This is a genomic window from Streptomyces sp. NPDC102490 (assembly GCF_044765285.1).
Taxonomy (GTDB): domain Bacteria; phylum Actinomycetota; class Actinomycetes; order Streptomycetales; family Streptomycetaceae; genus Streptomyces.
This window is the reverse complement of the sequence record NZ_JBIWJU010000009.1, coordinates 225,715-390,275: the sequence shown is the minus strand read 5'-3', so window position 1 is coordinate 390,275 and position 164,561 is coordinate 225,715. Positions and strand designations below refer to the sequence as shown.

142 protein-coding genes and 16 pseudogenes (1 of these 158 running past the window's edge) are annotated in these 164,561 nt (G+C 70.6%); 79 read left to right on the top strand and 79 right to left on the bottom strand.

What is annotated here, in order from left to right:
* From ACIRGB_RS23130 to ACIRGB_RS23110, 5 genes and pseudogenes are all read right to left on the bottom strand, one after another.
* On the bottom strand, positions 1–489 hold a 489-nt coding region (locus ACIRGB_RS23130; RefSeq protein WP_403868186.1), incomplete at its 3' end, for a pyridoxal-phosphate dependent enzyme.
* A pseudogene (locus ACIRGB_RS23125) lies at positions 447–545 on the bottom strand (transposase); the annotation flags it as partial. The gene ACIRGB_RS23130 and the pseudogene ACIRGB_RS23125, both read right to left, overlap by 43 nt.
* Positions 546–1,573: 1,028 nt before the next feature.
* The gene (locus ACIRGB_RS23120) at positions 1,574–2,323 is read right to left on the bottom strand and encodes a sulfite exporter TauE/SafE family protein (protein WP_403868159.1); all 750 of its coding nucleotides are present in this window, start codon (positions 2,321–2,323) and stop codon (positions 1,574–1,576) included.
* 145 nt (positions 2,324–2,468) lie between these two features.
* The gene (locus tag ACIRGB_RS23115; protein ID WP_403868156.1) at positions 2,469–3,833 is read right to left on the bottom strand and encodes a rhodanese-like domain-containing protein; all 1,365 of its coding nucleotides are present in this window, start codon (positions 3,831–3,833) and stop codon (positions 2,469–2,471) included.
* Between the two features lie 252 nt (positions 3,834–4,085).
* On the bottom strand, positions 4,086–4,775 hold the full coding sequence (locus ACIRGB_RS23110; RefSeq protein WP_403868153.1) for a rhodanese-like domain-containing protein: 690 nt from the start codon (positions 4,773–4,775) through the stop codon (positions 4,086–4,088).
* Between the two features lie 450 nt (positions 4,776–5,225).
* On the opposite strand from ACIRGB_RS23110, the gene ACIRGB_RS23105 reads away from it, so the two are divergent.
* The 3 genes and pseudogenes from ACIRGB_RS23105 to istB all read left to right on the top strand — a co-directional run bounded on the left by ACIRGB_RS23105 (position 5,226) and on the right by istB (position 7,129).
* Entirely contained in the window at positions 5,226–5,441 is a 216-nt protein-coding gene (locus tag ACIRGB_RS23105) for a hypothetical protein (RefSeq protein WP_403868150.1), read from the top strand.
* Positions 5,442–5,630: 189 nt separating this feature from the next.
* Entirely contained in the window at positions 5,631–6,053 is a 423-nt protein-coding gene (locus ACIRGB_RS23100) for a Mu transposase domain-containing protein (RefSeq protein ID WP_403868147.1), read from the top strand.
* Between the two features lie 353 nt (positions 6,054–6,406).
* A pseudogene (istB, locus tag ACIRGB_RS23095) lies at positions 6,407–7,129 on the top strand (IS21-like element helper ATPase IstB).
* Here the strand turns inward: istB and ACIRGB_RS23090 are convergent.
* Both ACIRGB_RS23090 and ACIRGB_RS23085 read right to left on the bottom strand, forming a co-directional pair.
* Entirely contained in the window at positions 7,130–7,921 is a 792-nt protein-coding gene (locus ACIRGB_RS23090) for a class I SAM-dependent methyltransferase (RefSeq protein WP_403868144.1), read from the bottom strand. It abuts the pseudogene before it with no gap.
* 360 nt (positions 7,922–8,281) lie between these two features.
* The gene (locus ACIRGB_RS23085; RefSeq protein ID WP_403868184.1) at positions 8,282–8,728 is read right to left on the bottom strand and encodes a DUF6228 family protein; all 447 of its coding nucleotides are present in this window, start codon (positions 8,726–8,728) and stop codon (positions 8,282–8,284) included.
* 121 nt (positions 8,729–8,849) lie between these two features.
* Between ACIRGB_RS23085 and ACIRGB_RS23080 the strand changes: the two genes are divergently transcribed.
* From ACIRGB_RS23080 to ACIRGB_RS23070, 3 genes and pseudogenes are all read left to right on the top strand, one after another.
* Positions 8,850–9,669, top strand: a protein-coding gene (locus ACIRGB_RS23080) for an IS5 family transposase (protein WP_403868181.1) whose coding sequence is annotated in 2 segments (ribosomal slippage) — positions 8,850–9,197 and positions 9,199–9,669 — 819 coding nt in all. Because the reading frame shifts where the segments join, the coding sequence is not laid out codon by codon here.
* 332 nt (positions 9,670–10,001) lie between these two features.
* A complete protein-coding gene (locus ACIRGB_RS23075) occupies positions 10,002–10,169 on the top strand; it encodes a hypothetical protein (RefSeq protein ID WP_403868141.1) in 168 nt (55 codons plus the stop codon).
* Positions 10,166–11,420 (top strand): annotated as a pseudogene (locus ACIRGB_RS23070) (MFS transporter). Before ACIRGB_RS23075 ends, ACIRGB_RS23070 begins: the two are co-directional and overlap by 4 nt.
* Positions 11,421–11,781: 361 nt before the next feature.
* Here ACIRGB_RS23070 and ACIRGB_RS23065 read toward each other — a convergent pair.
* Positions 11,782–12,141, bottom strand: a complete 360-nt coding sequence (locus ACIRGB_RS23065; protein ID WP_403868139.1) for a hypothetical protein — start codon at positions 12,139–12,141, stop codon at positions 11,782–11,784.
* A gap of 201 nt (positions 12,142–12,342) precedes the next feature.
* On the opposite strand from ACIRGB_RS23065, the gene ACIRGB_RS23060 reads away from it, so the two are divergent.
* The gene (locus ACIRGB_RS23060; protein WP_403868136.1) at positions 12,343–12,819 is read left to right on the top strand and encodes an NUDIX hydrolase; all 477 of its coding nucleotides are present in this window, start codon (positions 12,343–12,345) and stop codon (positions 12,817–12,819) included.
* A 122-nt stretch (positions 12,820–12,941) separates the two neighbouring features.
* On the opposite strand, the gene ACIRGB_RS23055 is transcribed toward ACIRGB_RS23060, so the two are convergent.
* Complete coding sequence (locus tag ACIRGB_RS23055; protein ID WP_403868134.1) at positions 12,942–13,214, bottom strand: DUF4209 domain-containing protein; 273 nt, start codon at positions 13,212–13,214, stop codon at positions 12,942–12,944.
* A 134-nt stretch (positions 13,215–13,348) separates the two neighbouring features.
* On the opposite strand from ACIRGB_RS23055, the gene ACIRGB_RS23050 reads away from it, so the two are divergent.
* Positions 13,349–14,200: a hypothetical protein gene (locus tag ACIRGB_RS23050; protein WP_403868131.1), complete on the top strand. Its 852-nt coding sequence runs from the start codon at positions 13,349–13,351 to the stop codon at positions 14,198–14,200.
* Positions 14,201–14,637: 437 nt separating this feature from the next.
* Here ACIRGB_RS23050 and ACIRGB_RS23045 read toward each other — a convergent pair whose 3' ends face one another.
* The 4 genes from ACIRGB_RS23045 to ACIRGB_RS23030 form a co-directional block, all read right to left on the bottom strand.
* Positions 14,638–16,056 carry an Nramp family divalent metal transporter gene (locus ACIRGB_RS23045; protein ID WP_403868128.1) on the bottom strand — a complete coding sequence of 473 codons (1,419 nt, stop codon included), beginning with the start codon at positions 16,054–16,056 and terminating at the stop codon, positions 14,638–14,640.
* A 130-nt stretch (positions 16,057–16,186) separates the two neighbouring features.
* Positions 16,187–17,146 carry a phosphoglycerate dehydrogenase gene (locus ACIRGB_RS23040; protein WP_403868125.1) on the bottom strand — a complete coding sequence of 320 codons (960 nt, stop codon included), beginning with the start codon at positions 17,144–17,146 and terminating at the stop codon, positions 16,187–16,189.
* Positions 17,143–17,919 carry an HpcH/HpaI aldolase/citrate lyase family protein gene (locus ACIRGB_RS23035; protein ID WP_403868122.1) on the bottom strand — a complete coding sequence of 259 codons (777 nt, stop codon included), beginning with the start codon at positions 17,917–17,919 and terminating at the stop codon, positions 17,143–17,145. Before ACIRGB_RS23035 ends, ACIRGB_RS23040 begins: the two co-directional genes overlap by 4 nt.
* 190 nt (positions 17,920–18,109) lie before the next feature.
* Positions 18,110–19,123 carry an aldo/keto reductase gene (locus ACIRGB_RS23030; RefSeq protein WP_403868119.1) on the bottom strand — a complete coding sequence of 338 codons (1,014 nt, stop codon included), beginning with the start codon at positions 19,121–19,123 and terminating at the stop codon, positions 18,110–18,112.
* Positions 19,124–19,360: 237 nt separating this feature from the next.
* On the opposite strand from ACIRGB_RS23030, the gene ACIRGB_RS23025 reads away from it, so the two are divergent.
* The 5 genes and pseudogenes from ACIRGB_RS23025 to ACIRGB_RS23005 all read left to right on the top strand — a co-directional run.
* The gene (locus ACIRGB_RS23025) at positions 19,361–20,776 is read left to right on the top strand and encodes a four-carbon acid sugar kinase family protein (protein WP_403868116.1); all 1,416 of its coding nucleotides are present in this window, start codon (positions 19,361–19,363) and stop codon (positions 20,774–20,776) included.
* Positions 20,773–21,777, top strand: a complete 1,005-nt coding sequence (pdxA, locus tag ACIRGB_RS23020) for a 4-hydroxythreonine-4-phosphate dehydrogenase PdxA (protein ID WP_403868114.1) — start codon at positions 20,773–20,775, stop codon at positions 21,775–21,777. The genes ACIRGB_RS23025 and pdxA overlap by 4 nt, the downstream gene beginning before the upstream one ends.
* Positions 21,778–21,827: 50 nt before the next feature.
* Positions 21,828–22,622: a DeoR/GlpR family DNA-binding transcription regulator gene (locus ACIRGB_RS23015; protein ID WP_403868112.1), complete on the top strand. Its 795-nt coding sequence runs from the start codon at positions 21,828–21,830 to the stop codon at positions 22,620–22,622.
* Between the two features lie 56 nt (positions 22,623–22,678).
* A complete protein-coding gene (locus ACIRGB_RS23010; protein ID WP_403868109.1) occupies positions 22,679–22,894 on the top strand; it encodes a transposase in 216 nt (71 codons plus the stop codon).
* Positions 22,894–23,370, top strand: a pseudogene (locus ACIRGB_RS23005) (transposase); the annotation flags it as partial. The gene ACIRGB_RS23010 and the pseudogene ACIRGB_RS23005, both read left to right, overlap by 1 nt.
* Positions 23,371–23,433: 63 nt before the next feature.
* Here the strand turns inward: ACIRGB_RS23005 and ACIRGB_RS23000 are convergent.
* Positions 23,434–23,829, bottom strand: coding sequence for a winged helix-turn-helix transcriptional regulator (locus ACIRGB_RS23000; protein WP_403868106.1), 396 nt, complete (start codon positions 23,827–23,829; stop codon positions 23,434–23,436).
* 45 nt (positions 23,830–23,874) lie between these two features.
* Between ACIRGB_RS23000 and ACIRGB_RS22995 the strand changes: the two genes are divergently transcribed.
* On the top strand, positions 23,875–24,726 hold the full coding sequence (locus tag ACIRGB_RS22995) for an enoyl-CoA hydratase/isomerase family protein (RefSeq protein ID WP_403868103.1): 852 nt from the start codon (positions 23,875–23,877) through the stop codon (positions 24,724–24,726).
* A 107-nt stretch (positions 24,727–24,833) separates the two neighbouring features.
* Positions 24,834–25,772, top strand: coding sequence for an alpha/beta hydrolase fold domain-containing protein (locus ACIRGB_RS22990; RefSeq protein WP_403868100.1), 939 nt, complete (start codon positions 24,834–24,836; stop codon positions 25,770–25,772).
* A 182-nt stretch (positions 25,773–25,954) separates the two neighbouring features.
* Here the strand turns inward: ACIRGB_RS22990 and ACIRGB_RS22985 are convergent.
* Positions 25,955–26,725, bottom strand: a pseudogene (locus ACIRGB_RS22985) (transposase family protein).
* Between the two features lie 203 nt (positions 26,726–26,928).
* Here ACIRGB_RS22985 and ACIRGB_RS22980 point away from each other — a divergent pair.
* Positions 26,929–27,540 carry a hypothetical protein gene (locus ACIRGB_RS22980; RefSeq protein WP_403868097.1) on the top strand — a complete coding sequence of 204 codons (612 nt, stop codon included), beginning with the start codon at positions 26,929–26,931 and terminating at the stop codon, positions 27,538–27,540.
* Between the two features lie 629 nt (positions 27,541–28,169).
* Here the strand turns inward: ACIRGB_RS22980 and ACIRGB_RS22975 are convergent.
* Positions 28,170–28,790 (bottom strand): TetR/AcrR family transcriptional regulator, encoded by a 621-nt coding sequence (locus ACIRGB_RS22975; RefSeq protein WP_403868094.1) that lies wholly within the window; start codon positions 28,788–28,790, stop codon positions 28,170–28,172.
* 146 nt (positions 28,791–28,936) lie between these two features.
* On the opposite strand from ACIRGB_RS22975, the gene ACIRGB_RS22970 reads away from it, so the two are divergent.
* Positions 28,937–29,701: a siderophore-interacting protein gene (locus ACIRGB_RS22970; RefSeq protein ID WP_403868178.1), complete on the top strand. Its 765-nt coding sequence runs from the start codon at positions 28,937–28,939 to the stop codon at positions 29,699–29,701.
* Positions 29,702–29,712: 11 nt separating this feature from the next.
* Positions 29,713–31,899 (top strand): 2Fe-2S iron-sulfur cluster-binding protein, encoded by a 2,187-nt coding sequence (locus tag ACIRGB_RS22965; RefSeq protein WP_403868091.1) that lies wholly within the window; start codon positions 29,713–29,715, stop codon positions 31,897–31,899.
* A 28-nt stretch (positions 31,900–31,927) separates the two neighbouring features.
* Here ACIRGB_RS22965 and ACIRGB_RS22960 read toward each other — a convergent pair whose 3' ends face one another.
* The 4 genes from ACIRGB_RS22960 to ACIRGB_RS22945 all read right to left on the bottom strand — a co-directional run bounded on the left by ACIRGB_RS22960 (position 31,928) and on the right by ACIRGB_RS22945 (position 34,086).
* Entirely contained in the window at positions 31,928–32,227 is a 300-nt protein-coding gene (locus tag ACIRGB_RS22960; RefSeq protein WP_403868088.1) for an SDR family NAD(P)-dependent oxidoreductase, read from the bottom strand.
* 305 nt (positions 32,228–32,532) lie between these two features.
* Complete coding sequence (locus tag ACIRGB_RS22955; RefSeq protein WP_403868085.1) at positions 32,533–32,907, bottom strand: PIN domain-containing protein; 375 nt, start codon at positions 32,905–32,907, stop codon at positions 32,533–32,535.
* Entirely contained in the window at positions 32,904–33,122 is a 219-nt protein-coding gene (locus ACIRGB_RS22950) for a hypothetical protein (protein ID WP_403868082.1), read from the bottom strand. The genes ACIRGB_RS22955 and ACIRGB_RS22950 overlap by 4 nt, the downstream gene beginning before the upstream one ends.
* Positions 33,123–33,225: 103 nt before the next feature.
* Positions 33,226–34,086 (bottom strand): alpha/beta fold hydrolase, encoded by an 861-nt coding sequence (locus ACIRGB_RS22945; protein ID WP_403868079.1) that lies wholly within the window; start codon positions 34,084–34,086, stop codon positions 33,226–33,228.
* A 344-nt stretch (positions 34,087–34,430) separates the two neighbouring features.
* On the opposite strand from ACIRGB_RS22945, the pseudogene ACIRGB_RS22940 reads away from it, so the two are divergent.
* A pseudogene (locus ACIRGB_RS22940) lies at positions 34,431–35,269 on the top strand (IS5 family transposase).
* A gap of 98 nt (positions 35,270–35,367) precedes the next feature.
* Here ACIRGB_RS22940 and ACIRGB_RS22935 read toward each other — a convergent pair.
* Both ACIRGB_RS22935 and ACIRGB_RS22930 read right to left on the bottom strand, forming a co-directional pair.
* Complete coding sequence (locus tag ACIRGB_RS22935) at positions 35,368–35,733, bottom strand: darcynin family protein (RefSeq protein WP_403868076.1); 366 nt, start codon at positions 35,731–35,733, stop codon at positions 35,368–35,370.
* 73 nt (positions 35,734–35,806) lie between these two features.
* Complete coding sequence (locus tag ACIRGB_RS22930; RefSeq protein ID WP_403868073.1) at positions 35,807–36,700, bottom strand: NAD(P)H-binding protein; 894 nt, start codon at positions 36,698–36,700, stop codon at positions 35,807–35,809.
* Between the two features lie 111 nt (positions 36,701–36,811).
* Between ACIRGB_RS22930 and ACIRGB_RS22925 the strand changes: the two genes are divergently transcribed.
* A complete protein-coding gene (locus ACIRGB_RS22925) occupies positions 36,812–37,750 on the top strand; it encodes a LysR family transcriptional regulator (protein ID WP_403868070.1) in 939 nt (312 codons plus the stop codon).
* A 310-nt stretch (positions 37,751–38,060) separates the two neighbouring features.
* Here the strand turns inward: ACIRGB_RS22925 and ACIRGB_RS22920 are convergent, their stop codons facing one another.
* The 4 genes from ACIRGB_RS22920 to ACIRGB_RS22905 form a co-directional block, all read right to left on the bottom strand.
* Positions 38,061–39,596 carry a hypothetical protein gene (locus ACIRGB_RS22920; protein WP_403868068.1) on the bottom strand — a complete coding sequence of 512 codons (1,536 nt, stop codon included), beginning with the start codon at positions 39,594–39,596 and terminating at the stop codon, positions 38,061–38,063.
* A 28-nt stretch (positions 39,597–39,624) separates the two neighbouring features.
* Entirely contained in the window at positions 39,625–39,828 is a 204-nt protein-coding gene (locus ACIRGB_RS22915; RefSeq protein ID WP_403868065.1) for a hypothetical protein, read from the bottom strand.
* 57 nt (positions 39,829–39,885) lie between these two features.
* On the bottom strand, positions 39,886–41,703 hold the full coding sequence (locus ACIRGB_RS22910; protein WP_403868175.1) for a serine/threonine-protein kinase: 1,818 nt from the start codon (positions 41,701–41,703) through the stop codon (positions 39,886–39,888).
* A gap of 210 nt (positions 41,704–41,913) precedes the next feature.
* Entirely contained in the window at positions 41,914–43,386 is a 1,473-nt protein-coding gene (locus ACIRGB_RS22905; protein WP_403868062.1) for a hypothetical protein, read from the bottom strand.
* A gap of 614 nt (positions 43,387–44,000) precedes the next feature.
* On the opposite strand from ACIRGB_RS22905, the gene ACIRGB_RS22900 reads away from it, so the two are divergent.
* Positions 44,001–44,381: a suppressor of fused domain protein gene (locus ACIRGB_RS22900; protein WP_403868059.1), complete on the top strand. Its 381-nt coding sequence runs from the start codon at positions 44,001–44,003 to the stop codon at positions 44,379–44,381.
* A gap of 202 nt (positions 44,382–44,583) precedes the next feature.
* Here ACIRGB_RS22900 and ACIRGB_RS22895 read toward each other — a convergent pair whose 3' ends face one another.
* Together ACIRGB_RS22895 and ACIRGB_RS22890 are read right to left on the bottom strand one after the other, a co-directional pair.
* Positions 44,584–44,715, bottom strand: coding sequence for a recombinase family protein (locus ACIRGB_RS22895; RefSeq protein ID WP_403868172.1), 132 nt, complete (start codon positions 44,713–44,715; stop codon positions 44,584–44,586).
* Between the two features lie 127 nt (positions 44,716–44,842).
* Complete coding sequence (locus tag ACIRGB_RS22890; RefSeq protein ID WP_403868056.1) at positions 44,843–45,550, bottom strand: TetR/AcrR family transcriptional regulator; 708 nt, start codon at positions 45,548–45,550, stop codon at positions 44,843–44,845.
* Between the two features lie 251 nt (positions 45,551–45,801).
* On the opposite strand from ACIRGB_RS22890, the gene ACIRGB_RS22885 reads away from it, so the two are divergent.
* Positions 45,802–46,389: a flavodoxin family protein gene (locus ACIRGB_RS22885; RefSeq protein ID WP_403868053.1), complete on the top strand. Its 588-nt coding sequence runs from the start codon at positions 45,802–45,804 to the stop codon at positions 46,387–46,389.
* A gap of 49 nt (positions 46,390–46,438) precedes the next feature.
* Entirely contained in the window at positions 46,439–47,428 is a 990-nt protein-coding gene (locus ACIRGB_RS22880; RefSeq protein WP_403868050.1) for an aldo/keto reductase, read from the top strand.
* A gap of 548 nt (positions 47,429–47,976) precedes the next feature.
* Here the strand turns inward: ACIRGB_RS22880 and ACIRGB_RS22875 are convergent.
* The 3 genes and pseudogenes from ACIRGB_RS22875 to ACIRGB_RS22865 form a co-directional block, all read right to left on the bottom strand.
* Positions 47,977–48,723, bottom strand: coding sequence for an SDR family oxidoreductase (locus ACIRGB_RS22875; protein ID WP_403868048.1), 747 nt, complete (start codon positions 48,721–48,723; stop codon positions 47,977–47,979).
* A 69-nt stretch (positions 48,724–48,792) separates the two neighbouring features.
* Positions 48,793–49,863: an aldo/keto reductase gene (locus ACIRGB_RS22870; RefSeq protein WP_403868045.1), complete on the bottom strand. Its 1,071-nt coding sequence runs from the start codon at positions 49,861–49,863 to the stop codon at positions 48,793–48,795.
* A gap of 95 nt (positions 49,864–49,958) precedes the next feature.
* Positions 49,959–50,657, bottom strand: a pseudogene (locus ACIRGB_RS22865) (SDR family oxidoreductase); the annotation flags it as partial.
* A gap of 137 nt (positions 50,658–50,794) precedes the next feature.
* On the opposite strand from ACIRGB_RS22865, the gene ACIRGB_RS22860 reads away from it, so the two are divergent.
* Complete coding sequence (locus tag ACIRGB_RS22860) at positions 50,795–51,358, top strand: TetR/AcrR family transcriptional regulator (RefSeq protein WP_403868042.1); 564 nt, start codon at positions 50,795–50,797, stop codon at positions 51,356–51,358.
* Between the two features lie 496 nt (positions 51,359–51,854).
* Here the strand turns inward: ACIRGB_RS22860 and ACIRGB_RS22855 are convergent, their stop codons facing one another.
* The 3 genes from ACIRGB_RS22855 to ACIRGB_RS22845 all read right to left on the bottom strand — a co-directional run bounded on the left by ACIRGB_RS22855 (position 51,855) and on the right by ACIRGB_RS22845 (position 53,588).
* Entirely contained in the window at positions 51,855–52,106 is a 252-nt protein-coding gene (locus ACIRGB_RS22855; RefSeq protein ID WP_403868039.1) for a hypothetical protein, read from the bottom strand.
* Positions 52,107–52,726: 620 nt separating this feature from the next.
* On the bottom strand, positions 52,727–52,969 hold the full coding sequence (locus tag ACIRGB_RS22850; RefSeq protein ID WP_403868036.1) for a hypothetical protein: 243 nt from the start codon (positions 52,967–52,969) through the stop codon (positions 52,727–52,729).
* A gap of 271 nt (positions 52,970–53,240) precedes the next feature.
* Positions 53,241–53,588 (bottom strand): VOC family protein, encoded by a 348-nt coding sequence (locus ACIRGB_RS22845; protein WP_403868033.1) that lies wholly within the window; start codon positions 53,586–53,588, stop codon positions 53,241–53,243.
* 235 nt (positions 53,589–53,823) lie between these two features.
* Between ACIRGB_RS22845 and ACIRGB_RS22840 the strand changes: the two genes are divergently transcribed.
* The 4 genes and pseudogenes from ACIRGB_RS22840 to ACIRGB_RS22825 all read left to right on the top strand — a co-directional run.
* Positions 53,824–54,516, top strand: coding sequence for a TetR/AcrR family transcriptional regulator (locus ACIRGB_RS22840; RefSeq protein ID WP_403868030.1), 693 nt, complete (start codon positions 53,824–53,826; stop codon positions 54,514–54,516).
* A 219-nt stretch (positions 54,517–54,735) separates the two neighbouring features.
* Complete coding sequence (locus tag ACIRGB_RS22835) at positions 54,736–55,878, top strand: FAD-dependent oxidoreductase (protein WP_403868027.1); 1,143 nt, start codon at positions 54,736–54,738, stop codon at positions 55,876–55,878.
* 56 nt (positions 55,879–55,934) lie between these two features.
* A complete protein-coding gene (locus ACIRGB_RS22830; protein WP_403868024.1) occupies positions 55,935–56,687 on the top strand; it encodes an alpha/beta fold hydrolase in 753 nt (250 codons plus the stop codon).
* Between the two features lie 75 nt (positions 56,688–56,762).
* Positions 56,763–57,370 (top strand): annotated as a pseudogene (locus ACIRGB_RS22825) (IS5 family transposase); the annotation flags it as partial.
* 1,319 nt (positions 57,371–58,689) lie between these two features.
* On the opposite strand, the gene ACIRGB_RS22820 reads toward ACIRGB_RS22825, so the two are convergent.
* Positions 58,690–59,304: a TetR/AcrR family transcriptional regulator gene (locus ACIRGB_RS22820; RefSeq protein WP_403868021.1), complete on the bottom strand. Its 615-nt coding sequence runs from the start codon at positions 59,302–59,304 to the stop codon at positions 58,690–58,692.
* Positions 59,304–60,152, bottom strand: coding sequence for an oxidoreductase (locus ACIRGB_RS22815; RefSeq protein WP_403868018.1), 849 nt, complete (start codon positions 60,150–60,152; stop codon positions 59,304–59,306). Before ACIRGB_RS22815 ends, ACIRGB_RS22820 begins: the two co-directional genes overlap by 1 nt.
* A 100-nt stretch (positions 60,153–60,252) precedes the next feature.
* Between ACIRGB_RS22815 and ACIRGB_RS22810 the strand changes: the two are divergent.
* Positions 60,253–60,643: pseudogene (locus ACIRGB_RS22810) on the top strand (IS5/IS1182 family transposase); the annotation flags it as partial.
* Positions 60,644–61,181: 538 nt separating this feature from the next.
* Here the strand turns inward: ACIRGB_RS22810 and ACIRGB_RS22805 are convergent.
* The 3 genes from ACIRGB_RS22805 to ACIRGB_RS22795 form a co-directional block, all read right to left on the bottom strand.
* Positions 61,182–61,703 (bottom strand): hypothetical protein, encoded by a 522-nt coding sequence (locus ACIRGB_RS22805; RefSeq protein ID WP_403868015.1) that lies wholly within the window; start codon positions 61,701–61,703, stop codon positions 61,182–61,184.
* Between the two features lie 185 nt (positions 61,704–61,888).
* Positions 61,889–62,764 carry an ABC transporter permease gene (locus ACIRGB_RS22800; RefSeq protein WP_403868012.1) on the bottom strand — a complete coding sequence of 292 codons (876 nt, stop codon included), beginning with the start codon at positions 62,762–62,764 and terminating at the stop codon, positions 61,889–61,891.
* Positions 62,761–63,375: an ABC transporter ATP-binding protein gene (locus ACIRGB_RS22795; RefSeq protein ID WP_403868009.1), complete on the bottom strand. Its 615-nt coding sequence runs from the start codon at positions 63,373–63,375 to the stop codon at positions 62,761–62,763. Before ACIRGB_RS22795 ends, ACIRGB_RS22800 begins: the two co-directional genes overlap by 4 nt.
* Positions 63,376–63,632: 257 nt before the next feature.
* On the opposite strand from ACIRGB_RS22795, the gene ACIRGB_RS22790 reads away from it, so the two are divergent.
* Complete coding sequence (locus ACIRGB_RS22790) at positions 63,633–64,994, top strand: flavin-containing monooxygenase (RefSeq protein ID WP_403868007.1); 1,362 nt, start codon at positions 63,633–63,635, stop codon at positions 64,992–64,994.
* A gap of 90 nt (positions 64,995–65,084) precedes the next feature.
* On the opposite strand, the gene ACIRGB_RS22785 is transcribed toward ACIRGB_RS22790, so the two are convergent.
* The gene (locus tag ACIRGB_RS22785) at positions 65,085–66,440 is read right to left on the bottom strand and encodes a hypothetical protein (RefSeq protein WP_403868004.1); all 1,356 of its coding nucleotides are present in this window, start codon (positions 66,438–66,440) and stop codon (positions 65,085–65,087) included.
* A gap of 748 nt (positions 66,441–67,188) precedes the next feature.
* On the opposite strand from ACIRGB_RS22785, the gene ACIRGB_RS22780 reads away from it, so the two are divergent.
* The 5 genes and pseudogenes from ACIRGB_RS22780 (at position 67,189) to ACIRGB_RS22760 (ending at position 84,739) form a co-directional block, all read left to right on the top strand.
* Positions 67,189–68,403 carry an SDR family oxidoreductase gene (locus ACIRGB_RS22780; RefSeq protein WP_403868001.1) on the top strand — a complete coding sequence of 405 codons (1,215 nt, stop codon included), beginning with the start codon at positions 67,189–67,191 and terminating at the stop codon, positions 68,401–68,403.
* Between the two features lie 67 nt (positions 68,404–68,470).
* Positions 68,471–70,054 carry a PfaD family polyunsaturated fatty acid/polyketide biosynthesis protein gene (locus tag ACIRGB_RS22775; RefSeq protein ID WP_403867998.1) on the top strand — a complete coding sequence of 528 codons (1,584 nt, stop codon included), beginning with the start codon at positions 68,471–68,473 and terminating at the stop codon, positions 70,052–70,054.
* Between the two features lie 53 nt (positions 70,055–70,107).
* Positions 70,108–76,296 carry an SDR family NAD(P)-dependent oxidoreductase gene (locus tag ACIRGB_RS22770; RefSeq protein WP_403867995.1) on the top strand — a complete coding sequence of 2,063 codons (6,189 nt, stop codon included), beginning with the start codon at positions 70,108–70,110 and terminating at the stop codon, positions 76,294–76,296.
* A gap of 47 nt (positions 76,297–76,343) precedes the next feature.
* On the top strand, positions 76,344–83,063 hold the full coding sequence (locus ACIRGB_RS22765; RefSeq protein WP_403867993.1) for a beta-ketoacyl synthase N-terminal-like domain-containing protein: 6,720 nt from the start codon (positions 76,344–76,346) through the stop codon (positions 83,061–83,063).
* A gap of 574 nt (positions 83,064–83,637) precedes the next feature.
* A pseudogene (locus ACIRGB_RS22760) lies at positions 83,638–84,739 on the top strand (IS630 family transposase).
* Here ACIRGB_RS22760 and ACIRGB_RS22755 read toward each other — a convergent pair.
* Together ACIRGB_RS22755 and ACIRGB_RS22750 are read right to left on the bottom strand one after the other, a co-directional pair.
* A complete protein-coding gene (locus ACIRGB_RS22755) occupies positions 84,736–84,978 on the bottom strand; it encodes a DUF5133 domain-containing protein (protein ID WP_403867991.1) in 243 nt (80 codons plus the stop codon). The pseudogene ACIRGB_RS22760 and the gene ACIRGB_RS22755 overlap by 4 nt on opposite strands.
* 181 nt (positions 84,979–85,159) lie before the next feature.
* Positions 85,160–85,513 (bottom strand): STAS domain-containing protein, encoded by a 354-nt coding sequence (locus ACIRGB_RS22750; protein ID WP_403867988.1) that lies wholly within the window; start codon positions 85,511–85,513, stop codon positions 85,160–85,162.
* A gap of 129 nt (positions 85,514–85,642) precedes the next feature.
* Here ACIRGB_RS22750 and ACIRGB_RS22745 point away from each other — a divergent pair, with 129 nt between their 5' ends.
* From ACIRGB_RS22745 to ACIRGB_RS22710, 8 genes and pseudogenes are all read left to right on the top strand, one after another.
* Entirely contained in the window at positions 85,643–86,014 is a 372-nt protein-coding gene (locus ACIRGB_RS22745; RefSeq protein WP_403867985.1) for a helix-turn-helix transcriptional regulator, read from the top strand.
* Between the two features lie 91 nt (positions 86,015–86,105).
* Positions 86,106–86,717: a DUF6328 family protein gene (locus ACIRGB_RS22740; RefSeq protein WP_403867982.1), complete on the top strand. Its 612-nt coding sequence runs from the start codon at positions 86,106–86,108 to the stop codon at positions 86,715–86,717.
* A gap of 75 nt (positions 86,718–86,792) precedes the next feature.
* Complete coding sequence (locus ACIRGB_RS22735; protein WP_403867979.1) at positions 86,793–87,158, top strand: helix-turn-helix transcriptional regulator; 366 nt, start codon at positions 86,793–86,795, stop codon at positions 87,156–87,158.
* A gap of 95 nt (positions 87,159–87,253) precedes the next feature.
* Positions 87,254–87,980: pseudogene (locus ACIRGB_RS22730) on the top strand (IS5 family transposase); the annotation flags it as partial.
* 10 nt (positions 87,981–87,990) lie between these two features.
* On the top strand, positions 87,991–88,317 hold the full coding sequence (locus tag ACIRGB_RS22725; protein WP_403867977.1) for a GNAT family N-acetyltransferase: 327 nt from the start codon (positions 87,991–87,993) through the stop codon (positions 88,315–88,317).
* A gap of 173 nt (positions 88,318–88,490) precedes the next feature.
* Positions 88,491–88,691: pseudogene (locus tag ACIRGB_RS22720) on the top strand (hypothetical protein); the annotation flags it as partial.
* Positions 88,628–89,050, top strand: a pseudogene (locus ACIRGB_RS22715) (transposase); the annotation flags it as partial. The pseudogenes ACIRGB_RS22720 and ACIRGB_RS22715, both read left to right, overlap by 64 nt.
* Positions 89,051–89,052: 2 nt before the next feature.
* Positions 89,053–89,889 (top strand): transposase family protein, encoded by an 837-nt coding sequence (locus ACIRGB_RS22710; RefSeq protein WP_403867974.1) that lies wholly within the window; start codon positions 89,053–89,055, stop codon positions 89,887–89,889.
* Positions 89,890–90,063: 174 nt separating this feature from the next.
* Here ACIRGB_RS22710 and ACIRGB_RS22705 read toward each other — a convergent pair whose 3' ends face one another.
* Positions 90,064–90,960 carry a helix-turn-helix domain-containing protein gene (locus ACIRGB_RS22705; protein WP_403867971.1) on the bottom strand — a complete coding sequence of 299 codons (897 nt, stop codon included), beginning with the start codon at positions 90,958–90,960 and terminating at the stop codon, positions 90,064–90,066.
* 93 nt (positions 90,961–91,053) lie between these two features.
* On the opposite strand from ACIRGB_RS22705, the gene ACIRGB_RS22700 reads away from it, so the two are divergent.
* Positions 91,054–91,830, top strand: a complete 777-nt coding sequence (locus tag ACIRGB_RS22700) for an alpha/beta fold hydrolase (RefSeq protein ID WP_403867968.1) — start codon at positions 91,054–91,056, stop codon at positions 91,828–91,830.
* 227 nt (positions 91,831–92,057) lie between these two features.
* Here the strand turns inward: ACIRGB_RS22700 and ACIRGB_RS22695 are convergent, their stop codons facing one another.
* The 3 genes from ACIRGB_RS22695 to ACIRGB_RS22685 form a co-directional block, all read right to left on the bottom strand.
* On the bottom strand, positions 92,058–92,795 hold the full coding sequence (locus ACIRGB_RS22695) for a dienelactone hydrolase family protein (protein WP_403867965.1): 738 nt from the start codon (positions 92,793–92,795) through the stop codon (positions 92,058–92,060).
* Between the two features lie 237 nt (positions 92,796–93,032).
* The gene (locus ACIRGB_RS22690; RefSeq protein ID WP_403867962.1) at positions 93,033–94,274 is read right to left on the bottom strand and encodes an amidohydrolase family protein; all 1,242 of its coding nucleotides are present in this window, start codon (positions 94,272–94,274) and stop codon (positions 93,033–93,035) included.
* A gap of 187 nt (positions 94,275–94,461) precedes the next feature.
* Positions 94,462–94,905, bottom strand: coding sequence for an Rrf2 family transcriptional regulator (locus tag ACIRGB_RS22685; protein ID WP_403867959.1), 444 nt, complete (start codon positions 94,903–94,905; stop codon positions 94,462–94,464).
* A 221-nt stretch (positions 94,906–95,126) separates the two neighbouring features.
* On the opposite strand from ACIRGB_RS22685, the gene ACIRGB_RS22680 reads away from it, so the two are divergent.
* Both ACIRGB_RS22680 and ACIRGB_RS22675 read left to right on the top strand, forming a co-directional pair.
* Entirely contained in the window at positions 95,127–95,705 is a 579-nt protein-coding gene (locus ACIRGB_RS22680) for a TetR/AcrR family transcriptional regulator (RefSeq protein WP_403867956.1), read from the top strand.
* Between the two features lie 178 nt (positions 95,706–95,883).
* The gene (locus tag ACIRGB_RS22675; RefSeq protein ID WP_403867953.1) at positions 95,884–96,765 is read left to right on the top strand and encodes an alpha/beta fold hydrolase; all 882 of its coding nucleotides are present in this window, start codon (positions 95,884–95,886) and stop codon (positions 96,763–96,765) included.
* 307 nt (positions 96,766–97,072) lie between these two features.
* Here the strand turns inward: ACIRGB_RS22675 and ACIRGB_RS22670 are convergent, their stop codons facing one another.
* Entirely contained in the window at positions 97,073–97,684 is a 612-nt protein-coding gene (locus ACIRGB_RS22670; protein WP_403867950.1) for a ScbR family autoregulator-binding transcription factor, read from the bottom strand.
* Between the two features lie 392 nt (positions 97,685–98,076).
* Here ACIRGB_RS22670 and ACIRGB_RS22665 point away from each other — a divergent pair, with 392 nt between their 5' ends.
* Positions 98,077–98,772: an HAD family hydrolase gene (locus ACIRGB_RS22665; protein WP_403867947.1), complete on the top strand. Its 696-nt coding sequence runs from the start codon at positions 98,077–98,079 to the stop codon at positions 98,770–98,772.
* 161 nt (positions 98,773–98,933) lie between these two features.
* Here ACIRGB_RS22665 and ACIRGB_RS22660 read toward each other — a convergent pair whose 3' ends face one another.
* Together ACIRGB_RS22660 and ACIRGB_RS22655 are read right to left on the bottom strand one after the other, a co-directional pair.
* Positions 98,934–101,324 (bottom strand): protein kinase, encoded by a 2,391-nt coding sequence (locus ACIRGB_RS22660; protein ID WP_403867943.1) that lies wholly within the window; start codon positions 101,322–101,324, stop codon positions 98,934–98,936.
* Between the two features lie 94 nt (positions 101,325–101,418).
* The gene (locus ACIRGB_RS22655) at positions 101,419–103,671 is read right to left on the bottom strand and encodes a protein kinase (protein WP_403867940.1); all 2,253 of its coding nucleotides are present in this window, start codon (positions 103,669–103,671) and stop codon (positions 101,419–101,421) included.
* Between the two features lie 574 nt (positions 103,672–104,245).
* On the opposite strand from ACIRGB_RS22655, the gene ACIRGB_RS22650 reads away from it, so the two are divergent.
* From ACIRGB_RS22650 to ACIRGB_RS22620, 7 genes are all read left to right on the top strand, one after another.
* Entirely contained in the window at positions 104,246–104,449 is a 204-nt protein-coding gene (locus ACIRGB_RS22650; RefSeq protein ID WP_153547601.1) for a cold-shock protein, read from the top strand.
* A 255-nt stretch (positions 104,450–104,704) separates the two neighbouring features.
* The gene (locus ACIRGB_RS22645; RefSeq protein WP_403867936.1) at positions 104,705–106,201 is read left to right on the top strand and encodes a DEAD/DEAH box helicase; all 1,497 of its coding nucleotides are present in this window, start codon (positions 104,705–104,707) and stop codon (positions 106,199–106,201) included.
* A 46-nt stretch (positions 106,202–106,247) separates the two neighbouring features.
* Positions 106,248–106,652 carry a CBS domain-containing protein gene (locus tag ACIRGB_RS22640; RefSeq protein ID WP_403867933.1) on the top strand — a complete coding sequence of 135 codons (405 nt, stop codon included), beginning with the start codon at positions 106,248–106,250 and terminating at the stop codon, positions 106,650–106,652.
* Between the two features lie 49 nt (positions 106,653–106,701).
* Positions 106,702–107,010 carry an SCO5918 family protein gene (locus tag ACIRGB_RS22635; protein ID WP_403867930.1) on the top strand — a complete coding sequence of 103 codons (309 nt, stop codon included), beginning with the start codon at positions 106,702–106,704 and terminating at the stop codon, positions 107,008–107,010.
* A 775-nt stretch (positions 107,011–107,785) separates the two neighbouring features.
* A complete protein-coding gene (locus ACIRGB_RS22630) occupies positions 107,786–108,106 on the top strand; it encodes a MerR family transcriptional regulator (protein WP_403867927.1) in 321 nt (106 codons plus the stop codon).
* A gap of 191 nt (positions 108,107–108,297) precedes the next feature.
* The gene (locus tag ACIRGB_RS22625; protein WP_403867924.1) at positions 108,298–109,356 is read left to right on the top strand and encodes a glucose 1-dehydrogenase; all 1,059 of its coding nucleotides are present in this window, start codon (positions 108,298–108,300) and stop codon (positions 109,354–109,356) included.
* A 65-nt stretch (positions 109,357–109,421) separates the two neighbouring features.
* Positions 109,422–109,895, top strand: coding sequence for a hypothetical protein (locus ACIRGB_RS22620; RefSeq protein WP_403867921.1), 474 nt, complete (start codon positions 109,422–109,424; stop codon positions 109,893–109,895).
* A 168-nt stretch (positions 109,896–110,063) separates the two neighbouring features.
* Here the strand turns inward: ACIRGB_RS22620 and ACIRGB_RS22615 are convergent, their stop codons facing one another.
* On the bottom strand, positions 110,064–110,825 hold the full coding sequence (locus ACIRGB_RS22615) for a maleylpyruvate isomerase family mycothiol-dependent enzyme (protein WP_403867918.1): 762 nt from the start codon (positions 110,823–110,825) through the stop codon (positions 110,064–110,066).
* Positions 110,826–111,003: 178 nt separating this feature from the next.
* On the opposite strand from ACIRGB_RS22615, the gene ACIRGB_RS22610 reads away from it, so the two are divergent.
* The 3 genes from ACIRGB_RS22610 (at position 111,004) to ACIRGB_RS22600 (ending at position 113,421) form a co-directional block, all read left to right on the top strand.
* Positions 111,004–111,393, top strand: a complete 390-nt coding sequence (locus tag ACIRGB_RS22610; protein ID WP_403867915.1) for a hypothetical protein — start codon at positions 111,004–111,006, stop codon at positions 111,391–111,393.
* A 445-nt stretch (positions 111,394–111,838) separates the two neighbouring features.
* Positions 111,839–112,177: a hypothetical protein gene (locus ACIRGB_RS22605; protein ID WP_403867912.1), complete on the top strand. Its 339-nt coding sequence runs from the start codon at positions 111,839–111,841 to the stop codon at positions 112,175–112,177.
* A gap of 50 nt (positions 112,178–112,227) precedes the next feature.
* Complete coding sequence (locus tag ACIRGB_RS22600) at positions 112,228–113,421, top strand: PP2C family protein-serine/threonine phosphatase (RefSeq protein ID WP_403867909.1); 1,194 nt, start codon at positions 112,228–112,230, stop codon at positions 113,419–113,421.
* A 195-nt stretch (positions 113,422–113,616) separates the two neighbouring features.
* On the opposite strand, the gene ACIRGB_RS22595 is transcribed toward ACIRGB_RS22600, so the two are convergent.
* The 4 genes from ACIRGB_RS22595 to ACIRGB_RS22580 form a co-directional block, all read right to left on the bottom strand.
* On the bottom strand, positions 113,617–114,357 hold the full coding sequence (locus tag ACIRGB_RS22595; RefSeq protein ID WP_403867906.1) for a SigB/SigF/SigG family RNA polymerase sigma factor: 741 nt from the start codon (positions 114,355–114,357) through the stop codon (positions 113,617–113,619).
* A 339-nt stretch (positions 114,358–114,696) separates the two neighbouring features.
* Entirely contained in the window at positions 114,697–114,972 is a 276-nt protein-coding gene (locus tag ACIRGB_RS22590; RefSeq protein WP_403867903.1) for a hypothetical protein, read from the bottom strand.
* Positions 114,973–115,408: 436 nt separating this feature from the next.
* Entirely contained in the window at positions 115,409–115,756 is a 348-nt protein-coding gene (locus ACIRGB_RS22585; RefSeq protein WP_403867900.1) for a PRC-barrel domain containing protein, read from the bottom strand.
* Between the two features lie 216 nt (positions 115,757–115,972).
* On the bottom strand, positions 115,973–116,596 hold the full coding sequence (locus ACIRGB_RS22580) for a hypothetical protein (RefSeq protein WP_403867897.1): 624 nt from the start codon (positions 116,594–116,596) through the stop codon (positions 115,973–115,975).
* A gap of 204 nt (positions 116,597–116,800) precedes the next feature.
* Here ACIRGB_RS22580 and ACIRGB_RS22575 point away from each other — a divergent pair, with 204 nt between their 5' ends.
* Positions 116,801–118,309 (top strand): helix-turn-helix domain-containing protein, encoded by a 1,509-nt coding sequence (locus ACIRGB_RS22575; RefSeq protein ID WP_403867893.1) that lies wholly within the window; start codon positions 116,801–116,803, stop codon positions 118,307–118,309.
* A gap of 27 nt (positions 118,310–118,336) precedes the next feature.
* Here the strand turns inward: ACIRGB_RS22575 and ACIRGB_RS22570 are convergent, their stop codons facing one another.
* Together ACIRGB_RS22570 and ACIRGB_RS22565 are read right to left on the bottom strand one after the other, a co-directional pair.
* On the bottom strand, positions 118,337–119,206 hold the full coding sequence (locus ACIRGB_RS22570) for an alpha/beta fold hydrolase (RefSeq protein ID WP_403867890.1): 870 nt from the start codon (positions 119,204–119,206) through the stop codon (positions 118,337–118,339).
* Between the two features lie 38 nt (positions 119,207–119,244).
* Positions 119,245–119,477: pseudogene (locus tag ACIRGB_RS22565) on the bottom strand (LLM class F420-dependent oxidoreductase); the annotation flags it as partial.
* 243 nt (positions 119,478–119,720) lie between these two features.
* Between ACIRGB_RS22565 and ACIRGB_RS22560 the strand changes: the two are divergent.
* Together ACIRGB_RS22560 and ACIRGB_RS22555 are read left to right on the top strand one after the other, a co-directional pair.
* Positions 119,721–120,968, top strand: coding sequence for a methyltransferase (locus ACIRGB_RS22560; protein WP_403867887.1), 1,248 nt, complete (start codon positions 119,721–119,723; stop codon positions 120,966–120,968).
* A gap of 92 nt (positions 120,969–121,060) precedes the next feature.
* Positions 121,061–122,011: an SDR family NAD(P)-dependent oxidoreductase gene (locus ACIRGB_RS22555; RefSeq protein WP_403867884.1), complete on the top strand. Its 951-nt coding sequence runs from the start codon at positions 121,061–121,063 to the stop codon at positions 122,009–122,011.
* Positions 122,012–122,174: 163 nt separating this feature from the next.
* Here ACIRGB_RS22555 and ACIRGB_RS22550 read toward each other — a convergent pair whose 3' ends face one another.
* Positions 122,175–123,485, bottom strand: coding sequence for a phytase (locus tag ACIRGB_RS22550; RefSeq protein WP_403867881.1), 1,311 nt, complete (start codon positions 123,483–123,485; stop codon positions 122,175–122,177).
* 333 nt (positions 123,486–123,818) lie between these two features.
* Between ACIRGB_RS22550 and ACIRGB_RS22545 the strand changes: the two genes are divergently transcribed.
* The 3 genes from ACIRGB_RS22545 to ACIRGB_RS22535 all read left to right on the top strand — a co-directional run bounded on the left by ACIRGB_RS22545 (position 123,819) and on the right by ACIRGB_RS22535 (position 127,121).
* A complete protein-coding gene (locus ACIRGB_RS22545) occupies positions 123,819–125,537 on the top strand; it encodes a PP2C family protein-serine/threonine phosphatase (RefSeq protein ID WP_403867878.1) in 1,719 nt (572 codons plus the stop codon).
* A 115-nt stretch (positions 125,538–125,652) separates the two neighbouring features.
* Entirely contained in the window at positions 125,653–126,525 is an 873-nt protein-coding gene (locus tag ACIRGB_RS22540) for a metalloregulator ArsR/SmtB family transcription factor (RefSeq protein WP_403867875.1), read from the top strand.
* A complete protein-coding gene (locus ACIRGB_RS22535) occupies positions 126,522–127,121 on the top strand; it encodes a dihydrofolate reductase family protein (protein WP_403867872.1) in 600 nt (199 codons plus the stop codon). The genes ACIRGB_RS22540 and ACIRGB_RS22535 overlap by 4 nt, the downstream gene beginning before the upstream one ends.
* A gap of 67 nt (positions 127,122–127,188) precedes the next feature.
* Here ACIRGB_RS22535 and ACIRGB_RS22530 read toward each other — a convergent pair whose 3' ends face one another.
* Together ACIRGB_RS22530 and ACIRGB_RS22525 are read right to left on the bottom strand one after the other, a co-directional pair.
* Positions 127,189–128,049 (bottom strand): MerR family transcriptional regulator, encoded by an 861-nt coding sequence (locus tag ACIRGB_RS22530; RefSeq protein WP_403867869.1) that lies wholly within the window; start codon positions 128,047–128,049, stop codon positions 127,189–127,191.
* Between the two features lie 50 nt (positions 128,050–128,099).
* A complete protein-coding gene (locus tag ACIRGB_RS22525) occupies positions 128,100–128,651 on the bottom strand; it encodes a hypothetical protein (RefSeq protein ID WP_403867866.1) in 552 nt (183 codons plus the stop codon).
* A 196-nt stretch (positions 128,652–128,847) separates the two neighbouring features.
* On the opposite strand from ACIRGB_RS22525, the gene ACIRGB_RS22520 reads away from it, so the two are divergent.
* Positions 128,848–129,912 carry a LacI family DNA-binding transcriptional regulator gene (locus ACIRGB_RS22520; protein WP_403867863.1) on the top strand — a complete coding sequence of 355 codons (1,065 nt, stop codon included), beginning with the start codon at positions 128,848–128,850 and terminating at the stop codon, positions 129,910–129,912.
* 28 nt (positions 129,913–129,940) lie between these two features.
* On the opposite strand, the gene ACIRGB_RS22515 is transcribed toward ACIRGB_RS22520, so the two are convergent.
* The 4 genes from ACIRGB_RS22515 to ACIRGB_RS22500 are packed head-to-tail and all read right to left on the bottom strand — an operon-like array spanning position 129,941 to position 134,521.
* Positions 129,941–131,299 carry a glycoside hydrolase family 32 protein gene (locus ACIRGB_RS22515; protein ID WP_403867860.1) on the bottom strand — a complete coding sequence of 453 codons (1,359 nt, stop codon included), beginning with the start codon at positions 131,297–131,299 and terminating at the stop codon, positions 129,941–129,943.
* Complete coding sequence (locus ACIRGB_RS22510; protein ID WP_403867857.1) at positions 131,296–132,150, bottom strand: carbohydrate ABC transporter permease; 855 nt, start codon at positions 132,148–132,150, stop codon at positions 131,296–131,298. The genes ACIRGB_RS22515 and ACIRGB_RS22510 overlap by 4 nt, the downstream gene beginning before the upstream one ends.
* Before the next feature lie 14 nt (positions 132,151–132,164).
* A complete protein-coding gene (locus ACIRGB_RS22505) occupies positions 132,165–133,118 on the bottom strand; it encodes a carbohydrate ABC transporter permease (RefSeq protein WP_403867854.1) in 954 nt (317 codons plus the stop codon).
* Entirely contained in the window at positions 133,115–134,521 is a 1,407-nt protein-coding gene (locus ACIRGB_RS22500) for an extracellular solute-binding protein (protein WP_403867851.1), read from the bottom strand. Before ACIRGB_RS22500 ends, ACIRGB_RS22505 begins: the two co-directional genes overlap by 4 nt.
* 186 nt (positions 134,522–134,707) lie before the next feature.
* On the opposite strand from ACIRGB_RS22500, the gene ACIRGB_RS22495 reads away from it, so the two are divergent.
* Complete coding sequence (locus tag ACIRGB_RS22495) at positions 134,708–136,258, top strand: glycoside hydrolase family 32 protein (RefSeq protein ID WP_403867848.1); 1,551 nt, start codon at positions 134,708–134,710, stop codon at positions 136,256–136,258.
* Between the two features lie 13 nt (positions 136,259–136,271).
* On the opposite strand, the gene ACIRGB_RS22490 is transcribed toward ACIRGB_RS22495, so the two are convergent.
* Both ACIRGB_RS22490 and ACIRGB_RS22485 read right to left on the bottom strand, forming a co-directional pair.
* The gene (locus ACIRGB_RS22490) at positions 136,272–136,775 is read right to left on the bottom strand and encodes a MarR family winged helix-turn-helix transcriptional regulator (protein ID WP_403867845.1); all 504 of its coding nucleotides are present in this window, start codon (positions 136,773–136,775) and stop codon (positions 136,272–136,274) included.
* Positions 136,776–136,870: 95 nt separating this feature from the next.
* The gene (locus ACIRGB_RS22485; RefSeq protein ID WP_403867842.1) at positions 136,871–138,049 is read right to left on the bottom strand and encodes a Cmx/CmrA family chloramphenicol efflux MFS transporter; all 1,179 of its coding nucleotides are present in this window, start codon (positions 138,047–138,049) and stop codon (positions 136,871–136,873) included.
* Between the two features lie 343 nt (positions 138,050–138,392).
* Here ACIRGB_RS22485 and ACIRGB_RS22480 point away from each other — a divergent pair, with 343 nt between their 5' ends.
* The gene (locus tag ACIRGB_RS22480; RefSeq protein ID WP_403867839.1) at positions 138,393–138,998 is read left to right on the top strand and encodes a dihydrofolate reductase family protein; all 606 of its coding nucleotides are present in this window, start codon (positions 138,393–138,395) and stop codon (positions 138,996–138,998) included.
* Between the two features lie 24 nt (positions 138,999–139,022).
* Here ACIRGB_RS22480 and ACIRGB_RS22475 read toward each other — a convergent pair whose 3' ends face one another.
* Positions 139,023–139,796: a glycosyltransferase family 2 protein gene (locus ACIRGB_RS22475; RefSeq protein WP_403867837.1), complete on the bottom strand. Its 774-nt coding sequence runs from the start codon at positions 139,794–139,796 to the stop codon at positions 139,023–139,025.
* Between the two features lie 53 nt (positions 139,797–139,849).
* Positions 139,850–140,887, bottom strand: a complete 1,038-nt coding sequence (locus tag ACIRGB_RS22470; RefSeq protein WP_403867834.1) for a LysR family transcriptional regulator — start codon at positions 140,885–140,887, stop codon at positions 139,850–139,852.
* A 123-nt stretch (positions 140,888–141,010) separates the two neighbouring features.
* Between ACIRGB_RS22470 and ACIRGB_RS22465 the strand changes: the two genes are divergently transcribed.
* Positions 141,011–141,523, top strand: a complete 513-nt coding sequence (locus tag ACIRGB_RS22465) for a DapH/DapD/GlmU-related protein (protein WP_403867831.1) — start codon at positions 141,011–141,013, stop codon at positions 141,521–141,523.
* Positions 141,524–141,611: 88 nt separating this feature from the next.
* Here ACIRGB_RS22465 and ACIRGB_RS22460 read toward each other — a convergent pair whose 3' ends face one another.
* Positions 141,612–143,066, bottom strand: coding sequence for an amidase (locus tag ACIRGB_RS22460; RefSeq protein ID WP_403867829.1), 1,455 nt, complete (start codon positions 143,064–143,066; stop codon positions 141,612–141,614).
* Positions 143,067–143,173: 107 nt separating this feature from the next.
* Here ACIRGB_RS22460 and ACIRGB_RS22455 point away from each other — a divergent pair, with 107 nt between their 5' ends.
* On the top strand, positions 143,174–144,172 hold the full coding sequence (locus tag ACIRGB_RS22455; protein ID WP_403867826.1) for an aldo/keto reductase family protein: 999 nt from the start codon (positions 143,174–143,176) through the stop codon (positions 144,170–144,172).
* Between the two features lie 48 nt (positions 144,173–144,220).
* Here ACIRGB_RS22455 and ACIRGB_RS22450 read toward each other — a convergent pair whose 3' ends face one another.
* Positions 144,221–145,732 (bottom strand): carotenoid oxygenase family protein, encoded by a 1,512-nt coding sequence (locus ACIRGB_RS22450; protein ID WP_403867823.1) that lies wholly within the window; start codon positions 145,730–145,732, stop codon positions 144,221–144,223.
* 318 nt (positions 145,733–146,050) lie between these two features.
* Positions 146,051–146,263: pseudogene (locus ACIRGB_RS22445) on the bottom strand (VOC family protein); the annotation flags it as partial.
* Positions 146,264–146,509: 246 nt separating this feature from the next.
* Between ACIRGB_RS22445 and ACIRGB_RS22440 the strand changes: the two are divergent.
* A complete protein-coding gene (locus ACIRGB_RS22440) occupies positions 146,510–147,361 on the top strand; it encodes a helix-turn-helix transcriptional regulator (protein WP_403867819.1) in 852 nt (283 codons plus the stop codon).
* Positions 147,362–147,389: 28 nt separating this feature from the next.
* Here the strand turns inward: ACIRGB_RS22440 and ACIRGB_RS22435 are convergent, their stop codons facing one another.
* Positions 147,390–147,647 carry a helix-turn-helix domain-containing protein gene (locus tag ACIRGB_RS22435; RefSeq protein ID WP_403867816.1) on the bottom strand — a complete coding sequence of 86 codons (258 nt, stop codon included), beginning with the start codon at positions 147,645–147,647 and terminating at the stop codon, positions 147,390–147,392.
* Positions 147,647–148,138 carry a DUF2975 domain-containing protein gene (locus tag ACIRGB_RS22430; RefSeq protein WP_403867814.1) on the bottom strand — a complete coding sequence of 164 codons (492 nt, stop codon included), beginning with the start codon at positions 148,136–148,138 and terminating at the stop codon, positions 147,647–147,649. Before ACIRGB_RS22430 ends, ACIRGB_RS22435 begins: the two co-directional genes overlap by 1 nt.
* A gap of 160 nt (positions 148,139–148,298) precedes the next feature.
* On the opposite strand from ACIRGB_RS22430, the gene ACIRGB_RS22425 reads away from it, so the two are divergent.
* Positions 148,299–149,762 (top strand): sensor histidine kinase, encoded by a 1,464-nt coding sequence (locus tag ACIRGB_RS22425; RefSeq protein WP_403867810.1) that lies wholly within the window; start codon positions 148,299–148,301, stop codon positions 149,760–149,762.
* 7 nt (positions 149,763–149,769) lie between these two features.
* Complete coding sequence (locus ACIRGB_RS22420) at positions 149,770–150,450, top strand: response regulator (protein WP_403867807.1); 681 nt, start codon at positions 149,770–149,772, stop codon at positions 150,448–150,450.
* Positions 150,451–150,492: 42 nt separating this feature from the next.
* Here ACIRGB_RS22420 and ACIRGB_RS22415 read toward each other — a convergent pair.
* Positions 150,493–151,134 (bottom strand): annotated as a pseudogene (locus ACIRGB_RS22415) (phosphatase PAP2 family protein); the annotation flags it as partial.
* A gap of 108 nt (positions 151,135–151,242) precedes the next feature.
* Here ACIRGB_RS22415 and ACIRGB_RS22410 point away from each other — a divergent pair.
* From ACIRGB_RS22410 to ACIRGB_RS22400, 3 genes are all read left to right on the top strand, one after another.
* On the top strand, positions 151,243–151,779 hold the full coding sequence (locus ACIRGB_RS22410; protein WP_403867803.1) for a GNAT family N-acetyltransferase: 537 nt from the start codon (positions 151,243–151,245) through the stop codon (positions 151,777–151,779).
* A gap of 354 nt (positions 151,780–152,133) precedes the next feature.
* Positions 152,134–152,589 (top strand): SRPBCC family protein, encoded by a 456-nt coding sequence (locus ACIRGB_RS22405; protein WP_403867800.1) that lies wholly within the window; start codon positions 152,134–152,136, stop codon positions 152,587–152,589.
* A 97-nt stretch (positions 152,590–152,686) separates the two neighbouring features.
* Positions 152,687–155,839 (top strand): discoidin domain-containing protein, encoded by a 3,153-nt coding sequence (locus tag ACIRGB_RS22400; protein ID WP_403867797.1) that lies wholly within the window; start codon positions 152,687–152,689, stop codon positions 155,837–155,839.
* Here ACIRGB_RS22400 and ACIRGB_RS22395 read toward each other — a convergent pair.
* A complete protein-coding gene (locus ACIRGB_RS22395) occupies positions 155,820–156,461 on the bottom strand; it encodes a hypothetical protein (protein WP_403867794.1) in 642 nt (213 codons plus the stop codon). The genes ACIRGB_RS22400 and ACIRGB_RS22395 overlap by 20 nt on opposite strands.
* A gap of 40 nt (positions 156,462–156,501) precedes the next feature.
* Between ACIRGB_RS22395 and ACIRGB_RS22390 the strand changes: the two genes are divergently transcribed.
* From ACIRGB_RS22390 to ACIRGB_RS22380, 3 genes are all read left to right on the top strand, one after another.
* Entirely contained in the window at positions 156,502–157,020 is a 519-nt protein-coding gene (locus ACIRGB_RS22390) for a diadenosine tetraphosphate hydrolase (RefSeq protein WP_403867792.1), read from the top strand.
* Between the two features lie 61 nt (positions 157,021–157,081).
* The gene (locus ACIRGB_RS22385) at positions 157,082–157,510 is read left to right on the top strand and encodes a cold-shock protein (protein WP_403867789.1); all 429 of its coding nucleotides are present in this window, start codon (positions 157,082–157,084) and stop codon (positions 157,508–157,510) included.
* Between the two features lie 258 nt (positions 157,511–157,768).
* Positions 157,769–159,661, top strand: coding sequence for an ABC transporter ATP-binding protein (locus tag ACIRGB_RS22380; protein WP_403867786.1), 1,893 nt, complete (start codon positions 157,769–157,771; stop codon positions 159,659–159,661).
* Positions 159,662–159,672: 11 nt separating this feature from the next.
* Here ACIRGB_RS22380 and ACIRGB_RS22375 read toward each other — a convergent pair whose 3' ends face one another.
* Positions 159,673–161,301: an MFS transporter gene (locus ACIRGB_RS22375; RefSeq protein WP_403867784.1), complete on the bottom strand. Its 1,629-nt coding sequence runs from the start codon at positions 161,299–161,301 to the stop codon at positions 159,673–159,675.
* A 106-nt stretch (positions 161,302–161,407) separates the two neighbouring features.
* Between ACIRGB_RS22375 and ACIRGB_RS22370 the strand changes: the two genes are divergently transcribed.
* Positions 161,408–162,010, top strand: coding sequence for a helix-turn-helix domain-containing protein (locus tag ACIRGB_RS22370; protein ID WP_403867781.1), 603 nt, complete (start codon positions 161,408–161,410; stop codon positions 162,008–162,010).
* A gap of 6 nt (positions 162,011–162,016) precedes the next feature.
* On the opposite strand, the gene ACIRGB_RS22365 is transcribed toward ACIRGB_RS22370, so the two are convergent.
* Positions 162,017–162,607 (bottom strand): TetR/AcrR family transcriptional regulator, encoded by a 591-nt coding sequence (locus tag ACIRGB_RS22365; protein WP_403867778.1) that lies wholly within the window; start codon positions 162,605–162,607, stop codon positions 162,017–162,019.
* A 102-nt stretch (positions 162,608–162,709) separates the two neighbouring features.
* Between ACIRGB_RS22365 and ACIRGB_RS22360 the strand changes: the two genes are divergently transcribed.
* A complete protein-coding gene (locus ACIRGB_RS22360; protein ID WP_403867776.1) occupies positions 162,710–163,399 on the top strand; it encodes a nitroreductase in 690 nt (229 codons plus the stop codon).
* Positions 163,400–163,475: 76 nt separating this feature from the next.
* Here ACIRGB_RS22360 and ACIRGB_RS22355 read toward each other — a convergent pair whose 3' ends face one another.
* The 3 genes from ACIRGB_RS22355 to ACIRGB_RS22345 all read right to left on the bottom strand — a co-directional run.
* Positions 163,476–164,009, bottom strand: a complete 534-nt coding sequence (locus ACIRGB_RS22355; protein WP_403867773.1) for a hypothetical protein — start codon at positions 164,007–164,009, stop codon at positions 163,476–163,478.
* The gene (locus tag ACIRGB_RS22350; protein WP_403867770.1) at positions 164,010–164,132 is read right to left on the bottom strand and encodes a hypothetical protein; all 123 of its coding nucleotides are present in this window, start codon (positions 164,130–164,132) and stop codon (positions 164,010–164,012) included.
* Between the two features lie 117 nt (positions 164,133–164,249).
* A protein-coding gene (locus ACIRGB_RS22345) for a Fur family transcriptional regulator (protein WP_403867767.1) crosses the window boundary here: on the bottom strand, positions 164,250–164,561 show its 3' portion. The gene runs 102 nt beyond the window's last position; the window shows 312 of its 414 coding nt (coding positions 103–414); its start codon lies off the right edge, out of view; its stop codon occupies positions 164,250–164,252.

Genomic DNA, 164,561 nt, shown 5'->3' with positions numbered 1-164,561 from the left:
CGCCGCCGCCACACCGGCGATCAGACCGCCCCCGCCGATGGACACGAGAATGTCCGTCAACGGGCCCGCGTCCGCGGCGAGTTCGAGGCCCACGGCGCCCTGCCCGGCGATCACCACCGGGTCGGCCAACGGGTGCAGCAGCGTGAGCCCGTCGGCCTCCAACCGCTCCATCAGCGCGAAGGCCTCGGCCATCGTGGGCGCCAGCCGCACGTCCGTGCCCGCGGCCCGCGCGATCTCCCCGGAACGCGCGGGCGCGGTGCGCGGCATGACCACCGTGGCCCGCACCCCGAGCGCGGCCGACATCTCGGCCACCGCAACCCCGTGGTTGCCGCCCGACACCGCGACCACACCGGCCGCGCGCTGCTCGTCGGTGAGCGTCAGCAACTTGGCGACCGCGCCCCGCGCCTTGAACGAGTCCCTGCGCTGCAGCAGTTCGATCTTGAGGGTGACGGGAAGGCCCTCCATTTGCAGCCGGTGTCCACGACGTATCGAATCGCGTCGACGATCTCGCGTCGGGGATGCTTCTCCGGCCGACCGCCGCGGGCGGCGAAGATGCCGAGCCCGGCGGCCTGGGCGCGCAGCTGCTCGATGCTGACGCGGCCTGGTGCGTCCATCCGTTGTTCGTACGGCAGGAGTTCGTCGTCGAGCCGGACGAAGCCGTGCGGGCGGAGAGCACGAGGACACTGCCGGCGGGCCCGGCAATGTGCTCGGCGGCTCGCCGGCACATGAGGTGATAGGGGCCGGTGTAGAGGTCACGGGCGGGGGTTGGCCGGTCCACGGCGCGTTTGGCAGCCGAGCAGGGCAAGGCACGCAGGTTCCAGGAATCCTGGGTGCCAAACGACAGGAACCCGTACGCGCGCCCCCGGATTGCAGGGCCCCGCGTCCGGGTTGGCAGCCGCTTCCGGGACAGCAGTAGGTCACGCATCACTTTGTCAGTCCCCGACCTCCAGGTCGTGTACTGCGAGCCAGGCGAGGGTCTCGTGCCCCGCCGGCTGTGGCGCGTCACCCAGACCCTGTCCCGATGACCGCGGCATCCGTGCCGAGGGCGGACATCACCGTCGACGGCACCGGCCTGCTCTGCATCAGCCTCCTGCTCCGTCTGCGCAAACAGATCCACAACGCCGAGGCGGGCGCCGTCGTCCACGTCATCGCCACCGAGCCGAGCCGCCCCGCTCGACCTGCCTGCCTGGTGCCACATGAACGGCCACCTCCCTCTGCTCCGTCCCCGGAACCGAAACAGTCGGTGTACGCACTACAGCTAACCGCCGACGCCCTTCGCCCGCGGTCCGGCGCACCTTGGCACCCAGACGATCCAGGACACGGCCACAGCAAATAGCCTCACGAGCCCGGATAGAAGGGCTCCCAGGGCTTCAAGATCAACGCATTGCCCCCTATGACCGGCATCTCGGTCGTACTCCGACTACCGCCGGTCCGAACGGCCTTGGGCGGCGAGATCCGGTGCCGAGAAGTTTGTCACGTAGGAGGCCAACCGGAAAGCAGGGCGGGTTGGCGGCCTGGGATACCGGGCGGATGCGGGCCCGCCTGGAAAAGTTGTCGCCGGTCTGGGCTGCCGTCAGGTCACGGCGTCGGCGAGCATGAAGGCGGCCACGGCCAGCAGGACCATGGCGAAGATGCGCTGCAGGTGGGTCGCGGAGACCTTCGCGGCTATGCGCTTGCCGTCCCAGGCGCCCAGGATCGCGGTTCCGATGAACGGGCCGATCAGCGCCCAGTCGAGCGAGGCGGCGGTGCCGGAGCGAGTGGCCAGGGAGGCCAGTGAGTTGGCCGTGATGACCAGCAGGCTGGTGCCGACTGCTGCGTCCATCTGCAAGGCCAGGACGGTGACCAGAGCGGGGACGGCGAGAAAGCCGCCGCCCACGCCGAGCAGTCCGGTCAGCGTGCCGAGTGCGGCGCCGGCCCCGGCTGCCTTGCCCGGCCGTACACCGCCGTCTTTGGGGCGGGCGGTGTCGGCGGGCCGGAGCATTTTGATGGCGGAGAGGGCGGCTATAGCGGCGAAGGCGACGGTGAGGATGGTTTGGGGCACGCGCGCGGCGGCGGCTCCGGCGGCAGCCGCCGGAAGAATCCCGGCGGCTGCGAACGCTGCTCCGGTCTTCCACCGCACGTGCCCCGCCCGGGCGTGCGCGTACAGGGCGGTCAGGGATGTGGCGGTGACGATGATCAGGGCGGCGGCGGTGGCCGTGGCGGGGGTGAAGCCGAGCAGGTAGATCAGCGCGGGCACCGCCAGGACGCTGCCACCGCCGCCGAGGGCGCCGAGCACCAGGCCGACGACGGCTCCTGCGATCAGGGCAAGGATGAGGGCGGTCACGCTGTTCGCCCACTGTGTCCGCTGTCGTGGGACACAGGCCGTTCGGTTCCCGTGACGCGGGGGTGGGCCTGTTCGGGGCCGAGGGGGCCAGGACTGTGGCGGAACAGGAACATCGCATGCCTTCTGTGCGGGCGGGACAGGGGGGTCAGGGCCGGATGATGCTCAGGCCTGTGTCGGCGGCGGCCTCGAAGCCGTCGTCGACGGCGATGACCTTTCGTCCGGTCGCGTCCAGGAGGGAGGCGGCGATCGCCGCCCGCATCCCGCCGGCGCAGTGCACCCACACCGTGCCGTCCGGCACCTCGCCGGTCCGGCCGTGCAGCTCGTGGAGCGGAATGTGCACGGAGTCCTCGATGAAGCCGTTCGCGCGTTCGGAGTCCCGGCGCACATCCAGTACCACCATGTCCTCGCCGCGACTGTGTGCGTCGGCGAGGTCGGCGAAGCCGGCGCGGGGGAAGGAGGCGAGCTGTTCCCCCTGACGGACCCAGGTGGCTGGATCCCCGGTGGCGGCGGCGGCCGGGCGGTCGATGCCGACCCGGGTCAGCTCCCGCTGCGCGTCGGCAATCTGCGCCGGGGTGTCGCCGAGCAGGATGACCGGCTTGCCCCACGGGATCAGCCAGGCCAGATAGGTGGCTAGCTTTCCGGTGCCCTCGAAGTTGAACGATCCGGCCACATGGCCGTCGGCGAAGGCGACCCGGTTGCGCAGGTCCACCACCCACTCACCCGCCGCCAGCCGTTCGGCGATCTGTGCGGCGTCGGCGGGCTCGGGCGGGGTCAGGTCGGCGGGCGCGGGGCCGGCGGCGTTGGCCGGGCCCATGTGCGTGTAGTAGGCGGGCACGTCCTCCAGCCCGGCCAGGACCTGCTTGACGAAGGCGTCCACATCCAGGGTGAAAGCGTCGTTGCCGGCGCGTTCCTGGCCGATCGTGCTCGCATCGCCCTCGGCCTGGGAGGAGGAGCAGAAGCTGCCGAAACCGTGCGTGGGCAGCACCGGCACCTCGTCGTCGAGCGTCGCCGCCAACCGGTGGACGGAGGCGTGCTGCGCACGGGCCAGTTGCTCGGTCAGCCGCGGGTCCACCAGGTCCGGACGCCCCACGGAGCCGATCAGCAGCGAGCCGCCCGTGAAGACAGCCACCGCGCGGGCCTCCTCCTCCAGGACGTACGAGGTGTGGTGCGGGGTGTGGCCCGGGGTGGCTATCGCGCGCAGTACCAGGTACTCGTCCACCTCGGACATGTCCCCGTCCGCAACAGGAGTGCGAGGGAAGGAGACACGGGCGCCGGCCGGGACCAGGTAGCGGGCGCCGGTGAGGCGGGCCAGCTCCAGGCCGCCGGTGACGTAGTCGTTGTGCACGTGCGTCTCCGCCACGTAGGCGATGCGCACACCTCGCCGCGCGGCGAGGGCGATCACCTGATCGACGTCCCGCGGCGGATCGACCACGACTGCCGCTCTCCGACCCCCTGCCAGATAGCTACGGTTGCCCAGCCCCTCGAACTCCAGGGTGTCGACAAAAAACATGGTGTGACTCCTCTCCGGGATGGCGTACCCGGGTAATTCCGTTTCGGGAAGCCGCCGCCGCAGCTCCGGAACTGTTGCGCCACTCCGAACCGCTCGCGATATCCGCGGTTCTCATGTCCTGGGCCATTGCGCAAACGGTCACCGTCTGGAATGGAGGCAACCGAACTTTTCGAAGACTGCGGGCGGACGGCGTATCCGGCCGGTCTCATGCCGGCGGACGTGTGCGACGGTTATCTGCCGGTTTTGCTTTCGTCAGCCCTCGCGTACCGCATCTGCGACGCGATCGCCGTTGTTCTCCGCGCTCTCGCTCCCAGGAAGGACGACCGGCAGCCCCGCTGCTTCCCACGCCTCAAGCCCGCCCGCCACGCTGTAGACGGAGGACCGGCCCGCGCGGATCGCCTGCACGCCGCCCTGCACGCTGCGGTTGCCCGCGCGGCAGACGAAGGCCAGTGGGCCGTCAGGCAGATCCGACAGCGACGTCGGCAATGTGCCGAGCGCGGCGTGGACGGCGCCGGCCGGGTGACGCGCTGCCCATTCATCGTCTTCACGGACATCGACCAGCGTGAGTTCCCCGTCCACGGCACGGCGACGCGCCTCAACAGGAGACAGCTCAGCGAGCATGCGACCATCGCCGGAACTCAGGCTCTGCTTCGGCAGGACCGTCCGGATCGCCTCGTAGTTCGAGGCATGGACAACGGCTATCTGCTGTCCCATCATCGGGCAGACATTCATTGCCTCTTCCCAGTGACGGGTGGACTCCCATTCCGCCACGTTGACGAGAGAGAATTTGCTTCCCGGAACGATCGTGCGGAACATGTACGTCCGGAGGAAACCGGGCTGAGCCGCCATCATCTCCGCGGCATCCTGCCATGCGTCGAGATAAACGGCTTCCCTTTCTTCATCGATCTCGATCGGAATGATCACGACGTGGCGATTTTCCATCTGCTGCTTCCTCAAGTATTTCGACTACCGACATGCCGCTCGCGCCGGAGGAATTCCCAACGAATGAGGGAACACGACCGGGCTCTGGAGATAGCGGCTTTCGGTTGTGAGCCTGCACCGTCTGGACGCAGCCTGCACACACGTGTCCGCAGGCGACGAATCTTCTTGCTGAACTAGCAAGGCGGTCGGCGTGGGCCCGGCCGTCAGCCGATCAGCGGGCCATCGGCGACGGCGAGGTACCGGGGGTCCTGCCAGTCCAGCATGGAAAGATGACGGTCGGTGCGCGCCATGCTGGCTCGTTGCTCGAGGGCAACGCCACGGCTTCGTGCCGGGGTTGGGGGGTGGGATGTGTCGTGGCTGTGCTGCGCTCCGGGCTCATGACCATGCGGGGTCGGGGTCGGGGAGCTTCGGGTAGGCGCGGCTGTCCATCCCGAGGTCGACTTCGGCGACGTGAGCGTGCGACTGGCCGGCGAGCTGGGGACCTGCCACTTGTTCTCCTTCCGTCTGTCGTATTCGGGCAAGGCCGTCCACCGGGTGTTCGCCTCGGCCGGCCAGGAAGCCTTCTTCGAAGGCCACGTCCATGCACTGCTGACCCTGGGCGGGGTCCCGCGGAGCAAGGTCCGCTACGACAACCTCAAGGCGCCGTCGCTCAGGTCCTGGGGCTGAGCCGGGCCCGGGTGCAAGCGGCCCGGTGGATCGCGTTCAAGTCGCATTTCGGCATCGAGAGCTTCTACTTGCCGGCCCGGCATCGAAGGCGCCCACGAGGAGGGAGGTGTCGAAGGCCAGATCGGCTACTTCCGCCGCACCCACTTCGTTCCGGTCCCCGAGGTCTCCTCGCTCGCTGAGCTGAATGGGATGGTCGAGCAGTGGGACCGGCAGGACGACGCACGGCGCGTCGGGTCGAGGTCCAAGACGATCGCGGAGTGCTTCGCGCTCGAACAGCCGCTTCTGCGGCCGCTGCCCGACGAACCGTTCGAGACGGGTCGGCTGTTCACCCCGCGGGTGGACCGCTACGGCCAGATCCCGGTCCGCACCAACCGCTACTCGGTCCCGATCAGGCTGATCGGGAGACGGGTTCGGGTCGTGCTGCACGCTTCTCACCTGGTGGTTTACGACAAGAACGTGGAAGTGGCCCGGCACGAGCGGCTGATCGCCAAGGGCGCCGTTCGCTTGGATCTGGACCACTACCTAGAGGCACTGGTCCGCAAGCCCGGCGCCTTCCGGCTCCACCGCGCTCGAACAGGCTCGCTCGGCGGGCAAGTTCACCCCTGTCCATGACGCCTGGTGGGACCAGGCCAAGAATATCCATGGTGAGCGCACCCGGGCCCTGATCGAGGTCCTGCTGCTGGGCCGGCACCTGCCTCACGAGCATGTCGTCGCCGGCCTCGCCACTGCCCTGAGGGCCGGGGCCCTCACCGCGGACGCCGTCGCGCTGGAGGCCCGCAAAGCCGCCCAGGCCGAGACCGAACCCGCCGCCAGGCCGCTGCCCTCGGTGACCCCCTATGACCAGTTGCTCCGACGCCGCGACAGCGGTGGTGACCACCGTGAGGGAGAAGCACAGTGACGACCATGCCCCCCAACGAGGCTTGAGCGAGCAGGCCGCCGACGCCGCCATCGACACGGCCTGCCGCATGCTGCGGCTGCCGTCGATTCGCAAGGAGTTCTCCGACATCGCCGAGCGGGCGCTGAAGGAGCAGATGAGCTACCGCGGCTCCCTCGCGGAACTGATGACGGCCGAGTGCGACGACCGGGCCCGCCGCCGTTCGGAGCCGCGCATCAAGGCGGCGAACTTCCCGCAGTAGAAGTCCCTTCGGGCGTTCGACTCCGAGGCGAACCCCAACATCGACGCGGCTACCGTCCATACACTCGCCAGCTGTGAATGGATCAAGCAGGGTCAGCCACTCTGCCTGATCGGCGACTCCGGCACCGGTAAGTCGCACATGCTGATCACCCTGGGCACCGAGGCGGCGATGTAGGGCTACCAGGTCCGCTACACGCTCGCGACGAAGCTGGTGAACGAGCTAGTCGAGGCCGCCGACGAGAAGCAGCTGAACAAGACCATCACCCGCTACGGGCGGGTTGATCTTTTGTGCATCGATGAGCTCGGCTACATGGAGCTGGACCGGCACGGCGCCGAACTCCTGTTCCAGGTTTTGACCGAGCGCGAGGACAAGAACAGCGTCGCCATCGCATCCAATGAGTCCTTTGGCGGCTGGACGAAGACGTTCACGGATCCGCGGCTCTGCGCAGCCATCGTCGACCGGCTGACCTTCAACGGCACCATCATCGAGACCGGCACCGACTCCTACCGCCTCGCCACGACGCGAGCACGAGCCGAGGCACCAGTCGGCTGACTACCTCAGCCGGCCCACGAGCACGGAGACTGCGACATGTTCGGGAAAGTACTGCTCCGGTGGAAGTGACTGGCGGATGCGCTCCGCGAAGGCCGGCCGAGCGTCCGGTTCGGGCAGCTCATCTGCGGGGATGGCAGAGTAGACCCCGCCGATGAGCTGGTCGAAGCTCAGCTCATCACTGTATTCGATGACGATTTCGCGCACACCTTCGAAACCGGCCGCCTCCAGTGCCTGCCCATAGCGAAACCGGTCTGCCGCGCCGGTGCCACAGGACGCCTCCAATTTCGTGCCGAAATAGTCTTCCAGGCAGGCTCGCAGCGAGCGTGACCACTCGTCGTCCTGCAACCACAGGGGCGTCCCGTTGGCGACCACGGCGATGCCTCCCCCGGGGCGGATCAGCGGCGACAGCACACGGAAGAGCTCTCCATGGTCCATCCAGTGGAGCGCCTGTCCGATGACTGCCATCGCCAGCGACCGCTGACCCATCAGCTCGCTGAGCGCAGGGACGTCGCTGTCGGCCCCGAGGACCCACGTCGCATTGCGCACGTCGTGTCTCGCGGCTGTGTCTCTGGCGAGCCGGAGCATGTCTGGCTCGGGATCCATACCGATGACCGAGCCGACCCGCGAGGCGAGCGGGACGGCCAGCTGACCGGTCCCGCACCCGAGATCGAGCACGATGTCGTCCGTGGTCAGCGCGAAGGCCGTTTGCAGCGCGTCGAGAGCCTGAGGCGGATAACCACGACGGAACTTCGCGTAGTACTCGGCCACGTCACCGCTGAACCCCACAGTCATGGCGCCCACCTTGCCGAAGCGCGGACCTGGAAGACAGGTTCCCGACGCACAGATCGCTCCCGGCTGAAACCCGGACTGGACCGTGAGGTCGCCGCCACAGCCGCCCTCTGCCAACTCCAGGCGCCGTCAAAACTCATCCACATCTCAGCATTTCAAGATCAAAAAGTGCCGCCCAAACCCATCAACAAGCGCTGTCCGAAGCAATCAACGAAGCCAGAAGCGCGCCTACTGGCGCAAGAAGGAGAAGCTCACCAGCTGAGCCGGGACACGGCAGTTGGCCTCGATGCGGCGAGGTGACCTGGTGGCCGGTTCCGAACATTTCGGACCTGCGGCGTTCGCGGTCGCCTCTAAGGCGTCATCTCATGTGGTGGGGGTACCGGATCCGGGATCGTTCAGCTCCTCCGCGACACTTGCGATGAACGTGCGAATCTCGGCGGTGAGGTTGCGCATGTCCTCTCCGGCCGCGTGCGCCGTGGTGGCCTCGAACTGCCATTCTTCCGAGGGTGCCCGGTCGCGGATCCCCCAGGTCAGTCGGACGTGGCCACCAGGGTGGTGTTCCGCTGAGAGGGTCAGGTCGTAACAGAGGGAGTGCCACGTGCGCGTTCCTTCCCAGCCCCGGAAGTCTTCGGCAATTGAGGCGAGGAAGGTGTCGAGACCGTCGCCGTCCCAGGTCTCCACCGAGGTCTCGACACTTCCCCAGGGCCCGCGGGCGCAGATGAGGAAGTCGAGTGTTGGTTCGTCCTCGTACCGCCGGGTCGGCTCCGAGAGCAGTAGGCGTGCGGGCCCGGAGTTCCCCACCTGGACCATAGGGCGGCCGGAGTCGTCGTAGTCGATCACGCGGTCAGGTTAGAAGACCGGGCTGGGCAGCCGTCGCGCTCCCGGCTGGGCCGGTATCGGACGGAGCCGCTTTGCGGCATGATCGCCAGCTATAGCTGTGGATCTTGAGCGCGATCTCGTTTCTGACGGGCTGTGGGAGATTGCGGCGCCGCTGATACCGCCGTTCAAGCCACGTCGGCAGGGCGGTGGAACGGCTCCGGTGGCGGACCGGAGAGTGTTCTGCGCGATCGTGTACGCGCTGACCACGTCGTGCGCTTGGCGTCGCTTACCGCCCTGCTTCGGCGTGAGCCCGGCCACTGCGCACCGCCGGTTTGCTGCCTGGACAAGGGCTGGCTTATGGCGGCGCCTCCACGACGAAGTCCTTGACCGGCTGGGTGCCGCGGGGGTGATCGACTGGTCCGCTGCTCTGGTCGACTCTGCCTCGGTCCGGGCGAAAAGGGGGGGGCCAGCTCGTAGGGCCGAATCCGGTCGACCGGGGCAAACCCGGCGCCAAGATCCACATCCTGACTGGCACCCAGGGCCTACCGCTGGTCACCGCGGTCTCTGCCGCGAACACCCACGACAGCCTTGCTCTCAAGCCTCTGGTCATGGCTCTCCCCGCCGTGCGTTCGCGGCGCGGACCCCGACGCCGCAGACCCGCCAAACTCCGCGCAGACAAAGGGTACGACTACCGGGAGATCCGCCACTGGTTGCGGAAGCGGAACATCACACCCAAGATCGCGCGACGTGGCATCGAGTCGAGCGAACGCCTGGGCCGTTACCGCTGGAAGGCCGAACGCAACATCTCCTGGCTGTTCAGCTACCGGCGCCTGAGCATCCGCTATGAACGCGAAAGCCGGCACTTTGCCGCCTTCCTCAGCCTTGCCGCCACCCTGATCTGCTACAAGCGGCTTGCCAAACTCGCCACGTGAGATGACACCTAAAGCAACAGCGCTTATATAAGCACTGTTGCGCTGCCTCTCATGGTCGACCCCCATACGCTCGACCCGACACAGCAGAGCCTCTGGCGACCCCTGCGCCTGCTCCAGGCATCAATGGACGCCGACATTGCCGAGGTCTATTCCGAGCAACAGATCGACGGGCTCAAGCCCAGCTATGTGATGGAGTTGCTGCGGCTCCACGCCTGCGGCCCCATGACCATCGCGGAACTGGCCGAATCGGTCCAGCGCACACATTCAGACAGTCGCGGGCGACGACGCGCGCACCAAGAAGGTGACGCTCACCGACAAGGCCCCGCGGCGTCGTGGATCGCCTGGCGGCGGAATGGCGGGCCACCGAGGCTGCGGTCGCTGAACTGGAGGCGGAGATTCCCTACCCGCTCTCCCAGGTCGTCGCCGATATCGAGCGGGCTCTGAAACGCAGGAGTTTCCACGACCGGATCGCCGAGAAGCTGGCGGAGGATCCCGCGTGAGGCTGAAGCGCACGCTGATCGACGTGACTCCGTTACGGTCGTCACCACCGTTCCGGCGGTTGTGGATCGGGCAGACCTTGTCTGGTTTCGGCGGCCAGATGACGCTCGTCGCCGTCATGTTCCAGGTCTGGCAGATGACGGAGAGCCCCACGTGGACGGGTGCCGTCGGGCTGGCCCAGGCGGTTCCGCTCGTCGCTCTTGGGCTGTTCGCCGGCTCGCTCGTCGACCGGGTGGACCGCCGGACGTTCTACCTGCTCACCATCAGCGGGCAGGCCGCATGTTCGGCTCCTCCTCGCATTCCAGAGCTTCCTCGGGCACGTTCCTACCGCAGGTGTTCTGGGGCTGGTCGCACTCCAGTCCTGCTTCGGCGCAGGCAGCGGCCCCGCCTCTCGCACCTTCATTCCCCACCTCTTGCCCAAACACCAACTGGCCGCGGGTCTGGCGCTGAGACGAATCGCCTTCCAGGGCGCCATGCTCCTCGGTCCCGCACCGAGCGGTCTGATCGTCGGCGGGCTGGGAATCGGCGCCTGCCACCTGATCGACGCCCTGACCTCCATCGCCGCGCTCTACGGAGCGTTCGGCCTGCCGAAGATGGACCCCGGAGGCGAGCCCGCACAGCCCGGCCTGCGCGGAGTGCTGGACGGTCTGACCTTCCTGGCCCGCACCCCCGTCATCCGCGGGGCCCTGCCCACAGACCTGGCCACCACCGTGCTGCCCATGCCCATCGGCCTGTTCCCCTTGATCAACGCCGAACGGTTCGGCGGCAACCCCCGCACCCTCGGACTGTTCCTCACAGCCATCGCCGTCGGCGGCGTTGCAGCGTCGCTATTCTCCGGAACCTTCACACGGCTCCCCCGCCCCGGCCTGGCCGTGCTCGGCGGCTCCGCCACCTGGGGCGCAGCGCTGACACTGTTCGGCTTCTCAACCAACCCATGGGCCGGCTTGACCTTCCTCGTCATAGCCGGCACCGCCGACACCGTCTCCGTCGTCTCCCGGAGCACCGTCGTCCAGACGCACACCCCGCAAGAACTACTCGGCCGGGTCAGCGCCGCCGAACAGATCGTCGGACAAGCGGGACCAGACATCGGCAACATGCGCGGCGGCCTCGTCGCCGACGCCGCCTCGGGAGCAGCCCTCATCAGCGGTGGCCTGCTATGCCTCGGCGCCGTCGTTGTGGTGGGCGCCACTGCGGCAGACCTGCGCTGTTCCTCCGCACCGCCCCATCCACACACAGCCGCAGCCGGCCCATGAGCCCTGCTCCGAGGCACGCAGTCACTGGTTCCAACTCTCGTGACCAGGCTGCTCCAACTAACGTGTCACGGCTCACCAGCGCCGCCTGACCGGTCCAACTTCGATGGCAAACAGTCCAACTTCGATGTCAGAGGACATGCGGGTAGCACTGTGTCCTGCGGCGACCAGATCAGTTGAGACGCCAGGCGTTCGGGAATCTCAGGTGGTCTGGCCCCGGGTGGTTGGATACCGGGGTTGTCTCAGTTGATCTGGTCCGGTGACGCCGTTTGAGAGCCGGAGACGTTACGCGAAAAGACGACAATCCGTCTCAAACAATCTGGTCGACGCAGGCCAGGGCGTTCTGACCGCTCCCGGGCCATCGTCAGGGCCGGAGTTGCCGTGCGTGCGGGTCGAAGCAGTTGAGGCCCATCGACGAAGCAACCCCCGCCGCGTAGGCAGATGCCTCCACCGCCATACTCCAGCGCATGGGGAAGTAGATCAGCGGGCCGCGGGCCTCCCTGATCAGCGGACCGGTCGACCAAGGCGAGATGTCGTCCTCGTCCTCGGTGAGATCCGGCCACCGTTCCAAGAGCGCGGAGACGAAGGCCGCTATTCGCTCCACCGGGGGAACCGCAGGCTCCTCCGTGTCGATGTACCGGTCGTACAGATCGGTGAAGCACAGGGCCGCAGCGGCGTCATCCTCCGGCCGCTCGCCCTCCCACACAGCAAGGTCGTAACTCACGGGCGCAGCCTGCCACCTCTCACCGACAGCAGGACCAACGGGCCAGATCATCTGAGACGGGACAAGTTCCAGAGTTCGTTCGGACGCCGAGCGACGGCTGTCCAGTGACAGCGAATCTTGACCGTCTGCCACTGAAGTTTGACCGGCCGAAGCGCGGGGGCGGAGGGCTTCTCGCGGAGCCGCTCGGGGAAGCATCCGACCATGGCCTACCCCACGGATGAACCGCTTGCAGCCGACGGCCGTGGCAACTCCTTGATCTCGTTCGCGCGGGGCGGCGAGGCAGCGCCGCCGCAGGACGCCCCGCTGCCGGCGGCGCTGGTGGCCTTGTGGCGAGCCGGTCGGGTCCTCATGGTCTTCGATCGGTACCGTCAGTCCTGGGAGCTTCCAGGGGGGAGCGTCGAAGAGGGCGAAACCCCCCGCCAGGCGGCCGCGCGCGAGCTACTGGAGGAGAGCGGGCAGCAGCCTGACGAGCGGTTGCGGTTCATCGGCTACGCACGGTTTGTGCTGGCGCCTGACCGGCGAGCCGAATATCTGGCGCTGTACGCAGGATCCTGCGCCGAGATCCGCGCCTTTGAGCCCACCGAGGAGATCTCGGCCATCCGCTGGTGGGACCTCCTCGAACGCCTCCCAGGGTATGTGCAGCCCCTGGACGCCTACCTCGCCGCGCTCACCCGGTAGCCCAACAGCCGACGCCTCTGTGCCATCGAGCAGTGGTCAATGTTCAGTGGCAAGCGGTCAAGGTTCGCTGGCACCGGACAAAGGCGCTGTCCGCCCGCAGGCTGGATTCGGCTTGCTGAACCTCAAGGGGCGGGCGGAGCAGGGGTTCGATGTCCGTGGGCGTGGTTGAGCAGGTACGGGGCGGACTGGAGGATGAGCGCGACGCGGTGCTTGGGCGGGGTGTCGACCAAGCCGTGGCAGACCTCGTTGCGCAGGTTCATGCCGCGGTCGGGGTCGACGAGGAGAAGCTCCAGGGCGCGGCTCCAGTCCCGGGGATACCCGGCGGCCGGCATGCTGCGGATGAGTCCGCCCATCTGGTCGACGGTTCCGGGGTACTGGCCCTTGGCCACGGACACGATCGGGACTCGGGGGCGGAGGATCTGCTCGACCTGAGGCAGCGCGATGCACGCCGCGGCGTCGGGTTCCCCAGCCAGAAGTACCGGAAGGCGCAGGCCAGGGTTCGGGCGCGCACCAGCGGCAGGACGGCTTGGTGGGCCAGGGCGCCGATCAGCTCGGCCTCGTCTGGTTCGAAGCGCTCGTGGACACGGTCGAGTTGCTCGGAGGCGAGGTGCCCGACGAAGTCCATCGCGAGGACCTGCAGTCCGACGACGTGGTCGTCGTCGGCTTCGACGGGTGGGGCGACCTGGATGGGGCCGGTGATGTTGATGCGCGTGCGCGGGATCCGGAGCAGACCGTCCAGTGGGCGCGCGTCGTCGGTGTCCTCGCGCATCGCCGAATGGGCGTCCAGCGTGGTTCGCCACAGCGCGTCTGTCAGGTCGGCGGCGGCGTCGATGTGTGCTCGGGCCCCGGCGAACAGTCCCGGCGGGAGGATGAGGGGGCGACCAAGTCGAGTCCCTCCCAGGAAGTCCGGGTCGGTCTGTTGCGGGGCCATCTCGACACGCACCCTCAGCTCGAGCAGACCTCGGTCGCGGGCTTCGGTCGCGGCCCGGGTCAGCAGGCTGTGGCGACGGAACCCGGTGTCGGCGTCGGCGGCGTCGAGGAGGGCGTTGACGATCGCGGTGTCGATGCCGGGTCGGCGGTCCTCGGGGGCCTCCTCCCGCAGCAGCATGAGGAAGTCGACGTGGGGGTGCACATCGCGGGCGTAGCGATGTGCGGCGTGTTCTGCGAGGTCCGTGATGTCGTAGCGCTGCACGCGCAGTCCGTCCAGAAGGTCAGCCACGATCCCGGAGTCGTCTTCGGGATCGGCCAGGACGCGTTCGGCCTGGGCAGCCGTGTCGTCGGTGACGCGCTTGCACAGGTCGGTCTGGTTGAAGGTCCGGGCGGGGTCTCCGGCCCAGCGCAGGCACTCGGTTGCGCCCGCCAGACCAGCGATGCGTCGTGAGGTGGCGAGCAGCAGTGGTGCCGCGTCCAGGTATCCGGTAGCTGCGCCCCGGATGTGATCGGGCTTGCGGCCGCGTCCCGCAGCCAGAGGAAGGTGATGGAGGCGGCCCGGACGAAGGCGTGGCTGACGGCCTCGGCGTATGTGCTCCAAATGTCCACTGGTCGGCGGTGGCCTCGGACAGACTCGCCAGCCACCACTAAGAGGTCGTTTGTTGTGCCCCCCAAGCGCCCCGCGCTCGCCAACAGGTCCGAGGCGCCGTGGCTGTGTGGGCTCGCTCCCTGATTCGGTCCTGCTGAGGGATCGTCCCACGGCGCCCGCCTCCTGGCACTGGCGCCGAGCGCGATCTTCTGGGAGGTGCTGCCCGCTACCCGACGCTTCCGGGCTCGCATAACGTGGAGGCCGGGCGGATCGTGCGGCGGGCAAGACGATCACAGCCCTTAATCTGCGACGACTCCTACGGTTTTCAGGACTCCGTACACGCCGACGCACAGGATGGCGGCGCTGCTGACGAAGAGCGCGGCTGTCAGCCATGGGTTGGCGCGGAAGCGCGCCGGTACTCCGGTGTGACGCAGGCGCCAGACGGCGACGACCACGGCCAGCAGGAAGATGCCGCCGCCGATGCCACCGATTTGCACCATGAGCACAGGTGACTGCACCCAGAGGAAGAAGGCGGTCCACAGCAGCGGCAGGCACCAGGTGAGGATGCGGATGGTGCGGGTGCGGGCGCGGACGTCGGTCCAGTCGATGACGCCGAGCAGGCCCAGGGTGTTGGTCCACAGCCGGGGGACAGAGGCTGTTGAGCCGATGAGGGTGGAGAAGAGGACGGCGACGGCGCCGACGAGGAACAGGTACTCGGCCCAGGGGCCCATGGTGTCGGTGTAGATCCGCGACAGCGTGGTGATCATCGCGTTGCCCTCCGGGACCAGACCCTGCGGGTGGAGCACGGCGGCCCCGATGACGTAGAAGGACAGGGTGCACAGCACGCAGACGGTGAGGCCGGCGAGGGCGTCCAGGCGCATGACCTTGATCCAGCCTTCGGCGCGGTGTGCGCGCTCCTCGCTGCCGTCGTCCGGGCCGGTCCAGCGGGCGTAGCCCTTCTCCAGGCACCAGTAGGTGTACGTCGTCATCTCGTCGGCGCCGACGCCGGTGATGCCGAAGACGGCCAGGGCGATGCCGACGGTGCCAGCCGGGATCTCGAAGCCGAAGCCGCTGCCCAGTTCACTCGTACCGTAGCCGAAATCGGTGCCGGGCAGGCCGACCGCGAGGCTTACGGTGACGAGTGTGAAGACGACGACGGAGACCAGGCAGGCCCGTTCGACGAGGCTGTACTTGCCGGACTGGAGCAGGCAGATGGCGGCGAGCGTGACGACGATCGCCCAGAGCGCCAGGGAGCCCCAGCTCAGGGGGTCGCCGATGACCGGCCACAGCACTGAGCAGGCGGCCGCCGTACCGCCGATGATGCCGCCGCGCTGGAACATCTTGGCGAAGTCCATGCCGATCCAGAGCCAGTTGATCCAGCTCAGTCGGCCGATGCGCGGGCCGACCTCTCGGTAACCCTCCAGTGCGGTGCGGCCGTTGAGGATGGTCCAGCGGGCCAGTTCCATCTGGACCCAGACCTTGACCGCGGTGGAGATCACCACCAGCCACAGCAGGGCGAAGCCGGCCTTGGCGCCGAGCGCGGTGGTGGTGATCAGCTCGCCGGAGCCGACGACGGCGGCCGACAGCACGAAGCCGGGGCCGAGGTGGCGGAGCCGGTCGCGGAAGGTCTCGGGGGCCGGGCGGGCGTCCTCGGGGCGCAGGGCGTACGGATCGGCCTGCGCGTGTTCCGCCGCGCGGGCGGGGGCAGTGATCGGCATGGCGGACTTCCTTTGCTGGTTCCGGCGCCGTCGCCGGAGCGGAAGGCAAACAGGACGGGGGCGAGCAACAGGGGGGTGACGTGGTTGGGGGATGACCCGATTGAGGGGTGGCGTGGTGGGGCGGTCCGGGTCAGCCGGCCGGGTGGCGCGGGGGTTCGCCGGCTAGGACGCGCAGGACGTCCTCGGCGACCATGAGGCCCATCGCGCGGTTGGCCTCCGGGGTGCAGGCGGCCATGTGGGAGGTGAGGGTGAGGCGGGGAGCGGTGCGCAGAACGTGTGTGCCGGGGAGGGGCTCGACGGTGAAGGCGTCGAGGGCGGCGGCGGCCAGATGACCGGAGTGCAGGGCGGCGGCCAGCGCCGCCTCGTCGACGAGGTCGCCGCGGGCGGCGTTGATGAGGATCGCTCCGGACTTCATGGCCGCCAGCCGGGCGGCGTTCAGCAGGGGCTCGGCGGCGGGCGGCAGGTGCAGGGTGACGACGTCGGCGTGGGCGAGGAGCGCGTCGAGCGTGACGGGTTCGGCGTCGGCGGCCGTCACCGTGTCGCCGGGGACGTACGGGTCGTGGGCGAGCACCCGCATGCCGAAGGCCCGCGCGTAGCCGGCGACGAGCCGCCCGATCCGTCCGAAGCCCACGACGCCGATGGTCCGGCCGTGCAGTTCCGGGCCGAAGAGCTTGGGCCAGCCGCCCTCGGTGACGGCGGTGTGGGAGGCACTGATCCGCCGGGCGGCGTCGAGCACCAGCCCGAAGGCGTACTCGGCGACGGCCCGGGAGTTGGAGCCCGGCGCGCAGACGACGGGGATGCCGCGCTCACGGGCGGCGGCCACGTCGATCGTGTCGGTGCCGACGCCGTGCTTGGCGATGACCTTCAGCCGTGGGGCCGCGTCCATGACTTCGGCGGTCACCGGGTCCATGCCGGCGATCAGCGCGTCGGCGCCGGCCACCAGCCGCAGTACCTCGTCGGGTTCCGGTGCGCAGTCCTCGTGGGGACGGAGCGGTCCCGCGCCGCCGTCGGCGAGCAGGGTCCAAGGGTCGGCCGAGTGGCGGGCGAAGGTGGGTGTGGTGATGAGGGTGGTGCGGCCCGCCGCGCTCATGCCCGCTCCCCCCGGGCGGCCGCCAGGTGGGTGGCGGCGATCTGCTGGAGGTGGACCACGTCGGCGGCGACAGAGGCGAAGGTGAAGCCCTCGTCGAGCCGGCGGGCGGCGCTCGCTCCGTCGCCGTTGTGGATGCCGGCGGCGATGCCGGCGGCTTCGGCGGCCTTGCGGACGCGGGTCAGGGCCTGCTCGAAGGCGTCGGCCACGTCCGGGTCGGTGGAGGTTCTGCCGCCGATCGCGAGGCGCAGATCGGACGGGCCGACGTAGACGCCGTCGAGGCCCGGGACGGTGCAGATCTCCTCGACGTTCGCGAGTCCGTCCGCGGTCTCGATCATGGCGAGGACCGCGGTCTGTTCGTGGGTGTCGGCCGGGTCGGGTCCGATGCGGAGCTGGGCGCGCATCGGGCCGTAGGAGCGGCGGCCGTGCGGCGGGTAGCGCACGGCGGCGACCGCGTCAGCCGCGTCCTGGGCTGTGTCGACGAGCGGCACGATGACGGCGGCGGCGCCTGCGTCGAGGGCGCGGCCGATGTAGGTCGGGTCGTTGGCTTCGACGCGCACCATGCCGACGGCGGTGGAGCCGCGGGTGTCGGTGGCAATGAGGTTGTTCAGCAGGCCCTGGTAGCCGAAGAGTCCGTGCTGGGCGTCGAAGGCCAGGTAGTCGTAGCCGAGCCGGGCGAGGCGCTCGGCGGCGACCGGCGAGTCGAGTAGCGACCAGTAGCCGATGAGGCGTCGGCGCTCGCGCAGTGCGGCGGTGAAGTGCGCGGCGGTGGTCATGGGGTCTCCGTGGTGCTGGGGTGGTCAGGGGCAGTGGGGCGCGTCGACGGGTCCCGGTGAAGGGGTGGCAAGAGGAGGCACGACGGGCTCGTGGGACGGGAGGAGCGATGCGCCGGGAGGGCGGGGGCCCAATGAGGGTGGACGGGCAAGGGTCAGATTGTGGGCGGCGCCGTCGCAGCGCAGCCCACGGTCAGCGGTTGTACGCGGGCATCGGCCCGCGCAGTGTGGCGCCGACCGCGTCGCAGGCCGCGGTCACGTCCGCGGGCAGCGGGCCGGTCTGGGCGGCGGCGATGTTTGCCCGCAGGTGTTCCGGCCGGGAGCCGCCGAGCAGGAGGGCGTCGGTGGAGGGCTGATCCAGGAGCCAGCGCAAGGCCAGTTCGGTGAGCGGCAGCCCCGCCTCGCCGGCGATCGCGGTGAGCTTCTCCACGGCGGCGAAGAGGTCCTCGTTCCAGTACCGCTGCCGGTACATCGCGGCGAGCTTGGAGTCGCCGAATCGTCCGGTGGCGGGGTCGGCGCCGAAGTGGTGCCGCCCGGTGAGGAGGCCGCCGCCGAGGGGGTTGTAGACCATGGTGCGCAGGCCGCTGACGGCCGCGTACTCGACGTACTCTTCCTCGATGCGGCGGGCGAGCAGATTGTGCAGTTGCTGCGCGATCGCGGGGCGTGGGGCGCCGACCTCGTCGGCGGCGCGGCTTAGCTCGGCGATCTGCCAGGCGGCGTAGTTGGAGACGCCGAGCGCGCGGATCTTTCCCTCCGCCACGAACTCGGCCACGGTCGCGAGGGTTTCTCCCACCGGTGTCCGGCGGTCCGGTTGATGCAGATAGAAGATGTCGACGTGATCGGTGCCGAGCCGCTTCAGGCTGCCCTCCAGGGCGGCGCGCAGGCCGGCCGGGGAGAGCGGGGCGTGCTCGCCCTGGTCGGGGTGCGGGATGCCGGCCTTGGTGGCGAGCACGATCCGGTCCCGGCGCCCGGGCAGCAGACCGGCGAGGATGCGCTCGCTCTCGCCGCCGGCGTAGCCGTTGGCCGTGTCCACGCCCGTGATGCCGGCGTCGAGCGCGGTGTCCAGCATGGCGGCGGCGCCCGCGCGGTCGACGGTGTCGCCGAAGGTCATGGTGCCCAGGACCAGGCGGGACAGCGGGACGAGGACGGACGGGAGCTCGATCCCCCGTGGGCCTCCGTGCGGGCCGGGGCGGGTGCCGGTGCTCACGAGCGGTTCCTTCCGGTTTACGGGTGCCGTGCCGTCGTGCCGCCGGGCGGAAGAGGGCGGTGTCACGGGGCAGGTGCTTCTCGGTGGGTGAACGCTCGCACGACTGCGCGTTATACGCAAGAGTCTCGCGCGAATCGCGCAAGCTATGCCATCATCAAGGCACCGCGAACGTCCTGACCGGCAGGACCCCGCGCGGCCCGCGCACACCGCTGCCGGGATGAGGTGGAGGAGGTTCGCGTGTGCCCTCGGGAGGAGACTCCGGTCGTTGCGCTCGCCGACGACCTGTCGGGAGCCGCAGAGGTGGCCGCGCTCCTACGGCGGCCCGCAAGGCTCGCGCTGCACTCCGCCGACCTGGCGGTACCCGTCGCCGCCGGTGAGGCGGCGGTGGTGGATCTCGACTCACGGTACTTGTCCGACCAGGCAGCGGCCGACACCGTACGGGCCGCGCTGGCCGCGGCGCAGACGGCGGCGGACGGGCCCGCGGCAGTGGCCGGCACGGACCCCGCCGCCCGCTCGGAGGACGGCCTGGCACGGCCACGGACCGCAGGACACGAATCCGATTCTCGCGCGTTTCGCGCAGTCAGTTCCCGTGCTCCGTACGGCCGTCCGCTCTGGTACAAGAAGTGCGATTCGCTGCTGCGCGGACCGGTCGGTGCCGAGGCCGCCGCGTTCGCTGAGGGCGCCGAGCTGCTGGTGATCGCTCCGGCGCTGCCCGTCGCCGGGCGGGTCGTACGCGACGGCGCCGTCCTGGTCGACGGCGCGCCACTGCGGGGCTGCACGGCCTGGCGCGCCGAGGAGCGCGCCGCTCCCCGGTCGGTCGCCGAGGCAATGGCACCGCTGCCGACGGCGAACGTGCCGGTCGAGGTAGTGCGGCAGGGCCCCATCGCGCTCGCCGGGTGTTTCCGCCGGCTGGCGGCGCGCGGGCGGCACCCCGTATGCGACGCCGACACCGACACCGACCTGGCGGTGGTCGCCGCTGCGGCGACCCTCCTCGGCCCCGGCGCCCGGCTGCTGGGCAGCGGCGGCCTGGCGGCGGCACTCGGCCGCCGGCTCGGCACGCACGGCCCGGACGCCGACTCCGCGGTGACGCAGGCAGGCGACGAGCGCCCTCTCCTGATCGTCGCCGGGAGCGCGGAACCCGCCGTGGCCGGGCAGGTCGCGCGGCTGGTGACGGCCGGCGCCCGGCATGTCCCGCTGGCCCCCGGCCGGTTGGCCGGCCCGGACCTCGTGGCACTGCCCGAGCTCGCGCCCGGCACGGTCACCGTGGTCTCCGTGGACGGGTCCGGCGGCGTTCGCCCCGGGACGGCGCGCGGGATCGTCGCGGGCCTGGCGCGCGCCGTGGCGGCGCTGCCGGGGCGCCCCGACCTGGTCCTGACCGGCGGCGAGACGGCCCGCCGGGTGCTTGACGCGGCGGGGGTCACGACACTGTGGCCCGTTGGCGAGATCCACCACGGTGCCGTGCACTCCCGCACCTCGGACGGCCGGTCGGTCGTCACCCGCCCCGGGAGCTTCGGCGGCCCGGACTCGTTCCTCCGCATTGTGGCGGCGCTCCGGCCCCGCCTCGCCTCACCGTCCTCACCCACGTCCACTCCCCCACCACCGCTACCGGCCCCGACCGGCACGGCACCCTCTGAGCAAGGAGTCACCCAGTGAACGCGCAGCAGCCCCTGCCCCTCATCGGTCTCACCATGGGCGACGGCGCCGGTATCGGGCCGGAGGTGATCGTGCCCGCGGTCCTGGACGCCGCGACGCTGAGCCGGTGCCGCCCTGTGGTGATCGGTGACGCGGCACGGCTGCGGGAAGCGGCCCGGATCCTCGGCACCGACTGCGAGATCGTGACCGTCCCGACGCCCGCCGCGGCCGAGTCCGCACCGGGCCGGATCAACGTCCTGGACCTTGGGCTGCTGCCCGAGGACCTGCCCTGGGGCGAGTTGTCCACCGTGGCCGGCAACGCCGCCTACGAATATGTGAAGCGGGCCGCGGAACTGGCCCTCGCCGGGGAGATCGACGGCATCTGCACCGCCCCGCTCAACAAGGAGGCACTGCACGCCGCCGGGCACGTCTACCCCGGTCACACCGAACTGCTCGCGCACTTCACCGGGGTCGAGGAGGTGTCGATGATGCTGTCCACCGAGAAGGTGAAGGTCATCCACGTCACCACCCACATCGGTCTCATCGACGCCGTCAACCGGATCGAGCCGGGTCTTGTCGAGCGGACCGTGCGCCGCGGCCACGAGGCCATGGTCCGGGCCGGAGTGCCCGCACCCGTCATCGGCGTGTGCGGCATCAACCCGCACGCGGGCGAGAACGGGCTGTTCGGCTACGGCGAGGAGGAGGAGAAGATCGTTCCGGCGCTGGAGAAGGTGCGCCTCGACGGCATCGACGCGCGCGGCCCCCTCCCCGCCGACACCGCCTTCTTCCTTGCCTCCCGGGGCGACTACGACCTCATCGTGGCGATGTACCACGACCAGGGCCACGGCCCGGTCAAGGTGCTCGGCATCGAGGCGGGTGTCAACCTCACCGTCGGCCTCCCCGTGATCCGTACCTCCGTGGACCACGGCACGGCCTTCGACATCGCCGGTACGGGCAAGGCCGAGGCCGGTAGCATGATCGAGGCGCTGCGACAGGCCGCCGAGATGTCCACCGCCCGCTGAAGCCACGTGCCGCGAAGGCCGCTTGACCCACGTACCGCTAAGGACACTTGATGCCGCCCATCGGATCCCAGGCTCGGCGCGAGGAGATCCTCAGACTCGCCACCACGACCGGCCTGGCCAGCGTGGAGGAGCTGTCCCGGCACTTCGGCGTGACCGCCTCCACCATCCGCCGCGACCTCGCCCGGCTCACCGCTGACGGCCGGCTTGCCCGCACCTACGGCGGGGCGATGGCGCTCAACGCGCACCCGGAGGCGTCCCTGCGACAGCGCACCACGGAGGCGTACCCGCACAAGCGCGCCATCGCCCGGTGGGCGGCGGCGCAGGTCCGGCCGGGCGAGACCGTACTGCTGGACGCCGGGTCGACGGTCGGAGCGCTGGCGCGCGAGCTGCGTACCGCCAAGGACATCACGGTCGCCACCACCGGGCTGACGGTGCTGCACGAACTGGCGGACGTCGAGACCGTGCACGTGGAATGCCTCGGCGGGACGCTGCGCCCGCTCAGCCAGGCGTTCGTCGGCCCGCTGACGGAGGCGGCGCTGGAACGGATGACCTTCGACCGGGTCTTCCTGTCCGCGGACGGTGTGACGGCGGACGGCGGAATCTGCGAGGCCGACCTGCGCCAGACCCGGCTCAAGGAGATGATGGCCCGCCGCGCCACTCACACGTACGTCCTGGCCCACGCGGCGAAGCTGGGCCGGGCCCCCTTCCACGCCTGGGCCACGCTGCCGCCCGGCTGGACCCTGGTCACCGACGCATCGGCGAAGGAAGCCGACCTGGCGCCGTTCGCCGCGCGCGGGATCGTGGTGGTGCTGGCCGATCCCCTAGAGGAGGGAGCCTCCCCCTGAGTGGTGGACACGCTGATACTGGATCTGCCTGATCCGGAGGAAGCGAGAGACCGCCGATGGCGATGAAGGACTACTCGAACGAGTTCAAGGCCGATGCCGTGGCCCTGTTCGAGTCCACGTCCGGGGCGACCTGCAAGGGGATCACCGCCGATCTGGGCATCGGCCGGGGCACCCTGCGGAAGTGGGTGCTGCGGGACCGCAAGCACCGTGGCCAGGGCCCGGCCGCCTCGTCGGCGGGCGCCAGGAGAACTGCGGCCTCGAAGGAGACCTAAACGGACCGGGCGGCACCGGCGAACCCGTCGCCGCTCTACTCCGCCCCGGGAACGCGGGCTCGAACCCCGCCGCCGACCACATCACCACCGCCCGTCTCGCCCTCGCCCAACTGCCCGGGAAATACCGGCGTGGACGGCAGACCCTCATCCACTGCGACTCCGCGGGCGGCACCCACGAGTTCGTCTCCTGGCTCGCCCGGCGCGGACGCTGGCTCTCCTGCTCCGTCGGCATGATGATCACCCAGGCCATCCACAGCCACGTGCTGAAGATCCCCGCTTCCGCCTGGGCCCCGGCCGTCGAGACCGGCGGCGGAGTCCGCGACGGGGCCCGGATCGCCGAACTCACCGGTGACCTGCTCGACGGCTGGCCGAAAGGGATGCGGCTGATCGTCCGCAAGGAACGGCCTCACCCAGGCGCCCAGTTGAGGATCACCGACGCGGACGGCATGCGGATCACTTGTTCCGCGACCGACACCCCTGACGGACAGATCGAGGCCAGCGACACGGGCGGCGCTGGAGGTAGCGAACCGAGCCGCTGGCTAAGGGTTGCCGGCGTCGTACGCATCCCTGTGTTGTTCCACTTCGGCGAGGTGATCGGCCGTCCATGCGAGAAGGGTCAAGAATGGCTTATCGAGAGTGCGCCCGAGTGGTGTGATGCGGTACTCCACGGCAATGGGACGTTGCTCTAGCACCCGACGTTCGACGAGGCCGTTGCGTTCTAAGCGGCGCAGCGCCTGCGTCAAAGACTTCTGCGTGATCCCGTCGAGTTCTCGCTTGAGTTCGTTGAAGCGTCGCGGCTGCTGACACAGCGACGTCAGTAGCAGCTGACCCCATTTATCGAGGATTTGATCCAGGAGTTCACGCTGCGGACCAACGATGGTGCCCGGGGCGGCCTGGTCTCCAGGGGTACCAGGTTTCGTTGAAGTACCTGCCATGCACCAGGTATACCAGAAATACCACCCCTTGATCAAAGGAAAACCATGCCTGAGCAGCCCCTGACCACCCTCCGCCTGAAGCGCCAGGACGGCGTGCTGTGGGTCTCGATCGATGTCCCGCCCGTCAACCTCATGACGGCCCAGCTCCTCCTCGACTTGGACGCCGTTGCCGCATCGGCCGAGAGCGATTCCGACCTGCACGTCATCGTCGTCCAGAGCGCCAATCCGGAGTTCTTCATGGCACACGGCGACCTGACATTCGTCGAGAACCCTGAGACGTACGCTGCCCTGCCGATCGCGGAGGAGACGCTCGTCGGAACCGGCCCGATGATGCGGCTCCACGAACGCTGGCGGCGTCTGCCCCAGACCACCATCGCGAAGGTCGCGGGACTTGCCCGTGGCGGCGGCCCCGAGATGATCTCCAGCCTGGACCTCCGCTTCGCAGCGCTCGAAACCGCCGCATTCGGCCAGTTCGAGACCCTTATGGGCATCGTCCCCGGCGCTGGCGCAACTGCTCACCTGCCCCGTCTCGTGGGTCGCGCTCGCGCCCTCGAGATCGTGCTCACAGGCGGCCTCATCGACGCCGCGACCGCCGAGCGTTGGGGATGGGTGAACCGGGCCTTGCCCGCCGCGGAACTGGACGCTTACGTCGACTGGGTTGCACTGACCATCGCCAACCTGCCCGAAGGTGTCCGCGTCGCAGCTACCAAGGCGATCGACGCTGCCGACGGCCCACTCGAGGATGCACTGCGCGCGGAGGACCGCTACCTCGGGGAAACATTCACCCCTGCCTCTGGCGAACTCGCTAAGGCAGCACTTGCCGCTGGCGCTCACACGCGCGAGGTCGAACTCAACCTCGAAGAGGTCCTGCGGGCAAACCTCGCCCGAAATTCCTGAAATTCCGGATGCAGCGGGAGGCATGACCTGGGGATACTTCGGGCTCTGCTTCGACATTTAGTTATTGGCGCGCCCCGGCCTCGACCCACGTCTTGAGGAGAACACCAATGACCGGTTACCGCCTCGACGATCAGCTCGCGCAGGCGCTGACGCAACTCCCTCCGGAGTTTTTGAGCATGCCCGATCCTCCCGCGAACGATGTGCGGGCACTACGCGATCGAATCAATTACCAGTACACCGAAATGGGTAGGCTCGCGCCGCCCGTCCCGGCCGGTGTCGATCGAGAGGACGTCTCCATCCCCGTCGGCGGTGACGTCTCGCTCGAGGCCCGTTGGTACAGCAAGGGTGGCGCCCGTCCCGGCTCCGCCGTCGTCTACGCTCACGGCGGCGGTCAGGTGGCCGGCACCCTCGATCACTACGATCGCAGGATGCGTGTCTACGTGGCCGAGACGTCCGTCCCCATCTTGTCGGTCGGCTACCGCGTGGCCCCCGAGGGAAAAGGCCAGCAGCTCAGCGAGGACGTTTTCGCTGGGGTGATGTGGCTGCTTGAGGAAGCAGACCGACTGGCGGTGGATCCTACGCGCATCGCCGTGATGGGTGACAGCGGGGGCGGAGGGCTCGCGGCGTCGGCCGCCGTCCTGGCGAGGGACCGTGGAATCACGATCGCCCAGCAGATACTGCTGTACCCCATGCTCGACGATAGGACCACGGTCGCCAGTTCGGCCCTCGACCCCTTCCTCGCATGGACCGCCGGCATGAACGCGACCTCCTGGAACGCCCGCGCCGATGGTCCGGCCTCGGAGACGACCTCTCCCGCGCGGTTGAGCGACGCCCGTGGTCTGGCGGCCGCCTACATCGAGGTGGGCGATCTCGATCTCCTGCGGAACGAGAGCCTCGCCTACGCGCAGAAACTGGCGGCCGCCGACGTCCCGCTCGAGCTCCACGTTCATCCCGGGACGCCACATGCCTACGAATGGCTGGATGAGAACGCAGCTGTAACTCAGCGCGCCCTGACGGACCGCTACCGCGTCCTTCGCTCCCTTTGACGCTGACCGTGGATGTGGCTGACGGGGAGGATTGGCCGCCTCGGTGCGGTCCGCACCCGGGACCGCATCGTCCACACGGGGGGCCGGTGATGAGCGGGCGCTGGACGAGGTGTGGGAGGGACTGAAGGGTGTTGCAGAAGGCCGTGATCTCGCAGGCTGAATCGGCTTTCGGGCCTGTGCGGTCATGCGGCGAGGGCGAGGTTGTGCATGCGGGCGACGGCCTGGACGGCGTGATGGAGGCCGTCGCCGCGCTGCCGGCAGTCACGGAGGATCTTGTAGTTCTTCATGCGGGAGAAGGTGTGCTCGACACGCGCGCGGACCTTGCGATGCTGCGCGTTGTCCTCCTCCTCGCCCTTCAGCAGGGGTCGCCCCGGGCGTTTGCGGTGCGGGACGACCAGGCCGGTGTTGATGTAGGCGCCGTCGCCGAGGACGGTCACGCCTTCGCAGTGTGCGGCCAGGCCGGAGTCTCGCCAGGCTTTCGCGTCCGCGGTGTTACCGGGTACCGGACGTGCCGCGGCCACCACCAGCCGGGTCTCGGCGTCCACGATGACCTGCACGTTCGCCGAGAACCGGTAGTTACGCGAGGACGCTCCGACCTTGCGGTCGCGGACCGGGACGAGGGTGCCGTCCACGATCCACAGCCGCTCGACGGCGTCCTGGGAGGTGCGGACCGGCTCGAGCGCGAGCAGCGGACCGAGCCGCTGGATCACCCGGCACACCGTCGCGGGCGAGACGCCGAACAGCGGGGCGAGCTGCCGCATCGTCAGGTTCGTGCGGTAGTACACGGCCACCAGCAGCACCCGCTCGGCCAAAGGAAGCCGCCACGGACGACCTCATCCACAGCCCCCGCCACCACGCTCCCGGGCCGCCCGCAGCAACCGGCCGAACTGATCAACCCGCAACCCCGTGAACGTCTCCACCCACACCCGCTCGGCCCTCAACACCCCAGCCATACAACGGAGATGCCCAGTACACGGCCTTCTGCAACACCCTTTAAGGGCTGTCCCGCAACGTTGCGGGCGGTTGAGAGACCGAAAGGGTTCGCCGCTTATCCTCCTGTTGTGCAGCTGCCTCGGGATCCGTCGAGCGTCGCCTATGCCCCGGTGGCAGCGTTTCCGACCCGTCTGCCGGCGACGTGCAGAGTGTCCTGGCGGTCATGCCGGAGGCCAGGCTCGCGCCGACGATGCCCTTCGTGGTCGAGGTGCAGGGCGAGACCGTTGCCATCCCGTCGCGCATGTACAACGAGGAGCCGAGCGCCGACTCGGAGCGGCCGCCCCTGGTCGGAACTCGGCAGGCGATTCTGCACTGCCTCTACTCCCGGCACAGTGATGGCCGGGTCCGTCAGCGGCACCTTGAGCAGATTGTGACGTCGGGCGAGCCGTGGGTGGTGCCGTTCGTGGTGCAGTTGGCCGGCGAGTATGTGCTGGAGATCATCGAGGCGATCGGCCGGAGTCTTCCCGGGCTCGCCGTCCCGGGCTCGGCCCAGCGCCGCCTCTACGGGGAGTTCATCGCCCGGAATCCGGCCTTCGTCGCCCGCACGGAGCGGCGCGTGGTGAGCTACTGGTCGTGCTACCACCGCTGGAAGTACGGAGCGTTTGGGACGTATCCAGGGTGCGTCCTTTTGGAAGCGTTCCGGGCCGCTGTGGTGGAACAGGTGGGCGCGCAGTGGCCGCGGCACACGCCGCACCCCGCTGGTGGTGCCGCACAGCGCAACGGAACACAGTGGTTCACCGGTTGCGGGATCTGCCTGACGCCCTGGCTGTTGTGACAGCAGGAGCACGCGACGGCCAGTACACACACCTCGAAACGGACTGGGTCAAACCTGAGGGGTTCCTTCTGTACGGTATGGGCGTACTGCGATCCACCGCACCGCGGTTCTCAGAGTATTGGCACGCTTCCTCCCGGACCGAGGCCGCTCGCTATAGTTGATCGGCACGGGCGCCGTGTCGCAGCGTCCTTGCCCGAGGTACGCCGCGCTTGTGACGTCTCAGGGAGAGTTCTCCTGACCGCAGCCGATCAACTATTGCTACTCGGCCGGTCTGCACGCAAATGCTCGGTGCAGTGCCGCTGCCTGCGCGGCGACCGCGGCACCGACTCAGTGGCCAAGAAACGTCGTCCACTGCCATGACTGCGCTTCATCTGGAGTACCGGCAAGGGCACATTGGCTGAGCCAGACCGATCACGAAACCAACTGCATGGTCCGCACGTACTCGCCGTTCTGGTGGAGTCTGGCCTGCCACTGAGCCTGGCTTCCCGGGCCAGGTAACGAGATTCCGCACTGCGGCACATTACGCGGGGTCGGGCGCGGACCTCCGCCCAGGTGTATTGAGTAAATGCGTTGTTGACACTCTTCCGGCATGGGGGGCGGGTTGTGCTTGCGGTCAGTACAGTCGGCAACTACTGATCGCCACGCAGATACCGAGTAATCATGGCGACCAGCTCCGCCTCCAGCCGTTCTACCTGGACGGGCTGCGGGCTCGCCATCAGCTTGTGGGTGTTCATCTCGACGGTTCCCACGACGAGTTCCGCAGCCGTGTCGAGATCACCCACCCGGACGTCCGGGTGGCGGGCGAACACCTCGCGCACCTGACTCACCCGCGCCTTGCCGTGCCGGTCGATCGCTTCGATCAGTTCGCTGGAGGCCGGCGCCTCCTCGAACATGATCCGCAGCAGCTGCGGGTCGTCCCGGTGGTGATCGATCGCGTCGCGGACCAGCGCCCGGACCGCCTCCGCCAGGCTGCCGGGTGACATGTCCAGCTCTTCGACGCCCGTCCACGCGCCGCGGTCGATGTGCCGGACCAACAGCTCGGCGAGGATGGCGTCCTTGTTCGGGAAGTACTGGTACAGCGAGCCGATGGACATGCGGGCGCGTTCGGCGATCCGGTTGGTGGTGCCGGCGGCGTAGCCGTAGTCGGCGAAAACGTGAGCAGCGGCGGTGAGGATGCGCTCACGAGTGAGTTCGGCGCGCACCTGTCGAGGCTTGCGACGTGGGGCGAGACGGCGGTCGGCGGACGTCATCCATGGGTCCTTCCGGACAGCGAAAAGCGAGTAGTCAAGAGACGAGCTATTACTCAGAATAGTGCCATGAGCTGCGGAAACAAGCTGCGTCAAGGACAGGGGGCACGGACGTGATCCCTCAGGTGAGCATTCCCCGAGAGCGCAAGATGATCACTGTGGAGGTGCGGCGGTGCGAACCGCTCACACCGGGCTTCGCCGGGGTCACCCTGGGCGGCCCCGGCGTACGCGACCTCGTACCGGGCGGCGCCGACCAGGCCGTCCGTCTCTTCTTCACCCGGGACGGGCAGCGGGAGCTGCGGATGCCGACCGCCTCGAACGAGCGGTGGATGGTGCAGGTGATGCTCATGGCCAAGGCGGTCCGCCCGTGGGTGCGCAATCTGACCGTCCGGCGGCTGCGGCCCGCCGAGCAGGAGATCGACATCGAGTTCGCCCTGCACGGCGACTCGCCCATGTCCTCGTGGGTGCGCCGTGTCCGACCGGGCGACCCCGCCGGGATCTTCGACCTGGGAACCATGTACCGGCTGCCCGAGCACGCCCGGGGGCGGCTGCTGGTGGGCGACGAGACGGCGCTGCCGGCCATCCTGTCGATCCTGGAGGACGATCCGCACCCGCCGCCCACCGAGGTCTTCGTGGAAGTGGCGACATCGGCCGACGTCCGGGACGTCCCCACGTCGGCCGGGGTACGCGTCCACTGGCTCAGCCGCGACGACGCGGACCTGCGGCCCGGCACCCTCGCGCTGGCGGCGGTCCGCGACGCCGAACTGCCCGAAGGGCCCCTCTACGCGTGGACGGCGGGCGAGTCCCGCCTGGCCTCCGGCGTCCGGCGGCACTTGATCGACGACCGCGGCGTGGCCAAGCGCGACATCTCCTTCTACGGCTACTGGCGCCTGGGCCGGTCGACCCCCGGCTGAAAGGGACCGACATGCAGCAGCACACCTTCCGGCCGGACTCCTTGCACCGGCTCACCACCGTGGACGAGATCGAGGCGGTCGTCGGCCGCCCGGCCTCAATGATCATGCGTAAGCAGATCGGCGTCCTCGACGCTGGCTGCCGCGAAGTCCTGGCTCACAGCCCAGTCGCGGCTTTCGGTTACCGGGGCACGGACGGCACCACCCGGACCACCTTCGTCGGCGGCGCCCCCGGGTTCGCGCGCGTCCACTCCCCCCAGCGGTTCTCCTTCCCCACTCCCGGGCCGGCCGTCGTCCCCGGTCCGGTCTCGCTGTTCTTTCTGCTGCCCGGTGTGGGAGAGGTACTGCGCGTCAACGGCGCCGCATCCGCCCTCAAAGGCGGGGAGACGGCCGTGGACGTCACCGAGGCATACGTACATTGCGCACAGGCCGTCATCCGCTCCGGACTGTGGGAGCCGGCCGCCCCATTCCGGGCAGCCGAGGCTGTGCCGGGCCTGGGCCCGTTGACTGGTCCCGGCGTGAGCGACTTTCTGACCGCCTCCCCCTTTCTGGCTCTTTCCACGTGGGACACCGACGGCGGCAGCGACACCAGCCCGCGTGGGGAGCGGGAGACGGTGGCCCGCATTCTGGACGGCCGTACCCTGGTCCTGGCCGACCGTAAGGGCAACAAGCGCGCAGACAGCCTGCACAACCTGTTGCAGGACGACCGGCTCTCACTCGCCGCGCTTGTCCCCGGCCGCAGCGGCGTGCTGCACGTCCACGGGCGAGGCGCGATCACCGACGACGCCTCGCTACTGGAGACGATGGCCCTACGCGGAGTGCCACCACATCTCGCACTCCTCATTGATGTCGAGCACGCCGAGGTATGCAGCAACAATGCCGTGGCCAGTGCACGTCTGTGGACGCCGGATGGATTGGCCGGTCGCGGTCAGCCGCCCGACATGATGGCCCTGGGCAGCGCCCACTTGGCTGCCAACTCCGCCGAGTCCGGGCGCGCATGGGCATGGCTGATCAAGCTCATCACCGCCGTTCCCGGGACAAGCTGGCTGATGCGGAAAGCCGCGGACCGCGCCTACGTGTCCGGACTACGCAAAGAGGGCTACGCAGACGTTCGAGCCCCTGTGGCGGCTCGCCACGGCAAGGCACGCCACGGAAACGCAACGGAAAGCCCGCTGCGTCCGGTGCGCATCCGAGAGATACGCCAGGAGACGCCCACCACCCGAACACTGGTGCTCGAGAACGCGACTCAAGAAGCCAAGCCGTTCAACTTTCACCCCGGACAGTTCTTCACGCTGGTCACGGACGTAGAGGGCCACCAAGTGCGGCGCGCCTACTCCGCCTCCTCGGTCCCGGGCGCGACCCGGCTGGAGGTGACTGTCAAGAAGGTGGAGGGCGGGCGCTTCTCCACACACGCCCACCGCGGCCTGCGCCCCGGGGACCGTCTCGCGGTACGCGGCCCCTCCGGCACCTTCTACGCGCCGCCTCAAGACCCTGGACCGATGGTGCTCATCGCAGCCGGCAGCGGCATCACACCCATGATGAGCATGATTCGAACCCGTCTTTCCGATCCCGCGTCGACCGGCCGCATCAACCTGCTCTACAGCAGCCGCAGCTCCGAAGAGATCATCTTCCGCGATGAGCTGACTCGCATGGAGAAGAACCATCCCGACCGACTGGCTGTCACCCACGTCCTCACCTGCCGTGACGGACGACTCCACGCCGAAGGAATCCGCCAGTGGGTGACCAAACTGCCTCTCTCCTCCAGCACACACCACTACGTCTGCGGTCCCGAAGCACTCATGGACACTGTCCAGGAAGTCCTGCACCGGCTCGGAGTACCGGACGAGCTCATCCACCAGGAACGCTTCACCGGCATCACCACCGCCCCTACCGGCGCTGCGGCACCCCAGGAGATGAGAGTCGAGAGGACAGGGAGCCTCGTCGGAATTGCCGTGGTTGAACCTGGCCAGACCTTGCTCGATGCCGGTCTCGCCGCAGGGCTGCCCATGCCGTACTCCTGCACAGTCGGCAACTGCGGCGAATGCGTGGTGCGCATGCGCGGCGGAGAGGTCACGCAACCCGAAGACACCTGCCTCACCTCCCGGCAGAAAGCCGAGGGCCACGTGCTGACATGCGTCAGTCGTCCGCTGTCCAAGGTGACCCTTGATATTGCCGATCCGACGTCCCCGGACCGGCGTTGAGAACGTCGAAGGTGGTCTTCAGGATGGGCTAGCGCAGTACCGTCCCGGTGGAGTTGACCGCGATGTCGGCGCCGCCGTAGGTGTCCACGGCCGTGTCGAAGAGCCGCCGTACGTCGGCGACCTTCGTCAGATCCCCCTGGACGGAGACGGCCTGTCCTCCGGCCTCCTGGATCGCCTTGACCGTCTGCTCGGCATCGCTCTCCGAGCTGTGGTAGCGCACAACCACCTTCGCCCCGGCCTCCGCGAATGTCCTGCTGATCAGCCCGCCCAGGTTCTTCTCGCCACCGCCGACGACGGCGACCTTGTCCCTCAGCGTGTTCTCAGTCATGTCCGCACTTCCTCACGGCCTTGTCGGCCATCGACCGGATGACGTCCCAGAGCCGGGCCCAGGTGGACATTCCAGGCATCAGGCAACAGAAGTTTCGGGTCGTTCTACAAACATCATCGGCTCCCCCGAGGTTCTGCTGCCTTCGGCACCCACCTACGGCCAGTGCGGCAAGCCGATCATGTTCGATCCCCCGGCGCCCATGGCTGCTGGACTTGACGAGTCAGGCGCCTGAGTGGCTCAGTTCATCAGACTGGTGAACAGAGCCAGCAGGCACACCTCCCTGCCGGGCGGTGAGGCAACACTCGTCAGGATGGGTTCAGCGGAGTAACACCGGTACCCGCGTACAGATCGGGCTGGAGCGACAGGACGGTGAGCGGCTCGCCCACCTTGATCGCGTGCCAGGCGATCGCCGCCGCATGAGCGACCGGCCAGTCCGCGTTCGGCCAGCCCATCGTGTCGACCGGGTGCGCCGCAGTGAAGGGGACGCTCTCCGCGAACCGCAGGGACGCCGCGTGCCGGCCGATGCCGACGGTCTCCCGTTCGGCGGCCACGAGGGCAAGGGACGGAATGAGGACGCGGCCGGTGCCGCGCGAGGCCTCGATGTAGAGGCCGGTGAAGAAGGGATCTGCCCGGAACAGAGCAGCCAGAGCAGTGTGGTCCAGGACGGCCGTCACGTTCACGCGGCGGCGCCGCCCTGATGCGCACGGATCTTCGCCCAGGCATCCTGACCGGCCTGCCGGACCTGCTCGCTGTACTCGACGCCGAGCTCACGGGCCGCCTCCGCCGCGCGCTCTTCCCGCTCCGCCTGCGTGAGCTCGCGAGAAGCGAGCTCTTCCAGCAGCTCAGTGATCGTCGTGCCCCGTTCCTCGGCCAGGACCCGCAGCCGGTCGCGCACGTCCTCACTAGTCTTGATACTCGTCGGCTTCTGAGTCGGCGAGAGCCCTTCGGACAGCGCCTCGGCTGCGGGATGACGCCTGTCCTTACGGCGGTGGACCGAGTTAGGCGGTGAAGAAGTCGCCCAGGGCGACGGAGAGCGGCCCGGGGGCTTCCTCTGCCACATGATGGCCGGCGTCGATGCCGTGGCCTCGGACGTCGTCGGCCCAGTCGCGCCAAATGGCGCGGGGGTCGCCGTACAGGTCCTCCAGGTCGTCCCGCAGGGACCATAGAACCAGGGTGGGACACTCGATCCGTGCGCCCCGTGCCCGGTCCGCTTCCTCGTGGCGGCGGTCCACGGTGAGTCCGGCGCGGTAGTCCTCCAGCATGGCGCGGACGACGTCCGGGTTCCTGGTGGCGGCCCGCCACTCGTCGTGATTCTCCTGTCCCATGGCCTCGGGGTCGCCGTGGTACCAAGCGTCGGGGTCGGCGTTGATGACGCGTTCGGGGATGTCCGGCTGGGCGAAGAAGAACCAGTGCCACCACGCGGTGGCGAACCGGGCATCCGCACGGGCCAGGTGCTCGCTCAGAGGCAGTCCGTCCAGGAACGCTGCCCGGGTCACCGCTGAAGGGTGGTCCAGCACCAGACGGAGGGCCACGGCGGCCCCACGGTCGTGCCCGACGAGCCCGAAGCGATGACGCCCGAGCGCCCGCATGACCTCGACCATGTCTCTGGCAACGGCACGCTTGGAGTGCGGGACGTGATCAGAAGCGGGCGCGGGGCCACGGGAGCGTCCGTAACCGCGCAGGTCGGGGCAGACGACGGTGAAGCCGCGCCGCACCAGAAGGGGCGCGACCCGGTGCCAGGTCGCCGACGTCCGCGGGTGGCCGTGCAACAACAGGAGAGGCGGGCCCTCGCCCCCGTACCGGACGAAGACGGATGCCTCGCCGGTGTTCACCGTCCTGGCGGCGAAGTTCTCGAACATGGACGCTCCTTTCGCTCCGGGGCCTGACCTGCGGCCCTCCCCGGCATCCCGCCTGCCCAGGATGTGCCCCGGCACGTCGTCTGGGTGGCCGAAAGCCGGAGCGCCACTGTTGGCCGGCCGGGGCAAGGCCGCGCCCGCCCTTCACTCGCCGACGTCTCACTACGTCGCTCAGCTCACGCGGGCCGCCGACGGTGCTCGCTCCAATCGTCAACTCGCATGCTCACTCGTGGACTGAAGTGCTCAGTCTCATGGCTGCCCAGGACGCCCGGCTTCCCAGGCTGCGTGCTTGCGTCGTCATCGCTGTGCGCCTGGGCGCACTCGGTCTGCGGCGGTACGCCGGAGGCATGCCGAAGCGACGCCGCCCGTATCCGAGTGATCTGTCCGATGCCCGCTGGGAGTTGGTCGAGCCGGTCCTGGCGGCCTGGCGTTTCGAGCGCCGTGGCAGAGCTCTGGACTTCGGCCGGCCGCCCGAGCATGACCTGCGCGACATCATGGACGTGATTTTGTATGTGGACCGCACTGGCGCCCAATGGCGCTACCTCCCGCACGACTTCCCGCACTGGAATACGGTCTACGGCTACTTCGCCAGGTGGCAGCAGGAAGGTGTGTTCGCCCAGCTCAACGGCCTGCTCCGCCAGCTCTTACGGCAGAAGGAAGGCCGGGAGACCGAACCGTCGGCCTGCGTGATCGACGCGCCGAGCGTGAAAACCTCCACCAGTGTGCTCGCCACCAGTCAGGGCATCGATGCCGGCAAGAAGATCGTCGGACGGAAACGGAGTATCGTCACCGACACCATCGGCCTTGTGCTCGCTGTGCTGGTCACCGCGGCAAGCGTGCAGGACTCCATCGCCGGCACCCAGCTCCTGGACCAGGTCACCGCCGAACATCCCAGCATCCGCAAAGCGTGGGTCGACGGCGGCTACCGCCAACACCTCGTCGAGCACGCAGCCAGCCCGGGAACAGGGGATTCACCCCCATCCCGAAACGCTGGGCGGTCGAGCGGACCTACGGCTGGCTCATGCTCCACCGCAGGCTGGCCCGCGACTACGAAACCCATCCGCACCGATCCGAAGCCATGATCCATATCGCTTTGACCGACCTCATGGCCCGCCGCCTCACCAGCGAGAACACCACCTCCTGGCGCGCCCCGACACTGCAGACCAAACAGCAGATTACGGGATGAAAACGACTGGAGAAAACGACCTCTAAGGCGATGCGATGTCCGAGAGACCTGTGACGCGCACCGGGCAGGTGAGCCCGGTGCGTGGCAACCGTCGGCGGTCAGGTGCTGATGGTGGCAACGGGGTCGACGTGGTAGTTGCGGGCATAGCCGTTCTCGGTACCGACGAGGATGTCGACGACCTCGAAGTAGCGGTCCCAGAACGGGGTTTCGCGCAGGGCGTCGATGAGGAGCTGGTAGGCGTGGTGGTCGTCCGCCTCCCAGACCCAGACGTCGGTGACGCGCGCGGAGTAGAACTCGGTGTCGTAGAAGCGTGACCGGACGCCGGTGGTCCTGGCCTCGATCGTGGGGAGGACCTGGGTGGTGAAGGCGTCGATCCGCTCCGGGACGGTCAGTGCGAGCCACTCGGGCGTGGTCTTGACGAGCATGAACGCGGTGACCGGCGGTTCGGTTTCCTCAACGGGCATGGTGGTGTCTCCCAAGTGGTGGGTGGTCTGACGCCATGGGCGCCACATGCGATGGCGAAGAGACGGGTGGCTTTCAGAAGAGGACGGCGGGCTTGAGGGTCTGGGCGCACCAGTGCTCGAAGGTGCTGGTACCGGCGGTGACCGGGGTGCGGGGGACGCCGGCATCGAGGCCCTCGTCCTTGGCCCGCTTCATGTCGATCACGCCCTGTGCGAATGCCTCGTTGAGGCCGTGGCCGAGGAGGGTGGCGTACAGCTCGTCGAGCGGCTGGCGTTCATAGCGGACGGGGTGGCCGAGCTGCTCGGTCATGATGCGGGCCAGGTCATTGGGTGACAGGTCCTGCGGCCCGAGGACCGGGACGCTGCCGGTGCCCGTCCATGAGCGGTCCAGCAGCAGGCCGGCGGCGACGGCCGCGATGTCGGCGACGGCGACCAGGGGCGCCTTGCGGTCGGCATCGACGGTGTCGGTGAAGACGCCCCGCTCGCGGATCGAGGCGGTCTCCTCCAGGAGGTTCTCGAAGAAGGACGGGTTGGCCAGGGCCCGGTAGGCGACGCCGCTGCCGGCCAGCAGGTCGTCCATGGCCAATGAGGCGGTGACGAGTCCGGCGCGGCCGGCGAGCGGGGTGCCGCGGCCGAGCGCGGAAACGCCGACGACGTGGCCGACCCCGTGGGCGGCGAGCGCCTTCGCGGCGGGGCGGGTGAAGCCGGACCAGGCGTCCTCCGGGGCCAGGGAGGCGTCCGGGGGGACGAGCCAGAAGACGGCGTCCGCGCCCTGGAAAGCCCTGTCGACCACCTCGGCGTCGCCGTGCGAGCCGGTGATCACCTCGACGCGTCCGCGTGCCGCGTCCGGCAGCCGTGCCGGGTCACGCACGATCACGCGCAGTTCCTCACCGGCGGCGGGAGCGGACTCAAGAAGCCGGGTGAGCAGGTGGCGGCCGATGTTCCCGGTGGGGGCAGTGATGACGATCATGAAAACCTCAAGCATCCGTGTCGGATCGGTACGCCCATCCTGGGGACCGCCACGGTGATGCCACAATGGGAACTTCAGCAAAGAGGTATTGCCCGAAATGGAATTACGCTGGTGAACAGCCCACATTCGGCCCTTGACGCCAACCTCGCCGTCGCACTGGACGCCCTGCTGACCGAGCAGAGCGTCACCCGCGCCGCCGCTCGCCTGCACACCTCCCCCGCCGCCATGAGCCGCACCCTCGGCCGCCTGCGCCGCACCCTCAAGGACCCGCTCCTCGTACGGGCCGGACAGAGCATGGTCCCCACCCCTCGAGCGCTGGCTCTGCGCGACGAGACCGCCGCAGTGGTGCGCCGTCTGGAAGCGCTGCTCAGCCCCGGCGAAGGCGCCGACCCCACCACCCTGAGCAGCACCTTCACCCTTCAGACCGCCGACCTGGTCGGTGCGGCGCTGGCCCCCGGACTGCTGCACCTGGCCCGGCAGGAGGCACCGGGCGTCTCGTTCCGGCTCCGAGCCGAGGAGTTGGAGGCCGGTCCGGCCCTCCGCGACGGCCGGATCGATCTGGAGATCGGATCCATCGACCACGTGGACCCGGAGACCCAGGTCGAAGAACTGGTCACGCTGCGGATGGTGGCGGCCGTCCGCCCGGGGCACCCCCTCGCCGAAGAAGCCCTGGACCCGGCACGGCTCGCTGCCGCCGAACATGTCGTCGTCAGCCGACGAGGCCGGTTCACCGGCCCTCTCGACAGCGCCCTGGCCGAACGGAACCTCCACCGGCGCGTCACCGCCGTCCTTCCCAGCCACCTGGCGGCGATGGCCCTCGCGGCCCGCAGCGACGTCGTATGCCTCGTCCCCGCCGCACTCCCCGGCAACCCCGAATCACCCCTCACCCACACCGCCACCGCCCTCGGCCTGCGCCTCCTCGACGTACCCCTGCCACTGCCGCCCCTGGCCATCGGCATGGCCTGGCACCCCCGCCACACAGCCGACGGAGCCCACCACTGGCTCCGCAACGCTGTTCGCCGCACACTGCGGGCACCCGGGACCACCTGACGTGACCTCAGAGGTGCGGCATCGGCTGACAGAACGAGCGCGTCCGCACCGAGACCAAGCAGGTCCCGGAAACGGAGAAGCAGCTACGGGCGACCGTCGCCAAACTCAAGAAGACCACCGCGAACCAACGAGCCGAACTCGAAGAGCTCCGCCAATTGGTGACCCGCCCGACCCTCGCGAGTGCAGTTCTGACCCAAGGACATGACGAGCTGGCACCCCCAGCGGATAACGTGATTGCGATTCGGTCGACAACCTAATAGGACTGCTCCCGTCGGTAAGGATCACAGTGTGCCTTACAGCATCAGCACTTCTACAAGATCGAGCAGTTCAGGAGTCGTCCGTCAGTGGTACCGATGAGCAGGAGGCCGGGTTCGATGACAGTCAGCGCGGTCGCCACGACGGGCACTCCGGCCACAACCAGGTGCTGACGCCAGCGGACGTTGCCGTCATGGAGATCGAGTATGACGAGCTCGCCGTCGTCGTATGTGACGAAGACGGATTCCAGGTCGTGGTCGAGGTCCGTGGCTTTCCGGTCTGTCCGGAAGACCCATGTCGGCTTCTCTCCGGCCACCGTGCGCCGTACGACGAACGATCCACCTGGCTGCAATCCGTGGCCGTGGTAGACCGTGCCAGCATGGATCAGGTCGCCATCGGCAGTCTCCACGCCGGGGCCTGCGAAGTGTGTCTCGCCAGGCGTCCAGGAGTAGGGAGACAGACGACGGGCCTCCGCCTTTCTGGGCTCACGCGGACGTTCGGCGACCGGTATGCTCTTCGGTTCCACAGCCGCGAGCCAGGCGTCACCTGATCCAGGTTTCTGCCCGCTCTTCCTGGGGACACTTTCCCGGAAGTAGACCCGGCTGCCACGCCGGATACGCAATCTGCTTCGTGCTCCGTTCCTGCCGGCGGGTGCAAGGGCGGGCTGGCCGTCAGCACACCGCACCAGGGACACCGCCCCCGCCGGAGTGAAGCGGTCGAGCCGTGCCCCGTCCTGGAGCGACAGTCGGACCACGGCCTGAGCGTGCTCCTGCCACGGCGGCCGCATCAGGCTGACCCACGCCGATCGCTCATCTGCGGCTACGACAATGTCGCGGCCGCCACCGTCGTCGTCCTGAACAGCCCATTGCCGCTGTCCTGAGGACAACCAGGCTTCCAACTGGATCCCGTCGAGGGTCGCCACGATCCTGCCGTCGGACAGCTCCTCGACTGCGCGGACGTTGCGACGCGGGTCCCATTCGCTACTCAGGCTGGAGACCTCCTGACGTGCGTCCTCTCGACGGTCGGTTCGCGGGGCCGCTACTCGTGGTCCGGCCAGGTCGTGTCCGGTGAGCGACCGGGGCGGTACAGCCCCCCAGTCGGGCCGGCGCACTACCGCAACGTGTCCCTCATTCCACGCGTCTTTGTCCTGCCAGTCGTCATACGGCGCCATCAGCACGCGAAGTTCCTGCTCGTTGAGCCACTCCAGGCTCAGGACCTGGCGGCCGAGTTCGTGCTCGATGAGCGATGTGCTCCTGCCTGTTTCCAGGTCCAAAAGGAGCAGTTCCCCTTCGAAGAAGTAACCGCCGTCGTAGTCGCCCGTACCGACGGCAAGCAGGGGGAGCCGGGGGTGGAAAGCCATGGCATGTACGGGATACCGCGCACGGAGAAGGGCCCGGCAAGCCAGATTGTCGGTGTCGTAGACACCGACAGGTGCAATGCTGCCGAAGTCGGGGACCCCCGCCACCGCCACGTGTGTGCCTGCCACTGCCAACAAGCCGCGACTCTCGTCGTCGACGGCGAGGACTGGATCACCGATCTCGGCGAAGGGGCGGTCACCGAGGATTCGATCGATGCGGAACGAGACGGTCATGGGCAGTGATCTTGTCAGAGGCGAAAAACTACGTGAAGCCACGGGCATCCAGAAGCTGAACAGAAGAACTTGACAGGGAAGATGGCCTCGGTGGTGGTGCGGACCGGCTGGTGAAGACGTCCGGCGAGACTACGGCCGGCAGGCCCACCGTGTGGATGCCGTACTCGTGCAGCGCACCGGCCTGGCGGGAGCCGACGCCGTGCAGCGCCTCGACCACCTTGTGCTGGTCCACGAGGCCCGTGACTGCATCGGGGCTGCGTCGCCCGCGGAAGGTGGTCAGCGAGCTGATTCAGTCGCGGATGACCTGGGTGGCGCGGATGGCGCCGTCCTCGAGATCCCAGTCCCTGAGGATGCTGCGGTACTCGCCGCTGCTGATCAATTCGTTCAGGGTCCGCTGGAGGGCCTTGCTCAGCGCGGCGTTGGAGCCCCGCACGGCCATGCCGACGGGGGCATCCTCGGCGAGGTCGCCCTGGGCCAGGTGGAAGTCACCATCGGATTCCTTCGCCTGACCGACGGCGTACGGGAGGTCGCTGACGACCGCGTCCAGAGAGCCGTTGCGGAGCAGCTTGGGGTAGTCGAAGAGGTCCGCGGAGGACTGCTTGATCGGTTCGGGGCCGCACTCCCGGTAGGACGCCTCGCGTATCGCCTCCTCGGAGCCGAAAGCGGCGACCCGCAGGCCGCACAGGTCGGCCCAGGAATGGATCTTCCTGGCCGTCTTCCACGGCGCGTAGGCGGTGTATCCGTAGTCGAAGTAGTGGAGGAAATCGACCCCTTGCCGTTCCTTGGCGTCCAGGGAGGCGACCGCCGAGCTCGGCATGAGGACGTCGTACTCCTTTCCGAGCCCCTCGAACGGGTTGCCCGGGCCGAATATCTCGACCCCGACGGTCTGCACCCGCAAACCGAGCCGCTCACCGAGCGCCTTGGCCAGGTCGGGGTCTGGGCCAGTCCAGTCACCCGCCTTGGGCCCCGGGCTGGTGTCCTCGAGCCAGCCGCTGTCGTCGGCCGCGTACGCGAGATTGTGTGCGCTGCCGCTGCGTTTGCCGGCGACGGCGACGGTGAGGGTGCCGGGGCGAACGAGGTGAAGCTTGTTCGCCTGCGTGCCGGAGCCCTCGTCGTCTCCCCTGATGTTGCCCAGCGTGTATGCCGTGACACCGACCAGCACGGCGACGAGGGCCGCGGCGCCGGTGATCAACCACGGGCGTGTGCGGCCGGAGGGGGGCGCGGGCGGCGGATCGAAGGGTGGCGGGACCGGGGCGGTCTCCGTGGGCAGCTCAGCCTCGGGCAGCTCGGCCGTCGGCTCCGCATACCTCGTCACATGCCCCTCCGCGACAGCGGCCAGCATCGCGTCGAGCCGCTCAGGCGCGGGCCTGGCCGCCGGGTCCCGGACCAGGAGCTCGGCCAGTACGGGCGCCAGTGCCCCCGCCCGTACCGGCGCAGGCAGCTCGCCGTCGAGGACCGCCGCCAGTGTGGCCAGTGGGGTGGGCCGGCGCAGCGGGTTGTGTCCCTCGACGCAGACGTACAGCAGCATGCCCAGCGACCACAGGTCCGATGCCGGTTCGTCATCCATGCCGCGGATGCGCTCGGGCGCCACGTATTCGGGGGTGCCAACGAGTTCGCCGGTGGCAGTTAACGAGGCGGAGGAGGGTCCCGTGGAGGAAGGGCGCTGCAGGGCGGCGATGCCGAAGTCAGTGAGTACGGCGCCGCCGTCCGGGCGCAGCATGACGTTGGCGGGTTTGACGTCGCGGTGGCAGATCCCGGCGGCGTGGGCCGTGCGCAGTGCTGCCAACACCTGGCGGCCGATCCGGGCGGCCTCGACAGGGTGCAGCAGGCTGCCATCGCCGAGCCGGTCCGCGAGGCTGTGGCCCGGGACCAGCTCCATCACCAGCCAGGGGAAGGAGCCTTCTTGCTCGTCGATGACGTGATGGATCGTCACGACATTCGGGTGGCTGATGCGGGCCAGCGCGCGGGCCTCGCGAAGCATGCGTTCGCGCAGCATGCGTGAGGCGGCGGAGTTCTGCGGTGCCAGTTCCGGCGCGGGCGGGCGAACTTGCTTGATCGCGACCTCCCGGTGCAGCGCGAGATCGCGGGCCCGCCACACTGTGCCCATGCCACCGCTGCCGAGCCGCTCCACCAGTTCGAAGCGTCCACCGACGACCTGTCCGCTCTCGCCCTCGATCACGGAGCGAGGTTACGCGCTCCAGTACGTGGACGACAGGGCGTTCGTGGCGAACTCCGCGGGGAGCCTGGCCGCGGTCTCAGCGGCCAGCAGCGCGAAGGACTCGGTCCGGCTCGGGGCCATTCTGCGGTTCCGTCGGCGTCACACCGTTGCCCGCCCCGCCCCGCCAGAGCCGTCGGCAGGGTCTTCTGCCCCGTGTGGACCCGTGGCCAGTCGGTGGCGAGCGCACTCGCGCCGTACCAGCTCCATCACCGACCCGGCCGCGCCGCTCAGGGAGCGTTTGCGCAGGTCCAGGACAGCGGTCGGGTTCGAGAGGCCCTGGGACGCCAGGATGTTCATCAAGGACCAGATCACGTCCGGACGCGCCCCGACGGGGATTTCCTCGCCGTCCGGAGCGATGACCGTGGCGGCGGTGGTGCCCGCGAGGAGGTTGGTGCGGGCCCAGTCCACGACGAACGATCCGCCGTTCGCTGCGGCGTACAGGACGACCTCCCGGGTGCGGTGCAGGACGGCGAGGTAGTCCATCGGCACCGTCAGCCGCCGGGCGGCGTCGAAGGGCGGTGTGCCGTCGGCGGGACGGATGCGTATCACCGTGTCCAGGACCGGCCCGTGGTCCTGAAAGGTGTGCGTGGCGGTCATCTGCAGGAAGCGACCCCGCACCAGCACGCCGCCCCGGCGCGACCAACGGCGGCTGACGGTACCGAACCCGGCCGCCGCGCCCGGAAGGCTGTCTACCAGCCACCGGGCCTCCTCACCCGGCTCGGTCACCGGCGCCCGGCCCTCGGGCGTGGCGCGGGCATGGTCGGCGACCGAGGCGTAGCGCGCCGCGACGGCCGGGTCCAGGCGCCGCAGGTCGAGCGTGTCACCGTCCAGCCCGATGCCGCCGGCCTCCCGGGAGATCCGCAGGTGACGCAACAGGCGCTCGGGATGCCCGGTCACCTCGGTCAGCCGACCGTCGAGGTCGATCACCCGGCAGGTTCGCGTGCCCGCCAGCAGGGCGCTGCCCGGCCAGAGGGGAGTGACCCGCCGGCCCTCCGCACGCGGACCGGCCCGGTCGGCGGGACGGTCCGGATCGACGAGGACGGCCAGTCGGCCCGCGGTGACCGCCGACAGACACAGGGACGGCACCCGCCACTCGCCCGTGGTCTCGAACGCTCCGGGACCCTCGTCGTCGTACACACGCAGCCGCATCCTGATCTTCGGCGTGAACTCGTCGGGGGTGAGGTCGCCGCCGTAGGTGGTGAAGGTGCCCTCGCCGTCGGGGCTGTAGTGCACCAGTGAGGCGTCCAGTACGTTCGCCCGCACCACCCGCGCCTGTGCCGGCCCCGGTGTCGGCCGAGGAGCCCACAAGACGAAGGTGTCGTCGCCGTAGGAGACGCTGCTGTCCTTGAGCCGGTCCCTTCGGGTGATCCGGGGGAAGCTGTTCCGCACGAACCGGAGCACCAGCACAGGGATCGCGAGAGCGCCGGCCCCTCCCAGGGCGAGCGCGATCCACGCCCAGTCCTCCCCCGCGCGCAAGGCGCTCCACCCCACGAGCAGGGCGAGCGGAACCGGAAAGCAACAGATCACGGCGCAGCCGAGACTGCCCGCCACCGCACGGCCGTAGCTACGCATCGCCCCCCTCGCACCCCGGTGCATCCCGTGCGGCATGCCGCACGACCGGAGACACCCACCGTCCTATCGTCCCGCCGCCTCGCCTGCACCGCCAGACTTCCGGCACCACGAATCCTCTTGCCGGACCGAGGTCCCCGAGACGTGAGCACGACGGGAACCGGCCCCTCCGGCCGGACTCCGCGCTCCGGGCACGCTGCTCAACTGGGCTGCGAGACGCACGGCGGTCTTCTCCCTGGCCCGCTGCCGGATCAGACCCTCCTTGGCGGCAGCACGCAGCCTGAACTCTGAACTGGCCCTCAGCACGCACACGTTCACCACTATCGAGGGCCTCAACGACATCCTTACCGATTCGGCTGACGAGGCCGAACCGGTCGGCGTGAGGTGAGCAGCGTTCTCCGCTCGCGTCGCTGCGTCCGGCACCCATGCCCGCCTGAGCCTGTACAGCGCTTCGACGGGCCCAGTCCGCCACGGCCGGCTACCGGATCCGATTGAACGCCATGCGCGTTCACGCTCTCCCGCCCCCAAGGAGCGAATCCCCTTGCCGGGTGCGCTGCCTTCCCGGCCGGCCGGGCTACCAGTGACGCAGGTCCTTGGTGAGTTCGCGGTGCCATTCGATGTGGCGCGGTACGTACTCGTCGGGTGCCGGTCCGATCGCGACGACTCCCGTCCGCGACGAACGCTTCGCTGATCTCCCTGACCATGACCGCCTACTACCACCCCGATCACCGCCTCGATCTCGAGCACAGCCTGCCATCGGGGGACCGTGGCTGCCCGGGCCCCGCTGCGACCACCTGCTGGTCAGCCTTCCCCACCGCCACGGACCTGACCTCGAGCAGTGCCCGCTGCCGGACGGCGATGCCCGCATCCTCCGGGTTCTGCCGGTCACCGCAGCCGAGATGGCACACCGACGCGAGCACAGCCACGAAGCCCTTGAACAGCTTTCCGACGAGCACGCGATCGTCCCGACCGATCCAAGGCGTCCATCCGTCGTCTGACCCAGCGAGCTTCTGGGACGCAAGCGGCAGCCACGGAGTCCCAACTCGTCGACATGTCGAGGCACAGTGATCACCGACTACCGCCCAAAGCCATCGCCAATCACTGTCCGCTTTCATCAGCGAAGCCACGGGCATCGCCGGGCGGTGCGGCGCACCGGTGCGGTGGCGCACCATCGCGCTGGGCCCACGGTGGCGTCCATCGTCATCCGGCGCACCGGAGTCCGGTGCGGCACTCGCGCAGCTCGGCGCCGAGCGTCACCAGGTGCAGCACGGAGCGGGAGAGCCGGTCGAGCCGGGTGACCTTCAAAGTGTCGCCCTCGCGAGTTGCCGACAGTGCCCGCCTGCGAGTTCGTGATCACGGGTGTGCGTGCCGGCAGACGGTCGTTTGCCGGCACGCCCATCGAGTTCTGCACGGCCGGCGTAACCGACTGCGCCCACCGACCGCGGAGCAGGCGGCCCCTTCAGCCTGCCAACTGCTGTAGCCATTCGCGCAGCAGAGCCGTCTCCGTGTCGCGCAGAGGCACCCCGGTGCTGAGCGCGGTCTGAAGTGCGGCGTCGAGGGCGAGTGCGTGCGAGGCCAGGTCGGACCCGGATGAGGCGGGCCTGTCCGTGGTGACCGAGGCGATGACGGTGTCCCGCAGCCGCGCCGAAGTGGTCAGGTCCCGGTGTGAGGGTTCTTCGCCGATCAGCGCCAGCGTGGCGCCCGTCGTGGCCGCGTGAATGACGCGGGTCGCCTGCTCCACCGGAATGCGAAGGCGCCCGGCCTCGGCCGTGCGGCGCAGCAGTCTCACCAGCAGGGCGTGCGCCTCGTCCGCGGCGGGGGGCCGCCGCCCGGGCTGCACGGTGCCATACATGAGCATGTAGAACGCGGGGTGCCGCAGTCCGAAGTCGACGTGCAGGTCCCAGCCGCGGTAGAGGTCGGCCACCGGGTTGTCCGGGGTCAGCGCCAGTGCCTCTCGTTTCTCGGCCAGGTACGTCTCGAATCCGTAGGCGGCCAGCTCGGCCAGGAGTCCGTCCTTGTCGTCGAACATCCGGTAGAGCGCGGGGGCCGTGATGCCCGCGGCTGCGGCGACCGCGCGCGTGGAGACCGCTTCGCTGCCGCCCTCCTCCAGAAGCTTGGCGGCCACCTGCAGTACCTGGCGTCGCGCGGCGCGTCGTCCCTCACTCATGGAACAACGATATCGCATCTTGCGTATCGCCGCTTTATCGGTGCTACTGTTTAAAGCGGAACGGCGATCCACGCTGATGGTGGCCGGCGCCGGCCCGCGACACCTGGGCATGCCCCGCACCCCGGCCCGGAGCGTCGGTCCCACTCGTGGAGCAGTGCGGCCGACCGCCGCACCGGGCAGCTCATCGTCTGCCGGCATCGTCTGCCGGCACACCACCGAACACGCCGCACCGCGGCAGGATAGGAACACCCGTGTCCGATATCTCGATCGTCATCGCGTCGCATTCCGGCTACGGCCACACCGCGCAGCTCGCCACTGCCGTCGCCGACGGCGCGCGCTCCGTCGCCGGGACGCACGCCCACCGCGTGGACGTCGCCTCCCTCAGCGACGCCGACTGGGAACTGATGGACGCCGCGGACGCCATCGTCTTCGGCACTCCCACCTACATGGGCACCGCGTCGGGGGCGTTCCACGCCTTCGCCGAGGCCACCAGCAAGCGGTGGAGCACCCGCGCCTGGAGCGACAAGCTCGCGGCGGGATTCACCAACTCCGGCTCCATGAGCGGCGACAAACTGCACACCCTGCAGTACCTGGCGCTCCTGGCGGCCCAGCACGGAATGCTCTGGGTGAGCCTGAACCTCCTGCCGGGCTGGAACACCACCGCATCCGGCCCCCAGGACGACAACCGCCTCGGCTTCTACCTCGGTGCCGGCGCACAGAGCTTCAACGACACCCCCGCCGTCCATGACGCAGACCTCAACACCGCCCGCCACCTCGGTCGGCGCGTCGCCGAGCACACCCGCATCCACCGCGCCGGACTGACCGCCGCAGCACACTGACACAACGGTCCGCCAGACATTTCCTTCCAGTCTTTCCGAGGAGTGAGTCATGCAGCACCGGACACTCGGGAGCCAGGGCCTTGAGGTCTCGGCGATCGGCTACGGCGCGATGGGCCTGACGATGGCCTACGGACCCACCGACGAGGAGGCCGGCGTCGCCGCCCTCCGCCGCGCGCACGACCTGGGCGTCACCTTCTTCGACACCGCCGAGATGTACGGCTGGGGCACCGGATCCAACGAGATCCTCGTCGGAAAGGCAGTCAGGGACTTCCGCGACGACGTGGTCCTGGCCACCAAGTTCGGCGTCGACATGTCGGTACCGCCCGAGCAGATCGGCGGCCCCCTCAACAGCCGGCCCGACAACATCCGCAAGGTCGCCGACAACAGCCTGCGCCACCTCGGCGTGGACCACATCGACGTCTTCTATCAGCACCGCGTCGACCCCGAGGTGCCCATCGAGGAGGTCGCAGGCACCGTCAAAGAACTGATCGACGCGGGCAAGGTGAAGTACTTCGGTCTCAGCGAGGCCGGGCCCGCAACGATCCGCAGGGCGCACGCCGTACAGCCGGTCTCCGTCCTGCAGACCGAGTACTCCCTGTTCGAACGGGACGCCGAGCAGCTCTTTTCCACCCTGGACCAACTCGGCATCGGCTTCGTCGCCTACTCCCCCCTCGGCCGCGGGTTCATCACCGGCACCGCCAAGCCTGCCGGCCAGTACGAAGCCACGGACATCCGCAACGTCGACCCGCGCTGGCAGCCGGGCAACTTCGAGAAGAACATCGAAGCCGTCGACCGGCTCGCCGAGCTCGCGGCGGCCAAGGATGCCACCGTCTCCCAGCTCGCCCTGGCCTGGCTCCTGACCCGGGGCGAGCACATCGTGCCGATCCCCGGCACCCGCAGCCCGAAGCGCATCCAGGAAAACGCCGGCGCCGCCGGCCTCGCCCTCACCGACACCGACCTCAAGGCCCTCGACGAGATCCTCCCCCACGGCGGCTTCGGCGCCCGCTACACCGAGGGACACGTGCCCACCTGGATCTGAGACCCTCCGGGGCAGATGCATTCGGACACCGACAGCGGCACACGGGCCGGGTAGGACCCGGATCACCGCGGCCTTGCAATGCCAGCCACGGCCAGAGTGCCCGAGGCCGGTGGAGCTCCGGTTCGAGCCGGACATGAACAGACGCCCCGACCTGGACCTGACCGCCCGGCACGCCGTGCCCAGGCCGGGCGCCCCCCGAGTGTCGACCGGCGGCGACCCTGGGGTGAAGGAACTGGGGCTGCGATCGCCTACGAACAGCAGCCGGTCACCAGCACTCTCGCCGCACAACCGCACAAACAGTGTCCGGTTCATGGAGGAAGGTTCAGCCGGCGTGTCTTCGTGGGCCCACGACAACCTCCTGGTGCGAGCATCTTGACGCCGTCGCCGGCGAACTCGATGACCGCCCACGCAAAACGCTCGGCTGGAAAACCCCGGCCGAGCGTCTGCATGAACTGCTCGCGGCCCGATCGACACGACCACGGGTTGCAGCGTCCCCTGAAACCGTCGTGGTAGCGGGCCTTACACCCGTGGCGGGACGGCAGACGAACTCAAAGCTGGGTCTCGCCGCCGTCCACGGCCAGCTCGATGCCGGTGGTGTACGTGGCATCGAAGGCGAGGAATGCGGCCGCCTTGGCGAACTCTTCGACGGTGCCGTAGCGCTTCATGGGGTTGCTCGCGGTCCGTTCCGCCCTGAACTGGTCGGCGGCCTCTACGGACAAGTCCATCGTTTCCAGGATCCCCGAGTCGATGGGACCGGGGCTGATCGCATTGACACGGATTCCCTGCGGAAGCAGTTCCCGGGAGAAGGTGCGGGCCATCGAGCGCAGCGCCGCCTTGCCTGCCGCATAGACGCTGGTGTCCACCATGCCGATGACGTTCGCGATCGAGGTGGTGAGGACGATGCCTGCGTTCGCGCTCAGCAGCGGAGCGAGCTTCTGCACAGTGAAGAAGGCGCCCTTGACGTTGATCGCGAACAGCTCGTCATACACGTCCTCGGTCGTCGACTCGAGGGGCGTGAGGGGTGAGATGCCTGCATTGACGAACAAGGCCTCGATCGAGCCGAGCTCGCTCTTCACACGGCCGGCGAGCATATCCAGGTCGGACAGTGAGGCCACATCCGCCCGGACGGCCGCGGCGTTCTCGCCGAGCCGCTCGCGTGCCGCGTCGAGCTTGGCCTGAGAACGGCCGGTGATCACCACGCGGGCTCCGCCTTGCACCAGCAGCTCCGCCAGCGCGAGCCCCATGCCGCTGCTGCCACCCGTGATCACCACATTCCTGCCGCTGTACTTACCCATGCCGAGGGTGCTCCGTTCCGTCATCAAAAACGTGGTGCCATGCCTGGATGCCGCGGTGCATGAAGTGGATCAGCGACGCTTTTCGATCTTCATGTCGCCTGTGGTGACCGTGCGGATGTGATCGCCGGCGAGCAGGTCGTGCGGATTGCCCAGGTCGATGGCACTGACCTCGTTGAGGCGGGCCAGCTGGGGAGGAGTGAGGTCGACCTGCAGGGCACCCAGGTTGTCTTCCAGCTGCGCGACGGTGCGGGCGCCGATGATGGGTGCCGTCACGCCCGGGGCGCTCAGGGCCCAGGCCAAGGCGACCTGGGCGGGTGTGCGGCCCAGCTCGGCGGCCACCTCCTTCACCGCATCGGCAATGGCAAGGTTGCGGTCGGTGACCCATCCCAGGGCGATGTTGAGACTCTTGCGGTTGCTGGCGGTTTCGCCGACGACGGAGCCCGCCGGGTTCTGGTCCTCCCGGCTGTACTTGCCGGTGAGCACCCCGCCGCCCAATGGGGAGAAGGGGACCACGCCGAGTCCCATCTCGCGTGCCATCGGGATCAGGTCACGCTCTGCGGTGCGCTCGATCAGGCTGTACTCGGTCTCCACCGCGACCAGTGGCGACCAGCCGCGCAGGTCGGCGATCGCCTGCATGCGCGACACCTGCCAGGCCGGGGCGCTGGAGATCCCCACATACAGAACCTTTCCCTGCCTCACCAGGTCGTCCAGGCCCCGCAAGATCTCCTCCACCGGCGTCCTGAAGTCCCATACGTTGACGTAGAGCAGATCGATGTAGTCGGTGTTCAGCTGCCGCAGACTGGCTTCCACCGACGCCAGCATGCTCTTGCGGTGGGTACCCCCGGAATTCGGGTCATCGGGCTGACGCAGCGTCGAGTACTTCGTCGCCAGCACCATCTTGTTGCGGTTGGTGCGGGCGAATTCGCCGAGCAGCCGCTCGGAGCTGCCGTTGGTGTAAGTGCTGGCGGTGTCGAAGAAGTTGCCTCCGAGCTCGGTGTAGCGGTCGAAGAGCTTGCGCGCCTCGTCGCGCTCGGCGCCCCAGCCCCACTCGGTGCCGAAGGTAGCCGTGCCCAGCGCCAGCGGTGAGACCCGGAGTCCGGAACGGCCCAGCAGCCGATAGGTGTCGAGAGTGAGTGCCATCGTGTTCTCCTGTGAGGTGCGGTTCGTGGCGTTCGAGAGGTGTGGATGGGGGCCGACTCGCCCGGGTTGCAGGCGCCGAGCCCGTAGCCGCCGGCCACGGTGATGTCCTGGCCGGTGATGTAGCCGGCGGCATCCGAGGCGAGGAAGGCGACTGCTTCCGCGACCTCCTGACTGGATCCGAAGCGCTCCAAGGGGATCTTCGAGCGCATGGCGTCCCGGCCGCTCTCGGACACCCCCAGCTTGTCGAGCAGCGGGGTGTCGGTGGCCCCGGGACTCACGGCGTTGACGCGAATCCTGCGCGGGGCCAGTTCCAGCGCCAGCGAGGGCAGCATGGCCAACAGCGCGCCGCGTGTCGCCGCCCCCACTGTGGCGCCAGGAGTGCCGCGACGGGATCCGATGCCGACGGTCAGCACGATCGAGCCGCCGTCGTTCATGAGGGGAAGGGCCTTTTGAAGAGTGAAGTACTGGCCCTTGAAGTTGAGGTCGGCGTGCTCGTCGAACGCTTCCTCCGTCACCTCGGCAACCGGTGCCGGACGGAAGATCCCGGCGTTGAGGAAGAGCATGTCCAGCGATCCGAACCGCGCCGACACCGCCGACATCAGAGCGTCAGTGTCGGAGAGCACGCGTCCGTCGGATCGGACCACGAGCACGTCACCGGGGAGCTCGGACTGCGCCCGCGCGAGGGACTCGGGATTCTGTCCGGTGACCGCGACCTGGTAGCCGCGAGCGTGCAGCAGCTCGGCCGTCGCTCTGCCTATCCCGGTCGTCCCCCCGGTGATGACCGCTGTAGGCATGGCAAGCCTTTCGTCGCTGAAGCGATGGGTGAGACCCCCGTAAGCGGGGACCTCCCCGCTTTCCTCACCGTACACTGAAACGGGGACATCCCCGAATCGTTCTCGAACCTCATCCGACACTCACGATCGCGAGGGTCATGACACCTCCACGCAGCACCCTGCGCGCCGACGCGCAGCGCAACCGCGAGCAGCTGATCGCCACGGCCGCCGAGGCCTTCGCGTCCGGACGCGTGATCTCGCTGGACGCGATCGCCAAACGCGCGGGAGTGGGAAACGCCACCCTGTACCGGCATTTCCCCACCCGAGAGGATCTGGTCGAGGAGGTCTACCGGGACCAGATCCGGCCCTTGCGCGACGATGCGCGCACCCTGCTGGCCACCAAGCCGCCCGCGCAGGCCCTCCACGCGTGGATGCTCCGATTCGCCGACTGGGCCGGTGAACGACGCGGCATCTGCGAGGCCCTGGTCGCCATGAGCGCTTCCGGCCGCTTCGGCACCGGACCGGTCTGCGACGAGGTCCAGCAGGTCCTGGCGATGGTGCTCAAGGCCGGCGCCGCAGCAGGAGAACTGCGCAGCGACATCGACCCGACCGACGTAGGCGGCATCCTCGCCGGTTTGCTCTCCGTGGCCGGCGCACCCGAGCAGCGCCCCCAGCTGAACCGAATGCTGGACGTCGTCGTCGACGGACTCAGGCCCCGCTGAGCGATACGCCGGCGGTTCGGCGAGGCGTCGGCCTGCGTCGGACGGCATGGCTGTTGCCGCGGCGGTCGTGGTACCCCAGACCTTGGTGAGGACTGCCGGGACGGTTGCCTACGTTCAGTCGTTCCCCGCCTCGCGACAGCGCCCGAACGGCTGATCAGGCGGTCCCGCCATCGCCGCTCTGGAGAGAAGTCACCGACGTGGCCTCCTCAATGCCCCAGCGGATACCGGCGATGCGGACCGGTTCGGCTGAAGACGCCTCGGGCGCAAGACGGGCCGCATGGTGCAGGCGGAACCAGGCGAGGGGCGGGAGTCCCTGGTCAGTGGGCGCATATCGGTGCCGGCCGCGTTCGAGGACAGTGCGGAGATCGCCGAGGCCCGAGTCCTGGTCCGTTCGTTCGCCGAGTTCAACGAACCGCGGTCCATCGCATCCGCACAGCCTGAGATCAAGGTCACGGTACTGCGCCCGCCACTCGGGGAGGAGGCACGCCAAGGCCCTTCAGGCCCGTTCGATGATCTTCTGAAGGGTTTTGAGTGCGCGAACCGAGGCGCCCCTCGCTGCCACAGCGCTCACGAGGTCGTCGTCTTGAAGCTGGCCGGCCATCCGGAGAGCGTCAACGACCCGCCGCGCCGTCTGCCTACCCAAGGTGTCGCCATAGCCGTTGTTCTTGTGGAAGGCCAGTCGTTCCAAGGCGTCCGACCAGCGCGTGTCCTCTACCGCGGCTTCTTCTCGCTGGGTGGACAGGTCCAAGGCGCCGCGCTCGCGTGCCCACCCCGCACGGACAAGTCGAATCCTTCGGTCACCACGAGGCACAAGTTCCTGGCCAACTCCTCGGCACACACGAGGCTTTCTAGGCTCGGCACGTACACGATGACCGGGTCGCCACTCGCCGGACGGCTGCGTGATTGCGGGCTCGTCTCCGCGTCTCGAACGTTCGTGACGAGGACTGCGGGAACCCGTTCCTCTACGGCCCTCGCTCGCATCCAGCGCGCTGCCAGGGCCGCGCGAAACATGCTGGCGCGGCACGCAGCAGGGTACGTCCGCAGCACGCCGCTGCTCCGTCGCTCGCCGCGCCGGTGGTTTCCGGCATGACCGGCGCGGCGTGGTCGACCGAGGATGCTCCCCGGGCAGTTGTCGGGTGAGAGAGCATCGTCATGGCTGGCAGGTTCGCCTCAGCAGCTGGACGATTCGGGGTAGCGCCGGTGGCGCCGGTCCGGCACTCCATCAGCGTCCCCGACCGGCTTACCCGTCCCGCTCCGAGGGGCCCGTGGTCGCGCCCGGGTCGACGGTGGCTCAGAGGGCCGGGTTGACCGGCGCGGCCTCCAGGCGGTCCATCGCACCCCGTGCTCCTGGTCGACCGAGGCGCCGGGTCACGCGGCCCGGACGGCTCGTCGGTCACAGACCAGCTGGCGCAGCTCGCGGCGTGCCGCCGGTGCCGAGGGGGCGGTCTCCCAGTAGGGGTGCCACCACAGCCGTACGGACAGGCGCAGCGGGCGGCGGCGCAGGGCGGTGGTGTCGGTGTCGGTGTCGCGGTGGCGGGGTACGGCGAGCGCGTCGTAGGTGGCGTTCCAGGCGGCTTGCGTCTGCACCAGGTCGTCGGAGAAGTCGGTCACGCCCTTACCGGCATCAGATCGCCTGTTCGAATCCACTGTCTCCTCAGACACGACCCGACCGGAGCCGTGGTGTGGACGGTTCAGTTGGTCCTTGAGCGCACGGATTGGCCCGGCTCAGCGTTGGAGATGCCCCCAGCGCAGTGACGGGCAGGGTGTGACTCGACGGTCTGACGCGAAAGGGTTCTCGCCCCTGAACGCCGGAGCCGGGCGGCGCGGCCCACAGCGTCCCGCGGTCCGGGAGGGCGCGCAGTCTCCGCCACGACGGGGCAGATTACGCTACCGGGTTCTCCAGGAAGGTCACTCGATTGCCGTCCGGGTCCTCCAAGGCGGCGAACCGGGTACGCTCGCCGCCGGTTTGCACCGCTCCCGCCGCAAGGCCGCGCTCCGCCAACTCGGACAGTGCCCTGTCCAGCGCGGGCACCTCCAGATTGAGCAGCGTCGAGCCGGCGTGTGTCGGGTCCTCGAAGACCTGGAGCCAGCCGCTCGCGGTGAGATGCCAGTCGGCCAGCGACGGCATCGGCCGGAGGTCCGCCGGACGGCCCAGCAGCCGTTCATACCAGGCCACCGCGATGTCAATGTTCCGTACCGGAGCGACCATCAGTACGCGAGCCACGTCCATGAGAATCACCTGCTTCCACAGCGCGTTCCTGATGCTTCTTCCAGTGCAGACAACACCCGGAACCAGAACTCATCGGACCTCGAAGCATCGCAGTCGGCCCCGGCACGGTGTCCTTCCCAACACGTGGTCGGGTCACGCCGGGCTTGGCCGGGCGTGCGGTCACCGAACACTGCTGCGCCCTGCGTGAGTGAACCGGGCCATCCCGCCGAGCGAACATGTTCGTTACGATCGGCTCATGAGTGCAGGAAGAGAGCCGATCAGCCGCCGGGACCGTCCGGCGAAGCCCGCCCTGTCCCGGCGTTGGATTGTGGACACCGCCGTGCGGATCATGCGCGCGGAGGGTCTGGGGAAGGTCACGATGCGTCGCCTGGCGCAGGAGCTGGACACCGGCCCGGCGTCGCTGTATGTCTACGTCGCCAACACCGCCGAGTTGCACGCGGCCGTTCTGGATTCCCTGCTCGGCGAGGTCGACCTGACCGGGCGGGACGGCGATGGCTGGCGCCAGCAACTCCGAGCCGCCATGACGTCGTACACCCAGGTGCTGTTCGAGCACCCGCAGCTCGCGCGGGCCGCGCTGGTCGCCCGCCCGAGCGGTGAGAACTACCTGCGCCTGGTGGAGCGCATCCTCGATCTCCTCTCACAAAGCGGCGCCGACCGCGAGCAGGTCGCCTGGGGGGTGGACAAACTGCTCCAGGACGCGACAGCCACGGCTGCCGAGCACTCCACCCGGGAGCACGACCCCGCCTCTGAGGACGACTGGAACGCCACCGTGCGTGCCCTGCACGCAGTGGACCCTGCCACGCATCCGGCGATCACCGCGCACATGCCCGCCCTGATCGGCGGCTCGGCGCCGGACAGGATCCGCTGGAGTTTCGACGTCCTCGTCAACGGCATCACGCACACACCTGTTCCGGGCCCAAGGAACTGAGACCGAGGCGGGGCCCGCCTGACGCCGGACGCCGCCGGAAGACACGGAAGTCCTCCTCGTCGGCCGCCGCTACCCTGCATGGAACTTGTTCTTAACGAACATGTTCGTTACGGTGGCAGAGGCCGAGATAACCCTTGCCGCCCCGGCAAGGAACCTTGCGGCGTCGGCGGCGATGGCTCGGCGCACCGAGGTATTCCCTTACTGCTTCCGGAGGCCGCCTTGAGCACCAGTCATTTCCCGATAGCGATCATCGGCGCAGGGCTGGGCGGCCTGGCCGCCGCGCGCGTCCTGCACGTCAACGGCATCGAGTCGGCGATCTTCGAGTTGGAGGCGTCGGCGGCGGCCCGTACGCAGGGCGGGATGCTCGACATCCACGAGAACAACGGGCAGAAGGCCCTGCACGCCGCCGGCCTCCACGACGACTTCCTCAAGATCGTCCACGAGGGTGGTCAGGCCATGCGCCTGCTCGGCCCCGACGGCACGGTGCACATGGCCGAGGAGGACGACGACACCGGCGGCCGGCCGGAGGTGGATCGCGGCGACCTGCGCGACCTGCTGCTGGACTCCCTGCCCGATGGCACGATCCACTGGGGCCGTAAGGTCACCGGGGCCCGGGCGCTGGGCGACGGGCGTCATGAGGTGACGTTCGCCGACGGCTCGGCCATTACCACCGATCTCCTGATCGGCGCGGACGGCGCCTGGTCCCGGATCAGGCCGCTGGTCTCCAGCACCTGGCCCGCCTACACCGGCATCTCCTTCGTCGAGACCGACCTGTTCGACGCCGACACCCGCCACCCGCGCAGCGCCGCGGTCCTCGGCAGCGGGTTCTTCATCGCCCTGGGACACGAGCGCGGTGTCCTCGCTCACCGGGAGACCGACGGCAGCCTCCACGTCTACACCGCACTCAAGGCCGAAGAAGGCTGGCTGGACACGATTGACTTCACTGACCGGGCCGCCGCCAAGGCCGCGGTCCTCGCCCACTTCGAGGACTGGGACGAGGGCCTGCGCGCCCTGGTCGCGGACGCGGACACGATCACCCCGCGCCGTATCCACGCCCTGCCCGTCGGGCACCGCTGGGACCGCGTCCCGGGCGTGACACTGCTCGGCGACGCCGCCCACGTGATGTCCCCCTTCGCCGGGGAGGGCGCCAACCTCGCCATGCTCGACGGTGCCGAACTCGCCCTGGCCATCGCCGCCCACCCCGGCGACACCGAGGCCGCCCTGGCCGCGTACGAGGAGGCCCTCTTCCCGCGCAGCGAGGAGGCAGCCGCCGAGTCCGCCGCCAACCTGGACACGATGTTCGGCGAGCGGGGCCTGGAGCAAATGGTCGCCTTCTTCACGTCCGGCCCGGCAGCCCAGTGAGGCCCGACCCGACGACCACCGCTCCCTCAGCCCCTCCCCGCATCCAGGAGCACCTCATGACCGCACCCCCGCAGCACACCATTCCGGTACGGCCCGGCCTCGACCTCGAAGTACGCGAGGCCGGAACCAGCGGCAGCCCGGTCCTCGTCCTGCACGGCGGCCCCGGCCCCTCCAGCATCACGCCCCTGATCAACCACCTCGCACCCGATCACAGGGTGGTCGCGCCGACCCATCCGGGCTGGGAGGGCACCGTACGGCCCGACGACCTGGACTCCGTGCCCGCCCTCGCCGCTGCCTACCTGGACCTGCTCGGCCACCTTTCGCTGTACGACGTGACGGTGATCGGCACATCCTTCGGCGGCTGGGTCGCCACCCAGACCGTCCTGGAGGACCGCGAGGGCCGGATTTCCCGGCTCGTCCTCATGGACGCCATCGGCCCCGTCATACCCGGCCATCAGATCACCGTGCCCGCCGGGCCACCCGCTCCGGCGGCCGGAGGACCGAGGCCGCAGGGCGGACCGTCCGCGCAGTCGATGGCCGCACTGCGCGTCTACACCGGGCCGGCTATGGGAGATGCCGGCATGCTCCCCCGCCTTTCCACCGTCAACTGCCCGGTCCTGGTGATCTGGGGCGCCGACGACACAGTCGTCACCCCCGACTTCGGCCGCGCCTACGCCGCGGCGTTCTCCCACACGCGGTTCGAACTCATCCCCGGCGCGGGACACCTGCCCATCCGCGAGCAGCCCGAAGCGGTCTTCGCCCACCTCGACTCCTTCCTCACCCCCCGAGCCCCGGCCACCAGCCACTGAACCCAGCCCTCTAACTGGCTCTAGCAAAAGCTGCTGGTCATGAGGCTGTCGGTCTCTCTGCTCGTATGTCTGGTTATGGGGAATCGTCAGTCGCGGCCGTGGCTCGTGTCGGATGAACTGTGGTCGCGGGTCGGGCCGTTGCTGCCGAAGCCGGGTCCGAAGAAGGTCGAGGGCCGGCCGCGGGTGCCGGACCGGCAGGGGCTGTGCGGGATCCTGGTCGTCCTGCACACCGGCATCCAGTGGGAGTACCTGCCCCAGGAGCCCGGCCTCGGCTCGGGCATGACCTGCCGGCGGCGTCTTGCGGCCTGGAACAACCCGGCGGGACCAGCTCCCCCTCTGCTGCTGAACGAGCTCCGGTCGAAGAACCAGCTGGACCGGGAACGGGCGATCATCGACTCCTCGCACGTGCGGGCTGCCCGCAGGGGCCCAAACGCGGGCCGAGCCCGGTCGACCGCGCACGCCCGGGCAGCACGCACCACCTCATCGTCGACGGCCAGGCCATTCCGCTCGCGGTATTCGCTGACCGGCGGCAACCGCAACGACGTCACCCAGCTGCTGCCCCTGCTCGACAAGACCCCACCCGCCGACGGGGCCGGACCGGCCGGGCCCGTCGGCGGCCGGACACTCTGCTGGCCGACCGCGACTACGACCACGACATCTACCGCCGCCTGCTCCGTCAGCGCTGCTGCTACCTCGACGTACCCTTCGAGACCACACTGCTCCGGCACGCGACCAAACCCGACGCCGTCTACCTGGCCCGCGTCACCCAAACCCACCTCCGCGACTGGTACCGGGGCAAAGACATGCTGCCCAACGTGCCGGAGACCGTCATCGACGCATCCAGCACCCTGGAGCAGACAGTCGGACGGATTATGCGGGAGACCGGCCTGGACCGCGTCCCCGTCGTCGACCGCTGACACCATCAGGACGTGCGTGACTCGCGCCCCTCGGCGTGGAAGGCATCGTCGGGTGACGTGGACCCTGCCCGAACCGATACTCACCGTCCTCGTGGCCAGCCCGGACCTGCCGCTCGGGCACGCGGCCGAGCCGAAGTGGGACGGTTTTCGCGCGCAGCTCGCTCGCTACGCCGACGGCCGGGTCCTGCTGCGCTCCCGCGCGCGCAACGCCTCGCCCGCCGTCACGGTACCGGCGCCACGACGGCCGCGCGCCTGGCCCGCCCACCTCGTCGTCTTCGACCTGATGCGCCAGGGCGGCACGGACCTCACCTCCTGGCCGTACAGCCAGGAGCCATTCGCAGAGAACGGGCTGGCCAAGCCGCTCACGCTGTGCCCGTCGACCGCCGACGCGGACACCGCCTGCGAATGGCTGACCTGGACGTCGGCCGGACTGGAAGGCCTCGTCTTCAAACCGCTCCGGGCCCCATACCGGGCGGGCGTCAGGGCGTGGGGTAAGTACAAGATCCGCATCATGCAGGACGCCATCGTGGGTGCCCTCACCGGCCCCGGCACCGTGCCGTGCACCCTGCCGCTCGGCCGCTCGGCCGCTCGGCCGCTACGACCCTGCTGGCCGACCCCGACACACCGGCCGGACCATCACCCTGCCCCGCACCACCGGGACCGCACTCGCCGAGCTGCTCACCACCGCAGACGCGAGACACCGATGGACAGGCGAACGTTCTCGGCAGGATGGGGGGCCCGGGAGGTGCTCACCGTTCACCTCGTGCGGCCCGACCTCGTCGTGGAGGTCGAGGTCGACGTCGCCCGCGACGCAGCCGGCCGATGGCGGCACCCCGCACGCCTGCACCGCACACGCCCCAACCTCACCCCCGCCGACATCGCCCCCTTCGACCGCCCTGCGCACCCACCAGGTCACCCTCCCCTGGTTCCCCGAGCCACACGACGGCTGGCCCGAGGAGACCGAGCGGGGTCGGGAACACCACGGCCGACCCGCCTCCGCGGGATTTCCGCTGGCGGAGTGCCTGGATGGTGTGCCTCGAAGTCACGGGGTTTGGATTCGCGTCGCACCGTCCGCGCCAGATGCATCAGGTGATCAGGCCGGCGCTGACCAGCCAGATGTGTTCACAGGTCGACGATGCCTTTTGCAACTCCTCGCGGGATTCCTGCGAGGCGTGGTAGAAGGTGCGCTCGATCATCCAGCACAGGGCGCGTGCCATCGCCGACGCTTGCTCTGGTCCGGTGCCCTCCTGGATGCCTGCTCGTTCCAGGACGGCGGTGATGGCGGTGATGAACAAGTCTGCCGTGTGGCTCCACAGCTCACCGATCTCCGGCACGGTCAACGACAGGTCGATCGCCGTGCGCATGACCAGGCCGTGCTCGTTCCACAGCTCCACCGTGCGCTGCATGGCTGCTGCGATGGCCCGGCGCGGCTCGTCAGTCTGCGCGGTGGCTCGGGACCGTTCCCACAGGTGCTCTACGGTCCGGGCCACGAGCGCCGTGACCACTTCTTGTTTGGAGCCGAAGTAGAAGTACAGGGCGCCGCGTGTGATGCCGGCGCCTTGGGCGATGTCGCCGACGGTCATGGCGTCGTAGCCCTTCTGCCCCAGCAGAGCTTCGCAGGTGTCCAGGATGGCCCGCTCCCGGACATCACCCTTGCGTTCGGTGGTGCGCCGGCTTCGCGCGGGGTGGTTGCTGGGCATCAGAGCTGAGCGCCGTCGGCGAAGTCGGTGGTACGGGAGAGGTGCTCCCATGCGCGGATGTCCTCGTCTACGGCCGTGCGCGCGGTGGTGACCAGTCGCAGTGCGTCCGAGCCCAGGACGAGGTGGGCCGGCGGCTGGTCGACCGATGTGATGTGTACGACGGCTTCCCCGGCCTTGGCCGGGTTGCCCAGTTGGTTCCCGCTTGCCTTCTGCCGCGCTTCGCGGATGGGGGTGAACAGCTCGTCGTAGTCGTCGATGGACTGTGCGGCGCGTGTCATGGACCGCCCGGCCCAGTCGGTGCGGAAGGAGCCGGGCTCGATCGCCGTCACGTGGATCCCGAACTGCGCAACCTCCTTGCCCAGTGCTTCCAGGATGCCTTCCAGCGCGAACTTGCTGCCGCAGTAGGCGGACATGCCGGGCACGGCCATGAGCCCGCCCATGGAGGTGACGGCCATCAGGTGTCCGCTGCGGCGCCGGCGCATCTGGGGCAGGGCTGCCTGCAGGGTGGCCACCGCCCCGAACACGTTGACCTCGAACTGCCGCCGCACCTCGGCCAGCGGGGTTTCCTCGAAGGTGCCCTCCAGGCCGTAGCCGGCGTTGGCGACGACGACATCCAAAGGACCGACGCTCTGCTCCACCTCCGCGACCACATCCGAGACGGCTTCACCGTCAGTCACATCCAGGATGCGGCCGTGAGCGTACCCGGATTTCAGCCCCTCGAAGGCCCGTAGGTCCTCCTCGGAGCGGACCGTTCCAACGACGGTGTGCCCTGTGGCCAGGGCGGCCTGGGCGATGGCACGGCCAAGGCCCGTGCTGACGCCGGTGATGAGCCACTTCTGCTGCTTCACGGTTCCTCCAGAAAGGTCTCTCGAGGAGCTCGACTGCCCCTCACCCAGAAAGTCTACACGGTGTCGATTTGGATCGGCGCGATGTCGATTCCACCACCCCCTGGCATCCGCAGTGCGACGTGACCAAGCCACAGATCGATCGCGCGGCCGACCCTGGGGTCTGCCGCCGGAGGACCGCGTCCCGCGGGTCACGGCGTACTGGCGCACAAACTTGATCATGCGCCAGTCGGCGCGCTGATGCTCGGGATCTCCAAGTCGGCCGCAGACCGCATCATTGACCACATCGGTCCCGCTGCCGGCACTCCGGCAGCGGAGCCGGTTCCGCAGGGACACCGTCCTCATCGTCGACGGCGCCCTGGTGCACCCGCGACCACTCCGTGGCCGAGCAGTCGAAGAACCATCGATACTCCACGGCCTGCCAAGTCGTGATCGATGCCGACACCCGCCGGATCCCAGGGCGTGTCCGCCTTTTTGGTCGTCCGGTCAGCGGTCTGCCCAGCCCGGCGCCCACACGTCGTGCGGGATTCGCGAGCCTGCGGTGCGCAGATAGCAGCGAAGCGCGGTCAGCACGGGGTGTAGGTCTGCGCTGCGGAACAACGGCACGTGCGGGTAGATCACGGTCGGGTCGTGCAACGGGATGCGCCGTAGGTCGTGAGCTCGGGGCCACAGATACTGGTCCCCGCTGCCGACGAGGGTGGCCAGCGAGGCCGAGTCGGCCGGCGTGTACATCAGTACCTCGTCAGCGACGTTGGGGCCGAGTGCGTCGATGCTCAGACCGAGGGCCTCGGACAGCGCCCGGCAGAACGCTGCCCACTCCGTGTCCGGCCTGATCCCGGGGCTCCAGATGCGGTGGCCGGCCAGGTCCGCAGGACTGGCCCAGAGCGCGTGGCGACGGCGCCACAGAGGCCGAGGGCGATCACTCCGGCGCCGGTCCGGATCGCTTGCGCACAAGGCCCGTGGTTCCAGCACCGAGTGCCGCTACCGCGGGCCTTGGGGCCTGCACAGAGCAGAATGAGAGGCGCCGCCCAGCTACCAGCCGGCCTTCACCGCGTTGTAGGCCGTACGACAGTCGGCGTTGGTGGCGTCCGCGGCCAGCTTCTCCATGGAGTCGCGCCAGACCATCTTGGCCACCCTCTCCATCTCCCGGGTCTCGGCCGGGACATTGGGTGCGTGCTTCTTGATCGTCGCCAGTGCGGACCTGGCGAACTTGTTGCACACGGGTCCGGCGGCGTTCCGGTAGCGGCTGTCCAGGTCCGTCGCGACCGCCTGGCCGTTCTGGGTCGCCCAGGTGTTCCAGGCCGCGCACGCCACCTCGGTGAACACTGCCTGGTCGGCCTCGCTCAGTCCCAACACCTGTGCCGTCATGGTGTTCTTGGCCTTGTCCGGGACCGTGAAGTCCACGACGGGGAACTTGTCGAGTGTTTCGAGCAGCGCTTCCTGACACGCGGGCGGCAGCGGAGCGGCCTGTGCGGCGGAGGGGACGGCCAGCGTGGAGACGCAGACCAGGGCCGCGGTGAGGACGGCGCGCCGGGCGGTATGTGAGAGAGACATGGGGCGGTGCTCCTTGCACTGGTGAACGGGTCGTTCCGGGCACCGATACAGCGCCCGACGGCTGCAGAACGATCACCGCCTGCCCAGGTCACGGGCGTATCGGCGGGACAGGGGGCGCACACGCAGTTGACGGCCGTCCGTGCGACGGGCGGAGTCCCCCGAGCGGCCCCGGGGCAGCCGGGCGGTCAGGCGGGTCCCACCCTTTCCGGCGCCGGGCCGGACTCCGCCGGTGGCCGGTGGACGCCAGGGCCCTCGGTCGCTCCAGCGCCGCGAGGCGCCGGAAGCGGTGGCTTCCTGTGCCGCACGAGCGCGTTCCGGGTACGTCGGCGGAAGACCAGGAATCCCGCCGCCGACGCGCCGATGAGCCAGAGGCACTGGGTCAGGAGCGCCCGGCCGCCCGACGCGTCGGAGAAGGCGGCGGACATGCTGGCCTGAACCGCCCCGTACGTCGGGAGGAAGCGCACGACGGCACTGTCGGACCCGGAGCTGGAGAGGGGATTCTGCAGGGCGACGTCGAGGACGCTGATCATCAGGATGGCGAACATCCCTTCGACCTCGCGCCGGAGCACCGACCCGAAGACCACGCCGAGCGCGCCGTAGGTGAGGGCGGCGCCGAACAGCGCGGCCGTGAGCAGCAGGGGCTGTCGCGGCGTCCAGGCGAACCCGGCGACGGCGGTGGCGTACACGGAGATCGCGACACAGACCAGTGTGAGCGCGGACAGCTTGGCGAGGACGAGGTGGTAACGGGGGTAGCCCGCCATCGCCAGCCGGCGGTCGAAGGCTCCCCCGGTGAACGTGGCCGCGAACATCATGAACCCCGCGATGAGGGTGACCGCGTTCAGCGCGCCGGTGATCTGAGTGAGGTGGTTGCCGGGCGGGGAGAGCACCTCGCCGGTCGCCCGGAGCCGGAAGGGGGCGGGCTGATCGGGAATGGTCACATAGGCGAGGGCGATCCACACCGGGATGTACACGACCACCAGTAGCATCGCGAACCGGTTGCGGGCGTGTCCGATCAGCGCGTACCGCGATGCCGTGACGAACAGGGACAGGTGCCGCCTCACGCCGCGGCCTCCGTAGACCGTTCCTGAATGTGCAGGCGCCCGGCCTCCAGGCGCCAGAGCTGGTCCAGCCGGTCGATGTCGTACGCGAGGTGCGAGACGACCAGCACCGAACGCCCGGCGTCGCGCAGCCTGGTCGCCAGTTCCCAGAAGCGCAGGTAGGTCTCCCAGTCGAAGCCCTGGTAGGGCTCGTCCAGCAGGAGTACGTCCGGGTCGTGCATGAGGGCCAGGGTCAGGTTGAGCTTCTGCCGCGAGCCGCCGCTGAGCCGACCCGCGCGCTGGTCGAGGTACTCGGTGAAGGCCAGTGTCTCCATCACCTCCTCGGCCCGTTCGAGCCCGGCGAGGCCGAACGCGCTTCTGAAGAAGTCGAGATGCTGGCGGACGGTGAAGGAGTCGTCCAGCACCACGGTCTGCGGACAGTAGCCGAACCTGCCGCTATGGTGCACGGCCCCCCGGTCCGGACGGAGTTCACCGGAGAGGATCTTCAGCAGGGTCGTCTTGCCCGCACCGTTCTCGCCGACGATCCCGGCCAGGGTGCCGGGCTTCAGCCGGAGGCCGACGCCCCGCAGGACGGCGTGCTGCCGGTAGGAATGGTGCACATCGTGGACGTCCATCGCTTCGCTCCGTCGTACCTGGCCTGTGGTCCGCGGAACCGGTCCGCGCGTGCCCAACGAGTCGGCCGGACCGGGGAAACGGCAGCCGGGAGAGCGGCCCCCTGCGGCGTCAACCTGGCGCCCACCCGTCACGCGTGCGGCGGGGAGCCTGCCCGGAACCCGCCTCGGTTGCAGTGGCGGCGGCTACCGTGACCGGGCTCCCGGAGGGCTCGTACCCATCTGACGTGAAAGGCTGGCCAGCCATGCGGAGAACGTGCGTGATCGGAGCCGGCCCGTCCGGCCTGGCCGCGAGTAGAGTCCTCGCCTCGCGCGGCATCCCGTTCGACTGCTATGAGGCGGGCTCGGGCATCGGCGGGCTCTGGCGCTATGGCAACGACAACGGCATGTCGGGGGTGTACGCGTCGCTGCACGCGAACATCTCCAAGGAGAGCATGTCCTTCTCCTCGCTGCCGATGCCGGAGCCCTACCCGGTCTTCCCGCACCACACCCAGGTCCTCGCCTACCTGGAGAGCTACGCGGAGACCTTCGGGCTGCACGGTCACATCAAGCTGCGCGCGGAGGTCACCTCCGTGCGCCCTCTGGAGGGCGGCGGCTGGGAGGTCACCCGCCGGAGCCGAGGAGCGGCGGAGGCGGAGACCGATCGGTACACCGAGGTGATGGTGGCCAACGGGCACCACTGGGACCCGCGTCTTCCGGACCCCGCTGTGCCCGGGGCCGGGGTGTTCGAGGGCTCCGCCGTCCACGCGCACGCCTACCGCTCCCCCGAGCCGTACGCCGGGCAGCGGGTTCTCGTCGTCGGGATGGGCAACTCCGGGTGCGAGATCGCGGCGGAGATCTCCCGTTCGGCGGCGCGGACGTTCCTCTCCGCCCGCGCCGTGGCGCACGTGTTCCCGAAGATGCTGCTCGGGCGGCCCGCGGACCACTGGGCGGTGAGCAGGGCGGCCGCTCTGCCCCGTTTCCTCAAGGACCCGGCGATGGCACTCCTGCTGCGGCTGGCCCGTGGGACCCCCGCACTCTACGGGCTCCCCGAACCGGTGCGGCGGCCTCTCGCCGCCCACCCCTCCACGTCGGACGAGCTCCTCCTCCAGCTGGCCCGGGGCGCGGTCACCGCGAAGCCCGGCATCCGATCCTTCGGCAGGGACTCGGTGTCTTTCACGGACGGCAGCCGCGAGACCGTGGACGCCGTGGTGTACGCCACCGGGTACTCGCTGTCCTTCCCCTTCCTGGACCCCGCCGTCTTCGCCGCGCCGGACGGCCGCACCGAGCTGTATCTGCGCACGGTGCCGCCCCGGCTTCCCGGGCTCTTCTTCATGGGGCTCGCACAACCGGCGGGAGCGGCCTTCCCGTTGCTCGAACCGCAGGCCGAATGGATCGCCGACCTGATCGAAGGGGAGGTCCTTCTGCCGACGCCCGCGCAGATGACCCGGTCGATCGCCCGTGCGCGGGAACGGCACGACAAGGTCTACGCGGCGACCTACCGGCACGGTATCGAGATCGACATCTGCGCCTACCGGCGGGCCCTTCGTCGGGAGCTCCGGGCGGGCAGGCGCCGAGCGCGCCGGGCAGCCGCTCGCCGCCCCGACGCGCCTCGTCCCGCTCCGGTGTCCGACACAGCGTGACCAGCCCTTCCGTGCCGGTACGGGGGCGGGGCCGGCCACGTACGGGCTCGTGGCGGCAGGGGACCGCGCCCCGGCCCGTACACCCGCTCATCACCGCTGCACGCTCTCCTCCAGCTCTCGCACCGCCTGTTCCCACAGCTCCGGCAGCAGTTCGCCCAGCGGCAGGGCGCGGTCCGCGACGAAGGACACCTCCGCCCAGTCGCCGAAGAACGACAGCCCCACTCCGCAGAGGTGTCCCGGCACGAGGAGCGGCAGCAGGGCCGTCCCCGTCACCCGGGTCTCCCCCAGGCTTCCCTTTTCGGCGAGCGGCATGGACGTGGCCATGACGTTGGTCACGCGGGGGGACAGCATCCTGCGCAGGTACCACGCGGTGGGACGGTCCGGCATGTAGCGGACCAGGTCCTGAACGGCCTGTCGCCAGGTGTCGCCCCGCAGCTTCCGGGTCACTGCCATGATCTGGTCGAGCCGTCGCAGCGGCGCATCCTCGTCCGGGCGGCCTGGGGCGGGGCGCACCGGCAGATCGACCGGAAGGGCGAAGCAGCGGTTGCCCCAGGTCTGCTCCTCGTCGGCCCGCCGCGCGTCGACGGGCAGTACGGCCGTCACCCGGGGCAGTGGCACACCGGAGCGGGCCGCCCACGCCGACAACGCCCCGGCCAGCGCGGCGAGATGCGCGTCGTGGGCCGAGCCACCGCGTCCGGCGCCGATCAGCCGCAGGGTGTCCACGGGGACGCGCCCCCGCCACAGCCGCCGCTCACCGGTGGGGGCGAAGGCCGGGTCCGGGCGGTGACCGCGCACGGCGAAGGTGCGCGCCAGGAACCTCGTGGCCAGCGCGACGGCCGCGCCGAATCGCCGGGGCACGCCGACCACGCCCCTCCCGCCCGGCAGCGGACGCGCTGACGGCTCCCCGTCGCCCAGCATCGCGCGGAACGTCATGGCGGCGGCCGAGCCGTCCTGGCAGGCGTGGAGGAAGCGGTAGCAGAGGGCGTACGCGTCGGGTTCGTGGCCGTGGATCAGCCAGACCCCCCAGTAGGCGCCGGGCGCGAACGGGGCGTTGAGCGCGCTGTGCAGGGCGATGTCCCAGTCGGCGGGTCCGTCGGCCACCACCTCGTACACATGCCGATCGACGGGGAAGTCCTCGCACGGCTGCCACCCGGGCCGCCTGTCTCCCGTCACCCGGCTGGTGAGCAGCGGCAGTTCACCGAGCCGGAACGCCACGTAGGCGCGGAGATCGGCCAGGCTCGGGGGCGGACCGCTGAGATACGCGACGCCACCCGCGTCCCAGCGGACCTCGGGGCGGCGGCGCTCCAGGTCGAGGAACGCGCGATCGACCGCGTGGGTGGGATGACGCGGCGGGGGGACGGAACGCTTCGGCCGGTCGGACCCCGTAGAGGGGCCCGCTGACGCGGTGGGCGGGGCGGACACGGTGGGCTGCTCGGAATCGGGCATGCGGGTGCGGGCTCCCGTTCGGGCCGAGGCGGTCGCGATGACCACCGGTGGTGGGACAGAGGTACGGCAGCGCGCGAAGGGCGGGGAAACCGGCGGCCGGACGCCCCACCCACCCGAGCCGGTCGCACTGCCGGGACCGGCGGCTCACCAGGATGACCGGCGACCGGGACAGCGCCGGCCGGCTGCGGCGGCCCGTCCCGGCTCCGCGGGCGCGTACCGGACGGTTCCGCGACGGTCGCCGCCCACCCGCTCTCCGCACCTCGCGGCCTCGTTTTCCCGTGCCGCGGCGGGCCCCTGACGCCTGGCGCGCGCGGCCGGGTCCCAGGTCTCGGCCCCCGAGCGTGTGATCCCGGGGTACCGCGACGAGTTCCCCCGAAAGAGGGACCGGCCCGAGCGGTGTGCGACGGCGGCACCCGCGGTCGAGCGACATCCTCCGTTCGGGTGGCCAGGACGGATCAATGGGTGTGTTCCGTCCGCCGTCTGCCATTGTGTGGAAAGCACCGGAGATCACCAGGGTTCGAAGGCCTGGTGAGCCCCGTCCGGGACGGGCGTCGGGAGAGCCGGGGGCACCGGCAGCACGGATCGGCGGGACGATCCGGACCGTGCGCGGCACGATCGCCGACGACGACCCGCGGGACGGTCGACGCCGTGCCGCTCGTTTCCGCTTCCGGTCCGCCGCACCGCCCGGTGCTCCGCCTTCGCACGCCCCGCACGGCGGGGGACCGCCCTTCTCACCGCTCTGGGAGCCATGCTCGTGCACGTCGCACTCACCGGCGCCACCGGATTCCTCGGACTGCGCCTGTTACGTCGTCTGCTCGACACGCACGAGTGGGTGACGGTCCTGACCCACGCCGGTTCGGGCGACGCGCTGCACCGCATCACCCGTTCCCTCGAACTGACGGGTGCGCCGAGCGCGTTCCTCGCACGACTGCCGGAACGGCTGAGGGTGGTGGAGACCGACCTGGCGCTGCCCCGGATGGGCCTGTCCGCACGGGCGTTCCGAGAGCTGGCCGACAGCCTCGGCGCGATCTGGCACAGCGCGGGAAGCATCCATCTGGAGGGGGACCTTCCCGAGCTGCGACGGACCAATGTCGAAGGCACCCGCCACGTCCTGGAACTGGCGGCCGCCGGGCGCGCGGAACCGGTGGTGCGCCATGTGAGCACCGCGTTCGTGGCCGGCGCACGGCGCACCGGTGTGGCGTACGAGGACGAACTGGACGACGGCGCCGGTTTCGAGAACGCGTACGAACAGTCCAAGTACGAGGCGGAGCTGCTGGTTCACGCCTGGTCCCGCGAGCACGGGCGACCGGCCTTGGTGCTGCGGCCCAGCATCCTCGTCACGGACGTGCCCTCGCACCCGGAGCTGCCTTCGCACCCACTACAGGTCATCGAGCGCATCCTGCGCGACGCGCGACGCGCCACCGTCGCCGCACCACCGACCGCCACGAGCCCTCCCACCGGGGCTCCGGACGGTCCTTGCTGCGGCGCTCCCGGGTCCCCGTGCCCCGGGGGCCGGCCCCGGGTACGGACGGTGGGGCACCCGCACGGGCGGCTGAACCTGCTACCGGTGGAGCACGCGGCCGACGTCATGGTCCGCCTGTCCGAACTGTCGTCCTCACACGGGGTCGACACGTACCACGTCGTCCATGACCGCGATGTCCCCGTGCCCACCGTCGTCGCCCTGCTGGAACGGCTCGTCCCCCTCTCGATCGACCTGGTCGACGCCAAGCCGACCGACCCGTCGGCGTTGGAGACCCTGATCGACTTCTACCCGGGCATCACGGCCTACCTCACCCACCGGCGGCGGTTCGACGACACCCGGGTGAGGACCCTGCTCGGTCCGTCGGCGGTCTGCGCCCCGGTCGGTCTCGATCGGCTGTGGTCCGGACTGGCCCCGAGGAGCGGGGCGATCCCCGGGCCCCCGGACACCCCACTCGCCCCTGCGCCCGCACCGTGCGCCTGAGCCTCCCGTACGTCGCAGACGGCGTGCGCCCGACCAGCAGCAACCGTCCCGTCCCGTTGGAGCTTCCGTGTCCGTTCTCGCCGCTCCCGGCGCCCTTGCCGTGCGTCCGCCGGTCTTCTCCCCCGAGGGGATCGCCGACCGTGTCCGGCTGATCCGGGAACCCGTGCACGTCGTCACCGGGCCGGACGGCCGGGAGCTGGGCCTCGCGACCGGGGCACCGCCCGCCGGTCCGGTGATCGGCACGCTGCCGCCGCTGTACCCCGAGTGGCTCGGCGGCCGGACCTTCTGCGAGGCGCACAGTGTCCGCTTCCCCTATGTGGCGGGGGAGATGGCGAACGGCATCGCGACCACCGGCATGGTCGCGGCGATGGCGCGGGCGGAGATGATGGGCTTCTTCGGTGCGGGCGGCCTGCCCCTCCCGCAGGTGGAGCGAGCCGTGCACTCCCTGGCGCAGGAGCTGGGGGCCCGCACGAACTGGGGAGTCAATCTCATCCACTCACCGGCCGAACCGGAGCTGGAGTGGCGGGTCGCGGAGCTTCTGCTGCGCTGCGGTGTCCCCCGGATCTCGGTGTCGGCGTTCATGGAGCTGACCCCTGCGGTCGTCCTGTGCTCGGCGCAGGGCCTGCGCCGGGGTGCGGACGGCGGCGTCGTCCGGCGTACGCGGCTGCTCGCGAAGCTCTCCCGTCCCGAGGTGGCCGAGAGGTTCCTCTCCCCCGCCCCGCCCGCTCTACTGGACCTTCTTGTCGCGCGGGGCAGCCTGACCCGCGAGGAGGCGGCGCTGGCCGCCTTGGTGCCGGTGGCCGAGGACATCACCGTCGAGGCGGACAGCGGCGGGCACACCGACAACCGGCCGTTGTCGGTCCTGCTGCCGCGGATCGCCGCCCTGCGCGACACGGTCTGCCGGCGGTTCGGGTACCGGCGGCCGGTCCGCCTGGGCGCGGCCGGGGGCCTCGGCACCCCGGACGCGGTGGCCGCCGCCTTCGCTCTCGGCGCGTCCTACGTCGTCACCGGTTCGGTGAACCAGACGGCGGTCGAGGCCGGTCTGTCCGATGAGGCCAAGGCCATGCTGTGCGACGCGGACGTCGCCGATGTCGCCATGGCGCCGTCGGCCGACATGTTCGAGCTGGGCGTGAAGCTGCAAGTGCTGTCGCGGGGCACGATGTTCGCCCGGCGGGCCGGCCGCCTGTACACGGCCTATCGTGACCACGGCTCGCTGGAGGAGATCCCGCCCGCGCTGCGTACCGCCATCGAACGCGACGTGCTGGGCGCCCCGTTCGAGGAGGTCTGGCAGCGCACGCGTGCCTTCTGGGAGGAGCGCGATCCGGCGGAAGCCGTCCGTGCGGAGGCCGACCCCCGGCATCGCATGGCCCTGGTGTTCCGCTGGTACCTGGGCAGTTCCAGCCGGTGGGCGATCACCGGGGAGAGCGCGCGGCGGGCCGACTACCAGATCTGGTGCGGACCGGCGATGGGCGCGTTCAACCGGTGGGCGGCCGGCACCTTCCTGGCGGAACCGTCCCACCGGTCCGTGACGCAGATCGCCCTCAACCTGCTGGAAGGGGCCGCGACACTCACCCGCGCCCATCAAGTGCGCACGTACGGTGTTCCGTTGCCTTCCGAGGCGTTCACCTACACACCGCGTGAGCTGGCATGAGCGGCCCCGCCGCCGCAGCACCGTCCGACGCCGCCCGACCCCGAGGAGAGACCATGTCCGGCTCCACCCCCCGCCAGGTCCCCATCGCCGTGGTCGGCGTCGGGGCACTGGTTCCGGGCGCCACGGACGCAGCCGGCTACTGGCGGGTCGTGACCGGCGGCCGCGACCTGATCACCGAGGTCCCAGCCTCCCGCTGGCGGGTGGAGGACCACTACGATCCGGACCCGGCCGCTCCCGACAAGACGTACGCCCGCCGGGGCGCCTTCCTTCCCGAGGTGGACTTCGACCCGATGGCCTACGGGGTGCCTCCCGCCAATCTGCCGGCCACGGACACCTCCCAGCTGCTCGCCCTCATGGTCGCCGACCAGGTGCTGAGGGACGCCGGCGGGATGTCCGGAGTCGACCGGGACCGGACCGGCGTTGTCCTCGGGGCGGCCGCCCTCGAACTGCTGCCGCACATGTACGGGCGTTCCCAGCGCCCCGTGTGGCTGGCGGGGCTGCGGGAGAGCGGGCTCGACGAGGCCGAGGCGCAGGCTGTGTGCGACCGCATCGCCGCCCGCTTCGAGCCGTGGCGCGAGTCGACGTTCCCGGGGCTGCTGGGCAACGTCGTCGCGGGACGGATCGCCAACCGGTTCGATCTGCACGGCGTCAACCACACCACCGACGCCGCCTGTGCCAGCTCGCTGGCCGCCCTGTCGACGGCGGTCGGCGAACTGTCCCTCCGCCGGGCGGACCTGGTCATCAGCGGCGGTGTGGACACCGGGAACGACATCGGCATGTTCCTGTGCTTCTCCAAGACGCCCGCGCTCTCCCCCAGCGGCGACTGCCGCCCGTTCGCGGAGGCGGCGGACGGCACGATGCTCGGTGAGGCGGTCGTGATGTACGCCCTGAAGCGTTTGTCCGACGCGGAGCGCGACGGCGACCGGATCCACGCCGTGATCCGGGGCATCGGCACCTCGTCGGACGGCCGGAGCACAGCGATCTACGCCCCGCTGCCCGAGGGACAGGAACGGGCCCTGCGACGCGCGTACGAAGAGGCCGGCTACCCGCCGGAGACCGTGGAGCTGGTCGAGGCGCACGGTACCGGCACGAAGGCCGGGGACACCGCGGAACTCGCCGCGCTCAACGCGGTGTTCGGCGCTTCGGGACGTCCTGACGGCCAGTGGTGCGCGATCGGCTCAGTGAAGTCGCAGATCGGGCACACCAAGTGCGCGGCGGGTGCGGCGGGGCTGCTCAAGGCAGTGATGGCCCTCCAGCACAAGGTGCTCCCGCCCACAGTCAAGGTCGAACGGCCGAACCCGGCGGCCGCCGCCCCGCACGGCCCGTTCTACGTGAACACGGAGGCCCGGCCGTGGGTGCGGCCGGCCGGTCATCCGCGCCGGGCGGCGGTGTCGAGTTTCGGCTTCGGCGGCAGCAACTTCCACGTCACACTGGAGGAGTACGCCCCGCCGACCGCGCCCACCTCCTCATCGGGCACGCACGCAGACACCCCTGCGCGCCCCGCGCCGAAGACCACGGGCCGCCCTGCCCTGCGCCACCGCACGGCGTCGAGCGAGCTGGTCCTGTTCGCCGCCGCCTCGCCGTCCGCCCTGGAGGAACTGCCCAAGGACGGACGGCCGCTGGCCACCCTGGCGAGGGAGAGCCACGCCGCGTTCTCGCCCACCGCCCGGGTGCGGCTGGCCGTCGTCGCCACCGATACCGATGACCTGCGGGGGAAGTACGCGCAGGCGCTCGCGCACATCCGGCGGCGCCCCGAGACGTCGTTCTCGGCCCCTTCCGGAATCCGGTACGCGTACGGGGAGCCCGCACCCGGCCGCATCGGCTTCCTGTTCCCCGGGCAGGGCTCCCAGTACGTCGGAATGGGGGCCGAGCTCGCGATGCTGGCCCCGGCCGCGCAGGCCGTGTGGGACCGGCTGGGCTCCACCCGCTTCGACGGAAGGCCGCTGCACCGGGCCGTGTTCCCGCCGCCCGCCTTCACCGAGGAGGAGCGCGCCGCCCGAGCGGCCCTGCTGAACGCCACCGAGTGGGCTCAGCCGGCGCTGGCGGTGCACGCGCTCGCGCTGCTGGCGGTGGTGCGGGAACTGGGGCTGCGGCCGGACTGCGTGGCCGGCCACAGTTTCGGCGAACTGGTGGCACTGCACTGCGCGGGCTCCCTGGACGCGGAGTCGCTGCTCGGGCTGGCCCGTCGCCGCGGCGAGCTGATGCGGGAGGCGGCGGCCACCCCGGGCGCCATGCTGGCGGTGGCGGCGGACCGGGTACGCGTGGCGGAGGTACTGGCCGACGGTGGCTTCGAAGACATCTGGCCCGCCAACCACAACTCGCCCCGTCAGACGGTGCTCTCAGGTTCTGCGGCGGCGGTCGAAAGGGCGAGGAGCGCCTTCTCGGCCGCGGGGATCGCCACCCGCGAACTGTCCGCGTCGACCGCCTTCCACAGCCCGCTGGTCGCTCCCGCTGTCGAGCCGCTCGCCGCCCACCTGCGCACGGTGACGTTCTCGGAACCCCTGATCGAGGTCTACGGCAACACGGACGCGGCGCCCTACCCCTCCTGCCCCGACGCGGTGCGCCACCGGGTCGCCGGTCATCTCGCCTCGCCGGTCCTCTTCCAGGACCAGATCGAGGCGATGTACGCGGCAGGGGTGCGGACCTTCGTGGAGGTCGGCGCGGGCGCCACGCTCACGGGCCTGGTCGGGCAGATCCTCGGCGACCGTGAGCACGCGGCCGTGCCCCTTGACCGGTCGGCCGGGGCGGGCGCCGACACCTTCCACGCCGCGCTCGGTGAACTCGCCGTGCGGGGCGTTCCCCTTGACCTCATCCCCCTCTGGACCCCCTACGCATCGCCCGGAACACCAGCGAAGGAGCGCGAGCCCCGAATGACCGTGAAGATCAGTGGAGCCAACTACGGTCAGCTCCCGCCCTCCGGAACCCCGCACGTCGAACCGGCGCACGCCCCGGAATACGGGCCGCGCCCCGACGCCGTACCGGCGGTCGCCGCCCCCGCACCGGCGGTCGCTCTGCCCTCGCAGCCCCCCGGCGACGTGCCACTGCCACCGGTATACGTGCCGGCTGCCGCGTCCTCGCAGCAGGAGTTCGGGCCGTCGCACCCTGCGGAGGCGTCGGCTGACGCCCGCCCGGTCATCGGCGACGATCGGCAGCTCGCCGTTGAGAGCATCCACCGGCAGACGGCCGAGACCCACCTCGCCTGTCAACGTCTGCTGACGGACAGCCATATGGCCTTCCTGAGGATGACCGAGACGACCCTGGCCGCGCTGCTCGGTGCGCCGACCCCGGGTGCGGTCGCGGACATGACAGCGCCCGCTCCGCTGCCGCTCCCCCGATCCGTCGGCCCGCTCGACGTACCGGCCGCCGTGGCGCCCCCGGTGGCGGCGTCGGCTCCCGCGGCGGTCGTCGGGGCCGCGACGCCGTATCCCGTGCCGGAGGCGAGCGCCCCTCCGGCGAGCGGCGCGGTGCGCCCCTCGGCACCGGAGCCGCCACTGCCGACCGAAGCACCGGCAGGGGACACGTCGGCGCCGGACCGATCGGCGCCGGAGCGTACTCCCTCGGAGCTGTCTTCCTCCGAGCTGGAGGAGTTGCTCCTGTCGGTGGTGGCCGATCTCACCGGCTATCCGACCGCCATGCTGCACGTGGACATGGATCTGGAGGCGGACCTGGGCGTCGACTCCATCAAGCGTGTCGAGATTCTGTCGGCCGTGCGCCGCCGGGTGGGCGACGTGGCGGTCGACCCCGGACTGCTCGGCAAGCTCCGGACCCTGCGCGAGATCACCGCGGCACTCGCCTCCGGCGCCCGGACCGCCGGGCCCGCGCCGGAGCCGGACATCCCTGGCGTGCCCGCGCCCCGCGCGGACGCGTTCGAGCCCTCCCCGGCAAAGGCTCGCGAGACCGCCCCGTCCTCCACGACCGTCGATGTCCCGGCCCTACGGGGCGACGGACCCGGGCGGCCCGCCGACGACGCGGGGGCGGACGGGTGGACACCCTTGACCCGGCTGGTGCCGTGCATGGTGGAGTCCCCGGCGTCCGGGCTGACCACCGCGGGGCTGCTGGACGGGCCGGTCGTGGTGAGCGGCGAGGACGTGGCGGGGTGCCCGGTCGTCGGCCTCGTGGCCCAAAAGCTGGCGGAGCGCGGTGTGGACGCCACCGCCGTGGCGGAGGTACCCGAAGGGGCGCGCGGCGTCATCCACCTCGGCGGCCTGTCCGCGAACGGCACGCCGGACGAGGCCCGGGAGGTCCACCGCTCGGCGCTCCGCGCGGCGCGCGCGCTGGCACCGCGGGCGGCCGGGGACGGCGGCCTGTTCGTCACCGTCCAGGACACCGGCGGCGACTTCGGGCTCGGCGGACACGCGCCCGGCCGTGCGTGGCTGGGCGGGACGGCCGGACTGGCGAGGACCGCCGCGAAGGAGTGGCCGGACACCCAGGTGAGGGTCCTCGACTGCGAGCGGGGCGGGCGGGATGACGAAGAGGTCGCCGACGCGATCGTGTGCGAACTGCTCGAAGGCGGCGCCGACACGGAGGTCGGCCTTCGTGCGGACGGCACCCGCGCACTGCTGCGGATGGTGCCCGGCCCGCTCACACCGGGCGGCGCCCCGCGCATCGGCGAGAACTCCGTGATCGTGGCCACCGGCGGCGCCCGCGGGGTGACCGCCGCCGCGCTGCTCGACCTGGCCAGGACCCACCGGCCGCGGATCGTCCTGCTCGGACGGACGGAGGCCGCCGCCGAGCCCGCCGGCCTGGCATCGGCCACCGACGAACGGGCCCTCACCCGACTGCTCGCGGAGCGGGCCCGGGACGCGGAGGGGTCCTCGCCCGCCCGGATCGCGGAGGAGGCCCGGAGGATTCTCGCCGCCCGCGAAGTACGGGCGACGCTGGCCGGGCTGGAGGCCGCCGGTTCGCCCGCCCGATACGTCAGGGTGGATGTCCGCGACGCCGACGCCCTCACCGCGGCACTGCGCGAGGTGCGCACCACGTGGGGGCCGGTGACCGGCATCGTGCACGGGGCGGGCGTGCTCGCCGACAAGCGGATCGCGGACAAGACCGACGAGCAGGCCGAGCGGGTCATGGCCACGAAGGTGGACGGCCTGCGGGCGCTGCTGACGGCGACGGCGGACGATCCCCTGGACACGATTCTGCTGTTCTCCTCGGTGGCCGCCGTGTTCGGCAACGCGGGCCAGAGCGACTACGCCATGGCCAATGAGGTCCTCCAGCAGGTCGCGTCGGCCGAGCAGGCTCGCCGCCCCGACTGTCTGGTGCGCTGCGTGGCCTGGGGCCCCTGGCAGGGCGGCATGGTCACCCCGGCCCTGGCCGCGCACTTCGGCCGGTCCGGGGTGCCGCTCATCCCCCCGGCCCAGGGGGCCGCGGCCTGCACCGCCGAACTGGACGGTGCGGCCGGCGAGGCCCGTGTCGTGCTGACGGCCGGCGACGGGCCGGCCGTCGCGGACGAGCGGTTGCGCGCACAGGTGCTGGTCAGCTCGGAGACCCTGCCGCAGCTGGCCGACCACGCGCCCGCCGGTGTCCCGGTGCTGCCCGTGGCGCTGGTCCTGAACTGGTTCGCGGGCGCCGCGGCAGCCTGGCTGCCGACCGAGGGGCAGCTCGTCCTGCGTGATCTGCGGGTGTACCGGAAGTACGACCTGCCGGAGCTGGAAGGCGTGGGCCACCGGCTCACCGTGCTCGGCAGCCGGGGCGCGCCCGGTTCCCCGGCCGGGGTGGAGACAGAGCTGCGGGGCGAGGAGGGCCCGGCGCATTTCCGTGCCGTCGTGGACACCGGCGACGGCGCGCCCGACCGGTCCTCCTGGGACACCCCGGCGGACCTGAAGCCGCTCGACGTGGCCGCGCCGTACCACGGGGGCGTCCTCTTCCACGGCCCCCGGTTCCACGCCCTGCGCGAAGTGCGCGGTGTGTCGGAGCAGCACGGGGCGGAGGCGACGGTCGCGGGCCTGCGGTCCCTGGGCTGGCCGGGCGGGCACGGTCCGCTGGATCCGGCCGCCGTGGACGGCGCGCTCCAACTCGCGCTGCTCTGGGGCGAGAAGGTGCTCGGGACTGCGACCCTGCCGATGGCCGTCGCGGAGTGCAGGGTGTACCGGCGGGGCCCGGTGGACGACGCCGTGCGCTGTGTGGTGCGGGGACGGAAGGCCCACGACACCGGGGCACGCTGCGACGCCGCGCTGATCGGCCCCGGCGGGTCCGTCCTGCTGGAGCTGACCGGCGTCGAACTCGTCAGCCGCCCCTCCTGACCGGGCACTTTCCCTCCTGTCCGAACCCGTCGTGAAGTGAGAGCCCCATGCGTTTCGAACCGATCGCCATCGTCGGCCGGGGCTGTGTCCTGCCCGGCGCACTGGACCCGGACGGGTTCTGGGAGAACGTCGCCGCCGGGCGTACGAGTCTGACGGCGGCCCCGGAAGGCCGGTGGCGGCTGCCGCGCCATCGGGTCATGGGCACGGTGGACGACCACGTCGACCGCACCTGGACCGACATCGGGGGGTACGTCGAGGGATTCGAATCCGTCTTCGACCCGGAAGGCTTCCTCGTCCCCCCGGAGCGGATCGCGACGCTGGACCCGCTCTTCCACTGGGTGCTCTACGGGGTACGGCAGGCGCTCACGGAGGCGGGCCGCGCCACACCGCTGCGGCGCGGCGGGCTGATCCTGGGCAACCTGTCGTACCCCACCCCCACCGGGGCGGCCTTCGCCGAACACGTCTGGCTGTCGGCACAGCGCCCGGAGCTCCGCGAAGCGCTGCTGACGGGTGGACGCCACCCCCGCCCCGATGCCCGCAACCGCTTCTCCTCCGGCCTCCCGGCCCTGCTCGCGGCCCGAGCGCTCGGGCTCGGGGCCGGGGCGTGGTCCCTCGACGCGGCCTGCGCCTCCTCCCTGTACGCGATCAAGCTGGCCTGCGACCGCCTGCACGACGGCACGGCCGACCTGATGGTGGCCGGTGCGGTCAGCCGGCCCGACCCTCTCTACCTGCACGTGGGGTTCTGCGGGCTGTCCGCGACGAGCCGTACGGGGCGCAGCCGCCCCTTCGACCGGGACGCCGACGGGCTGGTGCACGGCGAGGGCGCCGGGTTCGTCGCCCTGACGCGGCTCTGCGACGCCCGCGCGGCGGGGCTCCCCGTGTTCGGCGTCATCCGCGGGGTGGGGCTGTCCAACGACGGGCGGGGGTCCGGTCTGATCAGCCCTTCCGAGGAGGGCCAGGTGCGGGCGATGCGCCTGGCGTACGAGGCGGCGGGCGTCGCTCCCGAGTCGGTGTCGCTCGTCGAGTGCCATGCGACGGGAACCCCGGTCGGCGACGCGGTGGAGGCACGGGGCATGGCCCGGGTCTTCGGGGCCGCCGACGACGTGCCGATCGGTTCGGCGAAGTCGAACATCGGGCATCTGCTGGCCTCGGCGGGCGTGGCGGGGCTGCTGAAGGTGCTGGGTGCGATGCGCTCCGGGGTGCGCCCGGCGACACTCGGCGCGCGTCGGCCGCTGGACGCGCTGTCGGGCACGCCGTTGCGCGTGCTGGACACGGCGGAGCAGTGGGCGGGACCCCGCAGAGCGGCGGTCAGCGCGTTCGGGTTCGGCGGGACCAACGCCCACCTGCTCCTCGACGACCCGGACGACGCTCCCCCGCCCTCCGTGCCCCGGCCGGCGTACGGACCGCGGCCCACCGCGCGGCGGGCCGCACCGGCGGACCGGGCACCGGGGGACCCGGTGCCGGGACCCGACGCGCCGGACACCCCGGCCGCGGCAGCCGACAACGGTGCGCCGGGCGACCGTACGCCCGGGGCATCCGCGGTACCCGTGGCGATCGTCGCCATCGGGGCGCGGGTCGGGGAGGGAACGTCGGTCGAGGACCTCCGCCAGGCGGTGCTGGGCGGTGAACGGCGCGGCCCGGTCGCGGAGATCGCCGTGCAGCTGACGGGCCTGTGCTTCCCCCCGCTGGCCCTGGAGCGGACCGTACGCCATCAGCTCCTGGTGCTGGAGGCCGCCCGGGAGGCCGCCCGGACGGTGAACCTGCCCCGGGAGCGGACCATGGTGGTCATCGGTACCGGCGTGGACCCGGAGGTGGCCCGGGCGGGCGCGCGCTGGCGGATTCCCCACTGGCTGGAGGAGTCGGGTGTGCCCGTCACCGCGGCGTCGGCGGACCTCGCCCGGGACGCCTTCACCCCGCCCATGACGGCGGAGGGGGTGGTGGGCAGCATGCCGAACCTGGCGGCGAACCGCATCAGCACCCAACTGGACCTGGCGGGGCCGAGTTTCACGGTGTCCGCCGAGGAGGCGTCCGGGCTGGTGGCGCTGGAGGCCGCGGCCCGCGCCCTGCGGTCGGGGGAGGTCGACGCCGCGCTCGTCGGCGCCACCGACCTGTCCTGCGAAGCCGTCCACCGGGCCGCCGTGCGGGAGTCCGCTCCCGGCGTGGAGCCGGGTGACGCGGCGGTCGTCCTGGTCCTCAAGCTGCTGGACGCCGCCCGCAGGGACGGGGACACCGTCGTCGCCGTGCTGGACGAGGAAGCCGGCGACGAACCCGACATGGTCATCGGCGACGGCCCGGACGCGGGATTCGATCCGGCGTCCGCCTTCGGGCGCGCCCATGCGGCATCCGGGCTGGTGTCCGTCGCCGTCGCGGCGCTCTCGCTCCAGCACCGCGCGGTCCCCCGCCTCGACGCGCCCGCCGACACGACGGCCGTCACCCACACCGCGCGGGCCGTCGCCGTACCGGCGGAGGGGCCGGCCATGAGCGTCCGGCTACGCGCCGGGGACCCCCGGCCGTGGCTGCCGGGGTCCGCCCCGCGCCTGCGCGTCTTCTCCGGGGCGGACCGCGCTCAGGTGCTGGCCGCACTGGAGGCCGGAACGGAGTCCTCGGCGGGCCCGGCCCGGCTGGCTCTCGTGGCGGACGGCGGCCCCGCCTGGGCGGAACGCCGCGAAGCGGCCCGTCGCTGGCTGGCGGAGGGCGGGGCCCGCCCGGCGGACGTCCTGTACCGGGACGCGCCGGTCGGCGGAGAGACCGCCTTTGTGTACACCAACGGCTCGGCCGCGTACCCCGGGATGGGCCACGCGCTGACGCTGGCGTGCCCGTCGCTGGGCGAGAGCGTCCGTGCGGGGCACCGGGCGATCGGGACGCGGCTGCGCTCCGGGAGGGGGCCCGGCGTGCTCGACCAGATCTGGTCGGTCGCCGAACTGGCGGTCTTCCACACCGTGTTCAGCCGTGAGGTGCTGGGCCTGCGGCCGGACGCCGCGATCGGCTACTCCTCGGGCGAGTCGACGGCGCTGGTCGCGCTGGGCGCGTGGCCGGACGCCTCGGGGCTGTACGAGGCGACGCGGGAGAGCGGGCTGTTCACCACGGAGCTCACGGGTGAGCTGCGGGCGGTGCGGCGCTACTGGCGGCAGCGCGGCATCGGCGGCGACCGCTGGTCGAGCTATCTGGTCGCCGCGCCGCTGGAGGCCGTCCGCGCGGAGCTCGCCGGAGAGCGGGCGGTCCATCTGATGGCGGTGAACGCGCCGGGGATCTGCGTCGTCGGCGGCGAGTCCGGGGCGTGCGCGGCCGTGGTCACCCGGCTGGGCGCGGACCGGGCGATCGAGCTGGACTACGACATGGCCGCCCACGCCCCGGAGTTGGCGGAGGTCCGTGAAGTGTGGCGCGAGGCCCACCGCCGCCCCACGGTCGAGGTGCCGGGGGTCCGGTTCTACAGCGGAGCCACCAGCCGGGCGTACCGTCCGACGACTGAGCGGGCCGCCGAAGCGCTCACCGCTCAGGGACTGGGCACGATCGACTTCGCGGCGACGATCGAGCGGGCGTGGGCGGACGGTGTCCGCGTCTTCGTGGAGCACGGGCCCCGGAAGCTGTGCACCGGCTGGATCAAGCGGGTCCTCGGGGACCGGGAGTTTGTGGCCGTCGCGCTGGACACCCCGGACGACACCGGGCTGCGGAATCTGTGCCTGGCCGTCGGCGAACTCGTGGTGGCCGGGGTGCGGGTGCGGGCCGACGCGTTGACCACCCGGCTCGCCGAGGCCGCTACCGGTCTCCCGGCCCCCGGACCGACCGTCACCGTTGCCGTACCCCCCACGCCCTGCCTGCCGCCCCTGGAGCCCGCCGTGACCGTTCTGCCCCGGGCCCCCGAGCTGGCGCCGGTGCCGGCGGAGCGGCCCGCCCCCGCGGAACGGCCCGGTGCCCCGGTTGCCGCCGTACCCGCCGCCGCGGTGGGGCCGGTGGCCCGGCTGTCCGACCCGGTGTACCCGGCGGCGGGATCGCCGGAGGTCGCGGGCACGATCGCCCGGCAGAGCCGGCGGGCCGCCCTGGTGCACGAGGAGATCATGGCCGCGCACGCGGAGGCCCACCGGCGGTTCCTGCACGTGTCCGCGTTAACCGTCACGGCGTTGACGGCGGGCGGCAGGGCGGACGCCGGACGCGCGGCTTCCCTGCCCCCGGGAGGCGTTGCCTCCGTACCGCCGTCCCCCGCCCTCCCCGTACAACCGCCGTGCGCCCCGCCCGTCCCCGTGCGGCCGCCGGGCCCGGTATCAGCCCCGCGCCCCGGCACGGCTCCGGCTGCGGTCCCTGTCCCGGGGGCGAAGCCGGTGTTCGACCGGGCCCAGTTGGAGCACCTCGCCTCCGGGGAGATCTCCACGCTGTTCGGTCCGCGCTTCGCCGAGCAGGACCGGTACGCGGTGCAGACCCGGATGCCCGGACCACCCATGCTCTTCGCCGACCGGGTCACCGCCATCGACGCGGTGCCCGCGGCACTCGTCCTGCCGGGGCCGGTCCGCACGGACGGGCGGATCTGGACGGAGACCGACATCCTGACCGACAGCTGGTACCTGGATGCGACGGGACGCATGCCGGCCGGCGTGCTGATCGAGGCGGGACAGGCCGATCTGCTGCTGCTCAGCTGGCTGGGGGCGGACCTGCTCAACCGGGGCGAGCGCGCCTACCGCCTGCTCGGCTGCGAGGTGACGTTCCATGGCGGGCCGCCCCGCCCCGGCGACACCCTGTGCTTCGATATCCATGTGGACGGCCACGCGGAGGCGGGCGGGGTCCGGCTGGCCTTCTTCCACTACGACTGCTACGTGGACGGTGAGTTGCGGCTCAGCGTCCGCGAGGGCCAAGCCGGGTTCTTCACCCCTGCCGAACTGGCCACCAGCGGCGGGGTGCGCTGGGACCCGGCCGAGCACGCTCCCGGCGACGACCTTCCGTTCGACCCTCCGGCCGTACACTGCGAGCGGACCCGCTTCGGAACGGACCGGGTGCGGGCCCTGGCACAGGGGTCGCCCGCGGAGTGCTTCGGGCCGGGCTGGGAGGCGACGGCAGCCCATGTGCGGACCCCCCTGCTCGACGGGGAGCGGCTGCGCCTGCTGGACGAGGTGACCGTGTTCGACCCGGTCGGCGGGCCGTGGGGCCGGGGGTATCTGCGCGCCGAGACGGCGGTGTCCCCGGACGACTGGTTCTTCACCGGCCACTTCAAGAACGACCCCTGCATGCCGGGCACCCTGATGCTCCAGGGCGGTCTCCAGGCCATGGCCTTCTATCTGACGGCCTCGGGCCACACCGTCGACCGGGACGGCTGGCGTTTCGAGCCGGTCGACACACAGCCGTCCCGGACCATGTGCCGGGGCCAGGCGACCCCGGAGTCCCGGAGGATCGTCTACGAGGTGTTCGTCCGGGGTGTATCGGCCGGGCCGGTGCCAACGCTCCACGCCGACGTCCTCGGGTCGGTGGACGGCAGGAAGGCGTTCCTGGGGCGGGGCATCGCACTCCGGCTGGTGCCCGACTGGCCGTTGTCGCAGTGGCGGGACTCGGGCCCGCCCGCCGTGCAGGAGGACGGCGTGCCGGTGCCGCCGCCACGGCTCGGCGGACTGTCCGGGCACCGGGAGGAAAAGGCGGTGGCCGTCGCGGCCGATGGGTTCCGCTTCGACTACGCGTCGTTGCTGGCATGCGCCTGGGGCAGGCCCAGCGAGGCGTTCGGCACCATGTACGAGCCCTTCGACGGCACCCGCAGGGTCGCCAGGCTCCCCGGGCCGCCCTACCACTTCATGAGCCGGATCGTCTCGGTGGACGGCGTCCAGGGCGGCATGCGAGAGGGCAGCGTCGTCGTCGCCGAGTACGACGTACCGGAACGGGCGTGGTACTTCGAGCAGAACCCGTCCCGGTGCATGCCGCTCGCGGTCCTCATGGAGGTCGCGCTGCAGCCCTGCGGGTGGCTGGCCTCGTACGCCGGCAGCGCGACGTCCAGCGAGCAGGACCTGCTGTTCCGCAATCTGGACGGAGCGGAGACGGTCACCGGCGAGGTCACCGCCGGGACGCGCACGATCCGCACCCGGGCCGAACTGACCCGTGTCTCGCGCAGCGGGGACATGATCATCGAGTCGTTCCGGGTGGTGTGCACGGCCGACGACGCGCCGCTCGCCGAACTCACCACGGTCTTCGGCTACTTCCCCCGGTCGGCGTTCGACGACCAGCAAGGGCTGCCGGTCCCGGCCGAGGAGCGCGTCCGTCTCGACGAGCCCTGCGACCGAGTGGTCGACCTGACCGCCCGGCCCGCCCGCTACTGCGCCGGGGAGCCGCGCCTGCCGGGCCGCATGCTGCTGATGCTGGACCGGGTCACGGGCTCCTGGCCGGAGGGCGGAAGCGCGGGTCTCGGCCGACTGCGGTCGGAGAAGGACGTGCGCCCGGACGCCTGGTTCTTCCGGGCCCACTTCTTCCAGGACCCGGTGCAGCCCGGCTCCCTGGGGGTCGAGGCCATGTGCCAACTGCTCCAGTACCACCTGATCGAAAGCGGCGCGACGGACGGGATCGTCCACCCCCGGTTCGATCCGGTGTTGCCCGGCCGGGAGACGGTGTGGACGTACCGGGGCCAGATCACCCCCGCCAACCGGCTGATCCGGGTGGACATGGACATCGTGGAGACCGGGACGGACGAACGCGGGCCCTATGCCGTCGCGGACGCGACGCTGTGGGGCGACGACACGTGCATCTACCGGGTACGGGGGCTGGGGATGCGGGTGGTGTCGGGCCCCCCGCCCGTGCGGTGATCTGCTCGGTTCTCCGTCCCGAGGTCGGCCGCCAGGCCCGTACGACCGCCGTGCCGGCCGCCGCGGTGCCGGCCCGCGCCGGCAGGTCGCCTTGCCCTGCCCCGGCGGTGACGCGTGCTGTGTGGGGCTGGTCGACCGGCGCCTCGCCGCGACGCAGGCCGCCGGCGGCGCTCGGGCCGGACATGCTCATGGTGGACACGGTAGCCGCCGCCAGGGCGTGGGCCCGCGTCAATTTTCCCCGGAAGTTCTGCACCACCTGGTGCCGCGACCGAGAGAAGGTTCTCCGGCGCCGCGGACTCCTGCCCGGCGGCCCGACCCCGCTGCTCCCGCACCACGCAAGCAGCCCCTGGACCTCCCCGACGACGCGGAGATTGTCAGCCTCACAACCCGAAGCAGGTAGAGAGGACGCACTCCGTCGAGACCGAGCAGCCAGTCTCCTGTCGACGTCGATGTCATGTCCGACGGTGGCAGTTCTATCCAACGACACGCGGGGTGTGGCGGAGCGCGAGGGGAGGATGCTGTTCTCGCTAGTCTTCTGAGTCAGGAATTCTGTTCAGATGTGTAGGGTTGCCTGGTGGCGCGTACTGGGCGGCCGAAGGCCGAGTTGATCCTGTCGGATGAGGAACGGGCTGCGCTGGAGGGGTGGGTTCGGCGCCGTTCCACCCCGCAGTCGTGGGCTTTGCGGTGCCGGATCATCCTGGCCTGCGCGACTGGCGCGTCCAACAAGGACGTGGCCGCCCAACTCGGTTCGACACCGCATGCGGTGGGCCGCTGGCGGAAGCGGTTCGTCGAGCACCGGATCGCCGGGCTGGGTGACATGCCGCGCTCTGGCGGGCCCCGGACGGTCACCGACGAGCAGGTCGCCGCGGTGGTGAAGCGGACGCTGGAGACCGCGCCGAAGAACGCCACGCACTGGTCGACGCGGGCGATGGCCACGGAGATGGGTCTGTCGCAGTCGACCGTGTCGCGGATCTGGCGGGCCTTCGGCCTGCAGCCGCACCGCACCGCACCGCACCGAGACGTTCAAGCTGTCGACGGACCCGTACTTCGTCGACAAGGTCCACGACGTGGTCGGCCTCTATCTGGACCCGCCCGAGCGGGCCTTGGTGTTCTGTGTCGACGAGAAGTCGCAGATCCAGGCCCTTGATCGGCCCCAGCCGGTGCTGCCGATGATGCCCGGCGTCCCGCAGCGGGTCACCCACGACTACGTGCGCGCGGGCACCACCACATTGTTTGCCGCACTGGAGGTGGCCACGGGGAAGGTGATCGGCTCCCTGCACCGCCGGCACCGTGCCGAGGAGTTCAAGAAGTTCCTGATCCAACTCGACCAGGAGATACCGGCGGACCTGGACGTGCACCTGGTGCTGGACAACTACGCCACCCACAAGACCCCAGCCATCAAAACCTGGCTGCTGGCCCACCCACGCTTCCACCTGCACTTCACACCCACCGGCTCCTCCTGGCTCAACCTGGTCGAGCGGTGGTTCGCCGAGCTGACCAACAAGCAGATACGACGAGGCGTCCACAGAAGCGTCCAGGCGCTGGAGAAGGACATCCGGACCTGGATCGCCGCATGGAACACCGATCCCAAGCCCTACGTCTGGACGAAGACTGCAGACGAGATCCTCGAACGCCTCGCCAGCTATCTGAACAGAATTCCTGACTCAGAAGACTAGGCGGCCAGCGTCTCGTCGTCCTGGGAGACGCTCCTGCGCTCGGTGTACCGATCGAGCAGGGCGTCCGCCGTGGCCAGGGCGTCCTCGGTGGTGCGGGCTCCGGTGATCACACACAGCGTGTAGGTGGCGTCCTCGAGTGCCCTGCTGGTGTGGCCGGTGGGACACACGTCGTGCTCCATGCGCGCGTGGGCGAACCGGGCCAGCACCGCACGCAGTTCCTTCTCCGCCGGAAGGATCATCGTGTTACCTCTCCCCTGGTGAGTCCCGCCTGCGCGGCGGCCTGCCGCCGCACCGCGAGGCGGTGACTGTCTCCATCGATTCCGCGACTCCCGCGACTCGGGCGGGACCGCGTCAAACAGAATCCCGAATGCCCGCACCGCAAGGTCTAATCCGACTTCTTCCCGGCCCCGGCCACGGGAGCTAGCACGTGGCGGCCTCCTCCAGCGTCGCCCGCACCTTGAGGAGCGTGTCGACCCCGGTGATCTCGAGCAGGCGGCGCAACTGCTGCGTCGGCGCGGCCACTCGGAGGTCGACGGATTGCTGGGTGAGGATCAGCAGATTCAGGAGGGTCGAGTCGGCGAAGGTGATGCGGGAGGCGTCGAGCACCACCCTCGGGTACTCCCTCACCGCCGCGTTCAACGCTTCCGACAGTGGGGTGATCGAGTACAGATCGTACGAGCCGCTCGCAGCGACGACGCAGACACCGTCCCACTCGTACCGCGTCACCGCAGCCTGGCCGAGGTCCTGTGTCCGGCCCGCGTCGGCAGCGTCCATGCACCCAGCGACCACCTCATGCAAAGACACCTCGGGTCCCTCCCACGCTACACAGGTCCTGTCATCCATTACACGAAAAGTATGTCATGTAGCAGAGTTCACGCAAAGACGGTCCGTAGAATGCCCTGCATGGTTGAAGTGCCCGAAGCTCGCCCCGGATGGACGTTCGTCACCAATCACGCCCGCGTGCTGGCGGCCATCGCCGACAATCCGAACATCCGGATCCGCGACATCGCCGCCCACTGCCGACTCACCGAGCGCGCCGTCCAGCGGATCATCTCCGACCTGGAACAGGACGGGTACCTCTCCCACACCCGCGACGGACGCACCAACACGTACCGCATCCAGCCGGAAAGGGTGCTGCGCCACCCCGCCGAAGCGGGCCTGACCGTGGCCTCGCTCCTCTCCCTACTCGTACAGGACGAGACCCACCGCGGAGGGTCCACGACCCGGTCGGCGTGGAAGGCCGGCACCGGCGACAAGGCGACGGACGGGCGGTAAGCACCGTTTTCCCGGCCATCGTCGCCGCGCCCGGCATGCGACCAGCTTCAACGGGCAGAGGAACGGTCCACAAAGGGAGGGGGACACGAACATGACGACGGAGTCGATCGAGACACCGGAGGCAAGGGCCGAAGGGTGTTGCTGCGCGCGCGAAGGACACAGCGGTACGGCTGCGAACGAAGCACCGGAGACGCCGCGCGAGCGGGTCAACCGTCGCTGGAACGAGATCATGCAGGAGACGCGCGTCGCTCAGACAGGCGTCCAGATCCTCTTCGGCTTCCTGCTCAGCGTCGCCTTCACCCCCCTCTTCCACGACCTGGACACCTTCGACCACGCCGTCTACGTCACCACCGTCATCTCGGGCGCCACGGCCACCGCGTGTCTGATCGCCCCGGTCTCCATTCATCGCTTCCTCTCGGGGCAGCGGATGAAGGACGAGATGGTCGAGGTCGCGCACCGGTTGATGATGTGCGGGATGCTCCTGATGACCGTGACCATCGGCTGCACCCTGCTCCTGATCCTGCACGTCGTGGTGCCGGGGCTGATGGCGAAAATGCTCGTCGGCGGCGTGATGGTCTGGTTCGCGCTGTCCTGGTACGCCCTGCCGCTGTGGCTTCGCCACCGGTCCGCCCGCCGTGCGGCACGGGTCCCCCCACGCCCGCGACAGCGCCGCGGTGGACGCGGCCGTATGCGGGCCGCCTGAGACGCGGAGCCGGTCCGGCCGGCGTTGCGGCGGACCGGCTACTGTCCCGCCGGGAAGATTAGTAGAATGCCGTACATGGCAGAGGTACGTGAATCTCACTTCGGATGGACGTTCGTCACCAACCATGCCCGCGTGCTGGCGGCCATCGCCGACAATCCGAACATCCGGATCCGCGACATCGCCGCCCACTGCCGACTCACCGAGCGCGCCGTCCAGCGGATCATCTCCGACCTGGAACAGGACGGGTACCTCTCCCACACCCGCGACGGACGCACCAACACGTACCGCATCCAGCCGGAAAGGGTGCTGCGCCACCCCGCCGAAGCGGGCCTGACCGTGGCCTCGCTCCTCTCCCTACTCGTACAGGACGAGACCCACCGCGGACGGCCGTCGCACGGCGCCACCCTGTCCCGCCAGGCGGAGACGAGCGGCGCGCGCTAGCGCGTGTCTCTTTGATGGGTTGGTCAGTTGATCGGATGTGTCTGTCCGTTTACAAGTCATCTCATTTGGCCGGGTAGGCTGCTGCTGTGGCGGGGCCACAGGGTGGTGGCCGACGTCGTCACGGCGACCGCGAGGTCCTGGCCGCGATCGTGTTCGTGGCGACCTCGGGCTGCACGTGGCAGCAGCTGCCGGCGGCGTCATCCGGGCCGTCCGGAGCAACGGCCCACCGCCGATTCTCCGAATGGACGAAGGTCCGGGTGTGGGCCAAGCTGCACCGCCTGATCCTCGACAAGCTCGGCTCCTGCTGCGGCCTGGGCCTCCCAGTGCGCGATCGACTCGGTGAACATGCGGGCCTTGAATAGGGAGACCTGACAGGTGCGAATCCTGTCGACCGGGGCAAGTACGGCTCGAAGATCCATCTGATCACCGAGCGGACCGGTCTGCCCCTGTCCGTCGGCATCTCCGGCGCCAACGTCCACGACAGCCAGGCCCTCATCCCACTCGTTAAGGGCATAACCCCGATTCCGATCCCGCCGCGGTCCCCGCCGCCGCAAGCCCGCCAAGCTCCATGCCGACGAGGGTTACGACTACCGCTACCTGCGGCAATGGCTGTCACAGCGCGGCAGCCAGCACCGCACCGCCCGAAAAGGCGTCGAGACCGCACAACGACTGGGCCGACACCTCTGGACCATAGAACGCACTATGGCCTGGCTCGCTGGCTGCCACCGCCGCTACGAACGCAAGGCCGACCACTTCCTCGCCTTCCCCAGCATCGCCTGCTCTCATCTGCTACCGCGCATGGTTGCACGGGCCGACCGTTAGCTTTCCAGCCATGTATCGGATCGATGAAGCCCTTCCAAGCGTCGACGAGTACCAGGGACTGCGGGCGTCGGTGGGCTGGGGCTCGCCCACACCCACCGATTGCGAAATCGCCCTAACTCTGTATCTCTTGATCGTCGACGTTGCAGTCCATCCGGATCATCGGGGTTCCGGCCTCGGACGTGGCATGGTCAGAAATCTGGTGGATTGGGCCAAGGAGCAAGGGACACGGAGCACACTGCTGGTCGCCAGCCCGGAAGTCGTCCCATTCTACAAATCCCTCGACTTCACCATTGATGACAACAGTCTGATGAAGCGCACACCCACCCGGGCTTTCTGAGCAAAATGAGATGAGTTCTTAGTGAGCGTTTGATTCTCATACTGGATAGTTCGCGTGGATTTGAAGGAGCCATATCGAGCACCTAAGGATGCGGTTCGCCGGAAAACACCGCTTCTGTGGTAATCGGCAGAGCAGTAATGCGCCGGTTTCTTGGTAAGAACTCCTGTCTCATTATCGACCTCGAGGTTGTCCAACGCGACCCCGCCACCCGCGGCTTCCACGTCCAGCCCCGCCGCTGGCTCATGCACCACCGCCGCCTGGCCCGCGACTACGAAACCCACCCCCGTGGTGGGGCGGACGTTGACCGAGCATGGGGCGGGGAATGTGGAGCTGGATCGTGCCGGACGGCTTGTGGGAGATCGCGAGGCCGCTGATCCCAGAGCAACGAGCACGGCCACAGGGCGGCGGAACATCGAACATCCCTGATGAGACGCTGTTCGCGGCCATCATCTACGTCCTGGGCAGCGGCTGCGCATGGCGCCAACATCCACCGTGATTCGGCATATCGAAGTCGACGGCTCACCGCCGATTTCCAATCTGGTCGAGAGCCGGCGTCTGGGGCCGCCTCCACGAGGCCGTGCTGCACCGTCTCGACGACGCCGGCCTCATCGACGTCACCCGCGTCGTCCTGGACACCGCGCACGTCAGGGCAAAAAAAGGGGGCGAACACACAGGTCCGAGCCCCGTGGACCGGGGCAAGCCGGGTTCCAAGATGCACGTCCTGAGCTCGGCCCGTTGTGGCATGAACGGCACCAGGCCAGGCTTGCGTCCAGGCCGCGGAAGCGGACGATCGCTGCCGGGACCAAGCACCGGCTGGTCTTCGTCGACCGGCTCCCGGCCGCCCTCGTGCACCTCCGACACGGAGTCACCCACGACGTGCTGGCCTGCCAGTTCGGGGTGGACCGCTCCACCATCACCCGCGCCGTCGGTGAGGTGCGGCCCCTGCCGGCCGAGCGCGGCTGCACCCTCAGTCCCGGAGTGCGGTTGCGGACCTTGGCCGAGGTCATCGACCAGCTCGGCGCCAGCGGGAAGACCGTAATCATCGACGGCACCGAGATCCGGGCCCGCCGGCCAGCCGCCGGGCACAAGGACCGGGACAGATTCATCTCCGGCAAGAACAAGCAGAACGCGCTCAAAACCATGGTCGTCACGGAGCAGGACGGCCGCGTGCTCTTCTGCAGCCCTGCCAAGCCCGGCAGCTGCGCGGACATCACCCACGCCCGCCAGCTGGGGCTGGTCAAGCTCCTGGCCGACGGGCCCGCGGTGGAAATCCTCGCCGACGCCGGCTACCAGGGCCTGGGCTCCCAGACCGGCGGCCGCGTGATCACACCGCCGCACCGCAAGTTCAAGAAGAACGCCCCGGACTGGTACGAGGACATGTACGAGCGCCAGTGCAAGGCGCACTCATCAAGGCGGATCCGTGTCGAGCACGGCATCGCCCACCTGAAGAACTGGCGGGCCCCGGCCCGCCACCTCGGCCGCCGCGAACACATGAGCGACACCGTCCAGGCCATCGCCAGCCTGCTCTCACACCAGCAAACCGCGAACCTGACGTCGGCACGGCAGACGTGAACACCGAACCCCACCGCCATCCTCGACGCCTCACCGCCTACCGTGCACGAGCTCGTTAGCTTGTTCTTTATCTACCGTCCGCGTCATTGGGCGGGGATAGGCGGTTCCAGACGGCGTCTGACCGGCTGACGAGCTTCCGAGGTTCGCAGGCGCTTCCGGCTGACAGGGCCTGCATCACGGTGTCGGGTAAGGCTCGGGCTTGGAGGGGGTTGCCGCAGCAGTACCAGTGCGGGTTGCCAGCGTCGCCTGCCACGCGCCTGGACTTATGCCTGTCGCCTTCCGGAAGAACACTGAGAAGTTGGACGCGTCGGAGAAGCCGAGCATGTTGGCGCAGCGGGCCGCGGTGAGGCGGTCGTACGCGAGGAGCCGTTTGGCTTCCAGGGCGATCCGGTCGACGATGTACCCCTTTGCCGTGCGGCCACTGACCCGCTGCACCGCTCGTGAAAGGGTGCGGGGCGCGTATCCCAGCGCACGGGCGTAGTAGCCGGCGTCGTGATGTTCCCGGAAGTGCGCTTCGACGCTGGATCGGAACAGCCGGAACACTGGATCCGAGATCCGCGCTTGGGTGTGCGGTGGCCGGAGCCGGGCGATCAGCGCGGAGAGCAGAATGTCGGACAGCTCCCTCGAGATGTCCCCAGGTGGGGCGGATGTCTCAAGGAGGAGGTGGTTGCGTGCGGCGTCCACGAACGGCCAGTCGGCGTCAGGAATGCTCCACTGCGCGACCAAGTCCGGGGACGCGACGAGTTCACGGGTGGCGTGAGTGACCGGAGCAGTCGGCACGAACAGCACGAGGTGTCCCGTCACGTCTGCGACGTCATCCCATCGGTGCACCGCGCCGGGAGGGACCCACACCGCGGATCGCTCCTTGAGCGGGTGCTGGAGGAAGTCCACCGTGACAGAGCCGTGTCCGGCATCGACTACGGCGAGAACGTGAAAGTCGGCACGCTGCGTGCGGCCGTCGTTCAGATCGCGAAGGCGGTCGAACGTCATCGTCTCGACCGTGGCGGCACGGCGCTCTGCGGGCTGGTAGGTCATCTGCCGGATCACAGTCACGTGTCCAGTTTCCACCATCAGGAGACCAGTCGCACCGATGCCCCGCCCGGGTGCGGGAGCTTCAATGAAGCCATAGGGAAATCGCCCATAAAAGTGACCAGGAGAGCCACGATGACTGCAAGGCAGCCGATGCTACTGCCCGTTTACGACCATCGGCCGGGGGCCGGACCTACCCTGGTGTTCCTGCACTACTGGGGCGGTTCCGCCCGCACGTGGGACCTCGTCGTCGACCGCCTCCCTGGTCGCGCCGTGCTCACGACCGACTTCCGAGGGTGGAGCCGATCGAGCGGTCTACCCGGCCCCTACACCCTTGGTCAGCTGGCCGACGACACACTCGCCGTACTCGCCGACGCGGGCGTCACCGACTACGTCCTCGTCGGGCATTCGATGGGGGGTAAGGTCGCGCAAATGGTCGCGGCAACCCGGCCCGCCGGCCTGCGCGGCATCGTCCTCGTCGGCTCCGGCCCGGCGAAGCCCGCGGCACAGATCACTCCCGAGTACCAGGAAGCCCTGTCCCACGCCTACGACTCCGACGAGTCCGTAGCCGAGGCGCGGGACCACATCCTCACCGCGACCGAACTGCCCGCGTCGATCAAGGCACAGGTCGCGACCGATTCGCGAGCCGGCGTCGACGCCGGCCGCACCGAATGGCCGCTCCGCGGGATCGCGGAGGACATCACCGAGCACACCCGCATGGTCAGCGTTCCCGCCCTCGTCGTCGCAGGAGAGAACGACCAGGTCGAGCCCGTCGACGTGCTCCGCGACAACCTTGTGCCCTACCTCAATCAGGCCGAGTTCACGGTGATCCCGACCACCGGTCACCTGATCCCGCTGGAAGCTCCGGCCGACCTCGTCGACGCCATCACGGCCTTCACACCAGCAGCCTGACCATCTGCGCAAGCTGACGACAGATCTCCCCTGATCGCCAGCCGGACACCCTGCCGTACAACAGGCGGCGGCCGAGGGCCGGCCCTCCCACGGTCCGTGCTCTCCCGCCGCACCTCGCGCGGCGAGGCGCTGGTCGCCGGTTCGGGCTGGGGGCTGTGCGGACTTGAGGCGAGGGGGGTGTCAGTGCACGACGGGGACCATGTCTGGCGCCAGGCTGTTCGCCTGGGTCAGGCACCCAGATCCTCCGTCACGGGCAGGCACTCGGTGAGCAGGTCGACGATGTCGCGCCAGGCTCGCTGCGCGTGCTGTGGGTGGTAGCCGACGCCGGGGACCGTGGGGTGGTCGACCGGCGGGTGGTGGAAGGCGTGCAAGGCGCCGCCGTAGACCACGAGGCGCCAATCGACGCCTGCGGCCTGCATCTCAGCGGTGAACGCGTTCCGTTGTGCGGGCGACATGATCGGGTCTTCCGATCCGACGCCGGCCCACACCGGGCAGCGAATGCGCGCTGCCTCGCCCGGTCCGCCCGTGGTAACGGCGTTGACTGTCGCGATCGCGCGCAGGTCGACGCCGTCGCGCCCGAGTTCCAGCCCGACGGCGCCTCCGGTGCCGTAGCCGATGACGGCGATCCGGTCGGGGTCGGTCCGCGGTTCGGTGCGCAACACGTCGAGCGCCGCATGGCCGATGCCACGCATCCGGTCGGGGTCAGCGAGTAGCGGCATGCAACGGGCCAGCATCTCCTCGGGGTCGCCCAAATAGCGCCCGCCGTGAAGGTCGAAGGCCAGCGCTACGTATCCCAGCTCGGCGAGAGCATCGGCCCGGCGACGCTCGACGTCGCTGAGCCCCATGCCCTCTGGGCCCACCAGCACCGCGGGCCGGCGCTCGACACCGGTCGGGAGCGCGAGGTGCCCGATCATCGTCAAACCGTCCGCCGGGTACTCGACCGTACGCGTCGTGATCGCTGTCATGAGACTGGACTGTAGTGATCGTCGAGGCCGGTCCGGCCACTGTTCTGCCACTGGCAGAACAGCGCGTGTCCCCCTGAAATGCGGGGGCCGGTCCCTCAGGGCTTCAAGATCCTTTCGTAGCCCACCACCGCCTCCATCGACGCGGTCGTCGCGACCCGCCCCCGACGTCGGCTGGGAGCAGCTACGCGTTGTGGAGAAAGGCCGGCGGTGGCGGCCCCCGGCAGCGCGAGGGGCTACCTAGCTTTTGTCGACGACGAGTTCGCCGTTCAGGATCACCAGGCGGAGTTCGCGCAGGTTGCGGATGTCCGTGGTGGGATCGGCGTTGAGCACGAGCAGGTCGGCGCGCTTTCCGGGGGCCACTGTGCCGAGGTCGGGGCGGACGCACTGCCTCGATGCGCCGCTGGTGCCCGCGGCCAGCACCTGGGTGGGCGTCATCCCGGCCGCCACCATGAGTTCGGCCTCTTCCAGGGTGTTGGCTCCGAACAGGCCCCGGCCGCTGAAGGTGTCACTGCCCAGCGCGATGGGCACACCGGCCTCGGCGACCCTCCGGAGGTTGCCGCGGGAGTCGGGGTGGGCGTCGTCGATCCAGAGCGTGGGCGTGTAGGTGACGCCGCGCTCGAGCATCAGGTCGATGAGCGAGTGGTCGGTGAGGGGCTCGACGGTGACGCCGTGCTCCAGGCCGTCTGCCCCGGCTTCCACCGCCTCGCGTGCCGCGGCTTGCTGGGTGGTGTGGACGGTGACCCGCAGGCCCCGCTCGTGCCCGGCCTCGATGCCGGCCCGAAGGAGATCGAGGGGAAGCCGCTCCAGCTCGACACCGTCCGGGAATGCGGGGTTCTGCCAGAGGTAGCTCGGCCCGTCGGAGTGTGCGCACGCGCCTTCCGACAGGAGTTTGATCGCGTCCACCTTGCGGTCGGCGAGGTGGTGCACCAGGTCGCGGATCTCCTGCGCGCTTTCAACCTCGCCGGTGAAGCGTTCGCGTGCCCAGGGATTGTCGCGGAAGACGGTGGCGGCGGGGTGACCGTCGCGTCCGGTGATGCCGCACCCCGTCGCCAGCAGCCGCGGGCCCCGCAGCGCACCCGCGGCGATCCTGTCCCGTGCGCCCAGGATCCCGTCCGTCGGATCACCCACCGACTTGATGGTGGTGATCCCGTGATCGAGGAACAACCCGAGCCGTCCGGGAAGCTCGTTCTCCTCGAAGGCCCGCATCGCATCCGGATCGGAGACCGCGCGCACGTCGTAGAAATGGATGTGCGTGTCGATCAGCCCCGGCATGACCCACCCTCCGGCCGCGTCCACCTCCTGTCTGCCCCTGAGCGGTTCGGCCGACACGGAAGTGACCTGTGTGCCGTCGACGGCGACGTCATACAGACCGGTGAGCATCCGGCGGCCGTCGAAGACACGTGCGCGGCTGATGACGAGGTCGTGGGTCTCAGGGCCACGAGCCTCGGCGCCCGTGGGCGCTGCCTCTTTCTGGTTCATTGCTCTCACTCCTGGCACGTCCTGACTGGGTGTTCGAGTCCGGGTGCGTGTAGAGGGGACCGTGCGGCTGCCGACGCCTGAGCAGGAAACCGCCCTGGAGCACCGCACCCTGGGAGATAACTGCAACTTTCTTAGTTACAGTTTGGGAATGCGTCACGACGCGGGACGCGTGCGTGTCACGGCCGGATCAGCGGCCCTTCACTTCGGCGTCGGAGGCCAGGATCCGTTGCAGCAGGGCGGCGATCGTCGTCCGGCCGAGCCGCTCCTCCAGGGCTCGCTCCGCATCCTGGAACTCGACGTCCAGCAGAGCGCCGATGTTGCGGCCGACCACACACGCCTCGCTGGGCGGATGAGGGTGCCCCGAGAAGATCCGCTCCCCCTCCACGGCGGCATACGCGTCGTAGAGCGTGATGTCCCGCGGGGCGCGGGCAAGGGACCAGCCACCTGCCCGCCCCTCGGTGGACCGCACGAGGTGAGCGTCCCGCAGGCGCCCGAGGACGCGCCGCACCAGAACTGGATTGCTCTCGAGACTGTCCGCGATCTCCGCGGAAGTCAGCATGCCTCCGCGCCGATGCGCCAGCATCGCAAGCGCATGGACCGCGACCGCGCTCCTGCTGCTGAGCCCCGCCATGTCCGACTCCTGCCGCCGATAAACTGCCACCAAGTTAGTTGCAGTTAGCTCGACGGTCAACCGACTGCCGCACTCGACGGCACCGACCGAGCCGGCATCGGCCGCGTCGGCGGCGACCTCGCACCTGCCCGCTCGACGTCCTCCGGCGACACCGAAGAGCCGTCCCTTCGAGCGCAGCCTCCTTTCTTGATCGACCGATCCAGATAGGTTACGGTGAGGCCATGGCAAGAACCCGGGAGTTCGACACCGAGGCGGCGGTGAGTCGCGCCATGGAACTGTTCTGGACGCGTGGCTACGAGGCGACCTCGGTGCGAGACCTCACCCAGCACCTCGGGATCGGACAGGGATCCCTGTACGCCGCGTTCGGCGACAAGGACGGCCTCTACCGGGCCGCGCTGGAGCACTACCGCACCACCCTCGCGGCGGCCGCCCTGCGCAGCCTGGAGGACGGCGCGGACGCCCGTGCGGCGATCCGCGCGCTGCTGACGGAGCGGATCCGCATCGCCACCGGGAACGACGGGCAGGGCTGCCTGGCCGTGAACGCCGTCTGCGAGCGGTTGCCTCAGGACGCGGCGACCCGGCGCACCGTGCGCGAGATGCAGGAGGCGAGCCGGGAGGCATTGGTGGAAGTCCTGCGAGCCGCGGCGGAGCGGGGCGAGATCGCGGCGCGACACGACCCGCACACGGTCGCCGCGTTCCTGATCACCTTCCTCAACGGGCTCCTGGTCTCCTCGAAGATCACGCCGGACGCGCGCAGTCTCGAACCACTCGTAGAGGTCGCACTGACCGCTCTCGACTGAGATTCCCGTGACCTGCCCGCCGGGCTTTCTCATGGCCCGAATATGGAACGCGCGATACAGAAAATGAAAGTCCGCTCCAGCCTCGACGACAGCGCCTCCGCCATCGGCGCCGCCCGTCCGAGCCGTCTGCGGACCCGGCCAACCCACCGCGCACATCCACGAAAGGAAGCACCACGTCATGATGTACGACCACACCACAACGCCCCTGCGCACCGGACGTGCCGCTGTCAACGGAACGAGCCTGCACTACCGGACGGCAGGTGACGGCCCCGCCGTGGTACTGCTGCACGGCGTGCCCAAGACCGGCTACCACTGGCGCCACCTGGTCCCGAAGCTCACCCCCCACCACACGGTCGTCGTGCCCGACCTGCGCGGTCTCGGCGACTCGGCCCGCCCCGCAGACGGCTACGACTCCGCGACGATGAGCGATGACATCGCCGAGCTGATGGCCGGCCTCGGCCACGAGACCTACGCCGTGATCGGCGAGGACTGGGGCGCCGTGATCGGCTACCAGCTCGCCGCCCGCCATCGCGACCACGCCACCGCCCTCGTCTTCGCCGAGGCGCTGTTCCCCGGCTTCGGCTTCGAGGACCACACCGCCCTCACCCCGGAGAACGTCTCCAGCGGCATGCACCTGTGGCACTTGGGCTTCTACTTCCAGCCTGACGTCCCCGAGATGCTGATCGCCGGGCACGAACGCGAACTGATCACCTACATGATCAAGAACGAGCGCAGTCACCCCGACACCGCCACCCCCGACGCTCTTGAAGAGTACGTGCGCTGCTATTCCATGCCCGGCGGTATCCGCGCGATGCTCGCCGTCTACCGGGCCATGCTGACCGACGCCGAACAGAATCGGCAGGCCGCCCGGAAGAAGCTGGACATCCCGGTCCTGGCACTCGGCGGCTCCGCCTTCATCGGTGAGCGCAACGAGGACCAGGCGCGGCTCGTGGCCCACGACGTCACCGGGCACGTCTTCGACGCGGGCCACGACCTCGCGGAGGAAGTGCCCGACGAGATGGCCGACGTGGTCCTGCCGTTCCTGGCAGCCCACAAGTAGCCTGCCCCTCCCTCTCCCGGCGGGTCCTGGTGGAGGCGCCGTCGCCGCCGCGTTCGGCATCCACGGCCCGACCTCGGCGCTGATCGCGCTCACCGGCCCGCTGCCCCTCCGGACGACCAATCTCGGTTGCGGTGGGCAGTGGGCCCGGTGAGGTGCCGGCGGGCCCGCACCGGTCTGCCCCTCCGCGGTGGAGCCGGCAACGGATCGATCACCGCCCACGATTCATCGGTCGGCTCACGACGACGCACCACGAACAGCTCGGAAGACCCGTGACCATCGCACCGGCCCAGCAGCCCTCCGGTGTGCGTCACCGGCATGCCGGTTGGTCTTCGCGGGACGGTTGCGGCCGGAGGGACGGCAAGGTCAGGTGCCACCAGTCGGTCAGGCGGTCGTCGAGGACGGTCGTACCCTCAAGGGCCTCGGTGAGGGTGCACAGGCCGAAGAACGCGGGCACGAGAGCGCGGGCCGTGCGGGCGGGGCGGACGTGCTCGTCGACCTGCCCTGCCAGCCGGGCCTGCGCGAGCAGTCGAGTGGCGGCGGCGGTCCACAACGCGAAGGGGTGGGGCACGGCAGCCTTGATGACGGTGCGCTCGGCCCACAGACGGGCACCGGCACGCGTCACGGGATCCTGGGTGAGGGCGTGCGCGATGTCGTAGCTGAGGGCGACGAGCCGTTCGAGCGGGGGGAGCGTGTCGTCGCCATAGCGTGCGGCGAGCTGAGACCAAGTGGCGAACCGGTCCTCGACGACGGCGACGGCGATTCCCTCCTTGCCGGTGTAGTGGAAGTAGACCGCACCGCTGGTCCGGCCCGACCTCGCGCTTATGTCATTGACGCTGGTGGCCGCGTATCCCTGCTCAGCGAACAGTTGGGCAGCCGCTTCAAGCAGTGATCTGCGGGTTGCCTTCGCCCGTTCCTGCAATGTTCCGTCCGCCCTCGCTCTGTTTTTACACCGCCCAAGAATTTAGTGCGCCAGCGCACGCCTGGCGTTCAAAGGGGGCACTTTCGTGCGCAGATTACATAGTTCTTTCGAATGCGAACGCCTGCGAGTGGTATGGGAGGCAAGGCACTCCGGTCCCCGCGCGGTCCGGCCACCGCGTCAACCGGCGTGCCCGGGCATGGGGTTGAGAGGCTCGGCGGCCGCGTCACGGATGTCGCCGCCGCACAGCCATACGCCTGTTTCCGATGTAAACCAAGTCACTGAAAAGGGTTATTGCCCGATTTGCCTGGACGGAAATAACGTAGCGGTCACTATCTTTCCGTTTCCTCCGGATACGGAAGTGCCCCATACATGCGAAAGCATGGGAGACCCCAGTGACCCCCTCGGACCACGATCTGCTCGACTGGTCGCCCGAAGCCGTCGTCTTCGACTGCGACGGCACCCTGATGGACAGCGAACGCCACTGGCAGGAGGCTCGCAGCCAGGCATTCCGGGAGCACGGACTCCAGCCACCCCCCGGGTTCGCCGAGCAGGCCCTCGGCCTGCACTACGAGGACTGCGGCCGGCTCATGGCGCAGTCCGTGCACAAACCCGAACTGACTGAGGACCTGACAGCCGCGCTTCTCGACCACTTCCTGGCACTCGTCACCGACGAACCGGTGACGATGCCAGGTGCGGTCCGGGTCGTACGGCTGCTCTCCGGCCGCTTGCCGCTGGCGGTGGCCAGCAACTGCCCGAGGGTCGTGGTCGAAGGCAGCCTGGCACGGGCCGGGCTGCTCGAGCACTTCGAGCACCTGGTCGTACCCGACACCGGGGACCGCGTGCGCCCCAAGCCGCACCCCGACGTGTACGCCGTGGCGGCCCGGCTCTGCGGTGTCGCCCCGCACCGGGCGCTGGCGGTGGAGGACTCCCTGACCGGTGTGGAAGCGGCCCGACGGGCCGGCCTGCGGGTCCTGGGCGTCGGTCCCGGACCGAAGGGCGTCGGCACCCCCCGGGCCGACAGGTGGCTGCCGACGTTGGACGCCCCCGAACTGCTGGCCTGGGCCGACGCGCTCGGCAGCCGACGGTGAACGCACAGGACGTGACGGCCCGCTGAGGGCCGGAGGGTGGCAATGGTCCTGGCCCCGGCCGGGGCGCGCCATCGACGGGTGCCAGATCAGCGTGTCCGGGCGGCCTGGCCGCCTGGTGCTGGTGAGGAGTCCCCCGGCCAGTAAGGAGGCCGCGCCGGTTGTCACGGCGCGTTGACCGCTCGCAGGGATGACGCGCCGACCACGGCGTACCACCCCTTGTCGTCGGCAGCGAGCCAGGTGACTGCCTCGTCCACCGGCCACTCCTTGAGCACTTTGCCTGTACGCAGTTCCAGCGCCCGGCACACCTGCCCGGCCGTGACGTAGGCCAGGTCGCCTCCGATGGCGGGCGGGCAGCGGGCGATGGCGTCGAACGACGTCCGCCACAGCTGCCGCCCGCCGTCCGCGAGGTCGAGTGCGTGCAGGGTCTTGGCATCCAGCCAGTTGAGCAGGACCCCGTCCCACACGACGGGGCCTCGTCTGCCACCGCCCGGCTGCGACGGCCAGCTGGTGTCGAGCCCGGCGGTGGGGTGGCTCCACAGCCGCTTTCCGCTGTCGGGGCTGAAAGCGATCAGGTCCTCCCCGGCGGTCAGCAACAGACCGGTGCCCGCAGCATGGCCGAGGGCCGTGGCACCATTCCCGGCGGTGAGGCTCAGTGGTTCATTGCGCAGGCGGTCGCCGGTGCGTACGTCGATGAGGTGCAGCTCGTCGGTGTCGCTGAGCAGGGCGAAGCGCTCGCCTCCGCGACCCTCCGGTGCGGGCAGAGTGACCGGCGCGGTCTGGGGCTGCCCGGTCTTGCCGAGCCCGGTGTAGGACCATGCTTCCCGGCCTGTGGTCGCGTCGAGGCAGAAGACCCGAGGATCCAGCGCTCCGGTGTCCGGGACGAGGAGCAGGCTGTTGCCGGAGACCGCGGGCGCTCGCCAGTCACGCGTCTTCTCCTTCTCGTGGGTGCGGGGTTCTTCGGTGGCGTGCGAGCTGCCCGTGGGCAGAGCGAGCGTGCGCAGCACCCGGTCGTCCGGGGATCCGCCGTCGTCGCCCAGCGTGACGAGCCGCCCGCCCGCGACGGCGAACCACTTCACGGTCCTCCGCCATGGCCGCTCCGGCGGCCGTGGGTCTCCTGTCCGTACCTCGTAGACCCTGTCCAGGAGCTCCGGGGCGATGAGCAGGCCGCCCGCGACACCCCAGAGCGGCTCCCGAGCGGCGTTCGCCGGCGCCTTGTCGTCCTGCCACCGCCTCGCCCCGTCCGTGGCACCCACGGCGCGCACCAGTCCCTGTGTGGCGGCCAGGCCTGGTCTCGCCCCGTGCACCAGCACCGTGTCCCCGGCGAGCAGAGCGGACGTGACGTCACCCGATCTGTCGTCCTGGCCGGTCAGCCTCCAGCGCTCCCGGCCGGGGTTCTTTGACCCTGTCTCCAGTACGGGACCGTCCTGCTCGGCGCCTGTGCCAGGCGTTTTCGACCCACGGGCCACGGCCCAGACAGCCAGGCCTGTGAGCCCGGCGCCACCGGTGGTGAGCACGGCGCGGCGGGTCAGGGTGCGCAGGCGATCGGCGCGGTAGGACGGGGCGGGGGCAGGCCGGGTGGGGGCAGGCCGGGTGGGGGCGGGCTCGGGTGTCGGTCGCCGCGGCCGCTCCGGCCCGGCGGAGGGTGACGGCTCTTCGGTGGCTGCCAGTCCCTCGCCCGCGATCAGTGACCGCAGTGGTTCCTCGCGCCACCACAGGGGCGCGTCCGGCGAGGCGGTCAGGGCCAGCACCCGTGCGAGGGAGGGCCGGCGCCACGGCTCCTTGCGCAGACAGCCGGAGACGAGTGCCCGCAGACCCGCCGTGTCCGGTACGCCGTCCAGGTGCGGCTCTTCGTGGGTGGCTCGGTAGAGCAGGACGGCCACGGGGCCCGAGCCGAAAGGCTGCTCGCCCGTCGCGGCGAAGGCCAGGACCGCACCCAACGCGAACACGTCGGCGGCGGGACCGGCATCGTCACCGGCGACTTGTTCGGGGGCCATGAAGCCGGGCGTGCCCATCATCGCTCCGGCCTCGGTGAGACCGAGGTCCCCGGCGGCCCGGGCGATGCCGAAGTCGATGACGCGCGGACCGTCGGTGGTCAGCAGCACGTTGGACGGCTTGAGGTCGCGGTGCACGATGCCCGCCGCGTGGATGCTCACCAGAGCCTCGGCGAGGCACGCCCCGAGTGACCGCACGGCCCGGGCGTTCAACGGCCCGCCTGCGACGACCGCGTGGCGCAGCGTGACACCCGGCAGGAATGCCGTGGCCAGCCAGGGCACCACGGAATCGGGGTCGGCGTCGAGCACCGGGGCGGTATGCGCGCCCGTGACGGCGCGCGCCGCGGTGGCCTCGCGCCGGAATCGCTCCCGGTAGCGCGGGTCCGTGGCGAGGTGTTCGTGGACGGTCTTGACGGCGACGAGCCGCCCGCCGGGGCTGCGCCCCAGATAGACCTGCCCCATGCCGCCCGACCCGAGTCGCCGCATGATGCGGTGACCGCCGAGGAGACGCGGGTCGTCGGGGAGCAGCGGCGCGCCGGGGAGCAAGGGGGCTTCCGTCATGTGCACCTGCTCCGGAGTGCGGCGTCGCCCGCTGCCCGGGGCGTCGGAGGGCAAGGAGTGTGCCGGGGCGCATGACAGGGGGCGTGGCCGGTGGTCATGTCCGCCTCTCCCCCGGGCCCCGGACCGTGTGCAGAGTGCGGCCCGCGCAGATGTGGACCAGACCCGCGTGCGCGGCCACCAGGCTCATGTCGGACGCGGGCTCGATGGGAACCGCCCAGCTCGCGTCCCCCGTTCGTATGTCCAGTGCGTACATGCCCCACGCCCCCTCGCCCGAGCCGCCCGGCTCCGGCCCCGAGACCAGTGCCAGGCCGTCCGACACCAGCGGCGCACCCTCCCCGATCTCCCGGTAACCGGGCCGCGACCACCGCTTCCTGCCCGTGTCGGCGTCCAGCGCCTCGACGCCCTCCGACGAGGAGGCGAGCACCAGGCCGCCGGTGGCCCGGGGCGCGATGTCCGTGACCGTGCCGGCCGGCCGAGACCAGAGGATGCGCCGGGTCGCCAGGTCCATGGCCTCGATCCGCTCCTCCGACGCGAAATAGCCGTCGCCCTCGGCCCCCGGGTGCGCCTGCGGGCGACGGGCGCCGCGCGCGATCTGCCGCTCCACCGCACCGTCGGACGCCTTCAGGACGACCAGCGGGTCGTCCTGCGCATACTGGTCCGTGCCGGGCACACCGGAGCCCCGGGACGAGGAGGCCACCGCTATCCGGCCGCCGGCCTCGTCCACGCCGATCACTTCTGCGGCGCGCCCTTCGCGGAACCACAGTTCCTTGCCCGTACGGGAGTCGAAGGCGTACGCGCGCCACGGCAGGTCCGAGGTGGTGCGTCGCTCCCATTCGGTGGTGTAAGGCGCGTAGGTGAACAGGCAGGTGATGTCGTCCGAGACGGTGAACATGCCCTGCCCGCCCTCCAGTTCGGTCGCCCGGGCGTCGAAGGGACGGGGCGGCCGGTGTGGGTTGCGGGAAAGTACACCCGAGGTCCATGCCTCCCGGCCGCCGGCCACGCGCAGGGCGATCAGCTCGGGCTCGAAGAGGCTGTCCCGCAGGACGTAGACCAGGTCGCCGCGTGCCTGGAGGCTCCGCAGGTCCTTCTCGGGGTAGGTCCAGCGGACGGTGTTGGTCTCCGCGTCCAGACGGACGACTCCCCTGTCGTCGAGTACGTAGAGGTCTTTTCCGCTGCGTAAGAGAGCGCCGCCGTACTCGACTTCGCCGATGTCACGGCTCCATACGAGCGCGCCCGTCGGCGGGCGGGGCTCAGGGCGACTCCCGGCGCGGGCTGTGCCGCCGCTCTCTTCACCGCTGAGGAGAATGGCCGTCGTGGTGGTGCTCACGGCCGCCAGGACCGCGCCGCCCCAGACGAGGAGACGGCGCCGAGAGGTGCGGAGCGTCGGCGCGGGAGCGTCGCGGCCGGCGTCCGCGCGGACGTCACCGGAGGCGGGCGGGACAGCGTCCTCGGGGCTCCGCCCCGCGGCCTCCACCGCCACCCTCCCCAACAGCTCCGTCACCTCGTCCTCGTGGCGACGGATCAATCCGGCGACCGGCTCCAGCTCCCACCATGGCTCGTCGGACGCGCGCTCGGCGCACCAGGCGAGCACCTGCGCGACCGTGGGCCGGTCCGCGGGGCTCCTGGCCAGACACCGTCCGAGGAAGTCCTCCCAGACGGTGCCCGGTACGCCCACCAGATCGGGCGCCTCGTGCAGCGTGCGGTAGAGGACCTCGGGCACACCGCGGGAACCGAAGGGGCCCCGCCCGGTCGCGGCCACCGCGAGGACCGCGCCGAGCGCGAACACGTCCGCGGCGGGCCCCGGTTCGGCGGCGGCGCCCGCAAGCTGCTCCGGGGCGATGAAACCGGGCGAGCCGATGGCCTCGCTGTCGGCGGTGAGGCTCTCGTCGGCCGCGCTCTTGGCGATGCCGAAGTCGATGACCTTGGGTCCATGGCGCGAGATGAGGACGTTGGACGGCTTCACGTCGCGGTGCACGAGCCCCGCCGCGTGCACCGCCGCCAGCGCCTCGGCGAGCGCGGCGCCCAATGCTGCGAGATCGCCGGAGCCGAGCGGCCCGTGCGCGGCCACCGCCTCCGGCAGGCCTGGGCCCGCGCAGAACTCCACTGCCATCCAGGGCGGTTCGTCATCCGGACCGGCGTCAAGCACAGCAGCGGTGTACACGCCGGTCACCGCCCGCGCGGCAGCCGTTTCACGACGAAACCGCTCCCGGAACTCCGGGACGGCGGCGAGGTGCCGGTGGACGGTCTTGACGGCAACCGGCCGTCCAGACGCGGACCGCGCCAGATGAACACGGCCCATGCCGCCCTCACCGAGCAGCGCGATGATCCGGTACCCGCCGACCTCCACGCACGTTCCTTCCTTCCAGCCGCCCGCCGAGAGGGCCTTGGGACGACACGACGACCCGCCGCCCTGTGCGACGCCTGCCAGGCATCGTACGGTTGCGCCCTCCGAGGCATCACCACGCGAACAGACGCCGGGAGGAAGGCCCGCCCCACCACCCCGGTCGCTCGTGGTGGCAGTGGACCGACGCCGTCCGGGCCGCGATGTCCTCCCCGCCCTTCTTCGCGAGCGTGGCGGCGGGGCGGACCGGATCACTGACGCACAGGCACGCCACATATGACGGCGCTCGGGTGCGCCAATATCTGTGTCCGCGCGCTGAGATTTCAGCGGAACAGGCAGGCAGGTTCTTTGCCGAAATGAGCGGAGAACGATTTTCCACCGCACGTTGGCCGCTGCGGCGTGCTACTGTCGATCTCAGTTGCAGTTGTGGTTCCCAAAATTCCGAGTGCTCTCCGGACGGACGCTGATCCCCTGGAAGCTCTTGTGCATGTCCGGGATTTTTCCGGGTGGGGTGATCATCGCGGCGACTCGGCGTCCGCAGTGTGCGGGCCCCGACGCACTGCCCCAAAGGAGAAATGACATGGCTGCTGGCACCGTGAAGTGGTTCAACGCGGAAAAGGGCTTCGGCTTCATCGAGCAGGAGGGTGGCGGCGCTGACGTGTTCGCCCACTACTCGAACATCGCCGCCCAGGGCTTCCGCGAGCTGCTGGAGGGCCAGAAGGTGACCTTCGACATCGCGCAGGGCCAGAAGGGCCCGACGGCCGAGAACATCGTTCTCGCCTGACGTCGCATATCGCGTACTTGTAGCTGGGGCCCGCATCCCTCGGGGTGCGGGCCCCAGCTGCAAGCGTTTTCCCGCAGTGGACGCTTCGAGTATCGAGCCCACGCCGCGTTACTTATTTCAGCGCTTGCGAATCTGACGACGGATAAAAATCCGTGCAATTGCAAGCCGTCACCCCACCGGCCTATTCTTGCAATTCTCCGCGCCCTTCATGCTGCGGGAATTCCTTGATATGCGCCGTATCGAGGAAGGTTCCGCATGAACCGCACCCGTACGAACGACCGCTATGCCCGCAGCCGTAATGGCAGTGCCGACGCCGGAAAGGGTGGCAGCCGCTTCGGCTCGTCGGCCTCGCGCCGGTCGACCGGTCCGAGCCGCTCGGGCGGGTACGGCCGTCGGCCCGCCGCCGTCCAGGGGGAGTTCGCTCTCCCTAGGACGATCACCCCCGCGCTTCCCGCCGTGGAGGGCTTCGCCGATCTCGACATGCCCGGTGAGCTGCTGGCCGCGCTCGGCTCGGCCGGCGTCACCGTACCGTTCCCGATCCAGGCCGCGACCCTGCCGAACTCCCTCGCCGGCCGCGATGTCCTCGGCCGCGGGCGCACCGGTTCCGGCAAGACGCTCGCCTTCGGCCTGGCGCTGCTCGCCCGTACGGCCGGGCAGCGCGCCGAGGCCCGGCAGCCGCTGGGGCTGATCCTCGTACCGACGCGTGAACTGGCACAGCAGGTCACCGACGCGCTCACTCCTTACGCCCGCTCCGTGAAGCTGCGGCTGGCCACCGTCGTGGGCGGCATGTCGATCGGCAGGCAGGTGCACGCGCTGCGCGGTGGAGCCGAGGTCGTCGTCGCCACTCCGGGACGCCTCAAGGACCTCATCGACCGCGGCGACTGCCGGTTGAACCAGGTTTCCATCACCGTCCTCGACGAGGCCGACCAGATGGCCGACATGGGCTTCATGCCGCAGGTCACCGCCCTGCTCGACCAGGTCCGCCCCGAGGGCCAGCGCATGCTGTTCTCCGCCACCCTCGACCGCAACGTCGACCTGCTCGTGCGCCGCTACCTGACCGATCCGGTCGTGCACTCCGTCGACCCCTCGGCCGGCGCCGTCACGACGATGGAGCACCACGTACTCCACGTCCACGCCGCCGACAAGCACGCGGCCACCACCGAGATCGCCGCCCGCGACGGCCGCGTGATCATGTTCCTCGACACCAAGCACGCCGTCGACAGGCTGACCCAGGACCTGCTCAACAGCGGAGTGCGGGCCGCCGCCCTGCACGGCGGCAAGTCCCAGCCGCAACGCACCCGCACCCTGGCGCAGTTCAAGACCGGACACGTCACCGTGCTGGTGGCGACCAACGTCGCTGCCCGTGGCATCCACGTCGACAACCTCGACCTCGTCGTCAACGTCGACCCGCCGACCGACCACAAGGACTACCTCCACCGCGGCGGCCGCACGGCCCGCGCCGGTGAGTCCGGCAGCGTCGTCACGCTCGTCACACAGAGCCAGCGCCGCAGCATGGTCCGCCTCATGTCGGACGCGGGGATCATGCCGCAGACGACCCAGGTCCGCGCGGGCGACGAAGCCCTCAGCCGGATCACCGGAGCCCAGGCCCCGACCGGCATCCCGGTCGTCATCACCGCACCGGTGGCCGAACGCCCCAAGAAGCGCGGGGCCACCTCCCGCGGCCGACGCCGGCCCACCTCGGCCCCCCGGCGTTCCCCCGCACCGCAGTCCCCCGCAGGTGCGGTCGCGTAGAGCAGTCGTGGTCAGGAATTCGTCCCGTCTTCCCAGGAGGCACCCTTTGGCATTGGTCCAGTTGCAGACTCGCTCCCTGAGCACTCGCCCCGCGCACAGTGCGGTGGCCGATGCCACGGACGCGGCCGCGCCGCACCTCTGGTACGACATGACCGTCGAGGTGGCGCTGTCCGTCATGGCCGCCGCGCGTGCCGAGCGACTGGTCGTCTGCGATGAGGACGGCCGGCGTGTCGGCCTGGTCACCCGGGCCCGGCTCACCGCCGTGAGGAACGGCTCCGGGTACACCGACCGGATCCGTCTGAGTGACAGCAGCAGCGGCAGCGAGCCGCTCGTCTCACCGTTGGCCCCGAGGGCGGAAGCCGGGGACGTCATGTCCTTCGGGCGGCTCGGGCCCGTGTCCGTGGCCGGCGAACACGGCAGCGTCCCGGGCGCCCTCGCGCTCTCCCGCTGAACCGCCGGACGGCGGTCGGCCCCGTTTCCTCTCCTGCCTGTGAGGCATCATGCGCTGTGTCATTGCCCGCTTCCCGTTCGACCTGACCAAGAGCGGCGTGCTGGAATCGATGAAGGGCATCAAGCCCGAACCGGTCACCGGCGATTCCGTGATCATCGGACGACGCCACTACCCCGTCAAACAGGTCGGCCAGGTCATCACCCGTCAGGACCGCCGCGATTTCAGCGCCGGCGAGGTGTTGAGGGCCATGGCCCTGCTCGGCTTCACCTGCCGCTCCCGGCCGGAGACCGCGCCCGCCCCCGTCAACAGCCCTTTGCAGCGGGCTTCCACGATGCTCGGCGCTCCCCTGTCCGTCTGACCGACGCGGCAGGCGCGCGCTGACACGCGCTGACACCAGAACAGCAGTGAGGGCCCGACCGGCGCGCGCCGGTCGGGCCCTCACTGCGTGGCCGCACTCTCCGCTCGGTGCGCGAGTGGGGCGACAGCACGGTGACGCAGGGGCGACACAGAGGTTCTCAGCCGCTGGTGGCCAGTTCGGAGACCAACAGTACGGTGGTTTGCATTGTTTCATACGCGCAGCACCCTGCCTGGCAGGTTGCCCTCTTCCAGGCGTAAGAGAGACAGAGTTCCAGGACCTTCAGATGGAGTAAATCTGTCGTCACCGCTGTAGACATTGCTCTCGGCAGAGGCTAGTGTTCTCGTCGTAGCCAGAAGTCGACGGGCACGGCAGAGACGAACTGCCGTGCAAGGAAATCGAAGGAGCGGCACGGCAGCGGAGTGGCGGAGCCGGAAGTGGTGGGTTCCTCTACTGGCTGCCGGGCCGAGCGGCCCCAGGGGTCGCGCACAGCAGTACCGTGCAACCGCAGTAAAGACGGATCAACCGAAACAGGTAAGGAGCCGAACGCCATCAGGATCGCCCGGGCCGGGAAAGACCGCCCGGGTACCGCAGGCCCCGGATTGGAAGGTGGTCCCCGGTCACGCATCCGCGATCCCCGCAGCCCCGCCCTCCCAGGCGGATCGCAGCGGACAAAGAAGGTCGGCTGAGGTCAGTCGGCAGATGGTGTTGAAAGCTCGGGGCCCGGGCGCCGTACGGCGCCCGGGCCCCTCGACGCATCCCCCGGAAGAAGAGGTCTATGCCCCCTCTCAGTACCCGCCCCGCCGTCCCCCTCGATGACGACGACTACCCCGCCTACACCATGGGCCGGGCCGCCGACATGCTCGGCACCACCCCCGCCTTCCTCCGCGCCCTCGGCGAGCACCGTCTGATCACGCCCCTGCGCTCTGAAGGCGGCCACCGCCGCTACTCCCGCTACCAACTGCGCATCGCCGCCCGCGCGCGCGAACTCGTCGACGCCGGTACCGCCGTAGAAGCCGCCTGCCGGATCATCGTCCTCGAAGACCAGCTCGAGGAGGCCCAGCGCATCAACGAGCAGCTACGCACCCGAACACAGTGAAACCTCATCCCCGGCAGGGCGTTGCGGTCTCCGATCCCGAAGTGGTAGCGCCGGCGATTCCCGGAGTAGCCAGGGCGTCTCCGTCCGCTGAATGAGTGGCCGGACGTATAGCGGACCGAGACCCGGGGACTCACAGGAGCGATGTCGTACAGGCGCGGCAAAGTGAGCCCGACGGTCTTTGGAGGAAGCGCATGCGCGCGGTAACCGTTCGCCCCCTGACTGCTGGGTCCCTGGAGGTACGTGACGTTCCTGATCCCGTTCCCCACGAGGGCGAACTCTTGGTGGACGGCCTGGCCGTGGGTGTCTGCGGCACGGACAAAGAGATCGTGGCCGGCGAGTACGGGTGGGCACCACCCGGTCACGACCGGCTGGTCCTGGGCCATGAATCACTGGGCCGAGTGCGCACCGCACCTCCGAACAGCGAGTTCCGGGCCGGTGACCTGGTGGTGGGCGTCGTGCGCCGCCCCGATCCGGTGCCCTGCGGGGCGTGTGCGCGCGGCGAGTTCGACATGTGCCGCAACGGCCGCTACACCGAGCGGGGCATCAAGGAGCACGATGGCTACGCCAGCCAACTCTGGACCGTGGAGAGTGAATACGCCGTCAAACTGGATCCAGCCCTCGAGCGCGTCGGGATGCTGCTCGAGCCCACCACCGTGGTGGCCAAGGCATGGGAGCAGATTGAACGAGTCGGCAGCCGTGCCTGGTTCGAGCCCCGACGTGCCCTGGTGACCGGCGCCGGGCCGATCGGCCTGCTGGCCGCGCTGCTGGGCGTGCAGCGCGGACTGGACGTGCACGTTCTGGACCGGGTCGCCACCGGCCCCAAGCCTGCTTTGGTGAAGGACTTGGGCGCGACCTATCACTGTGAGGACATCGAGCAGGTCACCTCGCAGGTCGTTCCCGATGTGGTGATCGAGGCCACCGGGGTGGGTGATCTGGTCTTTGACGCCATGGCCGGTACGGCCACCTACGGGATCGTCTGCCTGACCGGTGTTTCCGCCAAGGGGCGGCGGCTCTCGGTCGATGCCGGAAGCATCAACCGAGAGCTCGTGCTGGGGAACGACGCCGTGGTGGGCTCCGTGAACGCCAACCTGCGTCACTACCGACAAGCAGCGGACGCCCTCGCGAAGGCGGACCGCGGCTGGCTGGAGCGGATGATCACCGGGCGGGTGCCGCTGGAGCGCGCCGCGGAGGCTTTCACCGCCCAAGAGGGAGACATCAAAGTGGTCATCACTCTGGATGAAGACTGCTGAATCACTCATGGACGAGTTGCCGGGCGCTCGCCTTGGCCGTGGCCTGCCTGTCGTAGGCTCAAGCGGTGGGCTTCTTCGAACGATTGACCGGAATCAGGTACCCCGCCAACGGCGTCGCACCGCTCGCTGTTGCCGAGGTCCAGAACGCACTGCTTTCGGTGAACGGGCCGGGTGTCCCCTACCGTGTGCGGTCGGCCGGCCCTGCGGAGAAGGCCGACCTGGTGGCCGACTGGCGGATCTCGCACCGCTCGTTCGGTGAACAGGTCGACCAGCGTCTGACGATCAGGATGCGCCTGGACCCGGAACGGCACGAGGTGCGGGTCTTGCAGGAGCAGCGCACGCGTACAAGGGGAAGGTCGTCCACGTCGCGCTCGTACGGACGAGGGGGCGGGTTCTCGGTGGAGTGGATGTACGAGCGGGGGCCTGACGGCCGCCGCCGCAGAGTCAAGACAAGGGACACACGCCAGATGAGCAACGCCCTGCGCCAGTCGGTCCTCGACGCGGGATGGTCTTGGCGCCCCAGACGGCTCCGGCTCTAGCCGTTTCTTCTTCCGCCGCAGGCGGCTCCCTGTGCCGTTCGAGCACGCCGAGGCCGCTGGTCCGGCCACACGGCCGACGATCGATGTCCCAGTCGGCAAGGCTGCGGAAGGCGAGCGAGCCCGAACTGTACGAGGCCGTACTGGCCGTCCGCTGGCGGGAGTGATTGCCTACTCCTCGGGCTCCCAGGCAATCAGCTGCTCGAACACCTTCTGGTCGCCCTCGATCTTCAGGTCGCTCAGCGTGAGGCGGCCCCAGACGAAGAGGAGCAGCTGCTCGGCCGTGCCCGTGGCCGAAGCGGAGGCGGGCGCGGCCTCGTCCGTAAGGGGTGCGGGCCAGGCGCCGGTGCTGTCCAGCGTGAGGAGCCAGGAGCGACCCTCGGTGGCGTGGTAGTGGATGGTGGCGGCTTCGTGCGGCCAGGCCGCCGGGGTGGAGTTGCAGGTGTCGAGAAACTCGGAGACGCCGTCGATCGCTACGTCCGTCGGCATCGGTTGTACAGCGCCTGCGGCGAGTTGGGCGTCGTAGGTGTGCACCAGCACCTCGTGCACCCGGCGCCGGGCAACGCCCCAGGCATTCGCCGGCGACACACCGGCGCTCCACCACGTCCAGCACCCGCGCTCAGGGCCGGCCTTGAGCAGCGCACTCAGCAGCAGCTCGTTCGACTCGGTGTACCAGGCCAGCAGCGCCTCGAGTTCGCGCGGCGCCTCGGCGGCGTCCTTGGCCGGCGGCGCCTCGGCCGGGCCCGCGGCGACGATCGCGGCCCACCAGCGCTGGCCCGTACCCAAGTGGTGCACCAGATCGAACAGCGTCCACTCGGGGCAGGACGGCACCGGCGCGGCAAGGCTGGGCGCGGCGGCGACCGCACTCCGGAACGCGGCCGACCGCTCTTCGATCAGTTGCAGCAGGGCGGAATACTCAAGACTCTCTGTCACATCGCTTGGCTATCACCCCAACTCAGCCGCCCGCACGCTATTTTCCAGCCCGTCAGCTGCGAGCTAGAGAACTGCTGCAAGACTTCTGGTGTCCACGTCGTTCGTCACAGAAGGATTTTGGAGGCCCTCGTTTTCGTCCCCGCAGGCACCCCTTGGACCACACCACCAGGAGGAACCAGTGTCATGCCCGCCACGGCTCACGCCCGAGGAGCTGCTCGCCGACGCGAAGGGGCAGTTGAGCCTCCCGCGTATCGTCGTGATCTGCGGCTCCACTCGCTTCATGACCGAGATGGACGAGGCCGATCTACGGGAGACCAAAGCCGGAAAGATCGTCGTCAAACCGAGCTGGGACATGAAGTCGCCGCACGTTCTTTGTTCCGATCCCGTAGAGGCCGAGGCGCTGAAGGTTCGACTCGGCGATCTGCACCGGGCGAAGATCCGGCTCGCCGATGAGGTGCTCGTAGCCGGCGATTACATCGGAGACAGCACCCGAGCCGAAATCGCCTACGCCCGGTCGCTGGGCAAGCCCGTGCGGTTCACACACCCCCAAGTCGACCCTGGCGCCTGAACGGGTGCTGCCACGTCGACAACGAGGGCCGGCAACCCGCCGCCCACCCCACGCGGAGAGGGCGGCTTGATGAACCAAGGAACTGCAGAGAACGGACTGCGCTGGATAGCCGATGCCTACAGCATCGGCTTCACGCTCACACTCAGAGGGCTGACTCGGCCAGGCCTCCTGGGCGGTGCAGGCGCGTTTCAGCGCCTGGAGAGCGGCGGCGTCATCACCAGCTTCAGGCCAGATCCAGGGAGGGTAATTCGCCCTCTATATCCCCGTTGCTCGGACTTCTTCCGTGTTACACGCTGGCATAACGGATCGTCTATTTGTCTCATGACAACTAAGTTAGACGGCGGGGACTGTGAGCGCTCCTGTACCAAATGCACCTTTGTCCCGCCCTGCATGCGTGGTCCCCCAGCCCGCGGCAACCGCCCCCGCTGTCGAAGGACACCCCGCGATGAACACACCCGGCAGACGCATGCCCTGCTCCCACCCCACCCGGCGCCGCTCCCCCACGCGCCGGTCCACTGCTGCCGCCCAGTGGGCCGGTCGCCTGCTGTGCTGGAGCCTCGCCGCCGGCATGGCCACCGCCGCCGCCGATGCGCTGCTCGCCCCGCAAGGCACCTGGTGGCACGCGCTGTGGCCCCTGCCCTGGTACCTCACCGCCGCAGCCGCCCTCACCTGTGCATGCCTGCGCGCCCGCGAGAAGGCCGCACAGCGGCAAGCGTCCGAGGAGGAAGACGACGACTCCCCCGACTGGTGGGACCAAGCCGCCTGGAATCCATCACGGCGGTGATGGATGGGGGCTCTGCGGGAAGGAGGGTCCCTAACCAAGGGAGGCTGATTATGGAACATGTTCAGATCGGGCTTGCCGAGGTGCTTGCAGCGGCGGAGGACGCCGCACCGGTGCACTCCCTCGATGTCATCGCACGGAACCTGCGCGACCGGTTCGACGCGCGTCGCGTGTCGTTCCTGTTCGTTGACGTCGTCGGCCGCCGTTTGCTGCGGGTCAGCGAGGAGAAGGCCAGCTCACAGGAGCGTGGTGCTGATCAGATCCCCCTGGCTGACAGTGTGTACGACGAGGTGCTGCGCACCCAGAAACTGGTGCGCACATCAGAAGGCGCGCAAGGGCACCGCGTGCTCGCCCCCGTGAGCAATCGCGGCGACACCATCGGGGTCCTGGAGCTCTATCTCGACCACGTGACACCGGACGAGCTGGCGCAGGTCGAAGAGGTCGCGCACGCGCTGGCGTACATCATCGTCACCGACCGCCGTTTCACCGACCTCTACTACTGGGGCAACCGCGCCGGCTCGGTCACCCTGGCCGCGGAGATCCAGCGCCAGCTCCTGCCCTCGGCGCCCTCCTGCGAGGCCCCCGAGTTCGACCTCGCCGGCGCTCTGGTCCCCGCCTCCGACATCGCCGGTGACACCTACGACTACAGCCTCGACCAGGAGACCCTGCACCTGTCCATCACCGATGCGATGGGCCACGATGTCGACGCCTCACTCATCGCCACTCTCCTGGTCAACGCCTCCCGCGGTGCCCGCCGTGCGGGTGCCAGCCTTGCCGAACAGGCCCGCCAGACCCACCAGGCCGTCCTCGACTACGGCCGCCGTACCTTCGCCACCGGCCAGCTCCTGCGCATCGCCCTGGACGGGTCCAGCGCGCAGCTCGTGAACGCCGGTCATGTCTGGCCCCTACGGCTGCGCAACGGCACCGTCGAGGAGATTCCGCTGCACATCAACCTCCCCTTCGGCGTGCCCGCCCAGTCCCCTTACCGGGTGCAGGACTTCGACCTGCGCCCCGGTGACCGCCTCGTGCTCTACACCGACGGCATGCAGGAACGCCAAGCAGGCAACGTCGACCTGCCCGGCATCGTCCGGGACACCGCTGGTGAGCATCCCCGCGAGGCCGTACGTGCCATGGTCAACGCCGTCACCGACGCGTGCAGGGGCGAGGTGAGGGACGACGCCACGGTCCTGTGCCTGGACTGGCACGGACCCGCCCCGAAGATCTCAGCGCGAGCACCGGGCGCCTGACCTCTCCGGGGCGCCGGGCTAACCGCTCACCCCTCCGAGAGGGGCACCGGGCTGTTCATGGGCAGGCGGTGACGAGGTGCTGGGTCCTCGCCTCTGCCCGGAACGGCTGCTCCACGAGTTGCCCGTGGCCCACGCGGACGGGTTCCGCCGGCGGGTGACGAGAAGGCGTCGTCCCGCCCGATCGGCTGGGCTATCTCACTGAGCGGTGAGGTGAGAGCGCAGTCGGTTCAGGATGTGTGTGAGGCGACGAGAGACCTGCATTTGTGAGATGCCGAGTTCGGCACCGATGTCGTACTGCGTCATCTCGCGGCCGAACCTCATGGCGAGGATCATCCGGTCGCGTTCCGGTAGTCGCGCGATGATCGGCTGAAGGGCGGTCAGTTCCTCGACCAGTTCCAAGTCGTAGTCCTCGAAGCCGACTTGGTCAGCCAGGATGTCGTCACGTTCCGTTTCGTCGAGGGATGCGTCGAGGGACGCGGTGTAGTAGCTGTTGGCGGCATCGAGGCCCTCCAGTACCTCTTCGGGGACCCGCTTCACGTAGGCGGCGAGTTCGGTGACGGTCGGCGGGCGGCCGAACTCCCGTTCCAGGTCCGTACTCGCGTTCTGTAGGGTCAGGCGCAGCTCCTGGAGCCGGCGCGGAGCGTGAACGGCCCAGGTGGTGTCCCGAAAGAAGCGTTTGATCTCGCCCATGATGGTCGGGACTGCGAAGTTCGCGAACTCGACGCCGCGCGAGGGATCGAACCGGTTGATCGCTTTGATCAGTCCGATACTGCCCGCCTGGACGACGTCCTCGATCGACTCGGTCCGTGAGCGGAAGCGTCGCGCCGCGAAGTACACCAGCGTCATGTTGAGTTCGACCAGGGTGTTGCGGACGTACGAATACTCCGCGGTCCCCTCCTGGAGAGCGTCCAAGCGGGCGAACAGCGGCTTGGACATGGCTCGGGCGTCAGACGGAGTGATCTTCGCCAGCTCTGACATGCCGGGGATACATGCCGTCTCCGGCAGCGGGCCGGATTCTGGGGCTGTACCGATCCCGGGCGCATGGCGGGCATGAGACAGTCGGGGTGGGCGATGACCGAGGGATCCCTTCACGGTTCTCACTCTCCGCTCCAGTGATCTTTTCCGTGCGGGTGTGGGGTGCACGGATAGTTACCCCCGCTTCGCTGCCATACACCCTCGGTGACGAAAAAGCAAGAGCACGGGTCACCCTCACCTCGCTATTGATGGAGGCCATGACTCGTCGGTATCGACTTCCAGCAGCTCGCCTCGGTACCCCTATGCGTACTGCGTTGCCACGTCGGCCCGGGTGCCGGGAAAGGCGTAGGTCCGCTCGGCGTACACCATGACGTCGCCGCTGTCGGTCCAGCAGCCGGCGTCGACGTCCTCGAAGCCCCGGGGGACGGTGGCCTCGTCGGGCCGGGAGTCGAGGATGTCGAGCGCCGCCATCTCCTCGACCCGGGCGTCGGTCCCTTCGCAGTCCTGGGCGAGATCCATCAGCGTGCAGCCGGTCAGCGCCGAGGTCACCAGCACGGTCGCCAGGAGAAGGGACATAGGTCGGCTGCAAGCCGTGCGTAAGGGCAAAGCGGGCTCCAGGGGTGCGGACCAGGGAACGGGAGCAGGCGGCGTGGGCCGCCAGGATGACATGGCCGGTTCCCGGTCGTCCGGCTCTTCCATGGCTTCGACGCGAGTGACCTGGCCGGACCGGACGTACGTGCTGAGTCGATACGGTCGTGGCGGCGTGCGACGTCAAGCAGTTGGCGTCAGTCGGACAGCACGTGAGGCCCAGCTCATCGAGTGCCGTGGGCAGGAGCTCTGGCACTTCGTGCTGGGCCTCACCGCGTGTACGCCTACGACGGATAGGGCGACGACGAACACTGAGAGGGCCGATCCGGCGACAGCGGTGTTCGACCACGGTCGGCCCCGTCAGACCGGCGCGGGCGGCACCGGCCCGCTCGCTCTGACCGCAGGCGGGCCGGAAGGCAGGGGCTCAGGTGCGGAGGGACAAGTAGTAGTCGCCGACACCGGCCAGGTAGCCGGGGTCCGCTGTCTCGCTGTCGGTGGCAAAGCGGGGAGCGGCCTTGATCTCTTCCCGAGACGGTGCGACCTGCACCTTCTGCGCCTCGGTGTCGATACCGGTGACGGCGCCGGCCGGGATCAGGACGCTTCTGCCGAACTTCCACACTCCGGTGTCGACGACGAGGTGCTGCATGCCGGGCTGGTCCTGCTGGCGGTCCACGTGTCCGATGACGCCGTCGGCTGCCTCCACAGTGAACCCCACCAACGACTGCTGGGCCCCGTGTCCGATCTCCGGCGCGTACATCCACACACTTCCCATTGGTCCCTCTCCTGTCCTCAACAAACTGAGCTGCGGCCCTTCTCAGCCTCTATGCTTCCCCCTCTTCCCCGGCACCCGCCGGACAACCAAGGGGAAACACGTAGGGTCACAGCCCGTCAGACCGCGGCAGGCTCGTTCGGCGGGGGACCGATGACGGGGCCGTCCTCCCGACCCCCGTGGCGGGAGGACGGCCCCGGTCCTTGGGCGGCCGTCCGGTCAGTACAGCTTGTCGACGGCCGTGCTCGTGGTCTTCTTGAAGGCGGCCACGGGCGCGTTCTGGAAGTCGCCCATCTGCCCCCACTTGACGACGGTGACGGTCCTGCCGTCCCGGCCGACCGACAGCAGGGCGATGTCGGTGGCGCCCCAGGACGTCTCGGTGTGCAGGCCGCGTACGCGGGCGCCCTCCTCGACCGGCAGCTTGCCGTAGTCGCGGCCCTCGGCCTCGACGTCGGGCGAGGACGCCTCGATGCGGTCGGCGCAGGTGCGGATCAGGTCGTCGTAGTGCTTCGCCAGGGCCTTGGCCTGGCCGGCCGCGCCCGTCACGACGGTCAACTGCACGGCGCCGGTGTCCAGGTCGGTCCGGAACTGCCGGTGCCGGTAGGTGTAGGAAGACACCCCCTCCGTGCTCACGCAGAGGCCGAGTTCCTCGGGGAACCCGTCGGTGACGGGCCCGGCGGTCCAGGACGACGTCGGGTGCGGTGGCAGCTGGGACGCCGACAAGAAGGTGGGCGCGGCGGTCTTCGGCGCGGCGCCGGCGGCCGGTGCGGTGAGGGCCGTGGCCGCCGCGAGGGCGGAGACGGTGAGGGCGATGAGCGTGCTCGTTCGGATACGCATGGACATGAGTGGTCCCCCGTGGAGGAAGCGTGGATGCGGATACCGCGGGGAGCCGGCTGGTCGGTCCGGGCCTGGTCGGTGCGGCACCAAGAGCATCTGCGGTCACGGCGGCCCGGCGCAACAGCCGAGGGCCGATCCGGCAGGGTGGAACCATCCCAGCCCGTCCGACGTGCAGGTACATGAGGTGCCTGGGATACCGTCCCGGGCCGGATGGGTCGTACGAGGACGGGTGGACCTGTGTCGGCACAGGAGGACGGCGACGGCATCGGCGACGAGGTGGCCGAGTTCGCGGCGCTGCTGCGGGCGCTGAAGGAGCACACGGACCGCAGCTACGGCTCGCTGGCCCGCCGTCTGGGCATGAACACCTCGACGCTGCACCGCTACTGCGCGGGCGACGCGGTGCCGCTCGACTTCGCCCCCGTGGAACGCTTCGCGGCCCTGTGCGGGGCGACCTCGGAGCAACGCCTGGAACTGCACCGGCGTTGGCTCACGGCAGTGGCGGCCCGGCGTCGGCCTCGTACGGCGGAGGCGGCGGTGAGCGCGTCCGGTGCTGCGGCAGCGGACGCCGTGGACGATGCGGCGGACGGGCCGGACCCAGGGGTGGCGGGCGTCACCACACCGGGCGCGGCGCGGACGGACCCCGGCGGATCCGTGGCCGTGGGGGACGCCTCGCCGAAGGACGTCAGCGACTCGGGCGCCGGGACGGTCCCCGCGCCCAGACCGTCCTGGGCGTCCGTGCCCCCGCCCCCGCTCCCCCGCCGTCCCTGGTACCGCCGTAGACGTCTCGTGGTCGGGCTGGCCTCCGTCGGTGCCGTGCTCGCGACGCTCGGTGCCCTGTCCGCGCTGCCGGACGGGCGGCGGTCGTCCGGCGACGGTCCCGCGCCGGTCGCCGGCCCTACGGCATCCGGTACGGCGGAAGCCAGCTCTGGTGAGCGGCGGGGCGCCTCCGCCAGTCCGAGCGGCACCGACACCGCCGCCGCCAGCTCCGCCAGCTCCGGCGCCTCCGAGCGGCCTTCGGGCTCCGCCGCTCCGAAGAAGAAGCCGGGCACCTCTCGCCCGCCCGGCGCGACATCCGCGCCGCCCCGCGGTGAACAGCCCGCCGGGCTGCCACTCACCTGGTCCGTCAACTCCCATGCCTGGAAGCTGGGGTGCGGTCACGACTACGTCATCGCCAAGCCGCCGAGCCAGGTTCCCCCTCCCCCTGCCGCGCAGGACGCAGCGCCCTGGGCGGCGACGCAGAGCGCGGTGCACGGCGGTGAGACGCTGGTGCAGTTGTCGGTGCAGGGGCGTAGCGACACGGCCGTCGTGCTGGAGGCGCTGCGCGTGCGCGTGGTGGGCCGTACGGCGCCGGCCGAGGGCAACGCGTATGCCATGGACCAGGGTTGCGGCGGCTCGATCACTCCCCGGTCCTTCGCGGTGGACCTGGACAAGGACCGCCCCATCGCCCGCGCGGTCGCCGGGGACGACACCGGCACGCCGATCCCGGCCGTGCGCATGCCCTACCGCGTCTCCGCGAAGGACCCCGAGGTGCTGCTCGTCACGGCGGGGACCAGCTCGTGCGACTGCCGCTGGTATCTGGAGCTGGACTGGTCCTCCCAGGGCCGCACGGGCACCGTCCGCATCGACGACGACGGCCGCCCGTTCCGCACCAGCGCCATCGAGGGTCTGCCCCGGTACATGTACGACACCCTCGGACGCCGGTGGAAGCCCTACAACTGACCGGCTGCTTCTCCGTCCGCGGTCGGCTTACGAGGCGCCGTCGAGGACCTGGCGCAGTCGATGCGCGAACTCGTCCGGCTTGCCCGGGTATCCGAACTCGCCGTCGCAGAAGCCACCGTGATGGCTCGGGAACACGCTCACCCGCTGCCCGAGCAGTTCGGCGGTCGCAACGGATGTGCGTCCGGTCAGGAGGTCTTGGGACTCCTCGCCCACGGCGATCACGACGCGGGTCGGCGCGGCGGCGATCGGGCCGGGGTCCGGCCGGTAGCTGCTGACCGCCCATGACCGGTCGGACAGCAGTGGATCGTCACGTGAGCCGTCGTCCTCCGTGGGGAGCCCGAACGCAGCGGGATCGGCCTCCGGTTGTTCGAAGTAGGCGTCGGTGAACTCTCCCTGCCACGAGGTCATCGCCACGAACGCGGCCATCCCCGCTCCCCATCCCCGCTTCTCGTAGACGTCCCGCACTGCGGCCCGCGCCCGCACGGCCGCGGCGGCGTCCGGGGTGAGGGTGATGAGCGGCGGCTCGTGCGCGACCAGCGTGGTCACGTCCGCGGGATACCGCGCCACGACCGCGAGCGCCGTGATCGCTCCGCCGCTGCTGGCGAACATCTCGACCGGTCCGGCCCCGAGCGCCTCGATGACGCCGTGCACGTCGTCGGCCTGGGTCTGCGGCGTGTGGTCGGTCCGCCCGTCCTTACGCGTGCTGCGACCGAGCCCGCGCGGGTCGTAGGTGGCCACGGTCCGCTCGGGGAAGCGGGCGGCGAGCGCGGCGAAGCCGGTGGCGTCCATGGGCTGCCCGATCATGAACAGCGGCGGGCGTCCGTCTGCGGTCGGCAGTGGCCCGCGTACGTCATAGACGAGGTCCGCGCCGGCGGTCTTGAGCGTGTAAGTCTCCATATCCGTACAGACCTGCGTCGCCCCGGAAACTCATCGCCGCGGCGAGCACGGGCCCGCGACGCGGGCTGCGCCCCGCCCGGCGTCCTCCGCCAGAACGCGAGTTGATCGGTGGCCTTCTCCCGTGGGCGACGATCCTCGGCGCGGGTCGGCCGGCGGCTTCGGCCGCTGCGGCAAGGGCCGGAACGATGTGCGTCTCCAGTGCGCGCCCCAGCAGCGGGACGCCTGCTTCCGCGCCGGGTACGCGGGCGGGGACCGGCGTGCGGGCGGTGACCGTGTTTGGACGTACGGCAGCACGTGTGCGAGTCTGCTTGGCACTCCTCCGGAAGGTCTGACCCTGATGCTCGGCATGGTCGTCTGGGACGTCCGCTCTCGCGCTTCGACGCCAGAGCGGTAACGACTCCCTGCTTCACCGCATACGCCCGTCACTGCTGTCGTTCGGCCGGGCGTGGGTTCGGGCTGCTCCTCGTCGAAGTGCTCTTCGTGCCCTTGCACGTTCGACCACGAGGAGTACGCGGTGTCCACCATCCGCTGGACCGAAGACCGCACCCACCAGTCCGCCCGGTGGCATTCCGAGAACGCCACCCCCCTCCCCCGGCGAACCGTCGTCGCCGACGACCGGGTGAAGGCCGACGACGCCCACCGTCTGGCCTGCGAAGGAACAGCCCTCCTGTGGCGGGGCGACTTCCACAACGCCCGGCAACTGCTGGCAGCGATCGGCCGCCGTATCGACCGCAAAGCGCCCGGGTCAGGTTCTTCCCCGAGCGAGGCCTTCCATCTGTACCGGCGTCACAGCCGCCACCGCGCCCGAGTCCTGGGCAAGCTCCTGGTGCTGCTGGACGACGACTACATCCTGGCGTTGCGCCGGGCCCCCGATGTCCGCCAGGCATGTCTGGCGGCCTACGGTCCCTCGGAGGGACCCATGGCCGTCTCTCTCAGGGAGCTGCTGGGAGTGATCGGCGCCCACGAGTGGCGGACGAAAGGGGTCGAGGTGCCTGCGCTGGGCGCCCGTATCCACCCCCACTACGGTGTTTTCGCCCCGGTCAGAGGCGAGTACGTCGACCTGGTCGCCCGCGCGCCGCTGCCGTCGGCGATCCGGCGCAGTCCCGCCACCGGTACGGCGTTCGATCTCGGCACCGGAACCGGGGTCCTGGCCGCGGTGCTGGCCCGTCGCGGAATCAACCGCGTCGTGGCCTCCGACATCAGTTCACGCGCCCTGACCTGCGCCAGGGAGAACACCCACAGGCTCGCACTGGCCGACCGTGTCGAGGTGTACGGACCCGGCCTGTTCCCCGAGGGCCGCGCCGACCTCGTCGTGTGCAATCCGCCATGGCTTCCCGCCCGGCCGGCCGGCCCCATCGAGCAGGGCGTCTACGACCCGGACGGCGCCATGCTCGGCGGCTTCCTCGCCGGACTGGCCGGCCACCTGCGACCGGGTGGCGAGGGCTGGCTGGTCCTGTCCGACCTCGCGGAGCACCTCGGCCTCCGCACACGGCGGCAGCTGCTCGACGCCGTCCACGCGGCGGGGCTCCGCGTAGTGGGCAGGATGGACACCGAGCCCCGGCACCCACGCTCCAAGGACGCCGCCGACCCGCTCCACTCGGCACGCAGCGCCGAGACCACGTCCCTGTGGCGCCTGACGGCACGGGAGGACCGGTCTCGTCGGCCCTGCCGGTTGCCGTCCGCACCCGACCTCGCCGTCGGAGGGACTCCGGTCTCCGCAGCGCTCGGAGAGGTGTCGGGCATGTGTCGGCGGCGGATGTGATCTGTCGGCGATATGTCGGTGGAGGCTGCGACCTTGGACTGGTCGGTGCTCTCCACGAGCACGCCGCCCCAGAGCGCAAGGAGCCTGTCGTCGTGTCTTCCGCATTCCCGAGCCGATCGTGGGACGTTCACCGCTTGCCGTCCGCGGAGGGCAGGATCTTCCTGGTCACCGGGGGCAACGCCGGGATCGGCTACTTTGCCGCCGAGCAGCTCGCCGCCACCGGCGCCGTCGTCGTACTCGGCAGCCGGGACCGCGCGAAGGCCGATGCCGCCATGGCCTCGGTCCGCTCGCGCGTCCCCGGCGCGCAGGTGCGGCACCTGCAACTGGACCTCGCCGACCTCGCGTCCCTCAGGACCGCCGTGGACAGACTGGGCCTCGATCATCTCGACGCGGTGGTCTACAACGCGGGAGTCGCGCTCGATCACCCGCCGCGTCGAGAGACCGGGGACGGCCATGAGCTGATGTTCGGCACCAACCACCTCGGCCACTTCGCGCTGACCCAGTGGCTGGCGCCCTTGCTGTCCGCGGCGCCGGCGGGCCGCATCGTGATTGTGGGAAGCTTCGCGGCGCGGTCCGAACGCCTGGACCTGGACGACCCGCAGTCGACCCGGGACTACCGGCCCAAGCGCACCTACGGCCGGTCGAAGTTGGCGCAGATGTGCTTCGGATTCGAACTGGACCGCCGTCTGCGTGCCGTGGGCAGCACGGTGCTCAGTGTGGTGGCCCACCCCGGCGGCGCACTGGACTCTCTCACCCCGTCCCGCCCGCCGGTACACGTGACCCGTACCGGCGAACGGCTGCGCGCCGCGCCCGCCGGGCTCTTGGTGCAGGGCAAGGACGCCGGAGCGTGGCCCGTCGTCCGTGCTGTCCTCGACCCGGAGGTGCGGGGCGGGCAGCTGTGGGGTCCGCGCGTCTTCGGCCTGCGTGGCATACCGAGGCGTGAGCCCGTCCCGGCTCACATGGCCGATCCAGCTGTCGCCGCTCGTCTGTGGGCCGTCAGCGGTGAGTTGACCGGCGCCGACCCGCACCACGGCTTCCGGTAGACGCGCGCCGCGCCCCGGGTGGCCGTCGGGTGGATCGGCCTGTTTCGGGGCCCGCCTGGTCCGCGTGGTCCGCCTCGGCACTCCGCCATGAGGCCGCCGTGCCCGGGCGGTTTCATGGCGGGTACCGAGTGGGGCGGTGCCGGTTCGGGCCCCACGGCGGCTGTCAGTCGTCGAGCGCTTCCAGGACGTCGGCGAGGTCGACGAACTTGAAGCCCGTGGCCTCCCGGTCGCCGTCCTCCGGAGCCATGTGGCCGTCCTGGACGACGAGCAGGCCGTTCGGGTACCTGCTGCCCAGAGGTTCGGCGAGGACGTCCGCGCCGTCGCACTCCTCGGAACCGTCCAGCGTCTCGGACGCGGCACTCACCCGGAAGCCGCCCTCGTACTCGTAGTCGTCGGACCGTTCGCGGTCGTAGGCGACGAAGGTGTCGTCGCCCTGGCTGGAGGCGAGCAGGTAGCCGTCCCCGTCGTCCTGCTGCACCAGGGTCAGGCCCTCGACGTCCGCGGACACGCGGCTGCCCCCGAACCCGGGGTCGTCGCCCGCCACGCACTCGTCGGACGCCTCGTCGTACGTGGCCGGCACACCGTACTCGCGGACCCTGTCCTGGAGGACCGGCCTGCCCTTGAGAGCGGCCGGCAGCCGCCAGATGCCCACGTCCTCCTGCCCGGCGAAGAGCACGCCGGTCTCCGGGTCGACGACCATGCCCTCGACCTGCGGACCCTCGCCGGGTTCCGCGCAGGGGGACCACTTCGTGCCGTCGGGCATCGTGAAGGCGGCGGGCAGGTCCAGCGTGCGGACCTTCCGGTAGGACACCGTGCCGTCACGCGTCGCGGTCAGCTCCAGCAGCGCGATGCGGGTGGTCGCGTTCTGGCTGACGAGCGCGTAGGACCTGCCGGTCGCGGAGTCCGTGTAGGTGGCCAGGCCGTAGGCGGTGCTCTCCTCGTTGACCTCCTCCTGCGAGCCGGAGAAGATCCACGGCGCCGAGGCGGCCGTGACATCGGTGAGCGGGGCGTCCGGCCGGTCACCGTCGACGCGGTAGATGCGCAGCTTGTCGCTGCCACGGTCGCTGACGACCGCCAGGTCCGTGGCGCCGGAACCCAAGGGCATCCCGTGCACCAGGTCGACGTTGTTGAAGCGGCCGGGAGCGTCGTCCGCTCCGGGCGCCGCGGGGGCGGGGACCGACTGCACCTGCCGGGCGTCGAGGTCGTAGACCCGCAGGCCGCCCTCCTTGGCCGTGGCGATGACGAGGCTCGCGTCCGGGTCGGCGGCGTTGCGCCAGATCGCCGGGTCGTCGGCGTTCGCGTTCCCGCCCTCGTCGTCGTCGAACAGCGCGGCGGTCTCGGCCCGGGGGACGACCTCGGGCGGTGCGGCGAGCGCCGAGGCATCCGCCGAGGGTACGGCTGCGACGGCGGCGGTGCACACCAGGGCTGCCGTCGCCGCGAGGACGCCGGAACGGCGTCTTGTGAACGCGTACACGAATGGTCTCCTTCGTCAGGGAGCGGGTGAAGCCGACGCGCGTCCGGCGTCGGGCTCGCGTCCGCGTCCACCACTGGGACGACGTCACATGATCGAGAACGCAGGCGGAGGGCGCGCATCACCCGGGCGACCTGTGGACGACGGATACATGGCCGAGGGGTGAAGGAGACCTGCCTGGCCTGCACGTGACCGCGCTCGCGGTGGGGGTCCGACGGGCTGCTCCCCCGGCGTGCCGGGTCCGCCGCACGGACCACTCCCGGTGGTCCACCGCGTCTCCGGTGCCGAAACTGTTCGGTACTGCCCCGCTGCACCGTGCTGGAGGCCCGAGCGTCCATGGATGATCTCCCCTCGGGACCCGACGCCCGTGCCCGTCTGGAACTGACGGCGATCAGGGAGCTGCTGAAGGCCCAGCGTCGGCGCATCCGGTCCTACGCCCGGGAAGACCGGCCCCCGTCCGAGGGGCGGGCCCGGCCCAGGGCGCTGCCGACCGCAGGGCTCCCCACCGGACGCGAGGTGCTCGAAGCCCTCCCCGTCCCGGCCCTGCTACTGACCCCTGTGCCCGGCGAGGACGGGGAGATCGTCGACGTGCACTGCACGGGTTACAACGCGGCAGCCGTGGCCTACGCGGCCGAGCGGTTTCCGGACAGTCCGGTCCCCGAGTGGTCGGGGCCGGTGTCGTTGTACGAGCGGTTTCCCTCCCTGTACCGGACGCCCCTTCCCAGGATGATCAGCCGCGCGCACCGCGACCGCGAGCATCAGGGGCCCCAGGCCGTCGAGTGGGTTGCCGACGGCACGTCAGGACCGGTACGGCTCATCGCCGACGTCCGAGTGGGCCCCTGCGGTGACCAACTGCTGCTCACCTGGGAACGCGGACACCCCCTCCTCATGGCGGCCGCGGCCCAGCGTCTGGTGCGCACGTGCTGGGCGGAGTGGAACCTCGGAGACGACGGCGTCGAGCCCTCCCGGGGGTTCCACCAGGTCCTCGGGCTGCCGGAGGACGCCCCGCCGCCCACGCTGTCCGACCTGGCCGGCGCCGCCACGCCCGACAGCCTGCCCGGCCTCTACCAGATGCTCTACGAGGTCATCCTGCGCAAGCGGACGACCGGGTGTTCCCTGCGCCTGCGCAGCACGCCCGGCCGGGTCACCCGCATGACCGCCGAGCCCGTACGGATCGCCCCCGGCAGCCTGGTCTGGGGAGTCCGCGCCGTGTTCACCGACGTCACCGCCGAGCGCCGACGCCGCGAGACGGCGGACCACGCCGAGCGGGAAGCACGCCGCCAGCGCCAGCACGCCAAGACACTCGGTGAGGTCGCGGAGGCCCTGCGGGAAGCGGTGCTCCCGCACTTCCACGACGAGCTGGCCTCCTACGGGTTGCAGGCGGCGGTCGTGTACCGGCCCGATGCCCGCGAGGCCGGGGTGGGAGGCGACTGGTACAAGGCCCGCAAACTTCCCGACGGCCGGCTCCTCGTCGCGCTCGGAGACGCCCGGGGACACGGGCTGGCCGCGGTCACCCTGATGGCGAAACTGCGCTATGCGCTGGCCGGGCTCGCCTATACGGAGCAACCCGTCGAGCAACTGACGTACTGGCTCAACGAGACCGCCTGCGCGGACGGCATCGAGTCCACCGCCACCGCCATCATCGCCGGGTACCACCCCGAGCAGTCGCTGCTGCGCTGGACGTGCGCCGGGCATCCCCATCCGGTGCTGATCCGCGACGGCCGTGCCACGCCCCTGCCGTCTCCCGCCGGCGGACCCGGCCTCCCCCTCGGCGTCCTGCCCGGCACGGCCTACACCGCCGCTGGGGCACAGCTCCGCACCGGCGACGTCGTCCTCATGTACTCGGACGGCCTCACCGAACGCCGGGGCAGTGACCCGGACCAGGACACCCGGCGCTTCCTCGACGCCGCCACGCTGGCCTACCGGACCACGGCCCCGGGCTCCGGCCGCGACGAACTGCACCGCTACGCCGAAGACCTCGTGACGCGCCTCGACGGCCCGCACCGCACGGACGACGCCACTCTCCTCGCCCTGCGGCGGATCACGCCGCACTAGCGCTCACCCCGCACCTGCCGGTTCCGCCCTGTCTTCGCCCACCTCAACCTGCGGCGGGACTCTCTCACAGATTATTCCTTGACACGAATATTCGCTTACAGGAATACTACTTCCCATGGACGCACTCCTCACCGCGCTGGCGGACCCGGTTCGCTGGCGGCTCGTGGAACTGCTGGCAGAGAGACCCCGCCCGGTCGGTGTCCTTGCCCAGCTGGCCGGGGCACGTCAACCTCAGACCACCAAGCATTTGCAGACCTTGGAACGCGCCGGTGTCGTGGTCTCCGAACGCATCGGCCAACGCCGTATCAACACGCTCAGGCCCGCCGTGCTGCGGGAGTTGGCGGCTGAGCTCAGCCGGCTCGCCGAGATCGCGGAGCAGGCAGGCGGCCCGGGCGCGACCCACGAGCACTACGGGGCCGCCATGCGAACGGAGCGGCAGGCCGCCACGCGGGCCGGGTGGGCCGACGGCCGCTCGTTCCGGTTTCACCGGCGGCTGGCGGACCGCCCCGAGCTGGTCTGGCGCCACCTGACCGAGCCCGCCCTGCTCGCCCACTGGTGGAGCCCCGACGACCTGCACGTCTGCGAGCTCGTCTTCGAGGCACGGCCGGGCGGGCGGATCCGGCAGACCTACCGCGACGCAGAGGACGCGGCCGGCGGCGACGTGATCGTCGGACGTGCCGAAGGGACCGTGGACGAGGTGCACCCGCATGAGCGCCTCGCCTACCGGCTCTCTCCCCTGCTTCCCGACGGCGCTCCGGCCTTCACCGCACACGTCACCCTCACCTGCCGGCCCACCGGGACCGGCACGGATCTCGACGTCAGCTGGCGGATCACCGACACCACGGTCGAGGCGGCGGACTTCCTCGCAGGCATCGAGACCGGTTTCGGCCAGAGCCTCGACAAGCTCGCGGCGACCCTCACCGCGGACGCGCACGACAACATCAACGCCAACGTCAACACCGACCCCACCACCGGGAGTACGAAGTGAGCCAGCACAGCGGCAGCCGCCGGATCGTCACCAACATGGCCCTCTCCCTCGACGGCCGCTACGCCGGTAGCGACCCTCAGGACATGGGCTGGGTGATGCCCTACGCCGTCACCGACGTCGCCCGCGACCACCTGACCACGCTCTGGCAGTCGGCCACGACCGCGCTCCTCGGCCGGGTCAACGCCGAGGGTTTCCTGGGCTTCTGGCCGACCGTCATCGGCATGGACGGCGCCGACCCGCGGGACGAGGGCTTCGCGCAGTGGCTCGTCGACACCGAAAAGGTCGTTCTCTCCTCCACCCTCGGCCAGGCGCCCTGGGAGCGGACGACTCTGGTCGACAAGCCGACCGCCGAGGTGGCCGCGGACCTCAGAACGACGGAGGGCGGCGACATCCTCGTCCTGTCCAGCGCGAGCGTCATCAAGGCGCTGCTGGCCGCCGACGAAGTCGACCGGCTCGCACTCACCGTCTTCCCGGTCACCCTCGGCGACGGGCCGCGCCTCTTCGACGACGGCCTGCCGCGAGGGGGCTGGACGCTGGCCTCCCAAGCGGCCGGCGAGCACGGCACCCTCGCCCTCGTCTACGACCGCATCCGGTGAACCCCGCCCGGCCGACCACCAACGATCGCCGGACCAGGGGTGGCGGGGCGCGGGGCGCCGATGCCGGTCAGGAGGCCGGTGGGTCCGTGTCGCCCTCCTGATCGGACGGGTGAAGCAGGTCGATGACACGCTCCTCGTACCGGACGCGGGCCGGGGAGAAGTCGTACGGCATCTTGCCGATGGCCTCCATCGCGCTCATCCTCGCCCCGTCCCCATCCTCGTCGGCGTGCTCGTCCTCCCGGTCCAGGAGGACATCGAGGGCTGCTTCCAGGCCGGACCCTTCCGTCGCGGCCGCCAGGGCGGTCTCGTGGTCGCGTCGCCGGGCGGCCAGGTCTTCGATGCGGGGGTCGTCGGGGGGCGTGGTGTCGTCCAGGGCCGCCTCGGCCTCGGCCAGTCGGTCCTCCTCGGCCCGCAGCTCGGGGTGGGTAGCCAGGACGATGAACCGGACGGCCTGGGCGGCGGCGCCCAGCGGGCCGAAGACGCGCTCCGTGACCAGGAGGGTGTCGAGGTCGGCGGAGCGCAGGGCCCGGGGCGGCAGGTCGCGCAGGAGGCCGGTGACCAGGGGCGAGAGCAGGCCCATCGGGCTGCCCACCTCGCGGAGACGGTCCACGGCGGCCCGTTGGGCCTCGATGGCGGCCGCCTTGGCGGCGAGGGCCTCCTCCAGCCGCGCCAGGGACGGCTCGATGTCGGCGGTGCCCTGGAAAGCGGCCTGGATGTCATCCAGGGAGACACCCGCATCGGCCATCCTGCGGATCCACAGCAGGCGGACCATGTCGTCGTATCCGTAGCGGCGGCGGTCGTCGCTGCCGCGTTCCGGTTCGGCGAGGAGCCCGATGGCGTGGTAGTGGCGGATGGCGCGGGCTGTGGTCCCGGCGAACGCGGCGGCATCGCCGATCTTGACCCGGCGGGGAATCGCGGGAAGGGACATGCGGGGGAACCTCTCGATGTCGTGCTCGCCGCCCACTGGACCACATGCCGCTACGGCACATGCAAGTGCGGCCCGGTCCAACCGGTGGCGGCGACCACCTCCCGCGCGATGTCCGCGACGAGCCGTCCGTCCGTCGCCACGCGCACGGTCTCCGCCGGGGCCTGATGGTCCAGGAGCCGCGCCTTGCGGACACTTCCCGCCCACTCCTGCTCCAGCTCCGAGCCGAGTTCGCGTCCCGACAGCCGCTCTCGGGCGGTGGCGTCCGAGGCGGTGAGCAGGACTCGGGTGATCCCCACCCCGGCTCCCATGGCACGCTCGAACATGCCCGTCGCCGCCGGCAGCACGCTCATGGTGTTCGTATAGATCAGGCGTGGGCAGCCGCGCCGGGCGTAGTTCGCCCACACGGCGGTCAGATTGATCTCGGTGATCTCTGCGCGGTGAGGGTCCCCTTCCGGCGCCGGATGCACCTGCCCCATGAAGTCACCGTCGATGATCGCGTGAGCGACCGCCTCGGAGCGCAGGAGCGCCGAAACCTCCCATCCCACCGTCGTCTTGCCGACACCGGCCCGTCCTCCGATGAGCAGAACTTCCGCGTGTTCCATGGGGGCAGCGTGCCAGCGGGCGGTCACTTCACGCGATCCGATATCGATCCGGCCGCCCGGCCCCGGCCCCGCCCTGTCACCTCGAGCACGGCCGCGGGCAGGACGGCGTACGGAGACGTCGGCACCATGACCCCTCCGGTTAGGCTGAGCAGCGATCAACCGCACGGGCGGGGGGAAGCAGAGGACAGCGGGTGCCATGACGAACGCAGAAGGCAAACCCACGACGGGTTCCGGGCGTCCCACCTCACGGGACGTCGCCCGGCTCGCCGGTGTGTCGCACACCGCCGTCTCCTTCGTCTTCAACGGCCGCGCCGAGGGCAACCTCTCCCCCGCCACCCAGGAACGCATTCGGCTGGCCGCCGCTCAGCTCGGCTACCGGCCCGACCCCGTCGCCCGCGGCCTGCGCCGCCGGCGCACGGCGGTGATCGGACTGGTCACCGATGAGATCGCGTCCTCCCCGTTCGCGGGCCGGCTGCTGCGCGGCGCGATGGAGACGGCCTGGGCGAGTGAACACCTCGTGCTCACCATCGACTCCGGCGGCGACCCCGCCAAGGAGGACGCGGCCGTCGCCGAACTCCTGGACCGGCGCGTGGACGGCATCATCTACGCGGCCATGTCGTTGCGCCGGGTCCGCGTCCCCGAGGGGCTGCACCGTACCCACTCCGTCCTTGCCAACTGTCTGCCCGACGACGGCTCCCTGTCCGCCGTGATTCCCGCCGAGCGGGCCGGCGGCCGTACGGCGGCCCGGCTGCTGCTCGACCACGGGCACCGCAGGATCGCCTACTTGGGGGGACTGGACGACATCGCGTCGGTGGAGCGGCTGGGCGGCTTCCGTGACGCGTTGCGCGCCGAGGGGGTCACCGTCCCCAAGGAGTGGGTGGTGCGCACCGGCGGGGAGATCGCGGCCGGATACGACGGTGCCCTGCGGCTGTTCGACGGCGCGGAACCGGCCCGCCGTCCCACTGCCGTCTTCTGCTACAACGACCGGGTCGCGGCGGGCGTCCTGCACGCCGCGACCCGACTCGGCATCGCCGTCCCCACCGAGTTGTCGGTGATCGGTTATGACGACCAGGAGCACATGGCCGCCTTCCTCACGCCGTCCCTCACCACGGTGGCACTCCCGCACCGCGGGATGGGCGAGTCCGCCGCCCGCCTCCTCCTCGACGCCATCACCACCGGCCGCACCCCGCCGGCCAGGGTCCGCCGCCTGGCGTGCCCGGTGGTGACCCGGTCGTCGGTGGGTCCGGTCCCGACCGTGTAGGGGCGGGCGTGGCAGCGGTGTCCGGTGCTCAGTTCAGGGTCGGTCCGACCAGCTCCCACGCGGCGACGGTGGCGTCCACGCCCATGACGGTCAGGTCGGGTGCGTCGCCCGGGGCGCGGTAGACCCGCTCGGTCACCACGGCAAGGTCGCCCGCGAACACCTCGTACAGTGAACCGTCGACGAGGACGCGGACGTCCAGCTCCGCACCGGCCGCCACCCGGACCTCCAGCGGCGCGGGCCGCCCGGAGCGCCGTACGGTCAGGGTGCCCGTCGTGGGGTCGATCCGGAGCGTCAGCCCCTCCCCCAGGCGGACCGTGGTGACCGTGCGGGCGGTGACCGTCAGGTCGTACGCGTCCGGCAGCCGTGTGCCCGGGCCCGGTTCGGTGACGAACGGCTCCGGCGCCCGCAACGTGTTCAGTTCCGGCGCGGGCGCGATCCGCAGGCCGCCGTCGGTGTGGACGTCGACGACACGTGGCGCGGTGAGCACGCCGGCCCAGCCTGCCCGCTCGGCCTCGCCCGGCCCGCGGGACTCCCAGGACCAGCCCCACATCAGGGCGCGCTCCGGCTCCTGAAGGACGGCGGGCGCGTAGAAGTCACGACCGTAGTCGAGCGGGCCGCCGGTGCGCGGGACGAACCGCAACCCGTGCTCGGAGGACGGTTCCAGACTGCCCGTCAGGTATCCGGTCGTGCTCGGGTCGCCGTCCCACAGGGACACCAACAGGACCCAGTCCCCTCCCGGAGTCACCAGCACTTGCGGGCACTCCCAGCCGACGGCCTTGTCGCCGAACGCGTCCACGACCACCGGGTCGGCACCGTTCAGGAGCACACCCGCGAACCGCCAGTCCGTCAGGTCGTCGCAGGCGTACAGCAGGACCGAGGGCGTGGCGTCGGCGTGGCCCGCGCCGACCAGGGCCCAGCGTCGGCCGAGGTGCCGGAAGACGAACGGATCACGGAACATCACCACGTCCAGGCCGGGCGGCGGGCCGGGCACCACGGGCTCGGGCAGCGGCTTCCACTCGGTCAGCGCCGGGTCGCCCGGGTCGGCCGCGCGGGCCAGGCAGACGGTGCCGAGGCCGGTGTGGTGGTGGTCGACGCCCGTGTACACCGCTGTCGGGACTCCGTCGTCGTCGACCACGCAGCCGGACCAGCAGCCCGCCTCGTCGGGCCCGCCGGGTGTCGGCGTGAGCGCGACCGGATGGTGCCGCCAGCGGGCCAGATCCCGGCTGGAGGCGTGGCCCCAGTGGACGTCGGCGTGCACCGGCGCGTGCGGATTGTGCTGGTAGAAGAGGTGGTAGCGGTCACCCCAGCGGAACGGGCCGTTCGGGTCGTTGATCCAGTTGGCGGGCGGTCGGACCCTGAAGCGCGGCGCGTTGCTGTCGAGGCTCAACGGTTGACTCCTGCGGAGGTGATGCCCTCGCGGAGAGGGCGCTGGCCGACGACGAACACGGCGACGGCGGGGATCATGGACAGCACCACACCGGCGAGCACCACCGATACGGAGCCGGTGCCGAGGTTGCCCTGGAGGGAGACCAGTCCCAGGGGAAGGGTGTAGTTCTGGCCGGAGGTCTCCAGGATCAGCGGGCGGAAGAACTCGTTCCAGTGGTAGTTGAAGGCCAGTACGCCGACGATCGCGAGGCCGGGCGCGGCGAGCGGGGCGTACACCGAACGGAACACCCGCCACGGTCCCGCCCCGTCGAGCATCGCCGCCTCGCCCAGGTCCTTCGGCATACCCATGAAGTACTGGCGCATGAGGAACGTGCCGAACGCGGTGGGGAACGCCGGAACGATCAGGCCGAGCAGGGTGTCGGTCAGCCCCATCGACTTCAGCACCAGGAACACCGGCACGATGGTGACCTGCAGCGGCACCATCATGGTGGCCAGGACCAGAGCGAACAGCGACTTCTTGAAGCGGAACTCCAGGCGGGCGAACGCGTATCCGGCGAGCCCCGCGGTGATCATCTGTCCGACCGCGATCAGCGCCGTGACAAGCGTCGAGTTGAGGGCGAGCAGCCAGACGTCGATCTGCGCGAAGACCCCGTGGTAGGCCTCGACGGTCGGTTGTGAGGGGATGATCTGCGGCGGCAGGTCGAACGACTGCGCGGGGGTGCGCAGCGAGGTGGAGACGGTCCAGATGACCGGGCCGAGGGTCAGCAGGGCGCAGACGGCCAGTGTGGCGATCCGCGCCCACGGGGCGAGGGAATGACGCACCCGGCCGGTGGTCAGGGTCGTGTGGCTCATGGGACTCACCCGGCTCACTGGTAGTGGACGAAACGCCGGCTGAGCCGGAACTGGAGAGCGGTCACCGCCATGATCAACACGAACAGCAGCACGCCCACCGCGGACGCGGTGCCGAAGCGCAGCTGCTCGAAGGCGGTCTCGTAGATGACCATCACGACGGTGCGGGTGGAGTCGCCGGGACCGCCGTTGGTCAGGACGTACGGCTGCTCGAAGACCTGGAGCGCGTTGATGATGCCGACCACGGACGCCACCAGGAGTGTCGGCGACAGCAGCGGCAGGGTGACGTGCAGATGCTTGCGGGGTCCGGTGGCGCCGTCCAGGGCGGCGGCCTCGTGGATCTCCTTGGGGATGTTGTTGAGTCCGCCCACGAACAGCAGGAACGAGAACCCGAACTGCTGCCAGACATAGACCAGGATCACCGTGGCCATCGCCCCGTTCTCCGAGGTCAGCCAGGGCACCGGAGCGATGCCGACCAGGCCGGCCAGCCAGTTGACCAGGCCGAAGTCCTGGTTGAACAGGTACTTCATCACCACGGAGATGGACGCCGCGGACAGCACCAGGGGGAAGAAGAACGCCGACCGGAACACCGACCGCAGCCACACCGGCATCCGCCCGTTCACCGCGATCGCCAGCACCAGCGCGATCAGCAGTTGCAGCGCGACCGCCAGCACCATGAACAGCAGCGTGTTGCGGAAGGAGACCAGCACGGTCGAGTCGCCGAAGACCTCGCGGTAGTTGGCCGCCCCCGCGAAGGTCGGATCGTCGATCACGTTCCAATGGAAGAGGCTCAGCACCACCGAGCCGACGATGGGGACGACCGTGAAGACGATGATGCCGACGATCGTCGGTGCCAGGAACAGCGCGGCGAGCAGCCGCGTGCCGCGCTCCCGCGCGGACGGACGGGCCACGGCCGCGGGTGGCCTGGGCGCCGACTGAGGCCGGACCGGGGGGATCTGGGTGTTCGTCATACGTCACGCTCCATGGCCTTCTCCAGGTCGCCCTGGAGCCGGCGCAGCGCCGGACGTACCGCGCGCGGGGACGACAGGGCGGTGCCGGTGTGCTTCAGCAGCACCTGCTCGACCTCGGCGACCTGCGGGGGCGCCGGGACGGGACCGGTGTCGGGAAACCGGTCGAGGGTGTCGTAGAAGACCCGCCAGCCCTCGGGGCCGGTCTCCCGGTAGCGGTCGGCGGTCAGCATCGAGCGGCGCGCCGGGGTGGTCTGGTTGGTGGTGAACAGCCGGGTCAGGGTGTCCTTGCGGGCGGCGTACTTGATGAATTCCCACGCCTCCTCCTGCCGCTTCGAGGTGCGCAGCAGCGCGTAGCCCGCGGCGCCGAACTGGTGGCGCCGGGTGCGCCAGCGTGGGAAGTACTGCACGTCGTATCGGTCGGCGGGCATCCCCGCCTGGTGCAGGCCGCCGGCCCAGAAGCCGCCGGCGGGCGTCACGCCGACCCGGCCCGTGGAGAACACGCCGACCAGGTTCTGCCCGTTGCCGCCCTCGGGACGGGTGCACAGGCCCTCCTCGATGAGGGAGGCCAGGTACTCGTACGTCTCCTCGAAGCGGGCGCCGGTCGCCTGCGGTGTGGTCCAGCGGAAGCCGCCGCCGCGCCCCTGTCGCTGTCGCGCCGGGTAGAAGGCGTCCCACAGCCAGTCGCCGCCGGGCGCCTTGGACTCGGCCAGCAGGTTGGTGCCGTTGGCGAAGAGCCAGGGCACCACACCGCCCCACAGCCGGTTGGTCCAGAAGTACGGGGTGAAGTGGGAGTCGCTCGACTTCTTCATCCGGCGCAGCAGTGCGGTGAAGTCCTCGCGGGTCCAGTCGGCCGGCGGCCGGTCCGCGCCGGCCCTTCGCAGCACCTGCCGGTTGAGGTACATATCGGCCGCGTTGAACTCCACGGGGAGCTGGTAGAGGCTGCCCTCGTACATCATCGACTCCACCAGTGAGGGGTGGACGTCGGCGAAGTACTCCCGCAGCTCGTCGGCGTCCCGCCGCACCCAGTGGTCCAGGGGCACCCCGAGCCGTTGCGCGAACAGCTGCACGCCCTCCGTCGCGACGTAGACCAGGTCGGGGGCCATGCCCGCGGCGATCTGGGTGAGGATCTTGGCGAAGAAGTCCGACCAGTCGACGGCCTGCACCGCGTTGATCCGGAGCTTGATGTCGGGGTACTGCTCGGCGAAGCCCTCGGTGAGGGCGCGCACGGCGGCCGGGCCGTAGGCGGGGCCCAGGGTGGCTACGACGAGGGAGCCGTCGTCGCGGCCGGGGATGTCGGCCGCGGTGAGCCGGTCCCAAGAAGCGGCGGCACCGGCCAGTGCGGCGGCCGCCGCACCGTAGGCGCCGTACCGCAGCAGGCTGCGGCGGGTGTGCGAGTCGGTCATCGGACGTACCTAACTCGTGTTAGTCCAGAGCTGATGCCGATGATGATGGGAACCGCGCAGCGGCCCTGTCAAGACTCGGGAACCCCTTGACCTTTAACGAGTTAGGTCTACAGTCCTGGTTCCACGAGAGCCGCCGTTCGGAGCCCCGGCTTCCAGGGCTCGCTCGACCGAGAGGAACGATGTGTGATGCGTGGACTGTCCAGACGAGCGCTCTTCGCCGGGTCCGCCGCCGGTGCGGGCGCCGCACTTCTGCCCATGGCGGGCTCCGCCGCCGCGGAACCCCGGGCCGCCGCCCCGGCCTGCGCCCGCTACCGGGCGGCGTACCACGTCACGGTCCCCGACCAGTGGAAGAACGACCCGCAGCGCCCGGTCTGGATCGACGGCGAGTACCACTACTACTACCTGTACAACCCGGACTACTTCGCCGGCGGCACCACGTCAGGCACCGCCTGGCGCCTGGTCACCAGCACCGACCTGGTCCGCTTCACCGACCGCGGCATCGCCGTCCCGAAGGACACCACGCCCAACGGGGACGTCTGGTCGGGCTCGGCGGTGGTGGACACGCGCAACACGGCGGGCTTCGGTGCCGGCGCGGTGATCGTGCTCGCGACCATGGAGCCGGCAGGCGGTGCGCAGGCCCAGTACCTGTACTACTCCACCGACGGCGGCCGCACCTTCCGCCCTCACGGCACCGCCCCGGTGCTGCCCAATCCGGGCGGCCGTGACTTCCGCGACCCGAAGGTGATCCGCGACGAGGAGCGCGGCCGGTGGGTGATGGCGCTCGCCGAGAACAACAAGGTGGGCTTCTACCACTCGGCCGACCTCAAGGCGTGGACGTACGCCGGCGGGTTCATCAAGGACGGCATCGGTGTCCTGGAGTGCCCCGACCTGTTCCGGATCACCGCCGAGGACGGCACCGTGAAGTGGGTGCTCGGCGTGAGCGCCAACGCCAAGGGCGCCGGGCTGCCCAACACCTACGCCTACTGGATTGGCGCCTTCGACGGCAGCGCCTTCGCCCCCGACCTGCCGGACCCGCGGTGGCTGGACCACGGCTGGGACTGGTACGGCGCCGTCACCTTCGAGAAACGGGACAGCGGCGGCGTCGTGGACGAGCGTGCTCGCTATGCCATCGGCTGGCTGAACAACTGGGACTACGCCAACATCACGCCCACCATCGACACCGACGGCTTCAACGGCACCGACTCCATCGTCCGCGAGGTGACCCTCAAGCGCGCCCCCACCGGCGCCTATTATCTCGCCTCCCGCCCGATCGCCGCCCTGGACCGGTATGTCTCGCGCACGGTGCGACTGGGCGACCTCGCGGTCGAGGGCACGCGTCTACTCGACTACCGCGGCACTGCCTACGAGGTGAGCTGCGAGATCGGCTGGGACCAGCTCACCGGTGCGGGTCTCCAGCTGCGTCGCTCCAACGACGGCGGCCGCCACGTCGACGCGGGGGTGTACCGCGACTACGCCTTCCTCAACCGGAGGCCCACCGTCAACCCGGACGCCTCGGGACGCTGGCAGGAGAGCAAAAGCCCGTTCGATCCGTCGGCGCGGCGGGTGCGGTTGCGGGTTCTGGTGGACCGCACGTCGGTGGAGATGTTCGTGGACGACGGCCGTTACGTGCATACCTCGGAGGCGTTCCCGTACCTCATCGACGACCGGCTCGCGCTGTTCACCATCGACGGCAGGGCGGTGTTCCGGAACGTGGTGATCAGAGAGTTCACCGTGTGAGGCGCTGCGCGGTTCACGCTCCCCCTGTGCGGCGGCGGGGAGCGGCCGAGCGGGGCGGCGTCGAGCGCATGTGGTCGCGGACCGGCGCGAGCAGGCCGGCGAGGGTCTGGACGTCCTCACGCGAAAGCGGTGCGAACAGGAGGCCGCCGACCACCTCGACATGGCCCGGCAGCACCTTCGCCAGCAGCTCACGCCCGGTGTCGGTGAGGGTGACGGTGATGCTCCGCTCGTCGTCCGGCGAGGGGGCGCGGACGACCAGGCCGCCCCTTTCGAGCAGACCGACCTGGTACGTCAGGCCGCTGCGGCTGTAGACGACGCCGTCGGCCAGGTCGGTCATGCGGTGGCTGCCCGTCGGCGAGTCTCCGAGGCGGGCCAGCAGCTGGAACTGCACATAGCTGAGGTCGCCGGTGTCGCGCAGCTGCTGCTCGACCGCATGCCGGAGCAGGCTCGTCACCTCGATGAGGTCGAAGTAGGCGCCGAGCTGCACCGGGTCGAGCGAGGGCGGTGAATCGGACATGGACGGAGTCTACTGTTTCGAATTCGAAGGGTGGGCGGGCCGCCGCCCCGGCCCGGCTGGTCGCGCGCCGCGACAGGCGGTTGCGCGCCTGCGTGTCACTGAAGCACTTCGGCGCTTCGGCCTGACGTGATCACGGCGCGGAGGGGGAAGGCGATGAGCAGCGCGACAGCGACCATGAGTCCGCTCGCCCACAGCGGTCCGCGGTCCCCGGCCGCGGTGCTGAGGGTGGTCGCGGCGAGGAGGGGGCCGACGGCGGCGCCGGTGTTGAGGGCCGCGGTCGCGTACGAGCCGGCCATGGTGGGGGCTCCAGCGGCCTCGTAGAGGACCCGGGTGATCAGTGTGCTGCCCAACGCGAACGACAGCGCGCCCTGCACGAACACGAGAAGGAACAGGGGGACCGGCTCGTCGGCCAGTACGGCCAGGGCCGGCCAGCCGAGGAGCAGCAGCGGACCGCCGACCGCGACGACCAGCCCGGGGCGCCGGTCGGAGAGCCGCCCGGCGACGGTGACGCCGACGAAGGACCCCGCACCGAAGAGGACCAGTACGACAGAGATCCACAGCTCCCCCAGCCCTGCGGTGCCGGTCACCACGGGGGCGAGGAAGGTGAAGCTCGCGAACGTCGCCGCGTTGACCAGCGCGCCGAGCAGCATCACCAGGAGCAGTCGCGGCCCGGTGAGCTGGGCCAGTTCCGTTCGCAGGGCGGGTCCGTCAGCCGTGTCGTTCTGCGCACGGTGGGCGGGGAGCCCGGCGAGAACGCCGATGGCGGCGGGCAGGCAGAGGGCGGCTACGGCCCAGAAGGTGGCCCGCCAGCCGAGCAACGCGCCGAGTACCGATCCGCCGGGGACACCGGCGACCGTGGCCACCGTCGTGCCCGAGAGCAGCACGGCCAGCGCACGCCCCTTCTTGTCGGGCGGGACCAGAGCGGCGGCAGCCGTCAGGGCGACGGCGAGGAACCCCGCGTTCGCGAGCGCGGCGACGATGCGGGTCGTGAACAGGACCGGGAAGCTGGTGGTGGCGGCGCCCACGGCGTGAGCTGCGGCGAAGGCGAGGATGAACCCCAGCAGGCTGGAGCGCCTGGGCCAGGTGCGGGCGAGCGCGGCCACCAGGGGGGCGCCGACGACCATGCCGACCGCGAAGGCCGAGGTGAGCGTGGCCGCTCCCCCGACGGTGACGTCCAGGTCCGAGGCGATGTCCGGCAGGAGACCGGCGAGCATGAACTCCGAGGTGCCCATGGCGAAGACCGCCAGGGCAAGCAGGTACAGCGGGAAAGGCATCGAGTGGCTCCGAGGTGAGGAGAGGCACGGGGAAGTCTTCTCGTCACCGCGGTCAGCCCCCAGGGGGCGCTCGTCCCACCGCGGATCGCGGCGCGACGAGAGGGTCATTCGCTCAGTGGTTCAGGGGCTGACGGCGTGACCGAAAGCCCCCACCTCGTCCGACTCGGGACTCGACATGGCCGGCACGTTACCCGACCGGAACCCGCCGAGGCACCTCGGTTTCGCCTGGATGACCGTGGTCGGCCGAGGCGCGTCGTCCTGGCCGATATCCCCGGCGGGGACGTGCCGCCGATGAGTTTCCGGTCGTTGCCTGGTCTACCCCGTTAGACGAAGGGAGCGCACCATGCGCGAGGTCATTGTTTGCACGTTCCTGACGCTGGACGGCGTCATGCAGGCGCCGGGTGGTCCGGACGAGGACGCCGAGAGCGGCTTCCGGCACGGCGGCTGGCAGAAGCCGGTGGACGACGAGGAGGTCGGCACCGCCATCGCCGGCTGGTACGAGGACACCGACGCGATGCTGCTCGGCCGCAAGACGTACGAGATCTTCGCGTCGTACTGGCCGACCGCCGATCCCGGCAACCCGTTCACCCACCGGATGAACAGCATGGACAAGTACGTGGCGTCCCGGACCCTGACGTCCGTCGAGTGGCAGAACTCCACCCTGCTGGAGGGCGACGTCGTCGACGCCGTGCGCAAGCTCAAGGCGACCGACGGCGGCAAGATCAGCGTCGTCGGCAGCGGCGACCTCGCCCAGACCCTCATGCGGCACGGCCTCGTCGACGAGTACCGGCTGACCATCCACCCGGTGATCATCGGCACCGGCAAGCGGCTGTTCGCCGACGGCACGGTCCCCACCGCGCTGGAGCCGGTCAGCGTCTCGACGACGAAGGGCGGCACCGTAGTCGGCGTCTACCGGCCGAACGGCGAGCCGAGCTACGACAGTTACTAGGCCGGGGCCGGTCCGTCGGCCGGCTCAGATCCGGGACTTGCGCAGCGAGTGCCACACGGCCCCGGACAGCGCCAGCGTGGACCGCGGGACGGAGAGGTGTTCGTGCTCTCGGTACAGCCTCCAGTTGTGCTCCACCAGCGCCAGCTTGTTCGAGGACAGCGACCCCGCCCGGCCAGCCCGGTAGACCGCCAGCGGTTCTTGCAGGCCCCGGGCGGCGTGCCCGCCCCTCATGATCGACAGCCACAGCGCGTAGTCCTGCCGCTTCGGCATGTCCGGCATCAGCCTCGTGCCCAGCGCCGTCCGGTCGTACATGGCGGTCAGGGCCCCGATGTGGTCCTGCACCAGCATGTCCTTGTAGGTCACACGTTCCCTTGCCGCGACCACGCGCCCGTTGGGCGTGAAGTCGCGGGCCTCGCCCGTGAAGTCGCCGGCGACCTTGTAGTAGGAGGTGAAGGTCAGCGGAGCGTCGCCTGCGGCGGCGAAGGCGAGTTGTCGCTCCAGCTTCTCGGGGAGCCACATGTCGTCGCTGTCCAGGAACGCCACGTACTCTCCCCGGGCCCGCGCCAGGGCGAGGTTGCGGGCCCTGGCGGCGCCGCCCTGCTCGGGTGCCGCCTGCGGGAGCACCCGCTCGTCCTGGCGTGCCAAGTCCCGCAGCAGGTCCATGGAGTCGTCGGTGGACGCGTCGTCGGTGACCAGGAGTTCGACGTCCGTGTGGGTCTGCGCGAGGACGGAGCGCACCGACGCACCGAGAGTGGCGGCCGAGTTGTGTACCGGCATCACCACGGAAACCAGGGGCACCGTCGTGCTCCTCACCCAGCTTGACGACGTGGATCTGCACCGTATCAAGCGGCTCATCGCGCTCCCGCCCCGCCTCCTTCCCCTGACCTGCCGAGGCGTCCGGACTCGTCCCGGCAGCCACCACGCACGTCGGCCGGACTCGACCTGGGCGTCTCCTGGGGTCGGCGGCACGCCCAAGGGGGCACCCACAGCCCACCGGACGGATCGGGTGCGGTCGTGCGCAGGTAGTGGCGCAGTTCGGTGAGCACCGGGTGTCTGTCTCCGGTGCGGAGCAGCAGCGTGTGCGGGTAGGCCGGGGTCGGGTCGCGCAGCGGGACGCGTCGCAGGTCGTGGCTCTGGGGCCACACGTACCGGTCCCCGGCGCCGACGAGGGTGGCCAGCGAGGCCGAATCGGCCAGCGCGTCCATGAGGGCCTCGTCGCCGAAGTTGGGGCCGAGGGCGTCGACGCTCAGTCCGAACTCCTCGGACAGCGCGTCGTAGAACGCCGACCACTCGGTGCCGGGCCGGATGCCCGGAACCCAGATGCGGTGCGCCGCGAGGTCGGCCGGCCTGATCGCGGGAGCGTTCGCCAGCGGGTGGGCGGGCCCGACGAGGAGGTGCAGAGGGGCGTCCAGGATGCGTTCGGCGCTGATGCCGGCGGGGACCTGGTCCGCCGGCAGCGCGCGGAAGGTGGCGTCGATCGTTCCTTCCAGCACGGCCTGGGCCGCCTGGGCCGCGTTCTCCCGGCCCAGGGCGACCACGTCGAGGTCGGTGTCGGGGCGGGAGCGGTAGAAGCGGTAGACGGCCTGGGCCGGGGCGATGCGCCGGTTGAGGACGTCGACCCGCAGGGGCCTGCTTCCCGGCTGCACGGCGTGCTCGGCCCGTTCGACGGCGGTCAGGATCTTCCTGGCATGGGGCAGGAAGACCTGGCCGTCCAGGCTCAGCCGAGACCCGCGCGAGGTCCGCACCAGGAGGGCGACTTCGAGATACCTCTCAAGGGCCGCGATGCGCTTGGACACCGCCTGCTGGCTGATGCCCAGCTCGTCGGCCGCCGCCTGGAACTGCCCGCCGTCGGCTACCGCCACGAAGGTCCGGACCACTTCGACATCCATGTCCAGAGCGTAGCGACACACAACCGGAGGTTGTGGCCGATGCTCCTGAGGTTGTTTGCCCGGGAGGTTGCGGCGTTGGTTCACTCGCGGTGGTCACGGGACGGTTGTCGCGGAGAGGATGACATGAACTTTGTGCAGAAGGTGCAGCGGGCGATCGGCATGGCCGAGCAGATCAACACGCTCGCGTACGCCCAGCAGGCGGAGATTCTGGAGCGGTGGAGCGAACTCACCGGGCAGCCGGTGGACGAGACCTTCCACCTGATCCCGCCCGTCTTCACCGACCACGGTGTGAACATCCGGGTGGGCCGCAACGTCTTCGTGAACCAGGGCTGCCGCTTCAACGACGTCGGCGGCATCGAGATTGCCGACGACGTGATGCTCGGCCCCAACGTCAGCCTGATCACCTCCGGGCACCCGCTGGACCCGGCACAGCGGCGCACCGGGGTCACCTCGGCCCCGATCCGCATCGGACGCAACGTCTGGATCGGGGCGTCCGCCGTGATCCTGCAAGGGGTGACCATCGGGGATGACGCCGTGGTCGCCGCCGGGGCCGTCGTGACCCGTGATGTCCCCGCCCTGACCGTCGTCGCGGGGGTACCGGCGACGGTGATCAAGAAGATCCCCTGTCGGCCGTGACGGCCTGCCCGGCCCCACTCGCGGTGGAGAGCCGGACCCGGGTACAGGCGATCCGGGTACCGGCCCCGACTGCGCGGCGCCCTACTCCCTAGTCCGGCGGCGCCTGGAAGCCGCCGATCCTCGGTTCGAGCAGTTCGGCCAGTCGCAGCGGCGTGCGGTCCTCGTACATCGGCCCGATGAGTTGTACGCCCACCGGCAGGCCCTCGGGAGACCGGCCGGCGGGTACGGCGGTGGCGGGCAGGCCGGGCATGGTGGCCAGACCGGCCCAGACGAGCTGATCGAAGTACGGGTACTCGACGCCGTCGATGTCGAGCCGGCGTTCCCTCGGATCGGGGCCGTGGTCGTGCGGGAACGCGGGAGTGGGCGTGATCGGACACACCACGGCGTCGAACTCGGCGAAGAACTGCCGCCACCCGTGGCGGTGGAGTTCGCGACGGGTGTTCGCCTCGATCCAGTCACGGTGGCTGAACACCATGCCGCGCAGCCGTGCGGCGTCGAGACTCCGGTCGTCCGCGCTCAACCGGGCGGCACGGGTCCGCAGTTCCTCGTACGCCTCGACGGGAAACCGTGCGACGGAACCCGAGAACAGCAACTGCGTGTAGATCAGCGCGGCTTCGGCCGGATCGGGCAGCAGCGGACTGTGCCGCTCGACGCGGGCGCCGCCGTCGGCAAGCGCGTCGGCCACCCTGTTGACGCCCGCCCGTACAGCGGACCCGGTCGGAAGGAACGGATGCTCGTCGAGGACCAGGACCCGGAAATCGCCGAGCCGCTCGTGGCGCGCGGGCGGCAGCGTCACGTCGTACGCCACGCCGAGCGTCAGCGGGTCCGGTCCCGCCATGACGTCGAGCAGGAGCGTGAGGTCGCGGGCACTACGTGCCATCGGACCGACGACGGCGAGGTCCGGTTCGACCGGCAGTGCCTGCGTGGGCGGCGGGACCATTCCGCGCATCGCCGCCAGTCCGAGCGTCGGCTTGTGCGCGTAGACACCGCAGAAATGCGCGGGGGTACGCAACGAACCGGCGAGGTCGGAGCCGATGGACAGCGCGCCGAATCCGGACGCCAGGGCGGCCGCTGATCCACCGGAGGACCCGCCCGAGGTGCGACGGTGGTCCCACGGGTTGTTGGTGGTGCCGTAGATCTCGTTGAAGGTCTGCACATCCTGGAGCCCGAACGGCACATTGGTCTTGCCGAGCACCACCGCGCCCGCGGCCTTCAGCCGTGACACCTGCACCGCGTCCTCGGCGGGCATGTGGTTCCGGTACTGCGGCATGCCCCAGGTGGTGGGCAGCCCGGCGACGTCGTAGGACTCCTTGACCGTCACCGGGATGCCGAGCAGCGGCCGGTCCTCACCGCGGGCGCGCGCCTGGTCGGCGCCGCGCGCGGCGGCCCGGGCACGGTCGAAGTCCGGCACACAGATCGCGTTGATCTCCTTGTCTTCCTGCTCGATACGGGTGATGGCCTCGTCGGTCAGTTCCGCCGAGGTCACTTCACCGGCACGCAGGGCAGCGGCGATTTCGTGGGCCGTCGAGAGTTTCCAGTCCATGAACCGGGACCGTAACGGCCTCCCGGAGAAGCCACGAAACTCCGCTTCGCGCAACGGAGCAGACGTCCCCATACTGATCACGTGACCCACTGACGCAAGGAGCGACCATGCGCTACCGCAAGCTCGGCAGCTCGGACCTGGAGGTTTCGGAGATCTCCCTGGGGTCCTGGCTCACCTACTCCGGCGGCATCGAGGCCGACCGGACCCGTGCCTGCACCGAGGCGGCGTTCGAGGCGGGCATCACCTTCTTCGACACCGCCAACGTCTACGGACAGGGCGCCGCCGAGACGGCCTGGGGCGAGATCCTCTCGGCCCACCCCCGCGACTCCTACGTCCTGGCCACCAAGGTGTACTTCCCGATGTCGGACGACCCGGCCGACCAGGGCCTGTCCCCTGCGCAGATCTCCCAGCAGATCGATGCCTCCCTCACCCGTCTGAACACCGACCACGTCGATCTGTACCAGGCGCACCGCTTCGACCCGTCGGTGCCGGTCGAGGACATCGTCGAGGCGTTCCAGAAGGTCGTCGACCAGGGGAAGGCCCGCTATATCGGGTTCAGCGAGTGGACCCCGGAGCAGATCCGGGCCGCGGTCGACATCGCCGGACCCGACCTGTTCGTCTCCTCCCAGCCGCAGTACTCCATGCTGTGGCAGGCCCCCGAGGCCGAGGTCTTCGGCCTGTGCGCCGCGAACGGCATCTCCCAGATCGTCTGGTCCCCGCTCGCCCAGGGCGTGCTCACCGGCAAGTACAAGCCCGGACAGCCGGTGCCGGAGGGGAGCCGTTTCGCCTCCGCCGACATGGCCGTGTCCAAGGACCTGGTCTACAGCGAGGCCACCCTCGAAGCGGTCCAGCGCCTCGTTCCGATCGCCGAGCAGGCCGGGATGAGCATGCCCACCCTGGCGCTCGCCTGGGTCCTGCGCCGCGGCGAGGTCGCCTCCGCCATCACGGGCGCCTCTCGCCCCGAGCAGGTCCACGCCAACGCCGCCGCTTCCGGCGTCGAGCTGTCCGACGATCTGCTGGCCGCCGTCGACCGGGCGCTCGGCGACGCCCCCGTCACCGAGCCCACCCTCGCCCCCGGCGCCAGGACCGGCATCAGGCACCGCTGAAGCCACCCTCGACGCGCCCATGCCGGAGGGGTGGGCGTTACGCGGGGCTCAGGCGTCCGCGACCCAGCTGCCGTGGAATCCCAGCGGTACCCGGCCGGGCAGTTGGATGCGGGCCAGCGGGTGACCGTCGAAGTCCTGCGCGGAGAGGATCACCAGGTCGGTCGCGCCGCGGTCGGGGTCGTTCACGTACGACAGGACATAGCCGTCGTCCTCGTCGCGCGCGCCGCGCCGCGGGACGAAGACCGGCTCGCTGACCGCCGCGCCCCTGGGGAACCGGTGGACCTGCCTGCGGCCCCGCAGCATGTCGTGCTTCACGAGGTGGTTGCCCAGCTTCTCGTCCGGGCACGCCCCGTCGACGGCGTCGTATGCCCGCCACATCTCGGCCGCGCTCGCCGTGTAGGCATAGCGGTGGCGTCGCGCGACCAGGGACTCGTTGATGCGGGGGAATTCCTGCGGACGGTCGTCCAGCCGAGTGCCGCGGACCCGGTCGGCGCGCAGGTCGATGGTCCACCGGTCGAGTGTGGGGGACCCGGTCGCGGAGGGACCGCCCCTGCCGCGCCCGGCGGCGTAGAACGGCGCGGGGAAACCGATGTACTCCAACACGACCGTGTCACCGTGGTCGTAGGCGTTGAGGGTGTGCGAGTAGTACACCGGGTCGATCTCGAACCAGCGCGTGGTGCCACCGGCGCGCGGCAGCAGCCCGATGCGCATGGGATGCCTGTCGTTCCACACATACGGCACGATCGCGCCGGCCTCCGCCGCGGCACCGTCGAAGGTAATGGGAACGTCCACGATCACGACGTACTTCTCGGTGAGCGCGAAGTCGTGCATCATCGGCGCGTCCGCGACGGGGATCCGCGTGGCCGGCCTCGCCCTGCCGGTCCGGTCGATCATGATGTGCCGCACATGGTCCCAGGTGGGGTAGTACGCGATCGCGTGCAGTTCGTCGGCCGCCGCGTCGTACTTGGTGTGCGCGGCAAGGGGGCCGTCGAGCGTGGAGCGGAAGTCGTACGGGCGCACGGTGCCGAGTTCGCCGTCCAGCTCGTACGGCAGTGGCCCGCCTTCCTGCATCGCCAGGATGCGGCCCTTGTACGGGATCACGTGCGTGTTGCACGCGAAGTCGTCCGGCGGTACCTGGCCCGGGTAGGTCTCCCCCAGCTTCGCCGTCACCTGTGAGGACCGCACCCAGCGGTTGCGGTACCACTCCGCGCGCCCGCCGCGCAGCCGGACCCCGTGCACCATCCCGTCACCGATCATCCAGTGGTGTGCGCGGACGTCCTCGACGCCGAGCGCGTTCGGGCCGTTGCGCAGGTAGCGGCCGTCCAGGTCGCGCGGGATGCGGCCGATGACGTGCAGGCCGAAGGCGGTCAGCTCCTCGGTGACCGGTGCGAAGGCCCCCTCCAGGAACGGGGTGGTCCCGGCCCCGCCGTGCGTCGCGGCTTCGGGAGCCGCCTGTGCCGCGGCGGTGAAGAAGCCGGGCCCGAGGCCGCTCCCCACCACACTGCCCGCTGCCGCCACCGCGGCACCCCTGAGGACGTTCCGCCGCGTGTGACTGGTCATGCTGCTTCCCCGTTTCCTAGGTCGGTGTCCGGCTGTGACCGGATGCGTGGTGACGGGAACAACCCTCCTCCGCCATCGCCGGCGAAGCAGGTGACCCAGGCCCCGAATCAGGAGGGGTGCCGGCACCACCCCTCGGCCGACATGGCGTGTTGAGCCTTCGACATCGTCCGTCGTGCGTCGTCCGTCGCGAGTTCATGCGGCCGGACGCCCGGTACGTATCGTCAGGGCATGACGGGTGTGCAACCGCGCTCGGCCGGGACGGGATCCGCTCGTCCCGGGCAGCGGAGCGAAAAGAGCGTCTCATCGTGACGGACAGTCACGAGGAAAGAAGTCGAGCGTCACGCCGTTGCCGAGGTCGAGGGGCAGGAACGGTCCGAAGGGGGCCCCGATCTTCAGTCCCAGGACTGCGGCAAGGAACTCGGCGGACAGGTGCCGGTCGTGTGCGTAGTCGGCGGTGTGGTTCAACTGGACACCGTCGGACGACAGTTCGGATGCGTGCGGGCGCCGCGGGTCAGTGGACGACGTCGGCACGACGATGGTCGAGGGCTTCCTCGGCGAACGGGGTCCAGGGGTTCCGGCCCGCTACCACCGGCTGGCGCCGGGCGCTAGCGTCCGGGTCGGCTGAGGAGGGTGCGCGAGAAGGGTGCGCGAGGAGGAGCATCCCCACGGCAATCGTCCCGGTGCGCAGCGAGGCGGGCGGCGATTCGTCCCGGGCGTGCGTTGCCTGGGTGTGACACACCCGGGCAGACCTCCGCACCACCGCCTAGCCTTGGGGGCATGGACGACAACCACCTCGGGGAATTCCTGCGCGCGCGCCGCTCCGGACTGCGGCCGCAGGACGTCGGCATGCCGACTCACGGCGTGCGCAGGGTGGCCGGGCTGCGCCGCGAGGAGGTCGCCGTCCTGGCCGGGGTCAACGCCGACTACTACACGCGGCTGGAGCAGGGACGCGAGCGGCACCCCTCACCGCAAGTACTCGACGCGCTCGGGCGCGCGCTGCTCCTCGACACGGACGCTCGCCTCCACCTGCACCGCCTGGCCGGGGTGGCACCGGCCGCCCGGGGCTCGCTGCACGTCACCGAACAGGTCAGTCCCGCGCTGCGTCAGCTGATGGACGGCTACGCCCACACCCCCGCCTTCGTCATGAGCCGCACCCTCGACCTGCTGGCCACCAACGCCCTGACCGACGCGCTCTACGCCCCCTTCAGCCCCGCGGACAACCTGGCCCGCATGACGTTCCTCGACCCGGCGGGCAGGCAGTTCTACCAGGACTGGGACCGGGCCGCGCAGGCCGTCGTCGCCAACCTGCGCCAGGCAGCGGGCTTCGATCCCGAACACCCGCGGCTGGGCGAGCTCGTGGACACGCTCACCGAGCACAGTGCCGTGTTCCGGCGCCTGTGGGCGGAGCACTCCGTGCGCGGCAAGACCCGGGACGCCAAACAGCTCCTCCACCCGGACGTCGGCGCCCTCTCCCTGACGTACCAGTCCTTCGACGTCCGCGACGCGCCGGGGCAGCAACTCGTCATCTACCACGCCGAGCCGGGCAGCCCGTCGGCCCACGCCCTGACCCTCCTCGGCTCCCTGCACGCCGGCGGGCGGCGGACCGCGCCCGACTCCGCCGGGCAGTGAGCCCCGCCGCCGTCGAGGCGGGCGGAGGCTAGGAGCCGGGGCCGGCGGACGCCGTCCGGGAGGGTAGGGCGTCCGCCGGTGTTTCGCCCTCCCAGCGCAGCAGGTCCCCCGGCTGGCATTCCAGTACCTCGCACAGGGCCGCGAGCGTGGTGAACCGCACCGCCTTGGCGCGGCCGTTCTTGAGTACGGCCAGGTTGGCGGGGGTGATGCCGACCCGGTCCGCGAGCTCGCCCACGGACATCTTCCGCCTGGCCAGCATCACGTCGATGTCCACGACGATCGGCATCAGATCACCTCGGACAGCTCGGCCCGCATCCGCGACGCCTCCACGTCCCGCGCGACCGCCTGGGCGAGCAGCATCCGCAGTACCAGGACGACGAGCGCGACGCCGAAGACGGCCAGCCCGGCTCCGCCCAGCAGGAGCACGATGCCCGGGGCGACGGCCTCGCCCGGCGCCAGGACGACCCCGAGTGCGAACACCAGCAGGGAGGCGGCCAGGAACGCGCCGATGATCCGGTGCACGTGCCGGAACGCTGCGAGGGAGAAGACGGTGCCGCGCCGCACCATCGTCACCAGCCGCCACACGCAGACCAGCACGACCTGGGCCGCCACCACGCCGAGCACCACGATCGTGAGGATCGGGACGAGCCGGCCGGAGAGGGCGCTGTCCTCGACGTCGACCGCCTGCAGGACCGCCATCACCGTCTGCACGAACACCGAGCCGGCGAGCAGTGCCACGAGCACGGCGCGCAGGGCGAGCACGGTCAGTTTTCCCATCGCCACTCCTTCGATCGAACCACGATGGTAATCTATCGTTTTTCGATAGGTGAGGTCAAGGCAATACCCCTCGGGGGGCGCCCACGGGTCGCCCAGGGGTCGCCCGGATGCGACTTTCGGCAGTGGTCGGCTGACGCCCGTGGCCCGTACCGTCACCTCGGTGGAGAGCACAACGGCCAACGGCCGTAACGAACCTACGAGGGGAACCGCCGTCCCGCGGTGGACACGTGATCCCGGGACCCTGCTCACCGCGGCCACCGCGCTGACCGCCGGTCTGAGCGCGACGAACCTGTGGTGGGCCGTCCCGACCGCCGTCACCGCGTTCCTCGCGGGGCGGCGGCCCGGGCGGACGGCTCCGACGGCGCTGGTCCTGGTCGCGATCCTCGCCGCCGGTGTGACGGCGCTGTCCGTGGTTCCCGCCTGGCTCCCGCTGGCGGGCAGGTTCGTGACCGTGGTGGTCGCCGCCACGATGCTGCCGTGGTTCGCGGGCCGGTTCTGGTGCCAGTACCGGCTGCTCGTCCGGGCCGGGTGGGAGCGTGCCGATCAACTGCGGCGCGAGCAGCGGCTGATCGCCGACCAGGCCCGGTCGCGCGAGCGGGCGCGCATCGCGCAGGACATGCACGACGTACTCGGCCACGACCTCAGCCTGATCGCGCTGGCGGCCGGGGCCCTCAAGCTGGCGCCGGACCTCGCGGAGCACCACCAGAAGGCGGCGGCGGACATCCGCGCCCGGGCGGCGGCCGCGGTGGACCGCCTCGGCGAGGTGATCGGGGTGCTGCGGGAGGAGACCGGCACCACCGCGCTCGACGCCGACGGCTCCGGTCTCGCCCGACTGACCAGCGAGGCCCGTGAGGCCGGGCTCACGGTGGAGTTGCGGGTCGACGGCGAGCCGGACGGCCTGCCGTCCGTGGCCGAGCGGGCGGCTCACCGGGTCGTGCAGGAGGCCCTCACCAACGTGGTCAAACACGCGCCCGGCGCGACGGCGACCGTCCGCGTGACCCACGCGGCGACGGAAACCGAGGTGGTCGTGGAGAACGGCCCGCCGTCGGCCGCCGCCGGTGAGCGGTCCCGGACCGGTGGCGGTGGGCGTGGCCTGATCGGCCTCGAGGAACGGGTGCGGTTGACCGGGGGTTCGTTCGACCACGGACCGCGCGACGGCGGGTACGCGGTCGTCGCGCGCATCCCGCGCGCACCCTCGCCTCCGCCGTCCGCGCCGCCGCCCGCTCCCCCGGGTTCGCACGGTGACCCCCTGCCGCAGGAGCACCGCAGCGCCCGGCGCCGGGCCGGCCGGACCCTGGTCGCCGCGGTCATGGTGCCCCTCGTGACGGGAGCCCTGCTGAGCGGAGCGCTCGTGGTCTGGGAGACGCTGTCGGCGTCGCGGTCGGTCCTGGACCCCCGCGACTACGCCCGCCTGCACGTGGGGCAACCTCGTTCCGAGGTACGGCGTCTTCTGCCGGAGCGGCAGACCGACCACCGACCACTGACCGACGAGCCGACGGGAGACGGCACGACGTGCGAGTACTACGCGATGACGGCCGACCGGTTCGACGACCGGTCCGGCGACGCCTACCGGCTCTGCTTCCGGCAGGACACCCTGGTGTCCCTGGGCACGGTCACCCCGTGAGGACGCGATGATCCGGGTGCTGATCGCCGACGACGAGCCGATGATCCGCGCCGGGGTGCGTTCCGTCCTCACCACCGATCCGGACATCGACGTCGTCGCCGAGGCCGCCGACGGGCGCGCCGCCGTGGAACTGGTCCGGCGCCATCGGCCCGCGGTGGCCGTACTCGACATCCGCATGCCGGGCGTCAACGGCATCGACGCCGCCGCGGAGATCCGCGCTACCGTGCCGGGTACGGGCGTCATCATGCTGACGACCTTCGGCGAGGACGACTACATCCTCGAGGCGCTCGGCGGCGGCGCCGCGGGCTTCCTGACCAAGTCGGGTGAGCCCGAGGAGCTGATCACCGGGGTCCGCGCGGTGGCCGAGGGCGCCGCCTACCTGTCACCGAAGATCGCGGCCCGGGTCGTCGCCCACCTCGCCGCCACGGGCGCCGGCACGCTGGCCGGCCGGCGTTCCGCGGCCCGCCGCCGGGTCGCCGCGCTCACCGCCCGGGAGGGAGAGGTGCTGGCCCTGCTCGGCAGCGGCCTGTCCAACGGGCAGATCGCCCGGCGCCTCCATGTGGTGGAGGGGACGGTCAAGGCCCACGTGAGTTCCGTCCTGGCGAGGCTGGGCGTCGGCAACCGGGCCGCTGCCGCTGTCGTGGCCCACGAGGCCGGGATCATTCCGCCGCAGCCTCCCCAGCCGTGAGGCCGTCCGCTCGGCACGGGGCAGCAGCGCGAGGAGCACCGCCGCCACGACGGCGCCGCCGAGTACCGCACCGGCGAGCACATCGTGCGGATAGTGCACGCCCACCAGCACGCGCAGCAGCGCGGCCGCCCCGGCCAGCGGCAGCGTGATCACGCCAAGCCGGGGGCGCAGCACGGCGAGACCGACGGCCAGCCCCGCGGCGAGGGTGGCGTGGTTGCTCGGGAACGACCAGTCCCCCAGCCCCGGGCACTCCGCGACCGTCTCGGCCCCCGCGCCGAGCGCACGGCACGGACGCTCCTCGTCCACCACGAGCTTCAGCGCTTCACTCACCGCGTAGGCCGCGACGGTGCCCAGGCCGGTCAGTACCGTCCCGGCGACCACTCGTGCGTCCTTGCGGCGCACCGCCGTCCACCACACCAGGAGCAGCAGCACTCCGAGGATCACCAACGTGGCCTCGGTGGCCGCCTCCAGGGCGGACCCCGTCCACGACGGCGCGTCCGCCAACGCCCCCGTCACCGACCGGTACGCGGACGCCGAAGCACCACCGGTCACCTCGACGGCGCCGGCCCTACCCAGCCCGCCGGGTGACAGCCACGCCACCACCCCCGCTCCCGCTCCCAGGGCGGCGGGCACACCGAGCGCCCGACCGGCGGCCCGGACCTTCCTTCGCTGTTCTCGTTCCATGAGCCCGAACGTAGGAGCGCGTACGACCGGAAACCCGCGCCGAACGGCAACACCCGCCTCTGACGATCGTCAGGGTTGACACGGCTCCGGGGCTGTTAGCCTTCGCGCATGTCAGCCCTGGGACCCGTCGCCTGGCCGCCCGCGCCGATCAGGACGGAGAGGCTCGTGCTCCGTGAGCCCGAGGCCCGGGACCGTGCGGCGTTCGTCGAGCTGCTGGCGTCGCCGGAGGTGCACACCTATCTCGGCGGCCCCCGGCCCCGGGACGAACTCGAGCGCGACCTGCCCGTGGTGCCCGAGCGGTGGCCGGGGAGTTTCGTCGTCGCTCTGGACGGGGTGATGATCGGTCAGATCCTGCTCAGGCGGGCGACGGAGCATCTTCGTCCGGCCGCCGCGGGGAAACTCGATCTCGGCTATCTGTTCCTGCCGCGGGCGTGGGGACACGGGTACGCCGCCGAGGCGTGCGCGGCGGCACTCGACTGGCTCGACGGCGCCCTCCCCGGCGAGCCGGTGATGCTCGCCACCCAGACCGCCAACTCCGGCTCGATGCGCCTCGCGGCGAAGCTGGGGTTCACCGAGGTGGAGCGGTTCCGGGCCTGGGACGCCGAGCAGTGGCTCGGCCGGCGGCCCCCGTCCACGCCGTCCTGACCGTCGACAGCGAGGCGGGAGAGTGCGGCGAGGCCGTGAACAGGCTGCTCGCGGCGCTGCCTCCGGGCAGCTGGCTGACCCTGAGCGACCGCAGGAGTTCGCCGCCTTTCTTGGCCGGGCTCGACCTGGTGGAGCCCGCGTCGTCGCCACGGCCGCCCGGCGCCCGGACGCCGAATGGCCCGAGGAGAACTGAGGGGATCGTCGGCGCCGGCGCGGCATCGCGACCACGCGCGACGGTTCGCCGGGGCGGAGGACCGCTCCTCCGGACGGACCCATGTCCCGGCGCGTTCCCCGGGGCGGCCGGATCACCGGGCTAGTGTCGAGGCTCCGTCGTCCTGAGGGAGCGTGGTCGGATTGGCCCGGAACCGCCGCCTGATCCTGAGCAGCCCGTCCGAGGTCTGGAGCCTGCTGGCCGACGGACACCGCTACGGGGAGTGGGTGACCGGCACCCAGCGGATCCTCGCCGCGGACCCGCACTGGCCGCAGGTGGGCGCCAGGCTGCGCGTCAGGGTCGGTGTGGGCCCGCTGGTCCTCGACGACACCTGTGTCGTCCGCGTCTGCGAACCCGAGCGCCGTCTGGAACTGGAGGCGAAGGCCGAGCCGTTCGGCGCCGCCCGCATCGCGATGAAGCTGATGCCCTGGGGCGACGCCACCCTCTTCGTGCTGGACTGGCACGCGTTGCGGGGGCCCGGCATCCGGATGCACGGACTGCCCGTGGACTACCTCGTCGAGGTCCGCAACGGCATGATGCTGACCAAGCTGGCCAGGATCGCCGTCCGGGAACACGACCGCTCGCTCCAGCGGAACTGAGCGTCGACCCGCCTGGTCCGCGCCCATTGACACGCCGCTCCGGGTCGTTCGAGGATGACCCGGTTGACAACGTTGTCGTCTGGTGAAGAGGACCATCATGGGCCCCATATCCGTCCCTCTCGACCGCAGACTCCTGCTGCGGCTCCTCGGCGCGACCGGCGCCGCGGCCGCCCTCCAACCGGCGCTGGGGTCCCCTTCGGCCGCCGCCTCCACCTCCGCGTCCTCCTCATCCTCCAGCCCTGTGCGGGCCGTTGACCCACCCGACGACGTCGCCGCCACCTACCACCGCGTGCTCCTGCGGCACACCCGCTGGTCCGAGACCCAGTGGGACGAGGCCAAGGGCGCATACACCGACCGGTACTTCGGCTTCGCCGTCGTCCTCGGGCACGCCGTGCTGCTGACGCACGGGACCTTCGACGAGGACGCGGCCGGCATCGACCGGGAGACGCTCAGACGCCGCACTCTGGCGACCCTGCGCCACTTCGCCGCCTCCAACCGGCTCACGGGCGGCACCCAATGGGGCCGCACGCTGTTCTTCGACACCACTTTCCAGTCGTACTTCATTCTCGCGGCGCACCTGCTGTGGGACGAGCTCGACGCCGCCACCCGCTCCGCGGTGGACACCATCACCCGCGAACAGGCGGCGTACACGCACTCATTGGGCACGGGCGACGACCCGGCCTCCGGGGACTGGACGCCGAACGGGCTCAAGGGCGGGTACGTCGGCGACACCAAGCTGGAGGAGATGGGCCTCTACGCGCAGACCCTCGCTCCGGCGCTGGCCTGGGCACCGGACGATCGGCGCCACTCCGAGTGGGCGACCGACTACGGCACCTGGTCGCGCAACGAGGGCGGCCTGCCGCCCGCCGACCTGGCCAATCCGGCACGGGTGGACGGGGTCCCGGTCTCGCGCAACACCGCGCACAACACGTACGACACCTTCATCGTCGAGAACCACGGCTCGTTCGGGCCGCACTACCAGGAGGAGATGTGGCGCACCTCGGGACGTAACGCGGCCCACTTCCTGGCGGCCGGCCGGCCTATGCCCGAGGTGCTGACCAGGCAGCCCAACGCGGAGCCGCTGTGGCGGACGCTGCTGGGCGTCATGTCGGACGCGGGCGAGCCGCTGATGCCGATGGTGGACGACCGCGAGCACCTGTACGGCAGGGACGTCATACCGCTGGCGTTCCTCTCCCGGGTCGTGGGAGACCGGGCGGCGGCCCGCGCGGAGACGGAGCTGGCCTCGCGGCTCGAGGCCTACCAGGCGTATCCGCCGGAGTACCGGCTGGCGAAGTTCTCGGGTGAGCCGAAGTACGAGCCCGAGGCGCGCGCGGAACTCGCCATCAGCTATCTGCTGCACGTGTGGCCGGACGCGGGGCCGCGGGTGCGTCCCCTGTCGCGCGAGGAGTTGTTCGCGCACGCGTCGGGGGTCACCGATTTCGGGACCGGCCCCGGTCTGGTGTCCCACCAGTCCCCCGCCGCCTGGGCCGGTGCGGTGACGAAGCCCGGCTTCGTGAAGTTCGCCTGGCAACCCGCGCACGACGACTGGCTGTTCCGGCTCGGCGGCGACACCCCGATGTTCCTGCCCTCGACCGCCGCCGAGGTCACCGGCAGGACGGTGCGCGTGCACACCGCGCTGCGGGACGGCTTCGACGGCAGCGCCACGGTGCTGCGCCTGGGCGAGAGTTTCGCCGGGTACGCGACACTTCCCACGGGCGCGGTCGTCTACGCGCCCGACGGGCCGGTCGCGGGCGGTTCGCGGCTCGATGTCCACAACCTCACGATGCCCGGTGTGGCGGGCCTGGACGGCAGCCGCACCTACCGGTTCGCGGAGGGTTCGGCCACGGTCCGCGCGCAGGACGCCACGGACTCGGCGGCGGGGCGGGTCGACGAACTGACCTTCGCCCGGACGACGGTGCGGCACCTGCGCATGCTGGGCGTTCAGCCCGACCCGACGTACGGGTACTCGCTGTACGCGGTCGAGGTGCGGGACGGTGCCGAGGGCGCCGACCTCGCGCGAGGCGGCACGGCGACGGCGTCCTCGCAGTCGGCCGGCATGGGGCCGGGGCTGGCGGTGGACGGCGACGCCCGGACCCGCTGGGCGGTCTCCCGCGAGGACCGGAAGCGCGCGGACAGCTGGTGGGCGGTGGATCTCGGCGCCGAGCGTGCGCTGGACCGGGTCACCCTGCGCTGGGAGGCGGCCGCCGGTCGCTCGTACCGGGTCCAGGGTTCGTCCGACGGCGAGCGGTGGACCGACCTGGCGACCGGCCCGGCCCCGTCGCTGCGCAGCCGAGGCGGCTGGCTCGACGTCGACGGCCGTGCCGGGCTGGTCGTACGCGGCGGGGACGAACAGACGCTGGCCGTGTACGGCGACACGATCGTCCCGGCCGAGGGGGCGCGGGAACCGGTCGTGATCGAGGGGCACTGCGGTGTGTCCGCCGACGAGCTGCGCGGGCTGGCGGGGAGCGCCACGCCCGCCGCCGACGACGGCCGGGTCCGCGCGGCGCGGGTGGACGGGTACCTGAGCCTGTTCAACCTGTCGGCGGACGAGGTGGAGACGCGGGTCGTGGTGCCGCAGCGGGGCGGACGCCGAGAGGTCTACGAGGGCGAGCAGACGGTGACCGGGGAGGGCGTCGACTACCGTGCGCGGCTGGACGCGGCCTCGGCTTCGCTGCTCGCGCCGCGTTTCGTCCTCACCGCGCTGTCCGGCCGGAGCCTGCCGTCCGGGCTGCGGGTCCGGGTGACCGACGGGGCGACCCTGCTCCTGTCCGGCGCGGACTGCCGGCTGCGGATCGAGGGGCAGGGCCGCAGCACCGACGCCGTCGTGCGGGGCGGGCGCGAGACCCGGGTGACGCTGCGTGGTGCACAGCCCTTCCCGCACCACGACCACGCCCTGGGTCGTACGACGTTCCCGACGAGCCCGCTGCCGTCGGGGATGTCCCGTCCGGACGCCGCCGTGGACGGCGACCCGGACACGGCGTGGCAGCCCGGCCGGGACGGCCGCATGGTGGTCGACCTCGGGGCGCCCACCGAGGTGCGCTGGGTGGAGGCGCAGTGGAGGACCGGATCGGCTCCGGCGGCCCGCGTGGAGTTCAGCACCGACGGGGTGCGCTATCAGCGTGCCGGGACCCTGGACGGCCGCGGACGCGTCCGCCGGCTCACCCGTGCGGGCTCGGCCCGGTACGTCGCGGTGACGGTGCAGGGCACGCCGCATCCGCACGACGGGCTGGTCAGGCTCTCCGTGGGCTGATGCCGCCGCCTTCGGCGGGTGGACGTTCAGCGGGAGTGCGGTCCATCCGCCGCAGGTGTGCGAGTTCGTCCGCGCGACGGTGGTCCTTCGGGCGACCGAGGGCCCGCCGCATCCGGATCAGGTCGTCGAGTGCGGCGTAGCGGACGGTGAAGCCTTCCGGGTCGCGCGTGGCCTCGGCCCGGGGCAGGCAGGGGGTCACATCGAGGTCGCCCCAGCGGAGGGCGGGGGTGCACAGGTCTCCGCAGGCGTCGGTGACCCGATACCCGGTCTGCTCGCGCTCGAGATCCGGCAGTTCGGTGCAGCCGCAGGCGGCGAGGGCGGCACGCAGGGCACGCGCCTCGTCAGGGGTGCCGTCCCACAACAGGTCCAGGTCCCCGGTCAGTTCGGTGGAGCCGTGCATGATGCCGGCGACCTGTCCGATGACCACCGCGTGCGATCCGGCGTCGTGCAGCGCCCGGAGGAAGGGAAAGGGGTCGAAGCCGAGTGCCCCGTCCGTGGCGAAGGTGCCCCGCACGCCGTCGGCCTCCTCCGGCCGGCATCCGGCGGGGGCGCGGTCGCGCGTCGCCTGCCGGGTCCGGGTGATCGCCCGCCGCAGGCGCAGGGCCGCCGTCGTCTCGTTCATGCGCCCATCCAACACCGCCCGGCCGCTGTAGGTTGAGGCGATGACGGGTGACTGGCGGACGGATCGGATCGGTACCGCGCTCAGGGGCGAGAACCCCACCGTGCTGCGCCGGTTGACGGCCGGGTTCGCGGTGATCGGGGATGTCCAGTTCCTGCCGGGCTACTCGGTGCTGCTCGTGGACGAGCCGGGTGTGCAGCGGTTGTCGGACCTGCCGAGGGCCAGGCGGCTGTCGTTCCTGTCGGACATGGACCGGCTCGGGGAGGCCGTCGAGCGCGCCTGCCGACGGCTGGACCCCGCCTTCCGCCGGGTCAACCTGGAGATCCTGGGGAACACGGATCCGTTCCTGCACGCGCATGTCTGGCCGCGGTACGCGTGGGAGCCGGCGGAGGTGGTGGCTCTTCCGGTGTGGCTCTATCCGCGTGAGCGGTGGAGCGAGGAACAGTTCAGGCTGGGCCCTCGGCACGACGCGCTGCGCGAGGCCATCGGCGACGAACTGGACCGGGTCGTCGCGGACCCCGCCGACGGCACCGCTACGGGGCGACCGGATGGCACCGGATAGCATGCACACGTTCCGGGGAAGGGCCCCGGAGCCGTGTGGTTTTCAGAGGTTGGGGGTCCGCATGGTCGCGGGTCGTGTGGTGCGTTTCGACAGTACGCGGGGTTATGGGTTCATCACGCCGGAGGACGGCGGCGAGGACATCTTCCTGCACGTGAACGATCTGCTCATCCCCGAGGAGTACGTGCGTGCCGGTCTGGTGGTGGAGTTCGAGGTGGAGACCGGTGAGCGAGGGCTCAAGGCGTCGGGCATCCGGCTCCCCGAGGGAGAGCGGCTCAAGCCCGCTCGCCGCCATCAGGAGGCCGCGCCCAGGGCCGTGATGTCCGACGAGAACGGGCAGCCGCTGTGCGACGTACTGAGCTCCGACGAGTACCGGCGTGACGTGACGGAACTGCTGCTGACCGCGAGTCCGCAGTTGACCGCGGAGCAGATCCTCACCATCCGCGGCGCGCTCCTGAAGTTCAGCGAGGGCCACGGCTGGATCGAGGACTGAGCCCGCCGTCCCCTGCCCTCCGCGTCCTTCCCGCTCGGGCATCGCGCGGTCGGCTCACGATCACTCCCCCCGTTGTCGGCGATTCGGCCAACGTGCCCGCTCCGCACCCCTGTTGTCCCGTACGGGTCCGTGCATCCGGCACGAACCGACACGCGCCGTACTTCGGGGCCCTGAGCGCGACCGAAACACATGTGTTCGATACGCCGGTCCGGTCGTTGAGCTTCACGACTACGCTCAACGACCGTCAAGGGGGACCCATTGACCTCGACCGCCGCGAACGGAAAGCAGCCCCCCACACCGCCGCCACCGCCACCACCGGCGGAGATCACCTACCGCGGGCGGTATGCCGTCAATCCACTCGCCGAGGTCTCCTTCCGGCGGATGTGCGCGCAGATCCCGGCCGTCCTGGGCCGGATCGCACGGCTGTCGTGGCGGACCGACCGGCGGGCCGTGCAGCTGCTGCTCGGTTGCCAGGTGATCACCGGTGTCTCCGCCGCCGTGCTGCTGACCGCCACCGCCCGGGCCATGAAGCCCGTGCTCGGCGACGGCTCCGCCGCCGACCGTCTGCACGGCGCGCTGCCCGCGCTGTCGGTGGTGGCGCTCGCCGCCGCGCTGGGCCGCGGCGCGGCGGCGGTGGCCACCTACGCCGAGCGGCGGATCACCCCGCGGCTGACCACGGAGACGGACAGCGCCCTGGTCGAGGCGGTGTGCCGGGTGGAAGCGTCCGCGTACGCGCAGGAGGGCTTCTCGGACCGGCACGAGGCCGCCGAGATGGGGGTGATCCGCACCCAGGTGATGGTCACCGACGCCCAGCGGTTCCTGTCCGCGCTGATCCGGATGGTCACGGCCGGCGGCGTGCTGTCGGCGCTCAACCCGCTGATGCTGCCGCTGCTCCTGCTCGCCGTGCTGCCGGCCGGTGTGGGTGCGGTCCTCACCGCCCGGGTCGACTACGAGGTCCACTACGCCAACATCGCCGACCGCAACGTGCGCGGCATGATGCGCTGGTGGGCGACCACGTCGAAGTACGGCGACGAGGTCCGCGCCAACTCGATGACCGACTACCTCGTCCACTGGTACCGGTCCCTGTCCGACCGGTGCGACCGGCGCACCCTGGCCGCCGCGCCGCGTACCCTGCGGATCGCGCTGATCTCCGCCGTGGCCGGCGGCGTGTTCCTCGTCGCGACCTGGGGAGCCCTCGCCTGGCTGGCGGTCTCGGGCCGGATCGAACTCGCGGTCGCGGCCACGGCTGTCATCGCCGTGCAGACCACGCTCGCCGCACTCTCCCAAGTCGTCGTCAACGGGGCCGCCGTCTTCCACACCAGCCTCTACCTGAGCGACATGCAGGCCTTCCTCGACGACGCCGCGGCCCGCGTCCCACGGCGCGGACCCGGCAGACACCGTGCGCCGACCGAGCGGGTCCGGCTGGAGGAGGTCGTCTACCAGTACCCGGGCAAGGACAAGCCCGCCGTCGACGGCGTCTCCCTCACGCTGGAGCGCGGTCAGATCCTCGCGATCGTCGGGGCGAACGGCTCGGGCAAGTCCACCCTGACCCGTCTGCTGACCGGCGTCTACCTGCCGGACAAGGGACGGGTCACCTGGAACGGCACCGACCTCGCCGACGTGGACCCCGCAAGCGTGTGGGCGCACATCGGTCTGGTGCCGCAGATCTTCGCCCAGTGGCCGATGCCGGTCCGCGAGAACGTCACCCTCGGCCAGCCCCGCAGCGACGACGACACGCCGGTGTGGGAGGCCGTGGAGGCGGTCGGTCTGCGCGAAGCCGTCGACAGCCTCCCGGCGGGCCTGGACACCCTGCTCTCCCGTGACGTCTTCGGGGGCACCGAGCTCTCGGGCGGCCAGTGGCAGCGCGTGGCGTGCGCCAGGGCGCTGTACCGCCGCCCGGGGCTGCTCATCCTCGACGAGCCGACGTCGCAGATGGACCCGCGCGGTGAGCACCAGATCTTCGAGCGGATCAAGGCGATCGCCGGCGAGCGCATCACCATCGTGGTCACCCACCGCCTGGAGAACACGAAGATCGCGGATCACATCATCGTCATGGAGCACGGCCGGATCACCGAGCAGGGCCGCTACGACGACCTCGTCCACGCCGGTGGCACCTTCGCCGAACTCCTCGAACTCTCCCAGGACCGCTGACCCGCCCGTGGTCACGGGGTCGTGAGGGCCTCGGCGGTCTCCGGCCCGTCCGCGTCCGCGTCCGTGTCCGGGTCCGCGTCCGCGTCCGTGTTCGCGGGGACCGTTCTCCCCGGCCCGCGGAACGCGACGTGGACGAACAGCACGCCCATGACGGCGACGCCTGCCCACATGGCCTGCTGCCAGCCGTCGACGAAGGACTGCTGGGCGGCGTGCAGCAGGTCCGGGCCGTGCGGGCCGGCGCCGGCCGCGGCCTCGACGGCGTTGGCCACGCCCTCCCGGGCGGCCTCCGCGGGCCCCTGGGGGATGCCGTCCAGCCGTCCGTCGATGGCACCGCGGTAGCCGTTGGCGAGCAACGCCCCGAGCAGGGCGACGCCGAGTGCGGTGCCGAACTCGCGGGTGACGTCGTTGAGCGCGGACGCGACGCCCTGCTTCCCGTGGGGCAGCGAGCCGGTGATGGCCTCCGTGGAGGGGGTCATCGACAGGCCCATGCCGATGCCCATGGCCAGCATGCCGGGCAGGATGGCCAGGTATCCGTCGTCCACGGAGACGAACAGGGCCATGAGCGCCAGGCCCACCCCGGCCAGGGCGATGCCCGCGGCCATGGTCGCGCGGGCGCCGAGGCGTACGGCGAGCCCGGGGGCCAGACCGGAGGCCGCCATCATCATGACGGCCATCGGCATCAACGCCACCGTGGAGAGCAGGCCGGACCAGCCGAGCACCGCCTGGAAGTACGGGAAGAGGACCACGGCGATGCCGGCCTGGACGCCGAAGACCACCAGGAGCGTGATCGACCCACCTGCCAGACCGCGCTCACGGAACAGGCGCACGTCCAGCAGTGCCGCGTCGCGACGGTGCAGTTCCCAGGCGACGAAGCCGACGGCGGCGGTGCTGCCGACGGCGAGGCCGGTCAGCGTCACCGGGGCGGTCCAGCCGCGTTCGGGGCCTTCCTGGAGGACGAAGACGAGGCCGGTCACGGCGACGGTGGAGATCAGCGCTCCGGCCGTGTCGAACCGGTGGGCCGGGGTCTCGCGGGAGTCGGGGACCGACTTCAGGGCCATGGCCAGGGCCACGAGGACCAGGACCACCGGGAGGACGAACAGCAGACGCCAGTCGGCGACGTCGACGAGGAGGGCGGAGAGGAACATGCCCAGGATGCCGCCGCCTCCGGCGACACCGGTCCATACGCCGATCGCCTTGCCGCGCTGCTCCTCGGGGAAGGTGGAGGTGATCACGGCGAGGGTGACGGGCATGATCATCGCGGCGCCCACACCTCCGGCCACCCGGGCGGCCAGCATGACCTCGGCCGACGGGGCCAGTCCCGCGAGGACACTCGCGGCACCGAAGACGCCCAGCCCGGCGACGAGCATGGGCTTGCGGCCCAGCCGGTCGCCGACGGCGCCGAGCGGGAGCAGCAGCGCGGCCAGGGCGAGCGTGTAGCTGTTGATGATCCACAGGACGGTGTTCTGGGAGGCGCCGAACTCGACGGCCATGTGGGTCTGCGCGACGTTCAGACCGGACACCGAGGCGATGACGGCCATCAGGGCGACCGAGACGGCGATCAGGATCGTGCGCAGCTGACGCGCGTCGGGGGTGTTCCCGCCGCCGGCTGCGGCGGCCTGTACGGGTGGGCTGGTGCTCATGGGTTCCTTTCGCAGGGCAGCCGTCGGCCCGACGGGGCGTGGAGGTGTCGGGGAGCGCGGCTCGACTGCGTCCGAAGCTAAGCCTGCTATGCGTCCAGGGCATACGATGTTGCCCATGACGCAAGAAGACGGTGATCTGGACAGCCTGGTGCGCAAGCGCATCCGCGCCCTGCGGGTCGCGCAGGGCTGGTCCCTGGAGGAGCTGGCCGGGCGCGCCAACCTCAGCCAGTCCTCGCTGAGCCGTATCGAGAACGGCCGGCGCCGCCTCGCCCTGGACCAGCTGGTCACCCTCGCCCGCGCCCTGGACACCACGTTGGACCAGCTCGTAGAGTCCGCCGACGACGACGTGATCACCAGTCCGATGATCGACAACGCCCACGGTCTGATGCGCTGGGTCGTGAAGGGTGATCCCGGCATGACCGTGGTGCGTCAGCGCATGACCCAGCCGCCGCCGGAGAATCCGGCGCGCATGCGCGCCCACCCGGGACGCGAGTGGCTCGTGGTCCTGTCCGGCACCGCTGTCCTCATGCTCGGCCACCGCCGCTTCCGCGTCGAGACCCACCAGGCCGCCGAGTTCCCCACGATGCTGCCGCACGCGATCGGCACCGCGGGCGGACCCTGCGAGATCCTGGGCATCTTCGACCGCGACGCCCGCCGCGGCCACCAGCGCGAGGGCGGCGGCCTCGGCGCCCGGGAGACGGGTGAGTGACGGGCGTCAGGCCCCGGCGGGCAGGGCGTGCGCGAGGAGGGTCTCCGCCGCGGCCCGTGCGTGTCGGCCGTAGTCGGCTTCCCCCAGCACCATGGCACGGCTGGCCGCCCCGTCCGCGAGGGTGACCAGCTGCTCGGCGAGGACGGCAGGCCGCTCGCAGCCCAGCTCCGTCACCAGCGCCGTGACCAGCCGCACCATCCGCAGTTTCTGTTCGCGGGCGTAGGAGTGGACCGTGCTGCCCGGGTCGGGGAACTCGGCCGCGGCATCGATGAACGGGCATCCGCGCACCGGAGTCCCGTCGGGCGCGGGCAGGTCGAACAGCCCGAGGATCCGCTCCCTCGGTGGAATGTCGTCGCGGGTCAGCACGCCTTCGAGAGTGGCGCCCGAGGAGACGAGGTCCTCCAGGTGCGCGATCACCAAGTCGCCCTTGGTCCGGAAGTGCGCGTAGAGGGTGCGCTTGGACACGGGGGCCGCTTCCGCGATCTGTTCCATGCCGGTCGCGTTGATCCCCTGGGTCGCGAAGAGGTGGGCGGCGGCCGTCAGGATGCGTTCCCGCCCGCCGCGCCCACGTGCCGGGGATGTCATGGTCGCGCTCATGGAGTGAGTATACGACCGCGTTTACTTCTACCCGGAAAGGGCTGGTAGGGTCCTCGATGTAAACGGTTGCGTTTACCTGAGACCGCCGTCGAGGAGGAATCCATGAGCCTGCCGATCCCCACCGAACTGAGTGGCGCCGCGGAGAAGCTGATACGCGGCCGGCACGCGACCCGCGCGTTCCGTCCGGACCCCGTGCCCGAGGAGACGATGCGGGCGATCTTCTCGCTGGCGGGCGCCGCACCGTCCAACTCCAACGCCCAGCCGTGGCGGGTGGAGGTGGCGAGCGGCGCCACGCGCGAGCGACTGGCGGACGCCTTGCAGGCGGCTCACGCCGCGAACCGCACCTCGGTCGACTTCCCGTACTCCGAGGACATGTACTCCGAGGTGCAGCAGGCACGCCGGTCGGCGTTCGGCGCCGGACTGTACGGAGCGCTGGGCATCGCTCCGGACGACCAGGCGTCGCGGGCGGCCTACAACGCGGAGAGCCTGCGCTTCTACGGCGCACCGCACGCCGCGTTCCTGTTCGTCGCCGGGGACGGCGGACCCCGGCTGGCCTCGGACGTCGGCGCCTATCTCCAGACCCTCCTCCTGGCGATGACCGCCTACGGCGTGGCGAGCTGCCCGCAGGGGCTGCTGAGCTTCTACGCCGACACGGTCCGCGCCGAACTCGGCGTCGACGAGGGGCGGCTGCTCGTGGGCGTCTCCTTCGGCTACGCCGACGAGACCGCCGCGGTGAACCGGGTCACGGCCGGGCGGGCCGCGCTCGACGAGGTCGCGGCCTTCCACGGCTGAGCCGTGGCGCGTCCGGCCGCCGCGCACCGGGCCGGCGTCGTGCGGGCGGGGCACGCCCGCCCCGCTACTCGATCAGCTACTCGATCAGTGCGTCCGCGGCGATGATCACCAGGCCGATCAGCATGTCCAGGAGTCCCGCGCGGCACGAGGACAGCCGGCCGAGCCCGGCGGCGCGGGCCGCCGAGGCGCCCAGGGCGAAGAGCAGGACCGTGTTCAGCACGAGGGCCGTGTCGGCGGCCGCGTCCTCCGCCCACCACCCGGCCGCCGCGGCGAGCAGCATCGCCACGGTCGGCAGCACGGCGGCGGCCAGCGGCCACTCGGCGATCACCGCGCGCACTCGACCCGGTCCCGCCCGCCCACCGCCGGCCGCGCGCTGGGCGATGACGTGCGCGTAGCCGTGGGCGGCGCCCGACGTCAGTGCCGTGAGCAGGACCCACAGCGCGTCCTGGCCAGGATCGGCCTCCCCGCCCGGGACGTCCAGCGCGGCCACCAACGCGCTGGCCAGCACCAGGCCGTAGATTCCCTTGAACAGCCACCCCTCCGGCCGGCGCCGCAGCAGTCCTCGCGGCGCAGCGCCCCCGGCCGGGCCCTGGTCGGCGCGCTCGGCCATTCAGGACGGCCGGCCGGCGTGTCTGGGGGCCGGGTTGACGTCCATGCCGGTGCGGACGTCACCCTCCGCCGCCGCGCGCACATCCGCGGCCTTGGTCCAGAAGCCGATGACCGCGATCTGCACGGCGTGCCTCGCTTCCTTCCGGGTCCGTGTGGTCCAGGAACCACTGTGCCGGTACGCGCGGAAGGCGGCGCTTCGAACCCCCCGAAGGGATGAGGGCGGACCGGAGCGCCGACGGCGTCAGGCGGCGCAGTCCGGGCAGATGCCGCGGTAGGTCACTTCGACCTCCGAGACGGTGAAGCCGAAGGACTGGGAGGCCGGGAGGTCCGAGAGGGGGTCGCCCGTCGGGTGCACGTCGCGGATCGAGCCGCAGCGCGCACAGAGCAGGTGGTGGTGGGGGCGGTGCGCGTTGGGGTCGTAGCGCTTGGCGCGGCCATCGGTCGACACCTCGAGGACTTCACCCCGGTGCACCAGTTCACGCAGCGTGTTGTACACGGTCGCCCGGGAGATCTCGGGCAGTCGCTCCGCCGCGCGGGAGTGGACCTCGTCGGC

Bases quoted from the DNA above. Each gene is read 5' to 3' on its own strand.
- ACIRGB_RS22540 (WP_403867875.1), top strand. From the start codon at position 125,653: ATGGACGCACTCCTCACCGCGCTGGCGGACCCGGTTCGCTGGCGGCTC.
- ACIRGB_RS22370 (WP_403867781.1), top strand. From the start codon at position 161,408: ATGTTGCCCATGACGCAAGAAGACGGTGATCTGGACAGCCTGGTGCGC.
- ACIRGB_RS22395 (WP_403867794.1), bottom strand. From the start codon at position 156,461: ATGAACGAGACGACGGCGGCCCTGCGCCTGCGGCGGGCGATCACCCGG.
- ACIRGB_RS22500 (WP_403867851.1), bottom strand. From the start codon at position 134,521: ATGACCGACTCGCACACCCGCCGCAGCCTGCTGCGGTACGGCGCCTAC.
- ACIRGB_RS22975 (WP_403868094.1), bottom strand. From the start codon at position 28,790: ATGACGTCCGCCGACCGCCGTCTCGCCCCACGTCGCAAGCCTCGACAG.
- ACIRGB_RS22680 (WP_403867956.1), top strand. From the start codon at position 95,127: ATGGCAAGAACCCGGGAGTTCGACACCGAGGCGGCGGTGAGTCGCGCC.
- ACIRGB_RS23100 (WP_403868147.1), top strand. From the start codon at position 5,631: ATGGTCGAGCAGTGGGACCGGCAGGACGACGCACGGCGCGTCGGGTCG.
- ACIRGB_RS23110 (WP_403868153.1), bottom strand. From the start codon at position 4,775: ATGGAAAATCGCCACGTCGTGATCATTCCGATCGAGATCGATGAAGAA.
- ACIRGB_RS22750 (WP_403867988.1), bottom strand. From the start codon at position 85,513: ATGGACGCTGCCGACGCGGGCCGGACACAGGACCTCGGCCAGGCTGCG.
- ACIRGB_RS22590 (WP_403867903.1), bottom strand. From the start codon at position 114,972: ATGTCCCTTCTCCTGGCGACCGTGCTGGTGACCTCGGCGCTGACCGGC.
- ACIRGB_RS22880 (WP_403868050.1), top strand. From the start codon at position 46,439: ATGCAGCACCGGACACTCGGGAGCCAGGGCCTTGAGGTCTCGGCGATC.
- ACIRGB_RS22595 (WP_403867906.1), bottom strand. From the start codon at position 114,357: ATGTCCAAGCCGCTGTTCGCCCGCTTGGACGCTCTCCAGGAGGGGACC.
- ACIRGB_RS22695 (WP_403867965.1), bottom strand. From the start codon at position 92,795: ATGACAGCGATCACGACGCGTACGGTCGAGTACCCGGCGGACGGTTTG.
- ACIRGB_RS22875 (WP_403868048.1), bottom strand. From the start codon at position 48,723: ATGGGTAAGTACAGCGGCAGGAATGTGGTGATCACGGGTGGCAGCAGC.
- ACIRGB_RS22585 (WP_403867900.1), bottom strand. From the start codon at position 115,756: ATGGGAAGTGTGTGGATGTACGCGCCGGAGATCGGACACGGGGCCCAG.
- ACIRGB_RS23035 (WP_403868122.1), bottom strand. From the start codon at position 17,919: ATGACCACCGCCGCGCACTTCACCGCCGCACTGCGCGAGCGCCGACGC.
- ACIRGB_RS23015 (WP_403868112.1), top strand. From the start codon at position 21,828: ATGCCGCCCATCGGATCCCAGGCTCGGCGCGAGGAGATCCTCAGACTC.
- ACIRGB_RS22360 (WP_403867776.1), top strand. From the start codon at position 162,710: ATGAGCCTGCCGATCCCCACCGAACTGAGTGGCGCCGCGGAGAAGCTG.
- ACIRGB_RS22545 (WP_403867878.1), top strand. From the start codon at position 123,819: ATGGATGATCTCCCCTCGGGACCCGACGCCCGTGCCCGTCTGGAACTG.
- ACIRGB_RS22960 (WP_403868088.1), bottom strand. From the start codon at position 32,227: ATGACTGAGAACACGCTGAGGGACAAGGTCGCCGTCGTCGGCGGTGGC.
- ACIRGB_RS22995 (WP_403868103.1), top strand. From the start codon at position 23,875: ATGCCTGAGCAGCCCCTGACCACCCTCCGCCTGAAGCGCCAGGACGGC.
- ACIRGB_RS22820 (WP_403868021.1), bottom strand. From the start codon at position 59,304: ATGCCCAGCAACCACCCCGCGCGAAGCCGGCGCACCACCGAACGCAAG.
- ACIRGB_RS22945 (WP_403868079.1), bottom strand. From the start codon at position 34,086: ATGTTCGAGAACTTCGCCGCCAGGACGGTGAACACCGGCGAGGCATCC.
- ACIRGB_RS22490 (WP_403867845.1), bottom strand. From the start codon at position 136,775: ATGTCCGATTCACCGCCCTCGCTCGACCCGGTGCAGCTCGGCGCCTAC.
- ACIRGB_RS22780 (WP_403868001.1), top strand. From the start codon at position 67,189: ATGCTCGTGCACGTCGCACTCACCGGCGCCACCGGATTCCTCGGACTG.
- ACIRGB_RS22385 (WP_403867789.1), top strand. From the start codon at position 157,082: ATGGTCGCGGGTCGTGTGGTGCGTTTCGACAGTACGCGGGGTTATGGG.
- ACIRGB_RS22845 (WP_403868033.1), bottom strand. From the start codon at position 53,588: ATGGACGTGGCTCGCGTACTGATGGTCGCTCCGGTACGGAACATTGAC.
- ACIRGB_RS22420 (WP_403867807.1), top strand. From the start codon at position 149,770: ATGATCCGGGTGCTGATCGCCGACGACGAGCCGATGATCCGCGCCGGG.
- ACIRGB_RS22930 (WP_403868073.1), bottom strand. From the start codon at position 36,700: ATGATCGTCATCACTGCCCCCACCGGGAACATCGGCCGCCACCTGCTC.
- ACIRGB_RS22965 (WP_403868091.1), top strand. From the start codon at position 29,713: ATGCAGCAGCACACCTTCCGGCCGGACTCCTTGCACCGGCTCACCACC.
- ACIRGB_RS22905 (WP_403868062.1), bottom strand. From the start codon at position 43,386: ATGCGTAGCTACGGCCGTGCGGTGGCGGGCAGTCTCGGCTGCGCCGTG.
- ACIRGB_RS22455 (WP_403867826.1), top strand. From the start codon at position 143,174: ATGCGCTACCGCAAGCTCGGCAGCTCGGACCTGGAGGTTTCGGAGATC.
- ACIRGB_RS22900 (WP_403868059.1), top strand. From the start codon at position 44,001: ATGTGGCGCGGTACGTACTCGTCGGGTGCCGGTCCGATCGCGACGACT.
- ACIRGB_RS22430 (WP_403867814.1), bottom strand. From the start codon at position 148,138: ATGGGAAAACTGACCGTGCTCGCCCTGCGCGCCGTGCTCGTGGCACTG.
- ACIRGB_RS22725 (WP_403867977.1), top strand. From the start codon at position 87,991: ATGTATCGGATCGATGAAGCCCTTCCAAGCGTCGACGAGTACCAGGGA.
- ACIRGB_RS22625 (WP_403867924.1), top strand. From the start codon at position 108,298: ATGCGCGCGGTAACCGTTCGCCCCCTGACTGCTGGGTCCCTGGAGGTA.
- ACIRGB_RS22700 (WP_403867968.1), top strand. From the start codon at position 91,054: ATGACTGCAAGGCAGCCGATGCTACTGCCCGTTTACGACCATCGGCCG.
- ACIRGB_RS22575 (WP_403867893.1), top strand. From the start codon at position 116,801: ATGGGTCGTACGAGGACGGGTGGACCTGTGTCGGCACAGGAGGACGGC.
- ACIRGB_RS23090 (WP_403868144.1), bottom strand. From the start codon at position 7,921: ATGACTGTGGGGTTCAGCGGTGACGTGGCCGAGTACTACGCGAAGTTC.
- ACIRGB_RS22505 (WP_403867854.1), bottom strand. From the start codon at position 133,118: ATGACGAACACCCAGATCCCCCCGGTCCGGCCTCAGTCGGCGCCCAGG.
- ACIRGB_RS22755 (WP_403867991.1), bottom strand. From the start codon at position 84,978: ATGATCCTTCCGGCGGAGAAGGAACTGCGTGCGGTGCTGGCCCGGTTC.
- ACIRGB_RS23040 (WP_403868125.1), bottom strand. From the start codon at position 17,146: ATGAGCGCGGCGGGCCGCACCACCCTCATCACCACACCCACCTTCGCC.
- ACIRGB_RS22685 (WP_403867959.1), bottom strand. From the start codon at position 94,905: ATGGCGGGGCTCAGCAGCAGGAGCGCGGTCGCGGTCCATGCGCTTGCG.
- ACIRGB_RS22910 (WP_403868175.1), bottom strand. From the start codon at position 41,703: ATGGGCACAGTGTGGCGGGCCCGCGATCTCGCGCTGCACCGGGAGGTC.
- ACIRGB_RS22990 (WP_403868100.1), top strand. From the start codon at position 24,834: ATGACCGGTTACCGCCTCGACGATCAGCTCGCGCAGGCGCTGACGCAA.
- ACIRGB_RS22485 (WP_403867842.1), bottom strand. From the start codon at position 138,049: ATGCCTTTCCCGCTGTACCTGCTTGCCCTGGCGGTCTTCGCCATGGGC.
- ACIRGB_RS23045 (WP_403868128.1), bottom strand. From the start codon at position 16,056: ATGCCGATCACTGCCCCCGCCCGCGCGGCGGAACACGCGCAGGCCGAT.
- ACIRGB_RS22635 (WP_403867930.1), top strand. From the start codon at position 106,702: ATGCGCTGTGTCATTGCCCGCTTCCCGTTCGACCTGACCAAGAGCGGC.
- ACIRGB_RS22770 (WP_403867995.1), top strand. From the start codon at position 70,108: ATGTCCGGCTCCACCCCCCGCCAGGTCCCCATCGCCGTGGTCGGCGTC.
- ACIRGB_RS22675 (WP_403867953.1), top strand. From the start codon at position 95,884: ATGATGTACGACCACACCACAACGCCCCTGCGCACCGGACGTGCCGCT.
- ACIRGB_RS22580 (WP_403867897.1), bottom strand. From the start codon at position 116,596: ATGTCCATGCGTATCCGAACGAGCACGCTCATCGCCCTCACCGTCTCC.
- ACIRGB_RS22495 (WP_403867848.1), top strand. From the start codon at position 134,708: ATGCGTGGACTGTCCAGACGAGCGCTCTTCGCCGGGTCCGCCGCCGGT.
- ACIRGB_RS22365 (WP_403867778.1), bottom strand. From the start codon at position 162,607: ATGAGCGCGACCATGACATCCCCGGCACGTGGGCGCGGCGGGCGGGAA.
- ACIRGB_RS22470 (WP_403867834.1), bottom strand. From the start codon at position 140,887: ATGGATGTCGAAGTGGTCCGGACCTTCGTGGCGGTAGCCGACGGCGGG.
- ACIRGB_RS22605 (WP_403867912.1), top strand. From the start codon at position 111,839: ATGAACACACCCGGCAGACGCATGCCCTGCTCCCACCCCACCCGGCGC.
- ACIRGB_RS22860 (WP_403868042.1), top strand. From the start codon at position 50,795: ATGACACCTCCACGCAGCACCCTGCGCGCCGACGCGCAGCGCAACCGC.
- ACIRGB_RS22830 (WP_403868024.1), top strand. From the start codon at position 55,935: ATGACCGCACCCCCGCAGCACACCATTCCGGTACGGCCCGGCCTCGAC.
- ACIRGB_RS22785 (WP_403868004.1), bottom strand. From the start codon at position 66,440: ATGCCCGATTCCGAGCAGCCCACCGTGTCCGCCCCGCCCACCGCGTCA.
- ACIRGB_RS23060 (WP_403868136.1), top strand. From the start codon at position 12,343: ATGGCCTACCCCACGGATGAACCGCTTGCAGCCGACGGCCGTGGCAAC.
- ACIRGB_RS22460 (WP_403867829.1), bottom strand. From the start codon at position 143,066: ATGGACTGGAAACTCTCGACGGCCCACGAAATCGCCGCTGCCCTGCGT.
- ACIRGB_RS22650 (WP_153547601.1), top strand. From the start codon at position 104,246: ATGGCTGCTGGCACCGTGAAGTGGTTCAACGCGGAAAAGGGCTTCGGC.
- ACIRGB_RS22600 (WP_403867909.1), top strand. From the start codon at position 112,228: ATGGAACATGTTCAGATCGGGCTTGCCGAGGTGCTTGCAGCGGCGGAG.
- ACIRGB_RS22690 (WP_403867962.1), bottom strand. From the start codon at position 94,274: ATGAACCAGAAAGAGGCAGCGCCCACGGGCGCCGAGGCTCGTGGCCCT.
- ACIRGB_RS22435 (WP_403867816.1), bottom strand. From the start codon at position 147,647: ATGCCGATCGTCGTGGACATCGACGTGATGCTGGCCAGGCGGAAGATG.
- ACIRGB_RS22920 (WP_403868068.1), bottom strand. From the start codon at position 39,596: ATGACCGTCTCGTTCCGCATCGATCGAATCCTCGGTGACCGCCCCTTC.
- ACIRGB_RS22520 (WP_403867863.1), top strand. From the start codon at position 128,848: ATGACGAACGCAGAAGGCAAACCCACGACGGGTTCCGGGCGTCCCACC.
- ACIRGB_RS22890 (WP_403868056.1), bottom strand. From the start codon at position 45,550: ATGAGTGAGGGACGACGCGCCGCGCGACGCCAGGTACTGCAGGTGGCC.
- ACIRGB_RS22765 (WP_403867993.1), top strand. From the start codon at position 76,344: ATGCGTTTCGAACCGATCGCCATCGTCGGCCGGGGCTGTGTCCTGCCC.
- ACIRGB_RS23000 (WP_403868106.1), bottom strand. From the start codon at position 23,829: ATGGCAGGTACTTCAACGAAACCTGGTACCCCTGGAGACCAGGCCGCC.
- ACIRGB_RS22410 (WP_403867803.1), top strand. From the start codon at position 151,243: ATGTCAGCCCTGGGACCCGTCGCCTGGCCGCCCGCGCCGATCAGGACG.
- ACIRGB_RS23085 (WP_403868184.1), bottom strand. From the start codon at position 8,728: ATGGTCCAGGTGGGGAACTCCGGGCCCGCACGCCTACTGCTCTCGGAG.
- ACIRGB_RS22870 (WP_403868045.1), bottom strand. From the start codon at position 49,863: ATGGCACTCACTCTCGACACCTATCGGCTGCTGGGCCGTTCCGGACTC.
- ACIRGB_RS22570 (WP_403867890.1), bottom strand. From the start codon at position 119,206: ATGGAGACTTACACGCTCAAGACCGCCGGCGCGGACCTCGTCTATGAC.
- ACIRGB_RS22740 (WP_403867982.1), top strand. From the start codon at position 86,106: ATGACGACGGAGTCGATCGAGACACCGGAGGCAAGGGCCGAAGGGTGT.
- ACIRGB_RS22935 (WP_403868076.1), bottom strand. From the start codon at position 35,733: ATGCCCGTTGAGGAAACCGAACCGCCGGTCACCGCGTTCATGCTCGTC.
- ACIRGB_RS22630 (WP_403867927.1), top strand. From the start codon at position 107,786: ATGCCCCCTCTCAGTACCCGCCCCGCCGTCCCCCTCGATGACGACGAC.
- ACIRGB_RS22510 (WP_403867857.1), bottom strand. From the start codon at position 132,150: ATGAGCCACACGACCCTGACCACCGGCCGGGTGCGTCATTCCCTCGCC.
- ACIRGB_RS22525 (WP_403867866.1), bottom strand. From the start codon at position 128,651: ATGGAACACGCGGAAGTTCTGCTCATCGGAGGACGGGCCGGTGTCGGC.
- ACIRGB_RS22970 (WP_403868178.1), top strand. From the start codon at position 28,937: ATGATCACTGTGGAGGTGCGGCGGTGCGAACCGCTCACACCGGGCTTC.
- ACIRGB_RS23115 (WP_403868156.1), bottom strand. From the start codon at position 3,833: ATGTTTTTTGTCGACACCCTGGAGTTCGAGGGGCTGGGCAACCGTAGC.
- ACIRGB_RS22735 (WP_403867979.1), top strand. From the start codon at position 86,793: ATGGCAGAGGTACGTGAATCTCACTTCGGATGGACGTTCGTCACCAAC.
- ACIRGB_RS22390 (WP_403867792.1), top strand. From the start codon at position 156,502: ATGACGGGTGACTGGCGGACGGATCGGATCGGTACCGCGCTCAGGGGC.
- ACIRGB_RS22400 (WP_403867797.1), top strand. From the start codon at position 152,687: ATGGGCCCCATATCCGTCCCTCTCGACCGCAGACTCCTGCTGCGGCTC.
- ACIRGB_RS22795 (WP_403868009.1), bottom strand. From the start codon at position 63,375: ATGGACGTCCACGATGTGCACCATTCCTACCGGCAGCACGCCGTCCTG.
- ACIRGB_RS22480 (WP_403867839.1), top strand. From the start codon at position 138,393: ATGCGCGAGGTCATTGTTTGCACGTTCCTGACGCTGGACGGCGTCATG.
- ACIRGB_RS22705 (WP_403867971.1), bottom strand. From the start codon at position 90,960: ATGGTGGAAACTGGACACGTGACTGTGATCCGGCAGATGACCTACCAG.
- ACIRGB_RS22980 (WP_403868097.1), top strand. From the start codon at position 26,929: ATGCCGGAGGCCAGGCTCGCGCCGACGATGCCCTTCGTGGTCGAGGTG.
- ACIRGB_RS22805 (WP_403868015.1), bottom strand. From the start codon at position 61,703: ATGTCTCTCTCACATACCGCCCGGCGCGCCGTCCTCACCGCGGCCCTG.
- ACIRGB_RS22645 (WP_403867936.1), top strand. From the start codon at position 104,705: ATGAACCGCACCCGTACGAACGACCGCTATGCCCGCAGCCGTAATGGC.
- ACIRGB_RS22450 (WP_403867823.1), bottom strand. From the start codon at position 145,732: ATGACCAGTCACACGCGGCGGAACGTCCTCAGGGGTGCCGCGGTGGCG.
- ACIRGB_RS22465 (WP_403867831.1), top strand. From the start codon at position 141,011: ATGAACTTTGTGCAGAAGGTGCAGCGGGCGATCGGCATGGCCGAGCAG.
- ACIRGB_RS23010 (WP_403868109.1), top strand. From the start codon at position 22,679: ATGGCGATGAAGGACTACTCGAACGAGTTCAAGGCCGATGCCGTGGCC.
- ACIRGB_RS22355 (WP_403867773.1), bottom strand. From the start codon at position 164,009: ATGGCCGAGCGCGCCGACCAGGGCCCGGCCGGGGGCGCTGCGCCGCGA.
- ACIRGB_RS22440 (WP_403867819.1), top strand. From the start codon at position 146,510: ATGGACGACAACCACCTCGGGGAATTCCTGCGCGCGCGCCGCTCCGGA.
- ACIRGB_RS22745 (WP_403867985.1), top strand. From the start codon at position 85,643: ATGGTTGAAGTGCCCGAAGCTCGCCCCGGATGGACGTTCGTCACCAAT.
- ACIRGB_RS22660 (WP_403867943.1), bottom strand. From the start codon at position 101,324: ATGACGGAAGCCCCCTTGCTCCCCGGCGCGCCGCTGCTCCCCGACGAC.
- ACIRGB_RS22375 (WP_403867784.1), bottom strand. From the start codon at position 161,301: ATGAGCACCAGCCCACCCGTACAGGCCGCCGCAGCCGGCGGCGGGAAC.
- ACIRGB_RS22840 (WP_403868030.1), top strand. From the start codon at position 53,824: ATGAGTGCAGGAAGAGAGCCGATCAGCCGCCGGGACCGTCCGGCGAAG.
- ACIRGB_RS22530 (WP_403867869.1), bottom strand. From the start codon at position 128,049: ATGTCCCTTCCCGCGATTCCCCGCCGGGTCAAGATCGGCGATGCCGCC.